Below are 226,157 nucleotides of genomic sequence, written 5' to 3' on the forward strand. Positions count from 1 at the left end.
GAACAGGAGGAACACTCCCAGCAGCGGGCTCTGCCCGACGAGGGCCACACCGCCGAGCTGCTCGACGAGACCGACGATCAGACCGCCGATGAGTGCACCCATCACGTTGCCGAGACCGCCCATGACGACCACGACGAACGCGAGGATGTTGAACTGATCGCCCGCGGTCGGCGTGATGGTGGTGAACGGCGCGATCAGCATGCCCGCGGCGCCGGCGCATGCGGCACCGAGACCGAAGGTGACCGCGTACACGGTGCGCACGTTGATGCCGACGAGACCGGCGCCCTGACTGCTGGCGGCGACGGCGCGGATGGCTCGACCGAACGGGGTGCGGTCCAGGACCAGGTAGACCACGCCCGCCAGGATCAGCGCTCCGACGAAGGCGATGATATGCGATCGGCTGACGACGGCACCGAGGATGTTCACGCCGGGATCGGACGTCAGGTTCACCGAAAGCGGGTCGCCGCGGAAGATCATCAGCAGCACGTTCGCGATGAGCAGCGACAGACCGAGGGTGATCAGCAACTGGCTCTCCAGTCCGCCGCCCATCGTGCGGTGCAGCAGGAAGAACTGGACCGCCATGCCGATGATGAACAGCGCCGCGATCGCGATCGGCAGGGCGAAGTAGGGATTCCACCCGGTCGACTCGACCACCTGGTAGGTCACGAACAGACCCACCGTGAGGAAGGCGCCGTGGGCGAAGTTCACGATGTCGAGGACACCGAAGATCAGGGTCAGGCCCATCGCCAGGAGACTGTAGACGCCGCCGGTGACGATGCCGGTGAGCAGAGCCTGTCCGGTGATCGCCATGCTGCCCGATCGCAGCAGGGCGGCGACGAACAGTGCCACCAGGACCAGGAGCATGATCAGGGCCGGTGTCGACGAGCGCAGGTTCTTCATCAGCCGGGCGCCAGTGCCCGCCTCCACCTCGTCGATCGAGGCGAGCGTGTTCGTGTCGGTCTGCGTCGGACTCATCGGCCCGGTCCCGCCGGGAACACGATCTGCTTCGTCGCGAACTGCTCCGGGAAGACGACGTGCGGCGCTCCGTCGAGCACCTGGGTCAGGACCGGAAGCGTGGACAGGTTCTCACCGGTCTCGCTGAACCGCACGGGGCCGTCGGACAGGACCACCGGCGTCACGTCGGTCTTGCCGAGCGCGTTGCGAATGGCCTCCGGGTCGTCCGACCCCGCCTTCTCGATCGCCGCGGCGATCACCATGACCGAGTCGTAGGCCAGCGCCGCGCCGGTACGCGGCGCATCACCGTATTCGGCTGTATAGGCTTTCACGAAGTCCTGCCCTTTCTTGCTCTTGTCGTTGATGTGGTAGTTCACATCGAAGTAGCCGTTGCCCGCACGGCCCGCGTCCGTCGGGAACTGCGGCTGGTCGAAGGCGCCGTCGGCGGCACCGACCACGGCGTCGAGGTTCGGCTTGACGGTCTGGACCGCTTTCGCGGCCAGGACGCCGTCACGGTAGTAGCCGGAGATCACGAGGATGCTGGCGCCGCTCGACTTGACCTGCGCGATCTGGGTCGTGAGGTCGGAGACGCTGGCGGCGTCGTAGCTGATCGACGGTCCCATCGTGAGACCTATCTCGGCGGCGCGGGCGGCGAACGCCTTCGACACGCCGTTGCCGAAGGCCGTGTTCTCGTGCAGGTAGGCGACCTTGGTGATCGGCCGGTGCGCCTGCTCGGCGACGGCCTTGACGTAGTCCGCGGTGCTGGCGCCGAACCGGGAGTTCGGCGGCTGCATGCGGAAGGTGTACTTGTAGCCGTTCTCGAGGATCGAGTTGTCGCCGCAGATGTCCATCAGATACGGGACCTTGTTGCGCTCGGCGACCACCGCCACGTTGGCGCAGACCGCACTCTGATAGCTGCCGATCAGGGCGACGGCGCCGCCGCTGACCAGGCGCTGCGCCTCACTCTGCCCGGTCTTGGCCGACCCCTTCGTGTCACCGGGGTCGATCGCGAGCTCCTTGCCGCCGAGCGCCTTGATGCCGCCCGCCGCGTTGATGTCGCGCACGGCGAGCTTCGCACCGTTCTCCAGCTGCGCACCGTCTCCCGCGTTGACTCCCGTCAACGGGTGCACAGTGCCGATCTTGATGACGTCGTCACCGCTGCCGGACGCGCTGCAGGCGGTGGCCGTCAACGCGACTCCGAGCGCGACGGCGACGGCCGTGACGAACTTCCGCTTTCTCATTCCGACTGCTCCTGACCTCGTTCGGTCCAGACCCCGAATCGATGATCGAGGCCGTCTGACTGCGTTCCGCTGATAGGAACGCTAGTGATTGGATCTTCAATTTAACATGTGACTCCACTCACCACAAGCGTGTGTCACATACAACCAGCCCCGACGAATACCGACCCGATTACAGGCATTGCCGCTAGAAGCCGCGCGGAAATGATATGAATGAGTCGCGATACACCAGAACCGACTATTGTTCCGCTGAGAGAAACATGACAGATTCAACTTGTTCCGAGATTCTCGCAGAGTCGATCTGCTCGGCGGTCATAGACGTCGACTGGCCCGCGCAGTCGCCACCGGTCGGCCGCCGAGCGTGCGCGATGATCGCCGATGTCCTGAGTGCGGCGACGGCCGGGCTCGCGCACTCGGACGTCCACGAGCTGCGAACCGCTGCACTCGGCGGGATGATCGAGGACGGACACCACAGTGGCCCGAGCAGCGTTATCGGACGGTCCGCGGGCGCTCCGCCCGCATTGGCCGCATACCTCAACGCGACATCGATCGCCCGCGAACAGCTCCAGGACGGACACCGTCGTGCGCGCGGCCATCCGGGTTCCCACGTCGTCCCGGCCGTCTTCGCGGTAGCCGAGTCCGTCGGCGCGGACGGCCCGTCGACCCTGTCGGCGGTCCTCGCGGGTTACGAGATCGGCACGCGCATCGGCGTCGCGATGGACGGCACACCCCCGAATGTGCACGACATCGGGACATGGGCGAGTGTCGGCGCCGCCGCGGGTGTGGCACACCTTCTGACCGGAGGCGATCGGACCGCGGTCGCGGCGGCCGTCGACGTCGCCGCGGCGCTGCCACTCGCACCGGATGCGAGAACCGTGTTCACCGGACGCACGGCGCAGAACATGTATCTGGCGACGGCCGCGCTGCACGCGGTCCTCGGCGGACAGGCCGCGGCTGCCGGCGTGCGCGCCGCGCCGGGTACTCTCGAACTCCACTTCGCGCGCATCACCGCGGCCGATCCGGCGGGATTCGCCCGGCGCCTCGACGCCCTCGCCGCCGACGGCGAATGGACCGTCCTCGACGGCTACCTCAAACGCCACCCCACCTGCGCCCTGCTGCACGGTGTGAACGACGCGGTGGAGGACCTCGCCCGCCGAGGCCCGTGGGATCCGGCACTGATCGAATCGGTCCGGGTCCGCACATACGCCGCGGCCGCATCGTTCGACGAGTCCGCGCCGACGGGCGAGCTCGCCGCGCGGTTCAGCATCCCGTGGACCGTCGCCGCCGGGTTGACCGCCACGGGGTCGACCGGCGACGCATTCGGTCGCGCCGCACTCGACGACCAGGCTCTCCGAGCACTCGCCGCCCGCGTCGTCGTGGAGCACGATCGAGATCTCGACGCCGGGTATCCGGACGGCAGGCCTGCCGTGGTCACCGTACGGTTCACCGACGGACGGTCGCTGACCGAGACAGCGTCCGGTCCGCCGCGCGGCGACGGACCCGACGCGCTCGCCGATCCCGTGGTCGCCGCGAAACCGGCGAGGCTGCTCGCCGTCGGCGGATCGACGTGGGCGGGCGACGTGCTCGACGCCGTCGCGGCGTTGACGTCCACCGGGCGCCCCGCCGACATCGGATCGCTGCTGCGCCGCGTTCGCCCGATACCGGACCGAGAGCGGTGAGGACCTTGTTTATAGTGACACCGACAGGCCGAACGCGGCCGCGCCTTCGCGACGGTGTGCGATGAGCCGCGGCCCCCGAGCGAAAGGCGGGACGCCGATGTCCGAACCACTCCCCGAGACCGGCGGCACGTCGTCGGCCGATCGCGTGGCCGACGTCCTCCTGCTGTTCGCTCGCTCGGACACTCCGCTCGGAGTGTCGATGATCGCCCGGCAGCTGTCGCTGAGCAAGGCCGTGGTGCATCGCATCCTCCGATCACTGGTCTCCCGATCACTGCTCAAGACGGTGCCGGAGGGCTCCGAGTACACCCTCGGCCCGGCGGCGATCGCGCTGTCTGCGCGGGCGTTCAGCCAGGTGGACGTGCGTTCGATCGCGGCCCCCGTGCTGCGTCGCCTCCGCGCCCAGACCCAGGAGACGGCCACGGTGTCGGTACTGACCGGCAAGGAGCGCATCTACCTCGACCAGTTCGAGTCGCCGCAGGAGGTCAAGATGATCGTCGAGATCGGCGTCCGGCTGCCACTGCATTCGGGTGCCTCCAGCCGCGCGATCCTCGCCTTCCTGCCCGGATCTTTCATCGACGACGCGGTGCACGATCTGCGCGCGATGCACACCGACTTCGACGAGGACGCCTACCGTCACGAACTCGATCTGATCCGGGAGCGCGGTTACGCGCTCTCGCTCAACGAACGCAACACCGGCGCGGCCGCGATCGCCGCCCCGTTCTTCGACGCCGCGGGCAATGTCATGGGCTCCATCAGCTCGTCCGGTCCGGCCTTCCGCTACTCCTTCGACACTCACCAAGAGCACGGAGCTCTCGTCGTGGACGCCGCACGCGCGATCACCGACGGTCTTCGCGCCTGACTCGCACAAAGGACACCCGTGGCCTCCCTCCTCCCCCGTTCGTTCCTCTACGTCCCGGCCGTGAAACCGCATCTGTTCGGCAAGGCCGTCGCCGGACCGGCCGACGCCGTCGTCCTCGATCTGGAAGACGCGGTCCCCCTGACCGACAAGGAGACCGCCCGCGCGGCCGTCCGCGAGTTCCTCGACGGTCCGGGCGACGGCACCGACCGCGCGCAGGTCTGGGTCCGAGTGGATCCGACGTTCCTCGACGACGACTGCGACGCCGTCGTCCGCCCCGGTCTGGCCGGCATCCTGCTCGCCAAATGCGGCGTCGACGCCCTCGATCGGATCACCGCGCTTCTGCACCGACTCGAGGCCGAGCGCGGGGTCGAGCCGATCCCGGTCGTCGGCCTGATCGAGGACGCGGCAGCGATCGTCGATCTGCCCACGCTGGCGCGGCATCCTCGGTTGACGACGTTCGCGGTCGGCGAGGTGGACCTCCTCGGTGATCTGCGGATGGTGCGCAGCGCGGCGACGGCGTCCGCGGTGATCGGCCTGCGCGCCCAGATCGTCCTGCACGCCGCCGCGGCCGGGCTGCCCGCCCCGGTGGCTCCGACCTCCACCGACTTCCGTGACCTGGACTCCTTCGCGCGCACCACGCGCGAGTTGATCGACCTCGGTTTCCGTGCCCGCACGGCGATCCACCCGGGACAGATCCCGGTGATCCACGACGTTCTGACGCCGAGTGACGACGACGTCGCCGCCGCTCGCGACGTTCTGGACCGCTTCGACGCCGCACACGGCGGCGTCACCGTCGACGCGGGCGGCCGCCTCATCGACGCCGCGGTGATCCGCGCCGCGCGCGAGACCCTGCACCGCGCCTGACGCGTGTCGGCTGCCGCCGTCGTCGGCAACGGGCACCGGTACGACGAAGGGGCGCGACCGTGACGGTCGCGCCCCTTCTGCTCGGGAGGGAGCGTATCCGGGTGGATCAGTCCTGCACGCCCGAACGACGGACGTACTGGCCGACGGGCTCACCGACGATCTGCTCGTCGCGGAAGACACCGTTGCCGCGGACGAAGGTGTCGGTGACCTTGGCGGTCAGGTTGAAGCCCTCGAACGGGGTGTACTCCTGCGTCGACAGCGAGTCCTCGGCGTGCACCGTGTAGTCGACGGTGTCGTCGAGCAGGCAGAAGTCGGCGTCGCAGCCGACGACCAGGTCGCCCTTGTTCGCCATGCCGTAGCGGTCGGCGGGATTCTTGCAGACGAGCTCGGCGATGCGCGGGTAGCTCAGACCGCGCTTGCGCCCCTCGCTGACCATGCCCGCGAGCAGGTACTCGGCGCCGCCGAAGCCCGACTTCTGCAGGAACACGTCCTCGCGCGGCTCACCGAACTTGGCCTCGTCCTTACAGCACGCGTGGTCGGACGTGACCCACGAGAAGTCGCCCGCGAGCACATGCTCCCACAGCGACTCGACGTCGTCGCGCGACCGCAGCGGCGGATTCACCTTGCCGCCCGGAGCGGCCGTCTCGAAGTCGGCCAGCAGGTGGCCGACGGTGACCTCGCGACGGAAGTTGATGTGCGGGAACGCCTGCTGCATGGTCATCGCCGCCTCGATGGCCTTGCGCGAGGTGAGGTGCAGGAGGTTGATGTTCGGCAGCTCGGTCTCGTGCGCGAGATACGAGGCGATCGTGATGGCCAGGCCCTCCGAGTGCGGCGGACGGGAGGCGCTGTAGGCCTCGAGTCCGGTCAGCTTGCCCTCGTCCTCCACCAGCTTGGTGTAGGCACGCATGATCTCGGCGGTCTCGCAGTGCAGCGACAGCGAGATGTTGTCCTTGTCCTTGGCGAACCGCGGATCGCGACGGGCCTTCTCGATGCCGCGCATGACGAACTCGAAGTGCGCGACGTCGTAGGTCTGGTCCTCGGGCAGCATCAGGAACGACGCCTGGTTGCTCGAGCGGCCGTGCAGACCGTGGGCGCCGTAGAACATGAAGATCTTGAACGACGGGACACCGAACTTGCCGATCAGGTCGGGGATCTCGTCGATGTGCTCCTTCATGATCGGAGCGATGTGGAACGCGTAGTCGGTGTACGCACGGCCCTCGGTGGCCTCCAGGACCTCCGGGAAGATCTCGTTGTAGGGGCCGGTCTTGTTCATGTAGTACGCACCGGTGCGCATGTAGGTGATGCCGCTGGTGACACCGCCCTGCGCCGACGCCTTGCTCTCGCTGGCCGCGTCCTCGGACAACGTGTTGTAGATGCCCCAGTGCTGGTGGACGTCCACCACGCCCGGGAACAGGTGCTTGCCCGCCCCGTCGACGACCTCGGCGGCGCGCGCGGCGTCGATGTCGGCCTCGATGGCGGCGAACTTCCCGTTCGACACCGCCACGTCGAGCACCTCGGGTGCCTCCGTGCCGGGACGCACGACCTGGGCGCCCTTGATGACCAGATCGAATTCAGTCATTTGTCCTCGCTCCTTAAAAACTCGGCTATCAGTCGGTTCGGCTCGTCGCGAGGCGAGCCGAGGTCTCAGGCGTCGATTCCGGTGAGCGGGGACATCAGTTCCCGCAGGTCGGCGCACTCTTCCAGTCGACGGCACGTCGCCGCCAACCGTTCCGCCTCGTCGTTCGAGAGCACGCGCAGGGCGTTGTCTGCGAACTTGGCGGTCAGTTCCTCGAAGGACAGCGGCCGCTGGGGCCCGCCCCGTGTCGTGAGCACTTCGGTCACGACTTCCCTGCCGTCGGCCAGCCGGGCGGTGAGCACCGCCGGGAACTGACGCGGGAAGATCTCTGTGCAGCGCGCGTCGGCGACGACGTCGACCTTGGCCATGATCTCGCGGCGACGCGAGTCCTGGGCCAACTCGTCGCTGTAGTCGTCGAGACCTGCGCCGAGCCCGGATCCGCCGAGCAGTCCGAGCGCCACCGCGTACGGTCCGCTGAACTGCGCCATGTATCCGGTCTCCGGGGTGCGCTTGACCTCGATCGGCTCACCGATCGTGCGCTTGTTCTGTTCGGGCACGCCCAGGACGATTTCGGCGATGTCGTCGACCGTGACGCCCTGCTCGCGCAGCGCCGCGGCCGCGTCGACGGCGGCGTGCGTGAAGTGATTGGCCGGGTACGGTTTGAAGAAGATGCCGGGCACCGACCATTCGACGCCCAGACCGTCGGTGATCTCCGAGGCGTCGAACGTTCCGTGGAGCCATGCCTGGAAGAAGCCGAAGCGGCCTTCGAGGACGGTCGGCGGGCCGGTCAGGCCCAGGCCCACCAGTTCGGCGGCGCTGATCGCCGCGTGCGCGGCCCACCCGCAGTGGATGCGCTTGACGGTGCCACCGGTGCGGTTGGCCTCGATGATGCCCGCGGCCATCGACGCGGTGACGCCGAGGGTGTCGACGATCCGCTTCTCGTCGGCGCCGTCGAGGAGGGCCGCCGCGACGGAGGCGCCCATGGCGCCGCAGATCGACGTCGCGTGCTGACCGTGTTCGAAGAACGTCGAGTTGCCCGCCTCGCGGTCGTAGCCCGCCATGCCGATGCGGACGCACACCTCGAGTCCGACGGCGATCGCGCGGATCATGTCGCGACCGTCGGCGCCCGACCGCTCGGCCGCGGCGAGTGCGGCCGGGACCACCGAGGCGCTCGGGTGCAGGACCGACGGCAAGTGCGTGTCGTCGTAATCGAGCGAATGCGCGAGCACGCCGTTGACGAACGCGGCCTGAGCGGCGGGCAGCGGCTCGGCGACACCGATGCCGGACGTGCCGAGCCCGTCGCGGGCCACCCCCTGGCGGCGGGCCCACTCGCGCGCGGCGCGGGAGGTCTCCAGCGTGCTCGCGGCGGTCGCGATGCCCAGGGTGTCGAGCACACGCATCTTGACGCTCGCGACGACGTCGTCGGGAAGGGCGTCGTAGGAGGTGCCGACCGCGAAGGCCGCGAGCCGACGCGCCAGAGTCTGATCGGTCATCGGGTGCGCACCGCCAGCGGCCGCACCGGGGAGCCGGTCGCACCGAAGATCGGCATCGGGACGAGGACGAAGGTGAACTCGGCCCAGCCCTTGGCCGCGATCTCCTCCAGGTCGATGGCCTCGATGATGTAGATTCCGCTCTCCACCAGCAGGACGCGATGCGCGGGCAGAAGTGCGTGGCCCTCGCCGGGTGCGAGCCGCTCGAAGGCGATGGTGTCGGCGCCCGCCGCGTGGACACGACGCTCGGCGAGCCACCGGGCGCCGGCCTCACCGACGCCGGGGACACCGGTCGGTCCGCCGACGTACGGCGCGCCGTCGGGGAACTTGCTTCCCCAGCCGCTGCGGATGAGGACCACGTCGCCCTCGTCGACGGTGACCGACGCGGCGGACTGCGCGGCCTCCAGGTCGTCGACGGTGATCTCGGTGCCTCCGTCGAGGCATTCGACGCCCTTGAGTCCGGCGATGTCGAGCAGCACTCCTCGTCGCACCATCGGCTCGATCGTGTGCACGCCCAGCTCCACGTACTTGCCGCCGACCCCGGCCTGTGCCGCGTCGACGTCGCCGTACATCTTCCCGTCGTGGGACACGTGCGCCAACGCGTCGATGTGAGTGCCGACGTGGGTGCCCATCGTGATCATGTCGTTGGCCGCGCTGCCGCCGTCGGCGCGCGTCATGTCGCCGTGGCGGCGCGGGAGGGTGTGCCAGAACTGCGGGTGGTTCGGCGATTGCGGCATGCCGACGCGCAGTTCGCGGCCCATGTCGACGATCTCGAGTCCCTGCTGGACCGCTCCGAGCAATGCATCGGTCATCGGATGACCCCGTTCTCCTTCAGTTCGGTGATCTCGTCGGCGGCCATGCCGACGTCTGTCAGTACTTCTTCGGTGTCCTGGCCCAGGTCGCGTCCGGTGAACCGGATCTCGCCGGGCGACCTGCTCATCCGCCACATGACGTTGTGCTGGAGCAGCGGACCGAGGTCGGCGTCGTCGACCTCCACGAGCATCTCCGTCTCCCGGATGTGCGGGTCTTCGACGATGTCCTTCGCGTCGTACACGGGTCCGATCGCGGCGCCGGCCTCGGTGAAGGCGTCGATGACCTCATCGCGGGTGCGCTGGGCGATCCACCCGCCGACGTAGTCGTCGAGCATGTCGACGTGCTCGGCCCGGCCGCCGCCGGAGGCGAACCACGGCTCACCGATCACCTCGGGATGTCCGACCAGCTCCATCACGCGCTCGGCGATCCGCTGGGCGCTGGTGGAGACGGCGACCCAGCCGTCGTCGCTGGTGCGGTAGATGTTGCGCGGGGCGTTGTTCGTCGACCGGTTGCCGTTGCGCTTGCCGATCTCGCCGAGCTGCTGGTAGACAGTCGGCCCGGGGCCGACGGCCGCCATGATCGGCTCGAGCAGGCTCATGTCGATCACCTGCCCCTCGCCGGTGCGATCGCGGTGGCGCAGCGCCATGGTGATCGCACTCGATGCGGCGATGCCGCAGATGCTGTCGGCCAGACCGAACGCGGGCAGGGTCGGCGGACCGTCGGGCTGCCCGGTCGCCGCCGCGAAGCCGCTCATCGCCTCGACGAGAGTTCCGAAGCCGGCCCGCGACGAGTACGGACCGGTCTGTCCGAAGCCGGTGAGGCGGACGAGCACCAGACCGGGATTCTCCTCGAGGAGGACGTCGGGGCCGAGTCCCCACCGCTCGAATGTGCCGGGACGGAAGTTCTCGACGATGACGTCGGCCGTACGGGCGAGCCTACGGAAGACCTCGCCGCCGCGGGGATCCTTCAGATCCAGTGCGACGGTCCGCTTGTTGCGGCTGATCTCCTTCCACCAGATCGGGACGCCGTCCTTGCTGCGGCCGTGGCCGCGCATGTTGTCGCCGTACTTCGGGTGTTCGATCTTGATGACGTCGGCGCCGAAGTCTCCGAGGATCTGACACGCCAGCGGACCGGCAAGGATCGTCGAGACATCCAGTACCCGAACGCCGTCGAGCGGTGCTGGTTCAGTCACTGCGACTCCGTTCCGTTGAGAGAAACATATCTTCTTTCTCGATGATGAAACCGTAGCACAACATCATGTGTGCGGCATCACCAAACCTCAGATACTCGCGGTCTATCGCGATAAAACGAAGGCTAGGCCGGTTTCACAGCCTACATTGAGGCGTTCCGCTCACAGAAACATTTAAGTCCGCCTATATCCGCGGGTGCATCGCAGACCACTCGAGGAGTCACAGATGTCAGACGATCGTCGAACGCCAGACCAGCGCGCGCCGGGCCGTCGCCGAGCACGTCCCTCGCACACCAAAGCCGCCGGCCCGAACCGCGGGATTCCGGAAAGGCGTACAGCCCGGGTGGCCGACCAGGATGCATGACGCCCTGCCCGCGACACGCCCGAGGACTACCGCGTCCACCGACACGTCATCACAAAGTGTTATACACTTCTTCCGTGGGGATACCGATCCGGTTCAACGAGTCGGCATTCCGACACGGCATCACCCCGGACGAGATTCGAGCAGTCATCGAATTCCCTCGATACCGCTCGCGAGCTGTCTCGCGTCGAGATCCATGGCGTGAGGTCTACCTGATCATCGGGCAGATCGACCGAGAAGCCTTGATCGAAGTCGCCGCCGAATTGACACCGGAGCCCGCATGGGAGGTCTTTCATGCGATGCTGCTTCGCCAGACGACAGCAGATCAGGTGCGCGACACGATCGGTACCGCCGCAGACTTCACCGCAGGCAGGACACAGCGAAGACAGGAGAGACGACAATGACCGACGACCCGGCCCTGGACGCACTTGCGGACGACTTCGAACGAGGTGACTTCGATATCGCGCCAGAAACCACAGAACTCACTCCCGCATCCCATTCGCTGCCGATGGGCCGACCGACTCGGCCTCGCGGGTCGTCACCCCTCCGCGCAGTCCGACTACCCAGAGCGCTCGATGACCAGCTCACTTCGTACGCCAACCGCCGCGGGGAGTCGACTTCAGCCGTCGTCCGCGCCGCGATCAGCGAGTACCTCGACCGACATTCGGCGTAATCCGAGCCGAGTACACACCTGATCGCGATCAGGGAAGGCGACCTCCGCACAAAGATGTGGGGGATCCTCGCGCTCGACGAGAGGATCCCCTACATCTCCTATATCTGCCAGACCTTCAGAGTTCGGTCCGCAACGCCGACGCGCAAGGATATGCCAGGGCTAGCAACGTAGCGTTACGCAGCCTGCCCGTGCTTGCTAGCAACGAAACTCTCGAACTCGGCCACCAGATCTAACGTATTCGCCATCGCCCGCATCGTCGTCTCGATATTCGTGACACGGCCGACTGGTGCCGCCCCGCCGTCTCGTAGAGCGCGCTTGGTCGGCTTGTTCAGCCTTCCGTTCACGCCGACGCTCGTGTACTCCCCCTGGACGTAGGACAGGACAGTTGTCGAGTAGAACCGCCCGGCCGACATCAGAAGATTGCCTGTTGCCCATTCTTCAGGGACGAGCAGGAGCGGCTTGCCGCCCACGTGCGGCAGGTAAAGATCACGAGTCACCCAGTCACGGCGCTCCGAGTCCCAGCACCGCGCTCGGTGAATGCTTGCTGACGCACGCAACACCGGGTACTTGTCCATCATGCGGTGCGTAAATTCGGCCAGCGCATCGAACACGATGCGTGTCGTAATGTCCGACGTGATATCGCCGCCTACACCCTCGACGAACAGTGGAATGTGTTCCACCCGCCCGAATACACCGACTTCGAGTAGGCGAGTGACTCTGAAAGGTCCACTCGGCCCTCGGGCGCAGTGATTGGCTTGCCTCCGTTGGCGCGGAGGCAAGCCAAGTTTCTTTTCAGCAGGATTGCCGATGCAACTGCATCACAGCATGCAGCTGACGCAGTTCCAAGCATCTGCATCTCCGCAGGTAGATCAACCAAGCCCGGAGAGGTGCTCCACCTCGTGCCCCATTCGTGCCCCACACACATGCTCATCATGCGGACCGGTCGCCGCGCGCATCGCACGGAGTTGTCGCGCTAATCCTGCACAATGTAACCAGTCGCGAGTCCGCGCGCGACCGCGCATCGAGAGATGCGCACAGGCACGTGCCAGGCAGCTGGTGGATCGCCCGGACCCCGCCGCGGAGGGGGCTTCCGGGGGCGGGCCAGCATCGTTCACGATGCCTGGAGATCTCCGTGTCGAAGCTCGACCTCAGTTCCCTCACCGTCGGGGGCGTCGCCCCCTCTTACATCTCCGTGGAGCACGCCGCGCAGCTGATGGATGTGTCCCACTGGACTGTGCGCCGCTGGATCACCAGCGGTGCGCTGCCGGCCCGCAAGATGCCGTCCGGCGGCCTGCGCATCGCCGTCGCCGATCTGGAGTCCGTCGGAGAACCGGTACGGCCAGACAAGCACGCGGCGTAGATGGCTCACCAGAGAACAGGGGCGGTTACGGGATTCCGTAACCGCCCCTGTTCTGTGTCGTCCCGCCGCTCCTACTCGTCCACTTCTCGCACCTCTCGCCTCAGCACCAGCGCCACCACGGGCTCGCCCACTCGCTGTGGCAGCGGTCCCGGCTCAGTGATCCTCCATGCCGCCGCGTCCTCACCGGCCACCGCTCGTGCGGCATCGGCGGGGTGCTCGAACCTGCCCATATAGCTAGGTCTGCCACTCAGCTCCACCACCTCGGTGATCACCACAGCGCCGATCGCCGCGAATGCCGCCTCGCAACCGTCGACGAGGACCGGCATCCCGGGCGGGAGATGGTCGAGTAGGCGCCGCAGTTCGGCAACGGTGGTCGGTGGCGGGGACGTGGCGTCGTCGGTCACCGCTGCGGGTCCCAGTTCAACCGGGCCCGCCACCGTGTACTCGCCGCGCTCGATCGACGCGCTCATGCCCTCCCAATGGCTGTCGTCGCGCTCCGCCATCAGCGTCCCTCCCTGCTCTGCCGCTCGAACCAGGCGGAAACTGCGCGGCCCGGCCCCTCCGCGATCGGCTTATCCATCCGCACCATGCTCCAGCCTTCGCTCAGCAGCTTCTGCATCCGCGGGTTCAGCTCGCGCATCGTCGGGGCGCTGATCCTGATGCGCCCCTCCCGCGCCAGCGCCCACGCCTCGGCGAAGTCGCGGCACGGCCTGCAGAGCCGCCGTTGGCCGTCGCCCCGGTGCACCGCGGGGATCCGTCCCGCGCACCACTCGCACGTGCGAAGGCTCTGCTTGCGTGCCCAGCCGATCGGGCCACCGAAGCGCGCGACCGGCTGCCCGTCCTGGTCGCACGCGGAGATGCGCAGTTCCCCGAACTTCGACTTCACCTCGCCCACGACGCACTCCGGATCGATCTTCTTGAGCTGTCTCCAACACTGCGCCGTCAGCGCGTACCAGCCGGGACCGATTGACAAGAACCTGTCCGCCTCCGGCATCGCCGCGAGCATCTCCCGCAGCTCAGCCGCGTGCTCACCGGCGTCGAGGAGCCGCCACGGCTCCTGGCGGCGGTACACCGCCCAACCACTGATCTGCCTCGCGATCGGGTTGCCGATCAACGCGGCGTGGCAGGGAAGTTCGGCGACGCGCCCGTCCTCGAACTCCACCCGGATGACGTTCCCGGTGCGGGTGCTCTCCAGCGCCCGCGTCACGGCGCCTCCTCCCCGGCCGCGAGCTCCGCCGCCCGCGCGACCACCTGCTTCGCGTAGGCGTACTCTCCGCGTTCGTGCAGGTCTGCCGTGCTCGCCCAGAGGGCATGCGACGCGAGCTGCGAGACCCTGTCCATCTCACCAGCGCTGATGCGCCTGGACGCGTCCGGCGGCAGCGAGGTCAGGAGGCGATGCAGCGCGGCTGCCTGCTGAGCGACGCGGTACAGGGCGGCCCGGGTCTCGAGATCGCTGCTCACCGCCTGGTAGCCCTGCTGGGCTGCGGCGGCACACTCCACGCAGAGCCGGCGAACGGCTCCGTCCCGCGACCGGTGCAGCACCCCGGTCTTCCCGCACTCCTCGCACAGGTGAGACGCCCGCTGTTCGGCGGCACGAACGAGTGCGCGCATCTGCTGGTAGCGGTCGGTGTGGCCGGAGTCGAAGCGGAAGTCCAAGTCGCCACCCTCTTCCTTGATCTGATGCACCACGTAGTCCGGGTCGACCTCCGCGAGCACCTTGTCGAGGTCGACCAGGATCGAGTGCCAGCCGGGGCCGATCTCGATGTTCCGGCCCCACTCCGGCGGGATCCGGCGCAGGATCGGTGCCAACTCCGGGTGGTCATCCTCGGTGTTCATGCCCTGATCATGGCGCGGCGGGCTGACACTGTCGACGGAGTTCGCGATGCACGTCGCGGTTGCACTTGCATCGGAACCTGCAGTCGCTCAAGTCCATTCGGTACCCGTCAGTCCCTCAAGAGAGGATCGGTGCATGACGGACACCGACCTGATCAGGTATCTCGCCCAGATGCGTGCCGACGCCGAGGCGCGCGGCGACCAGGCCGCGGTCGCGTGGTGCAGGAACTCGACCGAGTGTGTGCACGCAATCGACGCCCAGATGCAGGTCATCCAGGGGCAGATCCTCGCGCTGATCCCGAAGCGGGAGCGGAGCATCCTCAGCGTGGTGGCGGTGACCGAAGCGATGAAGCGGCTGAACGAGGCGGTCGATGCGGCGGCCGCGGACGCGGAACGAGTCGCGGCTGAGGCCCTCGTGGAAGACCAGCGGAGCGATTGGTACAAGCGGTGGGCGGCGAAGCGTGGCTGAGACCGAGCGCTACCGGCGTCGGCTCGCGCTCCTCGACGCCGTCGACGCGGAGATGATGGCGGTACACGAGCGAGTCATGTCCTTGCTGCGCCGCGGTGGGCCCGACGATGCCTACGCCGTGCGCCTGCGGGTGTCCGGCTCCCTCGACCAGCTCGTGGAGGCGGTCGACTCCGCCCTGGGCTATCACGAACGTCCGCGCGCCGATGGTGATCGCGTCGTTCTCGTTGACCGCAGCCGGGCAGAGCCCGTCGAGTCGACGTATCCGATCGCCGACTGGAGGATCGCCGGGCCGCGGATCCTCGCCGCGGCGCTCGAGCGCTGGGCAGCGGAGGGAGGTCGCGTTCAGCTGAGTGGGTCGTGGAGCAGCGGGCGTGGTCACGTAATTACGAGCATCCCCGCGGGTCGGCAGGCCGGGTACGAAGCCTTCGCCTGGTACACACCGGAGCCCGAGGAGCGTGACCGGTGACCGCCTCCGCCGACCTCGCCGTCATCCTCGCCGTCGCGGTCGCCATGGTGCTGCTCGTGGTCGCCGGCCTCGGCGCGGCGTTCCTCAGTCCCGAGTGGCTGTCCCTCTACACCCCGGCCATGGCGCTGCCCGTACTCGCGCAGGGTCTCGCGACTGGACTGCGCTGGCGCGCCGCCGATCCCATGAGCAAGGAAGCACTGTGACCGACACCAAGACCCTGACCGACCTGATCCCCGGCGGCGGCACCGTCGAGCTCACCGTCACCGCGCGCACCTCAAACCTCGACATCGAGAGCACGATCCTCGCGGCGCAGCGGAAGCAGGCGACTGTCGTGCACAACCGCCTGGCCGAGCAGGTCGCGTCGTGGCGGCGCAGCCTCTACGAGATGCGCGCCGAGCTCGGTGGAGAACCCGCACCTGAGTCGCACACCAGCACCCTGCCGCCGGTTCCGATGCCGGGACGGATGCGCTGCTGGGAGACCAGTGACGCGGTCTGGCTGCAGTGGGTTCCCGTCGGGGAGACGCTCGACCTCGATCACGCGGTCGCGCAGCGGATCCCGGTGAACGCAACGGACACGGACGCCGACCTTGAGGCTGCGGCTCAGCGGTGGCTCACCGGTTACGGCTGCCCGCCCTCCGGCACGATCGAGTGGGTGCTGCCGCAGCTCCGGACCCACCGCGACAGGTTGGCCGATGCCCTGGGCTGAGGTACCTCCGCTGCGGTGTGAGCGGTGCGGTGCACCGTTCGGGCCGAAGCGAGTGCTCGTCGGGTGGGAGCCGGGCACTCCCGGTAACCGCACCTACTGCTGCCGGAGCTGCGGCCACACCATGCGGGTGCCGGCCGACCAGCTGCAGCACCGAGAGGTGCCGGCGCCGCGGAGAAGACGCTGACCACTGCTCGGGTTGGTGATCGGAGCAGCAGGCGCGGTTCTACACCGCTCGCGGAGGGGCGGTGGGCGTGACTCCGAGGTCGGTGAGTAGATCGCGGATCCGTGTCTCGATCTCGTCGCGGATCGGCCGGACCGAGTCGACGTCTTTCCCTGCTGGGTCAGGCAGTTTCCAGTTCAGGTACCGCACACCGGGGAAGTACGGGCACGCGTCGCCGCAGCCCATCGTGATCACGACGTCGGAGGACTCGACGGTGTCGGGGAGGAGGATCTTCGGGGTCTGGTCGGCGATGTCGATCCCGACCTCGGCCATGGCAGCCACGGCGGCGGGGTTAACCGCGTCCGCGGGTGCGGAGCCGGCCGAACGGACCTCTACCTGGTCTCCGCCGAGGGTGGCGAGGAACCCCGCGGCCATCTGGGATCGGCCGGCGTTGTGCACGCAGACGAACAAGACGCTGGGCTTGGACATCAGTGGGAACTCCTCGGAGCGGTTGAGGCGGCGGGTTCGTCGCCGACGGAACGGAAACGGCGACGCAGGGCGAGTGAGACGTAGACGAGGGCGACCAGGACCGGCACTTCGATGAGCGGTCCGACGACGCCGGCGAGGGCCTGTCCGGATGTGGCGCCGTAGGTGGCGATCGCGACGGCGATGGCGAGCTCGAAGTTGTTGCCCGCGGCGGTGAACGCGAGCGTGGTGGTGCGCTCGTAGCCCAGGCCCATCGCGGCGCCGAGCAGGTAGCCGCCGCCCCACATGATCGCGAAGTAGGCCAGCAGCGGCAGCGCGATGCGGACGACGTCCCAGGGGCGAGAGGTGATCTGCTCTCCCTGGAGCGCGAAGAGGATGACGATGGTGAACAGCAACCCGTACAACGCCCACGGCCCAACACGGGGCAGGAACTTCGCCTCGTACCAGTCGCGGCCCTTGGTCTTCTCCCCGATGCGGCGCGACAGGTAGCCGGCGAGCAGCGGGATGCCGAGGAAGATCAGCACGGACTTGGCGATCTGCCACGGCGAGGTGCTGATGGTCGTCTGTTCCAGGCCGAGCCAACCCGGGAGGAGCGAGAGGTAGAACCAGCCGAGGACGGCGAACATGATGACCTGGAACACCGAGTTCAGGGCGACGAGGACGGCGGCGGCTTCGCGGTCGCCGCAGGCGAGGTCGTTCCAGATGATCACCATGGCGATGCACCGGGCGAGCCCGACGATGATCAGCCCGGTGCGGTACTCCGGCAGGTCGGGCAGGAGCAGCCAGGCGAGCGCGAACATCAATGCCGGGCCGACGATCCAGTTCAGCAGCAGCGAGCCCAGCAGGAGCTTGCGGTCGCCGGTGACGGTGTCGAGGCGGTCGTAGCGGACCTTCGCGAGCACCGGGTACATCATGATTAGGAGCCCGAGGGCGATCGGCAGGGAGATGCCGTCTACCTGAATCTTCTCGAGCGCGGTGTTCAGGCCGGGTATCCACCGGCCGAGCAGCAGCCCGGCCATCATCGCCGCGACGATCCAGACGGGTAGGAACCGGTCGAGGGTCGACAGCTTGCCGACGACCGGTTGGTCGGTGGCGGGCGCGGTCACTGCGGGCCGCAGTCGCACGCGGCGGTCGTGGCGACCTGCTCACCACCGAAGGTCTCAGCGTCGGCGAGCACCGTGTAGACCTCCCACCGCTCGCCGCCCGGGCCGGTCACCCACACCTTGTCCTGCGTAGCGAAGCAGCATGTGGTCCCGATTTCCTCCTCGGTGAACATCTCGGCCTCGGTGAGGCGCGCGATCTCGGCGTGCACCGTCTCGCTGGACTCGACCTCGACGCCGAGGTGGTTGAGCGTTCCGCCGTGGCCCGGATTCTCGATCAGGACCAGCTTCAGCGCGGGGTCGGCGACCGCGAAGTTCGCGTATCCGGGCTTGACCTTCGCCGGCTCGGTGTTGAAGAGCTTGGAGTAGAACTCGATCGACTCCTCCAGGTTGTCGACGTTGAGGGCGAGCTGCGTGCGGGACATGGCACCTACCTCCGTAGCTTTGAGACGTTTATCGAATCGCTTCCACGACCTGTTCTACGCCACCTCTTCGACATATGTCAACGAGGTGCGTACGATCGGCTTCATGCCCAAGACGCTGCCCGTGATCGACATGACCGACCCAGTCTGCTGCGCTCCGGTCGCCGCAGCACCGGCCGATGACGCGGCGGCGCTGGACGTAGCGATGCGCCTCAAGGCCCTCGCAGATCCGGTCCGCGTGAAGCTGCTGTCCCTGCTCTTCACCTGCGGCGAACCGTGCACTACCGGCTCCCTCGCAGCTGCGGTCGACCTCGCGGAGTCCACCGTGAGCCATCACCTCGGGCAACTGCGTACCGCGGGCTTCGTGACCTCGGAGCGACAGGGCATGAGCGTGCACCACACGCCCCGCCGCGACGCGCTCACCGCGCTCTGCAAGGTGCTCGACCCCAGCTGTTGCTAGCGCCAGCTCGACCTCGAAGGTCGCACAAGCGGCAGGTGGAGACCGGCCGACTCGGTCGCCGTGACCACATGGTCTTGTGACGGCGACGCCAGCGCATGTACACGCGCCAACCTGCCCGATCGCGTCGCTGATTCCGGGTTGAATAGGCCCTGAGCATTCGAGGTTCCCGACGACAGTACCGGCACGCTCGGGGTTGAAGCAGAGGAGTCCCCCCGTGCCCGAGAGTCGACACCGCTACCTATACGAGCGTCTGGGCGATCACGACTTCCAGCAGCTCGTCAACGCCCTGCTCGCCGCGCAGTTCCCGAACTTCACGCCTATGGCGCTACGCCAGGCCGACGGCGGCATCGATGGCCTGCGCAAACTCGGCCCGGCGTCGGTGCTGATCTACCAGGTCAAGTGGTCCGTGTCCGGCTCGGAGAAGAATCCCGTCAGCTGGCTGGACGCCGTGGTGAAGAAGGAGCTGGACAACCTGCGGCGGCTAGCGGCGGAAGGCGTGCGTCACTACGTCCTGGTGACGAACGTGCCGAGCACCGCTAAGCCTGGGACCGGCAGCTTCGCAGCGCTGAACAAGAAGTTGGACGCGTACGCCGAGGAGCTCGGCTTCGAGGAGATGTCGTGCATCTGGCGCGAGGCGCTCAACTCGTGGCTGGACAACTCCGAGAACTCGGTCAAGTGGGCCTACGCCGACATGCTCGCCGGCTGGGACCTGATCCGGTTCCTAGTCGCCGAACAGGTCGGAGCCACCAAGAACCAGGCGGATCGCAAGCTGATCCGACAGGTCGCCGCGTCGCAGTGGGACGACGACCAGCGGGTCAAGTTCAGCCAGGTCGAGGTGGACCGGAAGAGGATGGTGGACCTCTTCGTCGACGTCACCGCTGAGCTCGTGCACTCACCGGAGAAGGCCCGCGCCCAGAGCCTCTCCTCGACGGAACTCGGCGGCGCTGCACATCACCTGCTACACACGCCGGCGCCGTTCACGCTGGTGCGAGGCGCTCCGGGCCAGGGCAAGTCCACCCTCAGCCAGTACATCTGCCAGGTACACCGCAGCGCGTTCGTGCCGGAATCAGAGAGGCCCAAGACGCTACCTGCGCTGGACAATCCTCGGTTCCCGATCCGGTTGGACTTGAGCGACTACGCGCTGTGGCTCGCGGGCATCGATGTGTGGGATCAGTCCGATGACCGCAAGCCGAAGCGGGATAGGGCGCGCAAGGGCGAGAAGGCGACCGTCGAGTGCTTCATCGCTGACCTCATGACACACGCGAGCGGCGGCATCACCGCCACTGCCGACACCGTGCACGGCATCTTCGAGCGAGTTCCCAGCCTCGTTGTGCTCGACGGACTCGATGAGGTCGGTAGCGCCAGTACCCGGCGGCGGGTCGTCAGCGAGATCGACGCGTTCGCCAGCCGAGGGAAGGCCTACACCGAGCCGCTCAAGGTCGTTGTCACCACGCGTCCGAGCGCGGGCGAGCTCCCGGAGCCGGCACTGGACAAGTTCGAGATCATCACGCTGAAGCAGCTCACGGGCGAGCAACGGGCAGACTACCTGCGCAAGTGGTGCGCGGTCCGGGAAATCAGAGGCAAGGACGGCCGGGAGCTGCGGAAGAGCTTCAACGAGAAGAGTCGCGAACCCTACATCCACGAACTCGCCGGCAACCCGATGCAGTTGACGATCCTGCTGGACCTGCTCCACCGTCAGGGCGCGGCCACCCCGACACAGCGGACCGACCTCTACGACACGTACGTCGACCTTCTCCTCGCCCGCGAGGCGAACAAGCACCCCAAGGCTGTTCGCGACCACAAGGAGGAGCTGCTCGAGATCATCCCGTTCCTCGGTTGGTACCTGCACGCGCACACCGAGGAGTCGCAGATCAACGGCCGCATGAGCATCAACGACCTCAAGGCAGCGATGCGCCACTTCCAGCGCACCTACGGCAACCAAGAGTCGATTGTGGACGAGCTCTTCGTAGGCATCAGCGACCGTCTATGGGCACTGACCAGCCAAGTGGACGGCACCTACGAGTTCGAGGTTCTCTCCCTCCGGGAGTACTTCGCCGCCCGGTTCCTGTACCGGAACGCAGGCGAGGACAACCCCCCCTTCGATAAGGCGATTGTCCTGCGGGAGCTCCTACGCCGCCCGTACTGGCTCAACACCGCCAGGTTCTACGGCGGCAACGCGAAGGGCAGCGACGTCTACGTCCTGGCCGCCGGCATCGAGCAGGAGTTGCCCCACACGTCGGCGCCCGCGTCGTACCTCGCCGCGTGGGCACTACTGACTGACGGCGTGTTCCAGCGTCGACCACACGAAGCGCGCAAGGTACTGACGGCACTCTGCGCCGACACGGGGGTGAACGTCCTACTGTCCGCGCTCGACCGCCGAGACATCACGCACCTGCCCGAGCTGCCAAACCCCACGGACGCCGGCGCTGACCCGACGTGGTCACGGCTGACGACACTGATCAGCAAGAACCCGAGTGACACCGCCAACCCTCAACGTGTGCGGGTGCTCCGCGAGTTGCTCAACCAGCGCAGCGAGTTCGCGAAGTGGTGGTACGAGCAGCTCGCAGCAGCGATCGGCACGGAGCAGCAGAACGCGTGGCTCGCGATCGGAGCCTGTTGCGAAGCCGGAGCCGGGATCACCGTGGACTTCGAGGACATGGACCTCTCGGACGGCGCCGCCGAGCTCTTCCTCAGTACAGGCCTGGCCCCAACCCCCGGAGACTCGTTCGAGACCGCGCTGCTCGCCGCGGTGCTGAACGGCGAGTGCCCGCGCGTCACGTCGACCTCCTCCATGCCAGCGCAAGTCGCCGCGGCGCTGGCACCCGGGGAGTTCTTCACCAGCTCCACCACCGGGTTCATCTCCGGTGACGCCCGAGCGAAGCGCCGCCGGTCTGAGGCCATCACGCAACTCCGGAAGGCCAACTCGCCGTGGGAGGAGATCGCCAAGACGCGCGGGTACAAGCCCGGGTACAAGGGCAGCACCTTCCCGTGGGCCGACACAGCCACAGCCGTGCACGATCATGTCGGACGCTGCTGGACCGCTTCGGAGATCGCGATCATCGGCGCCGCGTCCCCGTTCAAGGTCGCGCACACCAAGCGACCCGAGTCCACCGCGTTCGGGCCGACAGGTCACCCGTCCGAACTCCTCGCGCAGTCGCGGACCAACGCGGGCAAGGCCAGCTGGTGGCGCGAGCAGCTGGGGACAGTCCACTCCGACCTCGAACGAGCAGAGTGGGCGTTGGCGCTGTGGTGCGTCGCGACGGGCCCAGTGGTCTCCGAACTGCTGCCCGAGCTCACGGAGGTTCTCGCGCAGCTTACGAACTCGCGGCGGCGGACGGTCCTACGTGCGGCGGAGCAGATTGCGCGCTTCGGCTGGCTGGAGAGGCGGCCGGTCTCCGGAAGTACGACCAACGCGGAGCTGGACGCACTCAACCAGCTCCGGGTACCCGTACCGTCGACCGAACCAGGCGACGGCACCGGATCGAGTAATCAGACACCACTGCCCTCCCTCCTCAGCGTCGCTCGCGCGGACCGGTGGCTCAAGGTCGACTCGCAGTCCGTGTACAAGTAGCTGTCGCGGCCGGCAGTGAGTAGTGAACCCCAGGAGATCGATGCCGAGAGCAGACGGACTTGCCGGGTGCCATTCCGGCGCACTAGCTCTACGCGCCGCGGCGGTCGATCAGCGCCGCCTCGGTGATCGCCGTGATCCGGACGCCGCCGGCATCGATGGCGACTGACTCGGGGTCGCCGTCGTGCGGCCACACCGAGTCGGAGAAGCCAGCCGCAAGCACGCGTTCCAACGCGGCGTGGAGGTCCGGCACCGTCACCTCGAGCACCACGGGGAGAGCGCGTTCGCCGATCGCGACGTCGAGCGTCGTGTCGCCGACGCGCAGAGTCGTGGCCTTGGTCTCGGTGTCATCGCGGCGGACATACAGAAGCCAGGTCGGAGCGCTGGTTCCGGAGAGCGCGGCGAGCGCGGCGACGATCTCGGATGCGTCATCGGCCTCGGCGAAGAGCAGGACGCGGGACAGAAAGGGCACGGGGCCTCCTCGGGGACAACACCGCCGCACCCGGGGATCAGGTGCGGCTAGCGTTGCTGGTGTCCGCGCTGCATGGCCAGACTCTATCTCGCGTCGGGATCAAGTCCGCATCCCGAGGTACCACATCTAAGAATCTGGTACCAGGTGTCGCAGCCTCCTTGAACAGCAGGTCAGGAGGTACCATATCTAGGTACCACTTCTTCAGGGCTTCACAGGGGGATCAACACATGAGTCGGGTCGCGTTCTACGCACGCGTCAGCACCAAGGGGCAGAGCCTCGATCAGCAGCGTGACGCACTCGCCGCCGCGCGCATCACGCCCGATCGCGAGTTCGCCGAGAAGCTGTCCGGAAAGGCCGGCGTCGAGCGCCCGGAGTACACCGCCGCTGTGGACTGGCTCCACGAAGGCGGCGAGGGCGGTGTCCTCGTCGTCGCGGCGATCGACCGACTCGGTCGATCCGTCGCCGAGGTGGCCACCACCATCGCCGAGCTGACGGCGGCGGGCATCGCGGTCCGGTCGCTGCGCGACGGCGTCGACACCAGCACCAGCGCCGGCCGGCTCGTGGCGAACGTCATGATCTCCCTCGCGGAGTACGAGCTCGAAGTAGGGAGGGAGCGCCGTGCAGCCTCTCGTGCGGCGCGGAAGGCTCGGGGACTGAACCCGACCCGGCCGCACAAGATGTCGCCCACCGCCCGCCGCGAGATCGCGGAGCGCTACCGCGACGGCGAGCCGCTGCAGCACTTGATGGCCGCGTACGGCGTCGGGCGCAGCACGGTGATCCGGTACGCGCGCGAGCACGGATGCCTCAAGACGGCGTGAGCTACGGGTTGAGCTCGTAGCGCCCGCCGATGCCGTACCCGCGCCCCACGCACCATTTGCCCGACACCAGCAACATGGTGTCCGCATGACCTCACGCACCCCGTTCCAGCACGCCGTCGCCGACCCCGGCACCCGTCGTGACATCGCCCGCGCCGTCGCGGACGGCACCCCCGTCGACCAACTCGCCGAGGAGTTCGACATCGCGCCGAGCACCGTGCGCAGGTACGCCGAGGAGTGGGCCGATGTGCAACGCACGATCCGCAACCTCGACCACTGGGAGCGCGAGTCGATCACCCTGGCCTGCCGCCGCGGGGGCCGGCGGCGGTGGGAGCGCGAGCTCGGTGTCGACGCGGTACGCGAGCTGCTCGACGAGCACTGACCGCGACCTGTGAAAGGCTAGATCCATGACCAGCAGGAACACGCCCCTGATCGCCACGCTCGTGGCCGCGTTGGCAGTGTCGGCAGTGTCGGCCTGCTCGTCGGCTGTCGAGGGACAACCGGTCGCGGTGCCGACGACAGGGAGCTCGTCCGCGACGGCGGCAGCCGCGGGTACCTCTGCCGAGAGCCCCTATGTCGCGGTGACCGTCGCTCCGCCGCAGGTCGGGACCGACCGCGTGCAGTACGGTCGCCTCCCCTACCCGGGTGTCGCGATCGGGCAGCACCAGGCGAACGGCCGCACCAAAGACTGCACTCTCGGCCCGCAGGTTCGGTCAGGGGCGCGGGTCGGGTTCCTCACTGCCGGCCACTGCGATCGAACCCCGCATGGACAAGTCTTCACGTTCGCCGACCCCGGCGCCCAGCAGCCGGTCCTCGTCGGAGTACTCACCGACACCGATGTGAGTACTGCGCCCTCCCCCGACCGGGATGTCGCCGTGCTCTGGACCACCGCTACCGATCCCACGTCCACCCGCATCGCGGGCAAGTATCCGATCGTCGGGGTCATGCCCACCGAACAGGTGCGAAGACTCCCCGCTGGGACTCCGGTCTGTGTCGACGGCGCCTGGGCTGGCGTCCGCTGCAGCGATCTCATCAGCGCCGGAGAGCTGATCCGCTACCAGCGCACCACTGAGGACGGCGACTCTGGCGGCCCGGTGTTCGTCGTCGACCGCGCAGGCCGCGCAACGTTGATCGGTCTCCACCGCGGCGTCGACGAGGTGGCTACCCACGTCGGAGAGGCGACGGTCCTCGCTCCCACGCTCGCCTACCTCAACGCCACCGCCACCACCGCGTAGACGCGCCGCGCCTCAGGCGGTCTACCTGCGGAAATCCTGGCACGCTGGATCGCATGGCACCCAGTGGAGAACATCGTCCGGAGAAGCTCGGCCAGGCCGAGGTGCGCGCCGCCGCGATCGCGACGGGTAACGCGGCCACCGTGCTGCGCGAGCGCGTCACCAGCCTCAGCCGCGTCGCTTCGGGCAAGACGGTCAACGAACAGCTAGAGCTCATCACGCAGCAGGCCGGCATCGCCGAGAAGGTCTCGAAGAACCTCGGGGTCGTCGCCGACGCGTTGAAGATCCGCGAGGACGCGGCCAGGGCGTGGAACCGCGATGCGGCGAAGGACAGCGAGATCAAGGCCGCCGAGGCGGCCGTCGCCGCCGCGAAGCAGAAGCTGAAGGATGCCGCGGCGGCCAGCGGTGATACGTCGGCGGCCTCGACCGAGCTGGAGAACGCCCAGAACAAGCTAGGCGAGTTGGTCCGTAAGCGGCGCGCCGCCGACAAGGCGTACGACGACGCCGAGAAGAAGGCCGCGGAGAAGCTCGGCGAGCTGGAGGGCGAAGGAACCGGCGGCGTGCAGAGCGGCGACCACGGCCGCGTTACGCCTGGCCCCGGCACCGGAGACAAGCCCGAGACGTCCAGTGGTGGCGTCACCGCTCCCGGTGCTGGTTCGCCGCGCCCCTCGGGCGAGAACGGCAAGCGCGACGACCCGAGCAAGAAGACGGCCGGCACCGGCACAGGGGCCTCGAAGCCGAGCGCCGCCCCGTCCACCACCCCGTCGAGTACGAAGCCGGCCGAGACCGAGGGCAGCACCGCCACTCCGGAGAGCGCCGCCGCCCTCGCCGCCCTCCTCGGCCAGCAGCAGCAACCGCAGGCGCAGCAGGCCGCACAGCCCGCCGCCTCCACCCCGACGGCGTCCGCACCGGTCGCGAGCACCCCGCAGTCGGACAAGGGCAAGGACACGTCGCAGTCGAAGTCGAACTCTCTGGACAAGCTCCTCGGCCCGGACGGTGTGATCGACGTGGGTGACCTTGCCACGCTGGGCGTACCGCTCACGAGCGGCGGCACCGTGGCTCCGGCGAGCCACACGTCGACGCCCGCTGTGGCCGTCACCCCGACCTCGCCCGCCGCGCCATCGACGCCCTCGACTACGGGCTTGAGTGCGAGCTCCACTGCGAACGCCCAGGCTCCGACAAGTGGCACCAGTGCGACCGGCCTGCACACGCCGACCGACGTGTCGGGGCGCAGCGGTGAGCCGCGCTCCGCCTTCTCCGTCGGACCCGAGACCAAGACCAGTGCGGGCACGAACACTTCCAGCTCCGCGGCGCCGGCCCATGTAACCGGAGCTCGGCCGATGGGCGCCGGCGGAATGCCCATGATGGGGCCGATGGGCGCCATGGGCGGGCCGGGCGGCGCAGGTAGGGGCGACAAGGACCGGGAGCAGACCGTCAGCGCGCCGGGCAGCGAGCAGAGCGAGATCATGCACGGTCGGCACAGCGCGGCGGAGGCCGTTCCCGGCGGCACGATCGCACGGGGAGACGGGCGGCGGAGCGGGCCGCCGGCCGACGCCGCGTAGCCGATCGATAACGCACCCACCACGAAGGCCCGCACCAGTTCGGGGCGGGCCTTCGTGCTGCCGCGGGCGATCTACGCCTTGCCCCACCGAGCGCCGAGCACCGAGGCCTTCGCGGTGAGCTGCACCCCGCCGATGCTGTCGGCCATCGCCTGCTCCAGCAGTCCAACGGCCTGCGCGGCGGCGCCCTCGGGCACATGCAGCACGATCTCGTCGTGCACGGTGAGCCAGAGGTACTTGCCCCACCCCATGTCGTCCAGGCGCTCGATCGCCCGCACCAGCACGTCCCGCGCCGCCGACTGAACGACGGTGTTCACGGCAACCGTGGCCGCCCGGGACGCATGGACTTGCACACGCCGTCCGAGCGGGGTCGCGCTGACCCCGCGGTCAGCTCCCGAACGCACACGGGCAACCTCGCCCTCGATCCACTCGACCAGCCGTGGCATCGCGGCGGCCATGCGGTCCCGGATCACCTCAGCCTCGGCCACGGTGACACCGAGCTGCTCGGCGGTCCTGGCGATGCCCGACCCGTACAACCACCCCAGGAGCACCGGCTTGGCCTGTTCCCGAGTGACTCCGGCGAGCTCCGCCGCGGCGGTGTGCGGATCCTCGCCCGCTGCCAGTCGACCGATCAGCGCGGTGTCACCGGACAGGGCGGCCGCAACCCTCACTTCGATCGCGCTGTAGTCCGCGGCCACCAGCACGTGCCCGGCCTCCGCCTGCAGGAACTCCCTGTGCACAGGAGCCAGGTTCGTCACTGCGGGCTCGGCCGTGGTGAACCGACCCGTGCGGGCGCCCAGCGTGTCGATCACGGGGTGGACGCGGTGCACACCGTCCGCGCCGGCGGATGCGTTGACGAGCGGGCGCATCGCGTACTCGGTGGCCGCAGCCTCCCGGTACTCGAGGACCGCTCGTCGCAGCACCTCGGCATCCCCGTCGAGGACCAGGGACTTCAGCGCGGCTCCCTTTGTGGAGTCCACGGCGACGCCGACCGCAGCGAACGCAGCCTGCAGCTGCTTCGGGTTGTTCGGGTCGGTGACACCGACCTGCTTCAGCGCGTTCAGCTTCTTGGAGCGCGTCTGCCCCGCGATGCGCAGGTGCTGCTTCGCCCGCTCGTGGGCGACCGCCAGGCCGCGGTGTGCCGACTGGTGGATGGTCGCCGCCAGATGGTGCTCGCGCTGCCGCACCTCGGCGCCGAGATGCTCGTCCACCTGAGGCAGGAGGGCGGCCGCGAGCTGTGCCACGTCGAACGCCTCGGGGGTGGGCAGGAATCCCACCGTGGGGAACCAGAACCGCATCGCGCCGTCGAGGGTGTGGTCCAGCTCGGCGGTTCCGTCTCCCGGACGCAGCAGGTGGTCCAGGATGCGGGTGTCCACGGTCCGCGCCCACAGCGCGTCGAGCTTCCCGAGACCCGCGTCGGCGAGGCGGCCGAGCTGGTCGGGGCCGCCGTGCACGGTGAGGGTCGCACTGGTGGAGGTCAGCCACGCCCGCAGTGCGGACATATGGGCCTCGGAGTCCATCAGTGCGACCCTCGCGGTACCGGTGGCGATGGAGACCGTGGCCAACCGGTGCGCATCCGGGTCTGCGGGGTGCACGTGCAGGGCGACCGTGGAGGCATCGCCGGTCAGGTCTCGAAGGAGCTCCGACGGGTCGACGTCGAGCCACGGCGAGTACGTCGGTCGGCCGAAGACATCCGAGGTGTGAGCGATCAGACCGCCCACTTCGGGGTCAGGTCGATCGGGATCGGCCTGTCCGGGGTGTCCGGGGTGTCCGGGGTCCTTGTCGATGAAACAAAACGCAGAAACGGGGGGCTTGGGCACGTTGTCACTGTTTTTTCCGTGAGCGTCGATCTGCCCGGACACCCCGGACACCCCGGACAGGCAGGCCACCTGGCCTGCGGTTTCAGCCTGACCGGGCAGATCGCCGACCCCGGACACATCCCGGACACCATCCCGGACACCTGCGGCCGGGAGCTGTGAGGGCACGCTGGGCTGTCCGGGGTCGGGTTCAGCCTGTCCGGGCACGAGTGACCCGTTCTGGAGCGCCGCGTTGAGGGCGTCGGTGACTCGGCGAACCCGCAGACCTTGGACCATGGGCTGCCGTCCCTCCGACGGCGCAGCCTTGACCGGGTACACCGCGCGCCCGGTCACCGAGTAGACGATCCGGAAGAACGACGCCTCAGCGCGAGCCTTCCGTCCGCTGTCCTCGCACCAGCGCGTGTACGTCCGGTACACCTCGAACTTGGAGTCGCGCTCCTTCGGTCCGAGCTCGCAGCACTCCGTGAGGAACGCTTCCTCCGGCGACTGCCCGGCGGCGAGCATCTCATGGTCCCGAGCTGCCGACTCCGGACGGGTGAACCGCCCTCCCTGTTCCCCGACCAGTCGGTCGTAAGCCGCGAGGCCGAGGTTGAGGATCGCAGACATCTGGTTCTCCAGCCGCGCGCCGAGCGTGAGGTCCTCCTCACCGTAGAACGACTTGGAGAAGGGCAGCACCTCCATGCGTGAGGCGAGGACACCTGCGGGGTCGCGGAGCTCGATCAACAGGTTGCTGGTGATGACGATGCGGGTCGCCAACCTGCCCGACCAGTTCTTGATGCCCTTGCGCTCAACCGCGGTCATGGCGGCACCCGAGATCGACAGCATGCGCCGGCTCAGGAGGCCCACGTCCACGTGCTCATCGCGGGCGTCGTCGAGGATCGCGAGGCCCTTCTCGATCCAGTTCTCGATGCCGAACGGGCGGCTCATCTCAGACAAGCCGGACGCCTCCACCTGGGCCTCGCCGACGAGGGCGGTCAAGACGTCGAGCAACTTGCCCTTGCCGGCGCGCTTCGGCCCCCAGAAGAAGAAGATCTTCTGCAGGCTGACGTCGCCCGAGGCGATGTAGCCGAGGATCTCCAAGGCCAGCTGGCAGCACTCAGGGTCGTCGGGCCAGGCCCCCGTCAGCAGCTGATCCAGGGCCTCGGACTCGGTGGCGTTCGCGTCGTAGGCGACCGCGAGGCTCGTCAGGTTCCAGTAGCGCGGGGTGTGTGCGTAGAAGGCGCGCTGCCCGTTGCGCGGGTCGGGGTTGCGGGTCAGGAGGCCGTTCGCGCAGGCGATGACCGGGCCGGTGGGGTCAGCGGTGTGCCGCCACTTGCCGTTGTGCCAGGTGATCCAGTACGACGCGGCGGTCTGGGTCTTCGGCGGGTCGGTCGCGAGACGGGCACGCAGTCCCTCGAGCACGTTGTCGCGGCGGTACTTCGAGATGGGGTACGGACGCCCGAACTCGTCGTCGGCGTTGTCGACCACGACGGCCGACGCCAGCAACGTCCACACCGTGCCGGGGATGATGTGGTCCTCCACCGCGACCCACCGCGACCCGGCGTGCGTCCACCAGAGGCCACCGTTGAACGCGAGGGTGGGCACCCGCTCCTCGGCGTGCAGGAAGCACCGGTCGATCAGCTCGCGGGCGATCCTGTCGTAGGCGTCCGCCGACGTGATGACGAGCGAAGCCCCGGAAGTGGGGAGCATGTCGTCGGTGACGATGGTCTTGGCCGGGGGCTTCTTCGTCGCGGGCTTGTTCGAGGCGCCGGCCACAATGGCAGCCAGCAGCCCAGGGCGCTCCGCCTCCTCGACCTGCTTGAGCACGTCGTCCAGGCCGTCCTTGCCGCCGCCGGGGTTCGGCGCGTAGGCCACGGAGGTGGCCAGCGTGAGCGCCTGCCCCAGACGCTCCGCACCCTGGTACACGTCGATGTTCGTGGCGGCGTCCTTGTCGGTCATGATGACCACGCGCTTGCCCTGGCACAGGCGGTGGAAGTCGAACGGCAGCGCGCCGCCCTCAGACCAACCGGTCACGCCTGGGATGCCGATCACGGTGGAGTTGGCGACCTCCACGGCGTCCCGCGCGAAGCCGGTGGCGGCCCCCTCGACGGCCGCGGCCGCGGCCAGGGACTGCTTGGTGCCTTCCGCGATGATGACCAGGTCGGAGGTTCCCCGGCGCCGGAGGGCATAGCCGAGGGGGCCGCCCTTGGCACTCACATACTTGGGCTCGCCGTCGTCCTGGACGTCGGGCTTGATCTGCCACCGGATCGATCCGTCGGCCTTCGGGTAGGCGAACCAGATGCCGCGCTGCCGCTCCTCGCGCAGGTTGAAGTTGTCGGGAACCGGATCACCCGGCTCCGCGCTGCGGACCAGCCCTGCGGCAACGAGGTGCTGCACGTAGGAGCCGATGCCCTCGCCGGCCAGGTAGGCCGCGCGGTCGTCGGTGAGCGGCCGGCCCGGCAGGTTGGTGCCCTCAGCACGGACAGGTGTCTCGTCGGAGCTGGCGTTCGCGGCGGCGGTGCCGGGCGCGTCGTCGATCGGCGTGGCGTGTGCGGGGCTTGCGTCGCGGGCGTCGACAGGTACAGTCATGGTGTCCAACTTTCTTGGCGGGAAATTGAGGTGAAGGGGCTGGCCGATTGGCCGGCCCCTTCCGTGTGTCTGGGTTCGGGGCGTCAGGCCGCGACGCTGAGTTCCTGCTCGATCAGCAGCGGAGCGCCGGCCACGGGGGTGATGCGCCACCGATGGGCGCCGCCGTCCACCCCGAGGTCCTCGATCAGGCCGCCGGAGAGACTCGCGATCGCCCGCAGAGTCGCCGACGTATCACCAGCGCGAGGGTTCACTCGCTCCGGCTGACGGACCGCGTCCAGGTCGGTGGGGTTCACACGAAGCGATCCGTCGCCGAGGCGCACGGCGGGCAACAGCCCCTCGCGGACCCAGCGACGGATCGTGGTGTGGTGAACGCCGCGGCGCTCAGCGGCGGCGGCGATGGTGAGGAAATCGATGTAGGCACTCATGGGGCGCGCTCCTGGGCATCACAAGAAACGGATGTGATGCTGGTGCACCCTCACCAGGCCCCTCCGAGGCGGGCGGTGAGCGGCATGTCCAGCCGGTGCGGCACGTGCCTGAGCGGCCCGGAGGCCGCCGTCGCGCTCGGATCGCGACTCGTCATCGATTGTGCACAGGTGTGCGAACAGCGTCAAGGAGGACACGCGTCACACGCGTCTCCCCTCGGGTCCGGAGACCTCGGAGTCGCTCTCGTCCGGCTCGGTCGGTACGAGCTCGGCGAGCCGCTTGATCGTCGTGCGGCTCGCCCCGGTCGCCCTGCTGATCGCGGCATGCGCATCGCCCGCCGCGATCCCTCGCAGTACAGCCAGGAGCTGCTCCTCAGGCATCCGGCTGTCGCCCCGCTCTCGGAGCACGGCGGCCTCCTGGACAGGGTCGATCACCAGCTGTGCACCGGCGTCCTGCGCAGCCCCCGTCGGGGTGTCCAGCAGCGAAGCAGCCTGCTCAGTAGCCGCACCCGACTGCACATCCGGCCGGTGCCGCAGGGTGAACACCTGTGCGGACTCGCCGTGGCCCTCCTGGACCTGCTGCGCGGGCCCGTCAGCATCGTCGCCACTGGTAGCGGGCACTTGCACAGCAGGCGTGGCCTGTCCGTGCGCAGGGTGCTGGACAGCTCCCTGCGCAGCTGACGACGTGTCGAGCACCCGCGCGCCCACGTGCTGCCCATGCGCATCACCGGTGCTCAACTGCGTGGCGACCGGCTGCACAGCGGGTGCGTCGGTCGGCACCGCTTCGGGGGCCGTGGTGAGCACCTGCGCACCAGACTGGTGCGCAGCATGTGCGGGTTCCTGTGCCTGATCAGCGATGGCTCGCGGCCGGAACAGGGCCACCATGCCGAGGCCGGTGATCACCAACGCATCGATGCCGACCGGCAGCATCGGCGCGGTCCACCAGCTCATGTTCGCCATCCGACCGAGATCGGAGATGGCCGCGAAGCTCATCGAGAATCCCGTGACAAGGCCCGCCGCCGCTGCGAAGAGGACAGCACCCCAGCCCCACGCCAGCCGCGCGTGGCGGGAGCAGAAGACCACCGCCTCGACCGAGAGAGCGAGGATCAGCGGCGGGATCGCCCCGACCCCCATAGCGAGCAGCACCTGCACCCGCTCGGCGTTGAGGTAGGCGTGCGCCGCGTTGCAGGCGAGAGACAGTGTGACCGATACGCCCAGCAGGATCCGGGCGTACAGGTACGCGTGACGCACGTCGACGTCGTTGCTCATGCGGCCCCCTTCACGCCGTACATGCCGGCCTCAGACCAGCGCATGAGCAGCACGTTCCCCGCCCTGGCCTGGATGCGCGCCCACACCGCCTCGGTGTTCACCCACGCCGTCAGCGAGTCCACGTCCGGACCGCCCATGTACGCGTGACAGCGCTGAACCTCGCCCAGCGCGGTCACCAGTTCGACCCTGCCCATGACGACCTCGTCCAGGGACGTGTCGCGGTGGCGCGCCTCCGCGACTGCGCCGATGACCAGCACGTGCGCCGCACTGTCCAGCGTCTCGGCAGCGAACTCCATCGCCGACCTGTACATCGCTTCGGCCGCCATCTCGCGCACCACCTCCGGGTACTCGCGCTCGCTCATGCGGCGCCTCCCATCCGCGCGGTGTCCATGTACTCGATCACCGCGGACCGCCGGATGCGCACAGCCGTACCCACCTTGAACGCTTCGAGCTGGTGGCTCCGAACCAGCCTGTACACGGTCTTCTCGCTGACGTGCATCCATTCGGCGACCGCCGGCACCGTCAGCACCTCATCACCCTCATCGTGTCCGGCGGCCTGGCTGCACTGCGTGCAGATCCCGCCGAACCTGTAGTCGTGAGACACCCTGTCCCCCTTCGTCAGGGCCCCGCTACCTACACGGGACCACGTGGGACAGATCCGGCACCGATACCGGCGAATCCCTCGTAGGACGCGCGACACGCCGACAGGATCTTCGATTTTCTTGTGTGACCTTCGTCACAGTCGCTGGTGGACGCTCTACGCCTGCGAGGGACCATGAGGGACTGCATTCCCCCGAACCCGTTGTGCGACAGTCACTTTCGCAGTCGACCCGTTCGATCGCGGCGTGCAAGCTGTCGACATGACCAATACGACCGAACGGATCGATCGCAGCCGCCTGGTGCGGCGCGTCGCCACCTCCGCCGCGGCCACAGCAACGCTCGTGGCGACGGCCGCGCTCGTCACGCCCGCCACCGCCACCGCCTGGGATTGCCCCGGCGTCACGGAGGCTCAGCGCGCACTCTGCGCGTCCGAGACCACGACCACCACCCCGGCCCGCTCGTACACGGGCGGTGACTCCTGGTCGGACAGGCTCCCGGACCTTGGGTTCGGCGCCGCGATCGGCATCGCGCTCATCATCGGCGGCATCATCGCGCTCTACATGGGCAAGGGCGGCTCCAGCGCGGGTGCACACACCCCCGACCAGGGCGTCGAGGCCGCGTCCGGTCGTGGAGAGCGCGCGGCGGGCTGGGCATCACTCGGGTTCGGCGTGATCGCTCTCGGGTGGGGCATCTGGGGCGTGAGCGGCGCGATCCTCGGCGCGTTCATCGGCGTCCCGCTGGTCCTCATCGCCGCCTCCCAGGACAACAAGGCCGACCACGAGGTTGCCGGCTACCGGATCGCTCAGCAGCAGTACAACGCGGAGCTGGATCGCGTGCGGCAGATCCCCGTGGTGAAGCCCGGCCAGTTTGACGACCTGGGCCTGAACATCCCGCAGCAGGTGCAGCCGTTCACTCCTCCGCCCGCCCCCGTGATCAGCCGCGAGGAGGCGTACCGGCTGGGCCGGAGCAACGGATTCACGGTCCCCGCCGGCAGCGCAGCGGCCTCCCTTCTGGACCAGTACGGCCATGACGGCCCCGCCCGCGCCGGCCTGGACCGCGTCGTCGAGCAGCTCGGCTGGGGCGCCTGGACCACGCAGGGCGAAGACCGAGTGTGGCAGCCGTACGTCACGCTGCAGGGGGTCTCCTACGACCCCGACGGCGACGCCGACGTGCGCCTCACGGTCAGCCACGCGACGGTCGACGAGTCCACGATCGCCAAGGCGCTGCCCGCCCTGCTTCGCACCTGGAACGTGCGGACGGCGAGGTCAGCCGAGAGGGCGGATCGGTCCTGGTCCACGTGACGAATAAGAGCCTCAAGCAGCGCCTGCAGGAGAACCCGCAGGACTCCGACGCCGGAGAGGTCTGGGACTTCTGATGACCGATTTCGTCTTCGGAGCGCCCGCTTCGGCATCGACTCCGACCCCCGAACCCGCGCCCGAGAACCCGCGCACAGAGCCCGCCGAAGAGGCCGTTCGTGAGGTCCCGCAGGAGCCCGCCGTGAAGGGCGCGCCCGAGGCCCCGCGCGTGTCGCAGGCGCAGCTCCTGGAGCAGCGCGCCGACGAGTTGGAGGCGCTCTTCCATCGCCTTCCGCAGGCCGGTGACGCGCCCGCCCCCGAGTCCGAGAACCGGCAGCCGACGCGCGGCAAGGACCATGTCGTGGAGCGCTGGAAGCGCCTGCTGAGCGACCCCGACGCAGCCCGCGCAGCGGGTCTCCCGGCGGGCAGCCGTGTTTGGTTGGAGACCCCTCCCGGCGCGATGGTCGTGCGCGCCCAGGTGCCTCGCGGTCATGCGCGGAACGCAGTCGCCCGCGCGCTCAAGACGCACGTCGCTCGGATGAGCTGGGGCGAGTACAAGGCCGCCCCGTGCACGCTCACGGGCGACAGCGGCGAGGAGCAGTTCTACCTCATCAAACGACACTCCGGTGGTGACCTCGCGACGCCTTTCCGGGTCGCCAGTACTACCGCCGCGAAGTTCTTCGCCGGCGAGGATCGCATGCGCGAGCGGGTGCTCCACACAGCCGGTCTCAGCGTGGATCGTCCCGTGATCCGCGGCGGTCGACACGCCCTCGACGACACCGGGAAGCCGATGTACAAGCGCATCGTTCCCGAGCTGATGAGCGCCGACGAGTGGGACCGGGGCGTCGAGTTCGTGCTCAAGATGTGCCCCGGACAGGGCATCACGGACTTCGAGAAGGCGGCCGAGAAGCTGAGCTCGATGTTCCGACGGCCGGTCACCGTGGAGGCTCGCGATCGCGACCTCGTCGCGATCCGGCTGACCACTAAGGCCGCTCCGGAACTGCCGAAGAGCGTGTTGCTCAAGCCCTCGATGTTGTACAGGCCGGCCACCGCCGAGCAGGCCGTGAAGATCGCCAAGAGGCTGGTGCTTCCGGTGGGTCTCACCCGTGCCGCGGACGGTTCGATCCAGCGCGTCGACGTGACCCCTGCCCTCACCCCGCACGGCGTGGTGGTGGGCCTCTCCGGGCAGGGCAAGTCTCGGTGGATCCGCACCGCTGCGAGTGCGTGGGCGCTGCAGGGTGGGTGGCTCGCGATCTGTGATCCGAAGGGTGGCGAGCTGGTCGATCGCTGGCTGCCCGGGTGCGCGCACATCGCCACGAACACGGCGACGATCAGCCGCACCTTGCACTGGGCGCGGACTGAAATGCAGTCCCGGCTCGCGGTGCAGGACGTGCTGAAGAAGCGCGGCGTCAGTCCGGCGCCGTTCCAGCCGATCCTCGTGCTGTGCGATGAGTTCGGGCAGATGCTGACGGAGCTGATCGGCTCCACCGACGCGGCTGATCAGAACGCGGCGAAGGAAATCGTCCGCGTCGTGGTGAAGACCATGCAGGTCGGCCGCTCGGTCGGAATCCACCTGGCGCTGATCAGCCAGAACGCCAAGGTAGAAAGCCTCCCCGGCACCATTGCGCAGAGCGCTGGATGGCGACTCATCGCCGGCCGCCCGGCCGAGGGAACGGGCGACAGCGGAATGGTGAACCGGCTCTTTCCGAGCAGCATGAAGACCGCCGCCGGCGAGCTCGGCGACACCATCCCCGGCGGGCAGGCAGGGTACGCGCTCCTGGACTGGAACGGCGGTCCGGTGGTGGCTAAGACCTTCTATGGCTACACCCCCGGCGAGGAACCAGAGTCAGCTGAGTTCGCAGACCTGCCGGCCGAGGTTCTGCAGTCCTGGCGCGACATGCGAACGGCGCTCCAGAGCTCCCCTCCGGTGCGCAGATTCGGCTGGCGGCCGGGTCCCGACACCCCTGCCGATTGGCAGGCCCTCAGCCTCTATGCGGGCAAGAAGGGTGACGGTCCGACCGTCAAGAGCCTCGTCCCTGTGTGGCTCGACTCTGTCGGTCCTGATGGCCGTCCGGTGCCCATCCCGGAGCACCGCGTCTACGACCCGCTGAGCGACGAGTACAGCTCCTCGGGCGAGCCCCTGGACCTCGACCTGCACCTGTCCCCGACCGCCCTCTGACCTACCAGGAGAACTACGAGATGACCCCCGTCCTGAAGCACCGCGACAAGGTGTCGCAGACCGCCGCCGCCGAGTTGATCCAGGCTGCCGCGCAGGCCGTGATCGACGCGAACAGCGCGCGTACGAAGGCGCTGGCTGCCGTCGCCAAGAGGCCGGTCGACGCGACCGCCGCCCTCGCCGCGTACCAGCAGTACGAGCGCGCGCAGACCGCGGTTCAGGAGGCGGAAGCGACGTACATGGCCGTGCTGACCCTCTGGGGAGTCTCCCGTCATGGACTCGCGGCCGCGGTGGGCTGCCGGCCCGCCACGATCACCCGGCGCATCGGGCAGCACCCGCTCGCGACCGCCCGCGGCATGGATCTCTACCGCCTCGACGGGGGCGGCTGGGGTGTCCGCTCCCGCGAACCGCAGGCCGTAGACACCGAGAGTGCCCCCAACGCGCGCGCGTGCGCGAGTGCGACCGAACGGGTCGATCACGGGGCAGACCCCGCGACCGAACGGGTCGATCACGGCGACGTTGATCCCGCCGTTCTCCGGGCCGCCATCGCCGATGCGATCGAGGGTGCGTGATGGCGTTCCGCACCCCCCGCCCCGAGCATCGCGCGGAGGCCGCACGTCAGCTGCCGCTCGGCGTGGCCCACTTCGCCGGGCGGCACGACGACGTCGTACGCGCGCTGCTCGCCGCCGCCGACGACAGCCGCGGCCCGGTAGACCACGACGCGGTCCTCGCGGCGGTCAAGCACTACCGCGCGCATCGAGCGGCTCTTCGCAGAGTGGAGCTGGACCTGGCCGAGGTGCTGATCGTTGGCGGTGCCACGCCCGGCAAGGTCTGCGCCCGCCTGGCAATCGGGCGCTCCGCCCTGCAGAAGCGGCTCCGCGCGCGCCTGGGAGACGCGCTGATCGGCCCCGGGAAGCCGCCGACGAGGAGGGCTGCCTGATGCCGCGCCTGCGAACCGCTACGCCGACGAACCACACCGCTGGAGACGACATCGCTCGGGTGCTCCTCCGTCAAGCCCGGAGCCGCTGCAACGCGGCTGGCCTTGCCCTGAAGTTGGCCCGCGGCGCGGAGCCCGCCACGGCGCTGGAGAAGCTCGCCGAGGTACATCAGGTGCACGTCGACCTGGACCGGCTCTGCGTAGAGCTCGCCGGCGCGGCAATCCTCGCCGGCCGGACCGTCGAGTCCGTGGCGGCCGCGACGGGCATCAGCACCGCGACGCTGACCCGGCGCGTACCCCGCTCGATGACTGCTCTGCGCGGACAGCACCTCGTGCGTGACCAGGCCGCTCCTCACGGGTGGAGCGCCCGATGACCCGCGCTACAGCGGGCGCCGCGACGCCGTCCCCCACGACGAGCTCACCCGCCCCATGTCGACTAGGAGGTGCCGAAACAGCCTCGACCAGGGCTTTTCCCGCCCAGAACCCATCTATCGATCACGCAGACAGGGTTTTCCGATCAGCCGGACACCGAAACCGATCACTCAGACAGGCGAACCGATCACCCGGACACCCCCTGCCTGCCTGACGGGTTTCGCTACGCCGCCCGCTACAAGCCTCGCTCAATGCGCACCCGCGCAGCAACGAAAGGAATGAACATGACCACGAACAAGAACCTGCACCCCGAGCGCGTCGCCCGCCTTCTCGCGGTCGCCGCCGCCACCAACGCCCTCACTGACGACGTGGTGTCCGACGCCGAGAACATCGTCGAGCTGGTGGACGCCGGTGCCACCCGCTCCAAGGTGACCGCGGCCGTCCAGGCACTCGTCTCCGAGGCGTGGACCCGCGCCGCCCGAGAGGCCGCGGCGGCCGAGAAGCCGAAGGCCGTCAAGGCCTCCATGGAGCGCCTCCGCGGCGTCGCCGAACTCGAGGACCAGCTCGGCCTCGCACCGGTCGAGAACGTGGCGACGGTCGACGCTGATCCGGAGCCGGAGAGCACCCCGGAATCCGACCCGGATCTCGACATGGAGTCCGTCGTGAACGCCGCCGTCGCGGAGGCCCTGACCGACCCCGATCCGTACTCGAACTACGACCGCACGGCGTAGTCGAACGCCCCTAAGAACGGAGCAAGAACATGAGCAAGAAGACGTGCGTCGCAGCGTTGGTCGGGACCCTCGCTGTCGCGCTCACCACGGCGTGCACTCCGACCTCCGGACCGGCCGCGCCGTCGAGCAATAGCTCCGCGTCCGCACCGAGCGACGGTGCGGTCCGCACCTACCGCAAGGCGCAGGCCAAGGAGGTCATGCGGCAGCTCAAGCTCAACGCTGCGATCGGCATCCCCGGGGAGGTGGACCGCGGCTACGCGGAGGCCGCCGCCAAGGATCGCGTGCTGTTCGTCTTCTCGTGGGGTGAGGGCTGCTCGTGGGCGCGCACTCCGGACGGCGCACTGTGGCGCTTGCACGCCACCGACGGCGGTGCGCTGGTTCGCGATCGGGACGCTGAAGAGGCGTTCCGGAAGGTCCCGGGTCGGGCAGACCTGTGGACCTGTAACCCCGCAGCGAACATCCCCGCCGCTGATGCGGTCGACGCGACCGATCCGTACCGCTGGGCCGCCGGTGGTTACACCTGGGTGCGCTGGAACGGCGCCATCTACAGCCTGCCCTCCCCGATCGCGGAGACCGGCACGGCGCTCAGCGTCGCCAAGCCCGCCGAGTACGCGCCTGCGCCCAGCATGAGCCCCTCGGTTCCGACCCCGAACTAACGCAAGGAGTACATCGTGAAGAAGTCACTCATCGGCGGCATCCTCGCCGTCGCGAGCATCACCACGCTCACCGCGTGCGGCACCTCGACCGGAACGGCTTCCGCGCCTAGCGGTGGGGCATCTCCGGCCGCGTCCGTACCGGTCCTGCGGGCCAACGATGCGACCTGCGGCAGCCGGCTGGAGCTGCGCACCGGAGACGGCAAGGTGTACGCGCTGATGCTCGACGGCGAGCGCGACTTCCGCGTTCTCGATATCACCGAGGAATCGAAGAAGCCGGGCGGCGGATGCTCCCTCGGGCGCACCATCCCGGGAGCGCCCCAGACGGAGGACAGCACGGGCGCTCAGTCGGCGCGCATCCGCAGCGGCTGGGACACCCAGCTGAACCGCTGCTCGCAGTACACCGTCATCGACGGCCGCAGGTGGATCCTCGACGATCCGGGCGCAGCTGGATACCTCGCGCACGGCGGGCACGGGCGCATCCTCGCGGGCGACCCGCGCTGCGGCGGCGAGCTTCCGATGCAGCCCTACGGCGGCGCCGCGTGCCCTGACCGTGGCCCCGGTTGGCGCTACAGCTGGGACGCCGTCGTCGGGCAGTGCGTGGCGAACGCCGCCCCGGAGCGTCAGGGCGAACCACAGGGCCGCTGACCCGGCGCGCGGCCGCACCCCGTGTCGGTGCCGACACGGGGTGCGGGGTCCGCCGGACCACGACCAAGAACTAGGAGAAGAACATGCCCGACCCGAACAGCAGCAGCGACGCCGAACTGACGCGCACTTGGACGCAGCTGCCGAGTGACCTCCCGCCGTTGCCCGACAACCCGTACGCCGACTACTTCGACAACAGGCCCGCCCCGTTCGCCACGTCCAGTGGCGACCCTGACGACGACCGCTGACCGGCGATCAGGGTGCGGCATCTCCATGGCGAGGTGCCGTGCCCCGGTCGCCGGAAGTGGTCGTGGTCGGAGTCAGTCTTCTACGAGTTCATGCGCCTCCGCGCACGCTTTGTCGAGCCTCTCGACGAGGTGCCGGGACAGTTCGATGTCACCGCTCCCCCGCGCCTTCTCGACCAGCGCAATGACGGTCTCGATCGCGGCGTCGACCGCCGCCTCGTCGAGCACCTCCCCCGGTTCCGGGTTCGACTCGGTCCGCGCCGCGGGGCGGTGCGGGTTCGCGGCCTGCTCGCTCATGCGAACCGCGAGCGCGACGTCGGCCCCGCGGGCGCTCACGATGTAGCGCTCCGCTGCCTCCGAGGTCTTGTGTCGGAGCCGCTCGCGCATCTCCCCGGGAGTCGCGCCCGCCATCGCGGCGATAGTGTTCCCAGTCCGGCGGAGGTCATGGAACGTGTAGTGCTCCAGGTTGGTCGCTTCTCGCGCGAGGCGCCACCGCCGATCCAGCGTGGCCGGACCGCACGGCATGTCCACAGTTCGCGTGCCCGGGAACAGCCATCTCGGCTCGACATGTCGTGCGTGGGTCTGCACGTGCGTCCAGAGCGGTACGACGAGGTGAGGGGGCACGACCACGGACTCGACGCGGTCACTCGCCTTGGTCCCGTCGACGATCGTCATGGTCCCGGTGCCGCGCCCTTGTACGACGTGTCGGCGGAGTCGCAGTCGCACGACAGGGGCGAGGGGCGGCGCGGTCGCCCGGTCGACTGCGATGTCGTCGATCTGCAGACCGAGGATCTCCCCCAGTCGTAGGCCGCACCAGGCGGCGAGCTGCACGGACATCTGGAGGTACGGCGGCATCGCCGCGGCGAGAGCGTCGACCTCGGCCGGCGTCGCGGTCTGTGGGTCCCGCTCGGGCACGTCGACGAGCGCCCCCTTGACCCGCAGCGGCATCCGGTCCAGCCAGTCCATGTGGATCGCCAGCTTGAGCATCGCCTGCAGCGCCGCGTACGTCCGGCGCCGCTGCGTGGGCGCGCCCGGACAGAGCCGCTCCTCCATGTCGCGGTACCAGCGATCGCACCGCTCCCGCGTCAACTCTGTGATCTTGATGTCGCCGAGCTCGGGGTTGATGAAGCGGCGGACCCTGCTCGCGCTCGTCATGCGGTGGTTGTCGCTGGGGATCGTCTCCATCCACACCTCGGCCAGCTCGCGGACGGTGAGCGTCTCTGCCCTCGCTGCGGCCGCTTCGGCCTCCTCGGCGGCCACCTGCTCCGGGGACTTCCAGCGGTTCCGCTCGATGTCGCTCTGCACGTCCGCCAACCAAGCCGACGCCGCCTTCTTCGTCGTGAAGGTGGTGGGTGCTGTGCGCCGCTCCCCGTCGGGGGCGCGGTACCGCGCCTGCCATCGTCCGGACGGCAGCTTCCTGATCGAGCCGAAGTCCCGTGCCCCAGCACTCGCCATGTGACGTGCCCCTTCTTCCGTGCCCCGTGCCCCGTGGCGTGCCCCATACGTGCCCTACGCGATGCCCATTCTTGCTCATCGGGCACAAAAGCTGCTACGCGACCCCGGGAACAAAAACGCTGGCCAGGGGTTGTTTCCCCTGGCCAGCGAGTTAGCTACGGAACCACTAGAGCATGCAGCTGACGCAGCCATCCACCTCGGTCCCTTCGAGGGCCATCTGCCGCAGGCGGATGTAATACAGCGTCTTGATGCCCTTGCGCCAGGCGTAGATCTGCGCCTTGTTGACGTCGCGAGTGCTCGCGGTGTCCTTGAAGAACAGCGTCAGGCTCAGGCCCTGATCGACATGCTGCGTCGCCGCGGCGTACGTGTCGATGACCTTCTCGTAACCGATCTCGTACGCGTCCTGGTAGTACTCCAGGTTGTCGTTGGTCAGGTACGGCGCCGGGTAGTACGCGCGGCCGATCTTGCCTTCCTTACGGATCTCGATCTTCGACGCGACCGGATGGATCGAACTCGTCGAGTGGTTGATGTAGCTGATCGAACCGGTCGGCGGGACGGCCTGCAGGTTCTGGTTGTAGATGCCGTGCTCCTGGACGCTCGCCTTCAGCTCGCGCCAGTCGTCCTGTGTCGGGATGTGGATGCCGCCGTCGGAGAACAACTGACCGTTGGCCGCCGCGCCGGCGTTCGCGAAGATGTCGCGGACCTTCTGCGTCTTCGGCTCCCACACCTGGTCGATGTACTTGTCGAAGAACTCGCCCGAGGCGTACTTGCTGTCCTCGAATCCCGCGAACGCGGAACCGCGCTCCTTGGCGATCTTGTTCGACGCACGAATCGCGTGGTACGCGACCGTGTAGAAGTAGATGTTCGTGAAGTCGATGCCCTCTTCACTGCCGTAGAAGATCCGCTCACGAGCCAGGTAGCCGTGCAGGTTCATCTGTCCCAGACCGATGGCGTGGCCGTCGTCGTTGGCGCGCTTGATCGACGGCACCGAGTCGATCGACGTCTGATCGGCGACGGCTGTCAACCCGCGGATCGCGGTCTCGATGGTCTGCCCCAGATCCGGCGAATCCATCGTCTTCGCGATGTTCAGCGAACCCAGGTTGCAGGAGATGTCGCGGCCGATGTGCGAGTACGAGAGATCGTCGTTGAAGGTCGACGGCGTCGACACCTGCAGGATCTCCGAGCACAGGTTCGAGTGGGTGATCTTGCCCGCCACCGGATTCGCACGATTCACCGTGTCCTCGAACATGATGTACGGGTAGCCCGACTCGAACTGCAGCTCGGCGAGCGTCTGGAAGAACTCGCGCGCCTTGATCTTGCTCTTGCGGATCCGCTTGTCCTCGACCATCGCGTGGTACTCGTCGGTCACATTGACGTCCGCGAACGGCTTACCGTAGACGCGCTCCACGTCGTACGGGCTGAACAGGTACATGTCGTCGTTGTTCTTGGCGAGCTGGAACGTGATGTCCGGGATCACGACGCCGAGCGACAGGGTCTTGATACGGATCTTCTCGTCGGCGTTCTCGCGCTTGGTGTCCAGGAACCGGTAGATGTCCGGGTGGTGAGCATGCAGGTACACCGCACCGGCACCCTGGCGTGCGCCGAGCTGGTTGGCGTAGCTGAACGAGTCCTCGAGGAGCTTCATGATCGGGATGACACCGGAGCTCTGGTTCTCGATCTGCTTGATCGGCGCACCGTGCTCACGGACGTTGGAGAGCAGCAGGGCGACGCCGCCGCCGCGCTTGGACAGCTGGAGCGCCGAGTTGATCGAGCGACCGATCGACTCCATGTTGTCCTCGATGCGCAGGAGGAAGCACGAGACCGGCTCGCCGCGCTGCTTCTTGCCCGAGTTGAGGAACGTCGGGGTGGCCGGCTGGAAACGACCGTCCATGATCTCGTCGACGAGGTTGCGAGCGAGGGCCGTGTCGCCTGCGGCGAGGGTCAGCGCGACCATGCACACGCGGTCTTCGAAACGCTCCAGGTAACGCTTGCCGTCGAAGGTCTTGAGCGTGTAGCTCGTGTAGTACTTGAACGCGCCGAGGAACGTCGGAAAGCGGAACTTCTTGCCGTACGCGTGGCTGAACAGCAGCTTGACGAACTCGCGGTCGTACTGGTCGAGGACCTCCGGCTCGTAGTAGTTCTCCTTGACGAGGTAATCGAGCTTCTCGTCGGTGTCGTGGAAGAACACGGTGTTCTGGTTGACGTGCTGCAGGAAGTACTGTCGCGCGGCTTCCTTGTCCTTGTCGAACTGGATGTTGCCGTCTTCGTCGTACAGGTTGAGCATCGCGTTGAGCGCGTGGAAGTCGAGGTCCTCCGGCTCGTGCCCGGCGGGGCCGGTGTGGACGCCCGACTGGCTGGCCGAGACGGTGGAATCTGGGACGGTGACGGCGGTGGGCGACACGGGTGCTCCTGGATCTAGATGGTGTGCGCTAAAGCGCGATGTGCGCGTACGAACTCGGTGAGACCGGACCGTACTCGAGTGACGTCGTCGGGTGTGCCCATCAGCTCGAATCGATACAGGTAGGGCACCTGGCATTTACGGGCGATGATGTCGCCTGCCATACAGAACTCCGGACCGAAGTTTGTATTCCCGGCGGCGATCACTCCGCGGATCAGCGAGCGATTGTGCTCGACGTTGAGGAACTTGATGACCTGTTTCGGCACGTAGCCGCCGCCCGCATGGGCGGTGACCTGCCCGGCGTCGCTGATCTTGCCTCCCCCGTAGGTGGGAGTGATCAGAACGTACGGCTCCTCCACCCGGAAAGCACCCTCCCGGTCGATCAGCGGTATCCGCGCCGATCGGACTCCGAGCTTGCGCACGAAGCGGTGGGTGTTCTCCGAGACGGAGGAGAAGTAGACGATCAAGGGCAGGTCGTCGCGGCCTGGCACCTCGTCGGCGGCCGCAGACATGAGAGGCGGCTCAGGCCGCGCGAGCGGCGAGCGATTTGATGCGCTCGGGACGGAATCCGGACCAGTGGTCGTCACCGTCGACGACGACGGGCGCCTGCAGGTAACCGAGCGCCATGACGTAGTCGCGAGCCTCGTCGTCCTGGCTGATGTCGACGACGTCGTACGACAGACCGAGCTTGTCGAGCGCCTTGTAGGTGGCGTTGCACTGAACACATGCCGGCTTGGTGTAGACGGTGATTGCCATCGGCGAGACTCCCTCATCCTGCGGTCACTGACCGCATCCCTGCGACTGATTGTTCCTGGTGTGTTCGGGAGGCCTTCCCGGTGAACGACGTCGATGTGATTCGTACGCCTTCTGTCCGCCCCCCGGACAACCCAAACACTACACCTAGTGGTCGGGTTTTCAAGCGACCACAAGGGCTTGTGAATAACATTCGTGAAAGTCCCAGGTCGCGATGCTCCTGTCCACAGGTGACCCGGCGTGTCTCGGCGCGTCCGGCGTGTCCTCCACACGGGTGTGGAGGAGTGCTCAACAGCTGTGGATCCAGACATGCCGACAGTAGATCACCAGGGTCCGACAGAGACCGCCGCAACGGATCGCCCGCGGGCCCGGCTGCACACACGAGACGGCCCCGCCGCACCGAACGGACTCGGTGCGGCGGGGCCGGGACGAATCGTCGCGGATCAGACCGTGACGGCGACCGAGTCGGCGAGCACGCGGACGGCCTCGGTCACCTGGCCGACGATGGCGTCGGTGTGCACACCGGCCTCGTCGAGCTGCAGGGTCGCGATACCGATCTCGACGTCCTCGACCACGCGGGCGCCCGCGATGCCGACCGACTTACGGGTGTCCTGGCGCGACCAGGTGCCCGCGTACTGCCCCATGGCGGCGCCGATGACACCGACCGGCTTCCCCGACAGCGCGCCCGCGCCGTAGGGACGCGACAGCCAGTCGATGGCGTTCTTCAGGACGGCGGGCAGAGTGCCGTTGTACTCGGGGGTGACGAGCAGGACGGCGTCGACACCGGCGACGGCCTCGCGGACGGGGACGACGGCGGCGGGCACCGAGCCCTCGACATCGATGTCCTCGTTGTAGAAGGGAAGCTCGCCCAGACCTTCGACGATCGAGGCGTTGACGCCCTCGGGCAGGTTGGCGAGTGCGATCTCGGCCAGCTGACGGTTGACCGAAGCCGCGCGCAGGCTGCCGACCAGGACGGCGATGTTCAGTTCAGACATGATGGGTCTCCTCGTGATGTCGATACGGCCGCAGGCGTTCGATCCTCGGACGCCGTCGTTCTCCAAAAGACTAAACGGACCTCAGTCCGGAACGCATCCCGCCTGCACCGTGATGTCTGTCACCGGGCGCGGTGAATCGCAGGTGAACGCGACTATCCGCTAATCTCAGGCCATGGCACCTCCCCAGCGCGCATCTGTCGGCCTCCCGGTCGTCGGTGGACCGACGCTGTCGTCCGAGCGCGCCGACGCCGCCCGCAACCGCCGGCTGCTGCTGGCCGCGGCGAAGTCGTTGATCGACGACAACGGGGCGGCCGCGGTCACCATGGACGCCGTCGCACGGGCCGCCGGAGTGGGCAAGGGCACGGTCTTCCGTCGTTTCGGCAACCGCACCGGCCTCATGCGCGCCCTGCTCGATCACTCCGAGGCCGATCTGCAGCAGGCCTTCCTGTCCGGGCCGCAGCCGCTGGGCCCGGGGGGACACCCGCTCGACCGGTTGATCGCCTATGGCCGCGCACGGTTGAAGATGACCGTCGACCACCTCGACATCCTGCTCGAGGCCACCACCGACGACCCCGACCGCCTCGCGCACCCGGTCCTGGCCATGTCGACCCAGCACGTGAAGATCCTGCTGCGTCAGCTCGGGTTCGCCGGCTCCCTCGACGTCCTCGCCTACGCGGTCCAGGCGCCGATCGACGCGATCACCGTCCGCCACCTGACCACGATCGTCGGGTTGACTCCCGCTCAGATCGCCGACGACTGGGAACAGATGGTCCGCGATCTCGCGGCAGGCGTCCGCTGACGTTCACCGCACCACGTCGCGCATGGTCAGCGCGGCCGCACGGCTGAGCTCTGGGCCTTCCGGCAACAGCGAGATCACCGACCACGGCGCCCGAACCGGAGTGTCGTCGAACCCCAGGCTCGAGGCGGCGTCGTCACCGGCGAGTCGGTGACGCACGCCCGTGTCGGCGACGACGAACTGCTGTCCGGCCAGCGCGCTGTCGCCGCGCGCCCCGGTCACCGCGACGTGTTCGACGGTGCCCGGCGCCAGAAAGACCTCGTCGACGCCCGGCCCCGCCCCGTCCGCCGAGCCCAACGTCACCGGCACCGCGTCGGCGGGCAGCGGAAGCCGGTCGCCGACGACGATCGACTCCCGTGCCGCGGCGTCGTCGCGCCCCCTCGACCAGTGTCGGCACAGCACGGCCGCATCGTCGACCAGTGTCGGAGCGCGGACCGGGAAGTGCCCGACCGGCAGCCGGTCGACCACCGGCGTGCGGGTGAGCTCGCCGGGCGCCACCTCCTCGACCTCGGCCGACGCGTCGGGATCGGCCGCACGCAGCAGATCCGCGGCGGTCGCCGGGATCTGCTGGACGCCGTCGGCGAGGATCACGCGATACGACGCCGCACCGTCCACCGCCACCGTGCGGATCACCGTGCCCACCGGCAGATCCAACGGGCCTCGACCGCCACGTCCGGGCACGCCCGGCACGACCAGCGGCTCCCGTTCGGGGAACGCGTCGAGCAGTGCGGCCGACACGGGACGCGGCCGTGCCCCCTCGATGCCGAGTGCACGCACCACTTCGACCGCGGCGACGTCGACCTCGGCGCGCACCGGGGTCCCGTCACCGCGTTCGGTGTACAGCAACCACACCTCGTCGTCGTAGGTCACCAGCGCCCCGGCGTCGGAGGCCGCCGGGCCGGGCGACCGACCGGCCAGGACAGTGGTACCCGCGGGTCCGTCGCACACCGTCCACGACGAGACGGCATCGCCCGCCGACTCCGGAAGCGAGGTCGGCGCACCGGCGATCCCGAGCGTCGGACCGCGGGGATGCTCGCGCAGCGACGCGTCGGAGACCTTCTTGGTCGGCAGCGGACCGCCGACGATCAGCCGCGCGGAGGCGAGATTCAGGACGGGATGCATCACCTCGTCGACGAGGACGTACAGCCCACCGCCGGAGTCGGCGACGATCCGCGCGTCCCCCACCGACGGCGCGGGGCGGATCAGCCCGTACACGCCCGCGCCCGCGAGGATCAGGACCGCGACGACGGCCCCGGCCACCAGCGCGCGGTTCTGCGCCCGCATCGGATCGTGCAGCATGCGCTCGTCGCGCCGCACCAGTGCGTGCTCGGCCCTCGCCAGACCGAAGCGGTAGCCGCTGACCTGTGCGCGCGTGGTGATGTGTCTCGGCATGTCGTCGTTCCCCCCGGAATCGCCGCAGTCCCCCGATATCGATTCGGACACCACGCACGGTAGTCCCGTTGTACCGTGACGCCAGGCGATTCGGGGGAATTGACATGCGTGTGCACTTTCGCGGAACTCGTACCGGTTGCGCCGCGGAGCCGTTCGACGTTCCGGACGGCGGCGGCTTCGTCGGCATGCGGCGGGACCGGACCGGGTTGACGGTCGTGCTGTCGGCGGCGCCGCCGCCACCGTGCCCGGTCGTACTGCCCGACGGACCGCGCACTCGTCTGCCGCTCACCGAACTCGCCCGCTGCTTCGACTACGACGACGCCCGCCCGACCCGTATCGACATCGTGACCCGCACACTCGTCACGTGGGGAGACAGCCGCGCCGCGCGGGCCTACCGCACCCTGCTGGGTCCGCTCGCCCCGGCGTCGCACCGCAGCACCGCGCTCGTGGTGCACGTGGACCCGGACCGGTGCCCGGACGCCGTCGCGATCCGAGGCGGCGGATCCGTCGGGGCCCTCCGCACCGCGCTGTGGTGTGTGCGGCGGGTGATCGCCGCAGCGGCTCCGCACACTCGCCTGCGGCCGCTGACGGCCGCCGAGCTGTCGGCCGATGCGGCGTGGACCCTCCACGACGATTCGGTGACCGCGACGATCACCGCCACCGGGATCGACGGGACGTCGCCGCCGATCGGCGGCGACGGTCAGGTGATCGGTGCCGCCGACCACGGCTCGCCGGTCTGCCTGCGGATCGCCGGTCCTCGGGTCGAGCGCGTCGACGTCGCCGCCGATCCGCGCGTGGTCCGCCAGACCGTGGTCCGGCTCGCGGCCGTCGGAGTCCGCGGCCACGTTCTGACCGACCGACCCGGGGAGTGGTCGCCGCTGGTGCGCGCCGTCGCCGATCCGCTGCTGCTCGGGATGGGATCGACCGTTCCGCCGACCGCACAGGTATTGATCTGCGACGACGCCGAACCCGTCGCGCGAGCGCAACCGGGACTGACCGTGCTGCAGATCCACCGACGGGACAGGACGGAGCCGACCGGCGACTTCCTCCTCCGCCAGGACGTCGGCGACGCCTCGCTCCTGCATCTGGTGCCGCCCTGCGGCCCGCCGACGACGGTCCGCACGGTCACGACCGCGGCCGAACGGGAGCTGACCGGTTGACCCGTTCAGGGGACGAGAGCGCGGACGAACTCGGCGTCCGACGACGCCGCGTGCACCACGACGTCGGGATCGGCGTCGGCCAGCCACACGGCGTCGCAGGCGGACGCGGTCAGTTCGCCACCCGCACTCGACACGGTGACGCGCCCGCGCAGCACGGCGATGATCTGCGGGCCGGGCAGATCGGAGCTGATCGACGACGGCGCCTTCAGTCCGGTGCCGTCCAAGCGCACCCAGGAGAGCTGGAACTCCGGCGCGGGCGTCAGGTACACGTGCTCGGCGCCGACCACGCGTGTCTGCGGGGTCAGATCGTCGAGGCTGACCGGGGTGAAGTCGAGCACGCGCAGCAGTTCGGGGACATCGATGTGCTTGGGCGTCAGCCCGCCCCGAAGCACGTTGTCGGAGTTGGCCATCAGTTCCACCGCAGTCCCGTGCAGATAGGCGTGCAGGTTGCCCGCCGACAGATACAGGCCCTCCCCCGGCTGCAGGCGCAGCCGGTTCAGCAGCAACGACGCCAGCACGCCGGGATCCCCCGGATACGCCTCCCCGAGTTCGAGCAGCGAACGCAGCTCGAGCAGGAAACGGTCCTCTCCTCGCTCGAGCAGCCGCACCGCACCGGCCAGCACGTCTGGCACGAGCCCTCCGATCACCGAGTCGGGCAGGGTGAGCCAGGTGGTGAAGACCGCGCGCAGCCCGGTGTCGTCGGGCTGTCCGGCGAGCAGGCCGAGATACGGGTCCAGCGCCGGGACCTGCAGACTCCGCAGCAGTTCCACGGTCACGTTCGGATCCCGGAACCCGGCGAGGACGTCGAACTCAGTCAGGGCGACGACCAGTTCCGGCTTGTGCCACGCGTCCCGATAGTTCCGTTCGGGCGCGTCGAAGCGCAGCCCGAGCGAGTTCTCCCGTGCGAACCCCTCCGCGGCCTGGCCGGCGCTGGGGTGCGCCTGCAGCGACAGCGGCTCCTGGGCGGCGAGGATCTTGAGCAGATACGGCAGCCGCGGCCCGAACTCCTCGACCACGGCCGATCCGAGCTGGCCGACCGGGTCGGCCTCGATGAGCGTCATGAGATCGCCGCCGGAGTCGATCGTCGCGGGCGAGGCCGGATGCGCACCGAACCACAGTTCGGCCTCCGGGTGCGGCGACGGACTCGGCGCACCCCTCATCTCGGCGAGAGCGGTGCGCGAACCCCAGGCGTACGGCCGGATGGCACCGGCGAGCAGCTTCATCGCGCAGAGGCTCCCGTCAGTTCGAGGTAGGCGGCGGCGAAGTCCGCGCGGACCGCGATGGTCAGATAGGCCGTCAGGTCGGTCGGCGAGTCACCGAACTCGGCGGCGGCCGCGCCCCGACCGGACGACGCGGCCGGATCGTCGGGTGCGCCCGCCTGCTCGGTGACGACGTCGACGTCGCCGATGGCGCTCGTGCGCTGCTGCACACTCCACCGTCGGGCGACCGTCGTCGCCATCACGATCCGCGGCCGCTGCTGCGGCGGAGCATCGTCGAAGTCGGGGTCGTAGAAGATCGGGTCCACCGCGGCCCCGCTCCGTGCGGGGAGTCGGAGGCGGGCGAGCGCTCCGGCTTCGTCGACGGCCGCCGTTCCGATGCCGGCGACCGTGAACAGCGCGGTCGAGATCCGCTCGGCCAGGACGGTCGACGCCGGGGTGTCGCCGCTGAACACGGTGCGCGGGTCGTCGGCTCGCATCGCCAGGAGCTTGGCCTGATTGTGGAAGCTCTCCTGGGCCGGATGATCGGCCGTCGCCTCGGCGTCCAACGCGTCGGCGACGTCGTGCAGCGCGGGCGGCGCCGGGTGCAGCCGTACGGATCGGAAGGCCGCGCAGACCGCGACCAGCGCCGCCACCAGACGCACGAACGAGAACCGCGTGTCCGCGGGCAGCCGTGGCGAGAGGTCGGCGACGCGCTCGGTGCCGACCGCGTCCGCCAGCGGACCTTCGACCGGTACCGCGGCGACGAGTTCGGCGCGCCGACGCACCGCCCGGAGCGCGGCGTCGGCGTAGGCGCGATCGCCGGGATCGTCGCCGACGACCACCACCACGTCGAGCGGACCGATCCAGCCGGGCAGAGCCGGCGCGACGACGAGCGGAACGTCGATTCGGGACGCGAGGAGGGCGATCACGAACTCGGCGGCCTGCCGCGCCGTCGTCGACGATCCGGTCACGATGACGACGGCGCGGGGGCGCAGGTCCTCCAGCGGCGCGAGCACTCCCTCGGACACCGCGTGCGCGACGGCCCGCACGTGGGCCCCCGACGTGGCCGCGGCACGCAGCAGACCGTCGCGGTCAGCGGCGATGAAGCCGTCGACGTCGTCGAGGTCGCGGAGATGGGCAGACATGGGTTCTAGCCTAGCCGAGTACACGCGCTCGTCCTCGGACTCGACGCGCGCCCGTGTGACGGCGTCAGTCGACCGGATCGGGCAGTACGCGAAGGTGCGCTCGACGCCCCGGACGCGGGGTCGTCGGGGCCTGGGCGCTCGGCCGTTCGGCCGCGCGATGCCTGCCGCGCTGGGACTCGTCGAAGTCGGCATGGGCGCGGAACGACGGCCTCGACACCGGTGCGGCCGAACCGACCTCGCGGACCGAGTCCGCGAGCGCAGTCAGGTCCTGGTCTTCGGTGATCTGCGTGTATCCGCTGCCGACCCGCAGCATCTCCCAGCCGCGCGGGACGGTGATCCGGTCCGCGTGCTCGGCGCACAGATCCCACGAATGCGGTTCCTCGGCGCCCGCGAGGGGGCCGATGACCGCTGTCGACTCCGCGTACACGAAGGTCAGCGTGGCCACGGCCAGCTTCGAGCAGCCTGGGCGGCAGCACTGACGGGGGGAACTCACGTGACCACCCTATCGTGTCGGGTTCGCCGGGGCTCACCTCGACACGCGTACGCCCCGACGCCGCGACCGGCCGCGCGGCCGGGCCGCGCGGCGGCCGACCGACCCGAGCCCCGTAAACTCGGAGGCATGACGTTCCGGTTGGCACCCATGCAATCGGGTCCGCGACTGCTCGCACCGGCGCCGCGTCGTCTGCGGGACCGGCACGGACGCGGAATCCGCGGCCCGGTGTTCGCTCCCGGCATCCCGGCGCGCCGCACCAAGTCGGACGAGTTCGACGCGACCGCGGTGGAGGCGTTCGCCGACATCGACGCCCGCTGGCATGACGAATTGAGTGGACTCGACGTCGCCGTCGACGACATTCCCGGCATGCTGCCGCGCGGCGAGAACCCGGAGGACTGGGAACTGGTCACCTGGCCCGAGGAAGTCACCGCCGACGGCCCGGTCCCCCTGGCCCGGCTGATGCCCGCGGCCGTCGACGCGCAGGGACGCCCCACCCGTGCGCAGATCATCCTGTTCCGCCGCCCCCTCGAACTGCGCGCGACCGACGACGACCTGTTGGAGTTGCTGCGGGAGGTCCTCACCCAGCAGGTGGCCACCTACCTCGGAGTCGACGAGGACACCGTCGAAGACGGCCCCGAACGCTGAGCGCGGACAAGACGCCTGCCCGAGAACAGAGAAACGCCGGCGACAGCACTCCCACGGGAGCGGTCACCGACGTCGTCGATGAAGATGAATCAGAACTAGATGATGCCGCGCTTGAGACGTCGGCGTTCCCGCTCGGACATTCCACCCCAGATGCCGAACCGTTCGTCGTTGTGCAGCGCGTACTCGAGGCAGTCCGCCTTGACCTCGCAGCCCTGGCAGATGCGCTTGGCCTCGCGCGTGGAACCGCCCTTCTCGGGGAAGAACGCCTCCGGATCGGTCTGCGCGCACAGCGCGCGGTCCTGCCATTCGTCTTCTACTGCGTCGAACAGTGCCTCGAAATCGCTTGGTACAGCCGTGAGGTGTCCGAACCCCGAGCCGCTCGTGCGACTGGTCTGCTCAGCACCTTCGCCGTGTTCTAAAGTCATCTGCGGCGCCCTCCCTGCTTCGCTCCACCCTAAATGACACTGGTGTGATTACACACGGTGCCGACGGTGCGGGTCAAGCCGAACGCCGAGATTCATTAATAACATCGACTCGGCGAAAAACGCCGCGCGCACGAGAACGACCACGCCCGTCGGCGTGTCGGAGGCGCCTGACTACAGTGGGATCCCGTGAAGGTGACCGTACTCGTCGGGGGCGTCGGCGGCGCCCGTTTCCTCCAAGGCGTCAGGGAGCTCTTCGGCCCCACGCCGTTCCCGGGAGGAGACGGCGACCGGCCCGCGCACTCCGTGACCGCAATCGTCAACGTCGGCGACGACGCCTGGATGCACGGCGTCCGGATCTGCCCCGATCTGGACACGTGCATGTACACGCTGGGCGGGGGCATCGACACCGAACGCGGCTGGGGGCACCGGAACGAGACCTGGAACGCGAAGGAGGAGCTCGCCGCCTACGGCGCGGATCCCGACTGGTTCGGCCTCGGCGATCGCGATCTCGCGACGCATCTGATCCGCACGCAGATGCTCGATGCCGGCTTCGCCCTGTCGGACATCACCGCCGCACTGTGCAAGCGCTGGCAGCCCGGGGTCCGGTTGCTGCCGGTGACCGACGACCGACACGAGACCCACGTCGTGATCGACAATCCGGACGGCGAGCCCGGCGAGAAGGTCGCGATCCATTTCCAGGAGTGGTGGGTCCGCCATCGCGCCCAGGTCCCGACCCACGGGTTCGCCCAGGTGGGCAGCGACGACGCGAAGCCCGCGCCGGGTGTCCTCGACGCGATCGCCGACGCCGACGTCGTGCTGATGGCTCCGTCGAACCCGGTGGTCTCGATCGGTGCCATCACCAGCGTCCCCGGCATCCGCGCGGCGCTGCGCAACACCACGGCGCCCGTGGTCGGCGTCAGCCCGGTGATCGACGACAAGCCGCTGCGCGGCATGGCCGACGAGTGCCTGTCGGTGATCGGCGTCGAGACGTCGGCGGAGGCGATCGCCGCGCACTTCGGTGCGCGATCGGGCAACGGACTGCTCGACGGCTGGCTCATCGCCGACGGCGATTCGGCGAGCGTCGACGGCATCGCGATCGGCACCGCTCCCCTGCTGATGACCGATCCGGCGGCGACCGCCGACATGGTCCGCGCCGCATGTGCCCTCGTGGGGGTGACGACTCCGTGAGCGACCATCGCGCCGAAGACGGCCTCACGATCCTGCCCGTCACCGGACTGGGCGAGTTCGGTCCGGGCAGCGACGTCGCCGCCGAGATCACCGCGGCCGCACCCTGGCTCGAAAGCGGCGACGTCCTGGTGGTGACGAGCAAGATCTTCTCCAAGTCGGAGGGTCGGATGGTCGACGCCCCGACCGACCCGGACGAGCGCGACGCTTTCCGCCGCAAGCTGATCGACGACGAGACCGTGCGCATCGTCGCCCGGCGCAACCGAACGTTGATCACCGCCAACCGGAACGGCCTGGTGCAGGCCGCGGCGGGCGTCGACGGTTCCAACGTCCGCACCGATCAGATCGCCCTGCTGCCCCTCGACCCCGACGCGAGCGCGGCCGGGTTGCGCGCCGCGCTGGCCGAGCGCGGTCTCGACGTCGCGGTGATCGTCACCGACACGATGGGCCGCGCCTGGCGCACCGGACAGACCGACGTCGCGATCGGCGCGGCCGGGCTCGCCGTGAGCCACTCCTACGACGGCGTCGACGACGCCTACGGCAACACGCTGATGGTCACCGATATCGCGGTGGCCGACGAACTCGCCGCCGCCGCGGATCTGGTCAAGGGCAAACTCGACGGGGTTCCGGTGGCCGTCGTACGGGGCTACACACCGATCGAGGACGGTTCCTGCGCCCGCGACCTGGTGCGCGACCTCGATGACGACATGTTCCGCCTCGGCGTCGAGGAGGCTCTCGCCCAGGGGCGGCGCGAGGCGATCCTGACACGGCGGTCGGTCCGCGCGTTCACCGACGACGCGGTGCCCGACGAGGTGATGAACGCGTCGTTCGCCGACGCGCTCACCGCACCCGCCCCGCATCACACGCATCCGATCCGTTTCCTGTGGCTGCGCGACACCGACCGCCGTCGCACGCTGCTCGATGCGATGTCGTCGGCGTGGCGCGCCGACCTGTCCGGCGACGAGAAGACGTCCGAGTCGATAGCCAGACGGGTGGCACGCGGTCGGATCCTGTACGACGCACCGGAACTGGTGATCCCGGTGCTCACCGGCGACGGGATGCACACCTATTCCGACGACCGACGCAACGCCTGCGAGAACACCATGTTCACCGTCGCGGGCGGGGCCGCGGTGTCCGGCCTCCTCGTCGCCCTCTCGGTGCGCGGAGTGGGCAGCTGTTGGGTCGGGTCGACGATCTTCGCCGCGTCGACCGTCCTCGACGTGCTCGATCTCCCCGCGCACTGGCAGCCGCTCGGCGCGGTGGCGATCGGCTACCCGGCTGCCGAGGCCGGACTGCGCGAGCCCGCGGCGATCGACGGGCTGGTGATGACGCTGTGAGCATCACCGCCGCGACCCGGTCGATCCTGCGGGACTGGGACGCGCCCGACCCCGAACAGGAAGCGCTGCGGCACACCATGCTGGCCTTCGTCGACGCGGCGCCGGACCCGTGCATGCGGGTCTGCGTCCCGGGGCACATCACCGGATCGGTGATCGTCTTCGACGCGAGCCTGACCCACGTGCTGTTGACCCTGCACCCCCGCGTCGGCAAGTGGATCCAGCTCGGCGGGCACTGCGAACCGGGCGACGCCAGCGTCGCCGCCGCCGCGCTCCGCGAAGGCCTCGAGGAGTCCGGCCTGCCGTCGCTGCGCCTGACCGACGCGCCGGTGCACCTGCACACGCATCCGATCACCTGCTCGCTGGGCGTGGCGACCCGCCACCTCGACGTGCGTTTCGCCGCCGTCGCCGAACCGACGCCCGACGGCTCCCTGCCCGCGATCGTCCGCAGCGACGAGTCCGTCGACCTCGCCTGGTGGCCCGTCGACGATCTGCCCGCCGACGTCGACGCCGAGACGATTCCGGTGCTGGTCCGACTCGGCGGCGCGGCGCTGAGGTGACCCCGACCGCACCCCCGAGCGTGACGAGCACGTGAACTCTGGGTGAGCTGTCACCGACGATCGTCGAACGAGTTCCGCTATGTCTGATTGCCCGTCGCTATCGTCCGAACAGTGGAATCAACGGGCAAGTGGGTGGCGCCCACGGCTTTCGGCGCCGCCGCCGTCGTGGCCGCGTGCGGCGTCGGCTTCTACCTCCTGCAGGATCGCTCCGACGGATCCGAGTCGGACACGTCGTCGACGATCGACCTGTCGTTGGGCGAGTGCGGTGCTCCGTCGCGCCCGGTGTCCGCCGGACCCGCCGTGTTCGCGATCCACAACACGTCGTCGCGGCCGGTCACCGTGCATCTCGCCGACGACGACTCCGCCGTCTACGCCGAACTCGAAGACGTCGGCCCCGGCGTCACCCGCCCGCTCCAGGTTCCGCTCGGCTCGGGCGCCTACCACTTCGTCTGCCTGTTCACCGAGCGGGTGGCCCGCAACGGCGCACGATTCACGGTCGCGGGCGACGTCCCCCGCGGACCGGCGGCGCGAGCCCTGTCCGTTCAGGATCTGACGCCCGCGACCCTCGCGTACCAGCGCTGGATCACCGACCGACTTCCGCGGCTGCGCACCGGGGTCGCAGCCGTCGAGACCGCGGGCGACGTCGACTCCGCCCGCCGTGCCTGGACGGACGCGCATCACCTGTATGAGACGCTCGGCGCCGCCTACGGCGCATTCGGCGACTGGGACGCTCGGATCAACGGCGACGACGGCGGATTCGCTCGGCTGCAGGCCGCGCTCTGGGGGCGGAGCCCACACCTCGACGCGACGGCGGCCGTCGATCTCACCGCGGCCGTCGACGGGCTGATCGCCGACTCCGGGGCACTGGCCGTCGCGCCGCTCGACATCGGCCTGCGCGCACACGAGATCATCGAGAACACCATCGAGCACACGCTGTCCGGCGACGACGATCTGGGCGCCCATGCGGCGTTGAACACCGCGGACGCCAACCTGATCGGCACGCGCACCCTCCTCGACGTCCTCGATCCCCTGCTGCACGAGCGGTACCCGGAGCTGCCGCGGACCCGGGCCGCACTCGACCGGGCTCGGGCGGTCACCGCGGACCTCGCGGCACGGCACGGCGGCGTCGCCCTGGCGGATCTGCCCCGCGCCGACCGGGACCGCCTCAATGCGGCGTTCGGCGAACTCGTCGAACGCCTGGCCCCGGTCGCCGTCATCACCGACGTCCGGAGGACCCGATGAACGTGAGCCGTCGCGGCTTCCTCGCCGCGGGACTGTCCGGAATGGCCGGCGCGGCCGCCGGATCGGTCCTCGCGCAGCACTCGCCCGCGGCCGGCGCGACACCCGCCACCGATCAGCCGTTCGCGTCGTATCTGGCCGTCGACCTGGCGACGCGGACCCCGTCCGAGACCGACGATCTCCTGCGGGCTCTCACCGATCGGATCACGACCCTGCACCGGACGACGACACCGAACAACCGCAGCATCGCCACCGCGCCCGCGGACCCCGGAACGCTGGGTCCGACGGTCGCGCCCGGGCGTCTGACCACCAACATCGGCTACGGCGCGAGCTTCTTCGATCGCTGGCACACCGACCGACGACCGCGCGGGCTGACGCCGATGCGCGAGTTCCCCGACGACGGACTCGACCGCGACCGCTGCGACGGCGACCTCCTCCTGGAGATCCGAGCGGGCGAATCGGACGAGGTCTCCTACGCCGTTCGCGAACTGCTGCGCGCGGGCCGCGGCGGGATGACGGTCCGCTGGCAGCAGGAGGGCACCGTGCCGCCGCCGCGACCGGCAGGTGCTCCGCGCAACCACCTCGGTTTCAAGGACGGCACCGCGAACCTGACGGCGGAGGACTTTCCGACCCACGTGTGGCTCGACGGGACCGAGCAGCCGTGGACCAGGGGCGGGACATTCGTCGTCGTCCGACTGATCCGGATGCTGACCGAGTTCTGGGATCGGATCTCGGTGACCGAACAGGAGCAGATCTTCGGCCGCGATCGCGGCACCGGCGCACCGCTGGACGGCAGCGTCGAAACCGACGTCCCGCACTACGCCGACGACCCGACCGGCGACGTCATTCCGCTGACATCGCACATCCGCAAGGCGAATCCGCGCACGGCCGACAGCGACGCGTCTCGGATCTTCCGCCGCACCTACAACTATTCGGCCGGCGTGCTGCCCGACGGCGAGCTCGACCTGGGACTGATCTTCACCTGCCTGCAGCGCGACATCGCCGGGCAGTTCGAAACCGTGCAGGAACGTCTGGCCGGTGAACCGCTGGTGGACTACATCACGCCGTTCGGCGGCGGCTACTTCTATCTTCCGCCTCGGGAACCGGGGATGGACGCGTCAACCATTGGAGGACTCCTGTGAAACGCTCACCGGCCCGCAGCGCTTCAAGACTCGCCCGATCCGCAGGTCTGGTCGGCGCCGCCGCCCTGACCTTCGCGGTCGGCTCCGTCGCCGCACCGGCCGCACTGGCCGACCCCGACGACACCGCGACCCCGATCAAGCACGTCGTCGTGCTCTTCGACGAGAACGTCTCGTTCGACCACTACTTCGGCACCTACCCGAACGCCGCGAACACGCCCGGCGAGAAGCTGCAGGGGTCGGGCACCGCCGCCCCCGCCTTCCACGCCGCCCCCGGCACACCGACCGATGTCGACACCTTCACCCACGCCGGCCTCGCCGGGGACGCGAACCCGAACACGTACAAGCCCTTCCGCTTCTCCCCCGAGCAGGCGATCACCTGCGACCAGAACCACGAGTACTTGGCCGAGCAGAAGTCGTTCGACAACGGGAAGATGGACAAGTTCGTCGAGTTCACCACCAAGGACAAGTGCGCGTCCGACGGTGAGGACATGTACGAACACCCAGGCTCGGTGATGGGCTACTACGACGGCAACACCGTCGCCGGGATGTGGAACTACGCTCAGAACTTCACCATGAACGACAACTACTGGAGCACGGTCTTCGGTCCGAGCACCCCGGGCGCACTCAACCTGATCTCCGGACAGACGTTCGGCGTCCGCTCCTACGATCCGACCACCCGACAGCGGACGGACAAGCCCGACGAGGCCGTGGTCGCCGCGCCGACCGCCGACGGCGTCGGCACCGTCATCGAGGACCCGGACCCGCTGTACGACGACTGTTCGAACAAGAACCTGACCTCGGACGACTCGCTTGCGGCGATGGACGGCAAGAACGTCGGCGACCAGCTGAACGCGAAGTCGGTCACCTGGGGCTGGTTCCAGGGCGGCTTCCGTCCGTCGAAGGCCGCGGGCGACGGGACGGGCGCTCAGTGCTCCACCACCCACACCAACGTCGCGGGCAACGCCGTCGTCGACTACAGCCCGCACCACAACCCGTTCTCGTACTACGAGTCGACGGCCAACAGGCATCACGTCGCTCCGAAGGACATCGACGAGATCGGGCACGACGGCCAGGCCAACCACAACTACGACCTCACCGACTTCGACGAGGCGCTCGACGCGGGCAGACTGCCCGCCGTGAGCTTCTTGAAGGCGCCCGAGTACCAGGACGGCCACGCCTCGTACTCCGATCCGCTCGACGAGCAGACCTTCGTCACCAGCTACGTCAACAGGCTGCAGCGCTCGCCCGACTGGTCGTCGACGGCCGTCGTGATCGCCTACGACGACTCCGACGGCTGGTACGACCACAGGCCGCCGACCATCCTGTCCGGGTCGAAGAACACCGAGTTCGACTCCACGATCTGCTCGGACGCGACGGCGCCCGCGATCGGCGGCGACGAACTGCGCTGCGGCCCCGGCTCACGACAGCCGTTCCTGCTGATCTCACCGTTCGCTCGTAAGAACGTCGTCGATCACACGCCGATCGAGCAGGCCTCGATCCTGAAGTTCGTGCAGGACAACTGGCGCCTCGGTCGGATCGACGGCTCGGCCGACGAACGCTCCGGGAAGATCGACGCCATGTTCGACTTCGCGCATCCGCGCACCGACAAGGTCTGGCTCGATCAGGTGACCGGCGCCGTCGTCGCCGACGCGCCGCCCGCCGACCAGGGCGCGCAGAAGGCCGACGTCGCCTCGTCGAGCGAGGAGCCCGCACCGACCGCCGAGGCCTCCGACGACGATTCGAGCCACACCGGACTGTGGGTCGGCGTCATCGTCGCCGTCATCGTGGTGGTCCTCATCGCCATCGGCGCGTGGTCGATGGTGAGCCGCCGCAAGGGCTGAGGTCGTTCGCCGCCCCTACTCCACCGCAACGTTCTTGCCCACGCACACCACGCCGCCGGCGCTGACCTGGAAGAGTTCGCGGTCGTGGGTGAGGTCGACGCCGATCTGACCGTCGTCGGCGACGGTGACGTTCTTGTCGAGGATCGCGTTGCGGACCACGGCGTTGCGGCCGATCCGCACCCCCGGCATCAACACGCTGCCCTGCACCACGGCGCCCTCGTCGATGACGACGTCGTTCGAGAGCACCGAGTTGTGCACGGTGGCTCCGGAGACGATGCAGCCCTGCCCCACCATGGAGTCGTTCGCCGAACCGCCCTTGACGAACTTCGCCGGCGGCAGCAGGCTGGTCGCGCCGCGGATCGGCCAGCTCTGGTTGTAGAGGTTGAACACCGGGTTCTCCGAGACCAGGTCCATGTGCGCGTCGTAGAAGGAGTCGATGGTGCCGACGTCGCGCCAGTATCCCTTGTCCCGTGGAGTCTCTCCCGGGATGGCGTTGTCGTTGAAGTCGTACACGTACGCTCCGCCGGAGGCGACGAATGCCGGGATGATGTCGCCGCCCATGTCGTGATCGGAGTCCGGATCGGCCGCATCGGCTTTGAGCGCGTCGACGAGTCTGTCGGCGGTGAACACGTAATTGCCCATCGACGCATACGTCACATCGGGATCACCGGGGGTGCCGGGCGGGTCGCTCGGCTTCTCCACGAACGCGGTGATGCGGTTCTCGTCGTCGGAGTCGATGCAGCCGAACGCGAACGCCTCCTTACGCGGAACTCGGATGCCCGCGACCGTGACGTCCGCCCCGGACGCGATGTGCTCGGCGACCATCTGCGACGGGTCCATCCGGTACACGTGGTCGGCGCCGAAGACGACGATGTAATCGGGCTTCTCGTCGTCGATCAGATTCATCGACTGGAAGATCGCGTCGGCGCTGCCGGTGTACCACCGCGGTCCGAGACGCTGCTGCGCGGGGACGGGCGTGATGTACTCGCCGTGAAAGCCGGACACCCACCAGTGCTGCGAGATGTGCCGGTCCAGCGAGTGCGACTTGTACTGGGTGAGCACGCAGATACGCTCGTAACCACCGTTGACCAGGTTCGACAGCACGAAGTCGATCAGCCGGTACGACCCGCCGAACGGCACCGCAGGCTTGGCCCGATCCATCGTGAGCGGGTAGAGCCGCTTGCCCTCCCCACCGGCGAGGACGATTCCGAGCACGTGCGGTTTTGTTCTCACTGTTCAAACATATCGGCCCGGCGCGTAGGCGACCACCCGACCGCGCGAACCCGCGTCATCGACGCCGCGCGACGGTGAGCGTCACATCGAGCGTCGCGGCCACCGATCCGTCGCCCGCCAGTGCGCGGGCGGCGGCGGCGAGTTCGTCTCGAGTGCGGTGGAATCCGGCGGGCCCCATGCCCGCGACGTCGGCCAGACGAGAGGCGGACAACTCGCGCCGAGCCGTGACGACGCTGGTCTGTTCGACGACGAAGTCGGCGCGCAGATCCGCCTCGAGCCGGTCCGACTTGCCCTCGCCCACGCGCAGCATGCCCATCGGTTCGACGATCTCCGCGAGGTGGCCGGGATTCGGGGTGACGATCACCCAGGCTCCGCCCGGCGCGAGGACGCGAGCGGTCTCGGCGGGATTGCGCGGGGCGAACACCGACAGGACGCGTGCGGCGACGCCGTCGGCGATCGGTATCGCCGACCACAGGTCGGCGACCACCGATATCGCACGCGGATGGACTCGGGCCGCGGCACGCGCACACGCCTTCGACAGGTCCAGACTCACCCCGATCCGCTCGGAGCCGCCGAGTGCGGCGGCGAGGTAGGCCCCGGTACCGCCCGCCGCGTCCACGACGATCCCCGGCGCGGGGTCGATGCAGGCCCGCGCCACCGCGTCCTGCAGCGGGGAGTACAGACCGTCGGCGAAGACTCGTGTGCGAGCGGTCACCATGTCCGCGGTGTCGGAGCGATGGGCGGTGCCCCTGCCGCTCAGCAGCGACACGTAGCCCTGGCGGGCGAGATCGAAGCGGTGACCGGTCGTGCAGCCGAGCACTCGGTCGGTGAGCAGCAGCTCGCCCGAGCAGATCGGGCAGATCAGATGGGCGGCGGCGAACAGATCCGCCGGTCGGCCGCTCAGGCAATGACCTCGCGGAGAGCCTCGCCGAGGGCGCCGGCCTCTTCGTCGTTCAGTTCGACGACGAGTCGTCCGCCGCCGTCGATCGGAATGCGTACGACGATCCCACGACCTTCCTTGACCGCTTCCATCGGGCCGTCGCCCATCCGTGGCTTCATCGCCGCCATGCCGGTGCTCCCTCCAACGATTCACTGACTCGTCCATGATACGTGCAGCGCACAGCGGCATGTGAGTCAGTGCCGGAAGAACTTACTCATTCGTCAATATTGCGAACCTGGACGGTCGGCATGGTTCCGGTGTCGGCGACGTCGCGACCGGACAGTTCTTGGACCACGTCGCGCAGTTCGTCGATCTCGCGGGCCAGCTTCTCCAGCGCCCAGTCGACCTCGACGGCCTTGTAGCCACGGAGGGTCTGCGCGAACACGAGTCCGCGGACGTCGTCGCCACTGATGCCGGCGCGCGGCAGTCTGGTCAGTGTGGTGTCGCGGCCGACGGGCGGCAGATCTTCGCCGCGGCCGAAGACGAACCACACGATCGCGAAGATCAGCGCGACCAGTACGGCCACGCCGATCACATACAGTCCGATGATCGCCACGTGACTAGCCTAGCCGCGCCGCGTCGAACACCGCCGGATCGAGATCGATGACCGGTGGCCTCTCGTCGCGCATCAAGTCGGTGGTGTGCGGGGCGAAACCCCCGGTGTCATCCGGGATGAACTGGGTCAGCCCGATCCCGGAGTCGGTGATGCCGCAGCGGTCCAGCAGGGTCGCGACGATCTGTCGACTCATCACCGCGAGGTCGCGCAGCGAACGGTTGCGGTGTTGGCGCACACCGAGATTCACCTGCCCGATGCCGGCGAGACCGTAGCGGTCGTAGGTGTCGACGAGCAGTCCGATCTCGACGCCGTATCCGGGGGCGAAGCGCACCGAGGCGAGTAGTTCGCGGGTGCCCGCGTACTCTCCGCCGAGCGGCTGCAGCACCTCCCCGAGTTCGGGTTTGAGCGCGGTCAGCAGCGGCCGCGCGAGCAGTTCGGTGACCCGTCCGCCTCCGGAGGCCTCGTGGGTCGCCCCGGTCAGCAGCGGCCGCCGGTAGTAGCCCTTCACGAGGTGGATGTCCGAGTCGGCGAGCAGCGGGCCGAGCATCTTCGGCACGAACATCGGGTCGGGATCGATCAGGTCCGCGTCGACGAAGGCGATCAGGTCACCGGTCGTCGCGGCCAGCGAACGCCACAGCGCCTCCCCCTTGCCGGGTAGCGGCGCCAGACCGGGGATCGCCTCCTCCCGGGTCACCACGCGCGCACCCGCGGCGCGGGCCCGCCGCGCGGTGTCGTCGGTGCAGCCGGAGTCGACGACGACGAGTTCGTCGACGAGCGAACCGACCAGCGGGGCGATCGTCGCGATGACGCCGGCGACGGTGTCCTCCTCGTCGAGCGCGGGCAGCACCACCGACACGGTGCGCTCGCCCTTGGCCGCGACGAGGTCGTCGACGCTCCACTCCGGGTGATCCCAGGTGTGCGTGTGCGACCAGCGGGCCTCCCCCTCGCCGCGGTCGGTCCAGTCGTGGTTCACGCCAGACCTCGCACGGTGCGGGAGGGGGGACGGGTGCCCGCGATCGAGGCCACCATGTCGACCACGCGCCGCGTGTCCGCCACCTCGTGGACACGGAAGATGCGAGCGCCGGCCGCCGCGGCGAGCGCCGTCGCCGCCAGAGTGCCCGCCACCCGTTCCTCGAGCCCGACGCCGAGCGTCTCGCCGATGAAGTCCTTGTTCGACAACGCCATCAGGACCGGCCACCCGGTGCCGACGAGCCGGTCGATCTCTCGCAGCAGCGCCAGACCGTGATGGGTGTTCTTCCCGAAATCGTGCGTCGGGTCGATCAGGATGCCGTCCTCGCGGACCCCCGCGGCCCGGGCGCGCGCCGCGGCCTCGGTCACCTCGGTCACCACGTCGGCGACGACGTCGTCGTAGGCGACCCGATGCGGACGCGTGCGTACCACGGCACCGCCCGTGTGCGAACAGACGATGCCCGCGCCGGCCTGCGCCGCGACGCCCACCAGAGCGGGGTCGACGCCTGCCCACGTGTCGTTGATGATGTCGGCGCCGGCCTCGCACGCGGCGGCCGCCACCTCTGCGCGCCAGGTGTCGACACTGATCAGCAGGTCCGGGTGCGCATCGCGGATCCACGCGATGAGCGGGACCACGCGGCCGGCCTCCGCGACGGCGTCGACGTGTTCACCGGGGCCCGCCTTGACGCCGCCGATGTCGACGATGTCGGCGCCCTGCGCCACGACCGCGTCGACTCGCGCCTTGGCGGCATCGTCGGAGAAGGTGGCTCCCCGGTCGTAGAACGAGTCCGGTGTGCGGTTGACGATCGCCATGACGAGAGCACGGTCGGTGGCGACGGACCGACCGGCCAGGGTCGATCCGGCCGGGCCGACCGAAGGGGCGAGACTCACGGATTCACCCTACGGGGCGTGTCCGATCGGTTCAGCGCGGGGCCTTCGCCGCCGCCACGTCGGCCACGTAGCCGTCGTAGAACGGCACGTATCCGTCGGCGCGGCCGGCGAGCACCCACACCTCGTCGTCGCCGGTGTCGGTGAAGCCCGCGTCGCGCAACTCCACCTTGCGGTTCTTGAACGTCGAGGTGACCTCGATCTCGGGCACGAACCGGATGAACAGCGGCACCGCATACGACGGGAGTTCGGCGTACAGATGCGCGGCGAGCGCCTTCGGATCGGGACGGTCGCCGTCGACGGTCACCGCGACCATGCCCGCCTTCCCGTCGCACCCGGGGACCTCGACGCCGAATGCGACCGCGCCGGACACGCCGTCGGCGGTGTCGACGGCGCTCTCGACCTCGGTGGTCGCCACGTTCTCGCCCTTCCAGCGGAAGGTGTCGCCGAGTCGGTCGACGAAGGTGATGTGCGAGAAGCCGATCTGGCGGACCAGGTCGCCGGAGTTGAAGTAGGCGTCGCCCGATTTGAACGCGTCTCGGATCACCTTCTTCTCCGTCTCGGCGGCGTCGGTGTAGCCGTCGACGGGGACGCGGTCGCTGATCTCGGAGATCAGCAGGCCCGGCTCGCCCTTGGGCATCTGCCGCAGCCGTCCCCGTTCGTCGCGTTTGGCGGTGCCGTCGGGGTTGTAGTCGACCACCTTGAACGGCAGCGGGCAGAACCCGGCGGTGCGTTTGACGCCGAACGCGTTGACGAAGGCGAGATTCAGTTCGCTGGCACCGTAGAACTCGACGATCCGCTCGATGCCGAATCGCTGCTCGAACTCGTCCCAGATCTCCGGTCGCATCCCGTTGCCGATGATCACGCGGATCGAGTGCCTGCGGTCGGTCGGTTTGGGCGGCTGCGCCAGCAGGTAGCGGCAGAGCTCCCCGATGTAGGTGAACGACGTCGCCCGGTTCTCGATGATCTCGTCCCAGAACCGCGAGGCCGAGAACTGCTTGCTCAGCGCGATGCACGCGCCACCGGCCAGGACCGCGCCGAGCGAGACCGACAACGCGTTGTTGTGGTACAGCGGCAGAGCGACGTACATGGTGTCGGAGGGCCGCAGACGCACGGCCAGGCCGCCGATGCCGGAGTAGTTGGCCAGCCAGCGGTTGTGGCTCATCACGCTGGCCTTGGGCAGACCGGTGGTGCCGGAGGTGAAGATGTAGAAGGCGAGGGTCGAGGCGGGCAGGGTGGCGGTGACCGCCGGGTCGGCCTCCGACTCGCCTTCGGCGGCCGCGTCGAGCGCCGAGAAGTCGAGGACGTGCTCGGGGTGGGAGGTCGGCGTCATCGAGTCGAACGCCTCGGCGCACTCGGGATCGGTCAGCAGGACCTTGGCGTTCAGCAACGACATGCTGTGGTCGATCACATGACCGCGCTGGTTGTAGTTGAGCATGCCCGCGACGGCGCCCAGTTTGAGCGTGGCGAGGATAACCATGAGGTCGGTCGGGCTGTTCTTCGACAGGATGCCGACGACGTCGCCGACGCCGACGCCGCGCCCGGCCAGCACCGCCGCATACCGGTTCACCTGACGGTTCACCTCGCCGTACGACGACGATTCCCCATGCCAGCGGATGAACGGCCGATCGGGATGGTCGGCGGCCAGCCTGGCGAAGATCTGGCCGATGGTGTTCTTCTTGTCGCCGGACCGGAAAACCAGGCCGGGAGCGTGCCGGGCCATCGACGGAAGGTCCGGGACCATAGCGACGACGCCTTTGAGTAGATCGGCGACACCGACCTTCGTGGGCACTGTGTTCATCCTTGCTTCACTCCTCCCGACATGCGAATGCGCAACACCTTACCGGTGAGTCAGCTCAGCGACGGCATCGGCTGCCGTCTCGACGACGATGAGTCGCTCGAGTGACCTGGCCGACACGAATCCGCGGGAGCTCAGATCGTCGAGCCAGGCCAGCATCGGATCGTAGAAGCCGCGGTGGTTCACCATGATGACGGGTTTGTCGTGCTCACCGAGATACCCGCCGGTCCAGGTCTCGAAGAACTCTTCGAGAGTGCCGATGCCCCCGGGCAGGGTGATGAACGCGTCGGACCGCTCCTCCATCAGCCGTTTGCGCTCCCGCATGGTCTCGGTGACGACCATCTCGTCGGCGTCGAGGTCGGCGACCTCCTTGGCCATCAGATGCTCGGGGATGATGCCGAGCGTCGAACCGCCCGCCGCACGCGCCGCACGGGCCACACTCCCCATCATCGAGACGTTGCCACCGCCGGAGACCAGGGTGAATCCGGCCTCGGCGATCGCCGTCCCGGTGTCGGCGGCCAGTCGCAGGTACTCGGCGTCGACGGGGCCGGACGCACAGTAGACGCAGACGGCGCGGACGGTGTCGCTCATGCGCGGACCGCCTTCTCACACACCGCGCGCACGGCCTCCGCCGGGGTGTCGACGAGCGTCACCAGGTCCAGGTCGCCGGACGAGATCTTGCCCTCGGCGACGAGCGTCGTCCGGATCCAGTCCACCAGCGGACCCCAGAAGTCGCGGCCGATGAGCACGATCGGAAACCTGAGCACCTTGCCGGTCTGGACCAGCGTGAGCGCCTCCGACAGTTCGTCGAGGGTGCCGAATCCGCCCGGGAGGCAGACGAAGGCCTGCGCGTACTTGACGAACATAGTCTTACGGACGAAGAAGTAGCGAAAGTTCATGGCGAGCGTCAGGTACGGGTTCATGTGCTGCTCGAACGGCAACTCGATGTTCAACCCGATCGACGGTGCACCCGCCTCGTACGCGCCCTTGTTGGTCGCCTCCATCGCCCCGGGTCCGCCTCCGGTGATGACGGCGAAGCCGGCCTCGCCGAGGAGTCTGCCGAGTTCGACGGCGCGCTCGTATCCGGGACTGCCGGGCTCCTCGCGCGCCGATCCGAACACGGTGACCGCTTCCGCGACGTCCTCGAGAGCGTCGAATCCGGCGACGAACTCGGACTGTATCCGCAGGACGCGCCACGAGTCCCGGACGGTGCGGTGCGCGCGGTGATCGGGATTGCGCGGATCGACCCACTGGAGCAGCCCCCGATCGGTCGGCACCTGCTCGGCGTTCCCCGGCAGCCGCACCTGCGCCGCACCGACCTGGCGCACCACCTCGGCGGGTACGTCGTCGTCGAGCTGGGACTGCGCCGGGCGCGGATCGTCTGCCATGGCGGAAACGGTACCAATCGAGGCGCCCGACGACCTCGCGACGACTCTCGCGCGCCCGGACGGGTAGTACGCCCGGGGCTGAGGATCCCGCTCAGGCCTCACCCCTGTGCGGTTCGCGGCACCCCGGTGCGCACACGCCCGCCCCCGAGCGCGAACGACCGTGTGTTCAGCGCGGCAGCACCTCGAACACCGGCATGCCCGGCGCGGCGTCGAGGATCTGCTCGTCGGTGGAGTCGGGCGCCAGACCCTCGTCGAACGCCGACACCTGCCACGCCCAGCGCGTCAGGTATTCGCGGACGAGTTCCGGTTTGCGATCGTCGCCGAGTTCGACGAGCGTCACCGGCTCGACGCGGCGCCCGCGGCGCAACGACACCTCTCCTCCGGCCCGCACGTTCCGCACCCATTGCGTGCGACCGCGCGCAGCGACGAGGTAGCGGGCACCGTGGAGCTGGAGCACGTTCACCGGCGTCCTGCGGAGTTCTCCGCTCGTCCGCCCGGGCACCTGGAGGTCGTGGCAGCCGTTCGGCGCGACTCCGATGCGGGCGAGGACGCCCACGAACTTGTTGACGGCGATGTTCAGACGCCCGGTCGGGGCGACGTAGCGGTCGGTCGTGTTGTCGGTCATCGGTCTACTCCTGGAAGTCTCGATAGGGCGGCGCGAGCGCCGCGAGATTGACGATCAGCGAGAACACCGCGAACCCCCAGACGAGACCGGGCCTGGCCCCCGCGACGGCGAGCAGACCCGCCGCCAGCGAGTACAGACCGATCTTGACCAGGGCCTTCGCGACCGCCGAATCGACGACGGCCTGCGGGGACGCGAACCACGCCCAGAGCGCCACGGCGATGACGACCGCCGCTGCGGCCGCGACCAGACCGATCACCCCGCGACCGGCGATCTGCCACGTCGCGCCGCCGAGCACGGCGAGCATCAGCAGTTCGCTGACGAACACGAGGGTGGCGAGTCCCCACAGGTAGACGGTCACGACCACTCCTTATTGGTGAACAGTGTTCTCGAATTGAGAGTAGATCCACGGATGCGGAAAATCAAGAACACCGTTCACGTTTCTGGGGAGGCGTGCGACGATGGACTCGATGAGCACCCCAGACGACCCCGGCATCAGGGCCCGCAAGCGCGCGGGTATCGAGACCGAGCTGCGCGAGGTGGGCCGCAGGCATCTCGCCGAACACGGTGCCGCCGCGCTGTCGTTGCGGGCCGTCGCTCGCGACATGAATCGGACGCCGTCGTCGCTGTACCGGTACGTGCGCAATCGGGACGAGTTGCTGACGGTGCTCATCGTCGAGGCGTACGACGACCTCGGCGACGCGATCGACGCCGACGTCGAATCCCGCCGCACACCGCGCACGCGGTTCGTCGCGTTCGCCGATGCGCTCCGGCGCTGGGCGATCGATCACCCCAGCGAGTACGCGCTCCTCTACGGATCCCCCGTGCCCGGCTACCACGCTCCGGTGCAGGCGACGGCCCGTGCGGGCACGCGCCCGATTCTCGCACTCGCCGCGATCTCCGCCGCCGTCGCCGAACCGCCCGCCGTCGTCGGCACCGATCCGAAGACTCAGTCGACGGCGATCGCCGCGCTGTCCGGACTCGCCGCCGAACCGGAGGTCCGTGCGGTCGGGTTGTCGCCCGCCATGCTCACACGGGCGCTGACCGTGTGGAATCTGCTGCTCGGGTCGATCTCATCGGAGGTCTTCGAGCAGATGGGTCCCACCACGGACCGCCCCGACCGGGTGTGGGCGGGCGTCGTCGATCTGGGGGCCGCGCTGCTGTTCGGTTGACGTCCTGCGCGACTGCTCCGTCACCGCGAGTCCGCGGCCCCGACTCAGCGCGAGAGGTACGCCCGCAGCATGGCCGTCACCCGAGTGATCTGCTCGACGGGAACCCGTTCGTCGACCCGGTGGGCCAGACTCGGATCACCGGGGCCGAGGTTCACCGCGGGAATGCCGAGCGCGGAGAACCGGGAGACGTCGGTCCAGCCGTACTTGGCGCGAAAGCGCCCGTCGGCGGCGTCCACGAGCGCGGCGGCCGCCGGATGTGCCAACCCGGGCAGCGCACCCGCGGCGGAGTCGGTGATCTCAGCGGACACCGCGCCCGAGTCCAGGTCCGCGGCGAAGACGTCGCGGACGTGGTCGAACGCCTGCTCGGGGCTGCGGTCGGGCGCGAAGCGAAAGTTGACGTCGACGTACACCTCGTCGGGCACCACGTTGCCGGCCACTCCTCCGTGCACGGCCACCGCCGACAGGCCCTCGCGGTACTCGCAGCCGTCGATGTCGACCCGCCGCGGCTCGTAGGCGGCGAGCGTCTGCAGGAGACCACCGATCTTGTGGATCGCGTTGTCGCCCATCCATGCCCGCGCCGAGTGCGCGCGTGTGCCGGTCGCGGTGAGGCGGACGCGCAGGGTGCCTTGGCAACCGGCCTCGATGAGTCCGGCGGTCGGCTCGCCGAGGATCGCGACGTCGCCGACGAGCCAGTCCGGCAGTTCGCGTTCGATCGTGCCCAGTCCGTTGAACTCGGCGGCGATCTCCTCGCAGTCGTAGAAGATCAGCGTGATGTCGTGTGCCGGATCGTCGAGTGTGGCGGCCAGATGCAGGAACACCGCGTCGCCGGACTTCATGTCGACGGTGCCGCAGCCGTGCAGCACGTCGCCTTCCTCTGCGGTGTCGGTGCGGCGCGACGGCACGTTGTCGACGATCGGCACCGTGTCGAGGTGCCCGGCCAGGATGACTCTGGAGTCGCGGCCTCGGTCGGTGCGCGCCAGCACGCAGTTTCCCCGGCGGATCACCTCGAAACCGACGGTCTGCGCACGCAGCGCCTGTTCGACGGCGTCGGCGATCACCGACTCGTCGCGACTGACGCTCGGGATGTCGACGAGCTGTGCGGTCAGTTCGATCGGATCGGCGGTCAGGTCCAGACTCGGAGTGGTCACAGTGAACCATCGTAGGTGCGCCGGTTCAACAGCCGTCGACGACTCCTCCTATGCAGCGGAAACCGAGGTGCGACGTCGACGACTCCACCTCCTCGAACTGGCGGGCGGCCGGACGGTAGCGACGACAGTAGTCAGGTGAGCACAGATGCGAGCCGCCCTTGATGACCTTCGAAACCGGGCCCGCGCCGCCGGGCGAACAACACGACGTGACCCGCCCGGCCACAGCGGCGTCGTGCGACGGCGTGGCGACTGACCTCGTCCATTCCCACACGTTGCCGATCATGTCGTACAGGCCCCACGGGTTCGGCGGATACGCGCCCACCGGGCTGGTCCGCCGATAACCGTCGGAATCGGTGTCCTCCCACGGGAAGTGCCCGTGCCAGGTGTTCGCCAGACGGACTCCGCCGGGCTCGAGGACGCCGCCCCACGCGTAGTGCGAGGCGCCGCCCGCCCGCGCTGCGTGCTCCCACTGCTCCTCCGACGGAAGTGCGCCGTCCACCCACTCGGCGTACGCCGTCGCATCGTGAAAACTCACGTGGACGACCGGATGATCGGGTTCGGCCGAGGTTCCGGGACCGCCGGGGCTCCGCCACGAGGCGTCCGGCACATACGACCACCACCGCCGGACGTCGTCCAGCGGCACGGGCGCGGGCGGCGGGGAGAACACCAGCGAGCCCGGCACGAGGAGATCCGGGTCGGCTCCCGGGTATCGGCCGGGATCCGGCTGTCGTTCGGCGGTCGTCACATAGCCCGTGTAGTCGACGAAACGAGCGAACTCGGCGACTGTGACCGGGCCGACGTCCATCCAGAACCCCTCGACCCGACGACGGTGCGCCGGTCGCTCCTCCGGATAGTCGTGGTCGGAGCCGATCTGCGCGTCGCCCGCCGGGATCTCGATGCGTTCGCCGGTCACCACATCACTGCACCGGCAGGCGTCGTGCGGGTGGCCGCCATCCGCTCGGACAGCTTGAGCTCCATGGTCGCGACCTGTCCCGGGTCGAATCCCGGTGCGGCGGGATCGGCGAGGTTGCGCCGCTCGTCGGGATCGGATCGCAGATCGTACAGTTCCCGCTGTGCCCGCGCCTTGCCCGCGGGGTCGAAGTAGACGGCGTACTTCCAGCGCGTGTCGCGGATCGCGCGAATGTGGTTGGGCTCGCGCACCACCTTCTGTCCGTCGGCCGCGGCCGCGTTCACGTCGTCGAAGGTGAACATCACGCTGTCCTGTACGGACGCGCTCGGTGACGACGGGTGTGCGACGGCGTCGGCGATCACCGGGGTCAGATCCGCACCGCGGAACCCGTACGATCCCCGGTTCGGAACCTCGGCCAGCGCCGCCATGGTCGGCACGAGGTCGACCAGCGAGGCCAGCGCACCGGTACGCGCGGGTGCCGGAAACATCGTGGGGTTGCTGACGATGAGCGGCACGCGGAGCGTCTCCTCGTAGGCGTTGAACGCCTTCTGACGCAGTCCGCCGTGCGACATGCCCATCTCCCCGTGATCGGAGATCCGGAAGACGACGGTGTCCCGTCGAAGCCGCTCGTCGGCGTCGATCGCGTCGAGTATCCGACCGAGGTGCGCGTCGACGATCTTGTGCAGGTACGCGTAGAAGTTCACGTAGTTGCGGGCGTCGTGCTCGGTGGGCAGCGGGCCTAGTCCGCCCGCGAGCAGCAGCTTGAGCTGCACCTGTGCCGACGGCTTGTGGTTGGCGCGCAGATTCTCCTTGTACGTGCCGGGCAGGTCGATGCCCTGTGAGAACGCCGTGGGCGCCACCGAGCCGTAGTTGTCGCAGTCGCCCACCTTCTCGTCCCAGGTCTTCGGGAACGAGAGGATGTCGTGCGGGTTGGCCAGGGACACGATGAGGGCGAACGGACCTCCGCCGGGCGCCTGGTTCGTCAAGAAGTCCAGGGCCTGGGCGATCACCGAGCTGTCGTGGTCGGCGCAGCCTCCACCGAAGTTGTCGACGGCGGTGTCGCCGCCGAAGTCGGGCGACCGCCAACCGTCGAATCCGTAGCGTTCGATGTCCGCGGGGGCCGGGCCGCCGCCGTCGGCCCCCTTGCTCATGTGCCACTTGCCGCGATAGTGGACCCGGTAGCCCGCGGTCTTGAGAATGGTCGCCATGTTGCCCAGGTCGGTCGGGAGGGTCTTCTCCGCGGCCGAGACCGATCCGCCTTCGGTGAGAGTGCTGGTGACCCCGTGTTCGGCGGGGAACTTACCGGTGAAGAAGGTGCTGCGGCTCGGTGAGCACATCGCCGTCGCGCAGAACGCGTTCTCGAAGTTCAGCCCGTGCTTGAGAAGCCGCTGCCGGTTGGGCAGATTGCGTTCGGCCCACCCCGCGGGCCAATGCATGGGTGTGCGCTCCTGGTCGGTGATGAACAGGACGAGGTTCGGCCTGTCCGGCATGCGGCCGACCGACGGTGCTCCCGCGGCCGGCGCCGCGGTTCGCACACCCGCGCCGACGGTTGCGGCGCCGACCGCGAGAGCTCCGACACCGGTCATGAACTGTCTGCGGGAGGCCGTGCCGCCCGGGTCCGACGCGGGTGGAGTCAGCGATGACATCGGTCGGCCTTCCAGCAGAGTGCAGCGACGCCTCCCAACTAACCGCACCTTGATCGGACACACGTCGCGAATGGCACAGTCGTGCACAGATCGTCGGCCGGACCGATCTCATCGGCAGTACGCCGACTATCCACGTCCCGGTTCGGCGCCCGTGGGACGCAAGGAGATCAGGGCGCGCCCGCCCGATCCCCCGCGCCGCTCCGCGGTCCGGTCCGCTGGCACGGAATCGACGATCGAGATCCCGAACGGTGCGACGCGCCACCGTCGGCGCTCCCCGTTAGAATCGGGGCGTGACTACTCAAGGTGCCGCCGCTATCGGAATCGCCACCGTGTGGGCGAACGACTCGGAGACGATCGTTCTCGACACGTGGTACCCGACCCCCCGACTCGATCAACTCCCGGGTGAAACCGGTTCGACCGAACTGACCGGTGACGACGTCCCGGCCGATCTGCGCCCGCTCGTCGGTGTCGACGAGGCCCGAGGCGTCAAGACGATCGCGGTCAAGACCGTGATCGCCGACCTCTCGGTCGCCCCGGTCGACGCGCACGACGTCTACCTTCGCCTGCACCTGCTCTCCCACCGTCTCGTGGCGCCTCACGGACTGAACCTGGACGGTCAGTTCGGACTCCTGGCGAACGTGGTGTGGACCAATTTCGGCCCGTGCGCGGTCGACGGCTTCGAGCAGACGCGAGTTCGGCTGCGCGCTCGCGGCCACGTGACGGTGACCTCGATCGACAAGTTCCCGCGCATGGTCGACTACGTGATGCCGTCCGGTGTGCGCATCGGAGACGCCGACCGCGTCCGCCTCGGCGCTCACCTGTCGCCGGGAACCACCGTGATGCACGAAGGCTTCGTGAACTTCAACGCGGGCACGCTCGGGACCTCGATGGTCGAGGGGCGCATCTCTGCGGGTGTCGTCGTCGGCGACGGCTCCGACATCGGTGGCGGCGCGTCGACGATGGGCACCCTCTCGGGCGGCGGCAAGGAGATCATCTCGATCGGCGAACGCTGCCTGCTCGGCGCCAACGCCGGTTGCGGCATCCCGCTCGGCGACGACTGCGTGATCGAAGCCGGCCTCTACGTCACGGCGGGGACCAAGGTGACCGGCCCGGACGGCTCGGTCGTCAAGGCCCGCGATCTCGCCGGCCGCTCCAACCTCCTGTTCCGCCGCAACAGCGTCACCGGCGCCATCGAGGTGACCGCCAAGGAGGGCGACGGCATCGAGCTCAATGAGGCGTTGCACGCGCACAACTGAGCACGCTCTTCGGATGACCCCGACGTCGAACGACGTCGGGGTCGTTCGTTGTCGGAACGCCTTCGTGATCTGGGGTTCTCGATACACGGGCCTCGACAGCGATCAGCGCCCCCGTGTACGGCGGACGCCGGGAAACGCTCTGTCGGAGCGCGCTACGCGCCCAGGCGCGCGACGGCGGCGCCGATGCGCTCGTCGGTGGCGGTCAAGGCGATGCGGACGTGCTTCGCACCGGAGGGTCCGTAGAAGTCTCCGGGGGCGACGAGGATTCCTCGCTCGGCGAACCAGTCCAGCGACGCGCGGGAGTCGTCTCCGCGCGTCGTCCACAGGTACAGGCCCGCCTCCGAGCGGTCGACGGTGAATCCGGCGGCCTCGACAGCGGCCTTCAGCCGATCGCGGCGGGCACGGTAGCGCTCACGCTGGGCGTCGACGTGACCGTCGTCGTTCAGTGCGGCGACGGTGGCGCCCTGGATCGGGAACGGCACGATCATGCCCGCATGTTTGCGGACGGCGAGGAGTTCGGCGATCAGCGCCCTGTCTCCGGCCAGAAAGCCCGCGCGGTACGACGCCAGGTTCGACACCTTCGAGAGCGAGTGCACGGCGATCAGACCGGTGTGGTCGCCCCCGCACACGTCCGGGTGCAGCACCGAATGCGCCGGGCCCTCCCAGGTGAGTCCGAGGTAGCACTCGTCGGAGACTACGACGGAGCCGTGCTCGCGCGCCCACTCGACCACACCGCGCAGGTGATCGACCGACAGGACCGCACCGGTCGGGTTCGACGGGCTGTTCACGAAGATCACCGCGGGCACGGTGTCGCCGTAGTCGGCGACCGCGTCCGCGCGGCGAGGCGCCGCACCGGCCAGCAGCGCGCCGACCTCGTAAGTCGGGTACGCGACCTCGGGGATCACCACGGTGTCGCCCGCGGGCACACCCAGTTGCGCGGGCAGACCCGCGATGGCCTCCTTGGTACCGATCACCGGCAGAATCGACGACTCGTCGAGCCCGGTGATCGAGAACCGGCGCTCCAGGGCGCCGACGGCGGCCGCACGCAACGCCGCGGTGCCGACAGTCGCCGGATATCCGGGGAACTCCGACGACGCGGCGAGCGCTTCCCGGATCACCGCATCGACCGGGTCGACGGGCGTTCCGACGGACAGATCGACGATCCCGTCGGGATGCGATCCGGCGAGCTTCTTGGCGCCCGAGATCGTGTCCCAGGGGAAGTCCGGAAGTCCGGCGCTGACCGGGTTGAGGCGGCTCACTGGCAGATCAGTCCTCTTCGCCCATCGGAGGAAGCGTCTTGATGAAGTCCGGGTCGAACTCGGTCTTGCCGACCTTGCTGGCGCCACCCGGCGATCCGAGGTCGACGAAGAAGTCGACGTTCGCGCTCACGTAGGGCTCCCATTCGTCGGGGACGTCGTCCTCGTAGAAGATGGCCTCCACCGGGCAGACCGGCTCGCACGCACCGCAGTCGACGCACTCGTCGGGCTGGATGTACAGCATCCGGCCGCCCTCGTAGATGCAGTCCACGGGGCACTCCTCGACGCACGCCCGGTCCAGGACGTCGACGCACGGCTCCGCGATGATGTAGGTCACGTCGGATCTCCTTCTTGTTCCACTGGCGACGACGCAAGGGCTGATCGCACCGTCTTCGCATGTCGCGGCCGCTGCGCGGCCGCACCGATACAGACTATCGGGACCTGCCGTCCGGTCCCGAATCAGTACCCGCTGACCTGGGCGGATTTTTGCTCACACGCAGAGGATCCGTCACCGCACCCCGCCGAAGCACCGCGTCATTCGATGACGAGAAGCGGACCGCGGGCCGCGACGGGGCGCTCCACCCGACCGTATTCGGTGGTCCGTTGGCGCGGGGTGCGCCCGATCCCCTCGACGATCTCGTGCAGTTCCTCGACGGTCTTCTCCGAGCCGTGACTGCTGCCGGCCATCCGCGAGATCGTCTCCTCCATCAGGGTGCCGCCGAGGTCGTTGGCTCCGCCGCGCAGCATGGCGCGGGTGCCGTCCACCCCGAGCTTGACCCAACTCGTCTGGATGTTGTCGATCCGGCCGTGCAGCATGATCCGAGCCAGTGCGTGTGCGGCCCGGTTGTCCCGCTGTGTCGGGCCGGGACGCGATGCACCCGCCAGGTACAGCGGCGACGACTGGTGCACGAACGGCAGCAGGACGAACTCGGTGAATCCGCCGGTGCGGTCCTGGATGCCACGCAACACGTTCAGGTGGCCCACCCAGTGCCGCGGCGAGTCGACGTGGCCGTACATCATGGTCGAACTCGACGGCAGCCCGACCTCGTGCGCGGTGGTGACGACGTCGATCCACGCCGACGCGGGCAGTTTGCCCTTGGTGAGGATCCACCGGACCTCGTCGTCGAGGATCTCGGCGGCCGTCCCCGGAATCGACCCCAGACCGGCGGCCTTCAACGCGGTGAGCCAGTCGCGGACCGATTCGCCGCCACGCGAGGCGCCGTTGACGATCTCCATCGGGCTGAACGCGTGCACATGCATCGACGGCACCCGGTCCATGATCGCGCGGACCAGGTCGGCGTACCCGGTCACCGGGAGCTCGGGGTCGATGCCGCCCTGCATGCAGATCTCCGTCGCCCCCGCCAGATGTGCCTCCCATGCGCGGTCGGCCACCTCGCTCGTCGACAGCGTGAACGCGTCGGCGTCGCCCTTGCGCTGGGCGAACGCACAGAACCGGCATCCGGTGTAGCAGATGTTGGTGAAGTTGATGTTGCGGTTGACGATGTAGGTCACATCGTCGCCGACCACGTCCCTGCGGATCGAGTCGGCCAGCGCCGCAAGCGCGTCCAGTCCCGGGCCGTCGGCGGTGGCCAACGCCAGGTACTCGTCGTCGGAGAGGCCCGCCGGATCGTTCTCCGCATGCCGCAGCGCCGAGGCGAGATCGGATTCGAGTCGTTCGGGAGCACCGTCGGCCGCCAACTCGAGGACCTGCTCGCGGATGGTGTCCCAGTCGCCGAACGCATTGTCGATGTCGCTGCGCGTGTCGGTGTTGCGTCCGTCGGTGTCGATCTCGGTGTTCAAGTCCACGCGACCCGACGAGGCCCACTCCTCGTCCGGCTCCTGCCACGGCAGACCCTCGGGCCGCACATCGCTCGCCAGCCCGGTGTCCGGGTCGGTGAGCGCCGCCACGTGCGCGCTGATCCGCGGATCGATCCACGGCGAGCCGGCGAGCACGTACTTGGGCTGCGCCGCGGAGCGCTCGGTGAGCGTGAAGCCGCTGGCCGCGGTGATCTCGGCGAGCGTGTCCAGATTCGGCCACGGTCGCTCGGGGTTCACGTGGTCGGGAGTCAGCGGCGAGACGCCGCCCCAGTCGTCGACGCCCGCGGCGATCAACGCGCCGCACTCGTCCGCCGAGACGAGGTTCGGCGGCGCCTGGATGCGCATCCCTGGGCCCATCACGATACGGGCGACGGCGACCGCCGCCAGGAACTCCGACATCTCGGCGTCGGGCACCGATCCCATCGCCGTATCGGGCTTGGCCCGGAAGTTCTGGACGATGACCTCTTGGATGTGGCCGAACGCCTTCTGCGCCTTACGGATCGCGAAGATCGACTCGGCTCGCTCCTGACGATTCTCGCCGATGCCGACGAGGATGCCGGTGGTGAAGGGCACCGACAGGCGACCGGCGTCGGTCAGCACGCGCAGACGCACCTCCGGGTCCTTGTCGGGGCTGCCGTAATGACACTCCCCCTTGTCGGTGAACAGCCGACGCGCGGTGGTCTCGAGCATCATGCCCATGCTCGGAGCGACCGGCTTGAGCCGGTTGATCTCCTCCCAGCTCATCACGCCGGGGTTCAGATGCGGAAGCAGTCCGGTCTCCTCGAGGACCCGGATCGCGGCGGCCCGCACATAGTCGAGCGTCGAATCGTAGCCGCGTTCGTCGAGCCACCGGGCGGCGTCCGGCCAGCGGTCCTCGGGCCGGTCGCCGAGGGTGAACAGCGCCTCTTTGCAGCCGAGGGCGGCGCCGTTGCGGGCGATCGCGACGACCTCGTCGAGCTCGAGGAACATGCTGTGCCCCTCACTGCGGAGCTTGCCGGGCACTGTCACGAAGGTGCAGTAGTGGCAGCGGTCGCGACACAGGCGGGTGAGCGGGATGAACACCTTGCGCGAGTAGGTCACCGTGTGCGGTCGGCCCTGCTCCTCGAGTCCCGCGTCGCGCACGCGCGCGGCGGCCTCGCAGAGAGCGGTCAGGTCGTCGCCTCGGGCGGCCAGCAGGACCGCGGCCTCGTCGACGTTGAGCGCGGTCGCATCACCGGCGCGACGCAGTGCGCGCCGCATCGCCGACGGGGAGGGAGTCAGCGGTTGCGTTTCCGAATCAGAAGACGTCACCTCTTCGATGGTAGACACATCACATCCGGCGCGAATTCCGGGCGGGGTCAGAGGTTGTTCAAACGCGCGGCGTACGTCATGGCGGCGGGAGCGCCGAGCCCGCACACGAGCAGCAGCAGGACGCGCCAGTCGCCGATCAACGCTCCGTTCCCGTTCAGTCCGGGCACCGCCGCGACGATCACGACGGCCGTCCACGCGATGAGCGGAGCGTAGCGCCAGGTCGACTCGGTGATCGCACCGGCCAGCCGGCACAGCAGCGCGGTGCCGACCGCGGCGACGATCGCGGTGACCGGCACCGGTACCGCGCCGATGTACAGATCCAGGTAGAACACGGTCAGCAGGCCGAGGACCACGCCGCTGACGGTGAGGACCCCGATCTCGACACGGTCGGCGACACTCATCCGGAGATCCCCTCGAACAGGTCCGTCTCGAATCCGGCGGCGCGGACGTCGGTGCGAATGAAGTGCTCGACGGCCGCCACCGGCTGCGCGATGAGGTTCGACAACGCGTACTCCGTGCGACTCGGTGCGACGGTGACCTGCGTCGCGTGTGCGGCGAGTGCGTCGACCTTGCGCTCGCGCACCGCCGACACGTCGACGGCCGCGGTGATCTCGCTGTCGGGATAGCTGGGCAGCTCCCCGTCGTCGGGCATGCGCCAGCCGTCCGGGATCTCGTCGATCGCGGCGAGACCCGCCTCCAGCGACGATCGCTGGGTGACCGACTCGTACACTTTGAACCGGCGGCCGGTCTCGGCGACCGACTCGGCGATCGCCGCGGCCGACACCTCGTGGACGCGTCTGTGGTCGGGATGCCCGTATGTGCCCGCGGCGTCGTAGGTGACGATGACCTGCGGTGCGAACGAATCGATCTCGGCGCGCAGCGCGGCCACCAGATCGGCGTGCGCGGCCTGGAACAGTGCACGCGGATGCTCGGCCGACGGCGTGCCCGCCATACCGGAGTCGCGCCAACGTCCCGCGCCGCCGAGGAACCTCGGTTCGAGCGCGGGGATCCCGTCCGGTGTGAGCGCGCGCAGCGCCGCCCGCAGCTCGCCGATGCGGTAGCCGCCGAGCTGATCGGCTCCGCCGTCGGCGACCAACTGCGACCACTGCTGACCGATGACCTCGCCCTCCTCCCCGAGGGTGAACGTGACGACGCGGACGTCGACGCCGTCGGCGAGATAGCGGGCGATGACGCCGCCGGTCATGATCGACTCGTCGTCCGGGTGCGCGTGCAGGAGCAGCAGACGTCGCCGCGCGGCGCCGTCGCTCATCGCAGACCCCACTGGACGGCGTCGCCGAACACGCCGACCTGCGGTGCCCCGTCGAGCGAGACTCCCACCATGACGTCGGTGGCGGCGCCGAACACCGAATCCTGATAGATCGGCAGGTAGACGGCCTGATCGGCGAGGAGCGTCTCGGCCCGGTCGAGGTAGGGCGCGGGGTCTTCGGAGGCCATCGCCTCGGTAGCCAGGGACATCAGTTCAGGATCGCACAGGCCCGAGATGTTGCCCGTATAGGTGCTGCCGCTGTCGGCGGGCGCCCGGGTCGTGCTCGACGGACTCGACGCGGGCGGTGTGGTCGGCAGGACGCTCTCGTCGGCCGACTCGTCCTCGGCGTCGGTGTGCTCACCGGCCTCGGTGCCCTCGGTCGGCGGCTCGCATCCCACCTGGGTCGCGAGCGACGTCGCCGGGTCCCCGCCCATGCCGGTCCAGCCGACCACCAGATCGACGCGGGCGTTGAGCAGTGCCGCACCGTACAGGTCGGTGTTCGACATGCCCTGGACCACGGCGTGCACGCCGGCGGCGCGCAGCTGGTCCGCCATCGACTCGGCGGCGGACATCGCCTGTTCGTCGGCGTTCACCGCGCCGATGCGCACGACGAGGTCTTCACCGTCCTTCTGCAGCGGAGCCACCCCGTACGGCAGCCCTGGAACGTCGCCGGGCGCCGACGTGGGCGCCGATGTCGAGGGGTCCGTCGTCGACGAGACGTCGGGCGACTGCGGTCCGTCGGTGGTCTGCGGTTCGCCGGAGGAGCTCGGGGCACCGGAGGACGGCGCCGGTTCGGGACGCTCGGCAGGCGCCCCCGGACGGTAGTCCGCCGACGCGAGGAGATCGAGGATCTCCGCACGGTTCGGTCGCGCGCGGTCGACGGGCTGATATCCGTGGTTCGACGGCGCGTACACGGTGTTCGCGAACGGTGTCACGACGGTGTCCCCCGCGGCGGCGGCGCGGATGAGTCCGCCGTCGAGCATGCCGAGGACACCGCGACGCACCGCGACGTCCGACATGGTCTCCGACCTGGTGTTCACGTTGACGGTGAGTCCGCGCGGCATCGGCCGCCGGACGGTCGCGACTCCGGGAATCGCTCCGACCTCGGCGGCCGACGCCGGTCCGGCGGTCAGCGACACCATCGTCGAATCGCCGTTGCGGATGGTCTGCGCCATCTGCGGAGCGGTGCCGGCACGACGCAGCACCACCTGGTCGATCTCCGGCGGCTTGCGCCAGTACCGGTCGTTGCGGATCAGCCGCACCTCGTCGCGCGACCTGTCGATCGAATAGATCGCGAACGGGCCGCCGGTCACCGGCTTGCCCTTGTCCATCCCGGTCTGGAAGCCGGTCGGTTCGGACTTGAGGCTGTGGCTGGGCAGCAGCGCGGTGAACAGCTCGCGCCACGCCTGGAACGGCTGGTCGAAGGTCACCGTCACGACTTTGCCGCCGCTGCCGGTCTCGACCTTCTTGATCGCGCGGTAGCCCGCCGATCCCACGACGTTCGGCTGCCGTGACATCTGCTGCCACAGGTAGGCGAAGTCGTCACCGGTCATCGGCAGACCGTCCGACCACTGGGCGTCGTCGTCGATCTTGTACGTCACCTGGAACGGATCGGTCGAGGTGACCTCCGCCGACGTCAGGAGAGCCTCGTTCCGGTCCCAACGCACGCCGTCCGGCGTCTGCACCGGCAGGAACGCGCTGGGCAGAGTCAACGCGGCGACCGCGGTCGTCACCGAGCCGAGGTCCGATCCGACATGCGGATTGAACCCCGACCCGATGGAGTCGGTCGCCACGTAGACGGTGCGCTCGTCCGGGTACTCGCTCGGCGTGGTGGTCGGGACGGTCTCCCGCACCGGCGGCGGCGGGTCGGCCATGCAGGCGGTCGAGGCGACCCCGACGACCCCCGCGAGAGCGAGCGCGGCCAGACCTCGCCCGGTTCTCGAACGCAGCACCGAACCTGCCGTGCCGGTCATCCACGCACCTTCCGCTCTACGAGTTCTGGTCGCGTGCCTTGGCGCGCGAACGCTCACGTGCGCGGGTCGAGGCATCCAGATGCAGCTTACGCACGCGGACCACCTCGGGAGTCACCTCGACGCACTCGTCGGCGGCACAGAACTCCATCGCGCCTTCGAGGTCGAGGACCATCGGCTTGGCCAGTGTCTCCATGACATCGGCCGAGGACTGACGCATGTTGGTCAGCTTCTTCTCGCGGGTCACGTTGATGTCGAGATCCTCGAAGCGAGGGTTGATGCCCACCACGTGGCCCTCGTAGGTGTCGTCGCCCGGATCGACGAAGAAGGTGCCGCGATCGGCGAGCTGGATCATCGCGAACGGGGTGACGCTGCCCGCACGGTCGGAGACGAGCGAACCGGTGTGGCGCGCGCGGATCTCACCCGCCCACGGGCCGTACTCGGCGAACACCGCGTTGGCGATGCCGGTGCCGCGGGTCTCGGTCATGAAGTCGGTGCGGAAGCCGATGAGACCGCGTGACGGGATCTCGAACTCCATGCGCACCCAGCCGCTGCCGTGGTTGTTCATCTGGTCCATGCGGCCCTTGCGAGCGGCGAGCAGCTGGGTCACCGCACCCAGGTACTCCTCCGGGACGTCGATCGTCAGGTGTTCGAACGGCTCGTACGTCTTGCCGTCGACCTTGCGGGTCACGACCTGCGGTTTGCCGACGGTCAGCTCGAAGCCTTCGCGGCGCATCTGCTCGACCAGGATCGCCAGCGCCAGCTCACCGCGACCCTGCACCTCCCAGGCGTCGGGGCGGCCGATGTCCTGCACGCGCAGCGACACGTTGCCGATCAGCTCACTGTCCAGACGATCCTTGACCATGCGCGCGGTGAGCTTGTGGCCCTTGACCCGGCCGGCGAGCGGCGCGGTGTTGGTGCCGACGATCGCCGAGATGGCCGGCTCGTCGACGGTGATGCGCGGCAGCGCGACCGGGTTCTCCGAGTCGGCGAGCGTATCGCCGATCATGATCTCCGACATGCCCGCGACGGCGACGATGTCGCCGGCGACGGCGACGTCGGCCGGCGCACGGTCCACGCCGAGGGTCACCAGGAGCTCGGTGATCTTGGCGCGCTCGACGACGGGCTCGCCGTCGACCTCGCGACACCACGCGACCTGCTGTCCCTTGCGGAGCGTGCCGTTGTGGATGCGAACCAGCCCGAGCCTGCCGAGGAACGGCGACGCGTCGAGGTTGGTGACGTGCGCCTGCAGCGGCGCGTCGACGTCGCCCTTGGGCGCGGGGACGCTGTTGATGAGCACGTCGAACAGCGGGTCGAGGTTCTCGCCCGGGGGCACCTCGCCGTCGGCGGGCTGCTCGATGCTGGCGACGCCCGCGCGACCGGAGGCGAACAGCACCGGGAGCTCCAGTGCGAGTTCGGCGGCCTGCGAGGCCTCCTCGTCGTCGAGATCGGAGGCGAGGTCCAGGAGGAGGTCCTGCGACTCGGTGACGATGTCGCCGATACGGGCGTCGGGGCGGTCGGTCTTGTTCACGACCAGGATCACCGGCAGCGACGCGGCGAGCGCCTTGCGCAGCACGAAGCGCGTCTGCGGCAGCGGCCCCTCGGAGGCGTCGACGAGCAGGACCACACCGTCGACCATCGACAGCGCGCGCTCCACCTCGCCGCCGAAGTCGGCGTGACCGGGCGTGTCGATGACGTTGATGACGTACTCGGAGCCGTCCGGCTGGCGGCGGTGCACGGCGGTGTTCTTGGCGAGAATGGTGATCCCCTTCTCGCGTTCGAGGTCGCCGGAGTCCATGACGCGGTCGACGAGTTCGGCGCGTTCGCCGAACACGCCGGACTGACGCAGCATCGCGTCGACCAAGGTGGTCTTACCGTGGTCGACGTGCGCCACGATCGCGACGTTACGGAAGTTGGGGACTGCGCTCACTAAGGTCTCTTTCATCGTCACCGGATGTTGAACCCTGTAACAGTAGCGGCATGCCCGGGTCTCATGCGATCCGACGACTATGACCATGTGGTTAGCCTGAGCTAATCTTTCGGTATGGGTAAGAACGATCCCGCCCGCGTCGCGCGCATGAAGCCGAAGAAGAAGTGCTGCCGCAAGTCGACGCGCTGCCTACGGTGCCCGGTGGTGATCCATCGCATGGGCAAACTCGACTGCGACTCCATGTCGAAGAAGCAGGCGACGAAGGCGCTGAAGAAGGCTCGCGCGGCCTGAATCGCGCATCATCCTCGTTCGAGCAGGTCAGCGAGTATCTCGGGAAGCCATTCACGATCGTTGGGCACGACGGCCCCGGCCTGGTCGAGCGCCCGCAACCGCTCGGCGTCGACCCACTCGATCATGCGATGCTCGGCGGCCGTCGGCGTCCCGTCCACGATCGTCGCGCGCAGTGCGATCAGCTCCAGCCCGGACTCGAGCGTCACCGCGACGGCGAGACGGTCCCCCACCTCGACCCGAACGTTTAATTCCTCACACAGTTCCCGGACCAGAGCATCGGCGAGCGTTTCGCCCGGTTCCACCTTGCCGCCGGGCAGCTCCCACAGTCCGGCGAGCTCGGGCGGATAGGCCCGTTGCGCGAGCAGGATCCGTCCGTCGTCGGACAGGATCGCCCCGGCGACGACCGTCGTGGCGCTCATGCGCGCACCACCCCGATCCGCTCGGGCATCGGGGTCAGCGACACCCGGTCGCCCTCACGCACCGGTCGGTCGGCGATCGCGTCCACCCACCGTCCTGCTACGTCGACCACCAGGCGCCACGAGCCGATCAGCGGCGCCGCACGCACCACCGTCGCCTCACTTCCCGGGTCGGGATCGGCGCGCAACGAGTCCGGACGCAGCGCCACCCGGCACGGCCCCGCGGGCACGTCCGAGAGGCCGTCGTCTATCGCGATGTCGCCGAACCCGGTGGTCAGGCGTCCGCCCGACACCTCCCCGTCGACGATGTCCGAGGCGCCGAGGAAACTCGCGGTCCATTCGTCGGCCGGGCGGCGCCACAGACGCTGCGGCGGCGCGGTGTCGACGATCGTCCCCTCGCGCATCACCGAGACGACGTCGGCCATCAGGGCGGCCTCGCCGTGATCGTGGGTGACGACCACGGTCGGCGTCCGCGAGGCGCGGACGATGTCGGCGATCGCCACGGCGAGGTCGTCGCGGAGACGGCGGTCGAGCGCGGCGAGCGGTTCGTCGAGCAGCATCAGGCGCGGACGCGGCGCCAGCGCGCGGGCGAGGGCGACGCGCTGCGCCTGACCGCCGGACAGCTCGCCGACGCGACGGTCGGCGAAGCCGGGCAGCTGTACCAGATCGAGGAGTTCGTCGACACGCTCACGGGCCGCCCGCCGTCCCATGCCTCGACGCGCGAGCCCGTAGGCCACGTTCTGTCCCACGGAGCGACCGGCGAAGAGCTGACCGTCCTGGAACACGACGCCGAAGTCCCGGCGATGCACGGGTACTCGGGCGAGGTCCGCACCGTCGTAGGCGAGGGTGCCCGCGGCGACCGGTTCGAGACCTGCGATGGCCCGCAGCAACGTCGACTTACCGCAGCCGGAAGGACCGAGAAGCGCGGTGACCAGCGACGACCCGCCGACCTCCCAGTCGACGTCGTGCACCACCTCGCGCGCGCCGTAGCGGATCGACACGTCAGTCAGCGTGAGCATCGGTCTTCTTCTCCCCTCGGGCGGCGGCCGTCAGCTCCGCCGTGGCGACCACGACGGCACTGACGGCGACGAGCAGGACGGACGCGGCCATCGCCGCGGCGTAGTTGTCGGCGCCCGGGCGACCCATCAGCGAGCCGATCAGCACCGGCAGGGTCGTGGTGTTCGCGCGGGCCAGGAACGTCGTCGCGCCGAACTCGCCGATCGCCATGACGAAGGCGAATGCGGCCGCGGCACTCAACGACCGCGCGGTGAGCCGCAGGTCGACGGTGACGAACACGCGAAGCGGACCCGCGCCGAGCGTCGCGGCGGCGTCACGCAGCCGGGGCGACACCTGCTCGAATGCGGGCACCATGACGCCGATCACCACGGGTATCGCGATCAGCGCCTGGACGCACGGCACGACCAGCGGCGATGCGGCCACCTCGTACGGCAGCCTCGACAGCGCGAGCACATAGCCGAAGCCCAGGGTCACGGCGCTGACCCCGAGCGGCAACAACGACAGAGCGGCCCCGGCCCGGGTGACGATCCCGCCGCCGCGAGTCAGTGCGGCGGCTCCCAGGAGACCGACGACGACGGCGATCACGGTGGCGAGCAACGCGCTGGTCACCGAGTACCAGAGCGAGGACGTCGCGGAGGTCCCGTAGGTGTCGTCGGTCAGCATGCGGTAGCCCGCCAGGCCCCAGTGTCCGCCCGGACGCAACGACCGGACCACCAGGGTCACGATCGGCAGGACGAGCCACACGGCGGTCCATACGAGGACCGCCCCCACGGCGATCCAGGCCAGACCGCGTGGTCGGCGCGCTCGTGTCATGACCCCGGCCTGTGGAACCCGTGCCGATCCGAGCAGGCGCGCCACCGCGAGCGCCACCAGGACCATCACGATCTGCAGCACCGACAACGCGACGGCTTCGGGCAGCCGCGCATAGCCGATGCCCTGCTGGTAGATCTCCGTCTCGAGGGTGCGGGCCTGACCGCCGCCGAGGATGACGATCACGCCGTAGCTGGTGGAGCAGAACAGGAAGATCAGCGCGAACGCGGCCGCGGCCGCGGGGAGGAGCCGCGGGGCGACGATGCCCAGGAAGGCCCGCGTACGCGAGGCTCCGAGGGTCCGCGCGGCGGCGACTTGACGCGGATCGACACGCTGCCAGGCGGCCGAGACCACGCGCACGACGACGGCCACGTTGAGGAAGGTGTGCGCGGCGATGATCACCGTCCAGCCCTGGGACGCCCCGAGGAAGCCGAGCGGGCCGTCGAACAGGGCTCGGAACGCGACGCCCACCACGACGGTCGGCAACACGAACGGCAGGGTGACGACGATCCGCAGCAGTCCGGTTCCGGGAAGTCGAACGGTGGAGATCAGCCAGACGATCGGCGCGGCCACCACGAGCGCCGCCGCGGCCGACCCGGCGGCCTGGGCGGCGGTGACACCGAGCAGACGCCACGCGCCGGTGGCCTCCCACGCGCGGGTGAGGGACACCGCGTCGCCGGAGCCGAAGGCGTGGACCGCCAGCGTCCCGAGCGGCCACGCGAAGACCGCGGCGGTGAACAGGAGCGGAACCAGGAGCACGGCTCCGCGGACGAACCGCACCGCGTCCGGTCCGCCACTCGGGAGGGTCAGCGCCCCACCGTCTCCCGCCACTGAGTGAGCCACTCCTCACGATGGGCGTTGATGTAGTCAGGGCTCATCTTGACCGTCCACGACGGCGCGGGTGCGCGCTGGCGCCAGTCGGCGGGCAGCGGGACGTTCTTCTGCACGGGGTAGACGTACATCGCCGTCGGCAGCGCGGCCTGGACCTCCGGGCTCAACAGGAAGTCGACCACCTTCTTCGCACCGTCGACGTTGCGGGCACCCTTGAGGACGCCGACGTACTCGATCTGCGCGAAGCAGCTGTCGAGGATCGCGTGGGTGCCGGGTGTGGCCGCCGGGCTCGACGCGTAGGAGACCACGATCGGCTTGGCGCCGTGGCCTTCGCCCGCGCTGAACACCTGGTTGTAGGCGATCTCCCAACCGTCGACGATCTGGGCGCCGTTCCCGCTCAGATCACGCCAGTAGTCCCGCGCCTTGTTCCCGTAGCGACCGACCGTCGCGAGCAGGAAGCTCATCCCCGGCGACGAGGTGGCCGGGTCCATCAAGACGGTGAGGTCGCGGTACTCCGGCTTGGTCAGATCGTCCATGCTGGTCGGCGCGGCCACCCCCTTGTCGTCGAACCAGTCGTCGTCGACATTGATGCAGACGTCGCCGCGGTCGACGGCCGTCAACTGGTCGACGTGATTCTCGATGGCGAAGTCCGCGGCGCCGTTCGCGGCGAGCGGCGAGGTGTACGGCTCCAGGGCGCCCGCCTCGATCGGACGGGCCGCGAAGGTGTTGTCGATGCCGTAGACGGCGTCGCCCTTCGGCGAGCCCGGGGTCAGCGAGACCACGGACGACAACTGACCCGCATCGCCCGAGCGCATGATGTTGAGTTTGAGACCGGTGTCGTCCTGAAACTTCTCGACGAGTCTCTGCGGGAGTTCGAACGAGTCGTGCGTCATCAGATTGACCTCGTCGGCCGGATCCGACGACGTGCAGGCGAGCGCTCCCGCACCGAGGACCGTCGCCAGCCCGAGCGCGAGCACTCCGCGGAACGTCTGGGCACTGCGTTTCACTGTGAGCGGACTCCTGTAGTCGACGTGAACGGCACCGCCGCGTAACAACGTGCGGCTCTCAGACGAATCTAACCAGGCGAAGACCTTCGCCGACGAACCGACTCGAGGCCGATGACGTCACTGTTGTCACCAGGTTTCACACCTATAACAATTTTCACACCAGCCTCAGTAGTTTCATGGCGATCAGGTTAGACTCGCGTCAGATTTTCTGTGCCGCCTACCGATTGGATCCGACGTGCGATTGCCGCGCACCAGCCGCACCGCCACCGTCCTCGCCGCCGTCGCGGTGACCGGAGCCCTCGTGACCCCGGCGGCCGCTCACGCCGAGCCCGCCGCGCCGGCTCCGTCGAGTCAGCAGACCATCCCGCTGCCGGAGACGGCCCAGCATGTCGACCCCGAGGTGCTCGAGTCGATCGGGACCTTCGCTCCCGCACTGATCGGGTCGGTGGCGACCCGCGATCAAGACGGCGAGGTCAACACCGACCTGCTCGACCAGGCGCGCAAGCTCGCCGACAATCCGGCGGTGCCCGCGCAGGCCGCCGAGACCTGGAAGTCGCTGATCGACTTCCTCGGCGAACCCGGCAAGGAGCGGGCCGTCGCCCTCGGCGCCATCCCGTCGCCGGACGGCGTCGCCAAGAAGGACGTCGCCGAGAAGGGCGCGCCGAACATTCCGACCGGACCGAACAAGCCGCGAATCCAGGAGTTCCTGTACCCGACCCTGGGCTTCGGCTGCATGCCCGACGGCGGCAACTCACTCGGCCGCGCCCTGGCCACCGCCGGCCCGCAGGCCGCCCCGGCCCCGGGCCCCAAGCGCGGGCAGGCCGGTTTCGTCTACACGAGCCTCGGCACCGGGCCGGCCAAGTCGTCCGTCCGCAAGCTCTGGGTCTCATGGCTGAATCTCGAGAACGGCCGCACCGGTCAGACCGCACTGAAGCCGAATCCGAAGATCAACGCCGTCGACGGCCCCGGGACCTTCACCGGCATCGCGACCACCGGCCGCGGCCGGATCGTCTCGACGATCTACGGCGAGGTCACGACGAAGTCGAAGGGCCGCACCATCTCGTGCACGATCGCGCCGACCATCGGCACCGCGATCGTCTGAGCGTCGAACCCCCACCGCCGGCCGGTGGATCCGAGTCACCCACTGACACGGATCCACCGGCCGGCGGCGTTGTCGGTCACTCGTCGGTCGCAGCGATGTCACAAGTCGGACACGCTCCTTGAATTCAGCCATCACAAGCCCCACCATTAACATGAACATCATCTGTCACACCTGACACAACTCGTCGCGGGCCGTCATCGGTTCCGCGCCATGTCGCCGTGGCGGATCACGTATTAGTGGAGGAACCCTGTGGCCGTGGTCAGGAACTCAGTCCGTGCCGGAATCGTCTGTGCCGCAGCGGCGGTGACGGTCGCGCTCGGCGCACCGGGACCGGCGGCCGCCGATCCCGCACCCTCCCCCGCTGTTCCCGGCGCCCCGGCACCGGAGACGCAGACGCCCGCCCCTGATGCTCCCTCTTCCGATCCCGCCGCGCCCGCAACCGACGGTCAGGCGCCCACCCTGAGCGGCATCCCGGGCGACGCCGAACTCGCCGAGTTGCTGCGCACCCTCAAGGCGTCGGGCGGTGCCGATGAGGCGGTGGAGGCGTTGAGCTCGATCCTCGGTTCTCAGGGCCAGCTCGACCCGTCGTCGCTCCTGTCGTCTCTCGGCCTGGACGGCAGCGCCCTGGACGGCCTGCTGCCCAACGCGCCCAGCGACGTCGCGCCCACGCCCGGCGACCCGGAGACCACCGGTGCACCCGCGCCGACCGACCCCGTCGTTCCCGACCAGGTGGCCGCCGACGCCGCAGTACCCGCCGCAGGCGACGACCTCGGCACGCTGCAGCGACTGACCGGCACACAGATGCTATCGCCCGCGATCGCACCGTTCTGCGCGGCTCCGACCGACGACAACCCGCTCGGCGTCGTGACCGCGCCCGTCGTCGCGGCCCCGGGCCCCTGGCCGAACACCGAGACCGGTCTGATCGGTGATCTCCTCACCGGTTCGGGCGCCGACCGTCTGCTCAAGCTGGCCGATCCGGCCGCACGGTCGCGACTGCAGGCCGTCGACAAGGGCGAGACGGCGTATGCCCTCGTCGCACCGTCGAAGACCGGCTCGGACCAGCTGCAGGTGGCGTGGTTCAACACGTCGACACTGCAGGGCGGCATGGAGCCGCTCAAGCCCATCAGCGACGATCCCAGCGTCGGCCAGATGCTGAAGGCGATCACGGCGGGCGAGGACTTCAGCGGCGTCCGGCTCGCACAGGCCGCGACCGGGGAGGGCACCGTTCTCTCGGCGGTGTTCGGCACCACGTCGTCGAGCGGCCGCACCTGCTACTTCCTGCCCGCCCTCGGCGCGGTCAAGAACTGACGCGGCGCCCCCGCCCCACCGATCTCGCCGATACACCATGAAGGACCGACCATGACCGCCCAGCCCCGTCACATTCCGCCCGCAGCCGACCCCGCTCCGCACCGAGGCCGTCCTCGCGTGTCGCGAACCGTCAAGGCCGTCGGGGCAACCGTCGTCTCGGCCGGTCTCGTCGCGGGCGGTGTGACCGCCACACAGGCGTTCGCCGAGCCCGAACAGTCCACCCAGCAGACGCCTCGCGGAGGCCAGACCGCAGGATCCGTGTTCGCGAACCGCCCCGTCGCCGACACCGACCTGGCGGCGGGCGCGTCCAGCGGTCAGCAGTTCAGCTACTGGACACAGGGCAGCGACGACCGGATGCACCTGTCGACCGCGGTCCTCCTCGAACCGCAGGGAGCGGCGCCGTCGGGCGGCTGGCCCGTGGTGGCGTACGCACACGCGCCCGCCGGACTGGCGAGCCAGTGCGGACCGACGCAGTCCAAGCTCACGGCCGACGTCGCCACCGTCTCCGACCTCCTGCGCGGCGACTACGCGGTGATCGTTCCGGACTACTCGATGGTCGGCGTCGCCGGCTCGCCGCAGTACGTCGACTACGGCTCGACCGCCGACGGTCTGGTCGACGCGGTCTCGGCCGCGTCCGACGTCGAGCCGTCGCTCTCGTCGAAGTGGGCAGCCGTCGGCGAGGGACTCGGCGCGGGCGCCGCCGTGCAGTTGGCGCAGTCGGCCGCGTCGTCGCAGCCGTCCGGTCTGGACTTCCGCGGCGCCACGGCGACGACTCTCCCCGTCGGATACGACGAGGTGGTGACCGGCCTGAGCCCGCGGTCGGCGAAGGTGTCGGCGGGCACCGTGACCGAGGTCGTGTACACGTTGGCCTCGGTCGACTCCGAGCAGGTCGAGCCGCTCCTCACTCAGCGCGGACGGAACCTGGTCCAGAAGGCCAGACAGGTCTGCGCACCCGCGTTGACCAAGGCCATCGGCGGAACCAACCTCGCAGACCTGGTCCGCAAGGCGGTCTCGTCCGACAGTGCACTGCTCGCCGAACTCCGCAAGGCACTGGCGCTGCCCTCGAGCGGCTTCAGCCGTCCGATCATGTTGAGCCAGAAGCTCGTCGACGACGAGACCGACGTTCCGGCCAGCCTGCAGTACGTGACGACCGCGCAGCTCGCCAGCAACAAGGTCGCCGCCAAGACCTACCTGACCGGCGACGCTCGCGACGCCGACCGACAGGAGAAGGCCGCGCAGGCCGACTTCCTCAAGAAGCTGTTCTAGGCCTTCTAGGCCGGAGTACGCGGGCCGACGCCGCAGTCGTGGTCAGACGATTGCGGCGCTACCTGCTCACCGCCGTGGTGCTGCATGTCCGGTACTGCGGGTTCACCATCGGGTTCCAGACGAGCGCACCGGCCTTCTGTCTGATCGTCAGGCGCACCGGTCCAGCGCCCGGATGGACCACCGCCTCCCACTGGTAGTGCGTCGATCGCGTCGGCACGACCACCCTGCCGCTTCGTCCGGTGCGCAGGTTCTTCCAGTTCACCGTCGTCGAGATCGTGTACTCGAACACGTTGCCCCACTGTCCGCCCGGCCGAGGATCGTTGGCGCGCAACGAGATCGCGGGCCCCGGCAGTCCGTCGGACGGAAACGTCATCCCGGTGTAGACGTCGACCGGGACCGGGATCCGCGGCCCCGGATACGGGTCGGCGACATTGCAGTGCACCGTCTTGACGTAGTCGCCGGCCGAATAGGGTGCGGCATCAGCTCGCGGCGCGACGAGCCCCGACGCGACGACGGCCAACGCCGCCGCACCCAGTGCCGCCCCACCCCGGGTGATCCTCGACATGTGTGAACTCCGCATCTGCCCCTGTCCGCGCATGCGGCCAGTGTGCCACCGCCGTCGCCCCGGGACCGGCGATTGCGCGGATCGAGGCTCGGCCGCCTCCCACCATCTACGATGACTGCATGGCCAGACTCCAGATCGCTCAGGACCCGGTAGCCGACGAACTGCTGTCGACGGACGCGTTCGCGCTCGTGACGGGAATGCTCTTAGACCAGCAGTTCCCGATGGAGCGGGCGTTCGCCGGGCCCGCCAAGATCGTCGAACGGTTCGGGTCACTCGACCCGGAGGCCATCGCCGCCGCCGACCCCGAGGCGTTCGCCGACATGTGCGCCACTCCCCCGGCGGTGCACCGGTACGGACGGTCGATGGCCGGCCGCATTCAAGAGCTCGCGAAGATCGTCGTCGACGAGTACGACGGCGACACCGAATCGATCTGGACCACCGCCACGACCGGCAAGGAGTTGTTCTCCCGCATCCGCGCACTGCCCGGATTCGGTGAGCAGAAGGCCAAGATCTTCACCGCTCTGCTCGCCAAGCAACTCGACGTGAAGCCCTCGGGCTGGACCACTGTGACCGGGGACTACGGCCGGAAAGGGTTCCGTTCGGTGGCCGACGTCGTCGACGGCGACTCCCTGATCAAGGTGCGCGAGTTCAAGAAGGCAGCCAAGGCGGCAGCCAAGAAGTGACCCGAAGGTGGTACCGCCGGGTACACTTTCGCGCATGAGCAAGCCACCCCTCGACGCTCGCGGCATCATCAGCCTGCCGTTCCGCATCGGCTTCGCCACCACCGGCATCGTTCTCGGTACCGTCGAGTCCGCGGTCAACGTCGCCCGGCTGAGCGCAGGAAGCATCGAGACCGAGGTCAACGAGGTGCTCGGCATCCACTCGGATGCCGACATCGCGTCCGTGCGCGCACCGTTGGCGATCCTCGGCCAGGTGGCCGACCTCCTCGGACCGGATCGCCCGTTCGGCAGGCTCCTCGCCAACGGCGGACCGCTCGACCGGCTGGTGCAGCCCGGCGGTGTCATCGACCGGCTCACCGCCAAGAACGGTCTGCTCGACAAGCTGACCGAGCCCGGCGGACTCCTCGATCAGATGACCGACGAGAAGGGCATCCTGATGCGGGTGTCCGCCAAGGACGGCCCCCTGGACCGCCTGACCCGCGAGGGCGGCGTCGTCGACCAGTTCACCGACAGCGAGGGCATCCTCGAACGACTCACCTCCGAGGGCGGGCTGCTCGACCGCCTGACGCGCGAGGGCGGCGTCGTCGACCAGTTCACCGAGAACGAAGGAATCCTCGAACGACTCACCGCCGACGGCGGACTCCTCGACCTCATGACCGACGAGAACGGCATCCTGATGCGACTCGCCGCCAAGGACGGCCCTCTCGACCGCCTGACCCGCGAGGGCGGCGTCGTCGACCAGTTCACCGAGAACGAAGGAATCCTGGAACGGCTCACGTCCGAAGGCGGCATCGTCGACAAGCTGACCGCCCCCGACGGGGTCCTGGAGAAACTCGCCAAACAGGACGGCCTACTCGATCGAGCGGCGAGCGACGACGGACTCCTCGACCAGTTGCTCGGCGAAGGCGGCGCGCTGGACCGGCTCATCGAAGTGGGCGGTCCACTCGACAAGTTCACCGAGCTCTCGGAGACCCTCGCCTCGCTGCCCCCGAACCTGGCCGCGATGCAGGAGACGGTGGACCGGCTCAACGAGATCGTCGAACTGCTCAACGCATCGGTCGCACCGATCGGCGGGCTCGCCGAGCGCCTGCCCAAGCGGCTGATTCGCGGCGGTGCGGGCAACGGCGGAGGCGGCCGCGGCGGGTACGACCAGCAACTGCCTCCCACCACCTGATATTGCACTCCATGCCACAACCGCCGATTGCGGCTCGCGGCCCACTCCTCCTCTGATACGACAGAGGCAGTCGATATCTCGACGACGCCGTCGAACGGAGGGGTTCAATCATGAGCAAGCTGGACGGACGCGTAGCGCTGATCACCGGCGTGGCGCGAGGACAGGGCCGAGCGCACGCCGTACGACTGGCCCGTGAGGGCGCGAACATCGCGGGACTGGACATCGCGGGTCCGATCGACGGCATCCCCTACGACCATGCGACACCCGAGGATCTCGCCGAGACCGCCCGGCTCGTCGACGGCGAGGGACGTGAGTCGCTGCTCGTGCAGGGCGACGTACGCGACCTCGAAGCGCTCAGGAGACTCGCCGCCGACGCCACCGCCCGATGGGGCCGTCTCGACATCGTCGTCGCCAATGCGGGCATCTGCATCCCGGCCACCTGGGACGAGTCGACTCCCAAAATCTTCCAGGACACCCTCGACATCAACGTGACCGGCGTGTGGAACACCGTGATGGCGTCGGCGCCGCATCTGATCGAGACCGGCCGTGGTTCGGTGATCCTGACCAGTTCTTACGCGGGTAAGAAGATGCAGCCGTTCATGATTCACTACACGACGAGCAAGCATGCGGTGACCGGCATGACGCGGGCGTTCGCCGCCGAACTCGGCGCGCACAACATCCGGGTGAACAGTGTGCACCCGGGCGGTGTGAACACTCCGATGGGCTCCGGTCAGATGCAGGAGCGGATCGCGGCGACCAACGAGGCGAATCCGCGTCTGGCTCCGATGGGCACACCGTTCCTCAACGAGTACGCGGCCGAGCCCGATCAGATCGCCGACGCCGTCGCCTTCCTCGCCTCCGACGAGTCGTCGTTCATCACGGCCGAGCACCTCTCCGTGGACGGCGGCGCCCAGTACTTCTGAGACCCGCCCCCGCTGATCGAGCGAAGTCGAGATCCCGGCCGGCTCGACTCACTTCGCGACGCGACGCAGACGCAGATTGGCGAACTCGCCGAGACCCCACTGTCCGAGTTCGCGCCCGTAGCCGGACTGTTTGACACCGCCGAACGGCAGGCCCGGCAGCGTCGTCCCGTGCTCGTTGACGAAGGCCATGCCGACGTCGAGACGGTCGGCGAGGCTCTTGGCCCGCTCGATGTCCGAACTCCATACCGACCCGGAGAGTCCGTAGTCCACGTCGTTGGCCAGCTCGACGGCCTCGTCGTCGCCGGCGACCGGATACACGACGGCGACCGGACCGAAGATCTCCTCGCGGTAGAGCGCCATCTCCGCGGTGACTCCGGTGATCACCGCGGGCGACATGAAGGCGCCCGGGCGATCCAGAGCCGTACCGCCGGTGTGCAGCGTGGCACCTTGAGCGACCGCTTCGTCGACCTGCTCGACCACGCGGTCGCGCGCGGCGACCGACGACAGCGGACCCAGTTTGGTGCCCTTCTCGGTCGGATCGCCGACGGTGAGTCCGTCGATGGCCGACACCAGTCCGGAGACGAAGTCGTCGTAGAGGGACTCGTGGACGATGAATCGCTTCGGCGAGTTGCACGCCTGTCCGCAGTTCATCGTTCGCATCGCCGCCGCACCCGCGGCCGCGGCGCCGGCGTCGTCGGAGTCGAGGAGGATGAACGCATCCGACCCGCCGAGTTCCAGAACGGACTTCTTGAGGTTGCGAGCAGCGACCTCGGCGACCGCCGACCCGGCGCGGCTGCTTCCGGTCAGGGAGACGCCCTGGATGCGTCGGTCGGCGATCATCTCGGCGATCTGCTCATTGGACGCGTAGATATTGATGTACGCGTCGGTCGGAACTCCGGCCGCGTGCGCGATCTCTTCCATCAACGCCGACGACGCGGCGCAGATGGGCGCGTGCTTGAGAATGATCACGTTGCCCAGCAACAGGTTCGGAGCGGCGAACCGAGCCACCTGGTAGTACGGGAAGTTCCAGGGCATGATGCCCAACAGCGACCCGACCGGATCCCGAGTGACGACCGACTCGGCCGATCCCTGCGGATCGAGCTGCTCGGTCTCGAGCAGTGCCGGGCCGTTGTCGGCGTACCAGTCGTAGATCATCGCGGTCAGCGCGAGCTCGCCCTTGCCCTGCGGAATCGGTTTGCCCATCTCACGGGCGATGACGCCCGCGAGTTCGTCGGCGCGATCCCGGTAGGCGGCGGCAGTCGCGCGCAGCATCGCGACGCGTTCATCGACCGAGGTGTTCTTCCAGGACTTGTACGCGGCCGCCGACCGCGCCAGGATCGACTCGATCTGATCGTCGGAGATCGTCGGGAACTCCTTCTCGACGACGCCGGTGGACGGGTTCTCTGTGACATAGGAGGTCATGACGCCGACCCTACGCGCGGACCTCGCACCCGGCGCGGCGATCAGTCGAACGCCCTGGCCAGAGCCGCGACGTAGTCGTCCACGTCGTCGGCGACGGGGCCGCCGGCACACACGGAGACCGTGACGGCGTCGCCGATCCCGTGCACCCCGTGGGTCAACGAGTGTGTACGCGACAGCGCCGGGAACCCCGCGGTGAAGCGAACTCCGCCGCCGCCGAACGACAGATCCGCCGCACCGCGGTTCACCGACGAGACGACGGTCCATCCCGTCACCGTCGCGGGCGCGGGTGACGCCGCGCCGAGGCGGACAGCGGCCGAGGCGAGCGCGGCCGGCGCCGAGGCCGCCGCGCGACGGGCCGCCAGCCGCGACGCCGAACCCGCACGACCACGCGCCGCCGCGACCTCGGCGCCGATCAGCTCGGCACGACGTGCCCGTTCGTGGACATGCGCGTGCAGGCCGATGCCCACGGTCTGAAATCTATTGCGCGGCAACCTATCGTCACCGTCGTCGTCGAATCCGAGCGTCAGTTCGACGCTCGCCTCGCGAGGGGCGGCGTCCAGATACGACGGCAGTACATCGGCGAGCACAGTCAGTACACCGACCGTCACCCTCGCACCCTCGATTCGGACACGGTCGCGGGGAAGGGTGAGTGTGCGCAGCTCCCTCCGTGTGGCCGGGGCGGCGTTCGAACGAGTCGGTGCGACCGGCGACGCGCCGGGCTCCGGTTCGGCCGCCGCCCACGCGGCCAGACCGTGCGCCGTGGCCCGGGCGAGATGCGGTCCGATCATGATCCCTCCGCGCACGGCGGCGAGCAGTCCGTCGCCGACCGCGGCCGGTGCATCGGACGGTGTCGGCGGCTCGCCGCCGAACAGCGCCCGTCCGATCGCCGTCGCCCGTCGACCGTCGCCCAGCGCATGAGAGATCTGCAGAACGACGACCCGGATCGGACCGTCGTCGCGCGCGACGTCGCCGAAGACGTGCACGCGCCACAGCGAGCCGTCCTCGCGGAGCTGGGTGCGTGCGAGTCCGGCGATCGCGTCCAGGCACGCGGCCCAGCCGCCCGGGGACGGGTGCACGACGACGGCGTCGCCGCGGACGGTCGAGGGCACCCATCGTGGGAAGTCGAGGTCGCCGGGCACCGTTGCGACACCGAGTTGCAGATCTGCGATCCCCGCGGCGCGACGACGGATCTCGCCGATCATCTCGTCGTCGCTCACCGGCCCGACGTCGTCGAACGCGAACAGCAGGAACTGGTCGTTGTCGGCGACCCTCGCCGCCCAGAACATGGCGGCGTCCGCCGGCGACATCGTGTGCATGACGGATCCTTTCGGGGTCTCGACTCCGCTCGACCGGCGTGAGGTCTCCGCTCGACCGGCGCGAGGTCTCGACTCCGCTCGACCGACGTGGGGTCTCGACTCGATCAGCGTACCGACACCCCTGGTTGCCATCGACGGATGGCAACGTGGGAATAATGTGCGGACATGGCTGACTTCATGCTTCCCGGCGGCATCGATCCCACCACTCCGGTCATCGTGGGTGCGGGACAGGCGTCCGAGCGCCTCGACGATCCCGACTACCGCATGCTCGGCGAAGCCGACCTGGCGGCCGATGCCGTCCGCGCGGCGTTCGCCGACACCGGCGTCGACGCCGACCGCGTGGCCGCACTGGTCGACGTGGCAGCCGCGGTGCGCTCGTTCGAGAAGTCGAGTCCGGCGTCGTCGTCGCCGCTGGGCCGTCCGAACAACATGCCCAGGGCGGTCGCCGCCCGGACCGGGATGAACCCGCGCCGCGCGGTCGAGGAGGTGACCGGCGGACAGAGCCCTCAACACCTGGTCGGTGAGTTCGGTGCGGAGATCGCAGCGGGTGCGACCGATGCTGTGCTGTTGTTCGGCGCGGAGGTCATCTCGACGGTCCGGGCCGCGCGCAAGCACGACAACCCGCCGGACTTCACCGAGACCGTCGACGGCCCGCTCGAGGACCGCGGATACGGCATCGCCGGCCTCACCTCCGTCGACGAGGTACGACACGGCGTGATGACGCCGATCGCGCAGTACTCGATTCTGGAGAACGCCCGACGACACCGACTCGGGCGTTCACGCGCCGAGTACGCGGCCGGGATGGGCGCCCTGTTCGCCCCGATGACCGAGGTCGCGGCGGCCAATCCGCACGCGGCCAGCCGCCAGGTCCTCTCCGCCGCGGATCTGGCGGTGCCCACCGAGGAGAATCGCCGGGTCAGTGTTCCGTACACGCGCCGACTCGTCTCCCGCGACCAAGTGAATCAGGCGGCAGCCGTGCTGTTGATGTCCGCCGGAGCGGCGAGCGCGGCCGGAATCGACCCGTCCCGCTGGGTCTTCGTCCACGGCTACTCCGATCTGCGCGAACCCCCGATGATGGAGCGGCCCGATCTGTCACGGGCGCCCGCGGCGACGGCCGCGATGCACACGGCCCTCGACATGGCCGGTATCGAGCTCGGCGACGTCGCCGCACTCGACCTGTACAGCTGCTTCCCGATCGCGGTGTCGAACGTGGCGGACGCGTTCGGTCTCGAAGCCGACGATCCGCGGGGTCTCACGGTGACCGGCGGACTGCCGTTCTTCGGCGGACCGGGCAACGACTACTCGATGCACGCGATCGTGGAGATCGTCCACCGTGCGCGGCGCGCACCCGGCTCGTTCGGTCTGGTCGCGGCGAACGGCGGCATCCTGAGCAAGTACTCGGTAGGGGTGTACTCGACCGCGCCGACACCGTGGCCGGCGTCGACGTCGGCAGCCGTGCAGCACGAGCTCGACGCCGCGGCGCGCGTCCCGCTGACCCGGTACGCCGACGGCCGCGCGACGATCGAGTCGTTCACCGTGCTCGATCCGGACCGCGACGACCGCGCGGGCACCGTCGTCGGACGCCTCTACGACGGCACGCGGTTCATCGCCGCGGCCGACGGCGACGATCTCCTGGACCTGTTGTGCGGCAACGAGGATCCGGTGGGACGGACCGTCTATGCACGGTCGTCGGCGACCCGGAACGTCGTCGCCCTGTCGCGCGCCGAGCTCGACGTCCGCCATCCGCTGTCGACGGTCGGGTTCGCCGAGGAGTATCAGGATCTGATCGTCCGGCGCGACGGCCGTGTCTTGGAGGTGACGATCAATCGTCCCGACTCGCGCAACGCGATCAGTCCGAGGACCAATGCCGAACTCGACGCGGTGTTCGACGCGTACTTCGCCGACCCCGAGCTGTGGGTGGCGATCCTGACCGGGGCAGGCGACAAGGCCTTCTCCTCCGGCAACGACCTCGCCTCCACCGCGAGCAGCGGCGGACTGTCGATGCCGGAGAACGGTTTCGCCGGACTCACCGCACGTCGGGAGCTGCCCAAGCCGATCATCGCCGCCGTCAACGGTTTCGCACTCGGCGGCGGATTGGAGATCGCGCTGGCCGCTCATGTGATCGTCGCCGACGAGACCGCGACCTTCGGTCTCCCCGAGGTGAAGGTCGGCCTCGTCGCCGCGGCGGGCGGCCTGGTCCGACTCCCCCGCATGCTGCCGCCCGCCCTGGCCCGCGACATGATCCTCACCGGACGCAGGCTCACCGCCGACGAGGCGCTCGCCCACGGTCTCGTGTCGAGGATCGCGTCGCGGGGCGACGTCCTGACCACCGCGCGCGCCGTCGCCGACGAGATCCTCGCGGCTTCGCCCGCAGCCGTCCGAGCGTCGATCGCGACCATGCGCGAGACCCACTCGACGCCCGACACGGTGACCGCGGTCCGCGACAGCCTGGCAGTGCTCGACGACATCCTCGTCAGCCCCGACACGATGGAGGGCGTCACGGCGTTCGTGCAGAAGCGCGCACCACGCTGGACCGGGCGGTGACCCAAATACTTGGACATCCGACCTATTGCATTACTTGGACTTCCAAGTTTATCCTCTACACATGCCCTATCCCGTTCTGAACGACGACGACTCCCTCGTCGTCGACACCGCGCGCGACTTCGCTCGCAAACGTCTGGCCCCGCACTCGCTCGAGTGGGACGCCGCCAAGCACTTCCCCGTCGCCGAGATGAGGGAGGCCGCCGAACTCGGCATGGCCGGAATCTACACCAGCGAAGACGCCGGCGGCTCCGGTCTGACACGTCTGGACGGCGTCCGGATCTTCGAGGAGCTCTCCAAAGCCGATCCGGTGACCGCCGCGTTCCTGTCGATCCACAACATGTGCACGTGGATGGTCGACACGTACGGCACATCCGAGCAGCGCAGCAGGTGGGTGCCGAAGATGGCGTCCATGGAGTTCATCGCCAGCTACTGCCTCACCGAGCCCGGTGCCGGTTCGGATGCGGCGGCACTGTCGACGTCGGCGCGCCGCGAGGGCGACGAGTACGTGCTCCGCGGGTCCAAGCAGTTCATCTCCGGCGGCGGCGTCAGCGACGTCTACGTCGTGATGGCCCGCACCGGCGACGCGGGCCCGCGCGGCATCTCGACGTTCATCGTCGAGAAGGGCGCACCGGGGCTCTCATTCGGTCCCGCGGAGGCCAAGATGGGCTGGCACAACCAGCCCACCGCGCAGGTCGTCTTCGACGAGGTCCGCGTGCCCGCCGACCAGATGATCGGCGGGCCCGACGGCGAGGGCACCGGCTTCTCGATCGCCATGAACGGGCTGAACGGCGGCCGCATCAACATCGCGGCGTGCTCGCTCGGCGGCGCGCAGGCGGCGTACGACCAGGCCGTCGCCTACGTCGCCGACCGCGAGGCGTTCGGCGCCCCGCTCATCGACGAGCCGACGATCCGCGCCACGATCGCCGATATGGCGATGAACCTGGAGGCCTCGCGCCTGATGCTGTGGCGGGCCGCCGAGGCCCTCGACGCGGGCGACCCGGACAAGGTGGAACTCTGCGCGATGGCCAAGCGCTTCGTCACCGAGGCATGCTTCACCGTCGCCGATCAGGCGTTGCAACTGCACGGCGGGTACGGATACCTGCACGAGACCGGAGTGGAGAAGATCGTCCGCGATCTGCGCGTGAACCGCATCCTGGAAGGCACCAACGAGATCATGCGGATGGTGATCGGCCGCGCCGAAGCCGCCCGCGTCACGAACGAGAGGAAATCACGATGAAGATCGCTTTTGTCGGGCTGGGCAACATGGGCGGTCCGATGGCCGCGAACCTGATCTCGGCGGGCCACCAGGTGGTCGGCTTCGATCTGTCGGCCGACGCCGTCGCCGCCGCGGCCTCGCACGGGGTCACCGCGGTCGAGACCGCCGAGGCCGCCGTCGTCGACGCCGACGCGGTGATCACGATGCTGCCGAACGGCGCGATCGTGAAGTCGGTGTACGCGTCGGTGCTCCCGAACGCCAAGCCGGGTGCGGTGTTCATCGACTCGTCGACCATCTCGGTCGAGGACGCCCGCGAGGTGAACACGCAGGCGAACGCGGCGGGCATGCTGCAGGTCGACGCCCCGGTGTCCGGCGGCGTCAAGGGCGCCACCGCGGGCACCCTGGCGTTCATGGTCGGCGGCGACGACGCCTCGATCGCGGCCGCGACCCCGGTGCTCGAACCGATGGCCGGCAAGATCGTCCCGTGCGGCGGCACCGGCAACGGCCAGGCCGCCAAGCTGTGCAACAACATGGTCCTCGCGGTCCAACAGATCGCCGTCGGCGAGGCCTTCGTGCTCGCCGAGAAGCTCGGTCTGTCCGATCAGGCCCTGTACGACGTGGTGACCGGTGCGACCGGCAACTGCTGGGCCCTGCAGACCAACTGCCCCGTTCCCGGCCCGGTGCCCACCGCACCGTCGGAGAACGAGTACAAGCCGGGCTTCGCCACGGCCCTGATGAACAAAGACCTCGGCCTGGCGATGGCGGCGGTCTCGTCCACCGGCTCGGCCGCCCCGCTGGGCACGCACGCCGCCGAGATCTACTCGGCGTTCGCCGCCGAGAACGGACATCTGGACTTCAGTGCCATAATCGAGACTTTGAAGTAGTTCGATCTGACGAGGAGTGGGCCGTGCGAGACGATGGCGACCCGATCGCACGGGCCCGTTCCAATTGGGAGTCCGCCGGGTGGGGCGGCGCGACCGCCGACGGCATGGAGGCCGTGACCTCGGTGATGCGCGCGCATCAGATCATGCTGGCGCGCGTCGAATCGGAGCTCAAGCCGTTCGGGCTCACCTTCGCTCGATTCGAGCTGCTGCGCCTGCTCGCATTCAGCCGCCAGGGCGCACTTCCCATCTCGAAGGCCAGCAACCTGCTCCAGGTGCACGTGTCGTCGGCGACGAGCGCCGTCGCACGTCTCGTCGACGCCGGACTCGTGGAACGCCGACCGCATCCGACCGACGGACGCACCACCCTCGTCGCCCTCACCGACGACGGCCGCGAACTCGTCGAGAAGGCGACGATCGCACTGAACGCCGTCTTCGCCGACATCGGGATGCCCGCCGACCAGTCGCGCGCGATGGTCGAGGCCATCCGCACCCTGCGACACACGAACGGCGATTTCTGAACGCGTCCAGTGTTCGGCCCGTCGGGAAGCTATCCCGGCACGATCCGTCGAACACGGGTACCGTCGAGTGTGTCGCCCAGACGGGCGACGCGGCCCAGGGCTCTGGGCCGGTCACGATTTCACGGGAGGGCTTCACACATGGGAATCGCCGACGACGCGCAGAACAAGACCGACGACCTGAAGGGGCGCGCCAAGGAGGCCGCCGGTGCGGTAACCGGCGACGACGACCTGAAGAACGAAGGTAAGGCCGATCAGGGTCTCGCTGCCGCTCGTGAGAAGGTCACCGAGGTGGCCGACAAGGTGAAGGACGGCATCGACTCCGTCAAGGACAAGCTCACCGACCGCTGACGCCGCGGCGACAGCATCAGGCGAGACGGCCGCCGACCGCACCACGCGGTCGGCGGCCGTCGTCGCGTCACGAGACCGGTTTCAGGGCGTCACGAGACCAGTTTCAGGCCGATCACACCGGCGACGATCACGACGATGCACAGGATCTTGAGGACGTTGGCCGATTCGGCCCCGGTCAGCATTCCGTACGCGACGGTGACGGTGGCGCCGATACCGACCCAGATCGCATACGCGGTGCCGGTCGGCAGGTCGCGCATCGCATAGGCCAGGCCGCCCATGCTGACGATCAGCCCGACGACGAATACGATGGTCGGTGTAAGACGATGCAGGCCTTCGGATCTGCCGAGGGCCGTCGCCCATACGGCTTCGAAGAGTCCGGAGATGACGAGCACGATCCAGGACACGGGAGACTCCAGTCTCCACCGTCTTGTCGCGGACCGGGTACGGCGGGCTCGTCCGGGGCCGCCGATGCGGCCACGTCGACCAGATTACCCAGTCCGGGCGCCCGGTCAATGGCGGCGGCCGGTGGATTGGGTCACCATGGTGGGCGAGCGACGAAAGGTGCTGTCATGACCGGACCCGACAAGGGAGGTCGCGGGCCGATCGGGCCCGACGACATCGACTGGTTCACGCGGGAGGCGACCGACGGACTACGCCGGATGGTCGGCCAGTTCGTGGAGAGCCAGCTGCGCGACAAGCCGATTCGCGAACCACGACCGACGCGACCGGATCCCGCCCCGGCGACCGACGGCGGCGTGTGGGCGATCGTCGTCGACGACGGCGCCTCGGATCGTGTGCACAGTCTGTACGCGTCCGAGCTCGACGCGCTGCGCGCCAACGCCGACAACGTCGACCCGCGGCGAACCGTCCGCTTCCTCGTCTTCGGAGAGCCCGTGGAGTAGCGGGTCCTCTTCCGCCGGGCGGGTAGCGGTGGGGATCTCCGCGGGAAGGCGGCCGGCGAAGAACGGGGGGCCTGCGCGTGCGGACCGCTCAGACGAGGCCGGCCTGGACGGCGACGACCGCGGCCTGCACGCGCGAGGGTGCGTCGAGCTTCATCAGGACGCGGGACACGTGCGTCTTCACGGTCGACTCCCCGATGTCGAGACGGCGAGCGATCTGTGCATTCGACAGTCCCGCCCCGATACCCGCCAAGACGTCGCGTTCACGGTCGGTGAGCTCGGCCAGGTCCGGCCCGGCGACGGCGGGACGCCCTCGCATGGCGTCGACGACGACGCGCGTCACCTCGGCGTCGAGCACGGCGTCGCCCGCCGCGACCCGCAGGGTCCCGTCGACGAGCTCCCTGCCGGACGCCGTCTTCAGCAGGAATCCCGCGGCGCCCGCCGACAGGGACTCCAGGACGTAGTCGTCCAGACCGAACGTCGTCAAGACCAGGACCCGCACGTCGGTCTGCTCGGTGACTGCCGCGGTCGCCGCGATTCCGTCGACCTTCGGCATGCGCACGTCCATGAGGACGACGTCCGGACGCAGCTCGTTCGCCAGGCGCACGGCGGCGTCGCCGTCGGCGGCCTCCCCGATCACGGTGATCTCCCCGGACGCCTCGAGCACCATGCGGAGTCCTTCGCGGACCGCCGCGTGGTCGTCGGCCAGCACCACCCTGACTCGGCTCATCGTCTCCCTCTCATCGTCGCCTTCTCGTCACGGAGTCTCCCCCGCTCGGGAGTCTCCCCTGCTCGGAATCGTCGCCGTCACCGTCCACACCCGCCCGACCGCTCCCCCCTCGGCGCGCCCGCCGACGCTCGCCGCGCGAATCGCCATGTTCGTCGAGCCTCGCCCGGCGCCGCGCGGCGTCGCCGAGATCCGATTGCTCACCGTCAACCGCACGTGATCGACATCGACCTCGACGCGCACGGACACCGGGTTGCCCGGCGCATGTCTGGTCGCGTTCGCCAGCGCCTCCCCCGCGATCCTCGTCAGCACCGCCTCGGTCCGCCGCGGCAGACCGGCCGGATCACCGTCGACGGTCACCGTCGAACCGACCGCGTCGGCGGCGGCGATCAACGGATCGAGCGACGACCAGCGAACCGTCGTCGTCTCGTCGCCGTCGGCGGCCAAGACGTCGATCATGGCGCGGAGTTCGGCCAGGCCCGCAAGGCTGTTCGAACGGATCGAATCGACGATCGGCCCCGGGTCCGCGGCGTCGCGCGCGGCTTCGGCGAGGATCGCGATGGCTGACACGTGACCCGCGACGGTGTCGTGCAGTTCGCGCGAGAGCCGCCGCCGCTCGTCGGCGAGCGCCGCGGTCCGGTCGGCCTCGGCCTGTGAGATCGCCGCCGCCTTCTCCGCCTCGACGGCCCGCCGCGCCGCGATCATCGACTGTGCGTACGTGACCGGCGACAACAGGAACGCGATACCGACCAGCCCGATCAGGATGCCGACCTGCACACTGCCGACGACCACGCCCGCAACCGCCAGGCCGAGCGTGACGGCACCGCTCGTCGCCACGACGACGCGGCGCACCGTCGGCGAACCCCGGGCGGCACACAAGAACACGATGTCCGACATCGCGATCCACAACGGCAGCGACGGCCCCCACCAGGCGTCGAGGCCGAGCAGAACGCACATCGCCGCGAACGCCGCCGCGGGCCGGAGCTGAGCAGACAGCTGGATCACCAGCGCGGCCACGAGCAGTACGAGTTTGGCGTACCACGGGTACGCGTCGTGGTCGGAGAAGAACGTGAAGGCGCCGCACACCCACAGCAGGAGACCGACGGCGAACGTACCGACGGCGACGAGGCCGGCCGACCTCGACAGACCGGACACGGGCGGGACAGACTTCATCGTCTCCACTACAGCACAGCGACGACGCGTCCGGGTCCCCCTGAAGGAGGACCCCCGGCCGACCGATCGGCCGATGCGGACGGACACGCACTCGCGCGAGAGTCGACGATATGAACAGTCCCGTCCTGATGACCATCGCCGCCTGCGAGATCGGCTTCTGGGTCTTCGTCCTCGGTGGCCTCGCTCTGCGGTACCTCGCTCGCAGGCCGGGACCGTCGGCGATCGTCTTGGCGTGCGTGCCGCTGATCGACGTGGTGCTGCTCGTCGCCGTCGCCGTCGACCTGGCGCGGGGCGGCGAGGTGGAGTTCGCGCACCGCCTCGCGCCGATCTACCTCGGCGTCACGATCATGTTCGGCCCTCGGATGATCGCGTGGACCGACGCGCGGTTCGCGCACCGCTTCGCCGACGGTCCCGTCCCGCACAAGGTGCCGAAGACCGGACCGGAACGCCGCCGGTACGAGTGGGCCGACTTCGGCCGCTGGCTCGGCGCCGTCGCGGTCGCCGCGGCGATCACCGGGCTGCTCGGGTTCACCGTCGCCGACACCGCCCAACGCGAGGCGCTGTTCGGCGGCCTCGGGATGCTCGGCGTGGTGACCGTCATCTGGCTCCTGACCGGCCCGATCTGGTACACATTCGGCCGCGACTGAGACTCAGGACGACCAGACCGGGGCTCGCTTGGCCAGGAACGCGTTCATGCCCTCCTGTGCGTCGCACGTCATGGCGTTGGTCGCCATGACCTCCGACATGGCGCTGTACGCGTCCGGCTCGGTCCGATCGATCTGATCGTAGAACGCGCGCTTGCCGATCGCGAGCGTGTCCCCGCTCGACGAGGCGATCCGCGCGACGAGGTCCGCGACGGTCTGCTCCAGTCGGTCCGCCGGGACCGCGGCGTTGATCAGGCCCCAGTCGGCGGCCGTCGCCGCATCGATCAGGTCGCCGGTCAGCAGCATGCTCATCGCCCGCTTGCGACCGATCGCGCGGGTGAGGGCCACCATCGGAGTGGAACAGAACAGTCCGATCTTGACGCCCGGAGTGGAGAAGCGGGCGGTGTCGGCGGCGATCGCCAGATCGCAGGTCGCCACGAGCTGGCAGCCGGCCGCCAACGCCATGCCCTGCACCTGCGCGACGACCGGCTGCCTCACCGCGTGCACGGTGGCCATCAGCTCGGTGCAGGCCGCGAAGATCTCGCGTTCGTCGTCGAGCGTGCGGTCGACCATCTCCGAGAGGTCGTGCCCGGCGGAGAACGCGAGACCGCGCGCCTCGATCACGATCACCCGGGCCCGCGGGTCCTCATGAAGACGACGCAACCCCGCCGTCGCCTCACGCATCGTGGCCAGGGACAGGGGGTTGCGTCGTTTCTCGTCGTCGAGCGTCAGGACGCCGATTCCGTCGGTGCATGCCGCGATCACACTCATGGCCCGAGGGTAGGCCCGACCGGTGCGTTCGCGCAGGCGGTTCTCAGTCCCCGAAGACGTCGAGGCGCCGGGGCTCCTCAATCACCGAGTAGTGCGAGGCGTCTCCGGTGACGATCTCGCTGCCGCGCCCGTCCACACCCACCGGGACGTCTCCGGCGAGCGTGATGCGGTGCAGCTTGCGCTCCTGCGCACCGAAGTCGGCGATGCCGTAGTGCTGAGTGGCCCGGTTGTCCCAGATCGCGACGTCGCCGAGACTCCAGTTCCAGCGGAAGGTGTTCTCCAGTTTGATGATCCGGTTCTGCAGGAGCTGGTAGACGGCGCTGAACTCGGCCGGCTTGAGCCCGACGAACTCCTTCACGAAGTGTCCCAGGAGCAGCGTCCGCTCGCCGGTCTCCGGGTGGACCCGGACCACGGGGTGAAGGGTCTGGTACTCCTTGCTCGTGAACTCCTCGTAGTGCACCACGCGTCGCCCGGCCTCGGTGTCGTCGATGTCGACGTCGTTGGTCACGTAGTCGTAGAAGTTGGTGTGCTTGGCCCACAGGGTGTCGACGAACGCCTTGAGGCTGTCGGGCAGCTGGTCGTAGGCCGCGGTGGTCGACGCCCAGGTGGTGGCGCCGCCCCAGGTCGGGAGGTTGACCGCGCGCAGGATGGAAGCCTTGGGGATGCGGTCGACGAACGAGACGTCGGTGTGCCAGCTGTTGGCCGCGCCCTCGATCGTCAGGAGCTGATCGCCCCGCGAGGTCACCGTCGGGTGCGGCAGCGTCGGATCGCCGAGCAGCTGTGCGAACGCGTACTGGGTGTCGTCGTCGAGGTGGTTCTGACCGGTGAACACGATCGCCTTGTTCACGGCCAAGGCCAGCCGGATCGCCTCGACCTGTGCCGCGGGCACGTCGCCGCCGAGTCTCACGCCGCCGATACGGGCGCCGATGTGCTCGCCGAGCTTGTCGACGGTGATCCCGGCGTCGGCGTACACCGCCTGCACGGCCAGATCACGATCGGTGGAATTGGAAATGGAAGTGACAGTCATCGTCTCGCCTTTCATCGGGCAGCCGGAAATACACCCCGGCCATGGGAGCGGGTGAAATGAAAACAGCGGAATCAATGAGACATTCTCGTATTCGAGATCCGCCGGCGGATATTGCGGGATTACCTTTTCGGTGACCTCAGTCAATCACGGGATCAGGTATTCGTCCCACAGTTGAATTCACGGTGATCGAAAACCCGGTGAGGTCAGTCCGCGAGGTCCTCCGCATGCGCGTCGATCGCCTCACGGATCACCTCGGGCACTCGGACCTCGCCCGGGAGGTAGGTCACCGCCGTCAGACTCGGCGGAGCCCGGAACACGCCCCGCCGGAGCCGCAGATCGAGGTCCACCGGCCCGCGGGCGTCCAGTCCGACGGAGATGCCCGTCCACGGAGCCATGCCGACCAGTTGGAAGGCTCGGGGCAGTTCGGCGACGACGACCTCGCCGGCGTCGGTCGTCGCACCGACGGTGAAGTTCCAGCGGACGTCCGCGGTCGCCGCCGCGCGGAGTGTGACGCCGCGGACGCCGGGCGGCAGGACGCCCGAGACGCGGGAGATCCTTCCATACGAGTTGAAGACGAACGTCAGCCGCCCGTCTTCCACGGCCAGCAGATAGCCGCCTTGTACGTCGCCGTGTGCCACGAGTACGCCCTCGTCGCCGTCGCCCCAGTCGTTCAGTTCGACGATCACGTCGAAGTCGCGGTAGGCGATAAGCCTGCTCGACCGATAGCGTTCGAGCGTCGGCGTGCCGGCCAGGATCCGCACCGGTGTGCCGTACCGCTCGGTCTCGGTCGGACGTCGTCGCTGTGCGTCACCGGGCCGGTCGAACAGCGGAAACACCGTGTTTCGCCAGGCCGCCTCATCCCATGCCGCCGCCAGTTCCGCGACGAGTTCGGGGTTCGCCGCGGCGACGTCGTCGGTCTCGGCGGGATCGGTGCGCATGTCGTACAGTTCCCACCGCGGCTGGTCGACGTGCGCGGGATCGCCGTCGTGCAGCGACAGCAGCTTCCACCCGTCGCGGTAGAAGCCGCGGTGCCCACCGAACTCGGCGTACTGCTCGGTGTGCGGCGACGCCGAGTCCCGATCACGGAGCACGTCGACGATGCTGACTCCGTCGCGCTCGGCGGCCGGCAGTCCGTGCCGGGTCGGCGGCGTCGGCACTCCCGCCAGGTCGAGCAGGGTCGGAGCCAGATCGGTGACGTAGGAGAACTGTCTGCGCACACCGGAGTCGTCCTCGCCCCGCGGCAGACCGCCCGGCCAGGAGACGACGAACGGGACACGCACGCCACCGGCGAACGTCTGCCCCTTGTAGAAACGGAACGGCGTGTTCGACGCCTGCCCCCACCCGCGCGGATAATGGACGCCGAGCTGCGCCGATCCGATCAGTTCCTCGTCGTGCGGAACGTCGCGCTCCCAGTCCGGCGGCACCGGGCCGTGCACGAACTGGCTGAAGTAGGAGCGGGTCCCGACCGGGCCGCCCTCGGCCGTACCGCCGTTGTCGGAGGTGAACACGACTATCGTGTCGTCGAGTTCGCCGAGGTCTTCGAGGAGGTCGAGTATCCGGCCGACGCTCTGGTCGACGCTGTCGACGAGCGCCGCGTACACCTCCTGATACCGCTGGTAGCGCTCCTTCTCCTCGTCGGAGAGCGTCTCCCAGGGCGGGGCGTCGTATCCGGGTTCGGTGTTGCGTTCGGCGATCGGCGTATCCGGGTCGAAGAGGCCCGACGCCACCTGCCGCGCGAACCGCCGACGCCGCACCTCGTCCCAGCCGTCGCCGTACCGACCCCGATGCCGCGCGAGATCGTCGGCCTTCACCTGGTGGGGGCCGTGCATGGCGATGTGCGCGAAGTAGAGGAAGAACGGTTTGTCGGCGTCGTGTGCCCGCAGAGCCTTGACCTGTGAGATCGCTCGGTCGGTGAGGTCGTCGGTGACGTAGTAGCCCTCGGGGTACTCGTCGACGTCGACCACCGAGTTGTCCTCGATCAGCTGGTTGGGATGGAAGAACGAGTTGAGCCCCTCGAGCGAGCCGTAATAGCTGTCGAAGCCCCGCTGGACCGGCCATGACCTGCGTGAACGTCCGGGACTCATATCCGCGTCGCGCACCAGGTGCCATTTGCCCACCGCGAAGGTCGCGTATCCGGACTCGCGGAGGATCTCCGGAAGCGTCAGTACGTCGTCGGCCAGTTCCAGTCGCAGTCCGGGGAAGCCCGGGTCCGAGTTGGCGACGCTCCCGTATCCGGCGCGGTGCGGATTCACACCGGTCAGCAGTGCGGCACGGGCGGGCGAACAGACGGGCGTCGTGTGGTAGTTGCTCAGCCGGTATCCGGTGTCGGCGATGCGGTCGATGTTCGGCGTCGGGATCTCCGAACCGAACGGTCCGATGTCCGAGTAGCCCATGTCGTCGATGAGAACGACGACGATGTTGGGCGGCCGTTCGCCGACACGTTCGTCCTCCGGCCACCACGGCTGTGAGTTCGATGTGGTGCGTCCGACGCGTCCGCCGAATCCTTCGTATCCGCGAGCGTACTCGGGAATCTCATTGCTCATGCCGAAGAGAATTACTCGTCTACTCGAGTGCGGCACAAACGTTTAATTCGTCCTGATTCGAAGTGATTACAAATCGTCGTCGGCGGCCGATCATTTCCATGTCAGTTGCTCGACTCCCAGCGAAATTCTCCATGTGAAAAGAAAGCGGACCCACATCATGTTCCGACATCCGCGCCTGCGCATTCTGGTCGCGCTCGCCCTGACGACGCTCACCGTCGTGGGAGCGACCGCGTGCACCGCCGTCGACGCGCAGCAGGGTCCGGCGACGCGGACCGGCCCCGTCCAGCGCGGCGGCGAACTCCGCGTCGGTGTGCTGGGCGATCTGTCTCCGAGCAAGTTCCTCCAGATCGGCACCGGCGGCCCGAACGGCGACGTGCTCGCCAACGTCTTCGACACCCTCGTCACCTACCCGACCGACTCGTCGACGCCGCAGCCGTCGCTCGCCACCTCGTGGACACTCGCCCCCGACGGCCGGTCGCTGACTCTGAACCTGCGCGAGGGCGTCCACTTCCATGACGGCAAGCCGTTCACCTCCCGGGACGTGCAGTCGTCGATCGGGGCGTACCTCGGTGGCCCGTGGACGCCGCAGTTCAAACGCACCGCCGCCGGAATCACCGGGTTCGACGTGCACGATCCGCACCGCGTGGTGCTGACGTTCGCCCATCCGATGAGCAACATCTTCGATCTCCTCGATTCGGCGCCGATCCTCGACGGCGACACCCTCGACGAGCTGAAGGCCGGAAAGACGTTCAACGGAACCGGACCGTTCCGGTTCTCGTCGTGGACCCCGAACTCGGCGATCGAACTGGTTCGCAACGACGACTACTGGGACGGTGCTCCACCGCTGAAAACCGTGACTTTCGTCGAGGCCAACGATCCCAAGTCGCTGTACACGCGACTGCGCACCGGTCAGCTGGACGTCGCCGAGCAGTTGACGACGCAGGACCAAGAACTCGCGACCAAACGCTACGGTTTCACCGATATCGAGCAGACGGGCGCCGAGGCCCAGATCTACGTCGGCGTCAACGTCGAGAATCCGGCGCTCGCCGACCCGCGGGTCCGGAAGGCCATCGCGTACGCCGTCGACCGCGACCGCATCATCGACGACGTGTACCGCGGCTCCGGATATCCGGTGAACGTGCCCTGGCCCAAGACCTCCCCCGCCTACGACGAGGCCGCGAACACGACCTATCGACGCGACGTCGCCAAGGCTCGGGACCTGTTGCGCGGTGTCGGCCCGATTCCGCCCATCCGACTCGACTACACCTCGACCGGCACCACGTATCGGATCATCGCCGAGATCGTGCAGTCGAACCTGCGCGACATCGGGATCACCGTGAACCTGCAGCCGAATGAGGAGACCGTCCAGGCCAAGAAGCTGATCGGCGCCCAGTTCCCCGGACTCTGGATCCTCCAGCACGCGTTCGCCCAGTACACGCCGTCGACGCTGGCGGTTACGGCGTATCCGTTCAACGCGGCGAAGAACTCGTCGAACTACTCGAGCCCCGAGTACACGGCGGCGTCCGAGGCCGCCTGGGCCACCGCCGACCCCTCGTCGCCGGAGGCCCTCGCCGCCTACCGACGACTCGACAAGGTCTGGTTGAACGACCTGTTCCTCATCGAGATCGGGGTGGTGCTCGCTCGGCTCACCGCCGCACCGAACGTCCGCGACATCGCGTGGGACCACCGCCAGCAGTTGCACTTCGCCCGCACCAGCCTCACTGATCCCGACCGGAAGGCATGACCCCATGACCGGTTACCTCCTTCGGCGCATACCGACGGCCCTCATCGTCCTGTTCGTCGCCTCCCTCCTCGTCTTCGCCGTACTCCGGCTCATTCCGGGCGGCCCCGAGTCCGCGCTCGCCGGCCCCGACGCCAGTCCCGAGGACCTCGCCGCCATCCGCCACGATCTGGGTCTCGATCGGACCTTCTTCGTCCAGTACTTCTCCTGGCTCGGCTCCGTGCTGACGCTCGACTTCGGCACGAGTTACCAGGTCGGCGGAAACATCGGCGACCTCGTCTCCTTCGGTCTCGTCAACACCCTCGTCCTGACCGTCACCGCGGGCGTCATCGCGATCGCGCTCGCCCTGATCCTCTCGCTGACCGCGACGATCCGACCGAACAGATTCGTGAATGCGATCCTCACCGGGGTCAACGCGGTGGCGATCGCATTGCCGACGTTCGTCGTCGGCACCGTGCTCATCGCCGTCTTCGGCGTCGGATTCGGGGTGCTGCCCGCGGGCGGCACTCCGCCGGCAGGGCTCGGCGACGATCTGTGGATCACCGTCCAGTACCTGGCTCTGCCCGCGCTGACGCTCGGGTTGCCCGCGGGCGCCATGCTCGCCCGCTTCCTCACCGAAGCCCTGCAGACCGAACTCGTCCAGCCGTACGCGGTCACTGCCGTCGCGACCGGCGCGTCCCGCGCCGACGTCGTCGTCAAACATGCGCTGCGCAACGCTCTGCCGTCGACGATCACCGCGTTCGGTCTGATCGTCGGGGCGCTCCTGGGCGGCGCCGTCCTGGTCGAGGCGATCTTCGGCTGGCCCGGCCTGGGCATGCTGACCGAGGAGGGCATCTCCGCTCGCGACTACCCGCTCGTCCAGATCCTCATCCTCCTCTCGGTGTCGGTGTTCGTCCTGATCCAACTCGCCGCCGACGTCGTCCACGCATGGCTCGATCCCCGCATCCGATTGGCAGGCACCCGATGACCACCACCGAGATCACCGTCGACGGCGCATCCGTCGACGACATCGACCCGGGACTCGTCCCCGAGTCGCCCGCCGACCGCGACGAGGTTCGCGTCCGAGGCCCCTTGTACCGCAGCCTCTTCCACGGGTCCGGGCTCATCGGAACGGTCCTGGTGCTGGCGGTCGTCGCCGCCGGGCTGATCGGCCCGCTGCTCACCTCGTACGGCGCGGACCAACAGATCGACGGCGCGTACCTCCTGCCGCCGAGCGTCGACCACTGGTTCGGCACCGACGATGTGAACCGCGACGTGCTGACCCGGGTCCTCGCCGGCATCCGCACCGACCTGCTGATCATCGTCGTCGCCGTACCCGTCGGCGCCGCGATCGGCACCCTCGTCGGCCTCGTCGCGGTCTCGGTTCGGGGGCTGGACGCCGTGGCCCAGCGCGCCTTCGACGTCATCCTCGCGTTCCCGGCACTGATCCTCGGCATCGCCCTGACCGCCGTTCTCGGCCCGGGCGCCGTCACCGTCGGCATCATCATCGCGATCGCGGAGATCCCGGTGTTCGGGCGCCTGGTCCGCACCGCCGTCCTGCGCATTCGCGAACAGCCCTACGTGGAGGCCGCACGAGTGTCCGGTGCGAGCACGTCGCGCATCCTGTTCAGGCACGTTCTGCCGAACTCGGTGGAGGCGCTCGGCGTCCAGTTCGCGCTGTCGCTGTCGCTGGGCGTGTTCATCGAGGGCGCGTTGAGCTACCTGGGGATCGGCGTCGTACCGCCCACCCCGTCACTCGGCGGTGTCCTCGCCGCCGGAAACGGATATCTGGAGACCAACCCGTGGTTCTCGATCGGTCCGATCCTCGTCATCTCGGCCCTCGTCCTGGGCCTCTATCTGATCGCTCAGTCGATCTCCAACGACCGGAGAAGCCTGTGACCCTCGCACTCGAAGTGACCGACCTGCACGTTGAGTTCGACTATCCGCGTCCGGCGGTCTCCGGGATCAGCCTGACCGTCGACGCGGGCGAGATCGTCGCCCTCGTCGGCGAGTCCGGTTCGGGTAAGACGATGACCGCACGCGCCGCCATCGGTCTCCTCCCGCCGGGGGCCACCGCGACCGGATCGGTGAAAGTCGACGGCGTCGAGGTCCTCGACCTGTCCGAACGAGAACTCGCCGCCATCCGGGGCGATCGCGTCGCGATGGTGTTCCAGGAGCCGCAGACCGCACTCAATCCGGTGCAGACCATCGGATGGCAGCTGCGGCAGGCGCTCACACGGCACCGCCGACTCTCCCGCGCAGAGGCCCGGCGACGCGCCGTCGAACTGTTGACGCTCGTGGAGATCCCCGAACCGGACACCCGCGTCGGCCACTATCCGCACCAGTTGTCGGGCGGCCAGAAGCAGCGCGTCGTGATCGCACTCGCGCTCGCCGGCGACCCGGCGCTGCTACTCGCCGACGAGCCCACCACAGCTCTCGACGTATCGGTGCAGCAGGAGATCCTCGAACTGCTCGTCCGCGTCCGCGATAAGACCGGTGCGGGCATCCTGCTCATCACACACAACCTCGGTGTCGTCGCCGAGATCGCCGACCGCGTCGTCGTGGTGCAACTGGGCGAGACCATCGAGACCGCCGATGTGCACACCTTGTTCCACTCGCCGAGCCAGCCGTACACTCGCACGCTGCTCGACGCGGTTCCGCGTCTGAGCTCGTCGTTGCACGAGCCGGAGGACATCGACGAGGCGATACCGCCGATCCTCCAGGTGGACGAGGTGACAGTGACCCATCCGGGTCGCTTCGGTTCGGGAGCGCACACCGCGTTGTCGGAGATCTCGCTGCGGATCGCACCCGGGGAGGTCGTCGGCGTGGTCGGCGAGTCCGGGTCGGGGAAGACGACGCTCGGCCGAGCGATCGGCGGACTGCTGCCGCTCTCGGGAGGACGCATTCTGGTGGACGGGCACGATCTCGTCCGCTCGACGGCCAAGGAGCTGTCGGCGGTACGCCGGCGCATAGCGTTCGTCCCGCAGGATCCGTCGGCATCGCTGAATCCGCGGTTCACCGTCGCCGAGTCGATTCGGGAACCGCTGGAGATCCAGCGGATCGGCAATCGCGCCTGGCGCACCGACCGCGTCGCCGAACTGCTCGCGGCCGTACAGCTGCCCGCCTCGTTCGCCTCACGGCTTCCGCACGAGCTGTCCGGCGGCCAACGTCAGCGCGTCGCACTGGCCCGCGCTCTCTCGGCCGACCCGGACCTGTTGATCGCCGACGAGCCGACGAGCGCGCTCGACGTGTCCGTGCAGGCGCGCGTCCTGGAACTGTTCGCCGAGTTGCAAGGCGATCTCGGCTTCGCGGCTCTGTTCATCAGCCACGATCTCGCGGTGGTGCGTCAGGTGTCCGATCGAGTGGCGGTGCTGCGCGCGGGTCGTCTCGTCGAGACGGGCGCGGCCGACGCGGTGTTCACCGCACCGACGACCGACTACACGCGGACCCTGGTCCGCGCCGTCCCGGTCCCCGATCCGGACCGCGAACGCGCGGGAAGGCCCGTCGTCTCCGTGTGATGCGTCAGAGATCAATGCCGTGATCGACGATCGACGGTCGACGGCGGCGGCGACGTCGGGTTCAGCCAAGCGCCTTCAACGCGCGGTCGGCGTGCACGTCCATGCTCACCTCGGAGGCGATGACGTCTTTGATCGTCCCGTCGGCGCCGATCGCGAATGTGGTGCGCTTAGTCGGCATGAACCCGGACAGCAGGCCGCTGCGTCGCACGCCGTACGCCTGAGCGACCTCGCCGTCGACGTCGGCGAGCAGCGGGTAGTCGAGGGAGTGCTTCTCCGTCCAGTCCGACTGTTTGGCCACATCGTCGCGGCTGACGCCGACGCGCTGAACACCGGCGTCGGCGAATTCTCGGGCCAGATCGCGGAAATGGCAGGCCTCTTTGGTGCAGCCGGGCGTGAACGCGGCCGGATAGAAGAAGAGTGCGACGGGGCCGTCGGCCAGCAGTTCGGACAGGCGGCGTACCTCCCCCTTCTGGTCGGGCAGAGCGAAGTCGGGTGCACGGTCTCCAGATCTCATGTGGCCCACGGTATCGGAATCAGACGAGTCCAGCGTCGTGCATCATGATCGCGACCTGCACCCGGTTCGATGCGCCGAGCTTGGCGAAGATGTGCGAGATGTGCGCCTTCACGGTCGCGACACTCATGTACAGCTCGGCGCCGATCTCCGCATTCGACGCCCCGCCGGCCAGACACGTGGCGACGTCACGTTCCCGCTCGGTGAGCTCAGCGATCGCCCGCTCGGCCGGAGCCGCGCGGTGATCGCCGTTCGAGACGACCTGCTTGATCAGCGCGGCGGTGACCGACGGGCTCAGCGCGGGCTGTCCGGCCAGCACATTCTTGACGGCGGCGACGATGTCGGCGGGAGGCGTGTCCTTGAGGAGGAACCCGTCGGCGCCCACGGCGAGCGCGCGCACCACGTAGTCGTCGGCGTCGAAGGTCGTCAGCACGATCACCGGAGGCGCCGGATCAAGCTTCTTGAACTCGGCCGTCGCCGCGATCCCGTCCATGACCGGCATCCGCAGATCCATCAGCACCACGTCGACCGGGTCCGCGGCGTGCGCATCGAGCGCCTCCCGACCGTTGCCCGCATCGGCGACGACGTCCAGGTCGCGATCACCGCCGAGCAGCAGGCGCAGCCCGGATCGGACCAGCGGATCGTCGTCGACCAGCATCACTCGACTGGGCACGCTCTCAGAGTTCGTCACGTCTGCCACGGTAGCCACACGGTGAGAACGAAGACGTCGTCACCCGACATCCGGTGCTCCTGACGACCGCCGTGGAGCGCGACCCGTTCGGCGAGACCGACGAGTCCGAAGCCCGACTCCGGTGCGCTGGGCGCCGAGACCAGCGAGAGCGGATTCTCCACGCGGATGTCGACACCGCGCCCGGGTGAACCCACGACAGACAGCCGGACCCGACTCGCCGGCGCGTGCTTGCGCGCATTGGTCAAAGCCTCCTGGACGCACCGGTACACGGTGCGGCCGAGGGACGCGGGCATCGCCTCGGCGTCGACGTCGCAGTGGACGTCGATCCGCATGCCGGCCCGCCGATTCTCCTCCACCAGCTCGGGCAGATCGGCCACGCCCGCCTGCGGCCTCTCCGGATCGGCGTCGCCCGGTCCGTCACGGAGGACCCCGAGCACCTGGCGCAGTTCGGTCAGCGCCTGATGCGAGGTCTCCTGGATGGTCTGCGCCGTCTGGCGCACCTCGTCGGTCGACAGGTCGTCACGGAAGGCGAGCGCCCCGGCGTGCATGGTGACCGCCGAGATCCGATGCGCGAGGACGTCGTGCATCTCGCGGGCGATCCGAGCCCGCTCGGCCCCCTGCGCCTCCCGGACGCGCGCGGCCTGCTCGGCCTCGGTGAGCAGCGCCCGCGCCTGCCAGTTGGCGAGCAGTTCGCGTCGTGAGCCCAGGTACATGCCCCAGGCGATCGCCAAGGCGACGACGACGCCGAAGAACGCCACGTCGACATAGGTCAGCGGGGCCTCGTCCGGAGCGCGCATGAGGTACTCGCCGACGATCGCGCACAGCATCGTCAGTACCGCCTGCGGGGCGATCTCCTTCCACCGCCGCCGCGTCGACAGGGAGACCAACGCCAGAGCCGACGGCCCGCCCGCCGTCGTCGACACCAGGGTCATGATGTTCGTGACCGTGGTGACCAGCACCGGATGGGTGCGCCGGTAGCGCATCACGAGGCCGAGCGCGACGAGACCGATCGCCAGATCGAAGGCGAACCACCACCGATGCTCGGTCCACTGGTAGGCCACTCGTGGCGCCCAGGCGACGGCCGACACGGCCAGGACGACCACCACCCGCCACGTGTGTCCCCACCAGTTGAGGGTCGGTTGATAGTCCACGGGGCGCACGGGTTCCACGGTAGCCGGATCGGCGCCCGTCGCCCCTCATCCCGACGTCGACGCCGATCTCATACTTTCGGATGATGCGAACTGACCGCACGACTGATGACACCGACGACGACGTCGACGAGGATTGACTCCATGATCGAAGTCAAGAACCTCTCCAAGCGTTACGGCGATTTCGTCGCCGTCGACGACGTCTCGTTCACCTGCAAGCCGGGGCGTGTGACCGGGTTCCTGGGTCCGAACGGTGCGGGCAAGTCGACCACCATGCGGATCATCGCCGGACTCACGCCCGCGGGCTCGGGCAGCGCGACCATCAATGGTGCGAGCTACCACGACATCCCGAATCCGTCGACACACATCGGCGTCCTGCTCGACGCGTCCGCACAACACGCGGGGCGCACCGGTGCGGAGACCCTCCGGCTGTCGGCGATGACGATGGGCCTGCCGACCTCTCGTGTCGACGACGCACTCGCCATGGTCAGCCTGACACCGGAGGAGTCCGGGCGTCGCGTCCGGAACTACTCGCTCGGCATGCGCCAGCGCCTCGGCATCGCGAACGCGCTTCTGGGCAATCCGAGCGTGTTGATGCTCGACGAGCCCGCGAACGGACTCGATCCGGCGGGCATCCACTGGATGCGCACCCTGCTGCGCGGCTACGCCGACCGCGGCGGCGCCGTCCTGCTCTCGTCGCATCTGCTCAGCGAGATCGAGATCATCGCCGACGACCTCATCGTCATCGGCAACGGCCGGATCGTCGCCGAGGGCACCAAGGAAGAGCTCCTCGCCGGCACCGGCGCCCTCGTCCGCAGCGCCGACGACAACCGTCTCGCCCACGCCGTGGCCGCCGCGGGCATCGCCGTCCACCCGGCCGACGGCGGCGGCATCCGCGCCGAGGCGACGCCCGAGGTCATCGGCCGCATCGCGCTCGACGCCCAGGTCGCTCTCACCGAGCTGCGCGGCGGCGACGGCGCCCGGTTGGAGGAGATGTTCCTCCAACTCACCGAACAGAACCAGCGCGAACAGCCTCAGGGAGCCTGACGATGACCGCAACCACACACCCCGCAGTCCCCGCCTTCAGCGGCCCCGGCATTCCGCTGAGCCGCCTGGTGAAGGTCGAGTTCCGCAAGCTCGTCGACACTCGCGCCAGCTTCTGGCTCGCCGCGTCGATCGCGATCATCTCGGTGATCATCGGCGTGGTCACCCTGTTCGTCGCGGCGAGCAGCCCGGACGCCACCGCGCTGCGCAACGAGTTCGAGATGATGACCGCACCGATGGCGTTCCTGCTTCCGGTCATGGCCATCCTGCTGGTGACCAGCGAATGGAGTCAGCGGAGCGCCCTGGCGACATTCACGATGGAGCCGCGCCGCGAGCGGGTCATCGAAGCCAAGCTGATCGTCGCGATCGTCGCGTCGATCATCGCCGTGGTCATCGCATTCGTCCTCGCCGCCGTGTTCACCGGTATCGGCGGGCTGATCTACAGCGACCCGGAGGCGGGATCGTGGTCGATCTCCGGGGGCGCACTCGCCTCCGGTGTACTCAACATCCTGTTGGGCGTCCTCGTCGGCTTCGCGTTCGCGGCACTGTTCCTGAACACGCCCGCCGCGATCGTCACCTACTTCATCATCCCGATGGTGCTGGGCATCGTCGGCGGGCTCATCCCCTGGACTCGCGATCACCTCATCGACTGGATCCAGACTCCGACGCTGCCGTCCGATCCGGAGGGGGCCGACTGGGCGCACCTGCTCGTGTCGACGCTCATCTGGTTCGTCGTACCCATGTTCTTCGGTGTCAACCGAATCATGCGTTCAGAGATCAAGTGATCTGGAGGGAGCACCTGATCTGGAGGAACTGAACGCTTGCGATGCGGCCGGTGTGTCCACCGTTCTCCCGGACACACCGGCCGTCGCTATGCCTGTGTCGCGCCCGGTGCGGCATACGCGCTCGGATCGAACTCCCTGGTCGCCGCCCGATACTTGAAGGTGAATCCCGGCCAGTTCTGCGTGTTCCTCCCCGACTCGGTGGTGTACCAGCCGTCGCATCCGGTGGCCCACACCGTCGTGGCGAGTTGGGCCTGGATGTCGTCGTTGTACGCGTCTTCGACGTCGCGGCGGACGGTCAGCCAATCGGCGCCGCTGTCGGCGAGGTCGGCGACGGCGTCGACGACGTAGGAGAACTGCGATTCGAGCATGTAGACGATCGAGTTGTGCGACAGATTCGTGTTCGGGCCGTACAGCATGAAGAAGTTCGGAAAGCCTGGGACGGCGAGCCCCAGGTAAGCGTGTGCGCCGTCGCGCCACACCTCGCCCAGATCGGCCCCGCCGAGGCCGGTGACCGTCATCGGCGCCAGGAACTCGGTCGCGGCGAATCCGGTGCCCAGCACGATGGCGTCCACCTCGTGCGTCCGCCCGTCGACGGTGACGATCCCCTCCGGCACGATCTTCGCGATGCCGTCGGTGACGACGTCGACGTGGTCGCCGACCAGCGCCGGGTAGTAGTCGTTCGACATGAGGATGCGCTTGCAACCCATCGGATCGGTCGGCGTCACCTTGGCGAGCAGTGCCGGATCGGTGATCTGCTTGCGCAGCCCGCGCAGGTATCGCTTCTCGAAGAGCCTGATCAGCAGCTCACCGAGGCGGGAGCCGTTGAAGCCGAAGCCACGTGGTTCGAGCCACGCGTACGTCGCGAGCCGGGATGCTCGGAGCAGTGCCGGGAAGCGGCGGAACGCGGCGATGGTCCGCGCCCGATACGGGTAGTCGGGTTTGGCGATGACGTGCGGGGCGTGCCGCTGGAACAACTCCAGACGGTCGGCGCGCGCCGCGATGTGCGGCACGAACTGAATCGCCGAGGCCCCGGTGCCGATCACCGCGACGTCCTTGCCCTCGAACGCGTAGTCGTGGTCCCACGTCGACGAATGGAACATCGTGCCCGCGAACTCGTCGATCCCCGGGATCTTCGGGTAGGCGGGCCTGCTCAGCTGGCCGGTCGCGGCGATCAGGATCCGTGCGCGATGCGTGTCGCCGCCCGCCAGATGCAGGACCCACTCCCCCGCGGTCTCGTCGAAGGCGGCGTCGACCACCTCGGTGCCGAACCGGATGGACCCGCGCAGGTCGAATCGGTCCGCGCACTCGTTGAGGTAGTCGAGGATCTCCTGCTGGCCCGCGAACCGCCGCGACCAGTCCGGTTTGAGCGCGAACGAGAACGAGTACAGGTGCGACGGCACATCGCATTCGGCACCCGGGTACTCGTTGTCGCGCCATACGCCGCCCACGCCGTCGGCCTTCTCGAAGATCACGAAGTCGTCGAAGCCCGCGGCCTTGAGCTGGGCGGCCATGCCGATTCCGCCGAATCCGGTGCCGATGACGGCGATCGACGATGCAGTGGGTTCGCTCATGCCCCCACCGTATCGCCGAGCCTCCGATTCCGGCAGGTGCGGGACGGCGAGAGAGTTACTCGTTTCGGCAATAGGCGGCTAGCCGATGCGTCGTCGGACGTATTCGGCTGGGCCGCAACCGTGCCAGCGGCGGAACGCCTGCGAGAAGCTCGACACCTCCACGTAGCCCAGGCGCTGAGCGGTCTCCCCGACGGTCAGGCGACCGGTCACGAGCATCTCCTCAGCGAGCCGCGAACGCATCTCCTGCAGGAGCCCGCGGTACGACGTCCCCTCGGCGGCCAGGCGGTGCCTCATGGTGCGAGGGCTGACGGCCAACCGTCTCGCCGCCTCGTCCGCGGTCGGCGGGTCCGCGGGATCGGCGGTGAGCAGGTCCTGGACTCGAGCCGCCAGACCCGTGCGGGCCGCCCGCGACCGCAGCAGGTCCCGACACTGCGCCTGCGCGATGGCCGCGGCATGCGAGTCGGCCCGCGGCAGCGGATCGTCGAGCTCCACGGCGGGAAGTCGCACCACCGTCTGCGCTCCGCCGAAGACGGGACGCGCCCCGAACACCTCGTCGAACACGGTGAGATCGTCGGGTCGGTCGAAGGCGAACACCACATCCAAGGGTCGATCGGGGTCGCCGACGAGGTCACGCGCGATGATGCCCACAGCCGCGAGGTCTCGTTCGACGACGAACCGGCGCAGCCGATCGGGCACGTCCGGTGCTTCGAAGACCATCTCGAACACGCCGTCGTTCTCGCGATGACTGATCGTCGCGCACGCGAACGTGAGGTCGAAGTACCGCAGGCCGACGTCGACCGCACTGCGCAGGGTGGGGCTGCTGATCAGCGCAAACCCGAACACCCCGTACGTCGTGAGCTGGTAGCGGGTGCCTGCGCGGACGCCCAGCCCATCGCGGTCGCCGAGGGCCTCCACCAGATTGCCGATGACGGCGAGTTCCTGACGCAGCGCGACCTCGGCGTGCGGGGTGTCCAGCGCGTCGACGTCCAGACCTGTGTCGCGGAGGGTCTGCGCGTCGCTCAGTCCGGCGTCGCGCGCCAGTCCGAGCAGCACCAGGACACCGGCCGACGACCGGGGAATGCTCCAGTCCACGGCATCACTCGCCGAACGGCAGCTTCGCTCGGGTGCGGGTGCGGTTCCCGATCGTCCACGCGAGGTACCCGGCGGTCACGATGGCGAACCAGATGACGCCGACGATCAGTGCGACCCGACCGTCATGGTTGAAGAACAGCAGGACGATCACCATGCCGAGAAAGGCCAGCGTGACGACCGACGACACGATCCCGCCGGGTACTCGGTAACCGGAGTCGGGCAGTGTGCCCGCGGCGACGCGGAATCGGTACACCATCTGACACAGCACGATGGTCCCCCACACGAACACGATGCCGACCGTCGACACCGATGTGATGTAGGTGAACGCGTGGTCGGGGTCGATCACGTTGACGATCACGCCGATGACCATGACGGCGGCACTGAGCACGATGCCCGCGACCGGCACTTTGCGGCCGGAGAGCTTCTCGAGCGCGGCCGGCGCGTCGCCCCGCTGCGACAGCGACCGCACCATGCGACCGGTCGAGTAGATGCCCGAGTTGCACGACGAGAGAGCCGCGGTCAGCAGGATGAAGTTGACGATGCCCGCCGCGCCCGGGATGCCGATGTACTGGAAGACCGCGACGAACGGGCTGGCGCCTTCGTGGAAGTCCTTCCAGCTGCGGACCGACAGGATCACCAACAGCGAACCGACGTAGAAGATGCCGATGCGGAACGGCACCGAATTGATGGCCTTGCGCAGGGTGACGCGCGGGTTCTGCGCTTCGCCCGCGGTGACGCCGACGAGTTCCACACCGACGTAGGCGAACATGACGATCTGCAGGCTCAAGAGGGCGTTGGTGAAGCCGGTCGCGAAGAATCCGCCCTGATTCCACAGGTTCGTGACCGACGGCCCCACATCGGGACCGAGGCCGGAGATCGGCAGCAGGACTCCGATGCCGATGATGATCATGCCCAGGATCGCCGTCACCTTGATCGCCGAGAACCAGAACTCGGCCTGGCCGAACAGCCCGACGGAGATCAGGTTGGCCGTGAACAGCACCACAAGCGCGACGAGGGCCGTGACCCAGACCGGAATCGACGACCACCAGTAGTTGATGTACTTGCCCGCCACCGTGATCTCGGCCATGCAGGTGGTGACCCACACCGCCCAGTACGTCCACCCCTGAGTGAAGCCCATGTACCGACCGAGGAACTCGTCGGCGTACTCGCTGATGCCGCCGGAGATCGGACGGTACAGGAGGAGGTCGCCGAGCGATCGCATCACGATGAAGATCGCCAGACCGGCGACGAGGTAGGCCAGAATCAGCGCAGGCCCCGCCTTCTCGATGGCCCCACCGGCCCCGTAGAACAGTCCCGTGCCGATGGCGCCGCCGATGGCGATCATCTGCACGGTGCGCGAGGTGAGGCCCCGCTGATACCCCTCGTCGTCGACCGTCGCGTCGGCATTCTTCGGTGTAGTCGTCACCGGCGTCCCTCCCAGGAAGTGCGTAGTCAGCGGGAGTGAATCTACTCGTGCCGTGTATCGCTCGTGTTACCTGGTTCACTCGACGCACAGCGACTCTCCGCATATCCGGCGGGTCAGAGCGATCGGGTCAATCCGACGTGATCGGCGCGGTAGCCGCGGCCGGTGTAGAAGCTCCGGGCCCGGTTGCGGATCTCGTCGGCGGTCACCTGGACCAGGCTCGCGCCGTGCGCGCGGCCGTGCTCGTGCGCCCAGTCGAGCATCGCCGAACCGAGGCCACGCGAGCGTTCGCTCGCGGCCACGCGGAACGCCTCGATCTCCAGGCGCACCGTTCCGTTCAGTTTGAGTCCGCCGATCACGTTGAGCTGCATCGTCGCGACGACGTTCTCGCCGGCGTCGCGGACCACGGCCAGATAGTACGAGTCGTGTCGGAGCACGTCGTCGTAGGCCGCCTCGTACCGCGCGAGGTCGGCCGTCTCACGGTCCGGGGTCACCTCGTCGTCGGCGAGCAGTCTCACGATGGCGGGAACGTCGGTCCGCTTGGCGCGCGTGATCCGGTACGAGCGGTCGTCCACCGTCACCGTCCGACCGACCGACGACGACGCGATCTGCCGCATCAGATGCACCAGGGCATCGAGCCAGCCGCCGACATTGGCGCGCGCCTCGAGCGTGTCCGGGTAACGACAGCGCACGTGCATTCCGCCGTCGTTGAGAATGAACCACACCATGACGCCGTCGGTGCGGATGGTCGCCCCCACATACTGCGCCGCGATACTGCGAGCATCGATGCGTACCGGGAGACGCCGCAGGTCGAGCCAGGAAATCGCGAACATTCCCGGCGACTCGCCGAGTTCCCCTCCCCAGTCGGCGAGGATCGCGCGCAACGGCCATGAGCCGAGCCGCACGGCCTCGCGCACCGCGGCCGCGGCCGCTTCCGGAGACGGTCGATCCGATTCGAGGACCGAGTTGGTGATGAACCAGCCGACCGAATCGTGCCAGGCGGTCTCGTGACGGGAGTGCACCGGGAACACCGCGCGCAACGGCGCGTCCGCGAGTTCTCGGGTCACCGCGGTCATCGCCGACACCGCCAGTGAGAGCGTCGAGACGTCGTCGGCGCGCGCCTGCGCGGTGAACGCCTGGGTGTCGTCGACGTCGAGGACGTCGCGCACCTCGACCCGCTCGGGCTGAGATCCGCCCGGTCCGAGCGACAGGGGGAACGTCGGCAGCGCGCCGCCGCCCGCCGTCAGGACCTCTCGCCAGCGACGGTGCACATCGTCCGGGGCCGTCGGCCACGCGTTCAGTGCGCGAGTGTGGTCGACGAACGCCGCGGCCGGCGGGAGCATCGGAGTGCGGCCCGCTTCGACCTGTCCGATCGCGGCCAGCAGATCGCGCGCGATCACCAGCATCGACCACATGTCGACATGCGAGTGGTCGGCGGCGACCACGACCGTCGGTCCGGCCGCGGTCTCCAGGATGCACAGCCGGTGCGACGGTTCGGCGTACGGTGAGCAGGCGATGTCCAGAACGTCGCGCAACGCGTCGTTGACGGCCTGCCCCGCTGCGATCGGATGTTCGACCCAGCCACCCGCCTCGACCGTCACCTCGTGCAGCTCCGGTCCGTGCTCGCCCGGCGAGAAGACGGTGCGCAGCGTGTCGTGACGGTCGATCACCGCGAGCCACGCGGCGGCGATCACGTCGCGGTCGACAAGCCTGCCCGGCCGGAACGACAACGCCATCCAGGAACCCGGTCGATCGCCCGCACCGACATGGAGTTCCTGATCGAACGAGACCGGTTGAGCCGCTCCCCCTCCCGTGACACGCACGTCGTAGCCCCACAGCCTGCCGAACGGAAGTCGCAGGTGACCGACGTTTGTGAGCCGCATATCGGTGTACGCTACGCCAGGTGTCGTCCACCGCAACTTCAGGAGAAGCCTTGTCCGCGTTCGAGGTTCCCGGAGCCCGGCTCGCCGTCGAGTTCAGCGACGAGCACGGCGCGCCGGTGGTCCAGCTGCACGGTCTCACGTCGAGTCGTGCACGCGACCGGCTCCTCGGCCTCGATCTGGGGCGAGGACTGTCGGGCACCCGGCTCCTGCGTTACGACGCCCGCGGTCACGGGGACTCGACCGGGCGGCGCGCCCCCGACGACTATCGCTGGACGAATCTGGCCGACGACCTCCTCCTACTGCTCGACCGCTGGTTTCCCGGCGAACGCGTCCACGGGGTCGGTCCGTCGATGGGCACGGCGACGCTTCTGTACGCGGCCGTGCGCGAACCGGATCGCTTCTCCGGGCTGACACTGATGCTGCCGCCCACCGCGTGGGCGTCCCGGGTGGCGAAGGCCGACGAGTACCGGGCCGGCGCCGATCTCGTCGAGAGGTCCGGCGTCGAGGCGTTCGCCGCGGCCGGTACCGGCGCGCCGGTGCCGCCGGCCGCCGCAGATGCACCGCTGACGATGCCCGCCGTCACCGGCACGTTGCTGCCGTCGGTTCTGCGAGGCGCCGCGCGCAGCGATCTCCCCGCGCCGGCGGAGCTCGCCGCGGTCGCGGTGCCGACGACGATCCTCGCCTGGATCGACGATCCGGCGCATCCGCTGGCCACCGCGGAGACTCTCTTCGACGTGCTGCCCCACGCGAAGCTGACCGTCGCGCGGACTCCGGACGACGTCCAGACCTGGCCGTCACTGCTCGCCACGGACATCGCGGCTCGTCGCTGATCATCTCCGCCGGAGCTCCCCACAGCTTGCACCGCAGAGTTCCCATATCCGAATCATGTTCCCCCATAAGGTGATTCATCTACCGTCGCCTTGTATCGAACATTCATTCCCAAATATTGTTATTCTCCTCACTTAATCGTAGAATTGAATCATCATCGATTCGATCCGGAGGGGAGGCGCGAGATGACCAGCACCTCATTCGACCTCCCCACCTCTCCCCTGGAGCTCGCCGAGCTTCAGGACGCGGTCGTCGTCGCACTCTCCCGCGCAGACCTGACTCCGATGTCCGACGCCGACGTCGTCACGACCGTCCAAACCCTGGAACGCTCACGCCGCCGCTGCGACGGCGTCGACGCGAAGCTCTACGTCGAGGTGTCCGACCGCCAGGCCTACCGCGAGGTCGGGTGCACCAACGTCAACCAGTTCTACGACGGCGTCCTGCGCCTCGGCGTCGGCGCGGGCAAACGCCGCAGGCTCACCGCCGCGGCGATCGGCTCGTTCCGCAACCTCCAAGGCGAGGTACTCGAACCGGTTCTTCCGGCCACCGCCGACGCCGTGGCCGACGGCCAGATCGGCGTCGATCACGTCCTCGTCGTCGCCGACACGATGAAGAAGGTTCCCGCCGGCGTCCCCGCCGATGTCAAGGCCGACGCCGAAGCTCAGATGGCCGAGATCGCGACGACCCTGACTCCCAAAGACCTCACCGCCGCGGGCAACGCGCTCCTCGAGCGCCTCGACCCCGACGGCGCGCTCACCGACGATCGCGACCGCCGACGCCAACGCAGCGTCACCGTCGGACCTCAAGACCGACGCCTGCTCTCCAAGCTGAGCGGCACGCTCACCCCGCAAGCACGGGCCAAGCTCGACGCCCTCCTGGTTCACTGGGCCGCCCCCGGGATGAACGATCCGTCCAACCCGGATTCCCCGCGCGGTCCGGCCAACGCCGACGGCCTCGACCCCGAGGTCGTCGCCGAAGCCGCCGCCCGCGACTACCGCACCACCGAGCAGCGCAACCACGACGCCCTCGAAGCTCTGCTCACCGAGCAGATCCAGGGCGGCGGACTCGGCCGCCCCACCACCCTGCCCGCCCACTTGGTGATCACCGCCGAGCTCAAAGACCTCGAAGCCCGCGCCGGCATCGCGGTCACCGCGACCGGCACCCGGGTTCCCGTCGCCGACCTGGTCGACCTCGCCGCCGACGCGACCCCGTGGCTGGAAGTCTTCGCCGACGCCACCTCGCAGGTGCTCTATCTCGGGCGTGGACGCCGCCTCGCCTCGCCGGCCCAACGCCTCGCGATCTTCGGCCGCGACCGCGGCTGCTCGGCGCCCGCGTGCGCCGCCCCGTTCATCCGGACGCAAGCCCACCACATGCCCGACTGGCAGCACGGCGGCCCCACCGACATCGACCACCTCGGTGCGGCGTGCGGCGGCCACAATCGCACCGTCCGCACCGGCCCCGGCGGCTGGGAGACCGTGATTCTCACCTACGGTCCGCACCGAGGCCGTGTCGGCTGGCGCCGCGCCGGATCGAACGATCCGTGGCAGGTGAACCCCGTTCACCACCCGGAGAAGTCACTCCGGCAAGAGCCCGGCCCCGCCGGGGACGAGTCGCCCCGCCCGGCCGAAGTCCACCGGACTCGATCCCACCGATCGAGCATCGAGCAGTGGCTCGCCTGCCGGATCCCGGCCTCCTCCGCCCCACCCGGCACCGAGGTCGTGATCGACCCTTTGTCCTTCTGAAGGACAGGGGGCCAGGCTCCGTGCTACCGGATCGATCAGCAGTACCGGATCGATAAGCTGGCACCCATGAGCTTCACCGGATTCCCCGAAGCCGCGCTGGACTTCTACGACGACCTCGAGATCGACAACAGCAAGGTCTTCTGGGACGCCCACCGCGACGTGTACCGCGACAGTGTCGCCGCACCGATGAACGCCCTCGTCGCCGAACTCGCCGATGAGTTCGGTGAGGCCAAAGTGTTCCGCCCGTACCGCGACGTCCGGTTCTCCAAAGACAAGACGCCGTACAAGACCCACCAGGGCGCGTTCATCGCGGTCGCACCGGCCACCGGCTACTACGTGCAGATCGGTGCGCCCGGTGTCCGCGTGGGCGCCGGCTTCTATCACGCCGAAGCCGAACGTCTCGCCTTTCTCCGGCGAGCCATCGACGACGATCTCCACGGTGCCGAACTGGAGAAGCTCGTGGACGGCCTGCGGCGCCGCGGATGGCAGATCGACGGCGACCGACTCAAGACCGCGCCACGCGGCTGGGCCAAGGACCATTCACGCATCGAACTGCTCCGGCACCGTTCACTGACCGCCATGCGCGATTACGGATTCGACGAGGTGATCCACTCTCACGACCTGGTCGAGAAGATACGCGCCGACTGGCGCCAGACCCGTCCACTGCTCGACTGGTTCGTCCAGCACGGCGGATGACCGGTTTCGTCGCGCTCGCAGCGGGCCGCCGACACTGGGTCGGTCTCCGGACGGACGGGACCGTCGCCGCTGTCGGCGACGGTCGCGCCGGCGAATGCGACGTCGGCGGCTGGACCGATGTCGTCGCCGTCGCCGCGGGCAACGTCCACACCGCACGCAACACCGGACGGTCGCACACCGTCGGACTTCGATCTGACGGCACCGTCGTGGCGACGGGTTGGAACGGCGACGGTCAGTGCGATGTGACGCAGTGACAGGACGTGATCGCGATCGCCGCCGGTTGGCGGTTCACGCTCGGCCTCCGTTCGGACGGCACAGTCCTGGCCGCCGGGCGCACCGCGGAGGGGCAGTGCGCCGTCGAATCCTGGCGCGGCGTCGTCGCCGTCTCGTGCGGCGACTGGCATTCGGTCGGCGTCCGCGCGGACGGCACCGTCGTCGGGACCGGGAACGACTCCCGCGGTCAGTGCGCGGTCGACGGCTGGCGCGGCGTCGTGGACGCATCGGCGGGTCATCTGCAGACGATGGGTCTACGCCGAGACGGCTCGGTCCTCTCCACCGTCCGCGACTCCCCGACCGCCGTGTGGTCGGATGTGCTCGCCGTCGCCGCGGGCAGCGGTCACACCGTCGCTCTGCGATCCGACGGCACCGTCGTGGCGACCGCCGACCTCGGCGGAGTCGGCCGCGATGTCGCGACGTGGACCGACATCGAGGCGGTCGCCGCGGGATCAGAGTTCACCCTCGGCCTCCGGAGTGACGGGACTGTCGTCGGCGCGGGGGTACTCCCCGGCTGATCACCGCCGGTCGACGGTGATCCGTCCACCGAACCTCGGCGCCGACGCGACTCCACGCGAGTGCAGCCCCTCGGCGCGGGCCGTCGTCGGTCGAAGGTCGAACTCGCGAAGCACCGTCCGCAATGTCACGTCCATCTCCATGGTCGCGAACGCCGCGCCGATACACCGTCGGGTGCCTCCGCCGAACGGGATCCACGCGGCCGAGAGGGTGGTGCCGATGAAGCGACTCGGGTCGAAGCGCTCGGGTTCGCGGAACTGGTCGGAGTCGTCGTGCAACAGGGAGATCGCAACGATGGCGTTGTGGCCGCGCGGGATGTGCCACGGTCCGATCTCGAGGTCGTCCGCCACCACGTGCCGCCCCGCGAGGTCGATGACCGGTCTGCTCCGCTGCGTCTCCAGAATCACCGCGTGACGGAGTTCCCCGCCGTCGCCGCGCGCCTCGTCGGTGAGGTCGCGCAGCACCGCCGGGTGGCGTTGGAGTCGCTCGAAAGCCCAGGCGAGCGTGGTCGCCGTGGTCTCGTGTCCAGCGGCGAGAAGCGTGAGGAGTTCGTCGGCGATCTCGTCGTCGGTCATGACGCTGCCGTCGTCGTACGTGCTCTGGAGCATCAGAGCGAGGATGTCGTCGCGGTCGGTGAGCGACGGGTCTGCTCGCGAGTCGCCGATGATGCGTCGGATGGTCCGGTCGTATCGGACCCGGTGCTCGCGGAGACGCACGTTCGGGTCCACTAGGCGCAGCGGCCGAGGCAACTCGGGGATCGTCGCCGCGCGGGAGCCCGCGGCGACGAGCTTCGGCATCAGTTCGCGGAGAGTGTCGAAATCGGAGCCGTCGGCGCCGAAGACCGCACGGAGGATCACATTGAGCGTGATCCTCATCATCGGATCGAGTGACGCGAACCGCTCCCCGGTCCTCCATGTCGCGATCTCTCGACGGACCTCGTCTTCGACGATCTCCTCGTACGTGCGAATCCTCTTGCCGTGCAACGGCGGGGTGAGGAGTTTCCGACGACGACGATGCTCGGCGCCCTCGATGCCGAACATCGAACCGGAGCCGAGCACGCGCCCGAGGTTCGGCTGCACGTTGATCGTCTTGGCGCCGGACGTGAACAACTGCTTGGCCATGGTCGGGTCCGCGATGAAGACCGCACTCCCGAAGACGGGAAGGGCCAACTCGAACACCGACCCGTATCGGGCGCGACACGCGTGCAGGGCGCCGCGTCGAGCCGTGAGAAATCCGGCCCCCTGCGCCCACGTGGGAAGTGCCACTTTCGGCGGCGCCGAACCCGCGGGAGTCTCGGTCAGCTCTGTGGTCATCGGATCATCTCCGTTCACGCGGTACGTCGTCGTACCAATCAGACGGTACGCCTGCGTACCAGTCGGAGCAAGGGCTTATCCTGGGGTGGTGACCACCGCACACGCCGACACCGCATCGCAGGTGCGCTCACGACTGATGTCCGCCATGGTCGAGTGCATCGCCGAACTCGGTTATCGGGCGACGACCGTTGCCGACGTCGTCCGGGTGGCCCGCGTGTCGCGGAGGTCGTTCTACGAGCACTTCTCGGATAAGACGGCCTGTTTCATCGCGGTGTTGCGCGAGGCGAACCAGGAGATCATCGATTCGGTCGACGCCGCCGTCGACCCGTCGGCGCCGTGGACCGAACAGGTCCGCTCGGCGGTCACCGCCTACGTCCGGGCCAACGAGACGCACCCCGGACTGACGCTCAGTTGGATTCGCGAGCTGCCCGCGCTGGGCGACTCCGCCCGGGCGGTCAAAGCCGAGGGAATCGAAGCCTGGACCCGACTCTTCGAACGCATCACATCCACCCCGCAGGTCGCGGCCGCGGGCATCCCTCAGATCACCCGCCCGACGGCGATCATCGTCTGGGGAGGGATCCGTGAGCTGACCGCGAATGCGATGGAGTCCGGCGCCCCGTTGTCATCGATCATCGAGCCCGCGACGCAGGCGTGCGTCGCACTGCTGTCGGGTACGCGCACGGATTCCAGCGCCCAGCAGGCTACGTGACGAAGATCGAGCGGTGACGCATCGTCGCCGGACGACGATGTCGCAGCTCACCCGTTGTTCTCTGCGGACGACCGCTCGGAACTCACCCGTCGATCGTCAGGAGAAATCGCTCGATCTCACGCCGAGTTCGCAGCCGAATGAACCTCAGATGCGCGCACTCCGGATCAGCGAGTGCGGCCTCATACCGACTTCTGGTGCGGGCGAAGGAGTTCCATGCCCACCACACGACTGATTCCTCGCGCCGCCACACTTGCAGACCGCGCAGGTCTTCGCGATTGCCATTCCACAGTTCGGTACGCGAGACGATGCGTCCGATGGTTCGCGTCACCGATTGCCACATCACGCGCCACCTCGCCGGGTCGATCCAGACGACGGTGTCGGCCCGTTCCCAGACGAGTCGGCCGATCGTGCTCTGATAGTTGCCGTCGACGACCCACGCCGGTGCCGCTGTCGCCTCGCGTACCCGTGCGACCATCTCCTCGGGCGACGCGGGAGTCCAGTCCGGACCCCAGTGGATCGCGTCGAGTTCGACGTGCGGACGGTCGAGCGCCGCGGCCAGTCGCCGTGCGACTGTCGTCTTGCCCGACCCCGAGCAACCGACGACGGAGATCCGCCTCATCGGTGCCGAAACCCGCCTGTCCACTCCCCGACCGTACTCACAGGCGGTGGACGCGTCCGGACCGGGACTCGCGCACGGTCAGCACGAACCCATCCCCGCGCTCCGATCGCCGGACGCGGCGCGATCGGCGGTGTCCAGGCGCGTGATCTCGACACGGAGGGCGCTGCGCAGTTCGTCGTGGTCCGACGAGAGAACCGATGCCGGATCGGACCATCGTTCTCGCGGGTAGCACCACACCGGCATGCCGACCGCATCGTGCGGCTCCCACTCGTAACGAGGCCAGACGTGCGCGTGCAGCATCGGGTGAGTGTTCCCCAGAATCTCGATGTTGACGCGTCGAAACGCGGAATCGACGGCGCTGCACACGGTCTCCACCGCGGAAGCCAAGAGATCGACGTCGGAGAGGAATGCCAGCCGTGCACACCGGTCGAGATCGGACAGACGGTCGACGCCCGGCGTCTTGGTCAAGGCGAGGCAATAACCGGGCAGGAACTGGCTGTCTCCGATGACGGCGAACGCTGCCGTGAGTTCAGCGAGGACCGTCGGATTGCGACCGTCGATGGCCGAACCGATCCGATCTTCCCTCCAGTCGGCTGCGCTCACCGCACGTCGATGGTCGCGAGACCGGGAGTGAGCATCGTGCCCGGTCGTGGATCGACGATGAGCGCGACCCGGCCCGCGCCCGTGTGCAGGCGCGCCTCGGCCGGAATTCCGTTGAGGCCGCTCGACGTCAGCGAGGCACCGGTCCGCCCCGTCGAGACATTGATCCATCGCACCCACGAGTGCACAAGGCAGCCGTACTCCTTGGGCCGACCGGTGACCGTGATGACGCCGGGGGCGGTGCGTTCGATTCCGCAATGGATCGGCGGGACGTCCAGACTGCCGTTCGGGTTGCCGAAGATGGCCGGATCGATCTGGAAGGGCACGATGGGCGCGGCCGCCGCCACACCGGGTGCCATCCCCAGCAGTCCGGCCACCACCACACCCGCCGCTGCTGCTACTCGAACAGTCTTCATGACGTCGCCTCTTCTACGAGCCCGACCCGACCCTCCTCACCATACGACGTCGCCGTCCCCGACATCGCCTGTTTGAACGACATCGCGCGGCGCCCTCATCGGATCGCAGCATCGTCCGCCGGCTCGCCCGACGCACGCGCGATGCCCTCCGCTGCCGCACTCCTCCGATTCTCCGGGTCACGAACCTCACCGGGTCACGATGCCGGCCAACTCCTCGAGTGTGTACGGCGGCTCGTCCCGATGTCCGCGATAGGCCACGAACTCGGGCTCGAACTCCGGATACCTGCCGATGAAACCACCCGATGCGCTGTAGATCCGGCCGGTGACGTCCGACGCCAGATCGCTGGCCAGGTAGGCGTACAGCGGTGCCACGTACTCGGGCGGTGCGGGATCCAGCGCGACATCGCGCGTGCCGGCGTCGAGCAGTCCGCGCTCGTACAGATCGTCGATGTGCGAGCGGTAGCCCTCGCCGGTCGACAAGCGCGTCCGCGCACCCGGGCACACCGCGTTGACACGCACACCGTACTGTTTCAGATCCGCGGCCAGCGCCGCGGTCAGACCGTTGACTCCACCTTTGCCGGCTGGATAACCAGTGCCGCCGAACATTCCGGACGCTGCGGCCGACCCTGTCAGCACGATGGCACCGGCCTCCTGATCCACCAGCAGCGGAGCAGCCGCCCGAGCGAGTTCGAACGAGCTGACGAGATGAGCGTCGAGCTGGGCGAAGAACTCGTACGTGCTCATCGTGAGGATCGACGATCCGGTCGGCTCGGCGGTGCCCGCGCAGTCGATCACGATGTCGACCCCGCCGAACCCGCTGACCGCGGCGTCGATCATGGCCTGCGCGACGAACTCGTCGGCCGCGGACCCGGGCACCGCGAGCACACGTCCATCACCGGCCGACAGTTCGTCCGCAGCGGCACGAGCGACGTCGGCGTCCCGACCGTTCACGACGACGGACGCTCCCTGAGCCAAGAGCTCTCGCGCCACGGCGAGGCCGATCCCGCGGGTCGACCCCGCGACCACGGCCCGTCGACCGGTCAGATGCGCTGCGGTCACGACCCCGGTCACCACATCGGAACGGGTGTCTGCCCGAGCGGGTACCAGCCGGGCAGCAGTTCCGTCGCGTTCAACACCCGGTCGATGCGGCCTCGCAGACCAGGCGTCATGACACCGTCGGTGAGCATCTCGGTGAACAGTGCGGTCACGTTTCCGTAATCGAAGAAGTCCCGTTGCCAACCCCACTGGAAGTTCCCGGCGTACTTGAACCAGCTGCCTTGGATGCCGTTGAGCGCGTAGTGCGATCCGTCCGCGCGTGTGGCCTCGTTGACCTGCTTCCAGAGACCGATCATGTCGCCGCTCTCGGCGTCGACGACCCAGGTCTGGTAGGGGTACGTCCACCCGTCCAGCCCGTCCATCTCGAGTCCGATGGCGATGTCGCGGATCTCGTCGCGTCCCACGGCCATGAAGTCGTGTTCGGCACCGTAGTTCCAACCGTAGGTCGCGTCCTCGGTGTAGAACTCGGCCAACGGACGCCAGTCCCCGGCCTTCTCCACGTCGACGTTGGCCTGCAGCCACCGCTTCTTCATCTCTTCGAGTTCCGCCGAATCGAATGCCATGTCGCAACCGACTTTCCTTGAGCACTGGACATTGACAGCGACGCTACATTAGGTTCAAACGCAAGTCCAGACAGTTGTCCAGAACGGGAGTCAGACATGGGATTGAAGCCGGAGGGCAGTTCCGAGCTGCTGATCGGAGGAAAGCTCGTTCCGGGATCGGGCGGAACCTTCGACATCGTCAACCCGGCGACCGAGGAGATAGTCGGCCAGGCCGCCGATGCCACCGTCGCCGATATGGACGACGCGATCGCCGCCGCTCGGACGGCTTTCGACACGACGTCGTGGTCGCGCGACCACGCCTTCCGCGCGACGTGTCTGCGTCAGTTGCGCGACGCTCTGCAGGGCCATATCGAGGAGTTGCGCGAGGTCACGATCGCCGAAGTCGGCGCACCCGTGTTCCTGACGTCGGGCCCCCAGCTGGAGGGCCCGATCGCCGATCTCGGCTATTTCGCCGACCTCGCCGAGAGCTACGAGTGGGAGACCGACCTCGGTGAGGCGAAACCCATGGGAATCAAGAACTCTCGTCGTCTGCAGCGGGAGGCCGCCGGTGTCGTCGGCGCGATCACGCCGTGGAACTTCCCGCACCAGATCAACTTCGCCAAGATCGGTCCCGCACTGGCGGCGGGCTGCACCGTGGTCCTCAAACCGGCACCGGACACCCCGTGGTGCGCGGCCCTGGTCGGCAAGGTCGCGGCCGAGGAGACCGACATCCCCGACGGCGTGCTCAACGTCGTCACGTCGAGCGACCATCAGGTCGGCGCCGCTCTGTCGTCTGACCCGCGGGTGGACGTCGTCTCGTTCACCGGCTCCACCGCCACCGGCAGGAAGGTGATGGCGGCGGCCGCCGAGTCGCTCAAACGATGCTTCCTCGAACTCGGCGGCAAGTCGGCGTTCATCGTCCTCGACGACGCCGACCTCGCGTCCGCGTGCTCGATGGCCGCGTTTGGCGTGGTGACGCACGCCGGACAGGGCTGTGCGATGACCACTCGCCTCGTCGTGCCGCGCGAGAAGTACGACGAGGCCATCGCCCTGACCCGCGATTCGATGGCCGGTCTGCAGCCGGGCGATCCCGCGAACAAGGGAACCGTCTGCGGGCCGGTGATCTCGGCCGTGCAGCGCGACCGCGTGCTGGGTTACATCGAGCTCGCCAAGACCGAGGGCGGCGTCATCGAGACCGGCGGCGGCCGCCCAGCGGGCCGCGACAAGGGCTTCTTCGTCGAGCCGACCCTCATCTCCGGCGTCGACAACTCGTCGCGCGTAGCGCAGGAGGAGATCTTCGGTCCGGTCCTGGTGATTCTCCCCCACGACGGCGACGACGACGCGATCGCCATCGCCAACGACTCGATATACGGACTGTCCGGTGCGGTCTGGGGTACCGACCCCGACCGCATCCGGAAGGTCGTCGACGGAGTCCGCACCGGAACCATGGCCGTCAACGGCGGCATCTGGTACGCGGCGGACGTCCCCTTCGGCGGCTACAAGCAGTCCGGCATCGGCCGCGAGATGGGCGTCGCCGGCTTCGAGGAGTACCTGGAGACCAAGGCCGTCGCGACGCCTGCGTGAGACCGGTCGAGACGACGCCGGACCGACGGGCACAGTCCGATCAACAGACGAAGCCACTATCACTAGAAGGCAGAACACCATGAGCAACAACCGTTTCGAAGGCAAGACGGCGATCGTGACCGGCGCGGCAGGCGGCATCGGCGAGGTGTACGCCCGCCGCCTCGCGGCCGAGGGCGCGAACGTCGTCGTCGCCGATCTCAACGACGAGGCCGGCCAGAAGGTGGCCGCCGACATCGGCGGAACATACGTCCACACAGACGTCGCCGATCCCGATTCGGCGCAGGCCCTGGCCGATGCGACCATCGCGAAGTACGGCCAGATCGACTATCTGGTCAACAACGCCGCGATCTACGGCACCATGAAGCTCGACTTCCTGATCACCGTCCCGTGGGACTACTACAAGAAGTTCATGAGCGTGAACTTCGACGGCGCACTGAATGTGACTCGCGCCGTCTACGGAAAGATGAAGCCCGGCAGCGCGATCGTCAACCAGTCCTCCACCGCCGCCTGGCTCTACAGCGGCTTCTACGGCGTCGCGAAGGCCGGGGTCAACAGCCTCACCCAGCAGTTGGCCGTCGAACTCGGCGGATCGGGCATCCGCATCAACGCGATCGCACCGGGACCGACCGACACCGAGGCCACTAGAACCGCCACGCCTGGCGACATGGTGGCCGACATGGTCGACAAGTTGCCGCTCAAGCGGATGGGCACCCCCGACGACATGGCCGCGATGCTCGCATTCCTCCTCTCCGACGAGGCCTCGTGGATCACCGGGCAGATCTTCAACGTCGACGGCGGCCAGGTGTTCCGTTCATGAGCACGCTCGTCGACGATCCCCCTCGCTCCGCTCGACCCGTCGGATTCATCGGCCTGGGCAACATGGGTGCCCCGATCGCCGAGAAGCTGGCGGCGTGGCCGGGTGGACTCGTCGTCACCGACATCCGCCCGGACGCGACCGTCGACGGCGCGACCCGCGTCGACTCACCCGCCGAGGTCGCGACGACGGCGACGATCATCGGGGTCACAGTGCTCGACGACGCGCAGGTGAACGAGGTCGTCGCCGGTCAGGGCGGGATTCTGGAGACCGCGCAGCCGGGAACCGTCGTCGTCATCCACTCGACGATCGGCCCGCGGACGGCGATCGACCTGGCCGAACTGTGCGCCGAGAAGAACGTGGCCGTCCTCGACGCACCGGTCTCCGGCGGTGCACAGGCGGCGAAGGAAGGTCGCCTCGCCGTGATGGTCGGCGGCGAGCGCGACGCCTACCAGCGCATCAAGGAGCCGTACGCGCTGGTCTCCGACATGCTGATGCACGCGGGTCCGATCGGCTCGGGCACCGAGATGAAGCTGGCGCGGAACCTCCTCCACTTCGTCTCGTTCACCGCGACGACCGAGGCCGCGCGCCTGGCCGAGGCGGCGGGCATCGACCTCGTCAAGCTCGGCAAGGTGGTCCGCCACACCGATGCGATCACCGGCGGCGCCGGAGCCATCATGCTCCGCGACACGACGGCGCCGATCGATCCCGACGACTTCTGGTACGACGTCTTCACCCATGTGCGCGGCCTCGGCGAGAAGGATCTGAGGCTCGCACTGGACCTCGGCGCACAGCTCGACGTCGACCTGCCGCTCACCGCGCTCGCCCTGGAACGATTCGCCGACGGACTCGGCGTAGGAGAGGATCGATCATGACCACCCCGGAAACCTCCCCGCAGGAGACCTCTCCGCAGCGGCAGAAGGGCCTGGACATGATGTCCCGGGTCTACGGCTGGGACATGCAGGACGGTCCGGGCGACTTCTTCGCGCACACCGCCGACCAGCTGTTCGGCGAGGTGTGGACGCGCGAGAAGCTCAGCCTGCGGGATCGTCGCCTGCTGCTGCTCGGCGCGCTGGCCGCGACCGGGCAGGTCGACGTCGCCGAGATCCAGGCGGGCGCGGCCCTCGGCAACGGCGAACTCGACGGCGACGACCTCCTCGAGATCGCCTTGTTCCTCTGCTACTACATCGGCTGGCCGCAGGGCACCAAGCTCAACATGATGTTCGGCGAGGTGATCAAGAAGCACGAGAAGGCGCAGCGGAACAGCGGATAGGATCAGCGAATGACAACACGTTCTACTCTCGCCGACTCGCCCACCGACACCCAGCTCCGTGCCGCGGAAGAGGCGCCCGGCTTCATGGTGCACGACGAGGCGATGGCGCTCTACCGCACCGCGCAGGAGTACCTGTCGGCCGACGACGCGGTGGGACTCGGTGTCGAGATCGGCACCTACTGCGGCAAGTCCACGGTGTTCCTCGGCGCCGCGGCACAGCCGTTGGACGCGATCGTGACCACGGTGGACCACCATCGCGGTTCCGAGGAGCATCAGCCGGGTTGGGAGTACCACGACGAGTCCCTGGTCGATCCGCACGCGGGCACCCTGGACACGTCCGCACGATTCCGCCGCACCATCTGGGACGCCGGGTTGGAGGGCACCGTCGTCGGTGTGCTCGCACCGTCGACGGTGGCAGCACGTCTGTGGGGTCGCCCGGTCGACTTCGTGTTCATCGACGGCGGTCACAGCAGCGAGGCTGCGCAGAACGATCTGGCCGGGTGGGCCCCGTGGGTGCGCATCGGCGGCGCTCTGCTGATCCACGACGTGTTCCCCGACCCGGCCGACGGCGGTCGACCGCCGTTCGAGATCTATGAGAAGGCTTTGGGCACAGGACAGTTCGTCGAAGCAGACGCGCAAGGCTCGCTGCGCGTGCTGCGGCGAGAGACCGGCGACCCGGGAGCGCCGCTGTTCTGACCGTCCCATCGGTCGAGCGAGGGTGGCCTCTGTCCACCGGTCGGTCGGCAGCACCCACACCACCCCACGGAGACGCCATGAGAGTCCTGATCACCGGTGGGACCGGCTTCGTCGGCGGGTGGATCGCGAAGACCGTCGCCGCACACGGCCACGACGTGCGACTGCTCGCGCGCAGTCGCGCGAAGGTCGACGTGGCGATCGAGTTCCTGGGCGTCGATCCGGACGTGGTGATCGGCGAGATCGGCGACGCCGACGCGGTTCACCGAGCTCTCGACGGCTGCGACGCCGTCGTGCATGCCGCCGCCGACGTGCAACTGCACGCGAGCAGGACCGCGGACCTCGTCGAACGCAACCGACGCGGCACGGAGAACGTACTCGGTCAGGCCGTCGAACTCGGCCTGGATCCCGTCGTGCACGTGTCGAGTTACAGCGCGCTGTGGAGCCGCGACGAACCGATCCTGCGTCCGGATCTGCCCGTCGCCGGCGGTGACGACGCCTACGGCCGGTCGAAGGCCGCCGCCGAGACCTACGCGCGCGGCCTGCAGGACCTCGGCCACGCGGTGACGATCGTGTATCCGGGAGCAGTGATGGGCCCGTCCGCGCACGGCTTGTTCGGCGAGGCCGGCGACGCGGTGACAACGCTGGCGAACACCGGGGTCGTCGGCCGAACGGCCGGTCTGACGATCGTCGACGTACGCGATCTGGCAGAGATCTTCGTCGCCGTCCTGGAACCCGGGCGCGGCCCGCGACGCTACACCGCGGGCGGCCACCTCATCGTTCGAAGAGACCTGGCAGACGCGCTGACCCGCGTGACCGGCCGCCGTATCCGCTACCTGCCGATCCCGAACTGGATGATGATCGCCGCCGGCCGGATCGCCGATCGGGTCCCCGCCGTCGTCCCCGCGGACCTGTCGCAGTTGAGCGAGGCCGCGATCGGCTATCTGCTGTATCCGCCCGCACCGGACGACTCGGCGACGGCGCACGATCTCGGTGTCACGTTCCGACCTGCGGCCGCCGCACTGGCGGCGGTGTGGGACGAGCGCCCCGACGCATCAGACTGACCGGGTCGCCCGCTCCCGCGCCCATCGGTAGTCCGCCTTGCCCGCGGGTGAGCGCTTGACCGTCTCGCATCGCACAATGGTCTTCGGAATCTTGTAGGACGCGATGTGTGCGCGGCAGTGGTCACGAAGCTCTTCGTCGGTGACCGCCGCACCGTCGTCGAGTTCGACGACGGCGGTGACCTCCTGCCCCCAGACCTCCGACGGTCGGCCAACCACTATCACGTCGCGGATCGCCGGATGTCCGGTGAGAGCCCGCTCGACCTCTTCGGCGTAGATCTTCTCGCCGCCGGAGTTGATGGTGACGCTGTCGCGACCGAGCAACTCGATCGAACCGTCCGCGAGCAGCCGCGCACGGTCCCCGGGCAACGACCACCGTGTTCCGTCGATGACAGGAAAGGTCTTCGCCGTCTTCGCCGCATCGTTGAGGTAGCCGAGCGGCACGTACCCTTTCCGTGCGAGCCAGCCGATGTCCCCGCCCGGTTCGACGACGCGAGTCAGCTCGTCGTCGACCACCGTCGTGTCCGGAGTCGGCACGAAGTGCGAGGGCTGATCGCCTCCGCTGCCGTCGGACATCATGGTCATCTGGATGCCGGTCTCGGACGAGCCGACGTTGTCGAGGACTAACAGCCCCGGCTTCGCCGCGTGGAGACGTCGGCGGATCGCCGGGGTCAGCGGGGCGCCGCCGTTCTGGATCGCCGCGACCGGAACGCTCGCCCGCCACTGTTCGCTCTGGGCTTCGAGATGGTCGACCAGTGGTCTGGCCATCGCATCGCCGACCACCGGGATCATCACGGCGCCCTCGGCTATCGCGAGGTCCCATACGTTCGCGGCGTCGAATCGGTCGTTGGCGTCGGGCAGTACGAGGGTGCCGCCGTTGGTGACGATGTGGAAGACGGTCCATTGCGCGGCGCCGTGCATGAACGGCGGAGTCAGCACAATCCGCATGCCCTGCTCGGCGGCGGTCGCCGCGGCCGCGACGTCGTCGTAGGACCGGAACGGCTCGGTGGTGCCGAACGGCGTGCCGCCCATCGAGCTGAGGTAGATGTCGTGCTGGCGCCACAACACGCCCTTCGGCATGCCGGTGGTACCGCCGGTGAACAGGATGAACAGGTCGTCGCCGGTCGGCTCGGGCAGCGCCACCGTACCGTCGACCGGTGCGTCGAGGATCGCCGTGTAGTCGACGGCTCCGGGGAGAAGACCATTGCCACTGTCGTCGGGCACCTGGACCAGGACCCTCAGATCCGGCAGTGAATCACGGATCGCCGCGACCTGCGGCGCGAACTCTGCGTGATAGACCAGCACGGACGCATCAGCCGAGCGGAGGACGTAGGTGAGTTCTTCTTCGACGTAGCGATAGTTGATGTTGAACGGCGCGCACCGCGCACGGAAGCCACCGACCATCGCCTCCACGTACGCGGTGTCGTTCCGCAGGTACAGACCGACGTGATCCTGGCCGGACTGATGGCCGTCGAGATCGTCGCGTTCGGCACGCGCCCCGCATCCCTGCGCGAGGAGGAAGCGCGCGAAGGCCGTCGCCCTCCTGTTGACCTCGGCATACGTGTGGCGTCGCCCGCGCCACACGAGCATGTCTCGCTCCCCTGCCGCCTGCGCGACGGTGTCGAGCACTCGAGACAGATTGAAACCCTCCATGCGAACTCCTCTACGTCTCATCGCTCGCGGCGTACCGGTCGCGCAAGGCTCGCTTGAGGACCTTCCCCGTCGCATTGCGCGGCAACGGACCGAAGCCGAAGACGACATCGGCCGGTGCCTTGTACGCCGCAAGCGACGCACGCACGATGTCGCGAACGTCGTCGGCCGACAACTCCACTCCGTCGACCACGGTCACGGCCGCGACCACGCGCTCACCGAGACGCTCGTCGATCGCACCGAAGACGGCGACTTCTGTGAACTGCTCCGACGCGAGCAGCACGTACTCGACCTCCGCGCAGTACACGTTCTCGCCACCGGTGATCACGATGTCTTTCACGCGATCGACCACATAGATCAGACCTCGGTCATCGACGTAGCCGAGATCGCCCGTGCGGTACCACGATCCGTCGAAGACCGCGGCGGTCTCCTCCGGTCGATTCAGGTATCCCGCCATCACCTGCGGACCGCGGACCTGAAGTTCGCCGACCACTCCCGACCCGGACACCACGTGTCCGGACGCGTCGACGGCCCTGACCTCCATCACCGGGCTCGCCGATCCCGACGTGTCCGGATGGGCCGCGAGTACGTCGCCACCGGCCGTGCTCACGCTGGCCGTCGTCTCCGTCATCCCCCAGCCGACGCCGCGCCCCGCGGCCGGAAGGACACGCGACAGTTTCGCGACCAGGTCCGGCGGCGTCGTCTGACCGGCGGCGGCGACGTTGATCAAGCTCCCGATGCGTTCCACAGGGGACGCCTCGTTCAGCACGTCCACGATGACCATCGGGGGTCCGGCCAACATCGCCAGACGGTGCTGCTCGATCAGATCGATCGCGAGGCGGACGTCCCACCGGGGCATGATCACGACGACCCCACCGGTGAACATCGTCGTCATCAACGCCACCAGCCCCGAGGTGTGGAACAGCGGGAAGACCAGCAGTGCGGACAGTCTCGGCATCAACCCACGAATCGCGTCGGGTTCCATGCCGTACTTGCGGGCGTTCGTGACGACCCCGGTCTCTGTGAACAACCGCAGACTCACCACCAGAGTGCACACATTGCGGTGTGTGAGTACGACGCCCTTCGATCTGCCCGATGTCCCCGACGTGAACAGAATCCACGACGGCGCGTCGGCCTCGGGCGCGGGACGGCTCGCCGTCGAATCACGGCCCGCGGCGAGGTCGGCGTATCGGTACACCGGCTCGTCGATGCGGTCATCGTCGACGACGACGATCGGCGTGGACCGGTCACGGGCACGGATACGTGCCGCGCGCGGTCCGTCGGCGAGGATCGCGACGCACTCCGCGTCCGAGACCGCCGCGGCGATCTCGACCTCGGCCTCTCGGCTGTTGAACAGGACTGCGACTCCGCCGCATCGGCCGATCGCGACCAGCGCCACGATGAACTCGACGCGATTCTTCATCGCGATTCCGACACGATCACCGTCACGGACGCCGACGCGGCGCGCCAACGACGCCGCGATTACCCCTGCTTGATCACCGACCTGGCGATAGGTGTACGCAGCACCGTCCTCGACGAGCAGGACTTCGTCCGGATGCTCGTTCACAAGCGAGGTGAACACGTCATCGAAGCTGGCTGGGGTGTCGCGGTACACGCGCATCGTCTCGCCGCCGACAACGGCGTCGACCACTGCGAACGGACCGTTCGATCCGGTGAGTTCGGACTCGATGTCACGAAAGACGGCGACGGCGTCGTCAGGCGTCGACACGGCCGATCTCCAGTTTGCCCGCGAGCTTGGCGAGGTAGCCCGCCGCGCGCTCCTCGGAGTCGTCCGGCACGCCGTACAGCACCGATGTGACACCGAGCTCACGCCAGCGTTCCAGCTTCTCCGCGACGGGTTTGAAGTCGAGGACGACGATCTGTGGATCACCGTCCCGCCCCGCCTCCGACCAGATCCGCTTCAGGAGCACGACGGAGTCCTCGATGTCCTCCTCGTTCGGCGTCGTGATCCAGCCGTCCGCACTCCGCGCGATCCATCTGAAGTTCTTCTCGGTGCCCGCCGCGCCCACCAGTGTCGGCGGACCGGGCTGCTGGACGGTCTTGGGCCACGCCCAGCTCGGCCCGAAGTTCACGAACTCGCCCGCGTACTGTGCCTCCTTCTGCGACCAGAGCGCACGCATGGCCTCAAGGTACTCGCGCAGCATCGTGCGACGACGCTTCGGCGGCACATCGTGATCGCCGAGCTCGTCGAGGTTCCAGCCGAAGCCCACTCCCAGTGTGACTCGACCGTTCGACAGGTGGTCGAGCGTCGCGATCTGCTTGGCGAGTGTGATGGGGTCCGACTGGACGGGCAGCGCGACGGCCGTGCCGAGCCGGATCCGGGACGTCACCGCGGCCGCCGCACTCAACGACACCCACGGGTCGAGCGTCCGCATGTAGCGGTCGTCGGGAAGCGACGAGTCGCCGGTCTGCGGATGCGCCGCGTCTCGGCGCGTCGGGATGTGACCGTGTTCGGGAACGTAGTACGCACTAAAACCGGCGTTCTCGATCAGCGGGGCGAGAATCGATGGAGCCAGGCCCCGGTCACTCGTGAACTGGACGATCCCGAAATCCATTGCTTCTCCTGCATACTCGCCGTCAACGGACAATTGACTGGACACTAGTCCAATACCAGAACTGTAACACGTTCCTACCCCGGCCGGGCTCAGATCATATTCCGCATCATCCCCTGCGGTTCTCCGCCGAGCTGGGTCAATGCCGACGCGTGGAAGATCGATCCCGGCACGTGGATCGCATGGGCGAGGCCGGCGTGCGCATCGCGGAAGAACCGTTGCATGGGGAACTTCCGATGGAGCGCTCCGCCACCCGACCGCGCGAAGATCTCGTCGACCGCGCGCACGGCACGCCACGCCGCGGCGGTCTGCGTGCGACGCCCGATCGCGCGCTCGGAGAACGAGATCGTGTGCCCCGCTTCGGTCTTGTCGTAGAACCGGTCGACGGTCTCCAGCAGTGCGGCGCGCGAGGCCGCGATCTCGGCCGCCGACTCGCCGATCGCATAGAGGACGTACGGATCCTCCTTGATCTTCTGCCCGGTGATCGCGACACGCTCCCTCTGCGCCGCGATGTGACAGGCCAGTGCACCTTCGGCGATGCCGATCACCGCAGCCGTGATGCCGAGCGGGAACATGCAGCTGAACGGCATCAGCGACGTCGGGTCGGTCAGGCCCGCCGCGCGCGGCGCGGTCCCGTCGGAGACGTCGTCGGACTTGAGAGTCCGGTACGCGGGAATGTACGCGCCGTCGACGACGACATCCTTCGAACCGGTGCCGCGCAGTCCGATGACATCCCACGAGTCGTCGATGATCGTGTAGTCCGACCGCGGCAGGATCACGTGGAGGATCGTCGGCGGCATCTGCGGCTTGCCGTTCTCGTCGCCGACCATCGCACCGAGGATCACCCACTGACAGTGGTCCGTTCCGGACGAGAACTGCCACCGCCCCTTCAGGGTGTAGCCGCCATCCACCGGCGTAGCCACACCCATCGGAGCGTACGGCGAGGCGACCCAGACGTCGTCGTCGCGGCCCCAGATCTCCTCCTGCACCTTGGGGTCGGCGAACGCGATCTCCCACGGGTGGATGCCGACGATGCCCGACACCCACCCGGTGGCGCCGTCCATCGCCGCCACGCCCATGACCGTCTCGGCGAATTCGCGCGGATGCGCACCACCGCCCCCGTACCGCACCGGTTGCAGCATCTTGATGACGCCGGTCTCCCGCAGCCGACCCGCGGACGAGTCGGCCAGTCTCATGAGTTCGTCGCCTTCGACGCCCGCCGCGCGGATCTGCTCCGCATGCTCTTCGATACGTGCGAGAACCTCGCCCATCAGCCACTCCTCGATCGCCAAACTAGAACACGTTCTAATTTAGCGCGTGGGCGGCGCTCTCGCGACCCGTCCACGCGATCTCTCCGGCCGAAGTCAGCCAGAAGTCAGACAGGACCGACATTCGACATGATGGGGCGGACGGCGACGACCTATGACGTCGGGTAGACAGCGAGGAGCAGTTCAGGCGCCATCGGCCACGGCTTCGTGACGAGAGGGCGGAATCCGTGGGCGGCTCCGCTGAGCACCGTCGTCGGCAGGTCGGGCCGAGCGGCTGTCAGCCATGCGATCACCCGGCCGCTCACAGCGTCGATCAGTGCCGGCGCGACTCGGCCCGCCTGGGCCGACAGGTTCGCGACCCGGTACGCGACCATGTCTGGATCGTCCTCCCCCAGGAGATCAGGTAGTTGTACGGAGACGCCGAGAATTCGTGGACCGTCGAACGTCGCGATGCAGCGATGGGTGTACCTGTGAACGGCGCCGTGGACGTCGATCCACTCCCCCGTACTCCGGAAGCCGACGTCGGCCACCCGAACGTCCGTGGCGATCCTGGCCACATCGGCGGGTCGGGCCACTCGTGACAGCCGATCGGTCAAAGTCTCGGACGGTACTCGCGGGTTGCGTGGATCGGTCACGGCGGAGGGTGACACCCGATCTGTCAGATCCCATTCCCATGCCCGTGCGCGCGGTTCGGCAGGTGGTGTCTCATCGGGATCTCCGATCCACATGAGGACGCCGTGCACCTGCCTGGACGGACCCAGTACCGGGGACGCGAGAGCGAGCCGCGGCCCGGCCAGGTCGATGAGGACTTGCGATTGTTTCAGATTGTTGAGGACTGTCTCGACTAGCCGAAGGACGGTCTTGTGCACCGAGCCGCGGAACTCGTTCGACAGCGGGCGCCATTGTTTCGAGCGGGCACCGACCAACAGCACCGCGGGCATCTCCCCAACGGTGTCCACGAGAAACCATCCTTCGGGCATGGGACGAGTATCGCCTATACGTCGATCGCCGCGGGCGTTCGTACCTTGGCGCGGAGACCGAAGTGTCTGCGCACGCTCTCGGTCATCTCGATGATCGCGTCAGGTCCACCCGCCCACGCCACATAGCCGTCGGGTCGCACCAGGACGACATCCGGATACTCCTCGGGCAGGCCTGAAGACACTGCCACGATCCGGGAGAACGGCAGTTCGACGGCTTCGTCTACAGTCTGGGCGACGCTCGCCCGCGCCAGTACGAGGAACTCTCCCCGTTGGAGAAGTTCGGCGACGGAGAGTGTCGCACCGTCGATCGCCCCGAGCTCGAAATCCGGTACGAATTCGCCGTCGAGCGGATGCGCTCTCGCGTCACCGTCATGCACCGGGTGCCGCACGGAGGTTCCGTTGATCTGATCGGCGAGCCAGTCGTGCGCGGCCGGCTCGCGTAACCATTTCTCGACCATGTTTCGCAACGGCTCGTTCGCGGGATCTGGATTCATCAAGGTGGACTGCAGCCGAGTGTTGTCGATGAGCCATTTCCCGATCGCTTCGCGCTCTGCTCCGTATGTGTCCAGTAGCCGCTCGTCGGCGGCGCCGGTGAGGACGGCTGCGAGCTTCCACCCGAGGTTGACGGCATCGTTGATGCCGGTGTTGAGGCCCTGCCCGCCCAGCGGGTAGTGGATGTGCGCAGCGTCGCCCGCGAGGAGAAGCCGCCCGTGTCGATAGTTGTCCACCACGCGGCTGTAGTCGCTGAACCGGTTCAAATAGTGGGGCTCGACGAGATCCACATGTGACCCCGCGGCGCGGTCTACGGCTGCCGTGAACTCCTCCGGAGTGACCGGCTCTGCGCGATCGGTTATCGGGCCGTCGAATTCGAAGACGATGAGGCGACTGTCCCCGTAGCGGTTGAGGTTCAACAGCGTCCAACCACGCGGGGTGGGCGTCCATCCGGGGCGCAGCTGTTCCGGGTGCGGTACGTGGGCCAGACCGAGAATCGCTCGCATGGTGGGCGCGTACTCGCGTACGGCGAACGCCCCCGATCGCCGCACCGTGCTGCGCCCGCCGTCGGCGCCGACCACGTACCCGGCTGCGAAGGATTGTTCGACTCCGTCCGGGCCCGCAGCGACCACACGCACACCTTCGTCGTCCTGCTCGACACTGATTGCCTTGTGCCGACGTAGAACCCGCGCTCCCGACGCCTCTGCCCGCCGAGCGATCGCGCGCTCGAGATCGGCCTGGGCGATTCCCAGCATCACCGGACCGTCGATGGTGCGACCTCGTACGCTGAGCCACGGATAACCGGCGAACTGGAAGGGTTCGACGGTCTCCTGCCGATGGTCTGTCGTGACTCGTGGAACTGTGATCATCCCGCGCCGCGCCAGCGTCGCGATGGCCCGTGCGTGGTACGTCCCGGCCTTGGGATACTCGCTCACCTCACCACGCTGCTCCAGCACGAGGGCCGAGATTCCATGCAGCGCCAGCTCATTGGCTACGAGCATGCCGACGGGACCGCCACCGATCACGATGACGTCGTTGTGGTCTGCTCCTGTCACCGGTGCACCGCCTTGTTCTGTCCGACTACCACGGGAAGCCGCACCGGACGACGGAGTCCGGTGCCCAGGTCCCATTCGATCTGCTCAGGTGGTACCGCGAGTCGCAGATCGGGGAGCCGCATCACGACCGCATCGAGAACCGTGATCAGTTCGATCTGGGCAAGGGCCGATCCCATACAGCGGTGCATACCGTAGCCGTACTGCAGGTGACGGCGTCCCGGCCGGGTCGGATCGATGCGCAGCGGGCTGTCGAAGACCTCCGGGTCGCGATTGGCGGCATTGATATGCGGATAGACGATCGCTCCGGCCGGGATCTCGACACCGCCCACCTCGAGTGGTCGCGTCAACTCCCGTGGGAAGGATCCGGGGGTGCCGAGCGGCATCAGACGCAAGATCTCTTCGACGAGCCCTTCGACCGTGGCGTCGCCGTGGACGACGGACCGATACAGTTCGGGCTCTGCCAGCGCCGCGTACGCCGTCTTAGTCAACATCGTCGCGACATTGTTGTCGCCGCCCAGCACGATGCCCATGACCGTCCCGGCGATCAGGGAATCGTCGACCACGGCGAACTCGGGCTGTGCTGCGCGACGACGGTACGTTGCCACGAGGCCATCGTCGGAGAACGGCTCCTGCCCTGCCACCAGGCGTCGGACCCAGCCGTAGAGTTCTATCCAGGACCGCTCGATCAACGGGACGTCGTCGCGCGGTGCGAGTTGAATCCGCCGACCCAACTCGTTCATCCACGGCGCGAGGGCGTCGTCGACCCCGAGTAGGCGGCACACCATCCGGGCGGGCACCACCCGAAACACCTGCCCGACGAGGTCTGGTTCGGCAGTTGCTTCGAGGTCGTCGAGGGCGGCATTCGTCAACTCTGCGATGAGTGGTGCGAGAGCGGCGATGGCCCGGGCGCTGAATTCATGGGATACGAATTCGCGGACGATCCCGTGCACCGGGGCATCGAGGTTGATCAGTACTTCCGGCGCCCAGTTCGTCGGCATGAACGACGGGCCGCCGTCGACGTTGCACAGGGCTCGGCTCGCGGTTCGGTCCAGCATGAGTGTCTTGACGTGGTCGTAGGCCGTGAGGCTGATCGCCTCATGTCCGCTCGGGAGCTCGATTCGGGTGAGGCCGTCGGCCCCGGCCCATTCCCGGACGTACGGGGCGGGCGTGTCGAGCAGTGGGATGTCGCTGACCGAGGGCGCGGGGAATACGGCGTTGTCAGCGGCAGCCGTGGAGGTCGTGGTGGTCATCGAGGGGTCCTCTCGGAAATGATTCGGGAATCGATCGCATGCTCACGTGTCGCTTCCGCGACGCCCAATGGATCACGCTCGGCCGCAGCGGGTGTCGCGTGCTCGGAGCCCGCCGTCGTAGTGGTGGGCTCGGCCGTCCTGCGCAGCAGCACCACGATGGAAACAGCGAGCACTGCGCTGACTCCGACGATCGTCCACAGCAGGGGCACCAACCCCGTGGCGAAGGCTTCGCGCAGCGCATCGGCCGCGACTCCGGAGGCATCGTGGATCTCGCCTGTGACGACCCGGTCGACGATCGTGTCCTGATCCCCGGCGTCCAGAGTGTCGGGCAGCACCTGCCGCACCTTCCCGCCGACGCCCACCGAGAGTGCACTGGCGAACACCGCGACGACGACGGCTTCGCTGCCGAGCCTGACAGTGGACACCAGGCCCGACACCATGCCCGACTTCTCCTCGGGGACCGAGCCGATCGCCTGTCCGTCGACGAGACCGACCCCGAGCCCGAACCCCGCGCCCAACAGCACGAACGGAAGTATCAGGTCGGGCACATCCACGGCGGTGTTCTCGCGGGTGAGCAGCGCCGCTCCGATGACGTAGAACGCGACGCTTGCACCGAGGATCACCCACGTCGGCACGCCGCGGCCGTGCAACGCCCCCGCGACGATCGGGCCCACGATCACGGGGACCGTCATGATCAGCATGACTGCCCCGACCGATCCGGAACCCAGCTGCCAGACCCCGGTCAGGAACGTCGGGTAGTAGGTGAGCAACGTGACGAAGCCGACGGCTCCCGCAACGGGAACGAGAAGCAGCCCGACCAGCCGCGGAGACCGCAGCAGGCTCAGGTCGAGCAGCGGGTTGCCGGTGACCGCCTGCAGGCGCACGAACACAGCGAGCAGCAGGATTCCCCCGGCGACGAGAACGATCGTGCCCGGTGACGACCAACCCCAGGAACTGCTCTGTGCGACACCGGCGATCACAAGGCTCAGTGCGGCCGCGAACACAAGGGCTCCGCGGTAGTCGATCTGTCCGGTGTCCTGGGCCGGGGTGTCGTGTACGCCGGACAGAAGAACGAGCGCGATGGCGATGATGATCGCCACGGCGTTGAACCAGAAGATGCCCGTCCAACCGATGAGCGCGATGGCGGCCGAGGAGATGCTCGGCCCGAGCCCGAGCCCGACACCTGCTGCAGTGCCGAACAGAGCGAAGGCGCGGGCCGCAGCCTTGCCGGAGAAGGTGATGGCGATCAGCGCACCCGAGCAGGCGAAGATGATCGCCGCACCGACTCCCGCGAGTGCGCGAGCAAGGTCGAGAACGACGAGGTCGGGGCTGAGTGCGCTCAGGACGCCCGCGGCGGCGAACACGACGCCGCCCAGCAGTAGTCCGCGGCGGCGGCCCAGGTGATCGGCGATCGATCCGGCCACGAGGCTGAACACCGCGAAGGTGAGGTTGAACCCGTTGACCACCCACTGAAGCTGTGCGGGTTGCGACCCGAGGTCGGCCGCGATGTGCGGGAGTGCGACACCGGTACCGGATACGCCCGTGGGAACCACGACGACCCCGAGCAGGATTGCGGCGAGCAGGACGCCGGGGCGGCCGTTTCCGGACGGCGACGTGTGGGTCATCGGGAGCCGTCCTCGGAGGTGGTCGCGAGCAGTCGAGAGAGATCGACGAGAGCTCGACTGTTGTCGACGAAGTGCACCGCTTCCCACCCCGCGTTCTCGGCGGCATCACAATTCACCTGCAGATCGTCCACGAGGATCACCTCCGGTCCCGGTACACCGATCCGGTCCGCTGCGAGAGCGAAGACTCGAGGATCCGGCTTGCGAAGTCCCACGGCATAGGAATCGACGATGGCGTCGACCTCGTCGTCGAGCCCGACCATGGAGCGCCAATAGGGCTCCCACTCGCGGACGTTATTGGTCAGGACGCCGACTCGGTACCCCGACCGACGCAGTTGCAGTGCGAGATTGCGCACGGTCTCGTTCACCCCGTGCCCATCGAACCACTGGCGCCCGAACTCACGCTGTGAGCGTGAGACGTCGATTCCCCTCGCCGTCAACCAAGCGTGCAGCCTGCGCACCCACTCGTCTTCGGTGAGCATTCCCAGTTCCACCGGCGCCAGAACGTCGACACCGAGAGGGTCGGCGACGCCGGCCATCGCAGCTTTGAGATCAGACGGGGCGATGCCTGTCTTTCGCTCGTACTCGAGGAAGAGTTCCTCGATGGGCGGTGACAGGACGCCGCCGAAGTCGAAATACACCGCCGAGTAGCGCGATGACTCAGTGTGTGGCTCGATGTCGACCACTACCGGCGCGGTCATCGCGCACCTCCGACCAGGACGCCGCGCGCATCGTCGCTGACATGGCGAATGAGACGGACACATCCCGTGGTGATCGGCTCCTCCTCCTGGAGCACCTCGACCTCGAAGGTGAATCCCGAGTCCGGGCCGTCGACGGGCCGGATCCGGATGACGGTGTGCAGATCGAGTTCACCGAACCGGGTGAACTCGGCGCGAAGCGAGGTCAACACGAGCCGTCGTGCACTCAGTCCGTGGAACTCATGTGCGGCGAAGATCCCCGCCTGCCGAATCGCCTCGAAGAGCACTGCGCCGGGGATGTGATCGAGAGGGTGATCGAAAAGGCTCGGGTGGCGTTGGTCGACGAGCACGTCGATCTCGAAGCCGCCTGCGGTCGTGGTCGCGTCTCCAAGCACTGCATTGCGGATGATTCTGCGGCCGAGCGTCTCCGCGGGGTGGACGACCCGGGCGGTTCGAGGACCGCGCCCGGACTGCGGCTCGATACCGGTCCGGTACTCCCCGAGGCCGAGTCGCGCTCGCCCCTTGTTCCGAACACGAGTCCAGATGCCGCGTGGCATCCATTGGATGCGCATCGTCACCGCGGCCGCGGCGACGCCTCCCAGGAGACATTCCATCTCCAAGGTGATGCCGATGACCTCGTCGCCGCGAACCTTCTCGCCGACAATCACAGCGCTCACCTCGCCGTTCCCTGGTTTCGCTGTGATTGTCATGGCCTCTGGAGAGATGACCCGGATGTCAGCGGAGTTGAAGATGAAGGCCTGGCCGAAATCGACGTCGACGTGACGGTGCGCGATCAGGATGGAGGTCTGTCGGAAGCACTCGAGAACGAGAAGAGGGTCGTATCGATGCTCGGCCGGCCCGATGTGGTCGCTGTAGTAACTGTGCGACTTCGGTAGATGGACACCGATGCGGAAGTTCGGGTACCGATCACAGATGATGTCGGTCAGGTACACCTCCGACAGTGCGTCGCGGTGCACATGTTCTCTCGGTACCAACGTGGAATGCGACAATTGCGGATGCAACGTGGATGTCATGTCGAGCCCCTCGGTCTTGGAATTGGCAGCGATCGTTTCCCCACGGGCGACGTAGGTGCGCACCATGTGGTTTCACCGCCGGACGAGGCTTGGGTCTGCGAGCAAGGGGCTTCCAGAGCGACTCTCGATCCGACTGCCGCCAGTATCGGTCGGCGGCGGCACGGCCCGCACGGTTCGAATCACGGTGGGCCGAACCTCGGCCCCTCATATGGGGACGTTTGTGCACGTCACAGCGCCGTTTGGAGTTCAGTATGACCTCCGCCACAGCGAATCCGCACTGGTATCGCACCAGTGCCCGAGGGTGATGTGCGGGCCCGTCGTGATCGCAGCACACGACCGTGCGGCTCGGGGGCGCCGACCCACTTCCCGGACAGACCCCACGCCCCCTCCGCGTCGTACCGGCGGTCCCCTACCCGCCGTACACGCGCTCGACCTCGTCCCGGTCCATGGCGGGATCGGAGCCGAGCACATACGTCGGCTCGGTATGCGCGACCGTGGTTCCACCCGCGACCCGATGCTTCGCCGCGGCGAATTCCGGCGCTTCCCCCATGCTCGCATGCAGCCCGTTGATCGCACTCCACACCGCGGCGCGGCGGGCGCGGCGTTCGACCGGGTTCGGCGGTCGGTACATCACCAGGTGCGCCGCCCACGCGGGCATGGTGTCGCGGATCGCCCAGTCGACGGCCGCCTGCGCGGGGTTGGTCACGTTGACGCCGGTCGCCATCGCGTTGCCGAAGGTGAGTCCGAGTTTCGGCAGGTACTCCTTGAGACAGTCGAGGGCCTCCACTTTCGACGTCGGGAGGTCGGTGCCGCCCAATGATTGTCCGACGCGCACGAATTCGGCGTAGTACTCGTCGAGCTCGGCTCCGCGCAGCGGCTTCGGGTGGTAGATCTCGTGCGCCGTCGCGATACCCCACACGACCGTCGCGTAGTTCCATCGCAACCAGTCCGGATCGTCGGCGTCGTACGCCAGACCGTCCGGCCGAACTCCCTTGATCGTGTGATGCATGGACCGCACCGTGCGCGCCAGACGCTCGGCCGTCGCCGTCGAGCCGTACGCGGTGCCGATGAAGAAGGCCAGCGAGTGCCCGAGTCGGACGGCGAGCCCCTCCGGGTCGAGACGGGCGACGACTCCCGAGTCACCGGTCTCGACGAGGCGAGAGTGATGGATTCCCATCCAGTAGATGCTCGGGTCGAGGCGTTCGAGATACGCGGCGCACTGCAGGCCGAAGATCAACGCCGGGGTGTGCGAATGCACATACCAGGTGCGACTGTCCGGTCCGAACCACCCCGGATCACCTTGCGGCGCATCGAACTCCATACCGCGGAAGAACTTCGACTTCACCTGGTCGTCGAATCTCGCATTCAGCCAGTCCCCCACGTACTGGTGAGGAAGTCGAACGGACAGACCGCCGACCGAGGGAAGGCTCGGCAGCGTGGACGGAAGCGGAACAGACAGCATGATCGTCCTCCTCGGACTCTGGCAACATATGTATCCAGAATAGCTTTTGGATACATACGTGACCAGAGTTGGACGGAACGTATGCTGAGGGGGTGTCGAGCCCAACGAGATGGGCGGGTGTTCCGCTCGCGGACCGCCGCGCCGAACGCAGATCGCGGCTGATCGACGCGGCGTTCGACATCTTCGGCACCGACGGCGAAGCAGCGTTGTCGGTCCGCTCGGTGTGCCGGGCCTGCGACTTCAACACGCGTTACTTCTACGAGAGCTTCGCCGACATCGGCGAACTGCTCGGTGCGACATACGATCGAACGGCTACGGCGTTGGCCGAGACGCTCGACGACCGACTCGCCGAGACGGGTTCGTCCGTGCACGCACGAACCCGCGCGGGAATCGTCACCGTGCTCGGCTTCAGTACCGCCGACCCCCGTTGCGGACGCGTTCTGTTCACCGAGGCTCAGGCGAATCCCGTTCTCATTCAACGCCGTTCGACCACACAGGAACTGCTACGGCGGGCCACCCTCGTCGAGGCCCTCACCCATGAGACCGATCCGCTCGACGGGCGGATCCGCGCGGCGATGTTCACCGGGGCCATGACCGCGCTGGTTCAGCAGTGGCTCGACGGCAGCCTCGGCGACGACCTCGACGCCGTCGCCGATCACGCGATGTCGATACTGACGCCCTGATCGCCGGATCCGGAGCGGCGACGCTCGTATTCGACGTGCACCACGCCGTCGGCGAACACCTCGTGGTGCACCAGTTCCAGATCGACGTGAACGTCGGCCGGTATCGCCGGGCGCCCGCCGAGGATCACCGGCACGACGAAGAAGCGGTACCGGTCGACCAGATCGGCACGCATCGCGGCGGCGGCTGTGGTCGGACCGAAGATCTCGACGACTCCGGTCGCCTCGGCGACGATCTCCCGCACGTCGGCCACGGTGAGGTCCGCGACGAGCCGGTCCACCGGGTCGGCGAGGTCGTCGGCCGCCATCGTCGACGACGCGACCACTTTGTCGAGACCGCGCCACAGGCGCGCGAACTCCCGATGCGCCGCGGGCTGGTCGGCGGGCAGATGCGTCCAGTACCGAATCAGGTCGTATGTCTTGCGGCCGAGCACCTCGGTCGACACCTCGCGCATGCGCTCGACGTGGACGTCGAACATCTCCGGTGACGGCGCCGTCCAACCGAAATCGCCGTCGGCGTCAGTGATGCATCCGTCGAGGGACATGGTCGCGACGTAGCTCAGAGTGCCCATACCCGGCACTCTACGACGTTCCCCACCGTTCGACGGCGATCTCGACCTGCCCCTCGACGGAGCCGACACTCGATCGGGAGAAGAATTCATTCGCGTCGATCACCGTCGGCGCGCGATGATGGTCGCATGGACGATCTGCTCATCGCACCGGGACCCGGATGCCCCCGTGGCATCCGGGTGCCCGCTGCCGAGCTGATCGAGCAGTTCTCACGTTCGTCCGGACCCGGCGGCCAGGGCGTCAACACGACGGACTCCCGCGTTCAGCTCAGCCTCGATCTGGCCACGACGTCGGCGCTCGACGACACACAACGAGAACGGGTGCTGCACAGTCTCGGCGCGCGCCTGGACGGCGGCGTCCTGACGATCGCGGCCTCCGAGGAGCGCGCACAACGGCGCAACCGAGTGGCGGCCCGGGAGCGTCTCGCGCGACTGCTGCGCGAGGCCGTCGCTCCGTCGGTCCCCCGCCGCGCGACACGCCCGACGAAGGGATCGCAGCGGCGCCGCCTCGACGCCAAGACCCGTCGCGGACAAGTCAAGGCGAATCGGCGGCGTCCGGTCGGCGACTGAGCGCCGACGAGCCCGCCGCGCGAGATCGGGGCGAAGAATCGTGCCTCGACCTGGCCGTTCTCCGGTATCTCTGCGAGAATGGTCGACGCCGCAAACCACGCAACAAAGGGGAACGTCCACATGGTCATGGCCGACAGAGAGGGCGTCGAATCGGCGTCCGGCCCCATCACCGCACTCACCATGCTCGGTCTGGCCGGCACGATGGGCAACGGCATCGCCCGCCTCCCGTTCGTTCATCCGTTCCGCGGCCCGGGCGGGCTCGCCGACAACCTCGGCCAGACGGCGACGCGGCTCGCGATCCGCGCATTCATGGGCTACACGATGTCGCTGTCGATCCCGGAGTTCCGCTCCATGGAGCGGGTTCTGGACCAGATCTGCAGCGGTGTGATGCCGCCGATCGTCGGCGGCGTCGGCAAGGTCGAGTTGGTCAAGGACACGGTCGGCGGTGTCGAAGGCGTCTGGTGCCGCCCGAAGCCGGAGGCACTGGTCGACGACGACGGCGATCCGGTCCCGCTGCAGGGCACCATCCTCTATCTGCACGGCGGCGGGTACATCGGCACCACGCCGATGATGTACACCGCCTTCGCGGCGGCCCTGGTCCGATTGAGCAACTGCGAGGTGTTCATCGCCGACTATCGGATGGCGCCGGAGTTCCCGTTCCCGGCGGGCATCCACGACGCGGCCGACGTCTACCGAGCGTTGCTCGAGCAGGGCACGCCCGCCGAGCACCTCATGGTCGCGGGCGATTCCGGCGGCGGCGGCCTCGCGACGTCGTTGCTGTCCTATCTGCACGCCGAAGGCCTACCGCGACCGGCGGCACTCGCGCTGTTCTCGCCGGAGATCGACCTGGATCTCAGCCAGGACTCCATGACCGCGAACGCCGACTCCGACGTCCTGCCGTGGAGCATTCCGGTGGCCCCCTACCTGCACGGAGTACAGCCCAACGACAACCGGGTGTCGGCGATCTACGCCAGTCCGGACACCGACTGGTTCCCTCCCACATTCGTCTGCTGGGGCGAGGCCGAGATGTTCCGCGACAGCATTCGCGATTTCGCCGCACGCCTCGCCGAATCGGAGGTTCCGGTGCACGCGATGGAGGAGTTGGGGATGTTCCACGTGTTCCCGATCCTGATGCCGTGGGCCGAGTCGTCCAAGCGGGTGTTCCGGTCGCTGTCCTCGCTGGCCGGCACGCATGTCCGACCGGCCACACGTCGGGCCGTCGCCGAGCCCGCCCAGTCCTGACGGCCCCGCCCAGTCCTGATGGCCCCGCCCAGTCCTGATGGCAGAGCGCGCACCGGTCCGCATGTGAGGGTGCACCGTACGGCAGGCTCCCGCCTCGGGAGTCGCCTTACCATGGGCTCATGACTGTGCGGATGGACAACGTGGGCATCGTCGTCGCCGATCTCGACGCGGCGATCGACTTCTTCTTCGAGATCGGGCTCACCCTGGACGGGCGAACCGTTGTCGACGGCGACTGGTCGGGCCAGGTGACAGGCCTGCCCGGGCAGCGGGTGGAGATCGCCATGCTCGTCGCACCGGACGGCAGCGGCAAGATCGAACTGTCCCGGTTCATCGAACCGGAGGTGGTCGCCGATCATCGGCGCGCACCGGTCAACTCCCTCGGGTATCTGCGCGTCATGTTCGAGGTGGACGATCTCGACGACACGCTCGACCGACTTCGGGCCCACGGCACCGAACTCGTGAGTGCCGAGGTGGTCCGGTTCGAGGACGTCTATCGACTCTGCTACGTCCGCGGCCCCGAGGGCGTTCTGGTCGGGCTCGCGCAGGCGCTCGGCTGACCCCGGCGACGATCTCAGCACCTCGCCCGTCCACGTGACCAGAGGTCCCGCATCTGCGGGACCTTCGTCCCGGTCGCGAGGTCCGTGGCGGACATACGGTGGGTGGGGGCCTGTTCGAGGAGGTATGTCATGCCCGAGAGCGCATCGTTGGCGCAGCTGTTGGAGGCCGAGCACCGGGAGATCGACGCGGGGATCGCGGCGTACACCGCCGACCCGGCACACGGCGCCGCGGCGCTGCGGACCGCCGTCGACTCCCTCCGCAGGCACATCTATCTCGAAGAGGAGTTCTGCTTCGACGCGCTGCGCGAACGCGGCCTGATGATGCCGGTCATGGTGATGCTCCGCGAGCACGGCGAGATCTGGGCGCTGTGCGATCACGCCGTCGCCGCGCTCGATTCGTGTGAGGACTCCAGTCGGTCGGCGCATCGGCTGCTCGCCGTCCTCGACGCGCACAACGGCAAGGAGGAGCCTGTGCTGTATCCGCACATCGGCGAGGCGATCGGCGACGACGCGAGCGCCGATCTCCTCGACTTCCTCGACACCGGGACCATGCCCGACGGCTGGGTGTGCGCCACCGCCACCTGACCGGTCCTCACGGGCGGGATGCCACCAGTGGTGACGGCGACATCGCCGGTCTCACCGCGCGAAGACGTGCAGGCCGACGTCCTCCCAGTCCACTGCGTTCGACACCGGCCGGGCGGCGTCGCCCTCCAGGCTCAGGACCGATGCGAGCGCACCGTTGCAGAGGTCGAGCCAACGATCGTCGCTGACCGCCTCGTTCCCCTCGAACGCTTCGGCAGCGCCGTCGTTGCGCCAGACACCGGCCACGGCGTTCACCGAGATGCACCGCTGCATCCGTCCGTCCTGCCAGCGCGCATAGGCGAACATCCCGTTCGCCGATCGGGAGGTGAGCAGTCGTAGATCCGGCCACTCGGTGAGCTTGTGATAGCGGGTGTGGAGGATGTCCGGATCGTAGAGATGGGCGTCTCGGGTCGCGATGAGCACACCGTCGTCGTAGACGCCGACTGCCGGCGTCCCCCGCTCCGGAAAGCTCGTATCGAGGAGCGGTCGCGTCGCGACACGACGATACGGCGTCCTCGGGAACAGGCGGCCGATCACCGCGTCCGCGGCCCCCGCCGCGACCGGTTCGGTGAGGTCGAGGGCGCCATCGCTCGAGTAGACGAGGAACGAGAGGTTCAGGCCCATCGGTCGCCGCTCATTCGTCCTCCGGCACTGCGGTGTGCCCGCGCGTGATGTCCGCAGTCACCGGACCCCGGTGGCTCCCCCGTTCCATCATCGTTCGCACAGAGCACGCGTCCGGTCGTCACGATCACCGGCACAGAATACGGCGCGGGCGGATCGTTGTGGTCCACGTGGAGGCGGTCGGTCGTTCGGGCGCCGGAATAGGGCCTGGCCGAGCACCGTTGGAGCAGGCATGGACGTCTCGCTGCTCGACCGCTCCCGGGTGCGCGCCGGTGAGCCCGACGGGCAGGCATTGCATCACACCGCGGCACGCGCTGTTCGGGCCGACGAACTGGGATTCCATCGGTTCTGGGTCGCCGAGCACCATGCGGTACCGGGAATCGCCTCCGGTTCGCCTGCCGTGCTGCTCGCGGCGATCGGGCAGGTGACGTCGCGCATCAGGTTGGGCTCGGGCGGCGTGATGCTGCCCCAGCATCAACCGCTCGTCGTCGCCGAACAGTTCCGCATGCTCGAGGCGCTCTTTCCCGACCGCATCGACCTCGGCGTGGGCGCATCGCTGGGATTCACCGGCGCGGTGCGCCGGGCCCTGCGTCGCGAGCAGGCGTCGTCCGAGGAGATCGACGAGGAGATCCGTGAGCTCCTCCGGTTTCTCCGCGACGAGGAGGCGATCACGGCGCGACCGCGCACGTCCGAGGTCCCCGTGCACGTGCTCGCCTCACGATCGGGCATCGAGCGAGCGGCGCGACTCGGCCTGCCCGTCGTCGTCGGCGGCCCGATGGTCCACGACGAACAGCTCCCCGCCCTGCTCGCCGAGTACCGTGCCTCGTTCCGCGGCGAGCACCCCCACGTGATGCTCTCGGTGGACGTGTTCGCGGGACCGACCGCCGCACGTGCCCGCGAACTCGCCCTGCCGGAGGCCTGGGCGATGGCGATGACACGGCGTACGGGCGAGTTCCGGCCGCTCGAACCCGTCGATCAGATCCTCGCGCGATCGTGGCCGGATCGCGTGCGCGAGCGCATCGAGAAGCACCTCGACGGCGTGTTCCTCGGCACCGAAGCCGACGTCACCACTCGGCTCGCCGCGCTGGTCGACGCCACCGGAGCAGACGAGATCCTGGCGTCGACCTCGACATTCGACACGACTGCGCTCGCCGACCTCGATGCGGCGCTGTTCCGTGCCGCACACGGGGCCGCATCCGATCGCCGCGACGAGGCCGACCGGGACGCGGCCGGGGTCTCGAGTCTGTCCTAGCGCGAGTCTGTCCTAGCGCGTCGGCTCTGGACGATGCGCGTCGTTGGTCGCGGACGTCGACTCGGCACCGGAAATCGGGTCAGTGCTCGGCGCCACCGTGCGAACACCTCGGTCGCTGCCGGGTGAGGATGGTCCTGCGGATCGCCGTCGGCGAGCGCCCGCCAGGCTCCTGCTCGTCCCACCGCCGGATACCGGTTCGGAGATTCGGACCTCCACCACATTCCCACACGGGGCCGTCTCGTCGGGCTCGCGAAGTCAGGCGGACGCGCAGATCCCGTCGAGCACGAACGCGGTTCGGCGATCGTAGTCGGCGCGAGAAGGCCGACCGCCGTGCTTGAGCACCAGGGCGTTGTCTCTGGCGAGTGCTTGAAAGTCCGCCGGGGTGAAGTCCCGAACGAGGACGCCCGCAGCGTGCCCTTGAGCGACCAGACTGTCATGGAAGGTCATCCCGGCATGGCACAGGGCGAGCAGCGGCTCGGAGTCGCCATACTCCTGCAACAGGACATCGTTGACGGCCGGCAGTCGATACTGCAGGTCCCGGAGCGCACCGATATACGAGCGGATCCGCTCGCGAACCTCGACGACGGACTGCGCATCCTCGATGACAGTCTGCAACTCCGCCGCGACGACCTCGTCGATGACGGCGTCGATCAGTCCGATCCTCCCGCCGAGCCGATTGAAGATGGTCGCCTTGCTCACTTCGGCGGCCGCGGCGACCTCCTCGAGCGGCGCGGAGAACCCCTGCTCCCGGAACACCTGAACCGCAGCGCGCAGGATCCGATCGACGTTTCGGCGAGCATCCGAGCGAAGGATCGGACCACCGACGGAATCGGGCATGACGCAGGCTCCCTCCGAGTCGACGAATAACTTGACTGTATCAGTCAAGTTATTGCATGGTGGAACCGACCGAAACTTGACCACCATGGTCAGTTTACGATCCGCGCGGCCGACCGACGACACCGCGCCGCGCCGCCGACTCGTTTCGAAAGGATTTTCGGATGATCATCGTCACCGGAGCTACCGGCACCCTCAACGGGGCCACCGTCGACCACCTCCTCGCGCGAATACCACCGGACCAGATCGGTGTCAGCGTCCGCGACCCGTCGCGTGCGACGCACCTGGCCGATCGAGGAGTCCGCGTACGACAGGGCAGCTACGACGACCCCCGGGCTCTGCGCGAATCGTTCGCCGACGCCGAACAAATACTCCTGGTGTCCTCCAGCGACCTCGCCGCCGATGTCGTCGCACAGCACCGCGGGGCGATCGACGCGGCCGTCGCGGCGGGGGCCCAGCGGATCTTGTACACGAGCACCCACGGGACAGCTTTCGACACCCCCTACCCACCGCTCGCGATCCACGCCGCCACCGAACAGCACCTGGCAGCGTCCGGAGTCGCCTGGACCTCGTTGCGCAACGGCTTCTACGGAGACCCCGCCCAGTTGCTCGGCGCATGGCAGGAGACAGGCGTGATCGCGATGCCCGCCGACGGCCCCTTCTCCTGGGTCGATCGGCGCGATGCCGCGGAGGCCGCCGCCGCGATCCTCACCGCCGACGACCCGTTCGACGGTCCGATAGATCTGACGCTGCCCGAACCCGTCACCCTGGCGGACTTCGCAGCGTCCGCCTCTGAGATCGCCGGTCGCCAGATCGACCGCGTCGTCGTCGACGACGAGACATGGGTGGCCGAAGCGATCTCGAGCGGCGTGCCCGAGGCTGTCGCGCACTTCACCCTGTCGATGTTCCAGGCGACGAGGAGCGGATACTTCTCGCATTCGGACCCCACGCTCATGCGCCTCCTGGGGCGCAGCCCCCGCAGCATCACCGATCAGCTGACGGATCCGGATGTCCGGTGACGCGATGGTCCGCCGCACGCAGTCGTGGCGACAGCGCATCGAGAACACGGCGCCCGGTCACGCACCGGGACGTTCACGCCCAGGGCGCCGACTCCCGCTCCGGGCCAGACTCTGAGCGGAAACCGGCGCCCTGGGCGTAATCCGAGCCCCTGAGCGGAATCCGCGGCGATCAGACGTTAAACCTGAACTCGACCACGTCCCCGTCGGCCATGACGTAGTCCTTGCCCTCCATGCGAACCTTGCCCGCGGCCTTGGCGTCGTTCATGGTGCCTGCGGCGTCGAGGTCGTCATAGGAGACGATCTCGGCCTTGATGAAGCCTTTCTCGAAGTCGGTGTGGATCACGCCCGCGGCCTTGGGGGCGGTGTCGCCTTGGCGGATCGTCCACGCGCGCGCCTCCTTCGGGCCCGCGGTGAGGTAGGTCTGCAGACCGAGCGTGTGGAAGCCGGCGCGCGCGAGCTGGCGAAGGCCGGGCTCGTCCTGGCCGATCGAGTCGAGGAGTTCCTGCGCATCCTCCTCGTCCAGTTCGAGGAGCTCGCTCTCGACCTTCGCGTCCAGGAACACGGCGTCGGCCGGGGCGACGGCCTTGCGCAGCTCCTCCTTGCGGGCGTCGTCGGTGAGCACGCCCTCGTCGGCGTTGAACACGTAGAGGAACGGCTTCGCGGTCAGCAGGTGCAGCTCACGGACGCTCGACAGATCGAACGAGTCCTTCGCCGAGAACAGCGTCTTGCCGCCGTCGAGGATCTCCTGCGCCTTCTTCGCGGCGTCGAGCAGAGCCGACAGATCCTTGTTCTTACGCGCGTCCTTCTCCAGACGCGGCAGAGCCTTCTCCAGAGTCTGCATATCGGCGAGGATCAGCTCGGTCTCGATCACCTCGATGTCGGCGAACGGATCGACGCGACCGTCGACGTGCACGACGTCGTCGTCGGCGAACACGCGGACCACCTGGCAGATCGCGTCGGCCTCACGGATGTTCGCCAGGAACTGGTTGCCCATCCCCTCGCCCACGGAGGCGCCCTTCACGATTCCCGCGATGTCGACGAAGCTGACGACGGCCGGCAGGATCCGCTCACTGCCGAAGATCTCCGCGAGGCGGTCGAGGCGGGCGTCGGGCAGCTCGACCACACCGACGTTGGGCTCGATGGTCGCGAACGGGTAGTTCGCCGCCAGCACATCGTTGCGGGTCAGCGCATTGAACAGGGTCGACTTTCCGACGTTGGGCAGGCCGACGATTCCGAGGGTAAGACTCACGGGTGGTCAGTCTATCTGGTTCTCTTCGGCCTTGGCCGCGGCGGCGTCCTCCTCGGCGATCTCCTCACCCGCGGCCTTGCCGATCTGCTCCAGGATGTAGCGGAGCGCGACGGCCAGGCACGACGCCGCAGGCACGGCCAGGAACGCGCCGGTGATGCCGAACAGGGAACCGCCCAGCGTCACCGCGAGCAGCACGATCACGGCGTGCAGGTCCATCGACCTGGCCTGCAGCCACGGCTGCAGCACGTTGCCCTCGAGTTGCTGCACCACGAGGATGATCCCCAGGACGATCAGCGCCTTGGTGAAGCCGACCGAGACGAGCGCGATCAACACGGCGAGGGCGCCTGCCACGAACGCACCGACGATCGGAATGAACCCGCCCATGAACGTGATGACGATCAGCACACCCGCCAGCGGCACCTGCAGGATGAGCAGACCGGCGCCGATCAGCGCCGCGTCGACGAAACTCACGATCGCCTGCGTGCGGATGAAACCGCCCAGCGTATTCCACATCCGCATGAGGACCTCGCCGACGTGCGACCGGTCCGGAGCGGTTCCCATCGTGCGATTGAGCCACGGGATGAACCGCGGCCCGTCCTTGAGGAAGAAGAACACCAGCACCGCGGTCGTGAACAACGTGATGAGCGCCGACGTGGCGACACCGACGCCGTTGAACACACCCGTCGCGATGGTGCTCGCACTCTCCTGCAGCTTGCCCGTGATCTCGTTGACGAACGAGCTGATCTGCTCGTCTCCGACGTTCAACGGTGGTCCCTGCACCCACTTCTGGACCTGTTCCACACCGTCGACGGCCTGATTGGCCAGCTGAGGAGCCTGATCGATCACCGACGGCACGATGAGTCCGATGATTCCGCCGACGATCGCGAGCGCGATGATCACCACCAGGAGCACGGCCGCAGCGGGCGGCACGCCCTTGCCCCGCAGCCAGCGCACCGGCGGCCACAGCACTGTCGCGACGACGATCGCCAGGACCACCGGCAACAGAATGACCCAGAACTTGGCGAGCAGAGCGAACAGCACGTACAGAAACGCGATAACGAGGATCATCTGCAGGCAGACCCTCGACGTGGACCGCAGTCCGGTCAGGAAGACACGTCCGCGAGTCGAGTGACCGGATGACTCTCGACCACCGGGGGTCTCGGTGTCGGCCGCGGAGGAAGCGTCGTCCGCGGGATCGGCAGGCTCGTTCGGCTCGTTCACGCCACCATGGTCACACACGGATCCGACAATGTCGTCACGGCGCACCGCGATGTCTGTTTCTCGCTAGACGGAGTCGACCGCGCGTGTCACTGTGAAGTCGTGACCAGTACCGCGACGCCCTCACCGGCACTCGACTTCGACCGCTGTTATCGAGCGCTGTCCGGCCGCGACCCCCGGTTCGACGGCCAGTTCGTCGCCACCGTGCTCACCACGGGGATCTACTGTCGCCCCTCCTGCCCGGCGCGGACTCCGAAACCGGAGAACGTCCGTTTCGAGCTGACCACGGCGGCCGCGACCGCCCGTGGCTTCCGCGCCTGCCGACGATGCCTGCCGGATGCGACGCCCGGCTCCCCGCTGTGGAACACGCGCGCCGACCTGGTGGCACGGGCCATGCGCCTGATCGCCGACGGGCTCGTCGACCGCGACGGAGTCGGCGGTCTCGCCGCGGCACTCGGATACACCGAACGCCACCTCAGCCGCGTATTGACCGCCGAACTCGGTGCGGGCACCGCCGCGCTGGCGCGCGCCCACCGTGCGTCCTCGGCGCGGCTCCTGCTGACGCGCACGGACATGCCCATCGGCGACGTCGCGTTCGCCTCGGGCTTCTCCAGCATCCGCCAGTTCAACGATACGGTCCGTGACTTCTACGATGCGACGCCCAGCGCCCTCCGCGCCGCGGGGAGCAGTCGCGGCGACATCTCGACGTCGGACCGCATCACGGTCCGACTCCCGTTCCGCCCGCCCTACGACGCGGCGTGGACGCTGTACGGTCTCGCCGCCCACGCGGTGACCGGTCTCGAGCGTTGGGACGGTTCGACATTCGAACGGACTCTCCGCCTGCCGCATCGTCCCGCGTCGGTCCGGCTGGCCGTGCGCACCGATCACGTCAGCGCGAGCTTCGAACACCTCGACATGCGCGATCTGAGCGCCGCGGTCAACAGAGTCCGTCGGCTGCTCGACCTCGACGCCGACCCGATCGTCATCGACGACACTCTGCGCGGCGACCGGTTGCTCGGCGGTCTCGTGGCACGCAACCCGGGCATCCGGATCCCCGGGAGCGTGGACGGCGTCGAGACCCTGATCCGCATCATGATGGGTCAGCAGATCAGCCTCAACGCCGCGCGGACCCGCATCGCGAGGCTGGTCGCCGCGCTCGGCGAACCGGTGCCGTGGGAGACCGACGAGAACAGTCCCGACCGGTTGTTCCCGACGGCCGACGCCATCGCCGCACACGGCCCGGAGGTGTTGACCGGTCCGACCCGATCGGTCCGCTCGATCACCGATGCCGCCGCCTGTGGAATCCATATGGAACTCCACGCCGGGGTCGATGCGTCCAACTTACGAGCGGACTTGTTGCGCCTGTCGGGTGTCGGGGACTGGACCGCCGACCAGGTGGTGATGCGGGTGACCGGCGATCCGGACGTACTCACCCGCGCCGACCTGGTGATCGATCGGGCGATCGCCGCACTCGGCGTCACCGCGGTCGACACCGCGTCGTGGAGCCCCTGGCGGTCGTACGCCACGATGCACCTGTGGCGCCACCAGCTCGCTCATCGGGTCGACGAGACCGTCGCCCGCGAACCGAACACAGAGGGGAACACACCATGACGACCACACCATTGCGCTGGGCGGGCACCGACACGCCCGACGGACGCTTCACCGCGATCTTCGACGTCGACGGGACGGTCTATGCGTCCGGATGGACCGACGACCCGGCCTATCTCGAGACGCTGATCGCGCCCGCGCTGCGCACCGACGAGATCGTCGAGGGCGACGGCGCAGACGTGATCACCGCGGTCGACGACTACTACTCGGGCGATCTCGCCGCGCCCTCGCGCATCGCCGTCACACAACAGTCGGGCCCGTTCCTGACGTCGGCGTGGGCCGCGCTGCGTGAGGTGCCCGCCGGTCCCCCGGTCACCTACACCCGGCTCGCCGAACTCGCCGGGAACGCCGCGGCCGTCCGCGGCGCGGCATCGTGCTGTGCGCGCAACGCCGCCGCACTGTTCGTGCCGTGCCACCGGGTGGTCCGGTCCGACGGGACCCTCGGCGGCTTCCGCTACGGGTTGGACGTGAAGCGATCACTGCTCGATCGGGAGGCCGCCGCCTGACCGGGCACGACCCGGTTCTGTCGGAGGCGTCGACCATGATGGCCGCATGAGCACGATCGCCGCCATCATCGGACCCGTCTGTCTCGTCGTCGGAGCGGTCCTCGGCTGGTACGCGCACGCGCGGTCCGTCGCCGAGCGTCAAGCGCCGCCGCTGCCGCCGGACACCCTCGTCGCCCCGCTCCGCGACTCACTCGGGCAGCTCTCCGACGAGCTCCGCCGCTCCGAGCACAATCGCGTGCACGCCTTCGCCGGACTGAGCGAACAGGTCCGCTGTATGCAGATGACGTCCCACCGACTTCACGAACAGACCGCACAGCTCGCCGGTGCGCTCCAGGCCCCGCAGATCCGCGGCCGCTGGGGCGAGATCCAACTCGAACGCGTCGTCGAATTGTCCGGCATGTCCCGGCACTGCGACTTCTCCACACAGGTGCACGGACAGACACCCGACCGCGTGGTCCGCCCCGACCTGGTGGTTCACCTGGCGGGCGGCCGGACGATCGTCGTCGATGCGAAGGCTCCGCTGCAGGCCTATCTCGACTCGACGGCTCCCGGGCTCTCGGTGGAGGCCGCCCGCGACAAGTCCGCGCGGCACGCCCAGGCCGTCCGCGCGCACATCAACTCGTTGTCGGCGAAGGCGTACTGGGCGGCACAGGCCAGCACACCGGAGTTCGTGGTGCTCTTCCTGCCCGGCGACGGGGTGCTCGACGCCGCGATGTCCCACGACCCGGACCTGCTCGACTACGCCTTCGCGCGGGATGTGGTCCTGGCCACGCCGAGCACCCTGATCGCCCTGCTGCGCACCGTCGCACTCGGCTGGCGTCAGCATGCGATGGCCTCCGACGCCGAGCAGATCCAGGCGCTCGGTCAACAGCTGTACCAACGCATCGACCAGGTACTCGGGCACCTCGACAAGGTGGGCTCCGCCCTGCGTCGAACGGTCGAGAGCTACAACTCGGCGGTCGGCGCGATCGATTCGAGGCTCGGCGTCACCGCGCGCAAGCTGTCCGAACTCGAGGCGCTCTCGGTGTCGGCGGGTCGGTCGGACACCGCGCACAGAACGCCCAAAGCCGTCGACGCCACAGTGCGATCGACGTCACCGATTCGCTGAGAACAAGCTGGCAGATGGGCAACTCACGGGTGGCGTTGAAGCGTCGAGGCCGGGGTAACCGGTACCGTCTAAGTGTGTTTTCCCGATCCCCGAGCGGCTCCCCCCTGCCCGCCGACCAGCAGTCCGTCGTGCCGACCGTGCGCGGGCTGCCCTGGTGGGGCGCGGTGCTCCTGGCGACGATCACCACCGTCATCGGTGCTCTCCTCGACGGCGACGACAACGGTCTGGGCCGGACGTACAAGATCATCTTCGTGATCGGCTGCCTGCTGGCAGCCCTCGCCGTGCGTCGCCGCGCGATGTTCACCGCGGCCATCCAGCCTCCGCTGATCGCCTTCGTCGTCGGCATCATCGCGCTCTACATCTCGGTGTCCGACCAGGCGACGGACAAGAAGACCGTCATCTTGAAGGTCATTCTGCCGATCGCCACGAGCTTCCCGTGGATGGTTCTCGCCTTAGTCCTGAGCCTGGCGATCGTGTTGGCCCGGTTGTTCTTCACCGGTCCTGCGTCGGCACGTCCGTTCGGCGGACTCGCCGGCCTCGGCACGAGGGCAGGCAAGTCGACGAAGGCCGGGAGGTCGTCCGCCGCGAAGTCGACGAGCCGGAAGCAATCCGCGAGGAGGTCCACGGCCACGGCGTCGACGGGTGATCGGGCCCCGGACAAGAAGAAGCCGACCGCCGAGAAGAAGCCGACCGCCGAGAAGGCCGACGCGACGACCGGAAAGAAGCGACCGTCGTCGACCGGATCCAGGAGCTCGACCAGGACGCGCGCGACGTCCCCCGCCACCCGCGCGGCGACGGCCGCCTCACCCGCGGACGAGGCGCCGACCCGACCCGACCGCCAGCGCTCGACGCCCGCCACGCCCCGTGCCGCAGCACAGCGCCCGGCACCCGAGGGCGCGCCCCGACGCCCCGCACGACGCGCCGCTGCGCCGGACTCTCAGCCCGCGGCGCAGGCGCAGCGCACGGCACGCTCGACCACACGACGCCCGGCCGAATCCGCGCCCGGACCGGACGAGTCCCGCAGCCGCCGTCGACCGAAGGACGCCGAGACCGGACGCGCGCAACCGCAGAAGATCCCGGCCCGGCCCCGCCGCACCGCGGGTCAGCAACTGCGCGAACGCGGCGAGATCGAAGACCTCACCGCGGGCCTCGACGACTGATCCGACACGGATCGCACTCGACGAACGACTGTGGCCCGAACCGCTGGGCGGTTCGGGCCACATCGCACTTTGTGAACGCGCTCAGATCTGCGGGATCGGCGCCGTCTCCAGGACCGACATCGCCGCGGCCTCGTCGTCGGCGGCGCGTGCGTCCTCCGCCGCCATGCTCGCGCGGATCGCCTCCTGCGCGCGCGGCGGAAGAGTCGGCAGCATCGCCTCGACGTTGGCCCGGTGGCGGATCGCCGCCTGGCGGACCGGCATCCCGGGGTTGGGCTTGACCTGCGGGATGATCTCGGAGAAGTCGTCCTGGGTACCGCCACCGGCGATGCCCGCGGCCTGCATCGCGGCCTCGGCCGCGGCGACCGACTCGTCCTTCTCCTCCGACATGCCGATCGGACCGAAACGATCACCCGAGAGGAACTGCTTGACCACCGGCTGCTCCGAGGTCAACAACTGCTCACGCGGACCGAACATCACCAGTTCCTTACGGAACAGCATGCCGATGTTGTCCGGGATCGTCCGGGCGATGTTGATGTTGTGCGTGACCACCAGGATCGTCGCGTCGATCTCCGCGTTGATGTCGATCAACAACTGCGAGATGTACGCGGTGCGCACCGGATCCAGACCCGAGTCCGGCTCGTCGCACAGGATGATCTGCGGATCGAGGACCAGCGCACGCGCCAGACCGGCGCGCTTGCGCATACCGCCGGAGATCTCGCCGGGAAGCTTGTCCTCGGCACCGGCCAGACCGACCAACTCCATCTTGTCCATGACGATCTTGCGGATCTCGTCCTCCTTCTTCTTCGTGTGCTCACGAAGCGGGAAGGCGATGTTGTCGAACAGACTCATCGAGCCGAACAGGGCGCCGTCCTGGAACAGGACGCCGAACAGCTTGCGGATCTCGTAGAGCTCCTTGGCCGAGCACTGGGTGATGTCGGTGCCGTCGATGACCACCGAGCCCTGCTCGGGGTGGAGAAGACCGATCAGGGTCTTCAAGAACACCGACTTGCCGGTACCGGACGGCCCCAGCAATGCGCTGACCTCGCCCTCCGGCAGGGTCAGGCTCACGTCCCTCCAGATGTTCTGCGAACCGAACGACTTCGTCAGATTCTCGACACTGACTTCTACGCCCATGTCTGTACCTCTCTGTGTGCTCTGCGGTCAGTTGCCCGGGGCCGCGGGCGCGTCCTGGCCCGCGGTGGGCGCTCCCGGAGCGACCGGAGCCGGGGTCTGCGGAGCCTCGGTCTGCTGTGCGTCGCTCTGCGGAGCCTCGGTCTGTGCACCGTCGGCGTCGAGGCTGGTGCCGTTGCTGGTGATCGCCGTGATCTTCCAGTCCTGTCCCCGATCTATCGTCAGCTTGTAGGTCGCGGTGGTCTCGATGCCGTCCGCCGGAGCCTGCACGTTCTTGGTGAGGATGCCGACGAAAGCGTCCACCTTGTAGACGTCGCCGTCGACCGAGGTCACCTTCGCGGCGATCGGCGACGAGGTCGACGACCACTGCAGCGGCCGCAGCAGCTGCTCCATCTGGCTCGCCGCGTTACGGAGCCGGGTGCCCAGTTCGGGGGTCGTATTGGCGGTCAGTCGGGTCAGCCAGCCCTGTGTGTCCTCGTAGCTCATATCGGCCGCACCCGCCGCGTAGTCGAGCGCGATCTGCTCCGCGTGCGCGTCGGCCGCGTTCGCCGCCTTCAAGTCGTCGACCTCCGACGACTTCGACACCACCAACCAGATGAGTACCGCCAGCGCCGCGACGACGACGAGACCGGCCACGGCCGACGCGATCACCTTCACCGAGATCGTGCGGCCGGTGACCGACGAGGTCTTCGCCTCCGGTGCCGAGTCGTCGGCGGCGGTCGCCGACACCGACGTCGTGGCGCCGCGACGCGAACGCTTCGACCCCGCGAGGTCGACCGCCTCCTCCGCGAGGGCCGTCGTGGCCGGCTTGTCGAGCACACCGACACCTGCCGCATCGTGGTCCGCGCCCTTCGGCGCGGTCGTGGAATCACTCATGGTGGAGCTCCTAACTTCTGTCGAGCTGGTCGACGTCCACGCGAGACGTGAGGCGCCGTCGGAGAATGGGTGCCCGTGATGGGGAGGGTCGTCCACGGGCGAGACGACGGCTATCCACCACCCCCCACCGGAATCCGGACGGTGACGGCGCCCTTGTTCGTGGCCGCGAGGATCGCGTCGAAGAGCTTCCCCGCGTCGATCGTGCGCATCGACGCGGCGCCGGCCGACGTCACCGGCAGGAGGTTGTCGCCGATCACCTTGAGGTCGCTCGAATTGACGTCCAGGAACTTCTGCAGGAGCGCCACGAGCGGTTTCGCGCCCTCGGTGATGCCGGTGTACATCGGTCCCGACCAGTCGATCGCGTCCTTCACACCGTCCTGCATGTAGGCGAACATCTTGCCGAAGTCCCGGATCTGCGGGGTGATGCCCGCCAGGTCGCCGGGCAGACGTTCCGACCGCATGAGCAGCGGCTGCATCGTCGCCAGCAGGGTCCGGAGCGAGTCCTCGTTCCGCACCATCTCGTTCGTCAGCAGTCGACCCACCCGGTTCAGGTCGCCCAGCACTTCGAAGTCGTCCGGCAGCCCCACGTCGAGCTGATGGAAGACGTTCTTGACCTGGCTCGGATCCACCTGGGTGAGCACCTCGGTGACCTGTTGCGACAGATCCTTGAACGTCGACGCCTCGCGGACTCGGCTGCCGTCGACGTTCGCGCCGTCGGACAGGTACGGTCCGCCGTCACGCGCGGGCAGCACCGCGAGGTACGCCTCACCGAGCGCCGACAGGTTGTCGACCCGGAAGTCGCTGTCGACCGGAATCCGGTTCGAATCGTGGTAGTCCCAGGCGATCTTCGCACCCTGCGGGGTCTGCGAGATCCCGGTGACGTGCCCGATCTCGATACCGCGCAGCAGGACCCGTGAACCGACGAGGATGCCGTTGGTGTCCTGCACGGTGACGTTCGCGTGCTTGGCCGACAGTGTCTTGATGTGCAGGCCGACGTGGAAGATGTACAGGATCGACACGACCATGATCGCGAGCATGGCCAGCACGGAGACCCGTGTCTTGGTGATCATCGGACCACTCCCAGGATGCGGAGGACGGCGGCGGAGTCCGAGAGCATCTGTCGATCGCTCCCCGACGCCTTGACCGAGGTGATGGCGACTCTCGGGTTCTTCAGGAACGGCTTGAGCGTGTTCGACACGAAGTCGTTCCCGCTCGCGAGCACGCGGTCGCCCGCGGGCCAGATCGGCGCGGCGTTTTCGGCGGCCTCGGCGAGCGAGGTGACCAGCGGCGCCACCCACAGTCCGCCGGTGAACACCGAGCCGACGGACGGAAGCAGTGTCGCGATGTGTCGGACCAGGGAGTACGCGACCGTGTGGAAGAAGTCGATCCCCTCGTCGCCGAACACCCGCTCCACCTGGAGTCTGCTGGCCGGGAACGACTTGGCGACGCCGTTGAGACCGTTCAGCATCCGATCGACCTCGCCGAGGCTGCCGCCGAGGTCCTGCAGGTCGGTCGACACGGTGGTCGCCAGGCGCCGCACGTCCTTGACCTCGGGCAGCACTTTGTTCAGCGTGACCATCGTGTCCTGAATCTTCTGGATGCTGCCGCCGTTGACGAAGTACGCGAGGACGGCGATGGTGTCCTCCAGTGTCGGCGGCGACGTCGTGCGATCCCTCGGGATCACCGATCCGTCGTGCAGGTTCCCGGCGGCGGTCGGGTGCGCGGGCGGAGTGAAGCCCAGGTAGGTGTCACCGAGCGGAGTGTTCTGCCGGATGATCGCCGACGAGTCGGCGGGCACCGGCCGAGACGACGTCAGACCGACGATGACGTCGACTCCGTCGTCCGACTCGACGAGTTCCTTGACCCGACCGACCTGCAGGCCGTTCATCATGACGTCGGCTCCGGTCGGGAGGTTCAGTACGCTCTCGAACTTGAGCGTGACCTCGTAGTCGGAGCTCACACCCGCCTTCACCGACGGCAGCCGGTTCGGGCTCAGTGAGCATCCGGTCAGAAGGGCCAACGCCGCCACCAGCAGGACGGCGACCCATGAACGCTGCGTCTTCATCGCATACCCGCCTTCAGTACCAGTTCGAGCGGATCGACCGTCGTGGTCGTGCCGGAGCCGCGCGTGCACGCGCCTCCCAGTGCACGGCACTGCTCGGCCGACACCTTGACCGACGGGGCCTTGTACGGGATCGACAGCGCGCCGGTCGCCGACGTCTGCTTGCGCAGCGTGTCGCCGATCGCGGGCGTCACCTCGCTCAGGTTCTTCGACCAGGACGGGGCGTTCTCGGCGATGAGCCCCACTACCGGAGTACCCACGTCGAGCACGATCTGATTCAGCTCCGGTCCGTAGTTCTTCCAGATGTCGTACATCAGCGCGATGGTCCAGCCGATCCCTCGGCAGAACTTCGCCACGTCGTAGAACAGGGTGGTGCCGAGGCCCACCACGTCCGGTCCCTGGTCGGCCAGCGACATGATGTTGCTCCAGTGCTTCACCGCCGCGTCGGTGAGCGGCGCCATATCGCTGATCGCCGACCCGATGTCGGCGGTGAACCCGTCCGGGTCGCGTGCGGCACGGGCCGCGTTGACGAACATCGAGTTCGCCTTCTCACCGGTCCCGTCGAAGGCGCGGTCGCTGCCGTCGAGGGCGCGCTGAAGATCGAGCGCACCGTTGTTCGACAGTCCTTTGAGGAAGTCCGACGCCGAACCCGCCACCTCGCTGATGGACTTCGGTGTGAAGCTGTTTCCCAGTGCGATGCAGTTCCCGGGCTCGAGTCGAGGACCGCCCCGGTAGTTTCCGACGAGTTCGAGCCCGCGGTCGGCGAGCAGCGACTTCGATCGAGTCACGGCCTGGACGTCGGCCGGGTACGCCCGTCCGGAGTCGAGAGAGAAGGTCACCTTCACCTTGGTGCCGCGCGACTCGATCTTCGTCACCGAGCCGACCTGCATGCCCATCTGCGTGACCGGGTTGCCTTCGTACAGTCCGATGGTGTCGGTGAACTCGGCGCAGAACCCGTCGCCTCCCTCGGCGCCGTCCTCGGACGATGCGGCCGAGCTGATCCCGACGCCCGCCACGGTGACGCCGACGACGACGACCGTCGCGGCAGCGACGATCGAGACGAGCCTGCGCCGCTTGCGTCGCGGCGGCGGCGCGGTCGACGCGTCGACGCCGTCGGGCACCTGTTCATTCGCGATGGTCATGTCAGCATTCCTTCCCGGGCACGGGAATACACAGATTCGAGAGCATCAATTGGCCGTTGGACAGCTGTTCCAGGCTTCCCGGCGGCAGCCCGTCCTTGAGCTGTTCGCGCACGTTCTTCAGGCCGTCGATCGTCGGCGCGAGTTCCTTCTCCATCGACCGGATGGTCTCCATGATCGAGCGGATCTGCGGCTCGTACGCCTGACTGTTCACCAGGTATGTGCGGAACGTGGGTTCGGCGCGGTAGAGGACGGAGGAGAAGAGCTTGTACGCGTAGTTGAAGCCCGCCGAGCTGACGTGGTAGCTGGTGATGACCGAGTCGAGCTTCTTGACCAGCTCGAACACGAAGTCGCGGTTCTTCTCGAAGGTGTTCAGATACTCCGAGGCGAGTCGGGCCACCACATGGACCTGCTCGCGTTGCTGCGCGAACACCTGGGTCACCGAGTCCAGGCCGTCGACGATCGACCGCAGCGACGTGTCGTTGCGCCCGAGCGAGTCGGCCACCTGCTGAATGTTCTCGTGCCAGGTGGGCGTCTGGACCTCGTCGGTGGTGTCGGGCACCGCTTGGATCACGTCGCCGATCGAGTACGGCACCGTGACCCGCGACACGGGGATCGTCTCGGTGAGTTCGGAGGTGCCGCGCGGGATCAGCGTGATCGCATAACCGCCGACGGGTGTCAGCATGCGCACGTCCACACTGGCCTGGTCGCCGATGAAGGTCGAGTCGTCGATCTTCACCTCGACCCGGACGGTGTCGGCCTGCATGGTCACGTCGGAGACCTTGCCGATCACGATGCCGGCCACGCGGACGTCCTCGCCGGTGTGAATCGAGGCCGCGTCGGTCACCTCGAAGGCGACCGTCTTCTTGCCGAACGGATGCACGTAGAGGACGAACACACCGGCCAGCAGAAGCACCACCACGACGATGACGCCCACGCCGATCAGCTTGTGGTTCGTCTCGTGCCGCGCGGGCCGTTTCCGGCCCCCGCGCCCGAGGAGTCGCGTCATGGATTGCACAGGGTCACCTGCCTGTCGTCGAGGAAGTACTTGGCTCCGAGCGGGATCTGCGCGGTGCCCTTCGAGCACTTCGGGTACGGCTCCTGGAATCCGTCCGTGCTCTTGAGTCCTTCGAGCGCGTTGGGCATCAGATCGAAGACGCCGAGGAGCTGGGTCGAGTTCTTGAAGATCGCCTTGATCCGCTGCGGCATGTCGACGCCGGGCTGCACGTTGAACGCCGCCAGCAGCCGCTCGATCGGCTCGAACAGCCCCGGTCCCGCGGACGCGGTGACCGCGAACTCGTCGAGCACGGTGGTGGCACTCGTGATCGGGAGGTCGACGGCTTTGAGGAACGACATGACGTTCTCGCTGCGGCCGCCCATCACATCCGAGATACGGGCCAGGTTCGCGGTCAGCGTCGACAGGAGCTGCTGGCGGTTCTTGGCGTAGCGGGTGAGCTTCTGCGTGCTGTCGAGCATCGGTCCCAGTCCCGAGCCGTCGCCCTGCAACAGAGCGATGGCGTTCTCGCTGAACTCGTTGATGTCCGAAGTCTGCATGGTGGTGAGCACCGGCTGCAGTCCGTTGAAGAGCTCGGTGATGTCGAACGACGGGACCGTCTTGTCGACGGACACGTGGCTGATCCTCGGCCCCGACTCGTCGCCGCGCACATCCACGTACCGCACGCCGGTGAGGTTCTGGTACTTGATGGCCAGGGTCGACGTGTCGGTCACCTTGTGGTCCCGGTCGAGGGTGAACTCGACGTAGGCGACCGGCTTGTCCCGGCTCTTCCCCTCACGCAGTTCCACCTTGGTGACCTTGCCGACGCGCTTGCCCTTGTACCGGACGTCGCCGTTCGGATGCAGGCCGGAGGCGTCGGTGAACTCGGCGGAGTACGAGTGCGTCTCGCTGTCGACGGGGTTGCGCATCGCGTTGATCACCAGGATGAACAGCAGGACGGCGACGAGCGCCACCACACCGACCTTCGCTGCTGATTTCAGAGTCTGTACTCGTGGAGAGGCCACGTCACTTCTCCTTCTTCTTGGCCGGGCCGTCGCCGGTGTGCACGCCCATGCTGCGCATGGTCTGCTCCACTCCCGGCATCGCGTCGAGGATCACCCGCAGTTGCAGTGCCTGCTGTCCCTTCGGACCCTTGAAGCTGCTCTGCAGCCGTTCGATGGCGGTCTGCAGCTTCACCATGTTCGACGAGTCGCCCATCATTCCGGGGACGCGGTCGGTCAGCTGCTGGATGGAGTCGACGAGCGGAGTGAGTTCGGTGGCGTGCGAGCCGAGCAGGGTGCCGATGGCGCCGAACAGATCGTCGGAGGCCACTACCAGGGATCGGTTCATCAGATCGTGGTATTGCTTGTCGACCCCGCGCGAACCGTCCGGCATCCTGTTGAACTGTGCGTTCGTGATCGCTTCGAGGGCGCCGAGCGTCTCGATGTTGGCTTCCGGGAAGACCTCCATGAGGTCGTTCATCCGGCCGAGCAACGTACTCGGCAGATACTTCTGGGTCCGTGCCACGTTGTCGCTGACCACGATCATCGTCTCGATGATCGGCGAGAGTCCGGAGGCGTACTTGGTCACCTTGTCGAGCGTCGAGATCACATCGCGGGTCAGCGTGCCGTCCACCACGAGCGAACCGTGTTCGATCATCGTCGACATCGTGAAGTCCGGCGCGCTGTCGCGGTTGATCGTCTGCCCGTCGCGGATCGCCTGGCCGCCGTCGCCTGCGATCAGGTTGACCGCGGTGGTCCCGAAGTAGTTCGCCGGTCGGAAGTCGACGTCGAACGAGTCGGTGAGCGAGGACGCCGCACTGTCGTCGAGCACGATGTCCAGGTGCACCGCGTACGGGTCCGTGGAGTCGACCTCCTTGACCACACCGACCTCGGCGCCGCGCAGGAGGACCTTGCTCTTCGGCGCGATGCCGGGTCCCAGGGCGGGAAGCACCAGGTGGACGTCGGTGCCGGACGGCTCGGTGGCCTTCGGGTAGACGAGCGCCGTGGTCACGACGGCGAGCACGATCACCACGACGGCTGCCATGCCCGCGGTGACCAGCGTCTTCGACTGGGTGCTGCCGCTGCCTCGGACGAAGTCCTGATTCGTTGTCTTGGCCATTGTCATCCCCTAAACGGAAGCGGCGGATTGAGACCCCAGATCACCACGGTCATGAGGAAGTTCAGGACGACGATCGCCACGAGCGACGCGCGGATCGCTCGTCCCGACGCCGCACCGACTCCGGCCGGACCGCCGCTGGCGAAGTAGCCGTAGTAGCAGTGGATCAGGGTCACGATGGCGCAGAACAGAACCGCTTTCACAATCGAGGCGAGAAGGTCCTGCCAGGTGACGAACTGCGCGAAGTAGTGGTCGTAGGTTCCGTTGGGTTGGTCATGGAAGACCTTGACGATGATCCCGCCGGTGATGAAGCTGACGACCAGCGCCATCACGTAACTGGGGAGCACGACGAGCATGCCGCCGATCAGTCGGGTGCCGACGACGAACGGGATGGCGCGCAGGCCCATCGTCTCGGTCGCGTCGATCTCCTCGGAGATGCGCATCGCGCCGATCTCGGCGGTCATCCGGCAGCCGGCCTGCGCGGCGAAGCCGATGCCGGTGATGATCGGCGCGACCACGCGGATGTTGCCGAACGAGCTGATGATGCCGGTCAGCGATCCGAAGCCGAGCAGGTCGAACGCCATGAACGCCATGATCGCGACGACCGCGCCGACCGCGATGCCGAGGAAGAACATCAGGCTGACGACACCGCCGTCGACGATGATCGACCCGCTCCCCCAGGCCATGTCGTTCATGGTCTTCATGGTCTGTTTGCGGTACTGGCGGATGGTCGTCGGCAGAAGCGCGAAGGTCTTCCACACGAAGACGGCGATCTGCCCCAGTTCGGCGAAGGCGTCGGTGAACTTGCCTCGGATCCATCGACCGATGCGCACCGGAATTCCTCCCGGCAGCGCGATGCGGTCGGCACTCATCTCTTTCTGCGTCATCGCCGTCACGCCAGCCTGGCCGGGAAGAACATCGTCTGCACCTGGCTCACCGCGACGTTCGTCATGAAGATGCAGAAGACGCTGAGGACCACGGAGGCGTTCACGGCGTTGGCGACGCCCTTCGGGCCGCCCTTGGCCTCGAGTCCCCGCAGACTCGCGATGACGACGACGATGAACGCGAACAGGACCGCCTTGAACACTGAGAAGATCAGGTCGACCGGTGTCGCGAAGGCGCCGAACGACTGCCAGAAACTGGCGGGGACGACGTTGTTGATGTTCGCGGAGATCGCCAGACCCGCCCCGACGCCGGAGGCGATGATCATGACGCAGAGCGCCGGTGCGATCGCGAGCATCGCGAGGAACCGCGGGACGATCAGCCGTTGCACCGGGTTGACGCCCATGACGCGCATCGCGTCGATCTCCTCGCGGATCGAGCGCGAGCCGAGGTCCGAGGCGATCGCCGACGCGGCCGCACCGCTCATCAGCAGGCCCGCGGCCATCGGCGCGCCCTGGTTGACGACACCGAGTCCGCTGGCGGCACCCGCGAGCGAATTGGCGCCGACCTGGTCCATGACGCCACCGACCTGGACGGACACTTCGGCGCCGATCGGAATCGCCATCAGCAGGGCGGGCAGCGCCGTGACCTTGAACAGCCGCCAGATCTGATCGATCACCTCGCTGCCCGCGAGCCTCATCGACAGGGAGTCGGTGACCGAGTAGCGGATCATCTCACCGGCCAGCCCCGCCGAGCGACCGATCGTGTCGATGCTGTCGGAGATGCGCCGGACGAATCCGTCGGCGATCCTGCGGAGTCTGCCTGTCAGTTTCTGCATGCGATCGCCGGGTCTGTGGACGGCGTCGGGCTCGAGCGTCGTTGCGCTCATCGTCACCTCTCTCGTGGTCGGTCGAACAGGACCGGCCTGAATCGAAACGCTTCGGCGGAACCGGACGCTCGGCGTCCGTGGTCTGACGTTCCGGCGTCGGCGAGTCGAAGCCCTGTCGGATGTGTGCGGGCGTTCAGCCCATCAGTGCGCGCAGCGCTCGTCGTACGACCGGTCCGTACGGCGGGTACGCCAGGGTCGGGTCGGGCCGCGACGGTTTCCGAAGGACGGCCTTGTGGTGGCTGAAGGTGTCGAATCCGTGCTTGCCGTGGTAGCGGCCGAGACCGGAGTCGCCGACACCGCCGAACGGCAGCTCCGGGACGAGCAGTTGGTAGAGCAGATGATTGACGCCGACCGCGCCGGAAGAGGTCCGACCGATGACGGCGTCCTCCACCGCCTTCGACTCGGTGAACAGGTAGAGCGCGAGCGGCTTCGACCGGGCGTCGACGAATTCGATCGCGTCGTCGATCGACGGCACGCTGATCACGGGAAGGATCGGACCGAAGATCTCCTCGCGCATCAGATCCGAGTCGAGATCGGGATCGGTCACCAACGCGACCGAGACCGTCAGCGCGTCGACGTCGACGTCTCCGCCGAATGTCTGGCCGCCGTGCGTCTGCAACAGTCTGCTGAGCCGGTCCACGTGGCGACGGTTGACGATTCGGGTGGTGTCGTTCGCCGCCTGCGCCGACAGCTCGGTCAGCAGGCGCTCGACGAGTTGTGGGCGCACCGAGTCCTCGACGAGGACGTAGTCGGGTGCGATGCAGGTCTGACCGGCGTTGATCGATTTGGCCCACGCGATCCGCCTGGCGGCCGTCTCGATGTCCGCGTCGGCCGCCACGATCACCGGGCTCTTGCCGCCGAGTTCGAGGGTCACCGGGGTGAGATGCCGTGCGGCGGCCGCCATGACCGACTTGCCGACCTGTGTGGATCCGGTGAAGAAGATGTGGTCGAACCTGAGGTCCAGCAGTTCGCGGCTGACCTCGACGTCGCCGAGAACCACCCGGACCGCGTCGGAGTCGACGTAGCGCGGCAGATGCGTCGCGATCATCCGCCCGGTGGCGTCGGCGAGTTCAGAGGGCTTGACCACGGCGGTGTTCCCCGCTGCGAGCGCGCTCACCAACGGCTGAAGAGTCAGCAGCAACGGGAAGTTCCACGTGCCGAGGATGAGCACCACACCCTTCGGCTCGGGCACCGTGAACGCCTTGCCGGGCGCCGTGGCCGCACTGATCGCGACCGGAGCCGGCTTCGCCCACGATTGGAGCCGTCGAATGGTGTGCCTGATCTCGTGTCGGACCGGGCCGACATCGGCCATGAACGTGGCCATCTCACCACGACCCAGATCGGCTTCGATGGCGGCCGCGATGTCGCCTTCGCGTTCGTCGATGAACCGAAGCAGTCCACGCAGCTGCGACAGTCTCCAGGCGGTCGACCGGGTCCGACCGTCACGGAACACCCTGCGGGCGGTCTCGACGTCGTCACGGACCGTCGACGCCGTGGTCGGGCTCGCCGTCTCGGTGATGCTCATGCACTCTCCTGGGGCTGTGAACTGGGAAGACGCTGCGGTCGACACTCCCGGAGACCGGGCCGTCGGCCGTTCATTGAACGCGCTGAGCATACATAGTGTTCAGACGTGATGTCAATCACTTGGGCGGCAACCCTTCGGCCTCTACCATTCTCCGCGACAATGTGATCCGCAGCACTTCGCGTACCTACAGTAGATAGATTTACATGAGACGTCAAGCGTCTTTTGTCAGCAGCCCCGGTTTGTCCGCTACACTATGTACAGACACTATGTATGGGTTACGATCCCTGCCATGTCTCGAGAACCCGACTCCGCCTCGACAGATGTCCTTCACGTCGAACAGCTCGACGGAGTGCGCCGCCTGACCCTGCACCGCCCGGACGCTCTCAACACATTCGACTATCGCCTCCAGCGGGACCTGCGCGCGGCCGTCGACCATGCGGCCGACGACGAGACGGTGCGCTGCCTGATTCTCACGGGAAGCGGTCGCGCGTTCTGCGCGGGCGCGGATATCGACCTGAACGACCTCGACGCCTCCACGCGGCTGGCGCCGCGCACCGAAGAGGAACTACGACTCCGCTACAACCCGACCGTTCGCGCACTCCGCACGATGGGCAAACCGGCCGTCGCCGCGGTGAACGGCCCGGCCGTCGGCCTCGGCTGCTCGCTGGCCGCGGCCTGCGACCAGGTGGTGGCCGCAGACTCGGCCTGGTTCTCACTCGCGTTCGCGCAGGTCGGACTCACACTCGACGCGGGGGCCTCCCTCCTGATCGGCGCCCGCATCGGCATCGGCCGGGCCACCCGGATGGCGATGCTCGGCGAACGGATCGACGCGGGCACCGCGCACTCCTGGGGCATGGTCGACGAGGTCGTGACGCCCGAGGACGTCGGCGCTCGAGCACTCGCACTCGCCGATGCTCTCGCCCACGGGCCGACCGCGGCGTTCGCCGCCACCAAACACAGCTTGAACATCGCACTGCTCGATCGCCTGGACGCGGCTTTCGAGGCGGAGGTGGCCGGGCAGACGTCGCTGGTCGACTCCGAGGACTTCCGCGAGGGCGCCGCCGCGTTCAGCCGACGACGATCGCCGTCGTTCGTCGGCAGATGACGGCAGGCGGTCACACCGAGGTCGGTGGAACTCCCCGCCGGCCGTAGATCGCCGCGTAGAGCACCGTGCCGACCATCGTCGTCACCGCGGCCAGGTCGTCGAGGTGCTCCTCGCGCGCGAGTGCACCGGCGACGGCGCGCTCGATCGCCCACAGCAGCGTGGCGGCGTACTGCGGCGCGGGCGGGCCGTCCGGGGCGAGCCCCCGCATGCGGTCGGTCTCGATGATCGTCTCGAGTGCCGTCTCCATCGCGTTCATCGCCGAGAGGTACTCGGTCCGGAGTTCCGGCAGCCGAGGCCACTCGTGGACGGCGTTCCGGATGATCGGTCCGGTGAACCCTTCGAGGTTGAGCCACTGTCCGACCTGTGCGAGCAGGGCGGCCGGATCGGAACGATCCACGTCGGCGAAGGCACGCAGGCCCGCGACCACGCCCGCCGCCTCCTGACGGAACAGCACCACGAACGCGTCTTCCTTGCTGCGGAAGTAGAAGTAGAACGACGCCCGCGAGGTCCCAGCCTTCTGCAGGACCTTCGCCACGCTCAAGTCGGCGAGCGTGTGATCGACCAGCAGTTCACGCATCGCGTGCAGGATCGCCCGCGGCGTGTCGGACTGCAGATCCGGTTCGTCGTCGAACGGTGCCGGCGCCATGGCGACGCCGGGCGCCGTCGGATCGACGCCCGGTGCATCGTCGACCGCCCGTCCACCGTAGATCGCGGCCTCGTTCAGTGCCCGCATCGATTCGGCGATGCCCTCGACCGTCGGAATACGCGCGTCCAGTCCCCGAGTGCTGACGTAGAACGAACGCTCCACCGCCCCCACGAGGAACGAGGCCACCATGTCCGCCGGGGCTCCGTCCGGCGCGCTGCCGGACTCTCGTTCGTACCGGATCTGCTCGGCCACGGTGTCGACGAACTGAGCGAACATCTTCTGCCACGCCGCCCCCACCGCGGGCTGGCTGTGCATGTGCTCGATCACCGCACCGATCACCGCCCCGTGCCGTGACCACATCTCCAAGGTGCTCGCCAACGACACGCCCATGCGGCGCGCACGGTCTCGTCCCGGAGTACTCGACCACGGGGCGTCGTCGCCGTACGAATCGTCGAACATCCGGGCCACGAGCGCCACCAAGACGTCGTGCTTACTGGCGAAGTAGTGGTAGAAGTTGGCTCGGGACAGTCCAGCCTCAGGCAGGATCTTCGCCACGGTCAGGTCCTGCAACGAGGTCTCGCCGAGGAGACGTTCGGTCGCGTCGAAGACGGCCTGCTCGGCAGCCGTCGTCCCGTCGAACTCGCGGGGACGACGTCGGACGAAGGACCTCTGACTCATTCGCCCGATCTTACATCATGTACAGACACTACGTCTGATTCCCGATCGCGGCGAGCAGCGCGTCGTCGAACTCGTCGGCGCACTCGAGCATCGGATAGTGCCCGCAGTCGAACTCGACGAGTCGCCAGCCCGGCCGTTCGGCGAGCCACCGGGCACCGCGCAGCGACAGCGCCGGGTCCGCGGTCCCGACCAGTGCGGTCACCGGCACCGAGAGGGTGTCGAGGATGTCGACCTGATCGGTGCACATCAACGTCCTCATCGCCGCGCGACCGGCCCAGCTCGGCGTCTGCAGCGAGATGCGGTGCAGCCAGTCGAGTACGGCCGGATCCGGATCGCCTTTGAACGGATCACCGACGGCGCTGCGCCGCAAGCTGATCCGATCCTTGTGCTCGGCCGCGAGGATCGCCTGCAACGGTCCCTCGGCGGGCACGCCGAACGGGAACGATTCGGTGCGCGAGGCCGAGACCCCGTTCGATGCGACCATGACGACCGACGTGACGCGGTCGGGCGCCTCGTGCGCCGCTCGGAGCGCCACCATCCCACCGAGCGACCACCCGACGATCACCGCCGATGAGATGCCGAGTGCGTCGAGCACGCCGATCGCGTCCGCCGTCAGATCGCGGATGTCGTATCCGTCGAGCGGCGCGTCGGAGTCGCCGTGTCCGCGCTGGTCCATGGCGACGGCTCGGTACCCCGCTTCGGCGACGACCCGCAACTGGCGGTCCCACACCTGTCCCGACAGGCTCCACCCGTGCACGAAGAGCACCGGCGGCCCCTGCCCGACCTCGCGCACGTTGATGCCGATTCCGTTCGCAGTGACGATATGTCGTCGAGTCATGTCTGCTCCCGTCCGCTCAGTCCACGAACGTCGCGACGTCGGCGACGGACAGTCGGTCGGTGCGGTAACCGTTGACCGGATGCTCGACGTCGGCGTATCCGAAGGAGACGCCGACGACGACGAGTCGATCCTCGGGCAGGCCGAAGAACTCGCGGAGCACCGGCGCCTGCGCGGCGAGGGCGGCCTGCGGGACGGTCGCGATCCCCCGGCTGTGCGCGGCGAGCAGGAAGTTGTCCAGGAACAGTCCGCAGTCCACCGCGCCGTAGGTGCCCAGGGTCCTGTCGGTCGTCAGGACCGCGACATGCGGGGCGTCGAAGAAGTCGAAGTTCCGCAGAGTCTGTCGTGCGGACGCCGCACGGTCGCCCTTCTCGATCCCGAGGCTCTCGTACAGCTGCCATCCGCTGACCCGGCGACGGTCGCGGTACACGCCGTCGTACGACGCGGGAAAGGGCAGGTCGGAGTTCTCGACCGGGCCGTCGGCGATCGCCGCCGCGAGGGCGGTCCGCAGGTCGACGGTCCGCTGTCCCGACGCCACATGCAGGTGCCACGGTTGCGTGTTGCACCAGGACGGTGTGCGTCGGGCCACCTCGAGGACACGCTCGATCTCCTCGCGCGGCACGGGCTCGGGCCGGAACGCCCGGCAACTCCACCGGGTGCTCAGGAGTCGCTCGAGCACTCCGGTCGCCTCGTCGTCGGGTCCACTGCGCATTGCGATCTCCTGTCGAAAGGTCGGAAGACTCCTCGCTGAACACGAGGCTAGACACTGAGTGTAGACATAGTGTTCAGTCAGGTCTACCCTGGCCTGTAACCCCAGTCACAGATTCCGTTCGAAGTACAGGAGACTCACCATGACCGACACCGTGCCGCTCACTTTCCGGGGCGATCTGGACGTTCCCGAGGGCCTGCCCCGGGGCATCGACCTCGGACGTATCGCCAACGCCGACAAGGCGATCGGGATGTTCGGGCGCCCGCTGGTCGAGACGGTGACCGACCATGCCCTCCTCGCCGACGACTACGCCTACCGCGCGATGCTCGATTTCAAGGACAAGAGCAACTCGATGAACTGGCGCACGTTCGACACCGCGATCGAACACGGCCTCGATGCGCTCGACGACGTCACACCGGCAGTCGCAGCACTGTTCGAGCAGATGGAGACCGTTCCGGACTGGGTCGACTTCGACCAGCTCTACCGCGGCGCCGTCGCCTTCTGGCGCGCCGGGATGATCGTCCAGCCGATCCTCGCGTGGGGCACCATCGCCGGCGGGTTCTCCATGTACAGCGCGACGCGCCCGGTGCTGTTCAGCGGCCGACTCCGCAAGGCGGACAAGGTCGGAACCCGGCTGATCGAGAGTTTCCGCTACGTCGTCGCCGCGTACACGCCGGGCGGCATGCAGCGTTTCGGCGAGGGTTTCCGACTCACCGCGAAGGTCCGCATGATCCATGCGGCGGTGCGCCACAGTCTCAGCCGCTCCGACGCCTGGGACTGGGCCGACTGGGGCATCCCGATCAACAACATGGACTCGATGGTGACCCAGGCCGGCCAGTTCGGCGTCAAGTTCACCGACGCCGTGCAGGCGTCCGGCTTCCGGTTCTCCGATCGCGAACTCGACGACATCTTCGCACTGTCCCGCTACGTCGGCTACGTGATCGGGGTGCCGCCGGAGATCCTGCACACCGGGTACGACGATGCTCGACGCAAGACCGAACTGCACACGATGCTCGAGCTTCCGCCGGACGACCTGTGCCGCGACGTCGTCGAATCGGTCATCCGATACAGCATCGAGAACCCGCCCGGCGGCGTCGAGGTGCTGCCCGGCCCCATCGCGAAGATCATGACGAACGAACGCCGACTCAAGCTGGCCTACGGACTGCTCCACGAGTGGCTGCCCGCGGACGTCATGGCGGCACTCGGCGCCGAGAAGACGGCCTGGAGTCGCCTCCTGCCGACCGCTCGCCCGCTCATCCGCGTGGCCGACCGGATCCAACGGACGCTGCCGCACGACGACGAGAAGGCGGCGTTCACGCTCCTGCGCAACTTCAACGACGCCATCGCCGTCCCGGACGGCGACACGAAGCACGAGGTGGCCAGCCCCGACGAGGTCGGCGCCGACATCTCGGCCAACAAGGGCGGCATGCCCGTGGTGAGCGGCCGATGACGGCGACGCGGCCGCCGCTGGCCGGGGTCCGGATCATCGAACTCGCGGGGATCGGCCCCGGACCGTTCGCCGCGATGATGCTCGCCGACCTCGGCGCCGACATCGTCTGCGTCGACCGTCCCGGCGGAAATCCGTGGGCCGTCGCCGGACACGACATCATGTTCCGCAGTCGGCGCCACATCGCGGTGGACCTGAAGACCCCGGCCGGGGCCGACGTGGTCCGGAGACTCTGCGCGGACGCGGACGGCGTCATCGAGACCTTCCGGCCCGGTGTGGCCGAACGTCTCGGCGTCGGCCCGGACGACTGCATGACCGTCAATCCCGATCTGGTGTACGGACGGATGACCGGATGGGGCCAGTCGGGACCGATGTCTGCGCTGCCCGGCCACGACATCAACTACATCGCATTGGCCGGAGCGCTGCACGCCTTCGGCCGGTCCGGGCAGCCGCCCGTGCCGCCGCTCAACCTGGTGGGCGACTTCGGCGGCGGCGGGATGCTGTTGTGCTTCGGCATGGTCTCGGGGATCCTCGCCGCGCGGGCCGGTGCGGGCGGACGGGTCGTGGACGCCGCGATGATCGACGGCGTGTCCGCGCTCATGGCCATGTGGCATTCGTACCGCGCCGAAGGCCAGTTCACGTCCGAGCGAGGCACCCATCTGCTCGACACCGGGGCATTCTTCTACGACACCTACCGGACCCGGGACGATCAGTGGGTGAGCATCGGCGCGATCGAGGCGCCGTTCTGGAACGAGTTGTGCGATGTGCTGGGGTTGTCCGACGAGATCCGTGACAACCAGTTCGATCGCGACCGGTGGCCGGAGTTCCGACAGATCCTGTCCGAGTCGATCGGATCGCAGACCCGAGCCGAACTCGATGAGGCCTTCGCCGGACGGAACACCTGCTACGCACCGGTCCTCCCGCTCGACGAAGCGGTGGACCATCCGCACCACCGGAGCCGGGGCACGTTCATCGAGGTCGACGGCGTCGTCCAGCCCGCACCGGCCCCGCGGTTCGACGGCGCACCGCCGACGCGCCCGACAGCACGCCGCCGCCCGGGCGCGGACAGCACAGAGGTGTTGTCCGGCAGCGGTTTCGGCGATGACGAGATCGCCGCACTCCTCCGGTCGGGGGCGGTCGCGGCCGACTGATCCGAACCGAGAGAGACGCCCCGGCGGGTTCACGGCAGTTTCTAGGGGTCCTCGCAACACCTGATGGTTAAGGCATCATCAGTAGATCACGCAGACGCTCGGCTGGGGTATCCCAGCCGAGCGTTTTGCGTGGACGACCATTGAGCTCTTGAGCGACGTGCTCAAGGTCTTCAGACCCGTACGGCCGCAGGTCCGTGCTCTTCGGGAAGTACTGGCGCAGAAGCCCGTTTGTGTTCTCGTTGCTGCCCCGCTGCCAGGGTGAGTGCGGATCACAGAAATAGACCGGAACCCCAGTCGCGATGCTGAACTGCCTATGCGCTGCCATCTCGGCGCCCTGGTCCCAGGTCAGTGACCCCCGCAGATGCTCAGGCAGCGTACCGATCAACCCGATGAGCACGTCACGGACTTCCCCGGCGGTGTGCCCGCCGGGCAGATGCCCCAGGAGCACGTATCGAGTCGTTCGCTCCACCAGCGTCACGATCGCCGAAGCACTGCCTGGCCCGACGATCAGATCACCTTCCCAATGGCCAGGCACCGCGCGGTCCTCGATCTCGGGCGGCCGCTTCGAAATCATCACCATCTCGTCGATGAACCTGGACATGCGCTGGCCGGGATGCTTGCGCGGCTTCCGGCGTGTCCTCCCGGTCCGCAGTGTCTCCGCGACCTCACGCTTGAGCCCACCGCGTGCCTGGACGTACAACGCCTGATAGATCGTCTCCGGGCTCACTCTCATACTCTCGTCGTCGGGAAACTCCTTCCTCAGAGTGTGGCTGATCTGCTCCGGCGACCACCGCACCGACAGCTTCTCCTGCACGTACTCCCGCAACGACACGTGGGTGACGAGCTTCGAGGACTTCGGCCTGGACCTCGACGCTGCCCAGGCGCGATGGGCGAGGTAGGGCTGATAGCGGCCGTCCTCAGAACGAGCATCGAGCTCACGCTTGATCGTCGAGGCAGGTCTTCCCAGCACGCGACCGATCGCTCGCAGGCTCATGCCACTGCGATACAGGTCAGCGATCGTCTCCCGCTCCTCGAGCGAGAGATACCGGGGATGGAGCACGGCCTCCACCGCTGGCAGGGCGGGAACTTCTACCTGCATAGTCATACCGGTGTTGTAATCGATCACGGTGCCATCGGGATAGATACGGGAGTTACTCACATGCCGGACACCCTGGTCCCAGTCCCTCGCTGAGCGCACGTTGACGCCCACTCTGGCCGCTGCTTCTGACTGTGACATGCCATCGGCGCGTAGTTGCACGTACTCAGACTTACGAGGGTGAGGGCCGTTCCCCCTGACCCCACGTCCACGGATCCCGGCCCGTCGCGCCCACCCGTACGCGGTGTTCCGGTTGACACCGACCTCGCGAGCGGCGGCTGAGATCCCGATGTCCGAACACCTCAGCGTCTCAAGAAACATCTCTTTCAACTCATTGAACGACACGATCCCCGCAACTCCTTGAAGTTCAAGGTGTTGCGGGGATCGCTATAACCCGCCCACCGCCGGGGCGTCCTCATCACGTCGGCGTCACAGTCCGAGGGATCGTCCGACGATCTCGCGCATGATCTCGTTGGTGCCGCCGTAGATGCGCTGCACGCGGGCGTCTCGCCAGCGACGTGCGACGTCGAACTCCTCCATGTACCCGTACCCGCCGTGGATCTGCAGGCACGCGTCGAGTGCCTCGAATTCGAGTTCGGTAGTCCAGAACTTGGCGCCCGCCGCCTCCGCGGCGGTGAGTTCGCCGGCATTGGTCGCCTCGATGCACCGATCGACATAGGTCCGGGCGATCGCGGTCTTGGTCGACAGTTCGGCGAACCGGAACCGGTTCGCCTGGAAGCTCCCGATCGGCGTGCCGAACGCCGTCCGCTCGCTGGCGTAGTCGATCGCGGTCCGCACCGCGTGCTCGGCGCTCGCCACCGCCACGACCGCCATCGACAGCCGTTCCTGCGCGAGGTTGCCCATCATGTAGTGCAGACCGCGGCCCGGCTCGCCGAGCACATCGGAGTCGGGGACGAACACGTCGACGAACGAGAGTTCGGCCGTGTCCTGAGCCCGTCGGCCGATCTTGTCGAGCTTGCGCCCCTTGGTGAACCCCTCCTGTCCGGCCGCGACGACGAACAGCCCGAAACCACCGCCGTCGGAGTCCGGGATCCGTGCGGCGACGATCACCAGGTCCGCCTGAATCCCGCTGGTGATGAAGGTCTTGGAGCCGGTGAGTCGCCAACCGCCGGGTTCGCGGGCGGCGGTGGTGGCGATCGCGCGCAGATCGGACCCGGTGCCCGGTTCGGACATGGCGATCGCGACGACCGTGTCGCCGGCGACGATCCCGGGCAGCCAGCGCGCCTGCTGCTCGGGCGTCGCGATGTCGAGGTAGTAGGGCGCGACGATGTCGTTGGTGAGCGAGAAACCGTCGCCGACGGTTCCGGTGCGCACCACTTCCTCGTTGATCACGGCGTTGAACCGGAAGTCGCGGACGCCCGATCCGCCGAACTCCTCGGGTGCGGAGAAGGCGACCATTCCGTGGGCGGCGGCGGCCGACCAGAACGAGCGATCGACCAGACCGGCCGACTCCCAGTCGGCGGAATGCGGAACCGCCTCCTTGAGGAGGAACGCGCGAACGCTGTCCCGGAACGCGTCGTGGTCGGCGTCGAAGAGTGTCCGTCTCATGGTCAGACCCCCATCGACTTCCCGATGATCTCCCGCATGATCTCGCTGGTCCCGCCGTAGATCCGCTGAACGCGGGCGTCGACGTAGGCGCGCGAGATCGGGTACTCGGCCATGTAGCCGTATCCGCCGAACATCTGCAGGCACTTGTCGACGACGACGCCCTGCGCCTCGGTCGCGGCGAGTTTCGCCATGGCCGCGCGATCGGCGCTGAGCGTGCCCTCGGCGTGTGCGCGGAGACAGTCGTCGACGAACGAGCGGACCACCTGGGCCTGCACGTGAACGTCGGCGAGGGTGAACCGCGTGTTCTGGTTCGCCGACAGCGGACGGCCGAACGCGGTCCGTTCGGTGACGTATTCGCGGGCCAGTTCGACGGCGCGCACGGCGGCTTCGGTGCTCGCGACCGCGATCGTGAGTCGCTCCTGCGGAAGATTCGAGACGAGCGCGGTGAACCCGCCGCCGAGCTCGCCGAGCAGGTTCGTCGCGGGCACCCGTGCATCGGCGAAGAACAGTTCCGCGGTGTCCTGCGCGTGCATGCCGATCTTGTCGAGGTTGCGGCCGCGAGTGAAGCCCGGGGTGTCGCGTTCGACGACGATCAACGACAGGCCGCCGTGGCGGTCGCCGTCGGTCGCGGTCCGGGCCGCGACGATGACCAGGTCCGCGTTGATCCCGTTGGAGATGAAGGTCTTCGACCCGTTGATCACGAAGTCGTCGCCGTCGCGCACCGCGGTCGTGGCGATCCCCGCCAGGTCCGATCCCGTCCCCGGCTCGGTCATCGCGATCGCCGCGATGAGTTCGCCGGACGCCAGCCCCGGAAGCCATCGCGCGCGCTGATCGGCGTCGGCGTAGCGCAGGAAGTACGGGACGCAGATGTCGTTGTGCAGGTTGATCCCGAAAGACATGACGCCCGCCCGAGCCACCTCCTCGGCGATCACGGCGTTGAACCGGAAGTCGTCGACTCCCCCTCCGCCGTACTCCTCGTCGATCGCCGTCCCGAGGAATCCGTGCGCCCCGGCCTGCGTGAACACCTCGCGGGGAAACACGCCGTCGGCCTCCCATTGCGGATAGGCCTGCACCACCGACGATTCGAGGAACCGTCGGAAGCTGGCCCGGAACTCCTCGTGCTCGTCGGCGTAGACCGAGCGGGTCTCCTGTTGTCTTCTGTCTGCGTTCATATCGGCACCATACAGTCTGTATGGTCATATTGTCTCCGAATGCTCGCCTGTGATTGACACCACGTCTGAACAATATGTATGGTCAGCCGTATGCCGCAGACCATCGCATCCTCGAACCGCCCGTGGGGAGGACAGCCGACCGGCGCCTTCGCCCCGTCTCGGGACTTCTCCGACGCCGATCTCGACGCCGCCCTCGCCGACGCGAACCTGCCGATACTCCTCGGCAGCCTCGCCCTGCTGACCGGCGACGACCGCTGGATTCGGGAGCCCTACCTGCCGACCGCGCCACCCGATCTCGGCGACCACGACTCCGGTGGCTTCGACGAGGTCGTCGCGGGGGCCGTCCGTTCCCAGGCACGCGAGATCCTGCGTGCGTGGCGCGACGGCGACCTCGACGAGCCGAACGATCCACCCGATCCGGTTCGGGTGGCGCGGATCCTCGGCGTCATGCTCGCCGACGGGATCGACGACGAGTACGGTGAGCTGCTCGCCGAGGAGATGGGCCTGCGCCCCCGCCACAGCGAACCCGCGACGCCGGCGCCGCGGCCGTTCCACGTGGTGATCATCGGCGCGGGCATCTCCGGACTGGCGATGGCCGTCCGGCTCGGTCAGGCGGGCATCGCGTACACCGTCGTCGACAAGAACGACGCCGTCGGGGGCACCTGGCACGAGAACACGTACCCGGGGTGCGGCGTCGACACCCCGAGCCACCTGTACGCGTTGTCGTTCGATCCGAACCCGGACTGGGGGGACTACTTCGCCTCGCAGTCCGAGCTCGACGCCTACTGGAACGAGTTGGCCGCACGCCACGGTGTGAACGACCACGCACGCTGGTCCACCCGTGTGCACACCGCCGCGTACGACGACGCGACGTCCACGTGGACCGTCTCGATCGGCCCCGCCGACGGTGACCGCCCCGTCGAGACCCTGACCGCCGACGCGGTGATCAGCGCGGTCGGTCTGCTCAACGAGCCGAGTATCCCGCGCATACCCGGCCTCGACGCCTTCGACGGTCCCGCGCTGCACACCGCACGATGGGACGATTCGATCGACCTGGCCGGTAAGCGGGTCGCCGTGATCGGCACGGGGGCCAGCGCGATGCAGTTCGTCCCCGCCGCATCCGAGACCGCGGATCGGGTCACCGTCTTCCAGCGGACTCCGCAGTGGGCGATGCCGCATCCGTTGAAGGGTCGCCCGGTCGACGCGTCCCGCCGATTCCTCCACGCGCACGTCCCGTTCTACCTCGCCTGGTACCGCGCACGGCTGTTCTGGCGGATGGGCGACAAGGTGTGGAAGCTGTTGCAGGTCGACCCCGACTACCCGCACCTCGGCCGCGCCGTGAACAAGGCGAACGACCGGCTGCGCGCCCATCTGACCGCTTACATCGAGCACCAGCTCGCCGATCGCCCCGACCTGCTCGCCAAGAGCCTGCCCGACTATCCGCCGTACGGGAAGCGGCTGCTCATCGACGCCGGCTGGTTCTCCACACTGACCCGCGACACCGTCGACCTGGTGACCGACGACATCGAGACCGTGACACCGCGGGGTGTACGGACCGCCGGCGGCGTCGAGCACGAGGCCGACGTCCTGGTGCTGGCGACCGGATTCAGGGCGGTCGACGTGCTCGGCTCCATCGAGGTGACCGGCCGAGACGGCCGCGATCTCCACACCGAGTGGGGCGAGGGCGACGGCCGCGCGTATCTGGGCATCACCGTTCCCGGTTTCCCGAACTTCTTCTGCCTGTACGGACCGAACACCAACACCGGCCACGGCGGCACGGTGATCGCGGGCACCGAGATGCAGATCCAACACGTGTCGGCCCTCATCTCGATGATGATCGACCGGGATCTGGCCTCCGTCGAGGTCCGCCGGGACGTTCACGACGCGTACAACGCCGAACTCGACGCGGCCATGGCACGGACCGTCTGGGACTACGGCGGCACCACGACGTACTACCGCAATGATCGCGGCCGCATCGTCACCAACAGCCCGTGGCGCTACATCGACTACTGGTCGAGGGTGCACGAGCCGAACGACGCCGACTACATCGTGACCGCGAAGGCCCCCGCGCCCACCGCTGTCTGACCACCCGTCACCACTCTCCCCCCGCCGGCGACGCCCGGCGACCACACGAACGCGAGGCCCCCATGACCAGTGCCGACCCCATCGCACTCACCGCCGCGCCCGGCGTCGACGCGACGACTCTCACCGCGGCCTTCCAGGCGACCGCGTCGGCCCGCGCCGACCGGCCCGCATTGATCGCATTCGGCGAGGATCGCTCCCTCACCTGGCGCGAATACGCGGACGCCGTCGAACGGCTCGCCGGCGGGCTCGCCGATCTCGGTGTCGGACACGGCGACACCGTCGCCGTGATGCTGCCGAACAGCCCGGAGTTCCACATCGTCGACACGGCCGCACTGCACCTCGGCGCGATCCCGTTCTCGATCTACCTGACGTCGGCGCCCGAACAGATCGCGTACCTGTTCGGCAACGCCGACAACACCGTCGTGGTGGCGCAACAGAAGTTCCTGGACGTGATCGCCCGGACCGACGCGCCCGCCCTCCGCCACGTGGTGGTCGTCGACCCCGACGCGGATCTCCCCGAGACCGTCGGTTCGGCGCGGGTGCACTCGCTCGACGCGGTGAGCACCCGCCGCCCCGACGGATTCGACTTCGCGGCGACGTGGCGGTCGGTGCGCCCGGAGCACGTCGCCACGCTGATCTACACGTCCGGCACGACCGGCGACCCGAAGGGCGTCGAGCTCACCCACGCCAACCTGATGTTCGTCATGCACACCTGCAACCAGCGTTTCCCCTTCGCCGGGGACGGCGCCGCGATCTCGTACCTGCCGACCGCGCACGCCGCCGACCGGGTGTTCTCCCACTATCTGGCGACGGTGACCGGCTGGCCGATCACTACGGTCGGGGATGCGGCCCAGGTGTTCGCCGCCGTCGCGCAGGCACGTCCCGCATGGTTCCTCGGCGTGCCGCGCATCTGGGAGAAGCTGCGGGCCGCGCTGCTCGCCCGGTTCAATGCGGCACCCGACGAGGCCCGGGTCGCGACGCTCGCGGCGATCGACGATGCGACCCGCGCCGTCCGATCGGTGCAGTTGCGCGAGCCCGTCCCCGCCGATCTGGCCGACCGGGTCGCAGCGGACGAGGAGTCCGTGTTCGCACCGCTGCGCGCGCAGCTCGGTCTCGACCGAGTGGCTCTGCTCATGACCGGTGCCGCCCCGATCGCGCCCGCCGTGCACGAGTTCTTCCTCGCACTCGGGCTGCCCCTCCAGGAGGGATTCGGCATGTCGGAGACCGGAGCGCTCGGTTTCACGAACCTGCCGACCGACATCAGGGTGGGCAAGGTCGGGGTCGCTCAACCCGGCACCGAGGCGATGGTGGCCCCCGACGGCGAGCTCCTGCTCCGCGGTGCGCACGTGATGCGCGGCTACCGCAAGGACCCGGTCCGCACGGCCGAGGCGGTGGACGCCGAGGGCTGGCTGCACACCGGCGACATCGCGGTGATCGACGACGACGGGTGGGTCGCCATCGTCGACCGCAAGAAGGAGCTGATCATCAACGCCGCGGGCAAGAACATGTCGCCGGTCAACATCGAGAGCAGGCTCAAGAGCGCCGACCCACTGATCGGCCAGGCCTGCGTGGTCGGCGACCGTCGACCCTTCAACGTGGCCCTCCTGGTCCTCGACCCCGACGCGGCACGGACCTTCGCCGCCGCGCACGACCGCGACGTCGCCACCCTCGTGGACGACCCCGCTCTGATCGCCCGGGTCGACGAGGCCGTGGCGGCGGCGAACTCCCAACTGTCGCGGATCGAACAGATCAAGGCGTATCGCCTGCTCGACGAGGAATGGCTGCCCGATTCCGAGGAGCTGACGCCGACGATGAAGCTCAAACGGCGGGGCGTCGCGACGAAGTACGCCGCGATCATCGACGAGATCTACGACACGACGACGCGCTGAGGCGATCGCCGAGCCGACCTCGCATCGAGTGGACGCCGCCGGACGATCTCACCCGACGAGCGGCGCGACCGGAACGCACCCGGGGGGCCGAGCCGTGGACGGATCCAGCGCGTTCTGGACCATCCGCAGCGCCCGCTCGTCGTAGATGATCGAACCGTGGAACACCCTGTCCTGGCCGCAGCCGTCCTGAACGACGACATTGGTGACGTTGTCCGCGGCGGGCAGGCGCGCCTCGTGGGGCGTCACCACCAGATCGGCGAGCGAACTCACGGCGACGTAGCGGACGCCGGGCCGGGTCAATCCGTGAGCGGACACCTCGCGGAAGTACGACGACCCGGCCGCGCCGTCGACGGCGGCGGGCAGTACGCGCCGAAGCGCTTCGCGGGCCTGCGGAACCGACGTCAGGGCGTCGAGGACGCCGTAGCCGCTCATGCCGCGGACCGGCGACGACACGGTGACGACGGTGTCGACGTGACGCGTTCCGCCGAGCACGTTCAGGTAATAGAACGGGACCATCCCGCCCTCCGAGTACCCGACGAGGTCGACGTGGTCCGAGCCGGTGACCGAACGGACGCGATCGATGAACTCGCCGACCTCGGCCGCGGACGTCCGCAGGTCGCCGACCTGATGGAACGGCCCGTCCTTCGGACCGCCGTAGTCGAGGCCGAACACGCAGAAGCCCGCCGATGCCAGCTGCGGCGAGAACTTCGACCAGGTCGCATACTTGTTCAGAAACGCTCCGTTGAGCAGGACGACCGGACGAGTGCCTTCCCTCGGCGTGCATCCGGGTCGATTCATCCCGCCCGGCAGGAGGTCCGGATCGCCGATCGACGCGACGACCGCGTCGCGCCAATCGGTCTGGGCGGGACCGTACCGCGGTGCGGCGTTCGCCGCGGGCCCGATCAGGCCGCCCATCGCCGTCGCCGCGGCCACGACCACGGCGACGGACAACCGGTTCCGCCAGGACCACCGCACAGTGCGCATCGCACCCTCCCATGTCTGGTGACGCCTCGACAATAAACCTATCTGTATAAGATTTATTTCGTCGGCGTTCGAGGAGAGACACCCCTGGAACGCTCCACATCGACACGATCCTCGACCCCTGGAGAAGACATGACCACCGAGAACTCCCCCGCCGTCGTGACCGAGAACCGCGGCCACGTCGCCGTGATCACCATCAATCGCCCCGAGGCCCGCAACGCGGTGAACTCGGCGGTCGCCGACGGCCTCGGCGACGCCCTCGACCACGCCGACAACGACCCGGAGATCCGCGCGATCGTCCTGACCGGCGCGGGCGAACAGTCGTTCTGCGCGGGAGCCGACCTCAAGGCGATCTCACGCGGCGAGCGGATCGACGCGACCGACCGATCGCGTCGCGCATGGGGCTTCGCCGGCATGGTCACCCACCCGATCAGCACGCCGATCATCGCGGCGGTCAACGGCACCGCACTCGGCGGCGGCACCGAACTCGTCCTGGTCAGCGATCTCGCGATAGCCGCCGAGCGCGCGACGTTCGGACTCCCCGAGGTCAAGCGGGGACTCATCGCCGGCGCGGGCGGCGCCTTCCGGATCGTCGCGGCGATGCCGAAGAAGCTGGGCATGGAGATCCTGCTGACCGGTCGCGCGGTGTCCGCCAAACGGGCCGCCAATCTCGGGTTGATCAATCGGGTCGTCCCCGACGACGAACTCCTCGACACCGCGATCGCCCTGGCCGAGGAGATCGCCGCGAACGCACCGCTGGCGGTCCAGGCCTCCAAACGACTCGCCTCCGGCATCGTCGACGGTTCGATCTCCGGAGAGGACGCCTCCTGGGCGGCGAACAAGACCGAGATCGCACACGTCTTCACGAGCAAGGACGCCCAGGAGGGACCCCGCGCATTCGCCGAGAAGCGGACGCCGGTCTGGCGCGCCGAATAGCGCGAGCGGGGCGCGCGAGCGCCGATGGAGCAGGGGACAGAAGGCACGATCGATAGTGATTCACATCACTCACTCTACGATTCCCGAGTGGAGAAACCTATCTTTTTTAGATTTCCGATTTATCGCCACTGACCTGCTATTACAGTTGATATTCGGAGTCGTTTCAACCTTCCATCTCGTGCGAGACGATGTACAAGTGATGTTCCATGTGTCACTCTTGCTTCCATGCAGCACGACGAGAAGATCCGACTCACTGAACGCTTGATCGCCCACGTCGACGACGACACGACCGACTACGCGGACGATCTGCTCCGCGTGCCGTTCTCGGTGTTCGACGACCCCGACCTCGCTCGCACCGAGGTCGAGGTCGTGCGCCGCTTTCCGCACATCGTGGCGCACGTCGACGAATTCGACGCGACCGGCAGCTTCTTGACCGCCGAGCTCCTCGGCACCCCGCTCCTGTTGATCAAACAGAGCGACGGTTCGGTCCGGGCGTTCTCGAACGTGTGCCGCCACCGCGGCGCGCGCGTCGAGTTCGCCGAGTCGGGGTGCAAACGCGTGTTCAGCTGCCCGTATCACAACTGGGCGTACGGCAAGGACGGTGCGTTGCGGGGCATGCCGCACGCGGAGGGCTTCGACGGGCTCGATCGGTCGGAGTACGGACTCGTCGAGTTTCCGTGCGAGACGCGCCACGGACTCGTCTGGGTGGTCCCGACGGTCGGCGCCGACCTCGACATCGCCGCAACGCTCGGCGCCAAGCACGACGCCGAGGTCACCGACACGGGGATGGCGACCTCGTATCAGGTCCGCAAGGAGACCTGGCGTCTGGACATGAACTGGAAGATCGCCGTCGACGGCGTCCAGGACTCGTACCATCTGTGCCAGTTGCACACCAAGACCGTCTGCAACTACCTCGAAGGAAACATCACGGCGTTCGACCAGGTCGACCGGTCCTGGCGTCTCGTGGTGGCCCGCAAGTCGATCACCGAGGTCCGCGACGCCGCCCCCGACACCTACGACGTGCGCGACTACTCCCTGGCCAATTACACCGTGTACCCGGGCACGATGCTCGTGACCGAACCGCAGCACTTCGAGATCTGGACCATCGTCCCCGACGTCGACGATCCGAACGTCTCCCACTGCACCATCCGTCTGCTCTCCCCCACGAAGCCGGAGACACCACGCGAGCACCGCGTGCTGGACAAGAACTGGGAGCTCCTGATGGCCACCTTGCACGACGAGGACTGGTTCGTCACCAAGACGATCACCGACAACGCCGCGCACGGCTCCGTCGACGAACTCGTGTACGGCCGCAACGAACTGCCGGGCCAGGTGTTCCACCGCATGGTCGCGGCGGATGCGGCCGCCTTCGCCGCGACCGGATCCGTGGACTGACCGGGATGCACGACGTTCTCGTACACCAGGGAGACGACGGCGTCCTGCGCCTGACCCTGAACCGGCCGTCGACGCTCAACGCGATCACCCTGGACATGCAACGAACGATCGACGATCGGTTGCGCGCCGCGGCGAAGGACGACGCCGTGCGCGCGGTGGTCCTGGCCGGGGCCGGGAGCCGAGCGTTCAGCTCCGGCTACGACATCACCGAACTCACCGCCGTCGACCAGGACGACATCGCCCGCCACCTGACCGAACGCGACGAGTTGCTGTGGCGGTACCTGACGTTTCCGAAACCGACCGTCGCCGCCGTCGCCGGCGTGTCCCGCGGCGCGGGCACCCTGTACGCGGCGTGTTCGGACATCCGTGTCGGCGATCCGGCGACGTCCATCGCCGTCACCGCGGTGACCTATGCCGGCGTCGGTCTGACCTGGCTGCTCGGTTCGCTCGTCGGCGACGCACACGCCCGCGACCTGCTGATGACCGCACGCGCGGTCACCGGCATCGACGCCGCGGCGATCGGATTGATCACCCGGTTCACCGACGACGCCGACCACGGCGCCCTCGCGGTGGCGCGTCAGATCGCCGCACAGCCGCCCTCGGGTGTGCAGCAGGTGAAGGCGCTGCTGCACGACGAGCGACGACGCGCCGGCTTCGACGCCGAATCGCGGGCGAACAGATCACTGGCACAGAGCACGACGATGGCCGACACCTTCGCCGGGTTCGCCGCGAGCAGATCCTCATGAGCGTCGAGTACTCCGCGCACACCGCGGACGAGTCGGTCGCCGTCGCCGAGGTGTCCTGGATCGACGACCTGCCACTGTCCGAGCCGGCCGACGACGCCTTCGCCGACCTCACCGCGGCGGTCCGCGAACTGCAGGAGGCGTTCACCCGATCCCGGCCCGACGCCGACACCGCCGTCGACGTGGCGGACCGCCTGCGCGCCGCCGCGGCGCTGCTCCGCGACCAGGAGGTGTCCGAGGACGAGCAACTCGCCGGTCGGCTCTGGTCGCGGGCCGGCCGCGGGCAGACGATGGCCCCCGACCTGGTGTTCGACGAGGTCGGCGAGGATCACGCACGCGGACACGTGATCATCGAGCGCTTCCATTCGGGGCGCTATGCGCTCAACGGCGGCGTGACTCCGATGATCTTCGACGAGATCCTGTCGCGCCTGGGAAACGCCCACGGCCGACGATGGGCGCGCACCGCGAGCATGACCGTCGACTACCGGGCTCCCGCACCCCTGTTCACGCCGCTCACCGTGACCGCTGAGCTCATCGACCAGGTCGGCCGTAAACGCCGACTCCGCGGGGCCATCACGCACGGCGACCGACTGATCGCCGAAGCCCACGGGCTCTGGATCGAGACGCGCCCCGAGCACGACACCCGCACGCCCACCGACCGAGGAGACTCCCGATGAGCGGATACTCGCTCCTGTCCGGACTTCGTGTACTCGAAGTCGCCCAGCTCGCCCCGTCGTCGGTCGGCGGACACCTGGCCGATCTCGGCGCCGACGTCATCAAGATCGAGGCCCCCGGCCTCGGCGACCCCGTCCGGGTCGGCGGCGCCCGCGCCGTCGGCTCCCCCGACGGTCCCGCGTTCATGCACTTGCGGTGGAACCGCGGTAAGCGGTCGGTGGAACTCGACCTGCGCGACGACGCCGACCGCCGGACGTTCCTCGCCATCGCCCGCACCTGCGACGCCGTCATCGAGGGCATGCGCGGCGGCTACCTGGACTGGCTCGGCATCGGGTTCGACGAACTGTGCCGGGCGAATCCGGCGATCGTGCTGTGCACGGTGTCCGGCATGGGCACCGACGGCCCTTACCGGACGATGGGCACCGGCGGCCCGGTGTTCGACGCCTACGCGGGTCTGCGCGAGGTCACCACGCCCGATGCGCCGCCGACCGAGGGCATGGCCGGGTCGACGACCCCGCCCATCGCCATGTACGCGCTCGGCGCGCACGGCGCGATGGCCCTGCTGGCCGCCGTGCACCGGGCGAATCGGACCGGTGTCGGCGCGCACGTCGAGGTCGCCGGGATCGACGTCGCCGCCGCCTGGATGCCCGACCTCGTCGACGCCGAACTCAACCGCGACCGGTCCATGCCGCGACCGACGTGGCTGCCCGACGGCAGGCTTCCCGACTGGCCGCGCCTGGAGGCCTACCGCACCGGCGACGGCCACGCGATCCTGTTCGGCTCGCACGTCGAGAAGTTCTGGCACAACTTCTTACGGGCGGTGGGCCGCGACGACCTGATCGAAGTGGACCTGACCTCGGTCGACGACGAGGCGCCCGCTCGGGCGGACCGCGTCTGGCGTGCTCTCACCGAGATCTTCGCGACCCGCACCCGGGCCGAGTGGATCGACCTGTTCGTCGAGCACGGCATCGCCGGGGGACCCGTCAACTCCGTCGCCGACATGCTCGCCGACCCGCATTTCCGCGCCCGCGAGACCACCTACCGCGTCGACTACCCCGGCGTCGGCGAACTCGAATTCGTCGCCAGCCCGGTCCGGGTCCGCGGCGAGGAGTTCGCCCCCGATCTGCCACCGCGCCTCGGCGGCCACACCGACGACGTCCTGTCCGCTCTTCCCACTTCAGCCCCCGCTTCAGCCCCCACCTCTGAGCCCACCCCTAGGAGCACCCCGTGAACCTCGCCAGCCTCGTCCGCCATTGGGGCAAGACCCGACCCGACCACCAGGCAGTCGTCTTCGGCGACACCGTGATCACCTGGGCACAGCTCGACGCCTCGAGCGACGCGGTGGCTCGCGGTCTCGCCGCGCGCGGCGTCGGCAAGGGCGACCGCGTCGGGATGCTCGGCCTCAACCGCCCCGAGCTCGTGGAGGTGATCCTCGGCACTGTCAAACTCGGCGCGGTGTGCGTCCCGTTCAACTTCCGTCTCACCGCGACCGAACTGGCGCCGATGGTCGCCGACGCGGACCCGGCCGTCGTGGTGGCCGAGAACGCACTGAGCCACCTGCTCGAGAAGGCCGCGCAGACCTGCGAGTTCGAGATCATCGGACTCGACGGGAGCGATCACCTGTCGTACGAGTCGCTGCTCGACCCGGGCACCGCGGGCCGGGTCGAGATCGACGGCGCCGACCCCGCGTTCATCTGCTACACCTCCGGCACCACCGGCGTGCAGAAGGGCGCGGTGATCACCCATCGCAACGCCCTCGCCCCCGGCATCGCGCAGACCCTCGCCTACGGTTTCGGCCGCACCGATCGAGTGATGTGTTCGGCGCCGCTCGTCTTCACCGGATCGGTGCTGTCGATCTTCGTCCAGCTCGTACTGGTGCCGGGCGCCACCATGGTCCTGCTGCGCGAGTTCGACCCGGAGATCGCCCTGGACACCTTCGAGCGCGAGCAGATCACCGCGACGACGACGGTCCCGGTGATCTGGGAGCGGATGGCCGCGCGCGACTTCGATCGCCGCAAGCTCGCCTCCTGGACGTTCGCCGGCACCGGCGGCGCGCCGGTGAGCCTGGACCTGTTGCGCTTCTACCGGGAGCGGGGTGTGCCGCTGACCCAGGTGTACGGCCTCACCGAGGCGTCGGGCATGGTCAGCGCACTCGACTACGTCGACGCGGTGAGCCGTCCGGCGTTCGCGGGCCTGCCCCTCGTCGGCACCGAGGTCCGGATCGGCGATCCGAACGAGCCGGCCGCGCCGGGCGACGTCGGCGAGATCCTGGTGCGCGGTGAGCACACCATGGCCCACTACTGGAACAAGCCGGAGGCGACGGCCGCCGCATACGTCGACGGATGGCTGCGCACCGGCGATCTGGGGACCACGGACGACGACGGATTCATCAAGATCGTCGACCGCAGCAAGGACATGCTGATCTCCGGCGGCATCAACGTCTACCCGGCCGAGATCGAGAAGGCGCTGCACCAGATCGACGGCCTGGTCGACTGCGCGGTGATCGGCGTACCCGACCAGCGGTGGGGTGAGGTGCCCGTCGTCGTGTTCTACAGCGAACGCGAGGCGCAGACGGTGATCGCCGACATCGCGTCGATCGCGTCGACCGACCTCGCGAAGTTCAAGCGGCCCACCCATGCGATCGCGCTCACCGATCCGCTGCCCCGGACCTTCTCCGGGAAACTCGCCAAACCGATTCTGCGCAAACAGTTCCCCGCTGTTCCCGATGATGCGATCGCGATCGTGACGGCGGCATCCGACGGGGCGCGTTGACAAGAATAAACTAATGGCATTAGTCTAATCGGTGACGGCAGTCACACGCCGAAACCGCATTAGGAGGTCCCATGACCATCGCCGTAGATCTCACCGCGCTTCGAACCCGCGCGCTGAACCGTCTGCTGAACCACATCGACGGATCGGCCACCGACCTGTGGCCGGAGATCGCCGGGGCGAGCGCAGTGGACTTCGCGGACCCGATCCGCGCCGAGCTGGAGCGCGATCGGGTCTTCGCCACGGTGCCGTTCATCGTCGCGCACTCCTCGGAGGTCGCGGGAAAGCACGACTTCGTCACCGTCGAGCTGCCACGTAACAAGGTGATCCTCATCCGGCAACGCGACGGTGGGATCAAGGCACTGATCAACTCCTGCCGACACCGCGGCGCCGAACTGGTCAGCGAGGAGTCCGGCAAGTGCCGCTTGTTCTCGTGCCCGTACCACCGGTGGTCGTACGACCCGTCGGGCGCGCTGCGGACGGTCACCCTCGACGACACGTTCGGCGAGTTCGACCGTTCGCAGTACGGCCTGGTGGAGCTTCCGGTGGAGGAACGGCACGGGTTCATCTGGATGATCGACGACCCCGCCCGCGAGATCGACGTCGCCGCCTGGCTCGGCCCCGAGATGGACGCGATCATGGCGTCGTACCGGATAGACGAGCTGGTCAGCATCGACCCGCACACCTATCGTCGGCCGACGAACTGGAAGATCATGCAGGACGGCTTCCTGGACAACTACCACGTCAAGTACGCGCATCCGAACACGGCCGGGAAGATGCTGCACACCAACCACGTCGTGCTCGAAGACTTCGGGCGGTCGTTCTGGTTCCTCACCGCCCGCAAGACGCTCGACGAGTACATCGGCCACGACGTCGTGTGGGACGACTCGATGGAGGCGCACACCATCGAGAGCTGCTTCCTCGGGCCCAACACGATGCTGCTCAAACACGCGACCCACTTCGAGCTGCTGACCTTCCGTCCGGTCGGCGCCGACCCGAACCAGTCGATCATGCAGATGCGCATCATGGCGCCCTCGATCGAGGCCAGCGGACTCGAGCCCGAGCACTGGCGCAAGCGATGGGCCAAGAACTGGGGCCTGCTCATCGCGATCCTGCACGATGAGGACTTCCCCATCCTCGACGGGTCGCAGCGGTCCATGAACAATCTGGACGCGGGACCGATGCTCTTGGGCCGCAACGAGATAGCGAGCCACCTGTTCCGTCGCCTGATCGACGAACTGATCGGCTCTCCGCAATGACCGACGGTCCGATGACCGACGAGACCGACGAGACCCTGGTGACTCTCGAGGTCTACGACGGTCCGCCGCACGAGGCGGCCGCCGACCTCATCGCCCGCGCCCGCCGGGGCGACGCCGAGATGAGTTTCGGTCCGCCGCCGACCTCGACGACGCCCGAGCCGACGACCACCGTGGAGGTGCGCACCGACCTTCACCGGTGGACGCTGCGCGCCGCGGACCGGTCGCGGCCCGCCGCCGTGGTGACCGCGCGCCCGGGAATCGGCGCGGTGGTCGTCGACATCGTCGTCGCACCCGAGTACCGATCGACCGGAGTCGCGACCGCGGCGGTCGAGCGGCTGCTGGCCGCCCCGGAACGGCTCGTCGGCGACGCCGAGAGCATCTTGGCCTGCGCATACGGCTCACATCCCGCCGCTCTTCGACTCGCCGCCCGATTCGGTTCGACGGTGGTCGCCGCGCGTCACCACCTGGTTCGCCCGGACTCCGGCCCGGCCCGCCGGCCACCCGAGCCGACCGAGCGGGCGCCCATCCGCGACGACCGGTGGGCGGTCCTCGCCGAGACCCCGGTCGACGGCGGACCGGACGAGATCGTCGTCGACGCCGACGACGACGCCCGCATCGAACTCCTCCGGTCGGCGGGCCTGCGCCACGACCGCACCGACGTCCTCATTCGCACAGCCACCGGGAGCACCCCATGAACACGACCATCCTTCGCCCGTTGTCCGCGTGGACCACGCGTCGCCCCGACGAGCTCGCCGTCGCCTGCGGTGCCACGAGTCTCACCTGGGCGCAGCTCGACGCCGCATCGACGCGCGCGGCGGCCGAACTCGCCGCAGAGCACGGTGTGACCTACGGCGATCGCGTCGCGATCGGCGGACGTCCCACCACCGAATGGGTCGTCACCGCGCTGGGCGCGATCAAGCTCGGCGCCGTCGTGTGCCCGCTCAACGAACGCAGCGGCGCGGCCGACCTCGCACTGGCGGTGGGGCAGACCGAGCCGACGGTGATCGTCGTGTCCGAGGCGCTCGCGGCGGGAGTGTCCGGTCTGGACGTACCGGTCGCCGACCTCGATCGCGTCGGCCGCGCCGAGGGATCGCAGACCGAGCTCGCGCCGGTGCCGGTCCGCGGCGACGATCCGGTCGCCGTGCTGTCCACGTCGGGGTCCACCGGGACGCCCAAGGGCGTGGTGTTCACGCACGAATCGCTGATCAGCAGCTTCTTCGAATGGTGCCTGGCCGAGCCGACCTTTCTGCACGCTCGCGCGCTGAGCGTCAGCTCGATGGCCTTCGGCGCGGGGCTGCTCAACGGCTTCCTCGGACCGTTGGTGCTGGGCGGCAGCGTCGTGTACCTGCCCGAATGGGATCCGTCCGTCGCGCTGGCGCTCATCCGCGACCATCACGTCAATCATCTCGGCGCCACCACGCTCTTCTACGAACAGATGGCCGCCCATCCCGATTTCGCCGACGCCGATCTGTCGTCGTTGACGATCGCCTTCACCGGCGGCAACCCGGTGACCGCCGACCTCATCCGACTGTGGGGCGACAAGGGCATCGGCCTGCGCCAGGCGTACGGCCTCACCGAATCGCAGTCGCATGCGACCATCCCGACTGTGCCGGAGGCCATGGCCAAGCCGGACAGCGTGGGCATCGGCGGCGTCCTCAACGAGTTCCACGTGGTGCGCGTCGACGGAACCGAATGCGCGACGGATGAACCCGGCGAGATCGTGATCGACGGCCCGGGTATGGCCGCGGGCTACTGGCGGGCTCCGGAGCTGACCGAGGACGTCTTCGGCGGGGGCAGGCTGCGCACCGGCGACATCGGCGTCCGCGACGACGACGGCAGCATCCGAGTGGTCGGCCGGACCAAGGACATCATCATCTCCGGCGGCATCAACATCTACGCCGCCGAACTGGAGCGGGTGATCTCCGAACTCGACGAGGTCGCCGAGATCGCGGTGATCGGGGTCGCCGACCACGAGTTCGGCGAGACGCCCGCCGCACTCGTCCGCACCGTCGCCGACTCCGGACTGACCGCCGACGACGTCGTCGCCCATTGCCGGGCCCGGCTCTCGGGGTACAAGGCGCCACGCTACGTCGAATTCCTCGACGCGCCGCTGCCGCGTACCGCGGGCATGAAGATCCGCAAGGGCGACCTCCGCACCGACTACGCCGATCTGCCCTCCCGGGGAACGCGGATCGGCACCGCGTCACGCGCCTGATCCGCGGCCGGCGACCCCGCGTAACGTCACCGCTGTGGGACGAAGACCGTTGATTCAGCGCGACGCCGTGGCGCGCACCGCCGTCGAGATCGTCGACGAGGACGGACCCGGCGCGCTCAGTCTCGAACGCATCGCCACCAGAATGGGCGTCCGGGCCCCGTCGTTGTACAACCATTTCGCCGACAAGACCGAGATCCTGGCGGAGGCCGCGCGTCTGATCGTGCTCGAGACCCCCGATCAGGGCGACGTCGTCGACGGCGACTGGGTGTCCTGGCTGGTCGAGGGCGCTGTCGCGTTCCGCGGCGCGCTGCTCGCCCACGCGCGGTCGGTGCCGATGGTCGTGGAGAACTTTCCACAGCGCCTGCTGGAACGGCTGTACGCCCGGCACTGCCGGATCCTGTCCGACAACGGCGTCCCGATCGCCGATCAGATGTTCATCGTCGAATCGGTGCACCGCATGACCATCGGTTCGGCGATGTGCGCGGCGACCGGTCGGCCCGCGATGGCGCCGCCGCACGATCCCGAGCTGTTCGACACCGAGGTGGTCGCGGATCTGGAGTCCGGACGGTGGACCGACGACCGACTGTTCGTCGCGGCCCTCCGCGCACTGCTCGACGGCGTGCGCGCCGGCCACGGTACGCCGGTCGGTCGCGGTGTCGACACCGGCGGCCGCGCGTAGATCCGGGCCGCCTCCCGTCGGTCGATCTCGACGAACTCGATCCCGCGGACCAGCGCCGAAGGCGCATCGACCGGCGGGACGGCGATCGGCGGCGGGAGACGGCGAACCCCTACCGCACCCGCTCGTGCGTGTCCGCGATGTCGGCGTGTTCGGCCCGCAGGACGTGCTTGTCGATCTTCCCGCTCGCCATCCGCGGCAGGGGCTCGGTCGAGACGACGACGTAGCGGGGCACCTTGTAGTCGGCGAGCCGCTCGGTGCAATGGGCGACGATCGCCTCGGCGGTCACGCCGTCCCGCGCGACGACGATCGCGGCGGGCGTCTGGCCGAACTTCTCGTCGGCGGCGGCCAGCACGGCGACCTCGATCACTCCGTCCAGACCGCTGATCACGGTCTCGATCTCGGCCGGTGAGATGTTGAGTCCGCCGGAGATGATCAGCTCTTTGATCCGGTCGACGTAGGTCAGCCGTCCGGTGTCGTCGAGGACGCCGAGATCTCCGGTGCGCAGCCAGCCGTCGACGAGAGTCGACGCCGTGGCCTCCTCGTTGCGCCAGTAGCCGGGCGTCATACCGGGGCCGCGCAGCATGATCTCGCCGGGTGTCCCGGCCGGGCAGTCGACGCCGTCGGAGTCGACCACGCGGATCCGGGTGAACACGGTGCCCCGACCGCACTTCTCGGGATGGCCGGGCGCGTCGGCGTTCACGGTGACCGTGGCCGATCCGCCGATCTCGGTCTGGCCGTACAGCTGACGCAGCAGGACGCCGCGGGGACGCCATTGCTCGAACAGCGCGACGGGCACCGGAGCCCCGCCGACGTGCGCCGTCGTCACATGGCTCAGATCGGCGTCGGCGAAGTCCGGGACCTTCGCGATCTGCTCGAACAGGATCGGCGGACCCGTGAAGGTGTCGGCCTTCTCCTCCACGAGCACGCGGAGCGCCTCCGCGGGATCGAAACCGGGCTGCAGCAGCAGCGTCCCGCCGCCGTGAATCGTCCGGCACACTCCCCACACGAGTCCACCCGCCGTGAAGAGCGGCAGGACGAGGAGCGGGCGCAGTCGGCCCGGGGTCACCGACTCCATCAGCATCCAGTCGTGCATGACCCCGGCGATCGACGCGTGGGTGAAGATCACGCCCTTGGGTCTGCCCGTGGTTCCGCTGGTGAACACGATCGCCGTCGGCGACGCGAGGTCCGGGCTCAGCCGCGCTGCGGGCGGGCGTCCACCCGCACGCAGCGGGGTCACCGTCTCGGCGAACGCCAGCACGGAGAACCGGCCGTCGGCCGCGACCTCGTCGATGCGCGGCCGTGACGCCGCATCGCAGTAGACGACGGCGGGTTCGCAGTCGGCGACGAGCTCGGCGAGCTCCCGCGGGACCATCCGGTGGTTGAACGGTGCGACGATCGCCCCGACCTTGAACGCCCCCAGCGCGGCCGCACACCACTCGAGGCTGTTTCCCCCGAGGACGCTCACCCGCCGGCCCGCGCGCACGCCCCGGGCGAGCAGATCGTCGGCGACGGCGTCGGCCCAGGCGTCGAGCTGCGCGTAGGTCACAGTGTCGCCCGCGAAGTCGACGGCCACCCGGTCGGGTGCGACTCGCGCGAAGTGGACGAGGGCGTCGACGACGGTTCCGGACATGGTGATGCTCCTCGGGTCAGTGCGACGACGCTGCGGCGTGCAGCGCCGGTGTCGGATCGAGCAGTTTGACGCGGGGCCGACCGTGCTCCCGGCCCCGGCTGCGTTCGAATCGGTCGATGACCGTCCAGTCGTCCGCGGTCAGCGCGCCGGGACGGCGGTCGCGGACGAGGACGTCGAAGGCGTCCGCCGACCCGGTCGGTTCGACGAGCAGTCCCGCGTCGTAGTCGGTCAGGAGTGCGTCGACGGTCTCCGCCGCGCACACGCGATTGGTGCCGATGACGCCGCTCGGACCGCGCTTGATCCACCCGGCGACGTACCGTCCGCGCAACGGCACCTCGTCTACCTCCGAGTGCTGGACACGGCCCCCGACGTTCGCGACGGTCCCGGACGCGTCGTCGAACGGCAGGCCCGGGAACGGGCTGCCGCGGTAGCCGATGGAGCGCAGGACCAGCCCCGCGTCGAGGTCGGTGGTCGTCGAATCCGGTGCCGCCACTCGGACGCCGCCGACCCGGTCGGTTCCGAGGAACTGACACGGGGCGGAGTCGAAGCGGAGGACGATACGTCGGTCGTGTCGCGGCGTCGCGACCGCGAGATCGGCGAGCAGACGAGTCTTGTAGGTCGAGTCCGGACCGATCGGCACCTCACCGTCGACGACCACGTCGACCCCGTCGATCTTCGACAGGCCGAGGAGCTCGGGCACGGTGCACGCGGCGGCGTCTGGTCCGCGTCGTCCGAGGACCACCACCTCGCGCACCGACCCCGCCGCGAGCGCCTCGAGCGCGTGATCGGCGATGTCGGTGCGACGCAGATCCTCCGGGTCGGCGACCAGCATGCGCGCCACGTCGAGTGCGACGTTGCCGTTCCCGACCACCACGGCCCGTTCGTGGGACAGGTCGAAACTCGCCTCGGCGTGATCGGGATGCCCGTTGTACCAGGCCACGAACTCGCGTGCCCCGTGGACGCCGGGCAGCTCCTCCCCCGGGACGCCGAGCGTGCGGTCCCGGTCGGCGCCGGTCGCCACGATGACGGCGTGATGGTGTTCGGCGATCTCGTCGACGCTGACATCGCGCCCGACTTCCACGTCGAGGTACACGGTGGCGCCTCGCCGCCGCAGGGTGCGCGCGAACGTGCGGTCCATCTCCTTGGTCTTCGCGTGGTCGGGCGCCACACCGTAGCGGACGAGGCCGCCGACGAACGGCAGCCGCTCGATCATCGTGACCTCGACGTCCACGTCCCGACGGGAGAGCAGTTCCTCGGCAGCGTAGGAGGCCGACGGACCCGATCCGACGATCGCGACACGCAGTGTCCTCGCGCCCGGTGCGACGGTCGGCCGTGCGGGCACCGCGGGGGTCGGCAGGTCGACCTCGCGCCGCGCGGGCCCGGCGTAGAAGTCGGCGTTGACCTCCAGGTAACGGAGATCGAGTCCCTCCAACTCGTCGTCGGGGCTGATCGCGCCGACCGGACACACGTCGGCGCACGCACCGCAGTCGATGCACACGTCGGGGTCGATGTAGAGCATCTCCGCGGTCCGGTATCCGGGTTCACCCGGTGCGGGGTGAATGCAGTCGACCGGGCACGCCGATACGCAGCTCGCATCGTTGCAGCAGTTCTGAGTCACGACATAAGGCACGGGCGGAGTCTCCGTTCAGGGGATCTGGGGTCGGGATGCGGTCGGGGCGACGTCGATGCGCACACCGTTGAACACGGGCGAGTTGGTCAGTGCCTCGAGACGCTCGGTGTCGTCGACGAGAGCGTTGTAGTTCGCACCGGGCGTCGACGCGGCCCGGGCGGTGCCCAGCCCGGCGCCGGTGTGGCCCCAGCCGTGGGGCATGGTCGCGACACCGCTGCGTACGTCCTCGTCGAGGCGGAGCTCGGCGGTGACGGCGGCCGTCGACGAGGTCACGTCCACCACGTCGCCGTCGTGGAGCCCGCGTGCGGCGGCGTCGCCCGGGTTCATGTGCAGTGCACTCTGGGCGCCGTCCGGCTGCGGCAGCGCATTGTGCAGCCAGGAGTTCATACTGCGCGGCTGCCGTCTGTTGATCAGCAGCACCGAGCCGTTCGCGTCCTCGGCGCGGCGCAGTCGGTCGAGATCGGCGACGATCATCGGCGGCATGAGGTCGATCCGCCCGTCGGGGGTGCGCAGGACCTCGGGCAGGCGCGGCCGGAGCGGACCGTAGTCGATGCCGTTCGGCCGCTGTTCGAGGAGGTCGAGCGTCAGACCGCCGTCGACGAGGCCGAATCCGTCACCGTACGGACCGCTGCGCAACCGCAGGTCGAGCAGGCGGAGCGGCCCGGAGCGCCCGGCGACGGCGGCCGTCGCGCGTTCCTCGTCGACCCCCGCCAGTCGCGCGGCGCGGCGCGTCGCGATCCGCGCGACCCGGGCGTCCCGCTCGGCGATCGTCGCCTGGCCGTCGCCGTCCGCCGCGGCGGCGAGCCGAAGCAGGATCTGCCATTCGGCGTACGCGCCGTCGGGCAGATCGATCAGCGGCGGCGTGTAACGCGCCACGTTGCGCACCTGGAAGTGCGCGAGGGTGACGTCGTGATGCCCGCGGGTGGCCAGCGGCGGAGGCGGCAGGATCACATCGGCGTGCCGCGTCGTCTCGTTGACATAGCAGTCGATCGACACCAGGAACTCGAGTTCGGCGAGCGCCCGCTCCACCGCACCGCTGTTCGGCAACGAGCGGGCCGGGTTGCCGGCCAGGGTGATCGCGGCGCGGACCCGTCCCGGTCCCGGTGTCAGGATCTCCTCGGCGAACGCGGCCGCGGGGAGCTCGCCCATGGCCTCGGGCAGACCGCGCACCCGGGAGGACCACCGGCCCAGCGGCGGCCGCCTCGATCCGGGCCAGGTGTTCGGTCCGCCGCACGGCGGCAGGGCGAACATCGCCCCTCCGGGCCGGTCCAGGTTGCCGGTCACGATGGTGAGGACCTCGACGAGCCAGTTCGCGATCGTCCCGAACTCCTGCATGCAGGTGCCGATCCGGGAGTGCGCGACGGCCGACGGTGCGGCGGCGAATCCACGCGCGACGTCCTCGATCAGCTCGACGTCGACTCCGCAGCGTCGCGCGGCGTCGGCCCGGTCGTAGGCGGCGGCGAGCGCGAGGACCTCGTCGACGTTGTCGACCACCTCGGGTATCCGCACCGGCCGGGCCAGCCCTTCGGCGGCGATCACCGACAGCATGCCGAGCAGGAAGAACGCATCGGTCCCCGGCAGGATCGGGACGTGGACATCGGCCGCCTTCGCTGTTCGGGTCCGGACCGGGTCGACCACCGCGAGGGTGCCGCCGCGTTCACGCAGTGCGCGCAGGCGTCGGCGCATGTCGGGGGCCGTCACGGTGCTGCCGTTGGACACCAGCGGATTCGAGCCGAGGATCAACAGGTAGTCCGTGCGATCGACGTCCGGCAGGCTCAGCCCGATGCCGGTCCCGTAGAGCAGGATGTGCGCGAGATTCTTCGGCCAGGTGTCCACGCTCGCCGGCGAGAACACGTTCCGGGTGCCCAACGCGGCGACGAGTTCGCCCAGGTAGAAGGTCGAGTCGAGGTGGTGGGCCGCCGGATTGCCGTGAAAGACCGCGCAAGTTCCCGGGTCCCGCGCGACGAATTCGGGCAGGCGGGCGTCGATGAGGTCGAACGCCTGCCGCCAGGTGGCCGGACGCAGTGATCCGTCGACACCGCGTATCAACGGGGTCCGGATCCGATCCGGGTCGTTCTCGATCCGGGCCAACCCCAGCCCCTTGGCACACGAGTGCCCGAGGCTGAAGACGTCGTCGGCGTTGGGTTCGACGGCGATCAGCCGCGTACCCGCGTGTGTGAAGACGAGGCCGCACGTGGACTCGCACAGCGGGCAGATCCGCGCTCCACGCGTCGTCGCAGCCATCGGAAGCCTCCGCATTAATCTACTATAATTAGTTTTATAGCGTAGAGTACGGACGGCGGTCACACCAAGCGATCCACGATCGAAGACCTTGCGACATCAATCTAATGTCATTAGCTTCATCCACGATGCAGAGCATCCTTACGAGCAGGAGGCCCACGATGGGCGATGCCGAACTCGACGAGTTCCGACGAATCTACGAACGACACGTCGACCACGTCCGGACCGGCGACATGAAGGCCGCGATCGCCGAGATGGTGGCCGCGAATCTGCCGACGGTGTTCGACGGGGTCGACGTTCCGCGGGAAGCGGTCGACAGCGCGACGATCGTCGGGATCCGCGCCGACGGCGACCTGCGGATCGGTGAGACCGTCTACCGCCTCGGCGACCGCTCCATCGGACTCCGTTCGATCTGGGAGCTCCACGACGGACAGTGGTTGGCGGCCCGCCTGGAGAACTTCGATCTGCCCGGCGGCGGCGAATGACCGAACCGACCGGCTTCCCCTGGGGCCCCGCGGACGACGGACTCGACCAGCAGTACTGGGACGGCATGCTCGCGGGCGAGCTGCGGCTGCAACGCTGCACCGAATGCCACACCTGGATCTGGGGGCCGCAGTGGATCTGCGCACGCTGCCACACCTTCGACCCGGCCTGGGAGCCGGTGGAGCCCGTCGGCGTCGTGTACGCGTGGTCGCGCAGCCACTACCCGTTCATCCGCGAGTACGCCGACCGGGCGCCGTACGTGACGGTGCTCGTCGAACTCCCTCAGGCGGGAGGCCGTCGCGTCCTGGGACTCATGCCCGACGCCGCCGAGTCGACGATCCGCATCGGCGACGCCGTCGAAGGGCGCTTCGAACTCGACGCGGGCGCGACCTGGCCGCTGCTGCGCTGGTATCCCACCGAGACTCGAGAAGGACAGGCATGAGCACATCACTGCGTGGCGCCGCTGCCGTCGTCGGCGTCGCCGACCACCACTACAAGCGGGGCGAGGCACCGTACGGCGAACTCCCGATGACCCTGCGGGCCGTCGTCGACGCGTGCACCGACGCGGGGATCGATCCCCACGAGATCGACGGCTTCGTCTCCTACGCGGGCGGCGGATTCGACGGCGCGATGCTCGGCGGCGCGCTCGGCGTCGACGACGTCCTCTGGTCCACCATGATGTGGGGCGGCGGCGGAGGAGGCGTCGCCGCCGCGATCAACAACGCGGCCGTCGCGATCGCCACCGGTCAGGCGCACACCGTGGTGGTGTACCGGTCCATGGCCCAGGCCGACACCGGCCGCCTCGGCTACGCGACCTACTTCTACGGGCCGCACTACCTCGCCCACGGTGTCGGCTCCCCCGCGCAGGTCTGCGCGCTGCGGACCCAGCGGCTGCTCGAACACGACGGGGTGCCGCGCGAGGCGTTGCGATCGCTGGTCCTCGCCGCCTACCGACACGCCCAGAACAATCCGACGGCCGCAGGATACGGACGCCCGCTCGACGTCGACGGCTACGAGGACTCGCGCCTGATCACCGAGCCGTTCCACCTCTACGACTGCTCCCGCGAGAACGACGGCGCGGTGGCCCTGATCGTCGTGTCCGCCGAGCGGGCGCGCGCACTGCGGCCGGACGCCGCCTATCTCCTGGCCGGCGCCCAGGGCGCCCCCGGCGGCTACTCGTCGATCATCGACAACGACGACATGTACACCTCGGCGGGCTTCTCCGGGCGCGGCGACCGTCCCGGCGTCGCCGACCGCCTGTGGGCCGCCGCGGGACTCGGTCCCGCCGACGTCGACGTGACGCAGGTCTACGAGAACTTCTCCGGTCCGGCCGTCGCCGCCCTCATCGACCACGGTCTGGCTCCGACCGGCCCCGCGGCAGGCGACGTGCTCACCGCCGACAATCTGACGGCGGGCATCGGCTCGCTGCCGGTCAACACGAGCGGCGGCAACATCGCCGACAGCTTCGTCAACGGCATGGGACTCGCGGTCGAAGCGGTCCGCCAGATCAGAGGCACGTCCACCAACCAGGTCGACGGTGCACGGACCTCGTTGTTCATCGGAGGTCCCATGGCTCCGCTGGTCTCCTCCACCCTGTTCGGCCACCAGGACACTCTGTAAAGGACATCTCATGACATCGTCGATCACCGAACCCGCACTCGACCGTCCCGACCTCTTCGTCGACGGGGAGTGGACGTCCCCGACCGGCGGCGCGACGACCGACGTCGTCGAGGCCGCGACGGAGCAGGTCCTCGGCACCGCCGCGTCCGCGACCCCGGCCGACGTCGACCTCGCCGTCGCCGCGGCGCGACGGGCCCTGCCCGCATGGCGAGCACTGCGCGCCGAAGCCCGCGCCGACCTCCTCGACGCCTTCGCGGCGCAGCTGAAGGCCCGAGCCAAGTCGACGGCCGTGCTCTCCAGCCGTGAGAACGGCATGCCGATCTCACTGTCCGTCGGCGTCAACGGATACGCGCCGTCGCTGATGGTGTCGTACTACGCGAACCTGCTGCGGAAGAAGGACGACGACGACATCCGTCCGAGCGCTCTCGGTACGCGCACGGTGGTGCGCCACGAACCGGTCGGCGTGGTCGCCGCGATCACGCCGTGGAACTACCCGCAGTCGTTGGCGGCCATGAAGATCGCGCCGGCCCTCGCCGCCGGCTGCACGGTGGTCCTCAAACCGTCGCCCGAGACCGCCCTCGACGCGTACGTGTTCGCCGACGCGGCACTGGCCGCCGGGCTCCCCGCGGGCGTGCTCAACATCGTTCCCGGAGGCCGCGAGACCGGCGCCGCGCTGGTGGAGCACCCGGGTGTGGACAAGGTCGCGTTCACCGGATCGACCGCCGCGGGCCGCGCCATCGGAGAGACCTGCGGCCGCCTCCTGCGACCGGTCACCCTCGAACTCGGCGGCAAGTCCGCGTCGATCGTCACCGCCGACGCCAACCTGGCGGAGTTCGCCTCGCATCTCGCGGAGGTGTCTCTGGTCAACAACGGGCAGACCTGTCACGCCTGCACGCGGATCCTGGCTCCGCGTTCGCGATACGAGGAGGTCGTCGACGCCGTCACCTCGACAGTGTCCGCGCTGGCCGTCGGCGACCCGCTCGATCGCGCGACGCAGGTGGGGCCGCTGGTCACCGACGCCCAGCGTCGACGCGTCCTCGACTACGTCGAGATCGGTCGTTCGGCCGGTCATCGGCTCACCACCGGCGGCGGTGTCCCCGCGGACCGTGACACCGGATGGTTCGTCGAGCCGACGGTCTTCGCCGACGTCGACAACTCCGCCCGCCTGGCTCAGGAGGAGATCTTCGGACCGGTGCTGACCATCACGCCGTACTCCGACGAGGACGAGGCCGTCGCCATCGCCAACGACTCCCCCTACGGACTGGGCGGCACCGTGTGGTGCGCCGATCCCGAGCGCGGCATCGCGCTGGCCGACCGGATCGAGTCGGGCACCGTCGGCGTCAACCACTACGCGCTCGACCTGGCCGCGCCGTTCGGCGGGGTCAAGGACTCGGGCCTCGGACGTGAACTGGGTCCGGAGGGGATGGCCCCGTACCGCCGCACCAAGTCCATCTACCTGTAGACCCTGAATCGAGACGAGAGAGATGACTCTTCCCCTGGACTCCGTCCGAGTCGTAGACCTCACCGACGCGTTCGGCCGGTCCGCGGGCAGGCTGCTCGCGGACCTGGGCGCCGACGTCGTGCGGATCACCGCGCCGCACGCGCCGGTCCCCGCCGATCGGGTGGCCGACGCGCTCCGCGACGCGAACAAGCGGGTGCTCACCGTCGACGCCGGTTCGGACACCACCACCGTCCCCGACCTGGTGGCCCGCGCCGACATCGTGCTCGCGGCCGCCGACACCGCCGACGTCTGGAACGTCGGCCCCGAGGCCGCCCTCGCGGCCGCACCGCACCTGGTGTGGGTGTCGATCACTCCGTTCGGACTCACCGGGCCGTACCGCGACCGGGTGGCCGACGAGGCCGTGCTGTACGCCATGTCCGGGGTGCTGTCCCGTTCGGGAGCACCGGGCCAGACACCGCTGCTCCCGCCTGCGGGACTGGCGGAGGGCACGGTGGCCGGCCACGCCGCGTGGGCGGGCATGCTCGCATATCACCGTCGGCTGGCCACCGGACTCGGCGACCACGTCGACGTCTCGGCGTTCGAGGCGACCGTCCACGGCTTCGACCCTGGCTTCGGAACACAGGGCTCGGCGGCGGCCGGACGTTCGGAGGACTATCCGCGCAATCGGCCCGACGCCGCGTCGTTCTATCCGGTGTTCGGCTGCCGGGACGGCCGGGTCCGCATCTGCCTGCTCGCCAGGCGACAGTGGCGCGCGATGTTCGCCTGGCTCGGTGAACCGGAGGAGTTCGCCGACCCGAAGTACGACACGATCCCGGCCCGATTCGCCGCCGCCGACCGACTGCACCCGTTGATCGCCGACCTGTTCGCCGACCGCACGCAGGCCGAGCTCGTCGCCGAGGGCGCCGCTCGCGGCATCCCGCTCGGCGCCGTCTACACGCTCGAGCAGGCGTTGAGCGCCGATCACTTCGCCGAGTCCGGCGCGCTGATCGACGCGGAGCTCTTCCCGGGCGAGCACGCGAGATTCCCCTCCGGCCCCGCGACCGTCGACGGTCGACGAGCCGGATTCCGCTCCACCGCGCGCGCTCTGGACGCCGCTCCGTCGTGGGCCGACCGTCCGGCGCCGACGACGATCGGCGCTCCGGACGCCGCTCCCCTCGCGGGTGTGCGCGTCCTCGATCTCGGCGTCATCGTGTTCGGCGCCGAACTGTCGCGGCAGTTCGCCGACTACGGGGCCGACGTGATCAAGATCGAGAACGCGAACTACCCGGACGGCCTGCGCCAATCGAAACGAGGAGCCAAGATCCCCGCGTCGGTGGCGTGGGGACACCGCAACAAGCGGAGCCTCGGCATGGACCTGCGCTCGACCGAGGGTGCGGATCTGTTCCGCAGGCTGGCCGCCGACGCGGACGTGGTCGTCGCGAACTTCAAACCGGGGACGCTCGCCGCGATGGGCTTCTCCTACGAGACGCTCGCCGAGATCAATCCGGGAATCATCGTCGCCGAATCGAGCGCCTTCGGCTCCGTCGGTCCGTGGCGGACGCGGATGGGCTACGGCCCGCTGGTGCGCGCGGCATCCGGAGTGTCGGCGCTGTGGAGTTACCCCGACGACGCCGAACTCCTCTGCGACGGATCCACCGTCTACCCCGATCACATCGCGGGACATCTCTGCGCGACCGTCGTGCTCTCGGCGCTCGCGGCCCGACGTCGCACCGGCCGCGGAGCCCGGATCGAACTCGCCCAATCGGATGTGGCGCTCACCCACATCGGCGCATCCATCGCCGCCGAGAGCCTCCGACCGGGCAGCGTGGTGCCGAGCGGCAACGCCCATCCCGACCATGCGCCGAGCGGGGTGTTCCCGTGTGCGGGCGACGACGAATGGTGTGTGATCACCGTCCGTTCGGACGACGACTGGGCGGCGGTCGCCGAGGCCGCCGGACGACCGGAGCTGATCGACGATCCGCGGTTCGCCTCCCCGTCGGCACGTCGGACGCACCGCGCCGACGTGGACCAGATCGTCGCCGCGTGGACCGCGTCCCAGGCACCGCGTCGGGTCGCCGACCGGTTGCAGGCGTCGGGGGTCGCCGCCGCACCGATGCTGCGCCTGCCCGAACTGCTCGACGACGAGCATCTGGTGGCACGGCGCAGCTACACCACGGTGACGCACGATCTGCTGGGTACCACGCTGCCCGCCACGGCGCGCGCCGCGGCGTTTGCCGCGATCGCCGATCCGCCGTCCCGGCAGGCGCCGGTCGCGGGCGAGCACACCCGTGAGATCTGCCGTGAACTGCTGGGCATGGACGATGCCGAGATCGACCGTCTCGCCGACGCCGGTGTCCTGCAGCCCGCGGGCGAGGGCGTCTCGGAGTGATTCCGCGCTGAGGCGGCGCCGGACGAGCGCATCGTCCGGCGCCGCCTCACCGGGCGGGCGGCGAGCCTAGCGGCGACCGGGATCCGGGGCGAAGACCGGCAGGGTCTCCCCCGCGGCCTCGCCGTCGGCTCCGCGTCCGGTGACGTAGCGCGCGAGCAGCGGCAGCCCGACGCGCAGATCTGCGGTGTCGACGTCGATGAGACGGACCAGCAGCCACGGTCCCTCGTCGAGTTCGACGAGCGCCGTGACATAGGGCACCGCGTCGGCCAGGATCGGCAGCGGCGCCCGGTGGACGGTCGCCCAGCTGACCAGGGTCGCCCGCCCGCTCGCGGACACGGCGTCGAGCTCGCCCGATCCGGTGACCGGACAGGTGCGCACCTCCGGGCCGAGGACGACTCCGCCGGGCCCCTTCTTCACCAGGAGCTCGCCGCGGGCGGCCGCGTCGAAGAACGCGGCACCGGCCTCGTCCCGTACGACGGCGGGCAGCATCGGACTGTCGTTCGAGTCGGTGGTCATGCCGCCCTCCGATGAAGTGGACTGAGCACCAGCGTCGAGTGGTGCTCGAGTATCCCGCCGTTTCCACTGACGAGGATGACGTCGTTGCGGGGCGCTTGTCGGTCTCCGCCGTGCCCGCGCGCCTGGATCACGGCCTCGGACACCGGCGTCATCCCCCACATGTAATACGAGGACAACTGCCCGCCGCCGGTGTTGCACGCCAGCGCGCCGCCCGGCGCGAGGGCGCCGTCGGCGACGAATGAGCCGCCCTCGCCCTTCGCGCAGAAACCGTAGTCCTCGAGAGTCACCAGGACCGTGTACGTGTAGCAGTCGTAGATCTCGCAGATGTCGATGTCGTTCACGGTGACGCCGGCCATCCGCATCGCGTCCGGACCCGATCGCGCGGCGGGTGTGACCAGGCCCCAGTCCGAGCCCGCGTGCATCTGACGCGGTCGATGAGCCTGTCCGAACCCCCACACGTGCACCGCGGGTTGACGCAGATCGGCGGCGCGGTCGGCGGACGTGACGATCACCGCGACGGCGCCGTTGCTGACCAGACAGCAGTCGAGGAGGTGAAAGGGCTCGGCGATCCATCTCGACTCCTGGTGGTCCTCGATGGACATCGGGTCTCGCATGGCCGCGAGAGGGTTGGCCGCCGCCCACGAGCGTTGCGCGACCGCGATGGCCCCCAACTGCGTCGAGGTGGTGCCGTAGGCCTCCATGTGCCTGCGCGCGCACATCGCGTAGAGGATGTTCGGGTTGGTCGCGCCGGACGCCGTCTGCCAGCCGCTCAACCCGGTCAGAGCCGTCCCGCTTCGCGACGGACTGCCCCAGGCCGAACCGGCCGGACGACTAGGCCGCAGCGGGGTGTCGCCGAACACGCACGCGACGGTCGTGGCCATTCCGGCGTCGATGGCCAGTGCGGCCTGCGTGATCATCGCGCCCGCGGTGGATCCGTACGCGTTCACCTGTGCGAGCAGCCCGAGATGCCCGAGGTTGAGGACTCCGGCGAGATTGACGTCGAGGTCCTTCCGCATGCCCGGACTCACCAGGAGCCCGTCGAGATCGTGCAGCCCGAGCCCGGCGTCGGCCGCCGCGAGACGGACCGCTTCGGCCGCCAGAGCGGTCGTCGACCGGCCGTAGACCCTGCCGAGTTCGGTGATGCCGAGCCCGACGATCGCCGCATCGGGCGCCGATGGCATCGCGTCACTCCGCTTCCCGGTCGACCACCGGAGAATCACCGGCGGCCGGCGCTCGTCGGCGACGCGCGGCCTCCTCGGCCTCGTCGCGGAAGTTCCGCGGCCACCGGCGCCCGAGACTCAGTCCGCCGTCCACGGCCAGGCACTGTCCGGTGATGAACGACGCGTCGTCGGAGGCCAGGAAGGCCGCGGCGCAGGCGAGGTCGTCGGGTTCACCTGCTCGCGGGATGGGCGCGAACGCGGCGAGGTTCGCTCGCACGGCGTCCACGCTTCGATCCAACGCATCGTCCTCGAGTCCGGCGCCGCGACCGACGATGCGCGTCGCGACGCCGCCGGGGACGAGCGCGTTGACGCGAATCCGATGCTCGGCGAGTTCCTGTGCCGCGGTGCTCGTCAGTTGCAGTACGGCGGCCTTGGCCGCGCTGTACGGGTGCGGACCGAAGCCGGTCCGGACGCCCGCCACCGACGAGACGTTGATGATGGAGCCTCCCTCGCCCTGACTCCGCATGGCCCGCGCACCGTGTTTGGTCCCGAGGAACACGCTGCGGCACAGGACGGCGAACGAGTCCTCCCATTCCTGGACGCTCGTATCGTCGAGGAAGGTCCACGCGCCGACTCGACCGGCGTTGTTGACGAGGCAGTCCAGCCGACCGTACGTCTCGACGGCGCAGCCGACCGCGGCCGCCACATCGGTCTCCTCGCACACGTCGGTGCGCAGGAAGACACCGCGGTCGCCCAGATCCGCGGCGACCTCGCGACCTCGCCGCTCGTCGACGTCCGCGACCACGACCGATGCGCCGCGTGCGACGAACTCCTGCGCGGTACCGGCGCCGATGCCGCTGGCCGCACCGGTGACGACGGCGACCCGTCCTGTCAGATCTGTCATCAGCGTGCATCCTTTCGACGAACATGTCGATCGAGCTTGTGGTGGAGCATTGCCGGGGTCGTCTGCGGAGTCGATCTCGCCCGGCCCCGCCGACGGCGCGCACGCTCCTCATACACTCGACCGGCGGAACGGGACACCGCGTACGCCACGCGCGAATCGCACGGCGGATCGATCGGACCGGGCACTAGATCGACACCGGTCCGCCCCGCCAGACGCCGATCTCCTCACCCGAGACGTCGGCGGCGTCATCGCCGACCAGGAAGGCGACCGTCGAGGCGACCGATTCGGCGGGAATCCTCGGCCAGGACCGTTCGAGCGATTCGACGGCCGCGTCGCCTGCCGACGCGGTGATGTCGGTGGCCACGTAGCCGGGCATCACCGCGTTCACAGTGATCCCACGACGCGCGACCTCCTGTGCCAGGCTGCGCGTCATCCCCACGAGCCCGGCCTTCGCCGCGGAGTACGCGCTCACCGCGGGCGCGGGCCGCCGGCCGCCGGACGGGCTGCTGACGAAGACGATCCGACCCCACCCGAGTTCGTACATGTGCGGCAGCACGAAGTGCGAGCAGTAGAAGGCGCCGCTGAGGTTGACACCGATGATCCGGTCCCACTCGTCCGGCGACTGCCGTCGGGCGGCCGCGGCGCTGTTCATTCCCGCGTTGTTGATCAGCACGCTCGGCGGGCCGAGGCTCTCGGCCACGGCGACGGTCAGACGCTCCGCCTGCGCGGGATCGGCGATGTCGGCCTCGAACGCCCGAGCCTCCCCGCCGTTCTCCTCGATCCGCGCCACGACCCCGGCCGCGGCGTCCGCGCTGCGTGCGTAATTCACCGCGACGGCGAACCCGTCCGATGCCAGCCGTTCACAGACGGCGGCGCCGATGCCGCGGCCGCCTCCGGTCACGATCGCGACCCTTCGTCGACTCATGAGCTCCGGTACACCTCTCTTCGGGCCCGGCGATGCGGGCGGGACGGACGGTCCGACGATCACCCGCTCCGCCGCGAGCACAGGGGCCGACGATTCGACGGACCGGCGACCGGGGCGGGCCGTCGGCCGACCCCGGTCGGGGATTCCTCGCGGGTCAGCGGTTGTTGTAGCCCGCGTCGACCGGCATGGTCACCCCGGTCACGTATCGCGCCTCGTCGGACGCCAGGAACACGATCGCGTTGCTGATGTCGATCGCCTCGACCAGTTCGACGGGCATCGGATTCTTGTACGCGTCGTCGGTGGCCGCCTCCGGGTTGGCCGCCAGGAACTCGCCGTACTCGGCGTTCGCGACCATCGGGGTGTTGACCCCGGTCGGGTGGATCGTGTTGACCCGGATGAAGTCCTTGGCCAGTTGTTTGGAGTACAGCCGCATGAGACCGACCACGCCGTGCTTGGACGCCGTGTACCCGGCCTGGCCCGGCAGCGTGTTGAGACCGATGCTGCGCAGTCCCGCCGCCGAACTCGTGATGGTGATGGTGCCGCCCCGCCCCTGCTCCTGCAGGATCGGGGTGACGACGTCCATGACCTGCCAGACGCCGGTGAGCATCACGTCGACCGCGTCGAACCAGGCCTGTCGCTGCTCGCCCGGACCGATAACCGGCATGATGCCCGCGTTGGCGATGATCGTGTCGACGTGACCGAACTGTTCGATGCCCGCCTGCAACGCCGATTCGATGTCCTCGCGCTTGCGTACGTCGCCGATCCGGGTGACGATCCGGCCGCCGACCTCCTTGACGAGTCGTTCGGTCTCGGCGAGATCCTCCTGGGTGGCCATCGGGTAGAAGACCGTCGGCAACTGGTCGCAGATGTCGATACCGATGATCGCCGCGCCCTCCTCCGCGAGGCGTATCGCGTGCGATCGCCCCTGACCGCGGGCGATGCCGGTGATGAACGCCACTTTTCCGTCTAGTCGAGCCATGAGTGTTCCTTTCCTGGGTGAAAAATCGATGGTTCAGGCCGACCGCGGCACGTCGTCGCAGAAGTCGACGATCCCCGTGCTCAACACGTCGTTGTCGTCGCCGGACACCATGTGCCCGGCTCCGGCCACGTCGACGTGTCGCGCGCCGGGGATCGAACCGAGCAGATCGCGCACGCCGTCGTCGGACACGACGTCCGACTGGGCGCCGCGGACCAGCAGGGTCGGCACTCGGACGCTCCGAGCCGCCGCCCGGGCGGCCCGCTCGCGTTCGGCGGCGGCCTCCGGCGAGTTCTCGCGCTGCGCGAGGATCCGCGGATCCCAGTGCCAGTACCACCGACCGTCGCGCTCGCGCAGATTCTTGCGCAGACCGTCGATCCGGGGCCGTCGACGACGGTTCGGGTTGTAGGCGACCACCGCGTCCAGTGCGTCGTCGAGGGAGTCGAATCCGGCGACGCCCCGCGCCATGAAGTCGTGGATCCTGGCCAACCCCTCGGGCCGTGCCTTCGGGGTGATGTCGACCAGGACGAGCGCACGAGCGAGCGTCGGATCCTCCGCCTGCGCCATCAGCGACGCCATGCCGCCGAGCGAGGCACCGACGAGAATCGGGCGTTCGGGGAGAGACGATGCGACCGCACGCACATCGCGCGCGTGGGCGGCGATGCGATAGTCGCCGTCGGGCGCCCACTGACTGTCGCCGTGGCCGCGGAGGTCGATCGCGTGGACGTTCCAACCGTGCTCGGCCAGACGCGCACCGGTGCGCTGCCAGGAGTGCCGGGTCTGTCCGCCCCCGTGCAGGAGAAGAACCGTCCCCTCGCGCGGGCCGTCGGGTCGCCACGTGCTGGCGGCCAGGGCGACGCCGTCGCCGCGGAAGGCGCGCGGATCGTGTTCGAGCGTCATTCAGACACCACCTTGAGTGGGCTCGCGCCCACGAGAGTCGCTGCGGATCAACCAGATCAGCCGTGCTGTCCGCCGACTGCCTTGATCCCATAAAACTAATAACATAAGATTAAAAGGTACTCAACCGATTTCCGGGAAGGCCCCGCATGACGACATCGAGAACCCTTCGTGTGAGCGCCAAGGAGGTGGTCGCCGATCAGGTCGCCTCGCTTGTTCTCGAAGACGCCGACGGGCGACCGCTCGAGGCGTGGACACCGGGGGCGCACATCGATGTCGAACTCGACAACGGGCTGGTCCGTCAGTACTCGCTGTGCGGCGATCCATCCGATGAACAGTGGCGCATCGCCGTGCTCCGCGAGCCGGACGGCCGGGGCGGATCGGCCTACGTGCACGACAGCCTGGACGTCGACGCGACCCTCAGCACGCACGGTCCGCGCAATCATTTCGAGTTCGTCGAGGCGCCGTCGTACCTGTTCGTGGCCGGCGGCATCGGCATCACTCCGCTGCTCCCGATGATGCGTGAAGCGACCGCCGCGGGGCGA

The 226,157-nt window shown here is 68.6% G+C and carries 219 protein-coding genes and 1 riboswitch (2 of these 220 cut by a window edge); of the genes, 100 read left to right on the forward strand and 119 right to left on the reverse strand.

The features are described 5' to 3' along the window. A protein-coding gene (locus BKA16_RS18800) for a branched-chain amino acid ABC transporter permease (protein ID WP_221246918.1) crosses the window boundary here: on the reverse strand, window positions 1-975 show its 5' portion. It extends 54 nt beyond the left edge of the window; the window shows 975 of its 1,029 coding nt (coding positions 1-975); its start codon is at window positions 973-975; its stop codon lies off the left edge, out of view. Then, window positions 972-2,195: an ABC transporter substrate-binding protein gene (locus BKA16_RS18805; protein WP_183372103.1), complete on the reverse strand. Its 1,224-nt coding sequence runs from the start codon at window positions 2,193-2,195 to the stop codon at window positions 972-974. Before BKA16_RS18805 ends, BKA16_RS18800 begins: the two co-directional genes overlap by 4 nt. Window positions 2,196-2,452: 257 nt before the next feature. On the opposite strand from BKA16_RS18805, the gene BKA16_RS18810 reads away from it, so the two are divergent. The 3 genes from BKA16_RS18810 to BKA16_RS18820 all read left to right on the forward strand — a co-directional run bounded on the left by BKA16_RS18810 (window position 2,453) and on the right by BKA16_RS18820 (window position 5,594). Continuing rightward, window positions 2,453-3,871 (forward strand): MmgE/PrpD family protein, encoded by a 1,419-nt coding sequence (locus BKA16_RS18810; RefSeq protein ID WP_183372104.1) that lies wholly within the window; start codon window positions 2,453-2,455, stop codon window positions 3,869-3,871. A gap of 97 nt (window positions 3,872-3,968) precedes the next feature. Beyond that, window positions 3,969-4,730 (forward strand): IclR family transcriptional regulator, encoded by a 762-nt coding sequence (locus BKA16_RS18815; RefSeq protein WP_183372105.1) that lies wholly within the window; start codon window positions 3,969-3,971, stop codon window positions 4,728-4,730. 18 nt (window positions 4,731-4,748) lie between these two features. Next, window positions 4,749-5,594, forward strand: a complete 846-nt coding sequence (locus BKA16_RS18820) for an aldolase/citrate lyase family protein (RefSeq protein ID WP_183372106.1) — start codon at window positions 4,749-4,751, stop codon at window positions 5,592-5,594. 106 nt (window positions 5,595-5,700) lie between these two features. Here BKA16_RS18820 and BKA16_RS18825 read toward each other — a convergent pair whose 3' ends face one another. The 4 genes from BKA16_RS18825 to BKA16_RS18840 form a co-directional block, all read right to left on the reverse strand. Further along, a complete protein-coding gene (locus BKA16_RS18825; RefSeq protein WP_183372107.1) occupies window positions 5,701-7,173 on the reverse strand; it encodes a dihydroorotase in 1,473 nt (490 codons plus the stop codon). 65 nt (window positions 7,174-7,238) lie between these two features. Beyond that, complete coding sequence (locus BKA16_RS18830) at window positions 7,239-8,663, reverse strand: MmgE/PrpD family protein (RefSeq protein ID WP_183372108.1); 1,425 nt, start codon at window positions 8,661-8,663, stop codon at window positions 7,239-7,241. Continuing rightward, complete coding sequence (locus tag BKA16_RS18835; RefSeq protein WP_183372109.1) at window positions 8,660-9,472, reverse strand: cyclase family protein; 813 nt, start codon at window positions 9,470-9,472, stop codon at window positions 8,660-8,662. Before BKA16_RS18835 ends, BKA16_RS18830 begins: the two co-directional genes overlap by 4 nt. Next, a complete protein-coding gene (locus BKA16_RS18840; RefSeq protein WP_183372110.1) occupies window positions 9,469-10,665 on the reverse strand; it encodes a CoA transferase in 1,197 nt (398 codons plus the stop codon). Before BKA16_RS18840 ends, BKA16_RS18835 begins: the two co-directional genes overlap by 4 nt. 435 nt (window positions 10,666-11,100) lie before the next feature. On the opposite strand from BKA16_RS18840, the gene BKA16_RS18845 reads away from it, so the two are divergent. After that, the gene (locus tag BKA16_RS18845) at window positions 11,101-11,427 is read left to right on the forward strand and encodes a hypothetical protein (RefSeq protein ID WP_183372111.1); all 327 of its coding nucleotides are present in this window, start codon (window positions 11,101-11,103) and stop codon (window positions 11,425-11,427) included. Window positions 11,428-11,531: 104 nt separating this feature from the next. Then, window positions 11,532-11,696, forward strand: a complete 165-nt coding sequence (locus tag BKA16_RS24345; protein ID WP_382427696.1) for a ribbon-helix-helix protein, CopG family — start codon at window positions 11,532-11,534, stop codon at window positions 11,694-11,696. A 173-nt stretch (window positions 11,697-11,869) separates the two neighbouring features. Here the strand turns inward: BKA16_RS24345 and BKA16_RS18855 are convergent, their stop codons facing one another. After that, the gene (locus tag BKA16_RS18855; protein ID WP_183372113.1) at window positions 11,870-12,376 is read right to left on the reverse strand and encodes a hypothetical protein; all 507 of its coding nucleotides are present in this window, start codon (window positions 12,374-12,376) and stop codon (window positions 11,870-11,872) included. 452 nt (window positions 12,377-12,828) lie between these two features. Between BKA16_RS18855 and BKA16_RS24105 the strand changes: the two genes are divergently transcribed. Further along, the gene (locus BKA16_RS24105; protein WP_183372114.1) at window positions 12,829-13,056 is read left to right on the forward strand and encodes a helix-turn-helix domain-containing protein; all 228 of its coding nucleotides are present in this window, start codon (window positions 12,829-12,831) and stop codon (window positions 13,054-13,056) included. 71 nt (window positions 13,057-13,127) lie between these two features. Here BKA16_RS24105 and BKA16_RS18865 read toward each other — a convergent pair whose 3' ends face one another. The 3 genes from BKA16_RS18865 to BKA16_RS18875 are packed head-to-tail and all read right to left on the reverse strand — an operon-like array spanning window position 13,128 to window position 14,892. Next, window positions 13,128-13,559: a hypothetical protein gene (locus BKA16_RS18865; protein WP_246371821.1), complete on the reverse strand. Its 432-nt coding sequence runs from the start codon at window positions 13,557-13,559 to the stop codon at window positions 13,128-13,130. Then, entirely contained in the window at window positions 13,559-14,263 is a 705-nt protein-coding gene (locus BKA16_RS18870) for a hypothetical protein (RefSeq protein ID WP_183372115.1), read from the reverse strand. The genes BKA16_RS18865 and BKA16_RS18870 overlap by 1 nt, the downstream gene beginning before the upstream one ends. After that, on the reverse strand, window positions 14,260-14,892 hold the full coding sequence (locus BKA16_RS18875) for a hypothetical protein (protein ID WP_183372116.1): 633 nt from the start codon (window positions 14,890-14,892) through the stop codon (window positions 14,260-14,262). Before BKA16_RS18875 ends, BKA16_RS18870 begins: the two co-directional genes overlap by 4 nt. Before the next feature lie 133 nt (window positions 14,893-15,025). Here BKA16_RS18875 and BKA16_RS18880 point away from each other — a divergent pair, with 133 nt between their 5' ends. Genes BKA16_RS18880 through BKA16_RS18895 form a run of 4 tightly spaced genes read left to right on the forward strand, consistent with a single transcriptional unit; the run spans window position 15,026 to window position 16,530 of the window. After that, on the forward strand, window positions 15,026-15,358 hold the full coding sequence (locus tag BKA16_RS18880) for a hypothetical protein (protein ID WP_183372117.1): 333 nt from the start codon (window positions 15,026-15,028) through the stop codon (window positions 15,356-15,358). After that, window positions 15,351-15,824, forward strand: a complete 474-nt coding sequence (locus BKA16_RS18885) for a hypothetical protein (protein ID WP_183372118.1) — start codon at window positions 15,351-15,353, stop codon at window positions 15,822-15,824. The genes BKA16_RS18880 and BKA16_RS18885 overlap by 8 nt, the downstream gene beginning before the upstream one ends. Then, complete coding sequence (locus BKA16_RS18890) at window positions 15,821-16,027, forward strand: hypothetical protein (protein WP_183372119.1); 207 nt, start codon at window positions 15,821-15,823, stop codon at window positions 16,025-16,027. The genes BKA16_RS18885 and BKA16_RS18890 overlap by 4 nt, the downstream gene beginning before the upstream one ends. Continuing rightward, entirely contained in the window at window positions 16,024-16,530 is a 507-nt protein-coding gene (locus tag BKA16_RS18895) for a hypothetical protein (protein ID WP_183372120.1), read from the forward strand. Before BKA16_RS18890 ends, BKA16_RS18895 begins: the two co-directional genes overlap by 4 nt. A gap of 223 nt (window positions 16,531-16,753) precedes the next feature. Here the strand turns inward: BKA16_RS18895 and BKA16_RS18900 are convergent, their stop codons facing one another. From BKA16_RS18900 to BKA16_RS18910, 3 genes are read right to left on the reverse strand one after another with little or no spacing between them, the layout of a single operon-like run. Further along, window positions 16,754-17,179: an arsenate reductase ArsC gene (locus BKA16_RS18900; protein WP_221246919.1), complete on the reverse strand. Its 426-nt coding sequence runs from the start codon at window positions 17,177-17,179 to the stop codon at window positions 16,754-16,756. Continuing rightward, window positions 17,179-18,282, reverse strand: coding sequence for an ACR3 family arsenite efflux transporter (gene arsB / locus BKA16_RS18905; protein ID WP_183372121.1), 1,104 nt, complete (start codon window positions 18,280-18,282; stop codon window positions 17,179-17,181). The genes BKA16_RS18900 and arsB overlap by 1 nt, the downstream gene beginning before the upstream one ends. Continuing rightward, the gene (locus BKA16_RS18910) at window positions 18,279-18,701 is read right to left on the reverse strand and encodes an ArsI/CadI family heavy metal resistance metalloenzyme (RefSeq protein ID WP_183372122.1); all 423 of its coding nucleotides are present in this window, start codon (window positions 18,699-18,701) and stop codon (window positions 18,279-18,281) included. The genes arsB and BKA16_RS18910 overlap by 4 nt, the downstream gene beginning before the upstream one ends. A gap of 103 nt (window positions 18,702-18,804) precedes the next feature. Between BKA16_RS18910 and BKA16_RS18915 the strand changes: the two genes are divergently transcribed. Together BKA16_RS18915 and BKA16_RS18920 are read left to right on the forward strand one after the other, a co-directional pair. Beyond that, window positions 18,805-19,158: an Rv2640c family ArsR-like transcriptional regulator gene (locus BKA16_RS18915; RefSeq protein ID WP_183372123.1), complete on the forward strand. Its 354-nt coding sequence runs from the start codon at window positions 18,805-18,807 to the stop codon at window positions 19,156-19,158. A 214-nt stretch (window positions 19,159-19,372) separates the two neighbouring features. After that, window positions 19,373-22,729: an NACHT domain-containing protein gene (locus BKA16_RS18920; RefSeq protein ID WP_183372124.1), complete on the forward strand. Its 3,357-nt coding sequence runs from the start codon at window positions 19,373-19,375 to the stop codon at window positions 22,727-22,729. Window positions 22,730-22,817: 88 nt separating this feature from the next. Here BKA16_RS18920 and BKA16_RS18925 read toward each other — a convergent pair whose 3' ends face one another. Further along, complete coding sequence (locus tag BKA16_RS18925; RefSeq protein WP_183372125.1) at window positions 22,818-23,198, reverse strand: hypothetical protein; 381 nt, start codon at window positions 23,196-23,198, stop codon at window positions 22,818-22,820. A 227-nt stretch (window positions 23,199-23,425) separates the two neighbouring features. Here BKA16_RS18925 and BKA16_RS18930 point away from each other — a divergent pair, with 227 nt between their 5' ends. The 4 genes from BKA16_RS18930 (at window position 23,426) to BKA16_RS18945 (ending at window position 26,807) form a co-directional block, all read left to right on the forward strand. Continuing rightward, window positions 23,426-24,016 (forward strand): recombinase family protein, encoded by a 591-nt coding sequence (locus BKA16_RS18930; protein ID WP_183372126.1) that lies wholly within the window; start codon window positions 23,426-23,428, stop codon window positions 24,014-24,016. 85 nt (window positions 24,017-24,101) lie between these two features. Further along, window positions 24,102-24,395 (forward strand): helix-turn-helix domain-containing protein, encoded by a 294-nt coding sequence (locus tag BKA16_RS18935; RefSeq protein WP_183372127.1) that lies wholly within the window; start codon window positions 24,102-24,104, stop codon window positions 24,393-24,395. A gap of 25 nt (window positions 24,396-24,420) precedes the next feature. Further along, window positions 24,421-25,248, forward strand: a complete 828-nt coding sequence (locus BKA16_RS18940; protein ID WP_221246921.1) for a S1 family peptidase — start codon at window positions 24,421-24,423, stop codon at window positions 25,246-25,248. 53 nt (window positions 25,249-25,301) lie between these two features. Further along, window positions 25,302-26,807 carry a hypothetical protein gene (locus tag BKA16_RS18945; protein ID WP_183372128.1) on the forward strand — a complete coding sequence of 502 codons (1,506 nt, stop codon included), beginning with the start codon at window positions 25,302-25,304 and terminating at the stop codon, window positions 26,805-26,807. Between the two features lie 71 nt (window positions 26,808-26,878). On the opposite strand, the gene BKA16_RS18950 is transcribed toward BKA16_RS18945, so the two are convergent. The 5 genes from BKA16_RS18950 to BKA16_RS23960 all read right to left on the reverse strand — a co-directional run bounded on the left by BKA16_RS18950 (window position 26,879) and on the right by BKA16_RS23960 (window position 33,484). Next, the gene (locus BKA16_RS18950) at window positions 26,879-31,189 is read right to left on the reverse strand and encodes a DNA polymerase (RefSeq protein WP_183372129.1); all 4,311 of its coding nucleotides are present in this window, start codon (window positions 31,187-31,189) and stop codon (window positions 26,879-26,881) included. An 83-nt stretch (window positions 31,190-31,272) separates the two neighbouring features. Beyond that, entirely contained in the window at window positions 31,273-31,614 is a 342-nt protein-coding gene (locus BKA16_RS18955; protein WP_183372130.1) for a helix-turn-helix domain-containing protein, read from the reverse strand. Between the two features lie 198 nt (window positions 31,615-31,812). Then, a complete protein-coding gene (locus BKA16_RS18960; protein WP_183372131.1) occupies window positions 31,813-32,880 on the reverse strand; it encodes a hypothetical protein in 1,068 nt (355 codons plus the stop codon). Next, window positions 32,877-33,242, reverse strand: coding sequence for a hypothetical protein (locus tag BKA16_RS18965; RefSeq protein ID WP_183372132.1), 366 nt, complete (start codon window positions 33,240-33,242; stop codon window positions 32,877-32,879). The genes BKA16_RS18960 and BKA16_RS18965 overlap by 4 nt, the downstream gene beginning before the upstream one ends. Next, window positions 33,239-33,484 (reverse strand): helix-turn-helix domain-containing protein, encoded by a 246-nt coding sequence (locus tag BKA16_RS23960; protein ID WP_382425514.1) that lies wholly within the window; start codon window positions 33,482-33,484, stop codon window positions 33,239-33,241. The genes BKA16_RS18965 and BKA16_RS23960 overlap by 4 nt, the downstream gene beginning before the upstream one ends. 256 nt (window positions 33,485-33,740) lie before the next feature. On the opposite strand from BKA16_RS23960, the gene BKA16_RS18975 reads away from it, so the two are divergent. The 9 genes from BKA16_RS18975 to BKA16_RS19015 all read left to right on the forward strand — a co-directional run bounded on the left by BKA16_RS18975 (window position 33,741) and on the right by BKA16_RS19015 (window position 40,537). Further along, the gene (locus BKA16_RS18975; RefSeq protein WP_183372133.1) at window positions 33,741-34,781 is read left to right on the forward strand and encodes a hypothetical protein; all 1,041 of its coding nucleotides are present in this window, start codon (window positions 33,741-33,743) and stop codon (window positions 34,779-34,781) included. 196 nt (window positions 34,782-34,977) lie between these two features. Then, window positions 34,978-36,954 carry a hypothetical protein gene (locus BKA16_RS18980; RefSeq protein WP_183372134.1) on the forward strand — a complete coding sequence of 659 codons (1,977 nt, stop codon included), beginning with the start codon at window positions 34,978-34,980 and terminating at the stop codon, window positions 36,952-36,954. A gap of 20 nt (window positions 36,955-36,974) precedes the next feature. Then, on the forward strand, window positions 36,975-37,523 hold the full coding sequence (locus tag BKA16_RS18985) for a hypothetical protein (protein ID WP_183372135.1): 549 nt from the start codon (window positions 36,975-36,977) through the stop codon (window positions 37,521-37,523). Beyond that, on the forward strand, window positions 37,523-37,891 hold the full coding sequence (locus tag BKA16_RS18990) for a hypothetical protein (protein ID WP_183372136.1): 369 nt from the start codon (window positions 37,523-37,525) through the stop codon (window positions 37,889-37,891). Before BKA16_RS18985 ends, BKA16_RS18990 begins: the two co-directional genes overlap by 1 nt. Beyond that, window positions 37,891-38,262: a hypothetical protein gene (locus tag BKA16_RS18995; RefSeq protein WP_183372137.1), complete on the forward strand. Its 372-nt coding sequence runs from the start codon at window positions 37,891-37,893 to the stop codon at window positions 38,260-38,262. The genes BKA16_RS18990 and BKA16_RS18995 overlap by 1 nt, the downstream gene beginning before the upstream one ends. A gap of 282 nt (window positions 38,263-38,544) precedes the next feature. Then, window positions 38,545-38,991, forward strand: coding sequence for a hypothetical protein (locus tag BKA16_RS19000; RefSeq protein WP_183372138.1), 447 nt, complete (start codon window positions 38,545-38,547; stop codon window positions 38,989-38,991). Window positions 38,992-39,020: 29 nt separating this feature from the next. Continuing rightward, window positions 39,021-39,647, forward strand: a complete 627-nt coding sequence (locus BKA16_RS19005) for a hypothetical protein (RefSeq protein WP_183372139.1) — start codon at window positions 39,021-39,023, stop codon at window positions 39,645-39,647. A gap of 15 nt (window positions 39,648-39,662) precedes the next feature. Next, complete coding sequence (locus tag BKA16_RS19010; RefSeq protein WP_183372140.1) at window positions 39,663-40,292, forward strand: hypothetical protein; 630 nt, start codon at window positions 39,663-39,665, stop codon at window positions 40,290-40,292. Between the two features lie 83 nt (window positions 40,293-40,375). Next, window positions 40,376-40,537 carry a hypothetical protein gene (locus tag BKA16_RS19015; RefSeq protein WP_183372141.1) on the forward strand — a complete coding sequence of 54 codons (162 nt, stop codon included), beginning with the start codon at window positions 40,376-40,378 and terminating at the stop codon, window positions 40,535-40,537. Between the two features lie 72 nt (window positions 40,538-40,609). On the opposite strand, the gene BKA16_RS19020 is transcribed toward BKA16_RS19015, so the two are convergent. The 5 genes from BKA16_RS19020 to BKA16_RS19040 all read right to left on the reverse strand — a co-directional run bounded on the left by BKA16_RS19020 (window position 40,610) and on the right by BKA16_RS19040 (window position 46,135). Then, window positions 40,610-41,989, reverse strand: coding sequence for a tyrosine-type recombinase/integrase (locus BKA16_RS19020; protein ID WP_183372142.1), 1,380 nt, complete (start codon window positions 41,987-41,989; stop codon window positions 40,610-40,612). A 166-nt stretch (window positions 41,990-42,155) separates the two neighbouring features. After that, entirely contained in the window at window positions 42,156-44,390 is a 2,235-nt protein-coding gene (gene nrdE / locus BKA16_RS19025; RefSeq protein ID WP_183372143.1) for a class 1b ribonucleoside-diphosphate reductase subunit alpha, read from the reverse strand. Between the two features lie 14 nt (window positions 44,391-44,404). Then, window positions 44,405-44,899 carry a class Ib ribonucleoside-diphosphate reductase assembly flavoprotein NrdI gene (gene nrdI, locus BKA16_RS19030; protein WP_183372144.1) on the reverse strand — a complete coding sequence of 165 codons (495 nt, stop codon included), beginning with the start codon at window positions 44,897-44,899 and terminating at the stop codon, window positions 44,405-44,407. Between the two features lie 10 nt (window positions 44,900-44,909). After that, a complete protein-coding gene (gene nrdH, locus BKA16_RS19035) occupies window positions 44,910-45,143 on the reverse strand; it encodes a glutaredoxin-like protein NrdH (protein WP_183372145.1) in 234 nt (77 codons plus the stop codon). Between the two features lie 440 nt (window positions 45,144-45,583). Continuing rightward, on the reverse strand, window positions 45,584-46,135 hold the full coding sequence (locus BKA16_RS19040) for an NADPH-dependent FMN reductase (protein ID WP_183372146.1): 552 nt from the start codon (window positions 46,133-46,135) through the stop codon (window positions 45,584-45,586). Between the two features lie 172 nt (window positions 46,136-46,307). On the opposite strand from BKA16_RS19040, the gene BKA16_RS19045 reads away from it, so the two are divergent. Further along, window positions 46,308-46,934 carry a TetR/AcrR family transcriptional regulator gene (locus BKA16_RS19045; RefSeq protein WP_183372147.1) on the forward strand — a complete coding sequence of 209 codons (627 nt, stop codon included), beginning with the start codon at window positions 46,308-46,310 and terminating at the stop codon, window positions 46,932-46,934. Between the two features lie 3 nt (window positions 46,935-46,937). Here BKA16_RS19045 and eccB read toward each other — a convergent pair whose 3' ends face one another. Then, a complete protein-coding gene (gene eccB / locus BKA16_RS19050; RefSeq protein WP_183372148.1) occupies window positions 46,938-48,323 on the reverse strand; it encodes a type VII secretion protein EccB in 1,386 nt (461 codons plus the stop codon). Window positions 48,324-48,427: 104 nt separating this feature from the next. On the opposite strand from eccB, the gene BKA16_RS19055 reads away from it, so the two are divergent. Then, a complete protein-coding gene (locus BKA16_RS19055) occupies window positions 48,428-49,483 on the forward strand; it encodes a type VII secretion protein EccE (protein WP_183372149.1) in 1,056 nt (351 codons plus the stop codon). 5 nt (window positions 49,484-49,488) lie between these two features. Here the strand turns inward: BKA16_RS19055 and manA are convergent, their stop codons facing one another. The 3 genes from manA to BKA16_RS19070 all read right to left on the reverse strand — a co-directional run bounded on the left by manA (window position 49,489) and on the right by BKA16_RS19070 (window position 52,320). Continuing rightward, window positions 49,489-50,706 (reverse strand): mannose-6-phosphate isomerase, class I, encoded by a 1,218-nt coding sequence (manA, locus tag BKA16_RS19060; protein ID WP_183372150.1) that lies wholly within the window; start codon window positions 50,704-50,706, stop codon window positions 49,489-49,491. Further along, window positions 50,703-51,827 (reverse strand): hypothetical protein, encoded by a 1,125-nt coding sequence (locus tag BKA16_RS19065; RefSeq protein WP_183372151.1) that lies wholly within the window; start codon window positions 51,825-51,827, stop codon window positions 50,703-50,705. Before BKA16_RS19065 ends, manA begins: the two co-directional genes overlap by 4 nt. A 64-nt stretch (window positions 51,828-51,891) precedes the next feature. Continuing rightward, entirely contained in the window at window positions 51,892-52,320 is a 429-nt protein-coding gene (locus BKA16_RS19070) for a DUF3499 family protein (RefSeq protein WP_183372152.1), read from the reverse strand. Between the two features lie 126 nt (window positions 52,321-52,446). Between BKA16_RS19070 and BKA16_RS19075 the strand changes: the two genes are divergently transcribed. Further along, window positions 52,447-52,965: a metallopeptidase family protein gene (locus BKA16_RS19075; RefSeq protein WP_183372153.1), complete on the forward strand. Its 519-nt coding sequence runs from the start codon at window positions 52,447-52,449 to the stop codon at window positions 52,963-52,965. A gap of 95 nt (window positions 52,966-53,060) precedes the next feature. Here BKA16_RS19075 and BKA16_RS19080 read toward each other — a convergent pair whose 3' ends face one another. Further along, window positions 53,061-53,390, reverse strand: a complete 330-nt coding sequence (locus tag BKA16_RS19080; protein ID WP_246371823.1) for a WhiB family transcriptional regulator — start codon at window positions 53,388-53,390, stop codon at window positions 53,061-53,063. Window positions 53,391-53,576: 186 nt separating this feature from the next. Between BKA16_RS19080 and cofD the strand changes: the two genes are divergently transcribed. The 6 genes from cofD to BKA16_RS19110 all read left to right on the forward strand — a co-directional run bounded on the left by cofD (window position 53,577) and on the right by BKA16_RS19110 (window position 60,691). Then, a complete protein-coding gene (gene cofD, locus BKA16_RS19085; protein ID WP_183372154.1) occupies window positions 53,577-54,578 on the forward strand; it encodes a 2-phospho-L-lactate transferase in 1,002 nt (333 codons plus the stop codon). Beyond that, entirely contained in the window at window positions 54,548-55,912 is a 1,365-nt protein-coding gene (locus BKA16_RS19090) for a coenzyme F420-0:L-glutamate ligase (protein ID WP_183372155.1), read from the forward strand. The genes cofD and BKA16_RS19090 overlap by 31 nt, the downstream gene beginning before the upstream one ends. Next, complete coding sequence (locus tag BKA16_RS19095; RefSeq protein ID WP_343067516.1) at window positions 55,909-56,469, forward strand: NUDIX hydrolase; 561 nt, start codon at window positions 55,909-55,911, stop codon at window positions 56,467-56,469. The genes BKA16_RS19090 and BKA16_RS19095 overlap by 4 nt, the downstream gene beginning before the upstream one ends. 111 nt (window positions 56,470-56,580) lie before the next feature. Beyond that, window positions 56,581-57,711 carry an EfeM/EfeO family lipoprotein gene (locus BKA16_RS19100; protein ID WP_183372156.1) on the forward strand — a complete coding sequence of 377 codons (1,131 nt, stop codon included), beginning with the start codon at window positions 56,581-56,583 and terminating at the stop codon, window positions 57,709-57,711. Continuing rightward, window positions 57,708-58,850, forward strand: a complete 1,143-nt coding sequence (locus BKA16_RS19105; protein ID WP_183372157.1) for a Dyp-type peroxidase — start codon at window positions 57,708-57,710, stop codon at window positions 58,848-58,850. Before BKA16_RS19100 ends, BKA16_RS19105 begins: the two co-directional genes overlap by 4 nt. Continuing rightward, complete coding sequence (locus BKA16_RS19110; RefSeq protein WP_183372158.1) at window positions 58,847-60,691, forward strand: alkaline phosphatase family protein; 1,845 nt, start codon at window positions 58,847-58,849, stop codon at window positions 60,689-60,691. The genes BKA16_RS19105 and BKA16_RS19110 overlap by 4 nt, the downstream gene beginning before the upstream one ends. Window positions 60,692-60,706: 15 nt before the next feature. On the opposite strand, the gene glgC is transcribed toward BKA16_RS19110, so the two are convergent. The 11 genes from glgC to BKA16_RS19165 all read right to left on the reverse strand — a co-directional run bounded on the left by glgC (window position 60,707) and on the right by BKA16_RS19165 (window position 69,446). Continuing rightward, window positions 60,707-61,924, reverse strand: a complete 1,218-nt coding sequence (gene glgC, locus BKA16_RS19115) for a glucose-1-phosphate adenylyltransferase (protein ID WP_183372159.1) — start codon at window positions 61,922-61,924, stop codon at window positions 60,707-60,709. A 55-nt stretch (window positions 61,925-61,979) separates the two neighbouring features. Then, window positions 61,980-62,828, reverse strand: coding sequence for a putative RNA methyltransferase (locus tag BKA16_RS19120; RefSeq protein WP_343067621.1), 849 nt, complete (start codon window positions 62,826-62,828; stop codon window positions 61,980-61,982). Then, the gene (locus BKA16_RS19125) at window positions 62,825-62,992 is read right to left on the reverse strand and encodes a DUF3117 domain-containing protein (RefSeq protein WP_183373186.1); all 168 of its coding nucleotides are present in this window, start codon (window positions 62,990-62,992) and stop codon (window positions 62,825-62,827) included. Before BKA16_RS19125 ends, BKA16_RS19120 begins: the two co-directional genes overlap by 4 nt. Before the next feature lie 86 nt (window positions 62,993-63,078). Further along, window positions 63,079-63,420: a DivIVA domain-containing protein gene (locus BKA16_RS19130; protein WP_183372160.1), complete on the reverse strand. Its 342-nt coding sequence runs from the start codon at window positions 63,418-63,420 to the stop codon at window positions 63,079-63,081. A 4-nt stretch (window positions 63,421-63,424) separates the two neighbouring features. Continuing rightward, the gene (locus BKA16_RS19135; RefSeq protein WP_183372161.1) at window positions 63,425-64,393 is read right to left on the reverse strand and encodes a glucosyl-3-phosphoglycerate synthase; all 969 of its coding nucleotides are present in this window, start codon (window positions 64,391-64,393) and stop codon (window positions 63,425-63,427) included. Next, a complete protein-coding gene (folP, locus tag BKA16_RS19140; RefSeq protein WP_183373187.1) occupies window positions 64,390-65,202 on the reverse strand; it encodes a dihydropteroate synthase in 813 nt (270 codons plus the stop codon). The genes BKA16_RS19135 and folP overlap by 4 nt, the downstream gene beginning before the upstream one ends. A gap of 109 nt (window positions 65,203-65,311) precedes the next feature. Then, the gene (locus tag BKA16_RS19145; protein WP_183372162.1) at window positions 65,312-67,078 is read right to left on the reverse strand and encodes a long-chain-acyl-CoA synthetase; all 1,767 of its coding nucleotides are present in this window, start codon (window positions 67,076-67,078) and stop codon (window positions 65,312-65,314) included. Between the two features lie 39 nt (window positions 67,079-67,117). Continuing rightward, entirely contained in the window at window positions 67,118-67,666 is a 549-nt protein-coding gene (locus BKA16_RS19150) for an LOG family protein (RefSeq protein WP_183372163.1), read from the reverse strand. Continuing rightward, complete coding sequence (locus tag BKA16_RS19155) at window positions 67,663-68,463, reverse strand: LOG family protein (protein WP_183372164.1); 801 nt, start codon at window positions 68,461-68,463, stop codon at window positions 67,663-67,665. The genes BKA16_RS19150 and BKA16_RS19155 overlap by 4 nt, the downstream gene beginning before the upstream one ends. Window positions 68,464-68,629: 166 nt before the next feature. After that, window positions 68,630-69,088, reverse strand: a complete 459-nt coding sequence (locus BKA16_RS19160) for a nitroreductase/quinone reductase family protein (RefSeq protein ID WP_183372165.1) — start codon at window positions 69,086-69,088, stop codon at window positions 68,630-68,632. Between the two features lie 4 nt (window positions 69,089-69,092). Beyond that, on the reverse strand, window positions 69,093-69,446 hold the full coding sequence (locus BKA16_RS19165; RefSeq protein ID WP_343067518.1) for a DUF2568 domain-containing protein: 354 nt from the start codon (window positions 69,444-69,446) through the stop codon (window positions 69,093-69,095). A gap of 109 nt (window positions 69,447-69,555) precedes the next feature. Here BKA16_RS19165 and BKA16_RS19170 point away from each other — a divergent pair, with 109 nt between their 5' ends. Continuing rightward, entirely contained in the window at window positions 69,556-70,257 is a 702-nt protein-coding gene (locus tag BKA16_RS19170) for a TetR/AcrR family transcriptional regulator (protein ID WP_183372166.1), read from the forward strand. A 44-nt stretch (window positions 70,258-70,301) separates the two neighbouring features. Here BKA16_RS19170 and dapE read toward each other — a convergent pair whose 3' ends face one another. From dapE to BKA16_RS19185, 3 genes are read right to left on the reverse strand one after another with little or no spacing between them, the layout of a single operon-like run. Continuing rightward, the gene (gene dapE / locus BKA16_RS19175) at window positions 70,302-71,405 is read right to left on the reverse strand and encodes a succinyl-diaminopimelate desuccinylase (protein ID WP_183372167.1); all 1,104 of its coding nucleotides are present in this window, start codon (window positions 71,403-71,405) and stop codon (window positions 70,302-70,304) included. Between the two features lie 25 nt (window positions 71,406-71,430). Beyond that, complete coding sequence (locus BKA16_RS19180) at window positions 71,431-72,318, reverse strand: formylglycine-generating enzyme family protein (RefSeq protein ID WP_343067519.1); 888 nt, start codon at window positions 72,316-72,318, stop codon at window positions 71,431-71,433. Continuing rightward, window positions 72,315-73,961 carry a sulfatase family protein gene (locus BKA16_RS19185; protein ID WP_183372169.1) on the reverse strand — a complete coding sequence of 549 codons (1,647 nt, stop codon included), beginning with the start codon at window positions 73,959-73,961 and terminating at the stop codon, window positions 72,315-72,317. The genes BKA16_RS19180 and BKA16_RS19185 overlap by 4 nt, the downstream gene beginning before the upstream one ends. Window positions 73,962-74,251: 290 nt before the next feature. Between BKA16_RS19185 and dapD the strand changes: the two genes are divergently transcribed. Continuing rightward, window positions 74,252-75,217 (forward strand): 2,3,4,5-tetrahydropyridine-2,6-dicarboxylate N-succinyltransferase, encoded by a 966-nt coding sequence (gene dapD, locus BKA16_RS19190; protein ID WP_183372170.1) that lies wholly within the window; start codon window positions 74,252-74,254, stop codon window positions 75,215-75,217. A gap of 152 nt (window positions 75,218-75,369) precedes the next feature. Here dapD and dapC read toward each other — a convergent pair whose 3' ends face one another. The 7 genes from dapC to typA all read right to left on the reverse strand — a co-directional run bounded on the left by dapC (window position 75,370) and on the right by typA (window position 84,748). After that, a complete protein-coding gene (gene dapC, locus BKA16_RS19195; protein WP_183373189.1) occupies window positions 75,370-76,482 on the reverse strand; it encodes a succinyldiaminopimelate transaminase in 1,113 nt (370 codons plus the stop codon). 1 nt (window position 76,483) lies between these two features. Then, entirely contained in the window at window positions 76,484-76,810 is a 327-nt protein-coding gene (gene fdxA, locus BKA16_RS19200) for a ferredoxin (RefSeq protein WP_183372171.1), read from the reverse strand. Window positions 76,811-77,007: 197 nt separating this feature from the next. Beyond that, window positions 77,008-79,581: a bifunctional FO biosynthesis protein CofGH gene (locus BKA16_RS19205; protein WP_343067520.1), complete on the reverse strand. Its 2,574-nt coding sequence runs from the start codon at window positions 79,579-79,581 to the stop codon at window positions 77,008-77,010. A gap of 47 nt (window positions 79,582-79,628) precedes the next feature. Beyond that, on the reverse strand, window positions 79,629-79,982 hold the full coding sequence (locus BKA16_RS19210; protein ID WP_183372173.1) for a hypothetical protein: 354 nt from the start codon (window positions 79,980-79,982) through the stop codon (window positions 79,629-79,631). After that, window positions 79,979-80,851 (reverse strand): N-acetyl-1-D-myo-inositol-2-amino-2-deoxy-alpha-D-glucopyranoside deacetylase, encoded by an 873-nt coding sequence (gene mshB, locus BKA16_RS19215; protein WP_183372174.1) that lies wholly within the window; start codon window positions 80,849-80,851, stop codon window positions 79,979-79,981. Before mshB ends, BKA16_RS19210 begins: the two co-directional genes overlap by 4 nt. Then, window positions 80,848-82,821: an ABC transporter family substrate-binding protein gene (locus tag BKA16_RS19220; RefSeq protein WP_183372175.1), complete on the reverse strand. Its 1,974-nt coding sequence runs from the start codon at window positions 82,819-82,821 to the stop codon at window positions 80,848-80,850. Before BKA16_RS19220 ends, mshB begins: the two co-directional genes overlap by 4 nt. Before the next feature lie 16 nt (window positions 82,822-82,837). After that, on the reverse strand, window positions 82,838-84,748 hold the full coding sequence (typA, locus tag BKA16_RS19225) for a translational GTPase TypA (RefSeq protein WP_183372176.1): 1,911 nt from the start codon (window positions 84,746-84,748) through the stop codon (window positions 82,838-82,840). A gap of 114 nt (window positions 84,749-84,862) precedes the next feature. On the opposite strand from typA, the gene BKA16_RS19230 reads away from it, so the two are divergent. After that, window positions 84,863-85,039 (forward strand): hypothetical protein, encoded by a 177-nt coding sequence (locus BKA16_RS19230; RefSeq protein WP_183372177.1) that lies wholly within the window; start codon window positions 84,863-84,865, stop codon window positions 85,037-85,039. An 8-nt stretch (window positions 85,040-85,047) separates the two neighbouring features. Here the strand turns inward: BKA16_RS19230 and BKA16_RS19235 are convergent, their stop codons facing one another. Genes BKA16_RS19235 through BKA16_RS19250 form a run of 4 tightly spaced genes read right to left on the reverse strand, consistent with a single transcriptional unit; the run spans window position 85,048 to window position 89,120 of the window. Continuing rightward, a complete protein-coding gene (locus BKA16_RS19235) occupies window positions 85,048-85,458 on the reverse strand; it encodes a (deoxy)nucleoside triphosphate pyrophosphohydrolase (protein WP_183372178.1) in 411 nt (136 codons plus the stop codon). Beyond that, the gene (locus BKA16_RS19240) at window positions 85,455-86,474 is read right to left on the reverse strand and encodes an ABC transporter ATP-binding protein (RefSeq protein WP_183372179.1); all 1,020 of its coding nucleotides are present in this window, start codon (window positions 86,472-86,474) and stop codon (window positions 85,455-85,457) included. The genes BKA16_RS19235 and BKA16_RS19240 overlap by 4 nt, the downstream gene beginning before the upstream one ends. After that, entirely contained in the window at window positions 86,458-88,062 is a 1,605-nt protein-coding gene (locus BKA16_RS19245) for an ABC transporter permease (RefSeq protein ID WP_343067622.1), read from the reverse strand. The genes BKA16_RS19240 and BKA16_RS19245 overlap by 17 nt, the downstream gene beginning before the upstream one ends. A gap of 26 nt (window positions 88,063-88,088) precedes the next feature. Then, window positions 88,089-89,120 carry a thiamine ABC transporter substrate-binding protein gene (locus BKA16_RS19250; RefSeq protein ID WP_387996075.1) on the reverse strand — a complete coding sequence of 344 codons (1,032 nt, stop codon included), beginning with the start codon at window positions 89,118-89,120 and terminating at the stop codon, window positions 88,089-88,091. 235 nt (window positions 89,121-89,355) lie between these two features. Between BKA16_RS19250 and BKA16_RS19255 the strand changes: the two genes are divergently transcribed. The 3 genes from BKA16_RS19255 (at window position 89,356) to BKA16_RS19265 (ending at window position 92,796) form a co-directional block, all read left to right on the forward strand. Then, the gene (locus tag BKA16_RS19255) at window positions 89,356-90,222 is read left to right on the forward strand and encodes an Rv1157c family protein (protein WP_183372180.1); all 867 of its coding nucleotides are present in this window, start codon (window positions 89,356-89,358) and stop codon (window positions 90,220-90,222) included. 255 nt (window positions 90,223-90,477) lie between these two features. Further along, window positions 90,478-91,530: a hypothetical protein gene (locus BKA16_RS19260; protein WP_221246924.1), complete on the forward strand. Its 1,053-nt coding sequence runs from the start codon at window positions 90,478-90,480 to the stop codon at window positions 91,528-91,530. Between the two features lie 51 nt (window positions 91,531-91,581). After that, window positions 91,582-92,796, forward strand: coding sequence for an alpha/beta hydrolase (locus BKA16_RS19265; RefSeq protein WP_183372181.1), 1,215 nt, complete (start codon window positions 91,582-91,584; stop codon window positions 92,794-92,796). Window positions 92,797-92,854: 58 nt separating this feature from the next. On the opposite strand, the gene BKA16_RS19270 is transcribed toward BKA16_RS19265, so the two are convergent. Continuing rightward, entirely contained in the window at window positions 92,855-93,361 is a 507-nt protein-coding gene (locus BKA16_RS19270) for a hypothetical protein (protein WP_183372182.1), read from the reverse strand. A gap of 119 nt (window positions 93,362-93,480) precedes the next feature. On the opposite strand from BKA16_RS19270, the gene BKA16_RS19275 reads away from it, so the two are divergent. The 3 genes from BKA16_RS19275 to BKA16_RS19285 all read left to right on the forward strand — a co-directional run bounded on the left by BKA16_RS19275 (window position 93,481) and on the right by BKA16_RS19285 (window position 96,138). Next, window positions 93,481-94,044 (forward strand): HhH-GPD-type base excision DNA repair protein, encoded by a 564-nt coding sequence (locus BKA16_RS19275; RefSeq protein ID WP_183372183.1) that lies wholly within the window; start codon window positions 93,481-93,483, stop codon window positions 94,042-94,044. Between the two features lie 34 nt (window positions 94,045-94,078). Next, on the forward strand, window positions 94,079-95,215 hold the full coding sequence (locus BKA16_RS19280; protein WP_183372184.1) for a hypothetical protein: 1,137 nt from the start codon (window positions 94,079-94,081) through the stop codon (window positions 95,213-95,215). 110 nt (window positions 95,216-95,325) lie between these two features. Next, complete coding sequence (locus tag BKA16_RS19285) at window positions 95,326-96,138, forward strand: mycofactocin-coupled SDR family oxidoreductase (protein WP_183372185.1); 813 nt, start codon at window positions 95,326-95,328, stop codon at window positions 96,136-96,138. A 48-nt stretch (window positions 96,139-96,186) separates the two neighbouring features. Here BKA16_RS19285 and BKA16_RS19290 read toward each other — a convergent pair whose 3' ends face one another. Both BKA16_RS19290 and BKA16_RS19295 read right to left on the reverse strand, forming a co-directional pair. Next, window positions 96,187-97,560: an NAD-dependent succinate-semialdehyde dehydrogenase gene (locus tag BKA16_RS19290; protein WP_183372186.1), complete on the reverse strand. Its 1,374-nt coding sequence runs from the start codon at window positions 97,558-97,560 to the stop codon at window positions 96,187-96,189. Between the two features lie 41 nt (window positions 97,561-97,601). Beyond that, entirely contained in the window at window positions 97,602-98,876 is a 1,275-nt protein-coding gene (locus tag BKA16_RS19295) for a condensation domain-containing protein (RefSeq protein WP_183372187.1), read from the reverse strand. Between the two features lie 165 nt (window positions 98,877-99,041). On the opposite strand from BKA16_RS19295, the gene BKA16_RS19300 reads away from it, so the two are divergent. The 5 genes from BKA16_RS19300 (at window position 99,042) to BKA16_RS19320 (ending at window position 104,386) form a co-directional block, all read left to right on the forward strand. Beyond that, on the forward strand, window positions 99,042-101,420 hold the full coding sequence (locus tag BKA16_RS19300; RefSeq protein ID WP_246371825.1) for an acetyl-CoA acetyltransferase: 2,379 nt from the start codon (window positions 99,042-99,044) through the stop codon (window positions 101,418-101,420). A gap of 61 nt (window positions 101,421-101,481) precedes the next feature. Beyond that, the gene (locus tag BKA16_RS19305; protein ID WP_183372188.1) at window positions 101,482-102,657 is read left to right on the forward strand and encodes an acyl-CoA dehydrogenase family protein; all 1,176 of its coding nucleotides are present in this window, start codon (window positions 101,482-101,484) and stop codon (window positions 102,655-102,657) included. After that, window positions 102,654-103,520, forward strand: coding sequence for a 3-hydroxyisobutyrate dehydrogenase (gene mmsB / locus BKA16_RS19310; protein ID WP_183372189.1), 867 nt, complete (start codon window positions 102,654-102,656; stop codon window positions 103,518-103,520). Before BKA16_RS19305 ends, mmsB begins: the two co-directional genes overlap by 4 nt. Window positions 103,521-103,543: 23 nt before the next feature. Further along, on the forward strand, window positions 103,544-104,038 hold the full coding sequence (locus BKA16_RS19315) for a MarR family transcriptional regulator (RefSeq protein ID WP_183372190.1): 495 nt from the start codon (window positions 103,544-103,546) through the stop codon (window positions 104,036-104,038). 138 nt (window positions 104,039-104,176) lie between these two features. Then, the gene (locus BKA16_RS19320; RefSeq protein ID WP_183372191.1) at window positions 104,177-104,386 is read left to right on the forward strand and encodes a CsbD family protein; all 210 of its coding nucleotides are present in this window, start codon (window positions 104,177-104,179) and stop codon (window positions 104,384-104,386) included. Window positions 104,387-104,475: 89 nt separating this feature from the next. Here BKA16_RS19320 and BKA16_RS19325 read toward each other — a convergent pair whose 3' ends face one another. Further along, a complete protein-coding gene (locus BKA16_RS19325) occupies window positions 104,476-104,790 on the reverse strand; it encodes an SMR family transporter (RefSeq protein WP_183372192.1) in 315 nt (104 codons plus the stop codon). 12 nt (window positions 104,791-104,802) lie between these two features. Continuing rightward, window positions 104,803-104,866, reverse strand: a riboswitch (guanidine-III (ykkC-III) riboswitch). An 89-nt stretch (window positions 104,867-104,955) separates the two neighbouring features. Here BKA16_RS19325 and BKA16_RS19330 point away from each other — a divergent pair. Next, window positions 104,956-105,288, forward strand: coding sequence for a hypothetical protein (locus BKA16_RS19330; protein ID WP_183372193.1), 333 nt, complete (start codon window positions 104,956-104,958; stop codon window positions 105,286-105,288). 88 nt (window positions 105,289-105,376) lie between these two features. Here BKA16_RS19330 and BKA16_RS19335 read toward each other — a convergent pair whose 3' ends face one another. Continuing rightward, window positions 105,377-106,015: a response regulator gene (locus BKA16_RS19335; protein ID WP_183372194.1), complete on the reverse strand. Its 639-nt coding sequence runs from the start codon at window positions 106,013-106,015 to the stop codon at window positions 105,377-105,379. 27 nt (window positions 106,016-106,042) lie between these two features. Continuing rightward, window positions 106,043-107,185 (reverse strand): histidine kinase, encoded by a 1,143-nt coding sequence (locus BKA16_RS19340; protein ID WP_246371827.1) that lies wholly within the window; start codon window positions 107,183-107,185, stop codon window positions 106,043-106,045. A gap of 110 nt (window positions 107,186-107,295) precedes the next feature. On the opposite strand from BKA16_RS19340, the gene BKA16_RS19345 reads away from it, so the two are divergent. Then, window positions 107,296-107,832, forward strand: a complete 537-nt coding sequence (locus BKA16_RS19345; protein ID WP_183372195.1) for a hypothetical protein — start codon at window positions 107,296-107,298, stop codon at window positions 107,830-107,832. 3 nt (window positions 107,833-107,835) lie between these two features. On the opposite strand, the gene BKA16_RS19350 is transcribed toward BKA16_RS19345, so the two are convergent. The 3 genes from BKA16_RS19350 to BKA16_RS19360 all read right to left on the reverse strand — a co-directional run bounded on the left by BKA16_RS19350 (window position 107,836) and on the right by BKA16_RS19360 (window position 112,170). Then, entirely contained in the window at window positions 107,836-108,600 is a 765-nt protein-coding gene (locus BKA16_RS19350) for an enoyl-CoA hydratase (protein WP_183372196.1), read from the reverse strand. Between the two features lie 43 nt (window positions 108,601-108,643). After that, on the reverse strand, window positions 108,644-109,627 hold the full coding sequence (locus BKA16_RS19355; protein WP_183372197.1) for a TauD/TfdA dioxygenase family protein: 984 nt from the start codon (window positions 109,625-109,627) through the stop codon (window positions 108,644-108,646). 203 nt (window positions 109,628-109,830) lie between these two features. Continuing rightward, on the reverse strand, window positions 109,831-112,170 hold the full coding sequence (locus BKA16_RS19360) for an arylsulfatase (RefSeq protein WP_183372198.1): 2,340 nt from the start codon (window positions 112,168-112,170) through the stop codon (window positions 109,831-109,833). A gap of 157 nt (window positions 112,171-112,327) precedes the next feature. Between BKA16_RS19360 and BKA16_RS19365 the strand changes: the two genes are divergently transcribed. The 4 genes from BKA16_RS19365 to BKA16_RS19380 are packed head-to-tail and all read left to right on the forward strand — an operon-like array spanning window position 112,328 to window position 117,408. Continuing rightward, window positions 112,328-113,914, forward strand: a complete 1,587-nt coding sequence (locus BKA16_RS19365; protein WP_183372199.1) for an ABC transporter substrate-binding protein — start codon at window positions 112,328-112,330, stop codon at window positions 113,912-113,914. Window positions 113,915-113,918: 4 nt separating this feature from the next. Beyond that, on the forward strand, window positions 113,919-114,878 hold the full coding sequence (locus tag BKA16_RS19370; protein ID WP_183372200.1) for an ABC transporter permease: 960 nt from the start codon (window positions 113,919-113,921) through the stop codon (window positions 114,876-114,878). After that, window positions 114,875-115,789: an ABC transporter permease gene (locus BKA16_RS19375; RefSeq protein WP_183372201.1), complete on the forward strand. Its 915-nt coding sequence runs from the start codon at window positions 114,875-114,877 to the stop codon at window positions 115,787-115,789. The genes BKA16_RS19370 and BKA16_RS19375 overlap by 4 nt, the downstream gene beginning before the upstream one ends. Next, entirely contained in the window at window positions 115,786-117,408 is a 1,623-nt protein-coding gene (locus BKA16_RS19380) for a dipeptide ABC transporter ATP-binding protein (RefSeq protein WP_183372202.1), read from the forward strand. Before BKA16_RS19375 ends, BKA16_RS19380 begins: the two co-directional genes overlap by 4 nt. Before the next feature lie 61 nt (window positions 117,409-117,469). On the opposite strand, the gene BKA16_RS19385 is transcribed toward BKA16_RS19380, so the two are convergent. Genes BKA16_RS19385 through BKA16_RS19395 form a run of 3 tightly spaced genes read right to left on the reverse strand, consistent with a single transcriptional unit; the run spans window position 117,470 to window position 119,770 of the window. Then, entirely contained in the window at window positions 117,470-117,922 is a 453-nt protein-coding gene (locus tag BKA16_RS19385) for a peroxiredoxin (protein ID WP_183372203.1), read from the reverse strand. 19 nt (window positions 117,923-117,941) lie between these two features. Further along, window positions 117,942-118,577, reverse strand: coding sequence for a response regulator (locus BKA16_RS19390; protein WP_221247572.1), 636 nt, complete (start codon window positions 118,575-118,577; stop codon window positions 117,942-117,944). Between the two features lie 29 nt (window positions 118,578-118,606). Continuing rightward, window positions 118,607-119,770: a histidine kinase gene (locus BKA16_RS19395; protein ID WP_183372204.1), complete on the reverse strand. Its 1,164-nt coding sequence runs from the start codon at window positions 119,768-119,770 to the stop codon at window positions 118,607-118,609. 132 nt (window positions 119,771-119,902) lie between these two features. On the opposite strand from BKA16_RS19395, the gene BKA16_RS19400 reads away from it, so the two are divergent. Further along, the gene (locus BKA16_RS19400; RefSeq protein WP_183372205.1) at window positions 119,903-120,805 is read left to right on the forward strand and encodes an ABC transporter ATP-binding protein; all 903 of its coding nucleotides are present in this window, start codon (window positions 119,903-119,905) and stop codon (window positions 120,803-120,805) included. A gap of 2 nt (window positions 120,806-120,807) precedes the next feature. Further along, entirely contained in the window at window positions 120,808-121,587 is a 780-nt protein-coding gene (locus tag BKA16_RS19405) for an ABC transporter permease (protein WP_183372206.1), read from the forward strand. Between the two features lie 86 nt (window positions 121,588-121,673). Here the strand turns inward: BKA16_RS19405 and BKA16_RS19410 are convergent, their stop codons facing one another. The 4 genes from BKA16_RS19410 to BKA16_RS19425 all read right to left on the reverse strand — a co-directional run bounded on the left by BKA16_RS19410 (window position 121,674) and on the right by BKA16_RS19425 (window position 127,556). After that, window positions 121,674-123,158: a flavin-containing monooxygenase gene (locus BKA16_RS19410; protein ID WP_183372207.1), complete on the reverse strand. Its 1,485-nt coding sequence runs from the start codon at window positions 123,156-123,158 to the stop codon at window positions 121,674-121,676. Window positions 123,159-123,236: 78 nt separating this feature from the next. Next, entirely contained in the window at window positions 123,237-124,250 is a 1,014-nt protein-coding gene (locus tag BKA16_RS19415) for an AraC family transcriptional regulator ligand-binding domain-containing protein (RefSeq protein ID WP_221246925.1), read from the reverse strand. A gap of 4 nt (window positions 124,251-124,254) precedes the next feature. Continuing rightward, the gene (locus BKA16_RS19420) at window positions 124,255-125,676 is read right to left on the reverse strand and encodes an amino acid permease (protein ID WP_343067522.1); all 1,422 of its coding nucleotides are present in this window, start codon (window positions 125,674-125,676) and stop codon (window positions 124,255-124,257) included. 113 nt (window positions 125,677-125,789) lie between these two features. Further along, a complete protein-coding gene (locus tag BKA16_RS19425) occupies window positions 125,790-127,556 on the reverse strand; it encodes a GNAT family N-acetyltransferase (protein ID WP_183372208.1) in 1,767 nt (588 codons plus the stop codon). 50 nt (window positions 127,557-127,606) lie between these two features. Here BKA16_RS19425 and BKA16_RS19430 point away from each other — a divergent pair, with 50 nt between their 5' ends. The 5 genes from BKA16_RS19430 to BKA16_RS24210 all read left to right on the forward strand — a co-directional run bounded on the left by BKA16_RS19430 (window position 127,607) and on the right by BKA16_RS24210 (window position 131,613). Then, window positions 127,607-128,386 carry an alpha/beta fold hydrolase gene (locus tag BKA16_RS19430; RefSeq protein WP_183372209.1) on the forward strand — a complete coding sequence of 260 codons (780 nt, stop codon included), beginning with the start codon at window positions 127,607-127,609 and terminating at the stop codon, window positions 128,384-128,386. 183 nt (window positions 128,387-128,569) lie between these two features. Further along, window positions 128,570-130,126 (forward strand): HNH endonuclease, encoded by a 1,557-nt coding sequence (locus BKA16_RS19435; protein ID WP_183372210.1) that lies wholly within the window; start codon window positions 128,570-128,572, stop codon window positions 130,124-130,126. A 66-nt stretch (window positions 130,127-130,192) separates the two neighbouring features. After that, on the forward strand, window positions 130,193-130,822 hold the full coding sequence (locus BKA16_RS19440; protein WP_183372211.1) for a DUF2461 domain-containing protein: 630 nt from the start codon (window positions 130,193-130,195) through the stop codon (window positions 130,820-130,822). Next, the gene (locus BKA16_RS23965; RefSeq protein ID WP_246371830.1) at window positions 130,819-131,076 is read left to right on the forward strand and encodes an RCC1 domain-containing protein; all 258 of its coding nucleotides are present in this window, start codon (window positions 130,819-130,821) and stop codon (window positions 131,074-131,076) included. Before BKA16_RS19440 ends, BKA16_RS23965 begins: the two co-directional genes overlap by 4 nt. 6 nt (window positions 131,077-131,082) lie before the next feature. After that, window positions 131,083-131,613 (forward strand): RCC1 domain-containing protein, encoded by a 531-nt coding sequence (locus BKA16_RS24210; RefSeq protein WP_343067524.1) that lies wholly within the window; start codon window positions 131,083-131,085, stop codon window positions 131,611-131,613. On the opposite strand, the gene BKA16_RS19450 is transcribed toward BKA16_RS24210, so the two are convergent. Continuing rightward, the gene (locus tag BKA16_RS19450) at window positions 131,614-132,924 is read right to left on the reverse strand and encodes a cytochrome P450 (RefSeq protein WP_183372212.1); all 1,311 of its coding nucleotides are present in this window, start codon (window positions 132,922-132,924) and stop codon (window positions 131,614-131,616) included. It abuts the gene before it with no gap. A gap of 88 nt (window positions 132,925-133,012) precedes the next feature. Here BKA16_RS19450 and BKA16_RS19455 point away from each other — a divergent pair, with 88 nt between their 5' ends. Continuing rightward, window positions 133,013-133,633: a TetR/AcrR family transcriptional regulator gene (locus BKA16_RS19455; protein ID WP_343067525.1), complete on the forward strand. Its 621-nt coding sequence runs from the start codon at window positions 133,013-133,015 to the stop codon at window positions 133,631-133,633. A gap of 82 nt (window positions 133,634-133,715) precedes the next feature. Here the strand turns inward: BKA16_RS19455 and BKA16_RS19460 are convergent, their stop codons facing one another. From BKA16_RS19460 to BKA16_RS19480, 5 genes are all read right to left on the reverse strand, one after another. Next, window positions 133,716-134,276, reverse strand: coding sequence for a P-loop NTPase family protein (locus BKA16_RS19460; protein ID WP_343067526.1), 561 nt, complete (start codon window positions 134,274-134,276; stop codon window positions 133,716-133,718). Between the two features lie 54 nt (window positions 134,277-134,330). Further along, the gene (locus BKA16_RS19465; protein WP_183372213.1) at window positions 134,331-134,855 is read right to left on the reverse strand and encodes an HIT family protein; all 525 of its coding nucleotides are present in this window, start codon (window positions 134,853-134,855) and stop codon (window positions 134,331-134,333) included. Further along, on the reverse strand, window positions 134,852-135,268 hold the full coding sequence (locus BKA16_RS19470) for a hypothetical protein (RefSeq protein ID WP_183372214.1): 417 nt from the start codon (window positions 135,266-135,268) through the stop codon (window positions 134,852-134,854). Before BKA16_RS19470 ends, BKA16_RS19465 begins: the two co-directional genes overlap by 4 nt. A 186-nt stretch (window positions 135,269-135,454) precedes the next feature. Further along, complete coding sequence (locus BKA16_RS19475; protein ID WP_183372215.1) at window positions 135,455-136,327, reverse strand: SDR family oxidoreductase; 873 nt, start codon at window positions 136,325-136,327, stop codon at window positions 135,455-135,457. An 8-nt stretch (window positions 136,328-136,335) separates the two neighbouring features. After that, complete coding sequence (locus BKA16_RS19480; protein WP_183372216.1) at window positions 136,336-136,887, reverse strand: nuclear transport factor 2 family protein; 552 nt, start codon at window positions 136,885-136,887, stop codon at window positions 136,336-136,338. A gap of 96 nt (window positions 136,888-136,983) precedes the next feature. Between BKA16_RS19480 and BKA16_RS19485 the strand changes: the two genes are divergently transcribed. The 6 genes from BKA16_RS19485 to BKA16_RS19510 all read left to right on the forward strand — a co-directional run bounded on the left by BKA16_RS19485 (window position 136,984) and on the right by BKA16_RS19510 (window position 142,294). Continuing rightward, window positions 136,984-138,450: an aldehyde dehydrogenase gene (locus BKA16_RS19485; protein WP_183372217.1), complete on the forward strand. Its 1,467-nt coding sequence runs from the start codon at window positions 136,984-136,986 to the stop codon at window positions 138,448-138,450. Between the two features lie 79 nt (window positions 138,451-138,529). Next, complete coding sequence (locus tag BKA16_RS19490; RefSeq protein WP_183372218.1) at window positions 138,530-139,267, forward strand: SDR family oxidoreductase; 738 nt, start codon at window positions 138,530-138,532, stop codon at window positions 139,265-139,267. After that, entirely contained in the window at window positions 139,264-140,139 is an 876-nt protein-coding gene (locus BKA16_RS19495) for an NAD(P)-dependent oxidoreductase (protein WP_183372219.1), read from the forward strand. The genes BKA16_RS19490 and BKA16_RS19495 overlap by 4 nt, the downstream gene beginning before the upstream one ends. Next, entirely contained in the window at window positions 140,136-140,537 is a 402-nt protein-coding gene (locus tag BKA16_RS19500; protein WP_183372220.1) for a carboxymuconolactone decarboxylase family protein, read from the forward strand. Before BKA16_RS19495 ends, BKA16_RS19500 begins: the two co-directional genes overlap by 4 nt. A gap of 9 nt (window positions 140,538-140,546) precedes the next feature. Further along, window positions 140,547-141,233 carry a class I SAM-dependent methyltransferase gene (locus BKA16_RS19505; protein ID WP_183372221.1) on the forward strand — a complete coding sequence of 229 codons (687 nt, stop codon included), beginning with the start codon at window positions 140,547-140,549 and terminating at the stop codon, window positions 141,231-141,233. A 77-nt stretch (window positions 141,234-141,310) separates the two neighbouring features. After that, on the forward strand, window positions 141,311-142,294 hold the full coding sequence (locus BKA16_RS19510) for an NAD-dependent epimerase/dehydratase family protein (protein ID WP_183372222.1): 984 nt from the start codon (window positions 141,311-141,313) through the stop codon (window positions 142,292-142,294). On the opposite strand, the gene BKA16_RS19515 is transcribed toward BKA16_RS19510, so the two are convergent. From BKA16_RS19515 to BKA16_RS19565, 11 genes are all read right to left on the reverse strand, one after another. Continuing rightward, window positions 142,286-143,944, reverse strand: a complete 1,659-nt coding sequence (locus BKA16_RS19515; protein WP_183372223.1) for an acyl-CoA synthetase — start codon at window positions 143,942-143,944, stop codon at window positions 142,286-142,288. The genes BKA16_RS19510 and BKA16_RS19515 overlap by 9 nt on opposite strands. Window positions 143,945-143,954: 10 nt before the next feature. Further along, on the reverse strand, window positions 143,955-145,670 hold the full coding sequence (locus BKA16_RS19520) for an AMP-binding protein (RefSeq protein ID WP_183372224.1): 1,716 nt from the start codon (window positions 145,668-145,670) through the stop codon (window positions 143,955-143,957). Continuing rightward, complete coding sequence (locus tag BKA16_RS19525) at window positions 145,657-146,517, reverse strand: LLM class F420-dependent oxidoreductase (RefSeq protein WP_183372225.1); 861 nt, start codon at window positions 146,515-146,517, stop codon at window positions 145,657-145,659. Before BKA16_RS19525 ends, BKA16_RS19520 begins: the two co-directional genes overlap by 14 nt. Before the next feature lie 89 nt (window positions 146,518-146,606). Next, window positions 146,607-147,785, reverse strand: a complete 1,179-nt coding sequence (locus BKA16_RS19530) for an acyl-CoA dehydrogenase family protein (RefSeq protein ID WP_183372226.1) — start codon at window positions 147,783-147,785, stop codon at window positions 146,607-146,609. A gap of 149 nt (window positions 147,786-147,934) precedes the next feature. Then, window positions 147,935-148,762: a GAF domain-containing protein gene (locus tag BKA16_RS19535; RefSeq protein WP_183372227.1), complete on the reverse strand. Its 828-nt coding sequence runs from the start codon at window positions 148,760-148,762 to the stop codon at window positions 147,935-147,937. A gap of 14 nt (window positions 148,763-148,776) precedes the next feature. Continuing rightward, a complete protein-coding gene (locus BKA16_RS19540) occupies window positions 148,777-150,309 on the reverse strand; it encodes an FAD-dependent monooxygenase (protein WP_343067528.1) in 1,533 nt (510 codons plus the stop codon). Continuing rightward, window positions 150,306-151,559, reverse strand: a complete 1,254-nt coding sequence (locus BKA16_RS19545; RefSeq protein WP_183372229.1) for a cytochrome P450 — start codon at window positions 151,557-151,559, stop codon at window positions 150,306-150,308. Before BKA16_RS19545 ends, BKA16_RS19540 begins: the two co-directional genes overlap by 4 nt. Next, window positions 151,556-153,184, reverse strand: a complete 1,629-nt coding sequence (locus tag BKA16_RS19550; RefSeq protein WP_183372230.1) for an MFS transporter — start codon at window positions 153,182-153,184, stop codon at window positions 151,556-151,558. Before BKA16_RS19550 ends, BKA16_RS19545 begins: the two co-directional genes overlap by 4 nt. Further along, on the reverse strand, window positions 153,181-153,882 hold the full coding sequence (locus tag BKA16_RS19555; RefSeq protein ID WP_183372231.1) for an HAD family hydrolase: 702 nt from the start codon (window positions 153,880-153,882) through the stop codon (window positions 153,181-153,183). The genes BKA16_RS19550 and BKA16_RS19555 overlap by 4 nt, the downstream gene beginning before the upstream one ends. Then, the gene (locus tag BKA16_RS19560; RefSeq protein WP_183372232.1) at window positions 153,879-154,856 is read right to left on the reverse strand and encodes an AfsA-related hotdog domain-containing protein; all 978 of its coding nucleotides are present in this window, start codon (window positions 154,854-154,856) and stop codon (window positions 153,879-153,881) included. The genes BKA16_RS19555 and BKA16_RS19560 overlap by 4 nt, the downstream gene beginning before the upstream one ends. A 466-nt stretch (window positions 154,857-155,322) precedes the next feature. Continuing rightward, window positions 155,323-156,375 (reverse strand): oxygenase MpaB family protein, encoded by a 1,053-nt coding sequence (locus tag BKA16_RS19565; RefSeq protein WP_183372233.1) that lies wholly within the window; start codon window positions 156,373-156,375, stop codon window positions 155,323-155,325. A gap of 92 nt (window positions 156,376-156,467) precedes the next feature. On the opposite strand from BKA16_RS19565, the gene BKA16_RS19570 reads away from it, so the two are divergent. Beyond that, window positions 156,468-157,058 (forward strand): TetR/AcrR family transcriptional regulator, encoded by a 591-nt coding sequence (locus tag BKA16_RS19570; protein ID WP_183372234.1) that lies wholly within the window; start codon window positions 156,468-156,470, stop codon window positions 157,056-157,058. On the opposite strand, the gene BKA16_RS19575 is transcribed toward BKA16_RS19570, so the two are convergent. Continuing rightward, window positions 157,031-157,627: a dihydrofolate reductase family protein gene (locus tag BKA16_RS19575; protein ID WP_183372235.1), complete on the reverse strand. Its 597-nt coding sequence runs from the start codon at window positions 157,625-157,627 to the stop codon at window positions 157,031-157,033. The genes BKA16_RS19570 and BKA16_RS19575 overlap by 28 nt on opposite strands. A gap of 126 nt (window positions 157,628-157,753) precedes the next feature. On the opposite strand from BKA16_RS19575, the gene arfB reads away from it, so the two are divergent. From arfB to BKA16_RS19595, 4 genes are all read left to right on the forward strand, one after another. Beyond that, window positions 157,754-158,194, forward strand: coding sequence for an alternative ribosome rescue aminoacyl-tRNA hydrolase ArfB (gene arfB, locus BKA16_RS19580; protein WP_183372236.1), 441 nt, complete (start codon window positions 157,754-157,756; stop codon window positions 158,192-158,194). Window positions 158,195-158,314: 120 nt separating this feature from the next. Then, entirely contained in the window at window positions 158,315-159,436 is a 1,122-nt protein-coding gene (locus BKA16_RS19585) for an alpha/beta hydrolase (protein WP_183372237.1), read from the forward strand. A 119-nt stretch (window positions 159,437-159,555) separates the two neighbouring features. Continuing rightward, the gene (locus tag BKA16_RS19590; RefSeq protein ID WP_183372238.1) at window positions 159,556-159,993 is read left to right on the forward strand and encodes a VOC family protein; all 438 of its coding nucleotides are present in this window, start codon (window positions 159,556-159,558) and stop codon (window positions 159,991-159,993) included. A 129-nt stretch (window positions 159,994-160,122) separates the two neighbouring features. After that, window positions 160,123-160,578, forward strand: a complete 456-nt coding sequence (locus BKA16_RS19595) for a hemerythrin domain-containing protein (protein ID WP_183372239.1) — start codon at window positions 160,123-160,125, stop codon at window positions 160,576-160,578. 51 nt (window positions 160,579-160,629) lie between these two features. Here the strand turns inward: BKA16_RS19595 and BKA16_RS19600 are convergent, their stop codons facing one another. After that, window positions 160,630-161,199: a DUF6928 family protein gene (locus BKA16_RS19600; RefSeq protein WP_183372240.1), complete on the reverse strand. Its 570-nt coding sequence runs from the start codon at window positions 161,197-161,199 to the stop codon at window positions 160,630-160,632. A 229-nt stretch (window positions 161,200-161,428) separates the two neighbouring features. Between BKA16_RS19600 and BKA16_RS19605 the strand changes: the two genes are divergently transcribed. Then, window positions 161,429-162,448 (forward strand): MsnO8 family LLM class oxidoreductase, encoded by a 1,020-nt coding sequence (locus BKA16_RS19605; RefSeq protein WP_183372241.1) that lies wholly within the window; start codon window positions 161,429-161,431, stop codon window positions 162,446-162,448. Between the two features lie 255 nt (window positions 162,449-162,703). Here the strand turns inward: BKA16_RS19605 and BKA16_RS19610 are convergent, their stop codons facing one another. Then, complete coding sequence (locus tag BKA16_RS19610) at window positions 162,704-163,285, reverse strand: TetR/AcrR family transcriptional regulator (RefSeq protein WP_183372242.1); 582 nt, start codon at window positions 163,283-163,285, stop codon at window positions 162,704-162,706. A 161-nt stretch (window positions 163,286-163,446) separates the two neighbouring features. Here BKA16_RS19610 and BKA16_RS19615 point away from each other — a divergent pair, with 161 nt between their 5' ends. Further along, window positions 163,447-164,301 (forward strand): NAD(P)H-binding protein, encoded by an 855-nt coding sequence (locus tag BKA16_RS19615; protein WP_183372243.1) that lies wholly within the window; start codon window positions 163,447-163,449, stop codon window positions 164,299-164,301. 169 nt (window positions 164,302-164,470) lie between these two features. Here BKA16_RS19615 and ychF read toward each other — a convergent pair whose 3' ends face one another. Continuing rightward, entirely contained in the window at window positions 164,471-165,550 is a 1,080-nt protein-coding gene (gene ychF / locus BKA16_RS19620; protein WP_183372244.1) for a redox-regulated ATPase YchF, read from the reverse strand. 6 nt (window positions 165,551-165,556) lie between these two features. Continuing rightward, window positions 165,557-166,771, reverse strand: a complete 1,215-nt coding sequence (locus tag BKA16_RS19625; protein WP_343067530.1) for an AI-2E family transporter — start codon at window positions 166,769-166,771, stop codon at window positions 165,557-165,559. A 99-nt stretch (window positions 166,772-166,870) separates the two neighbouring features. On the opposite strand from BKA16_RS19625, the gene BKA16_RS19630 reads away from it, so the two are divergent. The 4 genes from BKA16_RS19630 to BKA16_RS19645 all read left to right on the forward strand — a co-directional run bounded on the left by BKA16_RS19630 (window position 166,871) and on the right by BKA16_RS19645 (window position 171,150). Next, complete coding sequence (locus BKA16_RS19630; RefSeq protein ID WP_343067531.1) at window positions 166,871-168,379, forward strand: DNA-3-methyladenine glycosylase 2 family protein; 1,509 nt, start codon at window positions 166,871-166,873, stop codon at window positions 168,377-168,379. Further along, window positions 168,376-168,882 carry a methylated-DNA--[protein]-cysteine S-methyltransferase gene (locus tag BKA16_RS19635; RefSeq protein ID WP_183372246.1) on the forward strand — a complete coding sequence of 169 codons (507 nt, stop codon included), beginning with the start codon at window positions 168,376-168,378 and terminating at the stop codon, window positions 168,880-168,882. Before BKA16_RS19630 ends, BKA16_RS19635 begins: the two co-directional genes overlap by 4 nt. 46 nt (window positions 168,883-168,928) lie before the next feature. Next, entirely contained in the window at window positions 168,929-169,990 is a 1,062-nt protein-coding gene (locus BKA16_RS19640) for a DNA recombination protein RmuC (RefSeq protein ID WP_183372247.1), read from the forward strand. A gap of 74 nt (window positions 169,991-170,064) precedes the next feature. Further along, entirely contained in the window at window positions 170,065-171,150 is a 1,086-nt protein-coding gene (locus BKA16_RS19645) for a DUF6542 domain-containing protein (RefSeq protein WP_183372248.1), read from the forward strand. An 81-nt stretch (window positions 171,151-171,231) separates the two neighbouring features. On the opposite strand, the gene BKA16_RS19650 is transcribed toward BKA16_RS19645, so the two are convergent. The 11 genes from BKA16_RS19650 to BKA16_RS19700 form a co-directional block, all read right to left on the reverse strand. Beyond that, window positions 171,232-172,284 (reverse strand): ABC transporter ATP-binding protein, encoded by a 1,053-nt coding sequence (locus BKA16_RS19650; RefSeq protein WP_183372249.1) that lies wholly within the window; start codon window positions 172,282-172,284, stop codon window positions 171,232-171,234. Between the two features lie 27 nt (window positions 172,285-172,311). Then, complete coding sequence (locus BKA16_RS19655; protein WP_183372250.1) at window positions 172,312-173,157, reverse strand: hypothetical protein; 846 nt, start codon at window positions 173,155-173,157, stop codon at window positions 172,312-172,314. A gap of 110 nt (window positions 173,158-173,267) precedes the next feature. Next, window positions 173,268-174,227: an MlaD family protein gene (locus BKA16_RS19660; RefSeq protein ID WP_183372251.1), complete on the reverse strand. Its 960-nt coding sequence runs from the start codon at window positions 174,225-174,227 to the stop codon at window positions 173,268-173,270. Beyond that, window positions 174,224-175,222, reverse strand: coding sequence for an MlaD family protein (locus BKA16_RS19665; RefSeq protein WP_183372252.1), 999 nt, complete (start codon window positions 175,220-175,222; stop codon window positions 174,224-174,226). The genes BKA16_RS19660 and BKA16_RS19665 overlap by 4 nt, the downstream gene beginning before the upstream one ends. Next, window positions 175,219-176,361: an MlaD family protein gene (locus tag BKA16_RS19670; protein WP_183372253.1), complete on the reverse strand. Its 1,143-nt coding sequence runs from the start codon at window positions 176,359-176,361 to the stop codon at window positions 175,219-175,221. Before BKA16_RS19670 ends, BKA16_RS19665 begins: the two co-directional genes overlap by 4 nt. A 1-nt stretch (window position 176,362) precedes the next feature. Beyond that, window positions 176,363-177,367: an MlaD family protein gene (locus BKA16_RS19675; RefSeq protein ID WP_183373201.1), complete on the reverse strand. Its 1,005-nt coding sequence runs from the start codon at window positions 177,365-177,367 to the stop codon at window positions 176,363-176,365. Continuing rightward, entirely contained in the window at window positions 177,364-178,377 is a 1,014-nt protein-coding gene (locus BKA16_RS19680; protein ID WP_343067532.1) for an MlaD family protein, read from the reverse strand. Before BKA16_RS19680 ends, BKA16_RS19675 begins: the two co-directional genes overlap by 4 nt. 1 nt (window position 178,378) lies before the next feature. Further along, entirely contained in the window at window positions 178,379-179,473 is a 1,095-nt protein-coding gene (locus BKA16_RS19685) for an MlaD family protein (RefSeq protein WP_183372254.1), read from the reverse strand. 2 nt (window positions 179,474-179,475) lie between these two features. Continuing rightward, window positions 179,476-180,342, reverse strand: coding sequence for an MlaE family ABC transporter permease (locus tag BKA16_RS19690; protein ID WP_183373203.1), 867 nt, complete (start codon window positions 180,340-180,342; stop codon window positions 179,476-179,478). A gap of 20 nt (window positions 180,343-180,362) precedes the next feature. Next, window positions 180,363-181,190: an ABC transporter permease gene (locus BKA16_RS19695; RefSeq protein WP_183373204.1), complete on the reverse strand. Its 828-nt coding sequence runs from the start codon at window positions 181,188-181,190 to the stop codon at window positions 180,363-180,365. 184 nt (window positions 181,191-181,374) lie between these two features. After that, window positions 181,375-182,766 (reverse strand): aldehyde dehydrogenase family protein, encoded by a 1,392-nt coding sequence (locus BKA16_RS19700; RefSeq protein WP_183372255.1) that lies wholly within the window; start codon window positions 182,764-182,766, stop codon window positions 181,375-181,377. 289 nt (window positions 182,767-183,055) lie between these two features. Between BKA16_RS19700 and BKA16_RS19705 the strand changes: the two genes are divergently transcribed. Continuing rightward, window positions 183,056-183,871 (forward strand): enoyl-CoA hydratase/isomerase family protein, encoded by an 816-nt coding sequence (locus tag BKA16_RS19705; protein WP_183372256.1) that lies wholly within the window; start codon window positions 183,056-183,058, stop codon window positions 183,869-183,871. Between the two features lie 10 nt (window positions 183,872-183,881). On the opposite strand, the gene BKA16_RS19710 is transcribed toward BKA16_RS19705, so the two are convergent. The 3 genes from BKA16_RS19710 to BKA16_RS19720 are packed head-to-tail and all read right to left on the reverse strand — an operon-like array spanning window position 183,882 to window position 186,742. Continuing rightward, entirely contained in the window at window positions 183,882-185,195 is a 1,314-nt protein-coding gene (locus tag BKA16_RS19710) for a TetR/AcrR family transcriptional regulator (RefSeq protein ID WP_183372257.1), read from the reverse strand. A 28-nt stretch (window positions 185,196-185,223) separates the two neighbouring features. After that, entirely contained in the window at window positions 185,224-186,033 is an 810-nt protein-coding gene (locus BKA16_RS19715) for an alpha/beta fold hydrolase (protein ID WP_183372258.1), read from the reverse strand. 16 nt (window positions 186,034-186,049) lie between these two features. Beyond that, window positions 186,050-186,742 carry a nitroreductase gene (locus BKA16_RS19720; RefSeq protein WP_183372259.1) on the reverse strand — a complete coding sequence of 231 codons (693 nt, stop codon included), beginning with the start codon at window positions 186,740-186,742 and terminating at the stop codon, window positions 186,050-186,052. A gap of 139 nt (window positions 186,743-186,881) precedes the next feature. Between BKA16_RS19720 and BKA16_RS19725 the strand changes: the two genes are divergently transcribed. Then, window positions 186,882-188,189 carry an oxygenase MpaB family protein gene (locus tag BKA16_RS19725; protein ID WP_183372260.1) on the forward strand — a complete coding sequence of 436 codons (1,308 nt, stop codon included), beginning with the start codon at window positions 186,882-186,884 and terminating at the stop codon, window positions 188,187-188,189. Further along, window positions 188,186-189,337 carry a CaiB/BaiF CoA transferase family protein gene (locus BKA16_RS19730; RefSeq protein ID WP_183372261.1) on the forward strand — a complete coding sequence of 384 codons (1,152 nt, stop codon included), beginning with the start codon at window positions 188,186-188,188 and terminating at the stop codon, window positions 189,335-189,337. The genes BKA16_RS19725 and BKA16_RS19730 overlap by 4 nt, the downstream gene beginning before the upstream one ends. 67 nt (window positions 189,338-189,404) lie before the next feature. Here BKA16_RS19730 and BKA16_RS19735 read toward each other — a convergent pair whose 3' ends face one another. The 3 genes from BKA16_RS19735 to BKA16_RS19745 form a co-directional block, all read right to left on the reverse strand. After that, the gene (locus BKA16_RS19735; protein WP_183368662.1) at window positions 189,405-190,574 is read right to left on the reverse strand and encodes an IS30 family transposase; all 1,170 of its coding nucleotides are present in this window, start codon (window positions 190,572-190,574) and stop codon (window positions 189,405-189,407) included. 288 nt (window positions 190,575-190,862) lie between these two features. Then, window positions 190,863-192,002 (reverse strand): acyl-CoA dehydrogenase family protein, encoded by a 1,140-nt coding sequence (locus BKA16_RS19740; RefSeq protein WP_183372262.1) that lies wholly within the window; start codon window positions 192,000-192,002, stop codon window positions 190,863-190,865. A gap of 2 nt (window positions 192,003-192,004) precedes the next feature. Further along, on the reverse strand, window positions 192,005-193,174 hold the full coding sequence (locus tag BKA16_RS19745) for an acyl-CoA dehydrogenase family protein (protein WP_183372263.1): 1,170 nt from the start codon (window positions 193,172-193,174) through the stop codon (window positions 192,005-192,007). 90 nt (window positions 193,175-193,264) lie between these two features. On the opposite strand from BKA16_RS19745, the gene BKA16_RS19750 reads away from it, so the two are divergent. Then, the gene (locus tag BKA16_RS19750) at window positions 193,265-195,259 is read left to right on the forward strand and encodes a flavin-containing monooxygenase (protein ID WP_183372264.1); all 1,995 of its coding nucleotides are present in this window, start codon (window positions 193,265-193,267) and stop codon (window positions 195,257-195,259) included. Between the two features lie 62 nt (window positions 195,260-195,321). After that, entirely contained in the window at window positions 195,322-197,148 is a 1,827-nt protein-coding gene (locus tag BKA16_RS19755; protein WP_183372265.1) for an AMP-dependent synthetase/ligase, read from the forward strand. Window positions 197,149-197,196: 48 nt separating this feature from the next. On the opposite strand, the gene BKA16_RS19760 is transcribed toward BKA16_RS19755, so the two are convergent. Next, window positions 197,197-198,132, reverse strand: a complete 936-nt coding sequence (locus BKA16_RS19760) for an esterase/lipase family protein (RefSeq protein ID WP_183372266.1) — start codon at window positions 198,130-198,132, stop codon at window positions 197,197-197,199. A 129-nt stretch (window positions 198,133-198,261) separates the two neighbouring features. Here BKA16_RS19760 and BKA16_RS19765 point away from each other — a divergent pair, with 129 nt between their 5' ends. From BKA16_RS19765 to BKA16_RS19810, 10 genes are all read left to right on the forward strand, one after another. Next, window positions 198,262-199,065 (forward strand): crotonase/enoyl-CoA hydratase family protein, encoded by an 804-nt coding sequence (locus BKA16_RS19765; protein WP_183372267.1) that lies wholly within the window; start codon window positions 198,262-198,264, stop codon window positions 199,063-199,065. Between the two features lie 225 nt (window positions 199,066-199,290). Beyond that, the gene (locus BKA16_RS19770) at window positions 199,291-200,460 is read left to right on the forward strand and encodes an aromatic ring-hydroxylating oxygenase subunit alpha (protein ID WP_183372268.1); all 1,170 of its coding nucleotides are present in this window, start codon (window positions 199,291-199,293) and stop codon (window positions 200,458-200,460) included. A gap of 5 nt (window positions 200,461-200,465) precedes the next feature. Further along, window positions 200,466-201,206: an enoyl-CoA hydratase/isomerase family protein gene (locus BKA16_RS19775; RefSeq protein ID WP_183372269.1), complete on the forward strand. Its 741-nt coding sequence runs from the start codon at window positions 200,466-200,468 to the stop codon at window positions 201,204-201,206. Beyond that, window positions 201,203-201,880 (forward strand): PaaI family thioesterase, encoded by a 678-nt coding sequence (locus BKA16_RS19780; protein WP_183372270.1) that lies wholly within the window; start codon window positions 201,203-201,205, stop codon window positions 201,878-201,880. The genes BKA16_RS19775 and BKA16_RS19780 overlap by 4 nt, the downstream gene beginning before the upstream one ends. Continuing rightward, complete coding sequence (locus BKA16_RS19785) at window positions 201,877-203,109, forward strand: CaiB/BaiF CoA transferase family protein (protein WP_183372271.1); 1,233 nt, start codon at window positions 201,877-201,879, stop codon at window positions 203,107-203,109. Before BKA16_RS19780 ends, BKA16_RS19785 begins: the two co-directional genes overlap by 4 nt. Beyond that, complete coding sequence (locus BKA16_RS19790) at window positions 203,106-204,650, forward strand: AMP-binding protein (RefSeq protein ID WP_183372272.1); 1,545 nt, start codon at window positions 203,106-203,108, stop codon at window positions 204,648-204,650. Before BKA16_RS19785 ends, BKA16_RS19790 begins: the two co-directional genes overlap by 4 nt. 71 nt (window positions 204,651-204,721) lie before the next feature. After that, window positions 204,722-205,906, forward strand: coding sequence for an aromatic ring-hydroxylating oxygenase subunit alpha (locus BKA16_RS19795; protein ID WP_183372273.1), 1,185 nt, complete (start codon window positions 204,722-204,724; stop codon window positions 205,904-205,906). Continuing rightward, window positions 205,903-206,601 (forward strand): GNAT family N-acetyltransferase, encoded by a 699-nt coding sequence (locus BKA16_RS19800; protein ID WP_183372274.1) that lies wholly within the window; start codon window positions 205,903-205,905, stop codon window positions 206,599-206,601. Before BKA16_RS19795 ends, BKA16_RS19800 begins: the two co-directional genes overlap by 4 nt. Further along, the gene (locus tag BKA16_RS19805; RefSeq protein ID WP_183372275.1) at window positions 206,598-208,121 is read left to right on the forward strand and encodes a class I adenylate-forming enzyme family protein; all 1,524 of its coding nucleotides are present in this window, start codon (window positions 206,598-206,600) and stop codon (window positions 208,119-208,121) included. Before BKA16_RS19800 ends, BKA16_RS19805 begins: the two co-directional genes overlap by 4 nt. A 34-nt stretch (window positions 208,122-208,155) precedes the next feature. Continuing rightward, window positions 208,156-208,800 (forward strand): TetR family transcriptional regulator, encoded by a 645-nt coding sequence (locus tag BKA16_RS19810; protein WP_183372276.1) that lies wholly within the window; start codon window positions 208,156-208,158, stop codon window positions 208,798-208,800. A 109-nt stretch (window positions 208,801-208,909) separates the two neighbouring features. Here BKA16_RS19810 and BKA16_RS19815 read toward each other — a convergent pair whose 3' ends face one another. Genes BKA16_RS19815 through BKA16_RS19825 form a run of 3 tightly spaced genes read right to left on the reverse strand, consistent with a single transcriptional unit; the run spans window position 208,910 to window position 214,304 of the window. Further along, window positions 208,910-210,430, reverse strand: a complete 1,521-nt coding sequence (locus BKA16_RS19815) for a class I adenylate-forming enzyme family protein (RefSeq protein ID WP_183372277.1) — start codon at window positions 210,428-210,430, stop codon at window positions 208,910-208,912. Window positions 210,431-210,446: 16 nt separating this feature from the next. Continuing rightward, on the reverse strand, window positions 210,447-212,060 hold the full coding sequence (locus tag BKA16_RS19820; protein WP_183372278.1) for an FAD-dependent oxidoreductase: 1,614 nt from the start codon (window positions 212,058-212,060) through the stop codon (window positions 210,447-210,449). 15 nt (window positions 212,061-212,075) lie between these two features. Further along, window positions 212,076-214,304 carry a molybdopterin-dependent oxidoreductase gene (locus BKA16_RS19825; RefSeq protein WP_183372279.1) on the reverse strand — a complete coding sequence of 743 codons (2,229 nt, stop codon included), beginning with the start codon at window positions 214,302-214,304 and terminating at the stop codon, window positions 212,076-212,078. Window positions 214,305-214,462: 158 nt separating this feature from the next. Here BKA16_RS19825 and BKA16_RS19830 point away from each other — a divergent pair, with 158 nt between their 5' ends. Genes BKA16_RS19830 through BKA16_RS19850 form a run of 5 tightly spaced genes read left to right on the forward strand, consistent with a single transcriptional unit; the run spans window position 214,463 to window position 220,234 of the window. Further along, window positions 214,463-214,786: a hypothetical protein gene (locus BKA16_RS19830; RefSeq protein WP_183372280.1), complete on the forward strand. Its 324-nt coding sequence runs from the start codon at window positions 214,463-214,465 to the stop codon at window positions 214,784-214,786. Next, window positions 214,783-215,226 (forward strand): Zn-ribbon domain-containing OB-fold protein, encoded by a 444-nt coding sequence (locus BKA16_RS19835; protein ID WP_183372281.1) that lies wholly within the window; start codon window positions 214,783-214,785, stop codon window positions 215,224-215,226. Before BKA16_RS19830 ends, BKA16_RS19835 begins: the two co-directional genes overlap by 4 nt. After that, complete coding sequence (locus BKA16_RS19840; protein ID WP_183372282.1) at window positions 215,223-216,404, forward strand: thiolase C-terminal domain-containing protein; 1,182 nt, start codon at window positions 215,223-215,225, stop codon at window positions 216,402-216,404. The genes BKA16_RS19835 and BKA16_RS19840 overlap by 4 nt, the downstream gene beginning before the upstream one ends. Before the next feature lie 10 nt (window positions 216,405-216,414). Further along, on the forward strand, window positions 216,415-217,866 hold the full coding sequence (locus BKA16_RS19845) for an aldehyde dehydrogenase (RefSeq protein ID WP_183372283.1): 1,452 nt from the start codon (window positions 216,415-216,417) through the stop codon (window positions 217,864-217,866). Between the two features lie 22 nt (window positions 217,867-217,888). Beyond that, window positions 217,889-220,234 carry a CaiB/BaiF CoA-transferase family protein gene (locus tag BKA16_RS19850; protein ID WP_183372284.1) on the forward strand — a complete coding sequence of 782 codons (2,346 nt, stop codon included), beginning with the start codon at window positions 217,889-217,891 and terminating at the stop codon, window positions 220,232-220,234. A gap of 66 nt (window positions 220,235-220,300) precedes the next feature. On the opposite strand, the gene BKA16_RS19855 is transcribed toward BKA16_RS19850, so the two are convergent. The 6 genes from BKA16_RS19855 to BKA16_RS19880 all read right to left on the reverse strand — a co-directional run bounded on the left by BKA16_RS19855 (window position 220,301) and on the right by BKA16_RS19880 (window position 225,615). Then, window positions 220,301-220,750, reverse strand: coding sequence for a Zn-ribbon domain-containing OB-fold protein (locus BKA16_RS19855; RefSeq protein ID WP_183372285.1), 450 nt, complete (start codon window positions 220,748-220,750; stop codon window positions 220,301-220,303). Continuing rightward, a complete protein-coding gene (locus BKA16_RS19860) occupies window positions 220,747-221,931 on the reverse strand; it encodes a thiolase family protein (protein WP_183372286.1) in 1,185 nt (394 codons plus the stop codon). Before BKA16_RS19860 ends, BKA16_RS19855 begins: the two co-directional genes overlap by 4 nt. A gap of 4 nt (window positions 221,932-221,935) precedes the next feature. After that, window positions 221,936-222,814 (reverse strand): glucose 1-dehydrogenase, encoded by an 879-nt coding sequence (locus BKA16_RS19865; protein ID WP_183372288.1) that lies wholly within the window; start codon window positions 222,812-222,814, stop codon window positions 221,936-221,938. A 184-nt stretch (window positions 222,815-222,998) separates the two neighbouring features. Continuing rightward, complete coding sequence (locus BKA16_RS19870; RefSeq protein ID WP_183372289.1) at window positions 222,999-223,739, reverse strand: SDR family oxidoreductase; 741 nt, start codon at window positions 223,737-223,739, stop codon at window positions 222,999-223,001. Window positions 223,740-223,893: 154 nt separating this feature from the next. Next, window positions 223,894-224,718, reverse strand: coding sequence for a mycofactocin-coupled SDR family oxidoreductase (locus tag BKA16_RS19875; protein WP_183372290.1), 825 nt, complete (start codon window positions 224,716-224,718; stop codon window positions 223,894-223,896). 33 nt (window positions 224,719-224,751) lie between these two features. Further along, the gene (locus BKA16_RS19880; protein WP_183372291.1) at window positions 224,752-225,615 is read right to left on the reverse strand and encodes an alpha/beta fold hydrolase; all 864 of its coding nucleotides are present in this window, start codon (window positions 225,613-225,615) and stop codon (window positions 224,752-224,754) included. Window positions 225,616-225,761: 146 nt separating this feature from the next. On the opposite strand from BKA16_RS19880, the gene BKA16_RS19885 reads away from it, so the two are divergent. Further along, window positions 225,762-226,157: the start of a PDR/VanB family oxidoreductase gene (locus BKA16_RS19885; RefSeq protein WP_183372292.1), read on the forward strand. It continues 546 nt past the right edge of the window; only the first 396 of its 942 coding nucleotides appear in the window; it begins with the start codon at window positions 225,762-225,764; the stop codon falls past the right edge of the window.

Source organism: Gordonia humi, assembly GCF_014197435.1.
Classification (GTDB): Bacteria; Actinomycetota; Actinomycetes; order Mycobacteriales; family Mycobacteriaceae; genus Gordonia; species Gordonia humi.

What these genes read in the sequence shown, in the direction of transcription:
- BKA16_RS18960 (WP_183372131.1), bottom strand. Translation starts at nt 32,880, where the DNA reads ATGAGCAACGACGTCGACGTGCGTCACGCGTACCTGTACGCCCGGATC.
- BKA16_RS19330 (WP_183372193.1), top strand. Translation starts at nt 104,956, where the DNA reads ATGACCGGACCCGACAAGGGAGGTCGCGGGCCGATCGGGCCCGACGAC.
- BKA16_RS23965 (WP_246371830.1), top strand. Translation starts at nt 130,819, where the DNA reads ATGACCGGTTTCGTCGCGCTCGCAGCGGGCCGCCGACACTGGGTCGGT.
- BKA16_RS19220 (WP_183372175.1), bottom strand. Translation starts at nt 82,821, where the DNA reads ATGACCGGCACGGCAGGTTCGGTGCTGCGTTCGAGAACCGGGCGAGGT.
- BKA16_RS19295 (WP_183372187.1), bottom strand. Translation starts at nt 98,876, where the DNA reads ATGCACACGATGTCGCCGGCGGACGCCGCCATGTTCTGGGCGGCGAGG.
- BKA16_RS19185 (WP_183372169.1), bottom strand. Translation starts at nt 73,961, where the DNA reads ATGTCATCGCTGACTCCACCCGCGTCGGACCCGGGCGGCACGGCCTCC.
- BKA16_RS19825 (WP_183372279.1), bottom strand. Translation starts at nt 214,304, where the DNA reads ATGGCTGCGACGACGCGTGGAGCGCGGATCTGCCCGCTGTGCGAGTCC.
- BKA16_RS19230 (WP_183372177.1), top strand. Translation starts at nt 84,863, where the DNA reads ATGGGTAAGAACGATCCCGCCCGCGTCGCGCGCATGAAGCCGAAGAAG.
- BKA16_RS19670 (WP_183372253.1), bottom strand. Translation starts at nt 176,361, where the DNA reads ATGACCATCGCGAATGAACAGGTGCCCGACGGCGTCGACGCGTCGACC.
- BKA16_RS24345 (WP_382427696.1), top strand. Translation starts at nt 11,532, where the DNA reads ATGGGCCGACCGACTCGGCCTCGCGGGTCGTCACCCCTCCGCGCAGTC.
- folP (WP_183373187.1), bottom strand. Translation starts at nt 65,202, where the DNA reads ATGGCGATCGTCAACCGCACACCGGACTCGTTCTACGACCGGGGAGCC.
- BKA16_RS19830 (WP_183372280.1), top strand. Translation starts at nt 214,463, where the DNA reads ATGGGCGATGCCGAACTCGACGAGTTCCGACGAATCTACGAACGACAC.
- mmsB (WP_183372189.1), top strand. Translation starts at nt 102,654, where the DNA reads ATGAAGATCGCTTTTGTCGGGCTGGGCAACATGGGCGGTCCGATGGCC.
- BKA16_RS19440 (WP_183372211.1), top strand. Translation starts at nt 130,193, where the DNA reads ATGAGCTTCACCGGATTCCCCGAAGCCGCGCTGGACTTCTACGACGAC.
- BKA16_RS19860 (WP_183372286.1), bottom strand. Translation starts at nt 221,931, where the DNA reads ATGCCATCGGCGCCCGATGCGGCGATCGTCGGGCTCGGCATCACCGAA.
- BKA16_RS19290 (WP_183372186.1), bottom strand. Translation starts at nt 97,560, where the DNA reads ATGACCTCCTATGTCACAGAGAACCCGTCCACCGGCGTCGTCGAGAAG.
- BKA16_RS18990 (WP_183372136.1), top strand. Translation starts at nt 37,523, where the DNA reads ATGGCGTTCCGCACCCCCCGCCCCGAGCATCGCGCGGAGGCCGCACGT.
- BKA16_RS19845 (WP_183372283.1), top strand. Translation starts at nt 216,415, where the DNA reads ATGACATCGTCGATCACCGAACCCGCACTCGACCGTCCCGACCTCTTC.
- BKA16_RS19835 (WP_183372281.1), top strand. Translation starts at nt 214,783, where the DNA reads ATGACCGAACCGACCGGCTTCCCCTGGGGCCCCGCGGACGACGGACTC.
- BKA16_RS19360 (WP_183372198.1), bottom strand. Translation starts at nt 112,170, where the DNA reads ATGAGCAATGAGATTCCCGAGTACGCTCGCGGATACGAAGGATTCGGC.
- BKA16_RS18995 (WP_183372137.1), top strand. Translation starts at nt 37,891, where the DNA reads ATGCCGCGCCTGCGAACCGCTACGCCGACGAACCACACCGCTGGAGAC.
- BKA16_RS19400 (WP_183372205.1), top strand. Translation starts at nt 119,903, where the DNA reads ATGATCGAAGTCAAGAACCTCTCCAAGCGTTACGGCGATTTCGTCGCC.
- BKA16_RS18880 (WP_183372117.1), top strand. Translation starts at nt 15,026, where the DNA reads ATGACGGACACCGACCTGATCAGGTATCTCGCCCAGATGCGTGCCGAC.
- BKA16_RS19735 (WP_183368662.1), bottom strand. Translation starts at nt 190,574, where the DNA reads ATGTCACAGTCAGAAGCAGCGGCCAGAGTGGGCGTCAACGTGCGCTCA.
- BKA16_RS18900 (WP_221246919.1), bottom strand. Translation starts at nt 17,179, where the DNA reads ATGTCCAAGCCCAGCGTCTTGTTCGTCTGCGTGCACAACGCCGGCCGA.
- BKA16_RS19080 (WP_246371823.1), bottom strand. Translation starts at nt 53,390, where the DNA reads ATGACTTTAGAACACGGCGAAGGTGCTGAGCAGACCAGTCGCACGAGC.
- BKA16_RS19265 (WP_183372181.1), top strand. Translation starts at nt 91,582, where the DNA reads ATGACCGCCCAGCCCCGTCACATTCCGCCCGCAGCCGACCCCGCTCCG.
- BKA16_RS19805 (WP_183372275.1), top strand. Translation starts at nt 206,598, where the DNA reads ATGAACACGACCATCCTTCGCCCGTTGTCCGCGTGGACCACGCGTCGC.
- BKA16_RS18810 (WP_183372104.1), top strand. Translation starts at nt 2,453, where the DNA reads ATGACAGATTCAACTTGTTCCGAGATTCTCGCAGAGTCGATCTGCTCG.
- BKA16_RS19855 (WP_183372285.1), bottom strand. Translation starts at nt 220,750, where the DNA reads ATGACCACCGACTCGAACGACAGTCCGATGCTGCCCGCCGTCGTACGG.
- BKA16_RS19595 (WP_183372239.1), top strand. Translation starts at nt 160,123, where the DNA reads ATGCCCGAGAGCGCATCGTTGGCGCAGCTGTTGGAGGCCGAGCACCGG.
- BKA16_RS18945 (WP_183372128.1), top strand. Translation starts at nt 25,302, where the DNA reads ATGGCACCCAGTGGAGAACATCGTCCGGAGAAGCTCGGCCAGGCCGAG.
- BKA16_RS19640 (WP_183372247.1), top strand. Translation starts at nt 168,929, where the DNA reads ATGAGCACGATCGCCGCCATCATCGGACCCGTCTGTCTCGTCGTCGGA.
- BKA16_RS19660 (WP_183372251.1), bottom strand. Translation starts at nt 174,227, where the DNA reads ATGATCACCAAGACACGGGTCTCCGTGCTGGCCATGCTCGCGATCATG.
- BKA16_RS19565 (WP_183372233.1), bottom strand. Translation starts at nt 156,375, where the DNA reads ATGCTGTCTGTTCCGCTTCCGTCCACGCTGCCGAGCCTTCCCTCGGTC.
- BKA16_RS19425 (WP_183372208.1), bottom strand. Translation starts at nt 127,556, where the DNA reads ATGCGGCTCACAAACGTCGGTCACCTGCGACTTCCGTTCGGCAGGCTG.
- BKA16_RS19090 (WP_183372155.1), top strand. Translation starts at nt 54,548, where the DNA reads ATGTGCCCTCGTGGGGGTGACGACTCCGTGAGCGACCATCGCGCCGAA.
- BKA16_RS19155 (WP_183372164.1), bottom strand. Translation starts at nt 68,463, where the DNA reads ATGGCAGACGATCCGCGCCCGGCGCAGTCCCAGCTCGACGACGACGTA.
- BKA16_RS19710 (WP_183372257.1), bottom strand. Translation starts at nt 185,195, where the DNA reads ATGAGTCAGAGGTCCTTCGTCCGACGTCGTCCCCGCGAGTTCGACGGG.
- BKA16_RS19765 (WP_183372267.1), top strand. Translation starts at nt 198,262, where the DNA reads ATGACCACCGAGAACTCCCCCGCCGTCGTGACCGAGAACCGCGGCCAC.
- BKA16_RS19800 (WP_183372274.1), top strand. Translation starts at nt 205,903, where the DNA reads ATGACCGACGGTCCGATGACCGACGAGACCGACGAGACCCTGGTGACT.
- BKA16_RS19300 (WP_246371825.1), top strand. Translation starts at nt 99,042, where the DNA reads ATGGCTGACTTCATGCTTCCCGGCGGCATCGATCCCACCACTCCGGTC.
- BKA16_RS19075 (WP_183372153.1), top strand. Translation starts at nt 52,447, where the DNA reads ATGACGTTCCGGTTGGCACCCATGCAATCGGGTCCGCGACTGCTCGCA.
- BKA16_RS18930 (WP_183372126.1), top strand. Translation starts at nt 23,426, where the DNA reads ATGAGTCGGGTCGCGTTCTACGCACGCGTCAGCACCAAGGGGCAGAGC.
- BKA16_RS19605 (WP_183372241.1), top strand. Translation starts at nt 161,429, where the DNA reads ATGGACGTCTCGCTGCTCGACCGCTCCCGGGTGCGCGCCGGTGAGCCC.
- BKA16_RS19385 (WP_183372203.1), bottom strand. Translation starts at nt 117,922, where the DNA reads ATGAGATCTGGAGACCGTGCACCCGACTTCGCTCTGCCCGACCAGAAG.
- BKA16_RS19675 (WP_183373201.1), bottom strand. Translation starts at nt 177,367, where the DNA reads ATGACGCGACTCCTCGGGCGCGGGGGCCGGAAACGGCCCGCGCGGCAC.
- BKA16_RS19740 (WP_183372262.1), bottom strand. Translation starts at nt 192,002, where the DNA reads ATGAGACGGACACTCTTCGACGCCGACCACGACGCGTTCCGGGACAGC.
- BKA16_RS19160 (WP_183372165.1), bottom strand. Translation starts at nt 69,088, where the DNA reads ATGACCGACAACACGACCGACCGCTACGTCGCCCCGACCGGGCGTCTG.
- BKA16_RS19775 (WP_183372269.1), top strand. Translation starts at nt 200,466, where the DNA reads ATGCACGACGTTCTCGTACACCAGGGAGACGACGGCGTCCTGCGCCTG.
- BKA16_RS19235 (WP_183372178.1), bottom strand. Translation starts at nt 85,458, where the DNA reads ATGAGCGCCACGACGGTCGTCGCCGGGGCGATCCTGTCCGACGACGGA.
- BKA16_RS19635 (WP_183372246.1), top strand. Translation starts at nt 168,376, where the DNA reads ATGACGACCACACCATTGCGCTGGGCGGGCACCGACACGCCCGACGGA.
- BKA16_RS19655 (WP_183372250.1), bottom strand. Translation starts at nt 173,157, where the DNA reads ATGAGTGATTCCACGACCGCGCCGAAGGGCGCGGACCACGATGCGGCA.
- BKA16_RS19815 (WP_183372277.1), bottom strand. Translation starts at nt 210,430, where the DNA reads ATGTCCGGAACCGTCGTCGACGCCCTCGTCCACTTCGCGCGAGTCGCA.
- BKA16_RS18965 (WP_183372132.1), bottom strand. Translation starts at nt 33,242, where the DNA reads ATGAGCGAGCGCGAGTACCCGGAGGTGGTGCGCGAGATGGCGGCCGAA.
- BKA16_RS19725 (WP_183372260.1), top strand. Translation starts at nt 186,882, where the DNA reads ATGACCGACACCGTGCCGCTCACTTTCCGGGGCGATCTGGACGTTCCC.
- BKA16_RS19275 (WP_183372183.1), top strand. Translation starts at nt 93,481, where the DNA reads ATGGCCAGACTCCAGATCGCTCAGGACCCGGTAGCCGACGAACTGCTG.
- BKA16_RS19040 (WP_183372146.1), bottom strand. Translation starts at nt 46,135, where the DNA reads ATGTCTGAACTGAACATCGCCGTCCTGGTCGGCAGCCTGCGCGCGGCT.
- BKA16_RS18805 (WP_183372103.1), bottom strand. Translation starts at nt 2,195, where the DNA reads ATGAGAAAGCGGAAGTTCGTCACGGCCGTCGCCGTCGCGCTCGGAGTC.
- BKA16_RS19410 (WP_183372207.1), bottom strand. Translation starts at nt 123,158, where the DNA reads ATGAGCGAACCCACTGCATCGTCGATCGCCGTCATCGGCACCGGATTC.
- BKA16_RS19365 (WP_183372199.1), top strand. Translation starts at nt 112,328, where the DNA reads ATGTTCCGACATCCGCGCCTGCGCATTCTGGTCGCGCTCGCCCTGACG.
- BKA16_RS19055 (WP_183372149.1), top strand. Translation starts at nt 48,428, where the DNA reads ATGCGTGTGCACTTTCGCGGAACTCGTACCGGTTGCGCCGCGGAGCCG.
- BKA16_RS19760 (WP_183372266.1), bottom strand. Translation starts at nt 198,132, where the DNA reads ATGCGCACTGTGCGGTGGTCCTGGCGGAACCGGTTGTCCGTCGCCGTG.
- BKA16_RS19880 (WP_183372291.1), bottom strand. Translation starts at nt 225,615, where the DNA reads ATGACGCTCGAACACGATCCGCGCGCCTTCCGCGGCGACGGCGTCGCC.
- BKA16_RS19145 (WP_183372162.1), bottom strand. Translation starts at nt 67,078, where the DNA reads ATGAACACAGTGCCCACGAAGGTCGGTGTCGCCGATCTACTCAAAGGC.
- BKA16_RS19450 (WP_183372212.1), bottom strand. Translation starts at nt 132,924, where the DNA reads ATGACCACAGAGCTGACCGAGACTCCCGCGGGTTCGGCGCCGCCGAAA.
- BKA16_RS19510 (WP_183372222.1), top strand. Translation starts at nt 141,311, where the DNA reads ATGAGAGTCCTGATCACCGGTGGGACCGGCTTCGTCGGCGGGTGGATC.
- BKA16_RS18950 (WP_183372129.1), bottom strand. Translation starts at nt 31,189, where the DNA reads ATGACTGTACCTGTCGACGCCCGCGACGCAAGCCCCGCACACGCCACG.
- BKA16_RS19555 (WP_183372231.1), bottom strand. Translation starts at nt 153,882, where the DNA reads ATGACCGCGCCGGTAGTGGTCGACATCGAGCCACACACTGAGTCATCG.
- BKA16_RS19375 (WP_183372201.1), top strand. Translation starts at nt 114,875, where the DNA reads ATGACCACCACCGAGATCACCGTCGACGGCGCATCCGTCGACGACATC.
- BKA16_RS19405 (WP_183372206.1), top strand. Translation starts at nt 120,808, where the DNA reads ATGACCGCAACCACACACCCCGCAGTCCCCGCCTTCAGCGGCCCCGGC.
- BKA16_RS19525 (WP_183372225.1), bottom strand. Translation starts at nt 146,517, where the DNA reads ATGGATTTCGGGATCGTCCAGTTCACGAGTGACCGGGGCCTGGCTCCA.
- BKA16_RS19020 (WP_183372142.1), bottom strand. Translation starts at nt 41,989, where the DNA reads ATGGCGAGTGCTGGGGCACGGGACTTCGGCTCGATCAGGAAGCTGCCG.
- BKA16_RS18830 (WP_183372108.1), bottom strand. Translation starts at nt 8,663, where the DNA reads ATGACCGATCAGACTCTGGCGCGTCGGCTCGCGGCCTTCGCGGTCGGC.
- BKA16_RS19045 (WP_183372147.1), top strand. Translation starts at nt 46,308, where the DNA reads ATGGCACCTCCCCAGCGCGCATCTGTCGGCCTCCCGGTCGTCGGTGGA.
- BKA16_RS19495 (WP_183372219.1), top strand. Translation starts at nt 139,264, where the DNA reads ATGAGCACGCTCGTCGACGATCCCCCTCGCTCCGCTCGACCCGTCGGA.
- BKA16_RS19485 (WP_183372217.1), top strand. Translation starts at nt 136,984, where the DNA reads ATGGGATTGAAGCCGGAGGGCAGTTCCGAGCTGCTGATCGGAGGAAAG.
- BKA16_RS19730 (WP_183372261.1), top strand. Translation starts at nt 188,186, where the DNA reads ATGACGGCGACGCGGCCGCCGCTGGCCGGGGTCCGGATCATCGAACTC.
- BKA16_RS19665 (WP_183372252.1), bottom strand. Translation starts at nt 175,222, where the DNA reads ATGAAGACGCAGCGTTCATGGGTCGCCGTCCTGCTGGTGGCGGCGTTG.
- BKA16_RS19795 (WP_183372273.1), top strand. Translation starts at nt 204,722, where the DNA reads ATGACCATCGCCGTAGATCTCACCGCGCTTCGAACCCGCGCGCTGAAC.
- BKA16_RS19770 (WP_183372268.1), top strand. Translation starts at nt 199,291, where the DNA reads ATGCAGCACGACGAGAAGATCCGACTCACTGAACGCTTGATCGCCCAC.
- BKA16_RS19000 (WP_183372138.1), top strand. Translation starts at nt 38,545, where the DNA reads ATGACCACGAACAAGAACCTGCACCCCGAGCGCGTCGCCCGCCTTCTC.
- BKA16_RS19705 (WP_183372256.1), top strand. Translation starts at nt 183,056, where the DNA reads ATGTCTCGAGAACCCGACTCCGCCTCGACAGATGTCCTTCACGTCGAA.
- BKA16_RS18835 (WP_183372109.1), bottom strand. Translation starts at nt 9,472, where the DNA reads ATGACCGATGCATTGCTCGGAGCGGTCCAGCAGGGACTCGAGATCGTC.
- BKA16_RS19490 (WP_183372218.1), top strand. Translation starts at nt 138,530, where the DNA reads ATGAGCAACAACCGTTTCGAAGGCAAGACGGCGATCGTGACCGGCGCG.
- BKA16_RS19285 (WP_183372185.1), top strand. Translation starts at nt 95,326, where the DNA reads ATGAGCAAGCTGGACGGACGCGTAGCGCTGATCACCGGCGTGGCGCGA.
- BKA16_RS19575 (WP_183372235.1), bottom strand. Translation starts at nt 157,627, where the DNA reads ATGGGCACTCTGAGCTACGTCGCGACCATGTCCCTCGACGGATGCATC.
- BKA16_RS19270 (WP_183372182.1), bottom strand. Translation starts at nt 93,361, where the DNA reads ATGTCGAGGATCACCCGGGGTGGGGCGGCACTGGGTGCGGCGGCGTTG.
- BKA16_RS19015 (WP_183372141.1), top strand. Translation starts at nt 40,376, where the DNA reads ATGCCCGACCCGAACAGCAGCAGCGACGCCGAACTGACGCGCACTTGG.
- BKA16_RS19850 (WP_183372284.1), top strand. Translation starts at nt 217,889, where the DNA reads ATGACTCTTCCCCTGGACTCCGTCCGAGTCGTAGACCTCACCGACGCG.
- BKA16_RS18865 (WP_246371821.1), bottom strand. Translation starts at nt 13,559, where the DNA reads ATGGCGGAGCGCGACGACAGCCATTGGGAGGGCATGAGCGCGTCGATC.
- BKA16_RS18955 (WP_183372130.1), bottom strand. Translation starts at nt 31,614, where the DNA reads ATGAGTGCCTACATCGATTTCCTCACCATCGCCGCCGCCGCTGAGCGC.
- BKA16_RS19335 (WP_183372194.1), bottom strand. Translation starts at nt 106,015, where the DNA reads ATGAGCCGAGTCAGGGTGGTGCTGGCCGACGACCACGCGGCGGTCCGC.
- BKA16_RS19470 (WP_183372214.1), bottom strand. Translation starts at nt 135,268, where the DNA reads ATGAAGACTGTTCGAGTAGCAGCAGCGGCGGGTGTGGTGGTGGCCGGA.
- BKA16_RS19875 (WP_183372290.1), bottom strand. Translation starts at nt 224,718, where the DNA reads ATGGCTCGACTAGACGGAAAAGTGGCGTTCATCACCGGCATCGCCCGC.
- BKA16_RS19240 (WP_183372179.1), bottom strand. Translation starts at nt 86,474, where the DNA reads ATGCTCACGCTGACTGACGTGTCGATCCGCTACGGCGCGCGCGAGGTG.
- BKA16_RS19350 (WP_183372196.1), bottom strand. Translation starts at nt 108,600, where the DNA reads ATGAGTGTGATCGCGGCATGCACCGACGGAATCGGCGTCCTGACGCTC.
- BKA16_RS19390 (WP_221247572.1), bottom strand. Translation starts at nt 118,577, where the DNA reads ATGCTGGTCGACGACGATCCGCTGGTCCGATCCGGGCTGCGCCTGCTG.
- BKA16_RS19590 (WP_183372238.1), top strand. Translation starts at nt 159,556, where the DNA reads ATGACTGTGCGGATGGACAACGTGGGCATCGTCGTCGCCGATCTCGAC.
- BKA16_RS19320 (WP_183372191.1), top strand. Translation starts at nt 104,177, where the DNA reads ATGGGAATCGCCGACGACGCGCAGAACAAGACCGACGACCTGAAGGGG.
- BKA16_RS19695 (WP_183373204.1), bottom strand. Translation starts at nt 181,190, where the DNA reads ATGCAGAAACTGACAGGCAGACTCCGCAGGATCGCCGACGGATTCGTC.
- BKA16_RS19755 (WP_183372265.1), top strand. Translation starts at nt 195,322, where the DNA reads ATGACCAGTGCCGACCCCATCGCACTCACCGCCGCGCCCGGCGTCGAC.
- BKA16_RS19600 (WP_183372240.1), bottom strand. Translation starts at nt 161,199, where the DNA reads ATGGGCCTGAACCTCTCGTTCCTCGTCTACTCGAGCGATGGCGCCCTC.
- BKA16_RS18825 (WP_183372107.1), bottom strand. Translation starts at nt 7,173, where the DNA reads ATGACTGAATTCGATCTGGTCATCAAGGGCGCCCAGGTCGTGCGTCCC.
- manA (WP_183372150.1), bottom strand. Translation starts at nt 50,706, where the DNA reads ATGAAGCTGCTCGCCGGTGCCATCCGGCCGTACGCCTGGGGTTCGCGC.
- BKA16_RS19585 (WP_183372237.1), top strand. Translation starts at nt 158,315, where the DNA reads ATGGTCATGGCCGACAGAGAGGGCGTCGAATCGGCGTCCGGCCCCATC.
- BKA16_RS19700 (WP_183372255.1), bottom strand. Translation starts at nt 182,766, where the DNA reads ATGAGCATCACCGAGACGGCGAGCCCGACCACGGCGTCGACGGTCCGT.
- BKA16_RS19355 (WP_183372197.1), bottom strand. Translation starts at nt 109,627, where the DNA reads ATGACTGTCACTTCCATTTCCAATTCCACCGATCGTGATCTGGCCGTG.
- BKA16_RS19785 (WP_183372271.1), top strand. Translation starts at nt 201,877, where the DNA reads ATGAGCGGATACTCGCTCCTGTCCGGACTTCGTGTACTCGAAGTCGCC.
- BKA16_RS18985 (WP_183372135.1), top strand. Translation starts at nt 36,975, where the DNA reads ATGACCCCCGTCCTGAAGCACCGCGACAAGGTGTCGCAGACCGCCGCC.
- BKA16_RS18935 (WP_183372127.1), top strand. Translation starts at nt 24,102, where the DNA reads ATGACCTCACGCACCCCGTTCCAGCACGCCGTCGCCGACCCCGGCACC.
- BKA16_RS19840 (WP_183372282.1), top strand. Translation starts at nt 215,223, where the DNA reads ATGAGCACATCACTGCGTGGCGCCGCTGCCGTCGTCGGCGTCGCCGAC.
- arfB (WP_183372236.1), top strand. Translation starts at nt 157,754, where the DNA reads ATGGACGATCTGCTCATCGCACCGGGACCCGGATGCCCCCGTGGCATC.
- BKA16_RS19210 (WP_183372173.1), bottom strand. Translation starts at nt 79,982, where the DNA reads ATGAGTGTCGCCGACCGTGTCGAGATCGGGGTCCTCACCGTCAGCGGC.
- BKA16_RS19870 (WP_183372289.1), bottom strand. Translation starts at nt 223,739, where the DNA reads ATGAGTCGACGAAGGGTCGCGATCGTGACCGGAGGCGGCCGCGGCATC.
- mshB (WP_183372174.1), bottom strand. Translation starts at nt 80,851, where the DNA reads ATGAGCGACGGCGCCGCGCGGCGACGTCTGCTGCTCCTGCACGCGCAC.
- BKA16_RS19065 (WP_183372151.1), bottom strand. Translation starts at nt 51,827, where the DNA reads ATGTCTGCCCATCTCCGCGACCTCGACGACGTCGACGGCTTCATCGCC.
- BKA16_RS19515 (WP_183372223.1), bottom strand. Translation starts at nt 143,944, where the DNA reads ATGGAGGGTTTCAATCTGTCTCGAGTGCTCGACACCGTCGCGCAGGCG.
- BKA16_RS19745 (WP_183372263.1), bottom strand. Translation starts at nt 193,174, where the DNA reads ATGAACGCAGACAGAAGACAACAGGAGACCCGCTCGGTCTACGCCGAC.
- BKA16_RS19550 (WP_183372230.1), bottom strand. Translation starts at nt 153,184, where the DNA reads ATGACCCACACGTCGCCGTCCGGAAACGGCCGCCCCGGCGTCCTGCTC.
- BKA16_RS19280 (WP_183372184.1), top strand. Translation starts at nt 94,079, where the DNA reads ATGAGCAAGCCACCCCTCGACGCTCGCGGCATCATCAGCCTGCCGTTC.
- BKA16_RS19105 (WP_183372157.1), top strand. Translation starts at nt 57,708, where the DNA reads ATGAACGTGAGCCGTCGCGGCTTCCTCGCCGCGGGACTGTCCGGAATG.
- BKA16_RS19340 (WP_246371827.1), bottom strand. Translation starts at nt 107,185, where the DNA reads ATGAAGTCTGTCCCGCCCGTGTCCGGTCTGTCGAGGTCGGCCGGCCTC.
- BKA16_RS19690 (WP_183373203.1), bottom strand. Translation starts at nt 180,342, where the DNA reads ATGAGTGCCGACCGCATCGCGCTGCCGGGAGGAATTCCGGTGCGCATC.
- BKA16_RS19720 (WP_183372259.1), bottom strand. Translation starts at nt 186,742, where the DNA reads ATGCGCAGTGGACCCGACGACGAGGCGACCGGAGTGCTCGAGCGACTC.
- BKA16_RS19715 (WP_183372258.1), bottom strand. Translation starts at nt 186,033, where the DNA reads ATGACTCGACGACATATCGTCACTGCGAACGGAATCGGCATCAACGTG.
- BKA16_RS19345 (WP_183372195.1), top strand. Translation starts at nt 107,296, where the DNA reads ATGAACAGTCCCGTCCTGATGACCATCGCCGCCTGCGAGATCGGCTTC.
- BKA16_RS19435 (WP_183372210.1), top strand. Translation starts at nt 128,570, where the DNA reads ATGACCAGCACCTCATTCGACCTCCCCACCTCTCCCCTGGAGCTCGCC.
- BKA16_RS19505 (WP_183372221.1), top strand. Translation starts at nt 140,547, where the DNA reads ATGACAACACGTTCTACTCTCGCCGACTCGCCCACCGACACCCAGCTC.
- BKA16_RS18910 (WP_183372122.1), bottom strand. Translation starts at nt 18,701, where the DNA reads ATGTCCCGCACGCAGCTCGCCCTCAACGTCGACAACCTGGAGGAGTCG.
- BKA16_RS19685 (WP_183372254.1), bottom strand. Translation starts at nt 179,473, where the DNA reads ATGGCCAAGACAACGAATCAGGACTTCGTCCGAGGCAGCGGCAGCACC.
- BKA16_RS19535 (WP_183372227.1), bottom strand. Translation starts at nt 148,762, where the DNA reads ATGCCCGAAGGATGGTTTCTCGTGGACACCGTTGGGGAGATGCCCGCG.
- BKA16_RS18915 (WP_183372123.1), top strand. Translation starts at nt 18,805, where the DNA reads ATGCCCAAGACGCTGCCCGTGATCGACATGACCGACCCAGTCTGCTGC.
- BKA16_RS18815 (WP_183372105.1), top strand. Translation starts at nt 3,969, where the DNA reads ATGTCCGAACCACTCCCCGAGACCGGCGGCACGTCGTCGGCCGATCGC.
- nrdH (WP_183372145.1), bottom strand. Translation starts at nt 45,143, where the DNA reads ATGGCAATCACCGTCTACACCAAGCCGGCATGTGTTCAGTGCAACGCC.
- BKA16_RS19530 (WP_183372226.1), bottom strand. Translation starts at nt 147,785, where the DNA reads ATGGGCGAGGTTCTCGCACGTATCGAAGAGCATGCGGAGCAGATCCGC.
- BKA16_RS19865 (WP_183372288.1), bottom strand. Translation starts at nt 222,814, where the DNA reads ATGACAGATCTGACAGGACGGGTCGCCGTCGTCACCGGTGCGGCCAGC.
- BKA16_RS19480 (WP_183372216.1), bottom strand. Translation starts at nt 136,887, where the DNA reads ATGGCATTCGATTCGGCGGAACTCGAAGAGATGAAGAAGCGGTGGCTG.
- eccB (WP_183372148.1), bottom strand. Translation starts at nt 48,323, where the DNA reads ATGCCGAGACACATCACCACGCGCGCACAGGTCAGCGGCTACCGCTTC.
- BKA16_RS19305 (WP_183372188.1), top strand. Translation starts at nt 101,482, where the DNA reads ATGCCCTATCCCGTTCTGAACGACGACGACTCCCTCGTCGTCGACACC.
- BKA16_RS18975 (WP_183372133.1), top strand. Translation starts at nt 33,741, where the DNA reads ATGACCAATACGACCGAACGGATCGATCGCAGCCGCCTGGTGCGGCGC.
- BKA16_RS19615 (WP_183372243.1), top strand. Translation starts at nt 163,447, where the DNA reads ATGATCATCGTCACCGGAGCTACCGGCACCCTCAACGGGGCCACCGTC.
- BKA16_RS19650 (WP_183372249.1), bottom strand. Translation starts at nt 172,284, where the DNA reads ATGGGCGTAGAAGTCAGTGTCGAGAATCTGACGAAGTCGTTCGGTTCG.
- BKA16_RS18940 (WP_221246921.1), top strand. Translation starts at nt 24,421, where the DNA reads ATGACCAGCAGGAACACGCCCCTGATCGCCACGCTCGTGGCCGCGTTG.
- BKA16_RS19750 (WP_183372264.1), top strand. Translation starts at nt 193,265, where the DNA reads ATGCCGCAGACCATCGCATCCTCGAACCGCCCGTGGGGAGGACAGCCG.
- BKA16_RS19780 (WP_183372270.1), top strand. Translation starts at nt 201,203, where the DNA reads ATGAGCGTCGAGTACTCCGCGCACACCGCGGACGAGTCGGTCGCCGTC.
- BKA16_RS18875 (WP_183372116.1), bottom strand. Translation starts at nt 14,892, where the DNA reads ATGAACACCGAGGATGACCACCCGGAGTTGGCACCGATCCTGCGCCGG.
- BKA16_RS19005 (WP_183372139.1), top strand. Translation starts at nt 39,021, where the DNA reads ATGAGCAAGAAGACGTGCGTCGCAGCGTTGGTCGGGACCCTCGCTGTC.
- BKA16_RS19150 (WP_183372163.1), bottom strand. Translation starts at nt 67,666, where the DNA reads ATGAGCGACACCGTCCGCGCCGTCTGCGTCTACTGTGCGTCCGGCCCC.
- BKA16_RS19610 (WP_183372242.1), bottom strand. Translation starts at nt 163,285, where the DNA reads ATGCCCGATTCCGTCGGTGGTCCGATCCTTCGCTCGGATGCTCGCCGA.
- BKA16_RS19500 (WP_183372220.1), top strand. Translation starts at nt 140,136, where the DNA reads ATGACCACCCCGGAAACCTCCCCGCAGGAGACCTCTCCGCAGCGGCAG.
- BKA16_RS19125 (WP_183373186.1), bottom strand. Translation starts at nt 62,992, where the DNA reads ATGGCGGCGATGAAGCCACGGATGGGCGACGGCCCGATGGAAGCGGTC.
- nrdI (WP_183372144.1), bottom strand. Translation starts at nt 44,899, where the DNA reads ATGTCTGCGGCCGCCGACGAGGTGCCAGGCCGCGACGACCTGCCCTTG.
- BKA16_RS19170 (WP_183372166.1), top strand. Translation starts at nt 69,556, where the DNA reads ATGAGCACCCCAGACGACCCCGGCATCAGGGCCCGCAAGCGCGCGGGT.
- BKA16_RS19370 (WP_183372200.1), top strand. Translation starts at nt 113,919, where the DNA reads ATGACCGGTTACCTCCTTCGGCGCATACCGACGGCCCTCATCGTCCTG.
- BKA16_RS19545 (WP_183372229.1), bottom strand. Translation starts at nt 151,559, where the DNA reads ATGACCACCACGACCTCCACGGCTGCCGCTGACAACGCCGTATTCCCC.